At 45.7% G+C, this 230,686-nt stretch carries 185 protein-coding genes (2 of these 185 only partly in view); 61 read left to right on the forward strand and 124 right to left on the reverse strand.

Translation table 11 applies throughout. The features are described from left to right. The 4 genes from EL84_RS04680 to EL84_RS04695 form a co-directional block, all read right to left on the reverse strand. On the reverse strand, positions 1 to 585 hold the start of the coding sequence (locus EL84_RS04680) for a cryptochrome/photolyase family protein (RefSeq protein ID WP_047840878.1). 762 nt of this gene lie to the left of the window's left edge; 585 of the gene's 1,347 nt are visible here — the first part of the coding sequence; the start codon lies at positions 583 to 585; its stop codon lies off the left edge, out of view. Between the two features lie 35 nt (positions 586 to 620). Then, positions 621 to 1,784: a response regulator gene (locus EL84_RS04685; RefSeq protein WP_047840879.1), complete on the reverse strand. Its 1,164-nt coding sequence runs from the start codon at positions 1,782 to 1,784 to the stop codon at positions 621 to 623. A gap of 95 nt (positions 1,785 to 1,879) precedes the next feature. Continuing rightward, a complete protein-coding gene (locus EL84_RS04690) occupies positions 1,880 to 4,975 on the reverse strand; it encodes an ATP-binding protein (protein ID WP_047840880.1) in 3,096 nt (1,031 codons plus the stop codon). 239 nt (positions 4,976 to 5,214) lie between these two features. Next, positions 5,215 to 5,634 (reverse strand): SRPBCC family protein, encoded by a 420-nt coding sequence (locus EL84_RS04695; RefSeq protein WP_047840881.1) that lies wholly within the window; start codon positions 5,632 to 5,634, stop codon positions 5,215 to 5,217. A 227-nt stretch (positions 5,635 to 5,861) separates the two neighbouring features. Here EL84_RS04695 and EL84_RS04700 point away from each other — a divergent pair, with 227 nt between their 5' ends. Further along, on the forward strand, positions 5,862 to 6,596 hold the full coding sequence (locus tag EL84_RS04700) for a class I SAM-dependent methyltransferase (RefSeq protein ID WP_047840882.1): 735 nt from the start codon (positions 5,862 to 5,864) through the stop codon (positions 6,594 to 6,596). A 297-nt stretch (positions 6,597 to 6,893) separates the two neighbouring features. Here the strand turns inward: EL84_RS04700 and EL84_RS04705 are convergent, their stop codons facing one another. Both EL84_RS04705 and EL84_RS04710 read right to left on the reverse strand, forming a co-directional pair. After that, positions 6,894 to 7,928 carry an NADH:flavin oxidoreductase/NADH oxidase gene (locus tag EL84_RS04705; protein WP_047840883.1) on the reverse strand — a complete coding sequence of 345 codons (1,035 nt, stop codon included), beginning with the start codon at positions 7,926 to 7,928 and terminating at the stop codon, positions 6,894 to 6,896. A gap of 48 nt (positions 7,929 to 7,976) precedes the next feature. Beyond that, complete coding sequence (locus tag EL84_RS04710) at positions 7,977 to 8,168, reverse strand: tautomerase family protein (RefSeq protein ID WP_017691642.1); 192 nt, start codon at positions 8,166 to 8,168, stop codon at positions 7,977 to 7,979. 442 nt (positions 8,169 to 8,610) lie between these two features. Here EL84_RS04710 and pepT point away from each other — a divergent pair, with 442 nt between their 5' ends. After that, entirely contained in the window at positions 8,611 to 9,849 is a 1,239-nt protein-coding gene (gene pepT / locus EL84_RS04715) for a peptidase T (RefSeq protein WP_047840884.1), read from the forward strand. A 136-nt stretch (positions 9,850 to 9,985) separates the two neighbouring features. On the opposite strand, the gene EL84_RS04720 is transcribed toward pepT, so the two are convergent. After that, entirely contained in the window at positions 9,986 to 10,678 is a 693-nt protein-coding gene (locus EL84_RS04720) for a Crp/Fnr family transcriptional regulator (protein ID WP_047840885.1), read from the reverse strand. 663 nt (positions 10,679 to 11,341) lie between these two features. On the opposite strand from EL84_RS04720, the gene EL84_RS33040 reads away from it, so the two are divergent. Next, positions 11,342 to 11,800 (forward strand): methyl-accepting chemotaxis protein, encoded by a 459-nt coding sequence (locus EL84_RS33040; RefSeq protein WP_223200021.1) that lies wholly within the window; start codon positions 11,342 to 11,344, stop codon positions 11,798 to 11,800. 146 nt (positions 11,801 to 11,946) lie between these two features. Here the strand turns inward: EL84_RS33040 and EL84_RS04730 are convergent, their stop codons facing one another. After that, entirely contained in the window at positions 11,947 to 13,383 is a 1,437-nt protein-coding gene (locus EL84_RS04730) for an alanine/glycine:cation symporter family protein (protein ID WP_036612140.1), read from the reverse strand. 329 nt (positions 13,384 to 13,712) lie between these two features. On the opposite strand from EL84_RS04730, the gene EL84_RS04735 reads away from it, so the two are divergent. After that, entirely contained in the window at positions 13,713 to 14,642 is a 930-nt protein-coding gene (locus tag EL84_RS04735; RefSeq protein ID WP_036612142.1) for a response regulator, read from the forward strand. A gap of 173 nt (positions 14,643 to 14,815) precedes the next feature. Here the strand turns inward: EL84_RS04735 and EL84_RS04740 are convergent, their stop codons facing one another. After that, positions 14,816 to 14,992 carry an aspartyl-phosphate phosphatase Spo0E family protein gene (locus EL84_RS04740; RefSeq protein ID WP_017691636.1) on the reverse strand — a complete coding sequence of 59 codons (177 nt, stop codon included), beginning with the start codon at positions 14,990 to 14,992 and terminating at the stop codon, positions 14,816 to 14,818. Positions 14,993 to 15,427: 435 nt separating this feature from the next. Here EL84_RS04740 and EL84_RS04745 point away from each other — a divergent pair, with 435 nt between their 5' ends. Together EL84_RS04745 and EL84_RS04750 are read left to right on the forward strand one after the other, a co-directional pair. Further along, complete coding sequence (locus EL84_RS04745; protein WP_036671640.1) at positions 15,428 to 16,051, forward strand: acetate uptake transporter; 624 nt, start codon at positions 15,428 to 15,430, stop codon at positions 16,049 to 16,051. Between the two features lie 211 nt (positions 16,052 to 16,262). Next, positions 16,263 to 16,775 carry an acyl-CoA thioesterase gene (locus EL84_RS04750; protein WP_026081401.1) on the forward strand — a complete coding sequence of 171 codons (513 nt, stop codon included), beginning with the start codon at positions 16,263 to 16,265 and terminating at the stop codon, positions 16,773 to 16,775. Between the two features lie 41 nt (positions 16,776 to 16,816). On the opposite strand, the gene EL84_RS04755 is transcribed toward EL84_RS04750, so the two are convergent. Both EL84_RS04755 and EL84_RS04760 read right to left on the reverse strand, forming a co-directional pair. Then, a complete protein-coding gene (locus EL84_RS04755) occupies positions 16,817 to 17,893 on the reverse strand; it encodes an anthranilate phosphoribosyltransferase (RefSeq protein ID WP_047840886.1) in 1,077 nt (358 codons plus the stop codon). Between the two features lie 18 nt (positions 17,894 to 17,911). After that, a complete protein-coding gene (locus EL84_RS04760) occupies positions 17,912 to 18,505 on the reverse strand; it encodes an ANTAR domain-containing response regulator (RefSeq protein WP_047840887.1) in 594 nt (197 codons plus the stop codon). A gap of 590 nt (positions 18,506 to 19,095) precedes the next feature. Between EL84_RS04760 and nirB the strand changes: the two genes are divergently transcribed. The 4 genes from nirB to cobA are packed head-to-tail and all read left to right on the forward strand — an operon-like array spanning position 19,096 to position 23,557. Then, positions 19,096 to 21,537 carry a nitrite reductase large subunit NirB gene (gene nirB / locus EL84_RS04765; protein WP_047840888.1) on the forward strand — a complete coding sequence of 814 codons (2,442 nt, stop codon included), beginning with the start codon at positions 19,096 to 19,098 and terminating at the stop codon, positions 21,535 to 21,537. Between the two features lie 16 nt (positions 21,538 to 21,553). Further along, positions 21,554 to 21,871, forward strand: a complete 318-nt coding sequence (nirD, locus tag EL84_RS04770; protein WP_036612155.1) for a nitrite reductase small subunit NirD — start codon at positions 21,554 to 21,556, stop codon at positions 21,869 to 21,871. Between the two features lie 37 nt (positions 21,872 to 21,908). Next, positions 21,909 to 22,790, forward strand: a complete 882-nt coding sequence (locus EL84_RS04775) for a formate/nitrite transporter family protein (protein WP_047840889.1) — start codon at positions 21,909 to 21,911, stop codon at positions 22,788 to 22,790. Then, entirely contained in the window at positions 22,787 to 23,557 is a 771-nt protein-coding gene (gene cobA / locus EL84_RS04780) for a uroporphyrinogen-III C-methyltransferase (protein ID WP_047840890.1), read from the forward strand. Before EL84_RS04775 ends, cobA begins: the two co-directional genes overlap by 4 nt. Positions 23,558 to 23,566: 9 nt before the next feature. On the opposite strand, the gene EL84_RS04785 is transcribed toward cobA, so the two are convergent. Further along, positions 23,567 to 24,205 carry a TetR/AcrR family transcriptional regulator gene (locus EL84_RS04785; RefSeq protein ID WP_047840891.1) on the reverse strand — a complete coding sequence of 213 codons (639 nt, stop codon included), beginning with the start codon at positions 24,203 to 24,205 and terminating at the stop codon, positions 23,567 to 23,569. Positions 24,206 to 24,400: 195 nt separating this feature from the next. Between EL84_RS04785 and EL84_RS04790 the strand changes: the two genes are divergently transcribed. Further along, a complete protein-coding gene (locus EL84_RS04790; RefSeq protein ID WP_047840892.1) occupies positions 24,401 to 25,168 on the forward strand; it encodes an SDR family NAD(P)-dependent oxidoreductase in 768 nt (255 codons plus the stop codon). A 461-nt stretch (positions 25,169 to 25,629) separates the two neighbouring features. Here the strand turns inward: EL84_RS04790 and EL84_RS04795 are convergent, their stop codons facing one another. From EL84_RS04795 to EL84_RS04805, 3 genes are all read right to left on the reverse strand, one after another. Further along, complete coding sequence (locus tag EL84_RS04795; RefSeq protein WP_370511430.1) at positions 25,630 to 25,917, reverse strand: hypothetical protein; 288 nt, start codon at positions 25,915 to 25,917, stop codon at positions 25,630 to 25,632. A gap of 137 nt (positions 25,918 to 26,054) precedes the next feature. Next, positions 26,055 to 27,416 carry a sensor histidine kinase gene (locus EL84_RS04800; RefSeq protein WP_047840893.1) on the reverse strand — a complete coding sequence of 454 codons (1,362 nt, stop codon included), beginning with the start codon at positions 27,414 to 27,416 and terminating at the stop codon, positions 26,055 to 26,057. Continuing rightward, a complete protein-coding gene (locus EL84_RS04805; RefSeq protein WP_047841085.1) occupies positions 27,416 to 28,093 on the reverse strand; it encodes a response regulator transcription factor in 678 nt (225 codons plus the stop codon). Before EL84_RS04805 ends, EL84_RS04800 begins: the two co-directional genes overlap by 1 nt. 253 nt (positions 28,094 to 28,346) lie before the next feature. Here EL84_RS04805 and EL84_RS04810 point away from each other — a divergent pair, with 253 nt between their 5' ends. Genes EL84_RS04810 through EL84_RS04820 form a run of 3 tightly spaced genes read left to right on the forward strand, consistent with a single transcriptional unit; the run spans position 28,347 to position 32,166 of the window. Further along, positions 28,347 to 29,165 carry a polyphosphate polymerase domain-containing protein gene (locus tag EL84_RS04810; RefSeq protein ID WP_047841086.1) on the forward strand — a complete coding sequence of 273 codons (819 nt, stop codon included), beginning with the start codon at positions 28,347 to 28,349 and terminating at the stop codon, positions 29,163 to 29,165. Then, on the forward strand, positions 29,158 to 29,838 hold the full coding sequence (locus EL84_RS04815) for a DUF4956 domain-containing protein (protein ID WP_036612177.1): 681 nt from the start codon (positions 29,158 to 29,160) through the stop codon (positions 29,836 to 29,838). Before EL84_RS04810 ends, EL84_RS04815 begins: the two co-directional genes overlap by 8 nt. Positions 29,839 to 29,865: 27 nt before the next feature. After that, positions 29,866 to 32,166, forward strand: a complete 2,301-nt coding sequence (locus tag EL84_RS04820) for a carbohydrate-binding domain-containing protein (RefSeq protein WP_047840894.1) — start codon at positions 29,866 to 29,868, stop codon at positions 32,164 to 32,166. A 231-nt stretch (positions 32,167 to 32,397) separates the two neighbouring features. Here EL84_RS04820 and EL84_RS04825 read toward each other — a convergent pair whose 3' ends face one another. Both EL84_RS04825 and EL84_RS04830 read right to left on the reverse strand, forming a co-directional pair. Continuing rightward, entirely contained in the window at positions 32,398 to 32,976 is a 579-nt protein-coding gene (locus EL84_RS04825) for a class I SAM-dependent methyltransferase (protein WP_047840895.1), read from the reverse strand. Between the two features lie 26 nt (positions 32,977 to 33,002). Then, the gene (locus EL84_RS04830) at positions 33,003 to 33,674 is read right to left on the reverse strand and encodes an FHA domain-containing protein (RefSeq protein ID WP_047840896.1); all 672 of its coding nucleotides are present in this window, start codon (positions 33,672 to 33,674) and stop codon (positions 33,003 to 33,005) included. Positions 33,675 to 33,907: 233 nt separating this feature from the next. Between EL84_RS04830 and EL84_RS31970 the strand changes: the two genes are divergently transcribed. Then, positions 33,908 to 34,063 carry a hypothetical protein gene (locus EL84_RS31970; RefSeq protein ID WP_156946129.1) on the forward strand — a complete coding sequence of 52 codons (156 nt, stop codon included), beginning with the start codon at positions 33,908 to 33,910 and terminating at the stop codon, positions 34,061 to 34,063. A 380-nt stretch (positions 34,064 to 34,443) separates the two neighbouring features. Here the strand turns inward: EL84_RS31970 and EL84_RS04835 are convergent, their stop codons facing one another. Beyond that, positions 34,444 to 37,032 carry a DUF2339 domain-containing protein gene (locus EL84_RS04835; RefSeq protein WP_047840897.1) on the reverse strand — a complete coding sequence of 863 codons (2,589 nt, stop codon included), beginning with the start codon at positions 37,030 to 37,032 and terminating at the stop codon, positions 34,444 to 34,446. Positions 37,033 to 37,221: 189 nt separating this feature from the next. Then, on the reverse strand, positions 37,222 to 38,265 hold the full coding sequence (locus EL84_RS04840; protein ID WP_321163408.1) for an LCP family protein: 1,044 nt from the start codon (positions 38,263 to 38,265) through the stop codon (positions 37,222 to 37,224). 112 nt (positions 38,266 to 38,377) lie between these two features. Here EL84_RS04840 and EL84_RS04845 point away from each other — a divergent pair, with 112 nt between their 5' ends. Next, complete coding sequence (locus tag EL84_RS04845) at positions 38,378 to 39,352, forward strand: aldo/keto reductase (protein WP_047841087.1); 975 nt, start codon at positions 38,378 to 38,380, stop codon at positions 39,350 to 39,352. 144 nt (positions 39,353 to 39,496) lie between these two features. Here the strand turns inward: EL84_RS04845 and EL84_RS04850 are convergent, their stop codons facing one another. The 3 genes from EL84_RS04850 to EL84_RS04860 form a co-directional block, all read right to left on the reverse strand. Further along, entirely contained in the window at positions 39,497 to 39,958 is a 462-nt protein-coding gene (locus EL84_RS04850) for a MarR family winged helix-turn-helix transcriptional regulator (RefSeq protein WP_036612197.1), read from the reverse strand. A 134-nt stretch (positions 39,959 to 40,092) separates the two neighbouring features. Then, positions 40,093 to 40,770, reverse strand: a complete 678-nt coding sequence (locus EL84_RS04855) for a TIGR00266 family protein (protein WP_017691614.1) — start codon at positions 40,768 to 40,770, stop codon at positions 40,093 to 40,095. Next, positions 40,767 to 41,162 (reverse strand): winged helix-turn-helix transcriptional regulator, encoded by a 396-nt coding sequence (locus EL84_RS04860; RefSeq protein WP_017691613.1) that lies wholly within the window; start codon positions 41,160 to 41,162, stop codon positions 40,767 to 40,769. Before EL84_RS04860 ends, EL84_RS04855 begins: the two co-directional genes overlap by 4 nt. A gap of 165 nt (positions 41,163 to 41,327) precedes the next feature. Here EL84_RS04860 and EL84_RS04865 point away from each other — a divergent pair, with 165 nt between their 5' ends. Both EL84_RS04865 and EL84_RS04870 read left to right on the forward strand, forming a co-directional pair. After that, positions 41,328 to 42,542: an MFS transporter gene (locus EL84_RS04865; RefSeq protein ID WP_047840899.1), complete on the forward strand. Its 1,215-nt coding sequence runs from the start codon at positions 41,328 to 41,330 to the stop codon at positions 42,540 to 42,542. A 196-nt stretch (positions 42,543 to 42,738) separates the two neighbouring features. Then, positions 42,739 to 43,596, forward strand: a complete 858-nt coding sequence (locus EL84_RS04870) for an aldo/keto reductase (RefSeq protein ID WP_047840900.1) — start codon at positions 42,739 to 42,741, stop codon at positions 43,594 to 43,596. Positions 43,597 to 43,749: 153 nt separating this feature from the next. Here EL84_RS04870 and EL84_RS04875 read toward each other — a convergent pair whose 3' ends face one another. From EL84_RS04875 to EL84_RS04915, 9 genes are all read right to left on the reverse strand, one after another. Beyond that, the gene (locus EL84_RS04875) at positions 43,750 to 45,849 is read right to left on the reverse strand and encodes a glycosyl hydrolase family 18 protein (protein WP_047840901.1); all 2,100 of its coding nucleotides are present in this window, start codon (positions 45,847 to 45,849) and stop codon (positions 43,750 to 43,752) included. Further along, positions 45,850 to 47,421, reverse strand: a complete 1,572-nt coding sequence (locus EL84_RS04880; RefSeq protein WP_047840902.1) for a chitinase — start codon at positions 47,419 to 47,421, stop codon at positions 45,850 to 45,852. Positions 47,422 to 47,796: 375 nt separating this feature from the next. Continuing rightward, positions 47,797 to 48,861, reverse strand: a complete 1,065-nt coding sequence (locus EL84_RS04885) for a pectinesterase family protein (RefSeq protein ID WP_152682962.1) — start codon at positions 48,859 to 48,861, stop codon at positions 47,797 to 47,799. Then, entirely contained in the window at positions 48,858 to 49,970 is a 1,113-nt protein-coding gene (locus tag EL84_RS04890; protein ID WP_047840903.1) for a glycoside hydrolase family 105 protein, read from the reverse strand. Before EL84_RS04890 ends, EL84_RS04885 begins: the two co-directional genes overlap by 4 nt. A gap of 88 nt (positions 49,971 to 50,058) precedes the next feature. Continuing rightward, complete coding sequence (locus EL84_RS04895; protein WP_047841089.1) at positions 50,059 to 51,027, reverse strand: LacI family DNA-binding transcriptional regulator; 969 nt, start codon at positions 51,025 to 51,027, stop codon at positions 50,059 to 50,061. A gap of 40 nt (positions 51,028 to 51,067) precedes the next feature. Beyond that, the gene (locus tag EL84_RS04900) at positions 51,068 to 52,663 is read right to left on the reverse strand and encodes an extracellular solute-binding protein (RefSeq protein ID WP_036612220.1); all 1,596 of its coding nucleotides are present in this window, start codon (positions 52,661 to 52,663) and stop codon (positions 51,068 to 51,070) included. Between the two features lie 68 nt (positions 52,664 to 52,731). After that, positions 52,732 to 53,613, reverse strand: coding sequence for a carbohydrate ABC transporter permease (locus EL84_RS04905; RefSeq protein WP_036612222.1), 882 nt, complete (start codon positions 53,611 to 53,613; stop codon positions 52,732 to 52,734). A gap of 29 nt (positions 53,614 to 53,642) precedes the next feature. Further along, on the reverse strand, positions 53,643 to 54,548 hold the full coding sequence (locus EL84_RS04910) for an ABC transporter permease (protein ID WP_047841090.1): 906 nt from the start codon (positions 54,546 to 54,548) through the stop codon (positions 53,643 to 53,645). A gap of 369 nt (positions 54,549 to 54,917) precedes the next feature. Next, the gene (locus EL84_RS04915) at positions 54,918 to 55,724 is read right to left on the reverse strand and encodes an AraC family transcriptional regulator (RefSeq protein WP_053061386.1); all 807 of its coding nucleotides are present in this window, start codon (positions 55,722 to 55,724) and stop codon (positions 54,918 to 54,920) included. A gap of 114 nt (positions 55,725 to 55,838) precedes the next feature. On the opposite strand from EL84_RS04915, the gene EL84_RS04920 reads away from it, so the two are divergent. Beyond that, positions 55,839 to 57,062 (forward strand): MFS transporter, encoded by a 1,224-nt coding sequence (locus EL84_RS04920; RefSeq protein WP_047840904.1) that lies wholly within the window; start codon positions 55,839 to 55,841, stop codon positions 57,060 to 57,062. Between the two features lie 78 nt (positions 57,063 to 57,140). Further along, positions 57,141 to 57,923: an ABC transporter ATP-binding protein gene (locus tag EL84_RS04925; RefSeq protein WP_047840905.1), complete on the forward strand. Its 783-nt coding sequence runs from the start codon at positions 57,141 to 57,143 to the stop codon at positions 57,921 to 57,923. Between the two features lie 199 nt (positions 57,924 to 58,122). Here the strand turns inward: EL84_RS04925 and EL84_RS04930 are convergent, their stop codons facing one another. The 5 genes from EL84_RS04930 to EL84_RS04950 form a co-directional block, all read right to left on the reverse strand. After that, entirely contained in the window at positions 58,123 to 58,851 is a 729-nt protein-coding gene (locus EL84_RS04930) for a class I SAM-dependent DNA methyltransferase (RefSeq protein ID WP_047840906.1), read from the reverse strand. Between the two features lie 153 nt (positions 58,852 to 59,004). Then, complete coding sequence (locus EL84_RS04935; RefSeq protein ID WP_047840907.1) at positions 59,005 to 60,300, reverse strand: glycosyltransferase family 2 protein; 1,296 nt, start codon at positions 60,298 to 60,300, stop codon at positions 59,005 to 59,007. Positions 60,301 to 60,455: 155 nt separating this feature from the next. Next, the gene (locus EL84_RS04940; protein WP_047840908.1) at positions 60,456 to 61,331 is read right to left on the reverse strand and encodes a diguanylate cyclase domain-containing protein; all 876 of its coding nucleotides are present in this window, start codon (positions 61,329 to 61,331) and stop codon (positions 60,456 to 60,458) included. A gap of 128 nt (positions 61,332 to 61,459) precedes the next feature. Beyond that, positions 61,460 to 62,569 (reverse strand): glycosyl hydrolase family 8, encoded by a 1,110-nt coding sequence (locus EL84_RS04945; protein WP_047840909.1) that lies wholly within the window; start codon positions 62,567 to 62,569, stop codon positions 61,460 to 61,462. Positions 62,570 to 62,670: 101 nt separating this feature from the next. Then, the gene (locus EL84_RS04950) at positions 62,671 to 63,111 is read right to left on the reverse strand and encodes a MarR family winged helix-turn-helix transcriptional regulator (RefSeq protein ID WP_235431492.1); all 441 of its coding nucleotides are present in this window, start codon (positions 63,109 to 63,111) and stop codon (positions 62,671 to 62,673) included. Positions 63,112 to 63,296: 185 nt separating this feature from the next. Here EL84_RS04950 and EL84_RS04955 point away from each other — a divergent pair, with 185 nt between their 5' ends. Continuing rightward, complete coding sequence (locus EL84_RS04955) at positions 63,297 to 63,737, forward strand: GNAT family N-acetyltransferase (RefSeq protein ID WP_047840910.1); 441 nt, start codon at positions 63,297 to 63,299, stop codon at positions 63,735 to 63,737. Between the two features lie 163 nt (positions 63,738 to 63,900). On the opposite strand, the gene rlmN is transcribed toward EL84_RS04955, so the two are convergent. From rlmN to greA, 3 genes are all read right to left on the reverse strand, one after another. After that, complete coding sequence (gene rlmN / locus EL84_RS04960; RefSeq protein ID WP_047840911.1) at positions 63,901 to 64,995, reverse strand: 23S rRNA (adenine(2503)-C(2))-methyltransferase RlmN; 1,095 nt, start codon at positions 64,993 to 64,995, stop codon at positions 63,901 to 63,903. Between the two features lie 179 nt (positions 64,996 to 65,174). Further along, positions 65,175 to 66,530 (reverse strand): sodium-dependent transporter, encoded by a 1,356-nt coding sequence (locus EL84_RS04965; RefSeq protein WP_047840912.1) that lies wholly within the window; start codon positions 66,528 to 66,530, stop codon positions 65,175 to 65,177. Between the two features lie 283 nt (positions 66,531 to 66,813). Continuing rightward, entirely contained in the window at positions 66,814 to 67,290 is a 477-nt protein-coding gene (greA, locus tag EL84_RS04970; RefSeq protein WP_047840913.1) for a transcription elongation factor GreA, read from the reverse strand. Between the two features lie 290 nt (positions 67,291 to 67,580). On the opposite strand from greA, the gene EL84_RS04975 reads away from it, so the two are divergent. Both EL84_RS04975 and EL84_RS04980 read left to right on the forward strand, forming a co-directional pair. Then, the gene (locus tag EL84_RS04975; protein ID WP_047840914.1) at positions 67,581 to 68,453 is read left to right on the forward strand and encodes an arylamine N-acetyltransferase family protein; all 873 of its coding nucleotides are present in this window, start codon (positions 67,581 to 67,583) and stop codon (positions 68,451 to 68,453) included. 161 nt (positions 68,454 to 68,614) lie between these two features. Beyond that, a complete protein-coding gene (locus tag EL84_RS04980) occupies positions 68,615 to 69,301 on the forward strand; it encodes a 4'-phosphopantetheinyl transferase family protein (protein WP_047840915.1) in 687 nt (228 codons plus the stop codon). A gap of 177 nt (positions 69,302 to 69,478) precedes the next feature. On the opposite strand, the gene EL84_RS04985 is transcribed toward EL84_RS04980, so the two are convergent. Next, the gene (locus EL84_RS04985; RefSeq protein ID WP_047841093.1) at positions 69,479 to 70,225 is read right to left on the reverse strand and encodes a Bax inhibitor-1/YccA family membrane protein; all 747 of its coding nucleotides are present in this window, start codon (positions 70,223 to 70,225) and stop codon (positions 69,479 to 69,481) included. A gap of 208 nt (positions 70,226 to 70,433) precedes the next feature. Continuing rightward, on the reverse strand, positions 70,434 to 70,790 hold the full coding sequence (locus EL84_RS04990) for a nucleotide excision repair endonuclease (RefSeq protein WP_036612270.1): 357 nt from the start codon (positions 70,788 to 70,790) through the stop codon (positions 70,434 to 70,436). A gap of 673 nt (positions 70,791 to 71,463) precedes the next feature. Between EL84_RS04990 and EL84_RS04995 the strand changes: the two genes are divergently transcribed. From EL84_RS04995 to EL84_RS05005, 3 genes are read left to right on the forward strand one after another with little or no spacing between them, the layout of a single operon-like run. Next, complete coding sequence (locus EL84_RS04995) at positions 71,464 to 72,915, forward strand: PLP-dependent aminotransferase family protein (protein ID WP_047840916.1); 1,452 nt, start codon at positions 71,464 to 71,466, stop codon at positions 72,913 to 72,915. Between the two features lie 12 nt (positions 72,916 to 72,927). Next, positions 72,928 to 73,848, forward strand: coding sequence for a D-alanine--D-alanine ligase (locus tag EL84_RS05000; RefSeq protein WP_047840917.1), 921 nt, complete (start codon positions 72,928 to 72,930; stop codon positions 73,846 to 73,848). After that, entirely contained in the window at positions 73,845 to 74,303 is a 459-nt protein-coding gene (locus EL84_RS05005) for a GNAT family N-acetyltransferase (RefSeq protein ID WP_235193849.1), read from the forward strand. Before EL84_RS05000 ends, EL84_RS05005 begins: the two co-directional genes overlap by 4 nt. A 227-nt stretch (positions 74,304 to 74,530) precedes the next feature. Here the strand turns inward: EL84_RS05005 and EL84_RS30710 are convergent, their stop codons facing one another. From EL84_RS30710 to EL84_RS05020, 4 genes are all read right to left on the reverse strand, one after another. Continuing rightward, on the reverse strand, positions 74,531 to 75,994 hold the full coding sequence (locus EL84_RS30710) for a GNAT family N-acetyltransferase (protein ID WP_053061388.1): 1,464 nt from the start codon (positions 75,992 to 75,994) through the stop codon (positions 74,531 to 74,533). Positions 75,995 to 76,238: 244 nt separating this feature from the next. Then, complete coding sequence (locus EL84_RS05015) at positions 76,239 to 77,747, reverse strand: copper amine oxidase N-terminal domain-containing protein (RefSeq protein WP_047840918.1); 1,509 nt, start codon at positions 77,745 to 77,747, stop codon at positions 76,239 to 76,241. A gap of 208 nt (positions 77,748 to 77,955) precedes the next feature. After that, positions 77,956 to 78,084, reverse strand: a complete 129-nt coding sequence (locus tag EL84_RS32715) for a hypothetical protein (protein ID WP_268794676.1) — start codon at positions 78,082 to 78,084, stop codon at positions 77,956 to 77,958. A gap of 136 nt (positions 78,085 to 78,220) precedes the next feature. Then, entirely contained in the window at positions 78,221 to 78,688 is a 468-nt protein-coding gene (locus EL84_RS05020) for a YfbM family protein (protein ID WP_047840919.1), read from the reverse strand. Positions 78,689 to 78,784: 96 nt separating this feature from the next. On the opposite strand from EL84_RS05020, the gene EL84_RS05025 reads away from it, so the two are divergent. Together EL84_RS05025 and EL84_RS05030 are read left to right on the forward strand one after the other, a co-directional pair. Next, positions 78,785 to 79,249: a DUF4385 domain-containing protein gene (locus EL84_RS05025; RefSeq protein ID WP_047840920.1), complete on the forward strand. Its 465-nt coding sequence runs from the start codon at positions 78,785 to 78,787 to the stop codon at positions 79,247 to 79,249. Positions 79,250 to 79,353: 104 nt separating this feature from the next. Further along, positions 79,354 to 80,661 carry a VWA domain-containing protein gene (locus EL84_RS05030; protein WP_047840921.1) on the forward strand — a complete coding sequence of 436 codons (1,308 nt, stop codon included), beginning with the start codon at positions 79,354 to 79,356 and terminating at the stop codon, positions 80,659 to 80,661. A 21-nt stretch (positions 80,662 to 80,682) separates the two neighbouring features. On the opposite strand, the gene EL84_RS05035 is transcribed toward EL84_RS05030, so the two are convergent. Next, entirely contained in the window at positions 80,683 to 81,498 is an 816-nt protein-coding gene (locus tag EL84_RS05035) for an SDR family NAD(P)-dependent oxidoreductase (RefSeq protein ID WP_047840922.1), read from the reverse strand. Positions 81,499 to 81,747: 249 nt separating this feature from the next. On the opposite strand from EL84_RS05035, the gene EL84_RS05040 reads away from it, so the two are divergent. Beyond that, positions 81,748 to 82,407 (forward strand): TetR/AcrR family transcriptional regulator, encoded by a 660-nt coding sequence (locus EL84_RS05040; protein WP_017691579.1) that lies wholly within the window; start codon positions 81,748 to 81,750, stop codon positions 82,405 to 82,407. A gap of 130 nt (positions 82,408 to 82,537) precedes the next feature. On the opposite strand, the gene EL84_RS05045 is transcribed toward EL84_RS05040, so the two are convergent. From EL84_RS05045 to EL84_RS05060, 5 genes are all read right to left on the reverse strand, one after another. Beyond that, on the reverse strand, positions 82,538 to 83,599 hold the full coding sequence (locus EL84_RS05045) for an LLM class flavin-dependent oxidoreductase (RefSeq protein WP_017691578.1): 1,062 nt from the start codon (positions 83,597 to 83,599) through the stop codon (positions 82,538 to 82,540). A 155-nt stretch (positions 83,600 to 83,754) separates the two neighbouring features. Further along, positions 83,755 to 83,916 (reverse strand): hypothetical protein, encoded by a 162-nt coding sequence (locus EL84_RS32115; protein WP_156946131.1) that lies wholly within the window; start codon positions 83,914 to 83,916, stop codon positions 83,755 to 83,757. After that, on the reverse strand, positions 83,913 to 84,170 hold the full coding sequence (locus EL84_RS05050) for a hypothetical protein (RefSeq protein ID WP_047840923.1): 258 nt from the start codon (positions 84,168 to 84,170) through the stop codon (positions 83,913 to 83,915). The genes EL84_RS32115 and EL84_RS05050 overlap by 4 nt, the downstream gene beginning before the upstream one ends. A 109-nt stretch (positions 84,171 to 84,279) precedes the next feature. Continuing rightward, on the reverse strand, positions 84,280 to 85,092 hold the full coding sequence (locus tag EL84_RS05055) for a class I SAM-dependent methyltransferase (RefSeq protein ID WP_047840924.1): 813 nt from the start codon (positions 85,090 to 85,092) through the stop codon (positions 84,280 to 84,282). 148 nt (positions 85,093 to 85,240) lie between these two features. Then, positions 85,241 to 85,582, reverse strand: coding sequence for a zinc ribbon domain-containing protein YjdM (locus EL84_RS05060; RefSeq protein WP_017691576.1), 342 nt, complete (start codon positions 85,580 to 85,582; stop codon positions 85,241 to 85,243). 235 nt (positions 85,583 to 85,817) lie between these two features. Between EL84_RS05060 and EL84_RS05065 the strand changes: the two genes are divergently transcribed. After that, on the forward strand, positions 85,818 to 86,969 hold the full coding sequence (locus EL84_RS05065; protein WP_047840925.1) for a VanZ family protein: 1,152 nt from the start codon (positions 85,818 to 85,820) through the stop codon (positions 86,967 to 86,969). A gap of 160 nt (positions 86,970 to 87,129) precedes the next feature. Here the strand turns inward: EL84_RS05065 and EL84_RS05070 are convergent, their stop codons facing one another. Continuing rightward, the gene (locus EL84_RS05070) at positions 87,130 to 88,587 is read right to left on the reverse strand and encodes a carboxylesterase/lipase family protein (RefSeq protein WP_047840926.1); all 1,458 of its coding nucleotides are present in this window, start codon (positions 88,585 to 88,587) and stop codon (positions 87,130 to 87,132) included. 287 nt (positions 88,588 to 88,874) lie between these two features. Between EL84_RS05070 and EL84_RS05075 the strand changes: the two genes are divergently transcribed. Then, complete coding sequence (locus EL84_RS05075; RefSeq protein WP_047840927.1) at positions 88,875 to 89,687, forward strand: helix-turn-helix transcriptional regulator; 813 nt, start codon at positions 88,875 to 88,877, stop codon at positions 89,685 to 89,687. Positions 89,688 to 90,138: 451 nt separating this feature from the next. Here EL84_RS05075 and EL84_RS05080 read toward each other — a convergent pair whose 3' ends face one another. The 3 genes from EL84_RS05080 to EL84_RS05090 all read right to left on the reverse strand — a co-directional run bounded on the left by EL84_RS05080 (position 90,139) and on the right by EL84_RS05090 (position 91,303). Further along, a complete protein-coding gene (locus tag EL84_RS05080) occupies positions 90,139 to 90,795 on the reverse strand; it encodes a CPBP family intramembrane glutamic endopeptidase (protein ID WP_047840928.1) in 657 nt (218 codons plus the stop codon). Positions 90,796 to 90,867: 72 nt separating this feature from the next. Then, a complete protein-coding gene (locus tag EL84_RS05085; RefSeq protein ID WP_047840929.1) occupies positions 90,868 to 91,065 on the reverse strand; it encodes a hypothetical protein in 198 nt (65 codons plus the stop codon). Between the two features lie 28 nt (positions 91,066 to 91,093). Further along, the gene (locus EL84_RS05090; RefSeq protein WP_047840930.1) at positions 91,094 to 91,303 is read right to left on the reverse strand and encodes a hypothetical protein; all 210 of its coding nucleotides are present in this window, start codon (positions 91,301 to 91,303) and stop codon (positions 91,094 to 91,096) included. 412 nt (positions 91,304 to 91,715) lie between these two features. Between EL84_RS05090 and EL84_RS05095 the strand changes: the two genes are divergently transcribed. Both EL84_RS05095 and EL84_RS05100 read left to right on the forward strand, forming a co-directional pair. Continuing rightward, complete coding sequence (locus EL84_RS05095) at positions 91,716 to 93,950, forward strand: peptidase domain-containing ABC transporter (RefSeq protein ID WP_047840931.1); 2,235 nt, start codon at positions 91,716 to 91,718, stop codon at positions 93,948 to 93,950. Then, positions 93,947 to 95,326, forward strand: coding sequence for an HlyD family efflux transporter periplasmic adaptor subunit (locus EL84_RS05100; RefSeq protein ID WP_047840932.1), 1,380 nt, complete (start codon positions 93,947 to 93,949; stop codon positions 95,324 to 95,326). Before EL84_RS05095 ends, EL84_RS05100 begins: the two co-directional genes overlap by 4 nt. A gap of 95 nt (positions 95,327 to 95,421) precedes the next feature. Here EL84_RS05100 and EL84_RS05105 read toward each other — a convergent pair whose 3' ends face one another. From EL84_RS05105 to EL84_RS05130, 6 genes are all read right to left on the reverse strand, one after another. After that, positions 95,422 to 96,516, reverse strand: a complete 1,095-nt coding sequence (locus tag EL84_RS05105; RefSeq protein ID WP_047840933.1) for a metallophosphoesterase family protein — start codon at positions 96,514 to 96,516, stop codon at positions 95,422 to 95,424. Further along, positions 96,516 to 96,854, reverse strand: a complete 339-nt coding sequence (locus tag EL84_RS05110) for a DMT family transporter (protein WP_051447260.1) — start codon at positions 96,852 to 96,854, stop codon at positions 96,516 to 96,518. The genes EL84_RS05105 and EL84_RS05110 overlap by 1 nt, the downstream gene beginning before the upstream one ends. Further along, positions 96,851 to 97,621, reverse strand: coding sequence for an HAD family hydrolase (locus tag EL84_RS05115; RefSeq protein ID WP_047840934.1), 771 nt, complete (start codon positions 97,619 to 97,621; stop codon positions 96,851 to 96,853). The genes EL84_RS05110 and EL84_RS05115 overlap by 4 nt, the downstream gene beginning before the upstream one ends. A 95-nt stretch (positions 97,622 to 97,716) precedes the next feature. After that, positions 97,717 to 99,090, reverse strand: a complete 1,374-nt coding sequence (locus EL84_RS05120) for an ABC transporter substrate-binding protein (RefSeq protein ID WP_047840935.1) — start codon at positions 99,088 to 99,090, stop codon at positions 97,717 to 97,719. 37 nt (positions 99,091 to 99,127) lie between these two features. Beyond that, on the reverse strand, positions 99,128 to 99,919 hold the full coding sequence (locus EL84_RS05125; RefSeq protein ID WP_235431493.1) for a carbohydrate ABC transporter permease: 792 nt from the start codon (positions 99,917 to 99,919) through the stop codon (positions 99,128 to 99,130). Positions 99,920 to 100,032: 113 nt separating this feature from the next. Beyond that, positions 100,033 to 100,908, reverse strand: coding sequence for a carbohydrate ABC transporter permease (locus EL84_RS05130; protein ID WP_036671737.1), 876 nt, complete (start codon positions 100,906 to 100,908; stop codon positions 100,033 to 100,035). A 198-nt stretch (positions 100,909 to 101,106) separates the two neighbouring features. Between EL84_RS05130 and EL84_RS05135 the strand changes: the two genes are divergently transcribed. Further along, complete coding sequence (locus EL84_RS05135) at positions 101,107 to 101,679, forward strand: GbsR/MarR family transcriptional regulator (RefSeq protein ID WP_047840936.1); 573 nt, start codon at positions 101,107 to 101,109, stop codon at positions 101,677 to 101,679. 238 nt (positions 101,680 to 101,917) lie between these two features. Here EL84_RS05135 and EL84_RS30715 read toward each other — a convergent pair whose 3' ends face one another. From EL84_RS30715 to EL84_RS05155, 4 genes are all read right to left on the reverse strand, one after another. Then, positions 101,918 to 105,904, reverse strand: coding sequence for a DUF4073 domain-containing protein (locus EL84_RS30715; protein WP_053061389.1), 3,987 nt, complete (start codon positions 105,902 to 105,904; stop codon positions 101,918 to 101,920). Between the two features lie 384 nt (positions 105,905 to 106,288). Further along, positions 106,289 to 109,888, reverse strand: coding sequence for an S-layer homology domain-containing protein (locus tag EL84_RS30720; RefSeq protein ID WP_053061390.1), 3,600 nt, complete (start codon positions 109,886 to 109,888; stop codon positions 106,289 to 106,291). A gap of 497 nt (positions 109,889 to 110,385) precedes the next feature. Then, positions 110,386 to 111,543, reverse strand: a complete 1,158-nt coding sequence (locus EL84_RS05150; RefSeq protein ID WP_047840937.1) for a glycerate kinase — start codon at positions 111,541 to 111,543, stop codon at positions 110,386 to 110,388. Positions 111,544 to 111,546: 3 nt separating this feature from the next. Continuing rightward, positions 111,547 to 111,981, reverse strand: a complete 435-nt coding sequence (locus EL84_RS05155) for an Lrp/AsnC family transcriptional regulator (RefSeq protein WP_036671743.1) — start codon at positions 111,979 to 111,981, stop codon at positions 111,547 to 111,549. Positions 111,982 to 112,142: 161 nt separating this feature from the next. Here EL84_RS05155 and EL84_RS05160 point away from each other — a divergent pair, with 161 nt between their 5' ends. After that, a complete protein-coding gene (locus EL84_RS05160) occupies positions 112,143 to 112,610 on the forward strand; it encodes a VOC family protein (RefSeq protein ID WP_047840938.1) in 468 nt (155 codons plus the stop codon). Between the two features lie 90 nt (positions 112,611 to 112,700). Here the strand turns inward: EL84_RS05160 and EL84_RS05165 are convergent, their stop codons facing one another. Beyond that, positions 112,701 to 113,255, reverse strand: coding sequence for a hypothetical protein (locus EL84_RS05165; protein WP_047840939.1), 555 nt, complete (start codon positions 113,253 to 113,255; stop codon positions 112,701 to 112,703). Between the two features lie 96 nt (positions 113,256 to 113,351). Here EL84_RS05165 and EL84_RS05170 point away from each other — a divergent pair, with 96 nt between their 5' ends. After that, complete coding sequence (locus EL84_RS05170) at positions 113,352 to 114,269, forward strand: phosphatidate cytidylyltransferase (protein WP_036611662.1); 918 nt, start codon at positions 113,352 to 113,354, stop codon at positions 114,267 to 114,269. A gap of 109 nt (positions 114,270 to 114,378) precedes the next feature. On the opposite strand, the gene EL84_RS05175 is transcribed toward EL84_RS05170, so the two are convergent. After that, positions 114,379 to 114,957, reverse strand: a complete 579-nt coding sequence (locus tag EL84_RS05175; protein ID WP_161799406.1) for a hypothetical protein — start codon at positions 114,955 to 114,957, stop codon at positions 114,379 to 114,381. Positions 114,958 to 115,134: 177 nt separating this feature from the next. Beyond that, entirely contained in the window at positions 115,135 to 115,512 is a 378-nt protein-coding gene (locus EL84_RS05180) for a LysM peptidoglycan-binding domain-containing protein (protein WP_047840940.1), read from the reverse strand. A 304-nt stretch (positions 115,513 to 115,816) separates the two neighbouring features. Between EL84_RS05180 and EL84_RS05185 the strand changes: the two genes are divergently transcribed. From EL84_RS05185 to EL84_RS05195, 3 genes are all read left to right on the forward strand, one after another. After that, on the forward strand, positions 115,817 to 116,869 hold the full coding sequence (locus EL84_RS05185) for a bifunctional transcriptional activator/DNA repair enzyme AdaA (protein WP_036611668.1): 1,053 nt from the start codon (positions 115,817 to 115,819) through the stop codon (positions 116,867 to 116,869). A gap of 77 nt (positions 116,870 to 116,946) precedes the next feature. Then, positions 116,947 to 117,720, forward strand: a complete 774-nt coding sequence (locus EL84_RS05190) for an isocitrate lyase/PEP mutase family protein (protein ID WP_036611671.1) — start codon at positions 116,947 to 116,949, stop codon at positions 117,718 to 117,720. A gap of 50 nt (positions 117,721 to 117,770) precedes the next feature. After that, a complete protein-coding gene (locus EL84_RS05195) occupies positions 117,771 to 118,289 on the forward strand; it encodes a hypothetical protein (RefSeq protein ID WP_036611674.1) in 519 nt (172 codons plus the stop codon). Positions 118,290 to 118,450: 161 nt separating this feature from the next. Here the strand turns inward: EL84_RS05195 and EL84_RS05200 are convergent, their stop codons facing one another. From EL84_RS05200 to EL84_RS05225, 7 genes are all read right to left on the reverse strand, one after another. Further along, positions 118,451 to 119,149: a hypothetical protein gene (locus tag EL84_RS05200; protein WP_036611676.1), complete on the reverse strand. Its 699-nt coding sequence runs from the start codon at positions 119,147 to 119,149 to the stop codon at positions 118,451 to 118,453. Next, positions 119,146 to 120,021: an ABC transporter ATP-binding protein gene (locus EL84_RS05205; RefSeq protein ID WP_047840941.1), complete on the reverse strand. Its 876-nt coding sequence runs from the start codon at positions 120,019 to 120,021 to the stop codon at positions 119,146 to 119,148. The genes EL84_RS05200 and EL84_RS05205 overlap by 4 nt, the downstream gene beginning before the upstream one ends. Next, positions 120,018 to 120,398 carry a GntR family transcriptional regulator gene (locus EL84_RS05210; RefSeq protein WP_036611682.1) on the reverse strand — a complete coding sequence of 127 codons (381 nt, stop codon included), beginning with the start codon at positions 120,396 to 120,398 and terminating at the stop codon, positions 120,018 to 120,020. Before EL84_RS05210 ends, EL84_RS05205 begins: the two co-directional genes overlap by 4 nt. 99 nt (positions 120,399 to 120,497) lie before the next feature. Beyond that, positions 120,498 to 120,668 carry an aspartyl-phosphate phosphatase Spo0E family protein gene (locus EL84_RS31180; RefSeq protein ID WP_017691550.1) on the reverse strand — a complete coding sequence of 57 codons (171 nt, stop codon included), beginning with the start codon at positions 120,666 to 120,668 and terminating at the stop codon, positions 120,498 to 120,500. A 257-nt stretch (positions 120,669 to 120,925) separates the two neighbouring features. Next, complete coding sequence (locus EL84_RS05215) at positions 120,926 to 122,308, reverse strand: hypothetical protein (RefSeq protein ID WP_047840942.1); 1,383 nt, start codon at positions 122,306 to 122,308, stop codon at positions 120,926 to 120,928. Between the two features lie 272 nt (positions 122,309 to 122,580). Next, the gene (locus EL84_RS05220) at positions 122,581 to 123,498 is read right to left on the reverse strand and encodes an aldo/keto reductase (RefSeq protein ID WP_047840943.1); all 918 of its coding nucleotides are present in this window, start codon (positions 123,496 to 123,498) and stop codon (positions 122,581 to 122,583) included. 147 nt (positions 123,499 to 123,645) lie between these two features. Beyond that, positions 123,646 to 124,536, reverse strand: coding sequence for a diacylglycerol/lipid kinase family protein (locus tag EL84_RS05225; RefSeq protein ID WP_047840944.1), 891 nt, complete (start codon positions 124,534 to 124,536; stop codon positions 123,646 to 123,648). 381 nt (positions 124,537 to 124,917) lie between these two features. Between EL84_RS05225 and EL84_RS05230 the strand changes: the two genes are divergently transcribed. The 3 genes from EL84_RS05230 to EL84_RS05240 all read left to right on the forward strand — a co-directional run bounded on the left by EL84_RS05230 (position 124,918) and on the right by EL84_RS05240 (position 129,521). Continuing rightward, complete coding sequence (locus tag EL84_RS05230; RefSeq protein ID WP_053061391.1) at positions 124,918 to 126,435, forward strand: leucine-rich repeat domain-containing protein; 1,518 nt, start codon at positions 124,918 to 124,920, stop codon at positions 126,433 to 126,435. 272 nt (positions 126,436 to 126,707) lie between these two features. Continuing rightward, the gene (locus tag EL84_RS05235) at positions 126,708 to 128,048 is read left to right on the forward strand and encodes a glycoside hydrolase family 30 protein (protein ID WP_047840946.1); all 1,341 of its coding nucleotides are present in this window, start codon (positions 126,708 to 126,710) and stop codon (positions 128,046 to 128,048) included. A 312-nt stretch (positions 128,049 to 128,360) separates the two neighbouring features. Beyond that, positions 128,361 to 129,521 carry an MFS transporter gene (locus EL84_RS05240; protein ID WP_047840947.1) on the forward strand — a complete coding sequence of 387 codons (1,161 nt, stop codon included), beginning with the start codon at positions 128,361 to 128,363 and terminating at the stop codon, positions 129,519 to 129,521. Positions 129,522 to 129,658: 137 nt separating this feature from the next. Here EL84_RS05240 and EL84_RS05245 read toward each other — a convergent pair whose 3' ends face one another. After that, entirely contained in the window at positions 129,659 to 130,621 is a 963-nt protein-coding gene (locus EL84_RS05245) for an endo-1,4-beta-xylanase (protein WP_047840948.1), read from the reverse strand. 609 nt (positions 130,622 to 131,230) lie between these two features. Here EL84_RS05245 and EL84_RS05250 point away from each other — a divergent pair. Next, positions 131,231 to 133,360, forward strand: a complete 2,130-nt coding sequence (locus EL84_RS05250) for a 5'-nucleotidase C-terminal domain-containing protein (protein ID WP_414855710.1) — start codon at positions 131,231 to 131,233, stop codon at positions 133,358 to 133,360. Between the two features lie 172 nt (positions 133,361 to 133,532). On the opposite strand, the gene EL84_RS05255 is transcribed toward EL84_RS05250, so the two are convergent. Beyond that, on the reverse strand, positions 133,533 to 134,471 hold the full coding sequence (locus EL84_RS05255; RefSeq protein WP_047840949.1) for a macrolide 2'-phosphotransferase: 939 nt from the start codon (positions 134,469 to 134,471) through the stop codon (positions 133,533 to 133,535). Positions 134,472 to 134,902: 431 nt separating this feature from the next. Here EL84_RS05255 and EL84_RS05260 point away from each other — a divergent pair, with 431 nt between their 5' ends. From EL84_RS05260 to EL84_RS05280, 5 genes are all read left to right on the forward strand, one after another. Beyond that, the gene (locus EL84_RS05260; protein ID WP_047840950.1) at positions 134,903 to 135,259 is read left to right on the forward strand and encodes a DUF3221 domain-containing protein; all 357 of its coding nucleotides are present in this window, start codon (positions 134,903 to 134,905) and stop codon (positions 135,257 to 135,259) included. Positions 135,260 to 135,481: 222 nt separating this feature from the next. Next, positions 135,482 to 136,927, forward strand: coding sequence for a DEAD/DEAH box helicase (locus tag EL84_RS05265; RefSeq protein WP_047840951.1), 1,446 nt, complete (start codon positions 135,482 to 135,484; stop codon positions 136,925 to 136,927). Between the two features lie 246 nt (positions 136,928 to 137,173). Then, positions 137,174 to 137,947, forward strand: coding sequence for a formylglycine-generating enzyme family protein (locus tag EL84_RS05270; RefSeq protein ID WP_047840952.1), 774 nt, complete (start codon positions 137,174 to 137,176; stop codon positions 137,945 to 137,947). 370 nt (positions 137,948 to 138,317) lie between these two features. Further along, positions 138,318 to 141,419 (forward strand): AAA domain-containing protein, encoded by a 3,102-nt coding sequence (locus EL84_RS30725; protein WP_047840953.1) that lies wholly within the window; start codon positions 138,318 to 138,320, stop codon positions 141,417 to 141,419. A gap of 216 nt (positions 141,420 to 141,635) precedes the next feature. After that, a complete protein-coding gene (locus EL84_RS05280; protein ID WP_047840954.1) occupies positions 141,636 to 142,883 on the forward strand; it encodes a TerD family protein in 1,248 nt (415 codons plus the stop codon). Between the two features lie 145 nt (positions 142,884 to 143,028). Here the strand turns inward: EL84_RS05280 and EL84_RS05285 are convergent, their stop codons facing one another. After that, a complete protein-coding gene (locus EL84_RS05285) occupies positions 143,029 to 144,441 on the reverse strand; it encodes a DKNYY domain-containing protein (RefSeq protein ID WP_047840955.1) in 1,413 nt (470 codons plus the stop codon). Between the two features lie 245 nt (positions 144,442 to 144,686). Here EL84_RS05285 and EL84_RS05290 point away from each other — a divergent pair, with 245 nt between their 5' ends. Both EL84_RS05290 and EL84_RS31185 read left to right on the forward strand, forming a co-directional pair. Then, a complete protein-coding gene (locus EL84_RS05290) occupies positions 144,687 to 146,555 on the forward strand; it encodes an AbfB domain-containing protein (protein ID WP_047840956.1) in 1,869 nt (622 codons plus the stop codon). A 105-nt stretch (positions 146,556 to 146,660) separates the two neighbouring features. Then, the gene (locus EL84_RS31185; protein ID WP_076252040.1) at positions 146,661 to 146,810 is read left to right on the forward strand and encodes a winged helix-turn-helix transcriptional regulator; all 150 of its coding nucleotides are present in this window, start codon (positions 146,661 to 146,663) and stop codon (positions 146,808 to 146,810) included. Between the two features lie 73 nt (positions 146,811 to 146,883). Here EL84_RS31185 and EL84_RS05295 read toward each other — a convergent pair whose 3' ends face one another. The 5 genes from EL84_RS05295 to EL84_RS05315 form a co-directional block, all read right to left on the reverse strand. Beyond that, positions 146,884 to 153,945, reverse strand: a complete 7,062-nt coding sequence (locus tag EL84_RS05295; RefSeq protein WP_047840957.1) for an InlB B-repeat-containing protein — start codon at positions 153,943 to 153,945, stop codon at positions 146,884 to 146,886. A 579-nt stretch (positions 153,946 to 154,524) separates the two neighbouring features. Then, positions 154,525 to 155,334, reverse strand: a complete 810-nt coding sequence (gene minD, locus EL84_RS05300; protein WP_047840958.1) for a septum site-determining protein MinD — start codon at positions 155,332 to 155,334, stop codon at positions 154,525 to 154,527. A 406-nt stretch (positions 155,335 to 155,740) separates the two neighbouring features. Further along, positions 155,741 to 156,439 (reverse strand): response regulator transcription factor, encoded by a 699-nt coding sequence (locus EL84_RS05305; RefSeq protein ID WP_036671783.1) that lies wholly within the window; start codon positions 156,437 to 156,439, stop codon positions 155,741 to 155,743. Positions 156,440 to 156,443: 4 nt separating this feature from the next. Further along, positions 156,444 to 158,585, reverse strand: coding sequence for an ATP-binding protein (locus EL84_RS05310; protein WP_047840959.1), 2,142 nt, complete (start codon positions 158,583 to 158,585; stop codon positions 156,444 to 156,446). A gap of 269 nt (positions 158,586 to 158,854) precedes the next feature. Continuing rightward, positions 158,855 to 159,484 (reverse strand): hypothetical protein, encoded by a 630-nt coding sequence (locus tag EL84_RS05315; RefSeq protein WP_161799407.1) that lies wholly within the window; start codon positions 159,482 to 159,484, stop codon positions 158,855 to 158,857. A 231-nt stretch (positions 159,485 to 159,715) separates the two neighbouring features. Here EL84_RS05315 and EL84_RS05320 point away from each other — a divergent pair, with 231 nt between their 5' ends. Next, on the forward strand, positions 159,716 to 160,576 hold the full coding sequence (locus EL84_RS05320) for a GNAT family N-acetyltransferase (protein ID WP_047840961.1): 861 nt from the start codon (positions 159,716 to 159,718) through the stop codon (positions 160,574 to 160,576). A 49-nt stretch (positions 160,577 to 160,625) separates the two neighbouring features. Here EL84_RS05320 and EL84_RS05325 read toward each other — a convergent pair whose 3' ends face one another. The 4 genes from EL84_RS05325 to EL84_RS05340 all read right to left on the reverse strand — a co-directional run bounded on the left by EL84_RS05325 (position 160,626) and on the right by EL84_RS05340 (position 163,792). Further along, on the reverse strand, positions 160,626 to 161,171 hold the full coding sequence (locus tag EL84_RS05325; protein WP_047840962.1) for a hypothetical protein: 546 nt from the start codon (positions 161,169 to 161,171) through the stop codon (positions 160,626 to 160,628). A gap of 184 nt (positions 161,172 to 161,355) precedes the next feature. After that, the gene (locus EL84_RS05330; protein ID WP_036611734.1) at positions 161,356 to 161,625 is read right to left on the reverse strand and encodes a CD3324 family protein; all 270 of its coding nucleotides are present in this window, start codon (positions 161,623 to 161,625) and stop codon (positions 161,356 to 161,358) included. 271 nt (positions 161,626 to 161,896) lie between these two features. Continuing rightward, the gene (locus EL84_RS05335) at positions 161,897 to 162,823 is read right to left on the reverse strand and encodes an oxidoreductase (protein ID WP_047840963.1); all 927 of its coding nucleotides are present in this window, start codon (positions 162,821 to 162,823) and stop codon (positions 161,897 to 161,899) included. Positions 162,824 to 162,883: 60 nt separating this feature from the next. After that, positions 162,884 to 163,792, reverse strand: coding sequence for a helix-turn-helix transcriptional regulator (locus tag EL84_RS05340; RefSeq protein ID WP_047840964.1), 909 nt, complete (start codon positions 163,790 to 163,792; stop codon positions 162,884 to 162,886). A gap of 69 nt (positions 163,793 to 163,861) precedes the next feature. On the opposite strand from EL84_RS05340, the gene EL84_RS05345 reads away from it, so the two are divergent. Further along, complete coding sequence (locus EL84_RS05345; protein ID WP_047840965.1) at positions 163,862 to 164,428, forward strand: dihydrofolate reductase family protein; 567 nt, start codon at positions 163,862 to 163,864, stop codon at positions 164,426 to 164,428. Between the two features lie 126 nt (positions 164,429 to 164,554). On the opposite strand, the gene EL84_RS05350 is transcribed toward EL84_RS05345, so the two are convergent. Then, positions 164,555 to 165,679, reverse strand: a complete 1,125-nt coding sequence (locus EL84_RS05350) for an SGNH/GDSL hydrolase family protein (protein WP_047840966.1) — start codon at positions 165,677 to 165,679, stop codon at positions 164,555 to 164,557. A gap of 64 nt (positions 165,680 to 165,743) precedes the next feature. After that, complete coding sequence (locus tag EL84_RS05355; RefSeq protein WP_047840967.1) at positions 165,744 to 166,112, reverse strand: DUF4180 domain-containing protein; 369 nt, start codon at positions 166,110 to 166,112, stop codon at positions 165,744 to 165,746. Positions 166,113 to 166,324: 212 nt separating this feature from the next. On the opposite strand from EL84_RS05355, the gene EL84_RS05360 reads away from it, so the two are divergent. Beyond that, a complete protein-coding gene (locus tag EL84_RS05360; RefSeq protein ID WP_047840968.1) occupies positions 166,325 to 166,942 on the forward strand; it encodes an NUDIX hydrolase in 618 nt (205 codons plus the stop codon). A gap of 109 nt (positions 166,943 to 167,051) precedes the next feature. Here EL84_RS05360 and EL84_RS05365 read toward each other — a convergent pair whose 3' ends face one another. From EL84_RS05365 to EL84_RS05380, 4 genes are all read right to left on the reverse strand, one after another. Then, complete coding sequence (locus tag EL84_RS05365; RefSeq protein WP_047840969.1) at positions 167,052 to 167,945, reverse strand: response regulator; 894 nt, start codon at positions 167,943 to 167,945, stop codon at positions 167,052 to 167,054. Continuing rightward, positions 167,917 to 169,236, reverse strand: a complete 1,320-nt coding sequence (locus EL84_RS05370; RefSeq protein ID WP_047840970.1) for an ATP-binding protein — start codon at positions 169,234 to 169,236, stop codon at positions 167,917 to 167,919. Before EL84_RS05370 ends, EL84_RS05365 begins: the two co-directional genes overlap by 29 nt. A 168-nt stretch (positions 169,237 to 169,404) precedes the next feature. Further along, on the reverse strand, positions 169,405 to 172,542 hold the full coding sequence (locus tag EL84_RS05375; protein ID WP_047840971.1) for an ATP-binding protein: 3,138 nt from the start codon (positions 172,540 to 172,542) through the stop codon (positions 169,405 to 169,407). Positions 172,543 to 172,545: 3 nt separating this feature from the next. Further along, entirely contained in the window at positions 172,546 to 173,703 is a 1,158-nt protein-coding gene (locus tag EL84_RS05380) for a response regulator (RefSeq protein ID WP_047840972.1), read from the reverse strand. A 175-nt stretch (positions 173,704 to 173,878) separates the two neighbouring features. On the opposite strand from EL84_RS05380, the gene EL84_RS05385 reads away from it, so the two are divergent. Both EL84_RS05385 and EL84_RS05390 read left to right on the forward strand, forming a co-directional pair. Beyond that, positions 173,879 to 174,376, forward strand: a complete 498-nt coding sequence (locus tag EL84_RS05385; RefSeq protein WP_047840973.1) for a DinB family protein — start codon at positions 173,879 to 173,881, stop codon at positions 174,374 to 174,376. A gap of 248 nt (positions 174,377 to 174,624) precedes the next feature. Beyond that, positions 174,625 to 175,695 (forward strand): SDR family oxidoreductase, encoded by a 1,071-nt coding sequence (locus EL84_RS05390; protein ID WP_047840974.1) that lies wholly within the window; start codon positions 174,625 to 174,627, stop codon positions 175,693 to 175,695. Positions 175,696 to 175,755: 60 nt separating this feature from the next. Here EL84_RS05390 and EL84_RS05395 read toward each other — a convergent pair whose 3' ends face one another. The 8 genes from EL84_RS05395 to EL84_RS05430 all read right to left on the reverse strand — a co-directional run bounded on the left by EL84_RS05395 (position 175,756) and on the right by EL84_RS05430 (position 192,374). Then, on the reverse strand, positions 175,756 to 176,130 hold the full coding sequence (locus EL84_RS05395) for a winged helix-turn-helix transcriptional regulator (RefSeq protein ID WP_047840975.1): 375 nt from the start codon (positions 176,128 to 176,130) through the stop codon (positions 175,756 to 175,758). Positions 176,131 to 176,183: 53 nt separating this feature from the next. Next, the gene (locus tag EL84_RS05400; protein WP_047840976.1) at positions 176,184 to 177,134 is read right to left on the reverse strand and encodes an SMI1/KNR4 family protein; all 951 of its coding nucleotides are present in this window, start codon (positions 177,132 to 177,134) and stop codon (positions 176,184 to 176,186) included. 214 nt (positions 177,135 to 177,348) lie between these two features. Further along, positions 177,349 to 178,974 (reverse strand): rhamnogalacturonan lyase B N-terminal domain-containing protein, encoded by a 1,626-nt coding sequence (locus tag EL84_RS05405; protein ID WP_036611768.1) that lies wholly within the window; start codon positions 178,972 to 178,974, stop codon positions 177,349 to 177,351. A gap of 352 nt (positions 178,975 to 179,326) precedes the next feature. Then, positions 179,327 to 180,199: an AraC family transcriptional regulator gene (locus EL84_RS05410; protein ID WP_047840977.1), complete on the reverse strand. Its 873-nt coding sequence runs from the start codon at positions 180,197 to 180,199 to the stop codon at positions 179,327 to 179,329. A 167-nt stretch (positions 180,200 to 180,366) separates the two neighbouring features. Beyond that, complete coding sequence (locus tag EL84_RS05415) at positions 180,367 to 182,475, reverse strand: cytoplasmic protein (RefSeq protein WP_047840978.1); 2,109 nt, start codon at positions 182,473 to 182,475, stop codon at positions 180,367 to 180,369. Positions 182,476 to 182,814: 339 nt separating this feature from the next. Continuing rightward, a complete protein-coding gene (locus EL84_RS05420; protein ID WP_161799408.1) occupies positions 182,815 to 186,996 on the reverse strand; it encodes an S-layer homology domain-containing protein in 4,182 nt (1,393 codons plus the stop codon). Between the two features lie 272 nt (positions 186,997 to 187,268). Further along, positions 187,269 to 191,060, reverse strand: a complete 3,792-nt coding sequence (locus EL84_RS05425; RefSeq protein WP_047840980.1) for an S-layer homology domain-containing protein — start codon at positions 191,058 to 191,060, stop codon at positions 187,269 to 187,271. A 177-nt stretch (positions 191,061 to 191,237) separates the two neighbouring features. Continuing rightward, positions 191,238 to 192,374, reverse strand: coding sequence for a response regulator (locus EL84_RS05430; RefSeq protein WP_047840981.1), 1,137 nt, complete (start codon positions 192,372 to 192,374; stop codon positions 191,238 to 191,240). Between the two features lie 135 nt (positions 192,375 to 192,509). Between EL84_RS05430 and EL84_RS05435 the strand changes: the two genes are divergently transcribed. Beyond that, positions 192,510 to 195,641 carry an ATP-binding protein gene (locus tag EL84_RS05435; RefSeq protein ID WP_082218863.1) on the forward strand — a complete coding sequence of 1,044 codons (3,132 nt, stop codon included), beginning with the start codon at positions 192,510 to 192,512 and terminating at the stop codon, positions 195,639 to 195,641. Positions 195,642 to 195,874: 233 nt separating this feature from the next. Here EL84_RS05435 and EL84_RS05440 read toward each other — a convergent pair whose 3' ends face one another. The 11 genes from EL84_RS05440 to EL84_RS05490 form a co-directional block, all read right to left on the reverse strand. Beyond that, positions 195,875 to 197,380 carry a malate:quinone oxidoreductase gene (locus EL84_RS05440; RefSeq protein ID WP_047840983.1) on the reverse strand — a complete coding sequence of 502 codons (1,506 nt, stop codon included), beginning with the start codon at positions 197,378 to 197,380 and terminating at the stop codon, positions 195,875 to 195,877. A gap of 379 nt (positions 197,381 to 197,759) precedes the next feature. Further along, complete coding sequence (locus EL84_RS05445) at positions 197,760 to 198,731, reverse strand: ABC transporter ATP-binding protein (RefSeq protein WP_082218865.1); 972 nt, start codon at positions 198,729 to 198,731, stop codon at positions 197,760 to 197,762. Continuing rightward, a complete protein-coding gene (locus tag EL84_RS05450; protein WP_047840984.1) occupies positions 198,728 to 199,528 on the reverse strand; it encodes an ABC transporter ATP-binding protein in 801 nt (266 codons plus the stop codon). Before EL84_RS05450 ends, EL84_RS05445 begins: the two co-directional genes overlap by 4 nt. Next, on the reverse strand, positions 199,525 to 200,379 hold the full coding sequence (gene nikC / locus EL84_RS05455; RefSeq protein ID WP_082218867.1) for a nickel transporter permease: 855 nt from the start codon (positions 200,377 to 200,379) through the stop codon (positions 199,525 to 199,527). The genes EL84_RS05450 and nikC overlap by 4 nt, the downstream gene beginning before the upstream one ends. Further along, positions 200,376 to 201,323 (reverse strand): nickel ABC transporter permease, encoded by a 948-nt coding sequence (gene nikB, locus EL84_RS05460; protein ID WP_047840985.1) that lies wholly within the window; start codon positions 201,321 to 201,323, stop codon positions 200,376 to 200,378. Before nikB ends, nikC begins: the two co-directional genes overlap by 4 nt. Further along, positions 201,323 to 202,873 (reverse strand): nickel ABC transporter substrate-binding protein, encoded by a 1,551-nt coding sequence (nikA, locus tag EL84_RS05465; RefSeq protein ID WP_082218869.1) that lies wholly within the window; start codon positions 202,871 to 202,873, stop codon positions 201,323 to 201,325. The genes nikB and nikA overlap by 1 nt, the downstream gene beginning before the upstream one ends. Before the next feature lie 235 nt (positions 202,874 to 203,108). Next, positions 203,109 to 203,630, reverse strand: a complete 522-nt coding sequence (locus EL84_RS05470; RefSeq protein WP_047840986.1) for an SUKH-4 family immunity protein — start codon at positions 203,628 to 203,630, stop codon at positions 203,109 to 203,111. Positions 203,631 to 203,733: 103 nt separating this feature from the next. Beyond that, positions 203,734 to 204,144, reverse strand: a complete 411-nt coding sequence (locus EL84_RS05475) for a hypothetical protein (RefSeq protein WP_047841102.1) — start codon at positions 204,142 to 204,144, stop codon at positions 203,734 to 203,736. 65 nt (positions 204,145 to 204,209) lie between these two features. Continuing rightward, positions 204,210 to 204,509 carry a hypothetical protein gene (locus EL84_RS05480; RefSeq protein WP_047840987.1) on the reverse strand — a complete coding sequence of 100 codons (300 nt, stop codon included), beginning with the start codon at positions 204,507 to 204,509 and terminating at the stop codon, positions 204,210 to 204,212. A gap of 16 nt (positions 204,510 to 204,525) precedes the next feature. Next, a complete protein-coding gene (locus EL84_RS31190; RefSeq protein WP_082218871.1) occupies positions 204,526 to 205,743 on the reverse strand; it encodes a WXG100 family type VII secretion target in 1,218 nt (405 codons plus the stop codon). 185 nt (positions 205,744 to 205,928) lie between these two features. Further along, positions 205,929 to 206,732: a DNA-binding protein gene (locus tag EL84_RS05490; protein ID WP_082218873.1), complete on the reverse strand. Its 804-nt coding sequence runs from the start codon at positions 206,730 to 206,732 to the stop codon at positions 205,929 to 205,931. A gap of 172 nt (positions 206,733 to 206,904) precedes the next feature. On the opposite strand from EL84_RS05490, the gene EL84_RS05495 reads away from it, so the two are divergent. The 3 genes from EL84_RS05495 (at position 206,905) to EL84_RS05505 (ending at position 209,427) form a co-directional block, all read left to right on the forward strand. Continuing rightward, positions 206,905 to 207,267, forward strand: coding sequence for a helix-turn-helix domain-containing protein (locus EL84_RS05495; RefSeq protein ID WP_047840988.1), 363 nt, complete (start codon positions 206,905 to 206,907; stop codon positions 207,265 to 207,267). Between the two features lie 110 nt (positions 207,268 to 207,377). Continuing rightward, entirely contained in the window at positions 207,378 to 208,526 is a 1,149-nt protein-coding gene (locus EL84_RS05500) for a DNA cytosine methyltransferase (protein ID WP_047840989.1), read from the forward strand. Then, positions 208,489 to 209,427 carry a DUF4928 family protein gene (locus EL84_RS05505; RefSeq protein ID WP_047840990.1) on the forward strand — a complete coding sequence of 313 codons (939 nt, stop codon included), beginning with the start codon at positions 208,489 to 208,491 and terminating at the stop codon, positions 209,425 to 209,427. Before EL84_RS05500 ends, EL84_RS05505 begins: the two co-directional genes overlap by 38 nt. Before the next feature lie 100 nt (positions 209,428 to 209,527). On the opposite strand, the gene EL84_RS05510 is transcribed toward EL84_RS05505, so the two are convergent. The 7 genes from EL84_RS05510 to EL84_RS05540 all read right to left on the reverse strand — a co-directional run bounded on the left by EL84_RS05510 (position 209,528) and on the right by EL84_RS05540 (position 220,192). Next, a complete protein-coding gene (locus EL84_RS05510; protein ID WP_053061393.1) occupies positions 209,528 to 211,540 on the reverse strand; it encodes an ATP-binding protein in 2,013 nt (670 codons plus the stop codon). Between the two features lie 26 nt (positions 211,541 to 211,566). Further along, positions 211,567 to 212,670: a DNA cytosine methyltransferase gene (locus EL84_RS05515; protein WP_047840991.1), complete on the reverse strand. Its 1,104-nt coding sequence runs from the start codon at positions 212,668 to 212,670 to the stop codon at positions 211,567 to 211,569. 372 nt (positions 212,671 to 213,042) lie between these two features. Then, complete coding sequence (locus tag EL84_RS05520; protein WP_047840992.1) at positions 213,043 to 214,737, reverse strand: diguanylate cyclase; 1,695 nt, start codon at positions 214,735 to 214,737, stop codon at positions 213,043 to 213,045. Between the two features lie 335 nt (positions 214,738 to 215,072). Then, positions 215,073 to 215,843 (reverse strand): AAC(3) family N-acetyltransferase, encoded by a 771-nt coding sequence (locus tag EL84_RS05525; protein WP_047840993.1) that lies wholly within the window; start codon positions 215,841 to 215,843, stop codon positions 215,073 to 215,075. Positions 215,844 to 216,003: 160 nt separating this feature from the next. After that, positions 216,004 to 217,422, reverse strand: coding sequence for an L-arabinose isomerase (araA, locus tag EL84_RS05530; protein WP_047840994.1), 1,419 nt, complete (start codon positions 217,420 to 217,422; stop codon positions 216,004 to 216,006). A gap of 273 nt (positions 217,423 to 217,695) precedes the next feature. Next, entirely contained in the window at positions 217,696 to 218,391 is a 696-nt protein-coding gene (locus EL84_RS05535) for an L-ribulose-5-phosphate 4-epimerase (RefSeq protein WP_047840995.1), read from the reverse strand. 175 nt (positions 218,392 to 218,566) lie between these two features. Then, on the reverse strand, positions 218,567 to 220,192 hold the full coding sequence (locus tag EL84_RS05540) for a xylulokinase (protein WP_047840996.1): 1,626 nt from the start codon (positions 220,190 to 220,192) through the stop codon (positions 218,567 to 218,569). 434 nt (positions 220,193 to 220,626) lie between these two features. Between EL84_RS05540 and EL84_RS05545 the strand changes: the two genes are divergently transcribed. Continuing rightward, a complete protein-coding gene (locus EL84_RS05545; protein ID WP_047841106.1) occupies positions 220,627 to 221,718 on the forward strand; it encodes a GntR family transcriptional regulator in 1,092 nt (363 codons plus the stop codon). A gap of 151 nt (positions 221,719 to 221,869) precedes the next feature. Here EL84_RS05545 and EL84_RS05550 read toward each other — a convergent pair whose 3' ends face one another. The 5 genes from EL84_RS05550 to EL84_RS05570 form a co-directional block, all read right to left on the reverse strand. Beyond that, positions 221,870 to 222,634: a leucine-rich repeat domain-containing protein gene (locus EL84_RS05550; RefSeq protein WP_047840997.1), complete on the reverse strand. Its 765-nt coding sequence runs from the start codon at positions 222,632 to 222,634 to the stop codon at positions 221,870 to 221,872. A 563-nt stretch (positions 222,635 to 223,197) separates the two neighbouring features. Beyond that, positions 223,198 to 224,337 carry a 5-methyltetrahydropteroyltriglutamate--homocysteine S-methyltransferase gene (locus tag EL84_RS05555; RefSeq protein WP_036611821.1) on the reverse strand — a complete coding sequence of 380 codons (1,140 nt, stop codon included), beginning with the start codon at positions 224,335 to 224,337 and terminating at the stop codon, positions 223,198 to 223,200. Between the two features lie 193 nt (positions 224,338 to 224,530). Next, entirely contained in the window at positions 224,531 to 226,384 is a 1,854-nt protein-coding gene (locus EL84_RS05560; protein WP_047840998.1) for a hypothetical protein, read from the reverse strand. 11 nt (positions 226,385 to 226,395) lie between these two features. Then, complete coding sequence (locus EL84_RS05565; RefSeq protein ID WP_053061394.1) at positions 226,396 to 228,687, reverse strand: glycosyltransferase family 2 protein; 2,292 nt, start codon at positions 228,685 to 228,687, stop codon at positions 226,396 to 226,398. Continuing rightward, positions 228,687 to 229,781 carry a bifunctional glycosyltransferase family 2/GtrA family protein gene (locus EL84_RS05570; protein WP_047840999.1) on the reverse strand — a complete coding sequence of 365 codons (1,095 nt, stop codon included), beginning with the start codon at positions 229,779 to 229,781 and terminating at the stop codon, positions 228,687 to 228,689. The genes EL84_RS05565 and EL84_RS05570 overlap by 1 nt, the downstream gene beginning before the upstream one ends. A 458-nt stretch (positions 229,782 to 230,239) precedes the next feature. Here EL84_RS05570 and EL84_RS05575 point away from each other — a divergent pair, with 458 nt between their 5' ends. After that, on the forward strand, positions 230,240 to 230,686 hold the 5' portion of the coding sequence (locus EL84_RS05575) for a YheC/YheD family protein (RefSeq protein ID WP_047841000.1). It continues 276 nt past the right edge of the window; the window shows 447 of its 723 coding nt (coding positions 1-447); its start codon is at positions 230,240 to 230,242; its stop codon lies beyond the right edge, outside the window.

The following is a 230,686-nucleotide window of genomic DNA, read 5'->3' on the forward strand; positions in this document are numbered from 1 at the left end:
CAACTCCGGAGGTACCTGCATTGCATCCGGCCATTCAATCTGACGATCACTCACCTTCAACGCTGCAACCGTTGTTGCCGAAGGAGGGTTGGGATGTTCATTCATGAATTCCACCCACCGCCGATGGAAAGCCGCAAATACCTTATATGGTTCCGACTTGCTTGTAAAATTGGTAAATCCATTCAGATCCATCAGCAGATGATCCGTCAGTTGTGTGAACGAAACCTCGTGCGCCTCACTAACTTTGCGTATGGCCCTATCCCGCTCGATTGCATATGGCGTCATGTCCCGATGGACCACAATCTCGTTAATCTCACCTTTGAATTCGTTCAGGATGAACTCAACCACTTCAGCCGGTTTGCCATAAGCAACATGCAGTTTTCGTTTGACTTCAAGATACTGTCTGCCTAAATCCGCTGCGTGCTGCCTGAAATTCACACCGCTGTGTTCCTTCTCTCGGCCTTGCCGCAGGAGGAATGAATCATAGATGAGAACATGCACGCTCTCTTCTTGGTGTTCCCGCAAATAATCAAATGCGGCCAGATCATCCGTACGCAAATCTTTGCGGTGTATGAATAGCTTCATGCTCACCCTCCTGTCTGAACTTACATTACATACGTTTATTTATCCGTCAGGTTTTGATATAACCTGCTTGTTTCGGGCTCCGGCTGATACCCCAGATCCTCATTTAATGTCAATGTAAATAAATGATACAAACGAAGTATGCCTTGCTGATCATCCATGGATGCATACACTTCCATCATGAGTCGACAGATCTCTTCCGAATAAGGCTCCCGTTCCTGTAATATCGTTAATTGCTCAATCGCTTCCTTGCCGCGACCATGCTCCATGTCCCATCTCGCGATATCCATAACTAGCGCTGTATACTTGCGTCTGAGTTCCCTTGCTTTGGCCTGTGCCCAACGATAATCATGCTCTTCCAGATAATCGCCACGATAAAGCGGAACCATATGCCTCAAGTCATCGACATTGTCGGATGTGATGACATGGTAAACCATGGATTTTTCAAATTGATCCACATCACTTACCAGATTGCCTGATAACAGACGATAACGGTTCATATTGTACTCCAGCTTGCCTGTCATGTTCCATTCCTTAAGCAGCTTTCGAATCTGGTACACGGAAGTATGTAGATGGGTTAATCCCTTTTCCTGGGAAACATCACCCCATAGCTTATCCAGCAGAATCTCCTTGCTTACCCATTCTTCCCTGTGATGAAACAAAAAAGCAAACAATTCCTGTGATTTGGTTGTGCGCCACTTATGTTTCTTGGCACCCTGATCTAAACTTCTGTAGATATCCAGATGTTTGAACGTAAGCAGCCCCGGAACCTCAGTATCCAACTCCACAGGTACGGGTTCCGATCCCTGTACCTCGGCGGTGGCTGCAACTTGAGAATTATGCGACATTATGCCCGCGATTCGATCAACGGTTTTTGTCAATCGGGTCGAGCTGACCGGTTTCAGTACATAATCCAGTGCATGCAGCTCAAATGCTTCCACTGCATGGTCCGCATAAGCCGTAACAAAGATAATACGAATACTCTGATCCAATTGCTGTATATATTCAGCCGCTTCCAGGCCATTCATCTCCGGCATTCCAATGTCCAAAAATACAACATCTACACGTTCCTTTGCCAGAAAATGCAGACCATCACGAGCTGTTGAAAAACATTGCACGGGTGTAATTCGTCCGTCCGTTCGTAGTAGTCGTTCCAGATGAAGCTGCGCTGGCTTCTCATCATCGATCACAATGGCTCTCACCGTTCTTTCAGCCTCCTGCCATGAAAGATTCAATAGGAATACCGATTTTATCGGCACCCCCTAGTCTGTTAACCATAATTGCTTCACTCGGCACACTAATTGGAATAATCCACCTTTTGCACGGGGATACGGAATCGGATCTGCGTGCCTTTACCCACATGGCTATGAATCTCCAGCCCCTGACCATAGAGAGACATCAGGCGACGGTTTATATTTTGCAGCCCCACACCTCCCGGACCTTCGGTACGCCCAGACTTGACCTGAGCCATACGCTCAGGAGGGATACCTACACCATCATCCTGGACCTGTACGACTACATGCTCGCTCTCATGGAAAATTCTAAGATGAACTGTCCCGCCGGCTGCCCGCTCCATCACGCCGTGACGAATGGCGTTCTCCACAAGAGGCTGAATACTGAGAGGTGGCAGATACAGATGTACGTCCGATTCCACCTCATACTCAACCACCAGTCTTTCCTCAAATCTCGCCTGTTCCAGATGCACATAAGACTCCACCAATTCCAGCTCTTTGGTCAAAGGAACAAGCTGCTCCCTGTTCTGGAAGTCAAAACTTCCGCGCAGGTAATGACTCAATTCAATCAGCAGATCGGTTGCTTTGTCCGGATTCACTGCACAGGTTGCGATAATAACATTGAGTGCATTATATAGAAAGTGTGGCTTGATCTGGGCCTGCAAAAAGGCCATTTCCGTCCGAATAGCTTCCTGTACTGAGCTCCGCATCTCAATTAACGTCCGAACCCGGGCACGCAATTCACCGGCATCCACCGGTTTGCTCAGGAAGTCATTGGCTCCCGCCTGGAATCCGTGTTTGATATCCTCAGGCAACCCGCGAGCGGTCAGCATCAGAATCGGTAACTCTGACAGGGAACTGTGCTCGCGCAGTTTGCGACATAACTCAAGCCCGGACATCTTAGGCATCATCCAGTCCGTAATAACAAGATCAATGGACGGGAACTCCTCACGGAGTTTCAACGCAGTGGACCCGCTGTCCGCTGCAATCACACGATACCGCTCCGTCGATAAAAGGTTAAGCAATACCTGTCGATTCACGGGGTCATCGTCCACAATCAAAATCGTATACTCCGCTTCCGTAAGATCATCCTGCTCATCTGACTCTCTTGTAACAAGCTCCTTCGCCCCTGCCCCCTGTGCAGCAACATATCGGGCGGCAGCTGGTTTCGAATGAGTTTGCAGCAGCGGCATCTTCATAACAGGCAGGGTGAAATGAAAGGTCGAACCTTGCCCCGGCTCCGATTCAACCCAGATCTCACCACCGCCAAGCTCAACGAGTTTTCGCGTAATACTCAGACCCAGTCCGGTTCCATTATTCAATCGCTCAATCGTGCCGTTACTCTGCTCATACGCCTGGAAGATATCCTCCTGTTTGTCCAAGGCAATGCCCACCCCTGTATCAGCGACCGATACCTTCACCCAATCCCCTTCAACACTGGCGTACAATCGAATCTCACCCTGCTCAGTATACTTATAGGCGTTACCCAGCAAGTTATACAGAACTTGCCTTAGGCGATCTTCGTCTGCCTCAACAAGAGGCAAGGACTGGGGCCATTGTTGAATCAATATAACCGGCTTGTCCTCAAACGTGAAACCCGAGACTTCAACCACAGTACGAGCAACGGATTCCAGATCAACAGCTACCCGTTTTAACTCGATCTCACTATTTTTTAATTTGGCAAAATCCAAAATGTCGTTAACCAGCAGTGAAAGGCGCTTGCCGGTTGAAGTAATCATGGAGAGATTTTTGGCTTGCTTGGGCGTGACTGCTCCAGCTGCCCCTTCCAGCATGGATTGTGCAATATTAATGATCCCATGTAGGGGCGTTCGTAACTCATGAGACGTATTCGCCATGAACTCGTCCTTCAGGCTGTCAATGGCCAGCAAACGCTCCGACAGGGCTTCCACGTCTCGGAATGATTGTGCAAAGCGGATTGCGGTCACAATCATCTGGGCAAATACAAATAATAAAAGTTCAATCAGCGCAAAGAACGCTGTGTCTAGGGTAGTGAACGCACCAAGCGTATATAACACAACAACCATGAGTATGCTCATCATACTCACGAGTGCAAAGTGGCTGTCATTCGGTCGTCCTTTCAACCAATAGAAAATGGCTCGCAGCGTATAGAACATGACAACAAGCGAGATCAGCAACATGGGAAGCTCAAGAGACGAGAAAAGCGTCGGAGGGAGCGTAATACCCACAATGGTCTGGGTAATAATTAGCACGACAGCCAGACGAACAAACCACTGATGAACTGCTCCTGGCACACGGGCATCCATATACCGAAGCAAAAAGTAATAGGCAAAGGCTGAACTAAGGAGCTGAATCCGAAGTATCTCATTATTGGTCAAGAACGGTACAAACGTACCCAGTAACTTCTCCCCATGTGTAAGAGCGTATACCGCACCAGAAAGGCTGAATAATCCGAGAAAACGAAGCTCCTTCTCCGTACGTCGTAATCTGAACAGAAGTAGAAAAAAGGCGGCTGGCAAGATAAAACCAAATAAGGCCATCAGATCCCTGAGCCAATCTTGTTGCTGACTTTTCAGAATACTATGCTCGTCTCCAAACAAAATGGGCGCTACTATGCCCCCGGACGAGTAACTATAATTTGATACTTGAATGATAATGTCAGCCGTATTGCCCTCAATGGACGTGAATCCTGTAAAGGGCAGATTTAATTGTATATCTGTTGCCCTAGTCTTTCCTGGCAGGCCTTTGCCACCAATCTCTTTCCCATCGATAAATACCCGGTGGGCCATGCGTATATTCTGCGTGCGTATACCATAATCATTTTTCATCGTCCGGGGTGTAAGCTGGACTTGCAAATGATAGGTTCCATACCCATGGGCCTGCCCCAAAGATTTGTTCCATCGGGCCGGAACTTGAGTGCCAGAGGAAGCCGGCAATGGCTTGCGACCGGATACACTTGCTTCAATATCTGCCGGGCTCAGCAACTGCCCAGGGTAGAAATCCCAGATACCCTTTAGAGACGCTGCACCCTTGCGATCAAAGTCCCATTGGGTCAGGTCAATTTTCCCATCTGTAGCCTGGGGGTTAATCCGCTCGCTAATTAACGTCTGGGCGATCCAACCCAGTGGAACAATGACAATACATATGAAGCTTATGGTCAGCATAATCCAGTGTTTTCTCATCTATGTATTCCTTCCATCCACAATGGCGAGAGACGTCTAATTTTGTCGATTTATCACTATAATTCATGTTACACGTTTCTGGTGCTCACGGAAATAGTTTCCGTATCATAATCGGTCAAATTCGTTATAATTTGAAGGATTTCTATCTTTTCCGCCAGCTCTTGGTACACCAAGGAACCCCAGGCCGAATTTCACCGGAATGAACGGGCGAAATGGCCTGGGGTTGATTGAATGAAGATTTATTTAACAACTTGGGTAAGCTTCTGAACGATTCCGGCCCATCCTTGTTCCATACGTTCGCGTACGATAGCATGAGCCTGTCCAAACTCGGTTAGTTTATCCGCATCCCAACCGGTGTGAATCAGTGTGAAATCCGTACCTTCGGGCTGTTCATTCAGTTGGAACGTCAACGTCCAGTCCTTACCCCAGCGAAATGAAAGCTTGTGTAGCGGAAGAACTTCTGTCACCTGACAGGGTGATTGGCCGAAGGGGCCTGCTTCCAATATGAACTCGTGACCTTCCACGGGTTCCAGATTGCCTGGCATGAACCAGGTTCTCAGTCCCTGCTCGGTCGAGACCATCTCCCACACTTTCTCTACAGGTGCATGGAGCATAAGTTCCTGCCGGATATCTGGCAGTGCACTTGATGATGAATCCATTCGAATCACCTCCTTATACATTTCATTTCGTATAACTACCCGAATAGAAGTTGACCTCCGCTTTATCCCCACCCTATAATTGGAACATATTACATAAAAGGTGCGTGATTCCTATGATAGTCTGCTCTGAAAAATCCAATTCCAACCGTTGCCGGAAGGGATAATCCTGCTCATTCCCCTTCCACGTTTTCATTTTAATACATTTACATGTGGGGGACACCTATACTATGTCATTCAGTTATTACGGTCCATTATGCACCGCCGTTTATGATCTCACGAAACCTGTGGGGCACTCCTTGGGAGGAGACATTGAATTCTATCGCCATTATCTTCAGCGCTGCAATGGACGTATCCTTGAAGCCATGTCAGGATCAGGCCGAGTGCTCATTCCTTTGCTTGAAGCAGGCTTGAAGGTGGATGGAATTGATTATTCAATGGATATGATTGACTCTTGCCGTTCTCGTTGTATGGAGCGGGCATTACCCATGCCTGAGCTATTCGTTGCCGATCTGGAGAAGCTTGACCTTCCATATCGATACGAGGCAATTATCATTCCCGGAGGTTCTCAGCTCCTCATCCAAGACAGACAGGCGTCGATTAACGCATTACGTAATCTATTTCAGCATTTGGAACCCGGCGGCAGGCTCGTGTTTGATCTGTTTCTGCCCGATGTGACACAATCCTCTTCTGTAGAAACATCAACCGTTTCATTACCCGATGGTGATACGATCACGGTAGAAGTGAAAACCATTGAAGTGAACCTTCTACACCAATATAAAGTAAGTCTGATTCGCTACGAACAATGGCATCAGGGTGCTCTTGTTGCTACGGAGCTGCAACAACTCACCTTGCGTTGGTACGGCATAGAAGAGTTACGCCTAATTCTCGAACACATTGGTTTCTCTGACATTAAAGTGTACGCCGATTTCAACCCGGATCAACCACCCACGCAGTCGAATTAAAAATTCGTATATGAAGCGACTCGAAGAGCGTAGTCATCCGTAATCGGATGGATATGATTCTCAATATCCAAAATCAGGCCACAGCATGAGGTTTAACCCATGCTGTGGCCTATTTTACTATATAAAATTTGCACTAACATTTACACGAAAACGAAGAGGACAGAAATAACTTGAAGAAGCGAAGCTACAAGCTTTCTGCAAGAAAGCTACATCGAAAGCATACACTTCGCCTTTATCCTCAGATCGGAAGGTTATTCTGTCATCGGAGTGGCAAGTGTAAGTATAATTTGGAGCAGATTAGTATCCACGAGAATATTGCTCTGCAATGGCAGCTTGATCCTTGCTGACACCCAGTTCCAGAGCCGCATGGTTCGCCCAGTACGGGTCACGCAGCATGCCTCTACCAACAGCGACCAGATCTGCATCGCCGTTGCCAATAACCGCCTGAGCCAATGCTGCATCCTCCAGCATACCCACTGCGATTACAGGAACGTTCAGTTCTTCACGGAAACGACGGGCAAATGGTACCTGATACCCCGGATAGTTCCCCGGTTTCCGCTGTCCCGAAGGACCTTCGCCACCTGAACTGATATGGAACATGTCCACGCCTGCATCTTGGTAGGCACGAGCGATATTGATGGTGTGGTCGATATCGTATCCACCATCCGCGTATTCTACAGCCGAAATCCGCAAAATCAGCGGCATATCTGCTGGCATTTCTTTTTTCACTGCACGAATGACTTCAACGCCAAAACGGGACAGATCCTGCCCATATACATCCTCACGATGGTTCATCAGCGGGGAATGGAACTGGTGGATCAGGTATCCATGTGCACCGTGCAGCTCAATGGTATCGACTCCAGCCTGCACTGCGCGGCGAACACCGTCTGCGAACTTTTGCACCATAGCTTCTACTTCTTTCGTACTTAACGCGCGTGGTTCCTTGTACTTTTCTCCCGGGAATGTAACTACCGATGGGGCAACCGGCTGCGGAGCATCCTCTGCTTTTCGTCCTGCATGTGCGATCTGAATACCTACTTTGGAGCCGTAGGCATGGATTCCATCTACAAGTTTGGTGAAGGCAGGCACATGCTCATCTGACCATATACCCAAGTCATTATCGGTAATACGTCCATCCGGATCTACATCGGTCATCTCAATTACAATCAGTCCTGTTCCTCCAACCGCACGGCTCACATAGTGAACCTGATGCCAATCGTTTGGAATGCCGTCCTTCGCAGTGACAGAATATTGGCACATTGGTGCCATGACGACACGGTTATTTAATTGCAGGCTCTTGAATTGATAGGGCGAAAATAATTGTTCAGTCATTAATGTTACATCTCCTGTTCCATGATCATGATATATATGAAGCCTTACTTATTTGTCTAAGTCCGAAAACAGTTTTCCGTTCTTGCCGTAATTGTCCTTCTCCAAATCCTCAATGAAGATAAAGACTTTGCTCGGATCAACATCCAGTGTCTCACAAGCCACCTGAGTCATACGTTCAATCAACTGACGTTTCTGCTCGACCGACTTGCCTTCCAGTACCTTAACCGTGATAAATGGCATGTCTTGAACACATCCTTTCTGCATCATTTATTATGAACCTCAGTTATAGAAATACAAGTACGTACATTTTTGTGACCTAGTACCCTTTTTGATACCTAGAAATCCTCATATTTCGGTTCTGCCCCATTCTGGAAATGACTGCAAAACATGATATGATAACCGTAGAGAACCACAATAATTACTATACCCAATTTACATAAGTTGTGACTAACGGTTACACGATAACGGAGAGGGCAGAAATAACCTGTAGAAGCGGAGCTAAAAGCTTTCTGCAAGAAAGCTGCATCGAAAGCATACGCTATCCTCAGATTTTCACCTTTGTAAAAGTGGATCAAAAAATCTGGGGATAACAGCGATCAGAAGGTTATTTTGGCCTCGTAGTGGATCAGTGTAAAACAAGTAGTTCAACTTATATACTACTCAAGCTAGGGAGCGATAATAGATGAAAGATATTTTAATTCAAAGACTGAGTACTTATGTTCAGATGGATACCCAATCCGATGAAAATAGCGAGACATGCCCTTCCACACCCGGCCAACTAGCCTTGGGCAAACTGCTCGTTGAGGAATGTACCTCCATTGGTCTGCAAGATGTGACGATGGATGAGAATGGTTATGTCATGGCTACACTGCCATCCAATACCGACAAGGATGTTCCTGTAATTGGTTTCCTGGCTCACCTCGATACAGCCACCGACTTTACTGGCAAAAATGTCAAACCACAGGTTATTGATAACTATGACGGTGCTGACATTGTGCTGAACTCGGAACTGGATGTCGTACTGTCCAACAAGGATTTCCCGGAACTGCACGAGTATAAAGGCCATACGCTGATCACAACCGATGGTACAACGTTGCTTGGTGCTGACAATAAGGCAGGCATTGCCGAGATCATGACGGCGATGGCCTATCTGATTGAACACCCGGAAGTGAAACACGGTAAGATTCGGGTTGCTTTTACCCCGGATGAAGAGATTGGCCGTGGACCACACAAGTTTGACGTAGCTGCTTTTGGAGCCAAATATGCGTACACAGTTGATGGCGGACCACTTGGCGAGCTGGAATACGAGAGCTTTAACGCAGCTGCCGCCAAAATTACCGTACGAGGCACCAATGTGCATCCCGGAACAGCGAAGGATAAGATGGTGAACTCCCTGAAAATTGCGATGGAATTGAATCGACGCCTGCCTGTGGAGGAAGCTCCTGAATTCACGGACGGTTACGATGGCTTCTACCATCTGTTGTCTCTGGAGGGTGACGTTGAGCTGACAAAGATGAGTTACATCATCCGTGATTTCGACCGGGCGAAGTTTGAAGAGCGCAAAACAAATCTATTGAATATCGCGAACGAACTGAAGACCAAGTACGGAGAGAAAAGCATCACGGTTGAATTGAATGACCAGTACTATAACATGCGCGAGAAAATTGAACCCGTACGCCAGATCGTCGACATTGCTCATGAAGCCATGACCCGACTGGACATCGAACCTGTTATTCGCCCCATTCGGGGAGGAACAGATGGTTCCCAGCTATCCTATATGGGCATGCCAACACCAAATATCTTCACTGGTGGTGAGAACTACCACGGCAAATTCGAGTATGTATCGGTAGACAATATGGTGAAAGCAACCCGTGTCATTGTAGAGATCGCTCAATTGTTTGAGCAACACGGAGATATCTAATCCACTTGAAGTGCAGAGCAAAAAGAGCACCCCTCGGTATATTCGGGAGGGTGCTCTTTGTTGTGCCGTATTGTATTTTATTGTGTCGCGTCATGTCGCTTAGATATGCAGGCTTGATCTTTATTTTAAAATCCCATCACTCATATATATTGCCTCCTGCGATGACACGCAACTGTTCCAGATCACAGATCACTAGCTTCCGCTGCACTTTGCGAATAATATCTCGATTACACAGATCTTGAACAACTCTATTAAGATGTCTATAGCTGGTGCCCAGCATATCGGCCAGTTCGGTGAGCTTGGAGGTCTGGATCTCTTCCGAAGAAGACTCGTCCTGGCCCATTGTGGACAACAGATAGCTGGCAAATCGGCTCTCGACCGGATATAACATATTCAGACTCGACAGGTTGGAAAAGGTATACAATTTATGCGTAACTTGACTCAGCATAAAGTGGAGAAACTTAGGGTTCTCTGCATACGTATTCTGGAGAGCGCGATAGCTGATACCCAGCAGCAGGCTTTTGCTCACAGACTCTACCGTATTCATAGCCTCCTTGCCATTTACCAGTTCCAAATCTCCCACGAGCGCCAGTGGTGTACTGAAACGAAGCAACAGAGACTTGCCGTTAGGCAGGGTGGTATAGATCTTGAGCTTGCCCTGCACGAGAAAATACAACCGCTCGGGTCGTTCACCTTTGGCACATATCATCTCGCCCTTTGCAGCCTCAAGTAGTCGCAACTCAGCGAGTGCAGGCTCGTCCAGCACCTGATCCAACCCATGCTCACGGGCAAGTTGCCGCACAAGCCCAAAGTCCATAATTTCTTTCATTCCGACTTCCCTCCGTTGTCGTATATAACGTATGTAAAAGGACATATGTCCCATAATTGATATACATTCGTACAAATATCTTGATATAAAAATAGTTACAACTAACACTTATATCCAATAAATCATTTTAGATGGGAAATATTTTAAAATTTAATCATAAAATGTTCATTCTTTCATGCAAAATGCCGTTCACGAAAAGCCGTCTCCGTCCGATGAAAGATAGAGCATTCCATAGATCGTTAAAAATAATACATTCAAATATTGAAAGGATGGTCCTCTTCCATGAACGTTGTAGATGCCCTGCTTAAAGTAATGCCTTATATCAGCCTGATCCTCAGAGAACCAGCTAGTTTAACTCTTTACGATCACGAAAAAGTATTAGATGTCATTATGACAGATAAATTTGATCTTGGTTTTGAAAAAGGAATGTCACTCTTGGAATCGTATCAGAACTTTGCCATCTTAAAAAACGGAAGAGAAGCTACTCTCGCTACTCTCTCCAAGGAAGTTTATGGTATCGAACTGGATATTTTGAACATTCCGATCTTTGATGATCACCAGAAAGTTGTTGCTGTTTTCTGTGTATCTTACGACCAGTCTAACCAGAACCAACTTGAAGACATTATACAAGAAAATCAAACCATCAATGGTAACCTCGTTGATATGGTGCAACATGTCGCCGCTCATGCCGAAGAATTGCAAGCTACCAGTGAGCAGATCTTGCAGAACACAAGACTTGCTGTTCAGAACTCTTCCCAAATCAACAAAGTAGCCGGGTTCATTCGTGAAATCTCTGAGCAAACCAACTTGCTTGGCCTGAATGCCGCTATTGAAGCCGCTCGTGTTGGTGAAGCTGGTGCCGGCTTCGGTGTGGTTGCTTCCGAAGTACGCAAACTCTCTGTGGATGCCAAACAAGCTACAAGTGACATCGATACCAGTCTGAGAGATGTACAACAAGTCATCAAACAGATGGAAGTTGAAGTCTCCCAGATTGCAGCCTCTTCACAGGAACAAGCTACGCTTGTATCCTCCTTTACGGATGTAATTGAGCAGCTTAATGAAACAGGGGAGCGAATGAAAGCTCTGTCTGAACAACTGATCAGCTATTCCGTTAAAAATTAATCAAAATATATCTTTGATGAACTTTGGCTAGTGCAAAGATACATTTTATATGCAACAAACAGGACTCGGGTTGCCCATGATGGATAATCCAAGTCCTGTTGTTTGTTGTGCCCATTTTATATAACCAACTACGTTCAGATAAAACCTTAATTGGTTACATGTATTGATTTATCTCCAATAACTTCTTCTTCCGACTGCCAGCATTCCACTTCACCCGGAATATGAATCCGGTCCCGGGTAAAGACGGGATCACGACCTTCAGCTTTCTGTTTCTTGTAGTCCTTTAACGCTTCGAAAGTCACCTTGGACAGCATCAGAATTGCAATCAGGTTCACCACCACCATGAGCCCCATGAACAGGTCCGCCAAATCCCATACCAGCTGTACTTTGGCTACCGCACCAAACACCACCATCGCGATAACGCAAATACGGTATACCCACAGCCAAACTTTGTTGGATTTGATAAACTCAATGTTGGTTTCTCCATAGTAATAATTTCCGATTAGTGTACTGAAGGCAAACAGGAACACCATAACCGCCAGGAATCCCGATGCCCATGAACCAATATGTACACTTAATGCAGCCTGAGTTAATTCAATGCCTCCCAGATTGGAACCTTTGTATACCCCGGATAGCAAAATAATCATGGCTGTGCTTGTACATATCACTAACGTATCTGTCAGCACGCCAAACGCCTGAATAAGTCCCTGTTTCACCGGATGTGTTGTATCCGCCGTTGCAGCAGCATTCGGGGCGCTACCCATGCCCGCCTCATTGGAGAACAATCCGCGTTTCACACCGTTCATCAGCGCAGCGCCTAAAGTTCCGCCGGCCACCTGTTCGATGCCGAAGGCATTTTTGACGATCAACGCAATCATGGCCGGAAGCTGGGTAATATTCGCCAGCACTACAAAAGCCGCTACCCCAATGTACAATACGGCCAGTACAACAACGATGTATTCCGATGCTTTTGCAATCCGTTTGACACCGCCCATAATAATTCCTGCAAATATCACAGCCATAATGATACCCACCGTTAACCGATCCGTGCCAAATGAGTTCTCAAATGCAACAGTAATCGTGTTAGACTGCACGGCATTAAAGACCAAACCAAATGAAAGCGTAATGAGAATGGCAAATAAAATCCCCATCCAGCGTTTGCCCAACCCACGCTCCATATAATATGCAGGACCGCCGCGGAATCCGCCCTTATCCTTCACTTTATAGATCTGAGCCAGCGTACTCTCCACAAAACTGGAGGCTGAGCCGATAATTGCAATGATCCACATCCAGAATATAGCCCCGGGTCCACCCAGTGCGATAGCCAGTGCAATACCGGTAATATTCCCTGTACCTACACGGGCCGCCATACTAATACAGAACGCCTGAAAAGGTGAAATTTTGCCTGGTTCCTTGCTTTTTGGCTCTCGAAGCACCTTTACCATATCTCCAATCATGCGGAATTGCATGAATCGGGTCTTGGTGGTGAAGTATATACCACATACTACCAATAATATAATTAACACTTTGGACCATAGAAAATCATTGAAAATGACGACAATATCTTGTATTGTTTGCTCCATCGGTATGCCCCTTTTTATGGTGTATTTCAAGCACAGAGATGGTTACGCGAAAAGTTTGTACCATTCTGCACAACACTAGCCCCGGACTTCGGGATGTTACTTATACTACAAGAACATCTACGAAAAACGACAAATACCTACATGCAATTCCTACATTTATTTTAAAAACGGGCTTTGATCGCCCTATCATTGTCATTTAACCTAACATGTCAGGTTCTATGCAAGAAGGAAAGGAACGATTACACTGGAACGAGAGTTCATCGCGGCGTTAACCGCCTTTACCATAGATTTATCAATCACACCATTCGCAGAGAAAGGGAATGACTGACATGCGTTATTTTATCGTGGATGATGATCCTGGCGTTCGTTCCATGTTGATGGATATTATTGAGGATGAAGGCCTGGGCGATATTGCCGGGGAAGCTGAGGACGGAGCACATATTCACGCGGAACTATTGGAACTGCATAAGGTGGATGTACTGCTGATTGATCTGCTGATGCCCCAACGAGACGGGATTCAGACTGTGCGAGCGCTTGAAGGAAGGTTCGAGGGCAAGATCGTCATGATCTCTCAGATCGAGTCGAAAAATATGATCGGAGAAGCCTATTCACTAGGCATTGAATATTATATTACGAAGCCGATTAACCGGTTGGAGATTCTATCTGTTCTGCGGCTGGTGAGCGAAAGGCTTCGGATGCAGCAATCCATCGCAGATATTCAGCGGACATTGCAGGGATTGTCCGGTTTGAATTCTACCGAACGTGCTGGGGCTCCGGTTCCGGACAAAACAATCACGACTGCAGGACATTTCCTGCTGTCCGAGATGGGCATGATCGGCGAAGCGGGCAGCAGGGATCTGCTGGACATGCTGGAATATCTGGAACAGGTAGAGACAGATGAACATAAGCTGTCCCCCTATACGTTCCCATCCCTCAAAGACATCTTCCAGAATGTAGCGATACGTAAACTGGGAGAAGACGCCTCTCTCGCAGAAGTGAACAAGGAGATCAAGGCATCGGAACAACGTGTTCGCAGGGCCATCTTCCAGACGCTGAGCCATGTGGTTTCTCTGGGATTAACAGATTATACACATCCCAAGTTCGAGAACTATGCATCCAAATTTTTCGATTTCACCGAAATTCGTAAGAAAATGCTGGAGCTGCAAAACAATGTGGAGCCTTCCTTGTCCCAGACACGCATTAATACGAAAAAATTCGTACAGGTCCTTTATTTGGAAGCCAAACGATTACTGCATTAAACAGATGCATGATGGATAAGATGCAAAAACAAACGGGCATGAATATTACACCGGTAGGATACCGCCTCTTCAACTGAGGCTGTCCATACCGGCTATATTCATGCCCGTCTGTAGGATCAAGCGTTACAATCTATGTGATTTGTTCCGTGTATAAAATTAAAATCGCTTTGGGTTTAGGCCCGTGAATGGTTTCGGCTAATTCGGTTATACTCATTAATCAATTCGTCCAATGCCATAGACTGCCGAATCACATCGGGATGCCCAAGACCACCCTTGTTATGCTCTACCAGCATATGAAGGTTATGTCTGGCCTTCTCTATTTTATTTTTCAAATCCAAACTCATAACCATGACCCCTGATACCTCCTTATTCTGTGAACCATTTTAGTTTTTCCTGTCAATCTATAGTTGGATTAACATATGGCATAGGAGACAAGGATGTTTTGTATTCTTCTCCAAATTTTGATAAAGATTATTTTATCACACTAGAGCTTATCCGAAAATGGCTGATATGACGCAATTTTAGTGGTATCACCGAGGGTTGGATTCTAACGTCTGGCCTCATCATTCACGGCCAGAACGGATTGTGTCGTAAATGTGTATATTGAAAAAACAAAAAGTCTATTGGTTTAAAAGGTAATAAAATCCCTTTCCATAATGGGGTCATTCAGGTACAATAGGGCGATGTGTGTGTCCGGACCCGGCGGATACAAATGATGTAATGTAGAGGACGGCCAACGACGGCCATTGATCCTGATTTGATATTATTGGAGGCTTATCATCACCATGCAGACCGATTCACAGACTAAAGTCAAAATTGTTAACGCCGATCCCAGCGCAATGGGATTATTTGGGTTGGCTATCGTAACCCTGGTCGCTTCTTCCCAAAAGCTTGGCATTACAGAAGGACTTAGCTACGCTATTCCTTGGGCGATCTTCCTGGGTGCTTTTGCCCAGCTATTCGCATGTATTCAAGATTCCAAACGCAACAATACCTTTGGCACAACGGCTTTTGGCGCGTACGCGTTCTTCTGGTTTGCCATGGCTGCCAACTGGATGATCAAAATGGGCGTATTTGGCTCCACTCTCGCTGAACAGGCCGATGGCAAGCAGCTCGGATTTGCTTTTGCCGGATACCTCGTATTCACCCTGTTCATGACGATTGGTGCTATTGAAGCGAATAAAGTATTGCTTATCATCTTCATTCTGATTGACTTCCTGTTCCTTGGCTTGACCTTTGACGCTTTCGGCGTAGCTCCTCACATTTTCCACACCATTGCAGCATACGCTGAACTGGCGATCGGAATTGTGTCCCTGTATGGTACAGGTGCTTCGGTACTGAACGCTCACTTCGGTTATGCGTTCTTGCCGATCGGCAAACCGTCCGGCATTTTCAAACCCAAGGCTTAATATACAGTAGTAAACCGCCAGCGCGCCGGTCCGCGCCTGGCGGTTTTTTTGCAGTCCAACTTCATTTGAATATGTATCAGACCGACACCTATACTAGGGATAATAGATCAGAAGTAGACCCTGAAACACCTGAAATGAAATGTCACAGCAGCCATACTGTCAGGAGGAAAAAAGCATGAGAGAGATACCGAAACCAACGGAGATGGATCAGGTGGAGAAAAAATATGTACGCGAAACACGTTGTTTCAAGACGGCACGGGTGTTCCCAACCGATGTCAACAATCATAATACACTGTTCGGTGGCAAGCTGATGTCCTACATCGATGATATTGCATCCATTGCCGCTTCCAAGCTATGCCGGGTCAATACTGTAACGGCTTCAACCGACTCTGTCGATTTCCTGTACCCGATTAATCCAACGGATTCGGTTACACTTGAATCGTTCGCGTCCTGGACAGGACGAAGTTCCATGGAGATTTTTGTGAAAGTGATTCGAGAGGATCTGAAGACCGGAGAGAAGAAAATTGCGGCGACTGCATTTCTGACCTTTGTGGCCTTGGACGAAAATAATCGCAAACTGATCGTACCCCGCATTATCCCGGAGACGGAAGAAGAGAAGAAACTATACGAGACCGCTCCGGATCGGGCGGCCATGCGGAAACAACGGCGGGAAGAGAGCAAGAAATTCGCTGACTTCCTGACCGTTACTTATCCTTGGGAATAAAAACACGCTAAACAATAACAAGATTGAACACCAGCATTACATTATCTGGTCGATGCCGGATAGATGGACACCGCTCTGCTATCCGGCAGTTCACCACCCATGGAGACACACCACTGCTGATAGATGCGATACGCTGCACCACTCTCCAGTAATCCCTGACACGTGTATATGCCCTCTTCGATGGAATTGACACGCCCCGCCGCATACAAGCGGAAACCTCCATTTAACAAGACCTGATTCACAAAAGCAATATGAGCCTCACCGCTTAACACACTTTCCGCCACTTCAAGCTGCTTCGCAGCCGTCCAGACCAGCTCCGGCACGGGCATATCCAGTTCATAGGCTGCAGGATCAACCAGTTCCAGCTTCATATCGCCGTCTTCCACGGCGTATACGCGGGTTGGCCGATCAATATACAGATCCTCAGAACCTTCCATCCCCTGTACAACATAAGCACGCCGATAGTTAAACCGGGTGAGCAACTTCGCAATCCGATCCAGAAAGGTATTATGAAACACACCAAACACCAAATACGGTGAATGGTTATAATCAATCAGTTTCTCTGCTGTGTTAAACACCGTTCGAAAACCCAACTCTTCCCGTAACGGACGAAGCTTACGAAGAGGTTCGCACCAATCCTCGGAGGATGCGTACATGACACCCGAACGCAATGCAGCGCTCCGTGCATCTTCCCGATCTATTTTACGTGTATCAATTCCTGCTTCCTTTAACAGAACCGACAGCGTAACTCCCCATTTGGGTGGTAAAGGGTCACTCCCATGCAAAGTCACCGGCAACCCGGCCGCCGCGAGTACAAACGCAACAGGAAACGTGGCCATGAACGACTTTGTTCGTCCATCATAGGGACCCGCACAGTCCAATCCATCCTGAAATATGGAGAAACGTTCCGCACTGTTACGACAAGCATGAACAAAAGCTTCCAGTTCCTCGACGTTTTCCATTTTCATACGTTCAGCCATTAGGAACGCAGCCGTCTGGGCAGGGGAAACCTCCTGTTTCAGGATTTTCTCTGCTACGGTCAGTGCTTCTGCATAATTCAGATCACGTGAGCCTCGTTTCCCACGTCCGACCTCTCGGAGTATCTGAGACATATCCATGGAGAATCCTCCTTCCAATTAAGACTGGAGCAGTTGATGGGCCTTCACAATCGCTGTGGCTACATCGACCATTCGTTTTCGTTCATCCATCGCTTTCTTGCGTAACAGGTCATAGGCTTCGGCCTCTGAAATCTGCTTCAGATCACTAAGAATAGCCTTCGCCATATCAATCCACTTCCGATCCTCCAGCCTGGATTGCAACTGCTTCCGTTCCTGCTCCCACTGTTTGCGTTCCATGTAGCGTCGGGCTGCAAAGTGAAGAGTCCAGTGAATCTCGGACCCAGTCATGGATGGTGTAAGTATTCCATCAAATGATGTTTCGACCTCGCAGGATTCTGCGGAGGAAGAGGCTGTATCTGGCGCGCACCACCAAAGCAGTGGTGAATCCGACTTCCCCTTTCCCAGGCAGTTCACCCAATACTCCACATCAGCCAGCGACAGATGCAAAATGGACGCTTCGGCCGCACGAGCTAGCTTCACCGCTTCCGCTTCACTGCCCGCCACCTGTACATGGTACCCGTTTGCTCCCAGTAGCCTCTCCGGTGTCAGAGGGATTGCATCGGATGAGGTAGCTATCGTTGGTTGAACACGGATGACCAATAAAGATCGCATGATGGATCAATCCCTCCCCTATTGCTATAATCAGAGTCCACATCATTTAAGACGTTAATACATGAAAGCGATAAACATGTTACATTACCTAACAAAAATTAAGTAGTGACGATTATGCGTCTTATTTTTAACATTAGAATGATCTTTTCATGCCTCATCATGTTGCAATTAAAAAGGGTGAAACACTATACATGGCACCTTTTCTACAGTATTTATCGTATCCAGCGTGCTAACGTTATCTAGAAGCCTTTAAACTAAGAAGATATACTCGTAAAACTTCGTCGTCCATTCGATATTCCAATAAACTCATGTAAACATAATTAACTTTAAATTTCAAATACTTTTTTATGTTAACTATATTGACATGGTTAGATCGATCTTTTATAGTTAAGCCATAACAACTCCATATTTGAATCGATCACAGTTACAACGGCGTAGCTGGTTGAAACGGCAATGAAGCCTGTTTTGCAATCTCGGAGCAAGGGATGCGTATGTAAATGCGCAGTCCTCCGAGGCATAACAGGCTTTTTCGATTTTAGAGACAAGGTTTTGAGGCAGTTTGCAGAATGGACCTAAGGGGGCTAATCATAATGAGTACAACGAAAAAACTGGTGCTGGTCGGCAATGGCATGGCGGGAATCCGCACAATCGAACATATCCTTAAGCTTGCTCCACACGCTTATGAAATTACAGTCTTCGGCGCAGAGCCGCATCCCAACTACAACCGGATCATGTTATCTTCCGTACTGGCTGGCGGAACATCCATCGAAGATATCGTAATCAATGAGTGGAGCTGGTACGAAGATAACGGCATTCGGGTGTACCCGGGTGACCCCGTCGTTCAGATCGATACCAAGCACAAGGAAGTTGTATCTCAAAATGGTGTACGCGCAACCTATGATGAGCTGATTATGGCAACCGGTTCACAAGCGTTCATCCTCCCTCTTCCCGGAGCTAACAAGGAAGGCGTGATCGGTTTCCGCGATATTAAAGACTGCGAGACCATGATGGCAGCATCACAAAAGTATCGCAAAGCTGCCGTCATTGGAGGTGGATTGCTAGGACTGGAAGCAGCGCGGGGGCTGCTCAATCTGGGCATGGACGTCACAGTCATCCATATTAACGGTCATCTGATGGACCGGAACCTAGATTTGCCGGCAGGTCTGATGCTCCAGCGGGAGCTTGAAGATCAAGGCATGAAGTTTCTTTTGAACAAACATACCGAAGAAATCACAGGCAAACAACGAGTAAAAGCCATTCGTTTTACTGATCAAACGGTGCTTGAAGCGGATCTGGTTGTCATGGCTGTCGGGATTCGTCCACAGATTGAACTGGCTCGCAATACCGGCCTCGATGTGAATCGTGGAGTCATTGTAGATGATTATATGCATACCAGCATCCCTGGCATCTCTGCCGTTGGCGAATGTGCAGAACACCGCGGTATTGCCTACGGACTGGTTGCTCCATTATATGAACAAGGTATGGTGCTCGCAAAACGCCTGGCTGGCGCTGCAACCGAGGGATATGAAGGTTCAGTCACTTCTACCAAGCTGAAAGTATCCGGTGTGGACGTATTCTCTGCTGGACAATTCAAAGGCGCTGCGGACACTCGCAGCATTCGTATTCAGGATGACGTTGATGGCGTGTACAAAAAGATGGTGATCAAAGACGGACAGCTGATCGGAGCTGTATTGTTCGGTGATACCACGGATGGCGCTTCTCTATTTTCCCTCATTAAGAGTGGTGAGAACATCAGTGGTCGGGAGAAAGAAATTTTGCTCGGTGTACCTTCCGGTGGTTCAGGCTCCGGCCCATCTGTCGCAGAACGCATGGCGAGTATGCCGGATGACGAGATCGTCTGTGGTTGTAACGGTGTTACCAAATCTTCCATCGGGGACGCCGTTCTGAATAAAGGCTGTAATACACTCGGTGCAATCAAATCCTGTACCAAAGCCTCCGCTTCTTGCGGTGGGTGCAAACCTATTATCGAAAACCTGCTCACGTATTATGCCGGCGATAATGTAGGTGAACAGACCAAAGAAGGCATCTGTGGCTGTACATCCTATGATCGGGATGAGATTGTTGCTCAGATCAAGGAGATGGGACTCAAAAGCGTTAAGGAAGTCATGAATGTTCTCGGGTGGAATGAACCGGAAGGTTGCTCCAAGTGCCGTCCTTCCCTCAACTATTATCTCGGTATGATCTGGCCAGCAGAATACACAGATGAGCGTGTATCCAAATTCACCAATGAACGTTATCACGCCAATATCCAGAAGGACGGTACCTACTCCGTTATTCCGCGGATCTATGGTGGTGTCACTTCCCCGGCGGAATTGATCAAGATTGCAACTGTCGCAGAGAAATATGATGTGCCGTTGGTGAAATTCACGGGTGGACAACGACTCGATCTGCTCGGTGTACAGAAGGAGAACCTGCCGAAGATCTGGGAAGAGCTCGATATGCCTTCCGGCTTCGGTTATGGCAAGGCGCTGCGTACGGTAAAGACTTGTGTAGGTAATACGTTCTGCCGATTCGGCACACAGGATTCCATTGAGATGGGTATTCGTCTGGAGAAAAAACTCGACAAGATGGTGGCTCCAGCCAAAGTGAAACTCGCTGTCTCCGGATGTCCGCGGAACTGTGCTGAAGCGACCATCAAGGATCTCGGTGTTGTCGCCATTGATGGCGCTTGGGAGATTCATGTTGGCGGTAACGCCGGAGTCAAGGTCCGTGCAGCCGAGTTGCTCTGTACGGTGAAGACCGATGCGGAAGTGGAAGAGTGGACTTACTCTTACCTGCAATATTATAGAGAGAATGCAAAATGGAATGAGAGAACAGCGGCATGGATTGAACGGGTAGGTCTGGATCATGTGAAGGAAGCATTGGCGGATCGAGATGTACGTCTCGCTCTGGTTGAACGTCTGGAAGTTACACTGGGTCACACGGTTGATCCTTGGAAAGAAATCATTCAAGACGAGAAATTACGTAAAAACTTCACCCCACTGTCCGGTGCCGAGCCGGTAACCCACTAGAAGAGGAGGAACAGCGATGAACAAATTCCGGATTGGACACCTTGCAGATATTGATGAAAAGGGAGCACGGACCTTCCTGATACAGGATACCGAAATTGCAGTCTTCAAACTGAGCGACGGAAGTCTGCACGCCGTCGAGAATCGTTGCCCTCACAAGGGCGGCAAGCTGTCGGAAGGCATGGTATGCGGGACAGCGGTTCATTGTCCTTTGCATGATTGGAAGATTGATCTGCGTAACGGTAAGGTACACGAGCCGGATGAAGGCTGCTTGAATACCTACAAAACAGAAGTGGACGGCAACAGCGGAGAAATCTTCATCACAATTGCGGGTTAAAGGCTAGAGATACCCTGACATCAAGGAGGCGTGCGCTATGGATTTTGTTAAACCTGCAGAAGTACTGCAATCGATGGTCGAAGCTGGTGAGAGCAAAGCCAGAATGAATCGGGTACAGATGCTGATCCGCGGTTTTCTGGCGGGGGCTATCCTTGCCTTTGCAACCACACTGGCATATACCGCTGTATCTCAAACTTCCGTTGGTTTGGCAGGTGCACTGATATTCCCGGCGGGATTTGTCATCATTATTCTGCTGGGTCTCGAATTGGTGACAGGAAACTTTGCGATGCTTCCACTCGCAGTGTTGAAACGTAGAATTACATGGATGGATATGCTCCGAAACTATTTTTGGGTGATCACAGGACATCTAATCGGATGTGCATTCTATGCTCTGTTATACGGCTTGACCATTACCAAGATGGGTACGGATATGAGCAACCCTCTAATTCAAACGTTGATCCAGACCAGTGAAACCAAAACATTGGGATATCAGCACTTGGGTGGGTCTGGCATTGTACTGGTCATCATCAAAGCCATTCTATGTAACTGGATGGTCACACTCGGGGCAGTGATGGCGATGACCTCTACTTCCACACTGGGCAAAATCGTAGCGATGTGGCTGCCGATTACGATATTTTTCGCTCAGGGATTTGAGCACGCTGTGGTAAATATGTTCGTCATTCCGGCAGGCATGATGCTCGGTGCACAGGTGAGTGTCGCTGACTGGTGGCTGTGGAATCAGATCCCGGTGTTGGTGGGTAATCTCATAGGCGGAGCCGTATTTACTGGACTCGGTCTGTATGCCGCCCACCACTGGGGAAATCCGGTGAAGATATCGACCAGACTGGCGACCATCCAGGGTGGTCGTTCAGGATTAGCAAGTTCCGATGCTGCACCGAAATTGGGGACACGATCATGAGTCGGGGCCTGGTTAGTATTGTTGGCGCTGGTCCTGGAGATCCGGATCTGATTACGGTAAAAGCCCTGAAACGTATTCAGTCCGCAGATGTCATTATGTATGATCGGCTTGTGAATGACCAATTGCTCGCTGAGGCTCGTGAAGGAGCACTCCGCATTTACTGCGGCAAGGCTCCAGGCCTTCACTCCATGAGTCAGGAGATGATTGGACGGATGCTTGCTGCCCATGCAGCGGAAGGCAAACAAGTCGTACGACTCAAGGGTGGCGATCCATTTATCTTTGGCCGTGGTGGTGAAGAAGCGCTTGTGCTGGCGGAAGTAGGGATTGCATTTGAGATCATTCCTGGCATCACTTCAGCTGTAGGTACATCCGCTTCATCCCTTATTCCGTTAACCCATCGCGGGGTTGCTTCATCCTTCGCATGTGTCACGGGAACCGGCAGTGACGGAAGTGTATCATCGGTTCGCTGGGATCTACTCGCTCATAGTGTGGACACACTGGTCATCTACATGGGCATTAGCAAACTGCCCCAGATTCAACATGAATTGCTTCACCATGGCAAAAGCGGACACACCCCTGCGGCTTTAATCGAACGGGGAACCACCTCGGAGGAACGGATTATTACCGGCACACTTGCCGAACTCCATTCCCTCGCCAAGTCGCATCGAGTGAATAATCCGGCATTAATCATGATCGGCGAGTCCGTCCTGATTCGCGAACAGCTGCTTCAGATGCAACAGGCCGCGAACGCCTCCATGACCGGATAATTCGGACCTTTAATCCAACAGCATACGCTCGTGAATAGTCCGGCCCTTCTGCCCTGGTTCAATCAGCAGACGGGTCGGTTTGATGTTAATCAGCGCCGTAAGCTGTTCTCCCATATAATGCGCAGAATACTTGAATCCAATCTCTGCCCAATGCATGATTACCCCTACTGTTGCAGATACCAGATAACTTAACATGATGTCGTAATTAATCGTCCACTCACTATCCTCGGTCACCAATACAAAATCTTCGGTTAGATACGTTCTAAACATATTGCATAATCGGGAGCTCATATCTGAATGCATTGTTATTAATGCACGAAAGATATCCTGATGGGCTTCAATATATTCGAATACAGGCATCGTGGATGGTAGCAATACAGTCATATCCACTTCTGTAAGCTGTGCGTATGGTTCTGCATAAGCTCGCCCCACTCCCTGCATGAAATCATCCAGAATGAACTGCAACAACTCCGGTTTGCCGGGAAAATGTAAATAGAAGGTTCCACGGTTGTAATCCGCCCGTTCCGTAATATCCCGGATTGTGAGGGCATCCGATCCCTTCTCTAATATCAAAGAAACCGCCGCAGCGATGATCGCATCCTGCGTTCTTCGTGCTCTCCGGTCCTGAGGATGTTCAATGATCAACATTTTCGCCTCCTTTGTTCATTATTGTAATATAAATGAACACCGCTTACACCTCTGTCCGATAGCTGACATATGCGCTGTCAATGATTATTGTCACATTGCTATGTATATCTTAACATTGAGACAGGAAAGATAGACGACAGGTTGAAACTTTTTTTGAGAAATACCTGCCAATAATGAATAAGGAGCGGATAGTTCATGAGTACATCTTATACACATACAGCCGTTATTACAGGAGCAGCTGGAGGCATTGGTAAAGAATTGGCACGCCGCCTGGCTGAACGCAAAATCAACTTGGTTCTGGTGGACCTGAATGAAGAAGCCATCCAACAGACGATTAATGATCTGAACCTCGACAAAGAGCACGTCATCGCCGTAAAAGCGAACGTATCCCAAGAAGCAGACGTGAAAAACTATGTGCAAAAAGCATTGGATGCTTTTGGTCGAATCGATTATTTTGCCAACAATGCCGGAATTGAAGGTCCAACAGGACTGATCGAAGACCTGAGTGTTGAAGCACTCGACACCGTATATAACGTCAACATTCGTGGCGTATTCCTGGGTCTGCAAAATGTCATTCCGGTGATGAAAAAACAAAAATCCGGTGCGATTCTCAATACCTCTTCCCTCGCGGGTCTGATGGGTGCACCTGCCGTATCTCCATATATTATGTCCAAACATGCAGTAGTTGGCCTCACGCGTACCGCTGCCAATGAACTGGCACCTTATAATATCCGGGTTAACGCTGTATTGCCAGGTACAATCAATACACGCATGATGCGTCAGATCGAAGCTAATTCCGGTAACGTGGAAGATTATCAATCAGCAACCGTGTCCAGCATTCCAATGGGCCGTTATGGCGAACCGGAAGAAGTCGCTGCGGTGATGAACTTCCTGTTGTCCGAAGAAGCATCTTATGTAACAGCTTCCCTTTACACCGTAGATGGCGGTATGGTGGGTCAATAAGAAGCTATAAACGGTGGGATTGATAGGGATCGGGTCGATAGAACTTCAAGTCCATCCTTAGAAAAGTTATACCGACAGGTATTCCTGAAGGAATGCCTGGTCACTACAATCTAAAAAAGGCCTCAACACCACAGTATTGTGGAGTTGAGGTCTTTTTTATAGTACAACACTTGCCATTCATTAGGCGGCATCTGTGAAAATGTACTTTTGAAACAGCCAGTTAACGCCTCGTTGCACCTTGTGATCACTCTAACGAACCTAGGGCACCTTATATCAGCTAAAAGCGCTTATTTCCCGAATTAACGAATCTCAGACACGCTAATTCCGCGGAAATGCTTTAACTGCATGGGAAAGTCCTAAAATCCAGAGAATAATGTGTCTGAGATTCGTTACATTCCCAATCGAGCGAGAAATACCCTTATAAGGCGTATCAGGTTCGTTAGATTTTGCCCACACTTAACTTAATCGACGTATCCCGCGTGACCCTTGTCCATCAAGTAGTCCATCTCAGCATCCAGGATGCTTTCCACTGTCAACTCATCCAGCTTCACATCTTTACGACTAAGAATGTAGTCAGCCAGATCATCGCCGTCAATATCAACATCATTGCCTTTGGAATTCTCATGCGCCTTGTTGATGTACGCTTGCTCATGCTTCAGCACAAGGGCGATATTCGCCTGGCTTGCCTTCGTTTTATCTGCAATATATTGCATCATTTCTTGTTCATTAATTGCGTTTGCTTCTGCCACGTTCAGTCATCTCCTTGATTCATACATACTGTTGCCATTGTAGCATAGGTTAACCCATTACAGGCAGAACTTATGCCTGAAGAACGATTATATAGCGGTAGCGAAGGTTAGTGTGGAGCTCGCTCATCACTCCGCCCTTACGACAACCGCACGTAAAATGTAGCACCCTCTCCGACTACACTTCGAGCGTATAGCTCTCCTTTGTGCTGATCCACAATGGAACGAGCAATCGCCAGACCCAGACCATGCCCACCATGCTTGCGGGCTCTTGAAGAATCCGTACGATAGAATCGATCGAAGATCCGATCCAGATGTTCGGGTGCAATGCCGTCACCTGTATTGGATACGGCCAGCACGACATCATTATTCTGTTTCTGGAGGGTGACGTTTACGGCGCCTTTTGGACCGGAATACTTCACCGCATTATCGAGCAGGATCAGAATGACCTGTTTGATCTGCTCACTGTTCCCATGAACCGTAAGATTCGGCTCAATGTTGTAATCGAGGGAGATGTTTTTCTCAAAAATAACGGCCTCCATCGGTAAAATAATACTCTCCACCGCATCACTCATATTGAACTTCGCATGAATCATCGTGGAGCGTGAGTCATCCATCTGTGTCAGATAGAGCAGATCATTCGTAAGTCCGGTCATACGCTCGGTTTCCGACTTAATATAGTGAAGCCACTTCGCCTGATTTGCTATAGTATCCTCCTGATTCGCAAGCAGTACGTCGGCATTGGTATTGATGATCGCCAGAGGTGTTTTCAACTCATGTGAAGCATCACCGATGAATTGTTTTTGCTTCTCAAACGCTTCTCTGACTGGTGCAATGGAACGATTGGCAAAATAACGACTCAGGAAGTAGATCACAATCAACATGACCAGTCCGACAACTGCAAAGGTATAGATCAGATTCGTAAGAATACCTTGTTGTGCCGTCACATCAATAAATACGATCATATGCCCGGCACCGCTCGGATCAACCACATATGCCCAGTCCGTTCCATCCAGCGTAAATTGTCCCGTCTGCCGTTCCGAATCACCAACTTTATTCTGGTCAACCTTTTGTAACGCCTCAGCGTAGAACGTATCTTCCATATCAAATCTGGAATGCGTATCCGTAATCTTCCACTGGTCATCCGTCTTGATCATGAACGACACGGAACGTGCCGGAGGTGAGTTGGGATCCCCTCCCGGACCTCCATTATCACCACCCATGGTATCGGAAGGAAACGAATCTGAACCAGAACTTGAACCAGAACTTGAACCAGAGCCTGTACTACCCCCTGTACCGGAACCCTGCCCTTCCCCGCGCGGCATCTTGGATGAATTATAAGGACTGTGATAGAAATCGGACACCTTGTACAGCTCCATATTTGTCTCACGCTGCACATTCTGATACGTAATCGTATAGATCGTCGCAAATGCCACCAGCATCATAATAGATATGGACACCAGATTCACGATCAGGAATCGATTTCGGAGTTTCTTGAACATCAGGACGTCACCTCAAGCACATACCCCACACCCCGAATCGTGTTAATGCGAACGGCAGAGTTCAGGAAGGTTAATTTTTTGCGCAAAAACGATATATACACCTCCACATTGTTATACTCCACTTCCGAATCAAATCCCCATAACTTCTCAATAATCTGCTCTTTGGAGGTAATCGCCTGTTTGCGGGCAATCAACAGCTCCAGCAGTTCATTCTCCTTCAGATTCAACTTGATCTCTTTACCCTGTACGCTCAGCTTCAACTGGGTTGTATTCAGCTCAATGTCGCCAAACTTCAGCCCATCCTCGGGAACCACTTCACCCTTCCGCCGTAAAGCTGCACGAATCCGGGCTAACAATTCCTCTGTGGCAAAAGGCTTGGCGATATAATCATCGGCACCATAATCGAGCCCTGTGACTTTGTCCGATAGTTCACCCTTGGCAGTAAGCAGAATGACAGGCGTATGAATGCCTTCACTGCGAAGTTTCTTCAGGACGGTGATCCCGTCCATCTCCGGCATCATGATGTCGAGTAGTAACAGGTCGTAGATGCCGCTCTGCGCATAATCCAATCCTGATCTGCCGTCGTGGACCATGTCCACGGAGTAGTTGTTCTTTTTCAAAATCTGCGATACAGCCTCTGCCAAATGAACCTCATCTTCCGCAATTAATATTCTCATCATCTATTCATTCCTCTGCTTGAATTATTTCTCTCAATGGGCTTGTTTTATATGTTCTTATTCTATCAATTAAACCTTGAATCAATCTTAATTCATTTTGTGTATGCGCACTATTATAGGAAGGTAAAAAAATGTTAACGCAATGTAAAACCATTTAAGATTCATTCAAGGTTGGGGCTCTAAGATACAGACATGGAAGCAATACACGATGCAACAAAACATACAACCCACCAACGAAAGGACTGAGTCCCACATGGCTATTGAAGTATTCAACCGATATGAGAGCAAGTATCTTCTGACAGATGAACAGTACGCACATTTCTACAATGACCTGCTGAAATACATGGAGCTGGATGCCTACAACAAGAAACATGAGTACTACTCCATCAGTAACCTGTACTTCGACACTCCGCAAGATTCGCTGATCCGCGCCAGTCTCTCCAAACCAAAATACAAGGAGAAGCTGAGACTGCGGGCTTATGGAATCCCTGAAGAGAACGCCAAAGTGTATCTGGAGATCAAAAAGAAAGTATTTGGCCTGGTGAACAAGCGCAGAACAGCTTTGAAGCTGGATGAAGCATATGAATTTGTCCGTTCGGGACAGGCGCCAGAGCTCGCGGATTACATGAACAAACAAGTTGTCGAAGAGATCAAATATTTCCTTCGGGTATACGATCTGGAACCGAAAGTGTATCTGGCGTATGAACGCAAAGCACTCTTCGACAAGAACAGCCGCGATCTCCGCATTACCTTTGACACCAACATTCGCAGCCGCAGATACGATCTGAAGCTGGAACAGGGAGATTACGGTGAACCGCTGGTAAAGGACGGTCGTTGGCTGATGGAAGTGAAAGCCGAGAAAACCGTTCCGCTATGGCTATCGCAACTGCTTTGTGAGCATGGTCTCTACCGCACCGGATTCTCCAAATACGGCAACGAGTTCAGACATCTCGCGAGAACAACCAACCTGAATTACCAGACGGAGCGCATTCTTGTGCCAGGTACCGATTTCAACCCATCCATAGAACAAGATAAAACGATTATAGAAAGAGAGCGTGTCCTATATGCTTGATTCACTATTCAGTTCAGCCCTAACCGATACCAACCTGACGTTTAACAACGCAGTCATCACCATTGGTCTTGCCATCATTCTGGGATTGGTCATCAGCCTTACCTACATGAAGACTAACCAAAGCACATACTCCCAAAGCTTCACCTTAACAATGGTCGTCCTACCCGTTATTGTCGCCATTATCATCCTGCTCATCGGCAGTAACATCGCTCGAGCATTCAGCTTGGCAGGTGCCTTCTCGATCATCCGATTCCGAAGTGCCCCTGGTGATCCAAAAGACATTGCTTACGTATTGTTCACGATGGCTTCCGGTCTTGCCTGCGGTGTAGGCGCTTTTGGATACGCGGTGCTGTTCACCATTATCCTGTGTGTACTCATGTTTGTTCTGAGTCGCTTCAACTTTGGCGGCAAGAAGAGTCAGCTGAAAACGCTGAAAGTCACCATTCCCGAAAACTTGAGTTATGAAGAAGCTCTTAATGAAGTGTTCCATACATTCAACGTACCTTTTGATCTGAAAAAAATCAGAACGACCGAACTCGGCAGTCTGTATGAGCTGGTCTACAGTGTAACCATTCACGAAAGTGTTAGCCAAAAGGAATTCCTCGATGCGATCCGCACACGGAACGGCAACCTGGATATCTCATTAACCATGAGTCCAACAACGGAATATTAATTTATAATTCGAAGGGAACGATCTAATATGAAGAAAAACATGATAACAGGCAGCAAACTTTGGTCCATCGCCATGATTACCAGCCTACTCGCCGCATGCAGTTCACCAGCAACGACAAGCACAACCGCCAATGCCGCAACGTCAACGACAGGAACAACCAAAACGGTATCCGTCAGCGAGCAAACTTCAGTAAAATATGCAGATCTGGTCTCTCTGGATGCTGACGATACCAATATTAGCTGGAGTGAGGCAGATTCCACAGCGATTAAGCTGAACGGAACAACTGCAACGGTAACCGGTTCGGGCGCCAAAGCAGCGAATGGTTCGGTAACCATCTCTGAAGCAGGCACTTATGTACTTAGCGGTGAGCTAACGGATGGACAGATCGTGGTTAACGTTGCCGATAAGGGTACCGTACATCTCGTATTAAACGGAGCAACAATTCATGATAACGACAGCGCCGCAATCTACATTCAGAAGGCTGGTAAAGCGGTGATTACACTCGAAAAAGGAACCAAGAATACCGTTTCCGATGGTAAAACGTATGTGTACGCTGACGCTACGACAGACGAGCCGGATGCTGCAATCTTCAGCAAAGCAGATCTTACATTCAATGGTGCAGGTCAATTGAACGTCACAGGTAACTATAATGAAGGTATTACGAGCAAGGATGATCTGAAAATCATTAGTGGTAACATCAGCGTCAAAGCAGCCGATGACGGCATCAAAGGTAAAGATATGGTCGCCATCCAAGCGGGTACGATTACCATTGAAGCCGAAGGCGACGGCATTAAATCAACCAATGACACAGATACCACCAAAGGTTACGTTGCTATCGATGGAGGTACCTTCGATATCCAAAGTGGTAACGACGGTATTCAAGCCGAAACCGCACTTGTTACGGATGGCGGCACATACAACATTGTAACGGGTGGCGGTAGCGCCAATGCACCAGCCAAAGTAGAAGAAGGTCCATTTGGTGGTGGTGGATGGGGTGGCGGCACACGTCCAACGGATATGGGCACACCACCAGATGGCGAACCTCCTGCGGATATGCCCGAGATGCCTACTAACAGCGGTACGAATGCCGGAACTAACACAAACGGCGCAGCAGCATCCAACCCTGCCAACACAACAACAACAACAACAACGGATAACAATGCTGATGCGGACACTGCAACAACAGCAACCGAGTCTACAAGTGCCAAAGCGCTCAAAGCAGGCACAGACCTTACGGTTAATGGTGGTACGTATACCATTGATTCCATGGATGATTCCCTGCACAGCAACAATATTGTGACCGTCAACGACGGAATATTCAACATTGAATCTGGTGATGACGGCATTCATGCCGATCAGGCCCTGACGATCAACGGTGGAACCATCACCATTGCGAAGAGCTATGAAGGACTTGAAGGTGCAATCATCACCCTGAACGATGGCGATGTGGATGTAACGGCATCCGATGATGGCGTAAATGCTGCAGGTGGCGAGACGGAGACAGCTACGAATACAGCGGCAAGTACAGATAGCGCGACTACAGCAACCGATGCAACAACGACATCGAACATCTCTGTAACCGAAACGACAGGCACAACATCGACTACCGATCAGGCATCCCAAGGTACAGCTGCTAATCAGCAAGGACGTGGACCGGGCGGTATGGGAGCAGTGAGCAATAACGAGTTCCACATTAACGGCGGCTCCCTCACCGTGAACGCAGGTGGTGACGGGCTAGATTCCAATGGTTCCATTAACATGACTGGCGGAACGGTTATTGTGAACGGACCGACGAATAGCGGCAACGGAGCATTGGATTATGACGGTACATTTGAAATCAGCGGTGGGTACCTCGTGGCTGCCGGAAGCTCTGGTATGGCACAAGGAACATCCGATGCATCTACGCAAAACACCATTGTGATGACATTCCCTGCAACACAAAAAGCTGGAACACTTGTACATGTACAAGATAGCGAAGACAACAACATTCTGACGTTTGCACCAGCAAAAGATTATCAAACCGTGGTTGTCAGCTCCCCGGAACTTGCGAAAGATGGTTCCTACGTGATCTACTCCGGTGGTACGTCTACGGGTAAAGCGGTAGATGGACTCTACACAGACGGTACCTATAGTGGCGGAACTCAAGTGGTTGCATTCCAATCGACCAGTAATGTGACTTGGGTGAATGAAACTGGTGTAACCACTGCCAATACAGGTATGGGCGGTCCTGGTGGCGGCGGTGGACAAGGCGGATTCGGAGGCGGACGGAATCGTTCGCAATCCGGTACAACATTCGACAGCACAGGCACTACCGATTCTGCAAAATAATACGTGCAGTAAGCAATAATCAAGCAATCTCTTGCCCTAACTCAAAGGCGAGACAAAAAGGCTCCGAATCACTTCATAGTGAGTTCGGGGCCTTTTTCGCATCCGCGTTCTTACGTGGTATCTGCATTACTATGATATGGAGCACACTCTTTCATCCATTAACGTTATGGCAGAAGATTTACAGCACTCCAGCTGAGCAAAAAACTGGTGATCACTTTCCTGTTCTTTTCTTTAAAAGGAATACACATACACCTTGGTGCGCAAGGCATCCCGGCATGTAATGGTGCGTAGCGGTTCTTTTCCTGGCAACGCAAAACAGACACTAATCACCTTGGCACCCGGCGGAAGCTCTCGACTGAACTTGTCCAGAAGCCGGGTCATAGCTCCCGGGAACAGATAACAAATTACACAATCTGCATGTTCATAGGAACTGGTGTAGATGTCTCCACGCACGAAGCGCAGCCTGCCCTTGAGAGAGTGCTTGTTTCCCTTGGCTCGACGTAAGCGAACACTTAGATAGGCAATCAGTTGGGAAGACCATAAGGGGATAATAGAATTCTCAATCCCGATCAGCCTTTTGCCAGGGCAGTGTCTTACAACATCCAATCCCAATGTGCCCCATCCAGAGCCCACTTCGAGCACATCCCCGTACCCCGGAATACGGTTTACCTCTTGAATGACCACCTGCCTGACACGGCCAGATGTGGGCATCGGCGAAATCCCGTTTTTCCAACTGACAAGTACGATGGATATGACACCTATCAATGTCACCACGGCAATCAGCCATGGAATCAGGTAAATGATGAACATGAACTCATCCCTTTGTTATCACTCATTCATTCCGGCACATGAGACTTCATATATACACCCTTTTTATAAACGGACTTGATGGTAAAATGTACACCCAGCTTGCGATTCGTCCGATAGATTAGCGAATTAATCTCGTCGATCCCTACCGCTTCACTCTCCAGCATACTACGCTCTGGCCACACCTGAGCCACAATCTGTTCCCTTGTCACAAAGTGGTCCAGTTGACTATACAGCAACTTGAACAGCTGGTACTCCTTCTTGGACAGCGGAATCTCCACTTCGCCGATCTGTACGGTTTGCAGGTGATCCAGTAAACGTACGCCCTCACCCAGCAGATCCGACACACGATATTCCCTCGTCTCTCCAAGATCGCCTTCCGTGCGAAGTTGGATCAAGCCGTTGACCAACGTCAGGCTGTCTCCTTCGCTAAACGGATATTTCTCATAGGGAACGAGGCGCTGCCCGTTCAGTTCGGTTCCATTTTTGCTATCCAGATCCTCGATCCATAACTGTTGCTGTACATCATAATGAATGCGGCAATGCCGCTTCGATATCATCTGATTATAAACAGACAAGTCCAATTCACTTCCGCCTGTGTAACGTCCCACCGTAATGGAGCGACCTTGGCTTACATAAGCGAATGAGCCGTCACTTTCCTGTCCTGGCGTACGAATGACGATTTTTGCCGTCTCCCGCATGTTATTCTCCCACCTTCAATGATCACTCACTCGATCTCTATAAACATTTCATAACAATAATGATAAATTCATCAGATTTGTTCCATTGTTTGCACCGCTATAGTTCAATATAGTGGTATACAGGAACGATTTATGTTCGGTTCTACTTACTCTACTATACCAGACGTTGTGCTTTTTTTCTCATGGCGGCCGGATGTCTACTTTAGCTCATTCAACAAGAGAGGTACCTTCTAATGAACAAAAAAAATATTTTCATATACGTATTGCTCGCCTTTGCCCTGTCCATGACATTAACCGTGCTCTCCCGTATGAATGATGATGGCGGAGAATCACTGAAAGGCACCTCGGCTGCCGAAAACTCATGGTTACAAATGAAGATCCAGCCCTAAGTCTACTCTATTATAACGTGATCTCCGCGCAAAACGTTTCACGAATGTCATATTAGGCTAAGCCATAGACTCACATCAATAAGGCCCCAGATTGCTGTTCACAGCAGCCCGGAGCCTCATTTTGGATTGAAAAAATCTATATTACACGACTTATTTCCCAAAGCGAAGTGAAGTGGACAGCGGACATTCCCACCATCTTACCCACATTCATGTCATTGCCGCTTCTTTCTCGCGCCGAATTTCCTCCAGCCATACACGACAAGAGCTACAGGGCCAGCGAACCATAACAACTGCCAAAGCATAATTTTCAGGTCGAATCCCATTTCAAGAATCCCTCCTCCGATAATCGCAAAGGTAAATACAATCGTTCAAAACCCAAATCAATCTTGGTCTTCCTCCGGTACAGTCGGCTCGTCGTCAGGCTTCGCTGTCTCTCTGGACTGTACTTCCTCCATCCGGCTGGACACCTTCTGATATAGGTAAGAGATCCCCAGCAATAGTACGCCGAAGCTGAAATAGGCAAAGATTTTGCTACCCGAGGTAAGCATCCCCACATCATAGAACACCATCTTCCCCGTAGCGAACAACGTTAGGCCAAGGCCGAGGCGCCGAATCATGACATATTTTCTACGGAATCCATAGGCAATATAGAGAATCGCCAGCAGCAGATAGATCAGGCTGAACATCAGCCCCACATCACCCCACTGGAACTGAATCGTCAGGAATACGGTGATGACACCGAGCAGATACACCCCTGCGATAACCGGGTACCATTCAATGCTCTTGAACTGCCCGCGGATGCCTGCAATCAGCAGATCCCTTCCTGCAAAGAATACCCCTACGTTAAAGATAATTAACACCAGCAAACCAACAATCTCTGCCGCTGTATGCTGTTGAACTTCCGGCTGAAGCGCTGGCATGGTTAAGGTTACGGCCAATGCAATACAGCAGCCAATAGCATGCAAGAAAGTGGTATACACCTGCACGTATCGATCACGCAGCAACTTGACCTTGTTCAGTCCATAGGCTAACGCAATGGTGAGCGCTGCGAACATGAGTAACTTGTAGAACATGTATAACAGGAACGTCCCATCGACAGCTCTGGTATACAATTCATTTGACTCATACAGCACGTATAACCACAGATTCGCAAGTGTCACATACTTGAATCCGTTCAGGAAACCCAGCTCCAGCGGGCTGTAGTTGAATCTCTCCCTGGAAGATGAGCTGTTGTGAACTGCCCAGGCATAATACAGTGTAATCAGCAGGGTCCCCAGCGTAATGCTGGAGTATTTTAACATGAAATAAGAACGTTCCCCGATGAAGAATAACGCCAGCAGATCGTAGTACACAAAAGTGATTAGACATAGAAGCACGATACCCCATCCGGCACGTTCCACCGACTTGAGCCGTTTCAGATGTCCAAGCGTAACCAACAGAACCCCTTCGATTAACCAACCCATCGATAACCACTTGGCCCCGAATTGGAACGGAATAATCAGAATGGCGAATGTCAGGGAAGTGACATAAAAGAGCAGAATCGTCTGTTTCTCCTGATCCATATGGCGCTGAACGAATCGTGCGAGGCCCAGATACACCACGCAGAAGATTAACGCCAGCAAACCCTGAGCATCATTCCAACCCGCCACATCAAATAATACGTATAACATCAGACAACTAATGCTCGTATTCATGGCGAGTAGAGCGAAATCCCACCAGGTTAACTTCATTCGGTGTTTGAACGGATATGCCAGTGTAATGCCCAGATATAATGCAAACGTCACAATGGAATACAACATGCCAATCTTCTCACTTGGCGACAGCCATAAGAGGATGAGCATGGATGGTGTGTTGAACAGGAAACTGATATAGTGCACTACCGGCCACCGTTTGCCGAATGATATGAACACAATAATGCCGTTTAAGAGCAGCAGATAGATCATGGCTACATAGACAGCAGTCCCTTCAAGCCCGAACGAGAACATGTAGGAGAATAACGGAAGATAGCCGCCCACCAAACCTAGTGAACAGATGGTCTTCGACTGGTATCTCAAAGACAATAATACGGAGATTGCCGATACCAATACAGACAGGGCAAGTCCCGTATATAACCCGATAATATGCAGTAAAAAGTAACTATAGAAGACGGACCCGAATAACACGGAGATCCCACCGCCGAGCAGCCCCATTGCAAACGTCTGCTTTTTGCGCCGGAACAGCAACTCTCCTCCCGCGAGCATCAGAGCGCCAAGCAGGAAAAAGGCTCCGCTCTTCATCTCGTCATTAAACCAGGTCGAGTACGAGTAACGGAACGCTGCTCCAACGCCCAGAATGAGGAGCAGGATGGCTACCTTGTTGATCCAGCTAAGTCCAATTTTCATCTCCATGCGATTCTGCTTGATCCGGCGTTGAATAGTCTCTTCGCTCAACCCTTCCTCCGCCATCTGCTCATATCCACGCTCTATGTGCCCACGTAGAGCCTCTTCTCGCTCCCGTACGGCCCGCTTATGCGATTCAATGCGCTCATTCACCTCAGCCGCAAGGTAAGCAATCCTCTCCTTCACCTCGTGGGAATCCTCTTGCAACTCCTGTGTGGCCTGGTTGTACAGCGCGTTTAGATTGGATTTGGTTCGATGTTCATGGAATGCAATTCGATCATTATGTACCGCTGTTTTCCCTTGAAAATAGGTCTCCATCTTCTCACGCGATACCCGGATCAGATTCAGCTTTTCATCCAGCATCTGTTCAGATAACGCCATACGAAGACGTGCATTCTCTTCTTCCATCTTGCGCGAGCGAAGTTCAAGCTGGCGCAGCTTGAGTTTGTGGGCTTCATACTGTTCCTGCAGTTGTTCATTCTGAACGATGAGGTCATCGGACTGGTATTCCTGGAGCAAGGCGTGATACTCCTTAGCCAGCTGTTTCTGCTGCTCCTGAACCTGTTGAAGCCGATCCTTAAACTCCTTCATGAGCTTCCTCCGTTGGTTGATGTTTAATCTTTTCCCTATATTTTACTATATGTATGCCATAAAAAGAGGTTTAAACATTAGATATATCTGTGCAATATTTCATCCGTAGGATCTCAAACGCAAAAAAGCCGGGAAGCAACTGCTTCGCCGGACTTATATTCATATGAGCATTTGCACAAGAATCGATGCTTATGCCGCATCACTCGTCTCCGATTGGTCCGCTGACTCGGGCTCAATTATCTCGGTCGCATCTGGGTCCAGCCAACTGGCGATCATGCCACGCACATATTGCAGATCGTCCTCAGACAGATCGTAGTACCATGTGCCACTGCGCGTTGCACCCTCACCCTTCAGCATGTAATTGCTGATCGTTGGTATGCTATCTTTCATATATAAGGACTCGGCAAATTTCACGATAAAGTCCGAGGTCATGTTGGTTGTAAAATTCGATCCGGCAATCTGGATTACGTCCGGGATCTTGGTCAGATTTTTGACTTCCAGCGCACGATTCATGAAGGCACTTAGGAAAATCCGGTGACGCATCGTCCGATTGAAATCGGAGTCCTCCCGGTAACGCACATAACCAAGCGCTTCTTCGCCGCTATAGATCGGTTTATTGGCTTCAACAAACAGCTTCTCATGAATTTTGAGCTTGTTCTCAATATTCTTTTTGATTGGCAGTTCAACGCCACCCACCGCATCAACAATATCCTTGAGCCCGTTAAAATTAATCGCGGCATAGAAATCCACTTTGTTCCCCAGCAAATTCTCCACCGTATCCATCGCCATCTTGGCTTCACCATGGGCATACGCTGAGTTGATCTTTGACTTCACATCCCGGCCGACAATCTCGGTATAGGAATCACGTGGAATGGACAGCAGCAGCACTTTATTGTCTTCTGGACGCACGACGGAATAGATGATGGTATCCGAACGGCTTGGTTCGTTATCCCGTTGGTCAATACCCAGCAGCAACAATGAGAACGGGTCCGTATGTTCCACGACAGGGGCATCCTTATCGCCAGCTGGTACAAAGGAGTCATCCAAGGCATCCTTCACTGTAGCTGAAGCGAACAAATTAAAGGCAAACACGACGAGTTGCTTTTGATAGATAAATCCGAGTCCTCCCAACACAAGCAGCACACTTAGGGTGATGATTAATGGTTTCTTCCATTTCTTCTTCGGGTTCTTCGGCTTCCGTCTTGTTAAATGTGCAGCACTGTTTTCCATCATATCTCCTTTAATAACGGGTTCTTAGAATCATTTAACTATATTAATAACACGTTTTCAATAGATTACGTTATAATCTGCATTACATAAATGAATAGAGAAGGAGCGATGAATGATGGAATATCGACGTTTGGGCGATAGTGGTTTACGTGTGTCGGCACTGGGGCTTGGCACCAATGCGTTTGGCAAACGCGCGGATGAAGCAGCTTCTACCCGCATTATTCATGCAGCGATGGATCAGGGCATCAACTTTATCGATACCGCCAACATCTACGCAGGCACGGAATCGGAACGCATTATTGGACAGGCTCTCACAGGTCGACGGGAAAACGCGGTGCTTGCTACCAAGGCCGGATTACCCCGGCATGATGGTCCTCATGGGCGGGGTTCCTCCCGCTACCATCTGCAACAAGAGCTGGAACATAGCCTGCGGCGTCTGCAAACGGATTATGTGGATCTGTACCAGATCCATACTTTTGATCCGCATACACCGCTGGATGAGACACTGCGCACATTGGATGATATGGTCACTTCCGGCAAAGTCCGTTATATCGGAGCCTCCAACTACGCAGCTTGGGAGCTGATGAAAGCTCTGGGCATCAGTGAACAGAAAGGTTATGTGCGCTACATCTCCACCCAAACCAGCTACTCCCTGGCAGACCGTACACCCGAGCTTGAACTGGTACCGATGTGTCTCGATCAGGGTGTAGGCATTATCCCGTATTTCCCGCTGGCAGGTGGTATTCTGACCGGTAAATATAACGGACAGACCCGTGTGCCTTCTGGTTCCAGAGCAGACACCGATCCGTCCTTCAACCGTTTCCTGCTGGAGCATAATATCCAACTGAGTGAACAAGTGAGTGCTAAAGCTGCCTCATATGGATGCTCCCCGAGTGTGCTGTCACTCGCATGGCTACTGACACGTCCAGCTGTATGCACAGTGATTGTGGGCGCTACACGCACCGAACAGCTGGAACATAATCTGGCTAGTCTGGACATGTCACTGCCCGATGAGCTGTTGGCCGATCTGGACCAGATTAGTGACTCTTTCCGTCGCCGCGAGCCGTTTGCGTCCTATCGAATCGATTGAGCAACCAAAATAGACCTCCCGACAAGATGAAGTCAGGAGGTCTATTTGTATTTTACAGAGGTGTTATAATTATTAATAATCAGAAAATTTTCCAGTTCCACTACATTCTGTAGTTTAATACATTAAAAAAAGACATATTACGGATCAACTCTCTGTTTTTTGGCGAAGAAACTCCTGCATGATCTCCAAATACTCTCCCTTACGTTCATCCAAAGTTTCGAAAAATGCCTTGTCCGATTCCTCGACCAGATGGATTCCCTCCACAGCCAATCGGGTTCCTTCTTCCGTTGTTGTGATAATATTGGCACGCGTATCTGTCTGATGACGAGCGCGGGTAATTAATCCCCTTTTTTCAAGCGCACGTAGAACCTGAGAAGTCACGTTAACATCCACCTTGGCAAACTGAGCAATTTGAACCTGAGTCACTCCCTTGCCTTCCTCATCGTGTTCATTGAGCCATAAACAGGCGTGCAATAATACAAATTGAGGTTGTGTCAGTTCGAGGGGCTCCAGCACCCTGCGTACTTCCTTTTGCCACATGGCTGTAACCTGCCATAACAGATATCCCGGACTTTCTTGTGCGTTTTTATACCGTGAGCTTGTCATCTCATACCTCCATGATGTGCGACCTTATGCAACAGAATATATACCCGTCAGTCAATGAAGTAAATCCATTATTCATATAACGATGATGGAAACATATCCGTTGCAACTCTGTGTGTTCTTTCTCAAAAAAATAATTAGCGCGCAGGGATAAACTGCTTCACCCATTGTCCGAATCCTTGCGGATTGCGGCTCTGTATAAGAATGGTTCCTTCTCCCCGGAACCGACATACCAGTCCTTCTCCACTTGTTACACTGGATAACCAGCCCTGTGAAGCTTTCTCAATACGGTAATCTACATAATGAGGCCATGCCACCAAATGGGCGTTATCCACGATCATTTCTTCACCTGCTGCCAGATTAATCGCATGGATGGCACCATAGGAAGACAGAAATACAGTTCCACGTCCACTGATCTCAATAATGAAGAAACCTTCTCCCGAAAAGAGACCTTTTTTCAGGTTTTGCATTTTGGTATTCACCTGAATGCCCTCTGTTCCTGCCAGAAATCCGTCTTTCTGCACATAGAGTGAATAGGAACCGTCCAATTCAACAGCTTCTACATCGCCCATGCTTGAAGGTGAGAGCAGAATCTCTGCCGATCCGCCCGCAGCCGTCAGTTCCTGAAAGAAAAACTTCTCCCCGCTCAGCATCCGACCGAACCCGGCAAACATCCCACCTTCTGCTGAACCCTTCAGTTCAACCGTAGGAGTCATAGATACCATCGCACCACTTTCGGCCTTGAACCGCTCTCCCCGCTGCAAATGTACCTTGAGCATCGCAAAAGCACCATCGTATAAAATCTCATAGTTCACGGTTGCACCAGCTCCCTATTGTCAGAGTTAAAATCATTGAGTCCATTATCTTCCAGAACTGCTGATTTGTCTCCGTATTCCTTCACAATATGTTGATCTCCCCAGTTACAGAGCGCATTGAGAATCGGTTCAAGACTTCTCCCGTAATCACTCAATTCGTATTCTACTTTGGGAGGGACCTGATTATATACGATGCGGTTTACGATCCCGTCGTTTTCAAGCTCTCTGAGTTGCTGTGTTAACATTTTTTGTGTAATTGCGGGCATAATACGCTTAAGATCACTGGTTCGTCTTTTTCCATGTGTCAGATGACAGAGAATGACGCATTTCCACTTGCCACCGATCACTTCTAAGGTAGCTTCAACCGAGATGTTATATTTTTTTCTAACCATAACTTGCTTCCTCCCTGATGAATTGGATTACATCCGTCGCATGCTGTATAGGCACCAAAAAGTACGTAGGGTACTAAAAAGTACGTACTATTCAATCTATACCGAATAACTCATAATAGCATTTGCCGGTACGTAAATCTACATTCGGGGGAGTTGAGCAAGGAAATGTTACAAGATTCAAAACGCAGCACGTGGGCACTGCTAGCACTGGCCATTAGTGCATTCGCGATTGGTACCACAGAATTTATCAGCGTTGGGCTACTGCCCCTCATTGCAGATAACCTGGGCATTTCCGTAACTACAGCGGGACTGACCGTTACTTTATATGCATTAGGCGTTACCTTTGGGGCTCCTGTCCTGACCTCACTGACGTCTACCATATCACGCAAAACGCTATTGCTTGCCATCATGATTGTCTTCATTGCGGGTAACACGTTGGCTGCACTATCGACGGGCATCACCATGTTACTCATTGCACGAGTAGTGTCCGCTCTGGCACACGGGGTGTTCATGTCCATTGGCTCCACGATTGCAGCCGATCTGGTGCCTGCCGACCGTAGGGCGAGTGCCATTGCCATCATGTTCTCCGGTCTAACCATTGCCACAGTAACCGGTGTACCTCTCGGTACACTCATTGGTCAACATTGGGGCTGGCGCGCTGCCTTTATCCTGATTGTTGTGGTTGGCATCGTTGCAATGATCGGTAACCTGATACTCGTGCCATCCACGTTGAAGCGAGGAACACGGACGGCATTTCGGGATCAGCTGAAGCTCGTTACAGGTGGACGCTTGCTGCTTGCTTTTGCCATCACGGCTGTTGGGTACGGAGGAACATTTGTTGTGTTTACGTATCTGTCCCCGTTGTTGCATGATATCAGCGGATATTCCGAGAAAACAGTAGCGTTCATTCTGTTGTTGTACGGAATCGCCATTGCTGTTGGCAACATCATCGGCGGCAGAGCAGCCAATCGCAACCCGCTCAAGGCGCTCTTCTACATGTTCATCATTCAGACCATCATTCTCGGCGTGATGTACTTCACCGTCCCGTTTAAGTTGGCAGCACTGCTCACCATTATGGGTATGGGCCTGCTCGCCTTCATGAATGTGCCTGGTCTTCAGATGTACGTTGTAACCTTGGCTGAACGATATGCACCACAGGCCAAGGATGTAGCCTCAGCCTTTAACATCGCCGCATTTAATGCAGGAATCGCTATAGGTGCCTATTTGGGTGGAGTGATCAATGATTCCATCGGTTTGATTCACACGACATGGGTCGGAGCCTTGATGGTTCTCGTAGCTGTAATCCTGACCGCATGGGCTAAAATGCTGGAAAGCAAAGATCAACATGCATCAGTCGAAATGGAGAAAGCTTCGTTCTAATTTCCATTCCGACCATGGGTCTCACTCTTATATATATCAGTTCCAGCCTTCGAGGGGAACCGGTTTCACATGGTATTTTATTATACTATAATACGTTGAACCCAATTTGATCTACTATGATTTAATTTTGTATGATAAAACAACAAAAATTCAGCTTAATATGACTGATTTTTACACACTTTAAGGAGGAAATCTCATGACAACAGCTCAAACCGCACAACATTTACAATCCACAGTAACTCTGCATAACGGTGTTTCTATGCCTTGGTTCGGACTTGGTGTATTTAAGGTAGAAGAAGGATCTGAACTGATTGAAGCTGTGAAAAATGCGATTAAACATGGATACCGAAGCATTGATACTGCTGCAATATACGGCAATGAAGTCGGTGTTGGTCAAGCGATTGCAGAAGCTTTGCAAGAAAACAACCTGAAACGCGAAGAACTGTTTGTTACATCTAAAGTATGGAATGCAGACCTCGGATATGAAGAGACACTTGCGGCTTTTGATACAACCTTGAACAAACTGGGACTGGAATACCTTGACCTGTATCTGATTCACTGGCCTAAGGCAGGCAAATACAAAGCAGCCTGGAAAGCGATCGAAGAACTGTACGCAGCCGGCCGCATTAAAGCTATTGGCGTAAGCAACTTCCAGATTCATCATCTCGAAGACCTGATGCAGGATGCCAAAGTGAAACCGATGATCAATCAGGTGGAATACCACCCTCGCCTGACTCAGGTTGAGCTTAAGGCTTTCTGTGAGAAGCATGGTATCCAGCTTGAAGCTTGGTCTCCTCTAATGCAAGGTCAGCTGTTGGACAACCCAGTGCTCACGGCGATTGCTTCAGCCAAAGGCAAATCGGTTGCACAAGTCATCCTGCGTTGGGATCTGCAAAATGGAGTTATTACGATTCCGAAGTCTACCAAGGAAAACCGGATTATCGAGAACTCCTCCATCTTCGACTTTGAACTTTCAAATGAAGAGATGGATCAGATCAGTGCTCTGAACGAAGATGTACGCGTTGGACCTGATCCGGACAACTTCGATTTCTAATGAATAACCTTTTTGGAGCCTGCTTGGTTTGACATAATATAACGAAAAAACACCGGACCAGTATCCGGTGTTTTTCGTTATATTCTCTTCCCTATAGCCAAGCCTCGCTAAAACTGCACGTTTCAATTCAAAATGTTGTAACCCATTTTTTAACTATTGAACCTGCCACAATGCAGGGACATTGGATGGTTCCCACCCAGACAAGGATGTGTGGGACTGCAAACATTTATACGTCTTACCGCTATAGGTGACCAGCTGTCCTACAGTATAGGCTGTATTCGCCTGCCAGGCGGAAACGCCCGGATTTGTCGTTCCTGCTGTTGTTTTCACGGTCACCGCATTGCTCGCAGCAGAACCATTCCCCGCCGCATCCTTTGCTTTTACCGTAAATGTATACGAGGTATCCGCTGCAAGCCCACTGATCGTTGCTGTTGTTCCCGTCACGGATGTCGCCAGAGCCGCTCCGTTGTACACATCATAACTCGTTACACCCACGTTATCCGTAGATGCCGCCCAGCTCAGCGTTATGCTGGATATTGTTTGCGCGGTTGATGCCAGATTCGTCGGTGCAGTTGGTGCTTGCGTATCACCTCCCGGTTGAGTCGTAGTGCTCACGTTTACAACATTACTGGCTGCAGACAGATTGCCTGCCGCATCTTTTGCTTTGATCGTGAAAGTATAGGAAGTACCCGCGGACAGGCCGCTGATTGTTGCGGTCGTTCCGTTGACGGAGGCAGCAAGATTGGCACCATTGTAGACGTTATACCCAGTAACCCCCACATTATCCGTTGAAGCATTCCAGGCCAGCGTCACCGAATTGGCCGTCACACCTGTCGAGCGGGCATTACCGGGTACACTTGGCGCCGTCGTATCTGCTGGAGGCACTGTACCTCCAGTAGGCAGATCGGCTTTCAGTTTATTTTGGAGTGTTTTGTTCCGGTCACCGCTAAGCTCCCAGAACATCGCTCCGCCGAGTCCTTTGCTTTTGATATAAGCGGTTTTATATCCAATAGACTCCGCATCGTCATAGCTAATAAATCGCTTGTTGGTCGCATTATAGAGATATGGCACCTTGGCAATGTCATTCCAGTAACGCGTGTACCCGTTTTTGTTAATGTAGTTAGTCTCCAGATCATAAAAATCAAAGGAGCCTGCTTCCCATGTTCCAACGGAAGAACCTCCCGCGCAGGTCTGATACTGGCCATTACTCGCCTGTGCGCATCCATCCCAGCCACGTCCATAGAACGGAACACCAAGCACAAGTTTAGCGGCTGGTACGCCTGCATTCAAATGTCCTTGTGCTCCGGTAGCCACATTAAATGTATTGGCATCTGGCACCCCAGCAGCCGAAGCCGCAGGGTCATAGTTCAACGGCGCGTTATGCGCGCTGACTTTTTGCCAGGCCCCGTTAAAATCGTATGTCATAATATTAATCCAGTCGACGATGGCAGCTATATTGGCAAGCTCAGTATTCGCAGCATAGGTCGTCGATGCACCGCTTGCAATCGTAAGCAGATACTTCTTGCCGTCCACAGCTCCGGCAGCATCCAGCTTCTCACGGATTTTGCTCAGAAGCAGTGTGTAATTTTGCTTATCCTCAGGACGTTTGCTATTACCATCAAGTCCGCCTGATACCGGATACTCCCAGTCCAGATCTACTCCGTCAAAATTGTATTTCCGCAGGAAGTCGACGGCAGAGTTTGCAAATACCTCTCGCGTTGCAGCAGTCGCAGCTACATCAGAGAAGCGGTTGGACCATGTCCATCCTCCCACGGAGATGATTGTCTTCAGATTAGGATTGATCTGTTTCAGCTTGTTAAGCTGATTGATATTGCCTGCAATGGGCTGATCCCACGTATCCCCTGCAAATGTCTTTCCGGTATCGATCCATGGATCGCCAAGCACAATCGTTCCATTCGGTACATTGATTGTCTGGCTCTTCTCATTCTGACACGTCCAGGTCACCGGGTTAGGGCCCGAAGGGTCCGGATTTCCATGAACACCATTCCAGCAAATATCGGCAAACGCATAGTTGATATGCGTGACTTTGGTTGGGTCGATGTCCGTTACATTATAGTTTCTCCCATACGCAGCCCAGGACGGGTAGTAACCAACAATTTTATAAGAATCTGCAGCTGCTGCCGTAGCGGGTTGGAGCACAAAGGAAGGAATAATGACGGATAAGAGCAGGGATAGACCCAGGAGAAACTTTGCGGTTTTCTTGAAAGCAGTGTGTTTATTTAAATGTATCATCTAATACACAACCTCCTTTGTCGTTTGCGTGCTAAAACCATTCAGGAATGAACGATGTGCGCTCGAAAACTGGTTATTCGTATATGCATCCCAGTTGATTGACCAGGTCATAATCCCTTTTATCCCCGCATAGCCCGCAGGCTGGAGCAAGGTATAGGAACCGCCGTATGACACACCTTTGATTAGGTAATTCAGTGCCTTTTGCAGCTCGGCTGGCGTTGTATAACCACCTCCAGCAGCCTGCTGGGAAGCCGGTACACCGATGGCAATCTGATCCGGTCGTAAGGGACTAAAGAATGGGCCTGTGCTGCCGCCTACATGAAAGCCTTGAAGCAACATCTCCGCCATGGCCACATGGAAATCAGCTGTTCCTTGGGCGTAAGAGCGCCCATCCAGCCCCACCATGGAGCCCGTGTTATAGTGCTGCACATGAAGCAGGGTCAGGTCATTACGCAAGGCATGGATGACTGGCAAGTATGCTCCCCAAGGACCGCCGTAGCTCAGATATCCACCCTGTACATAGGCCGTCTCCGGCGCAGCCGTCAGGATGAAATTGGCGCCGAAGTGTGACTTAACCGCTTTCACGCCTTGGATGAGGTTAACAATTTTCGGTGTAGTTGGACTACGGAAATCGGTATCCCCTGCATTCAGAGACAGGGAGCTTCCTTCCAGATCGATATCTAGACCATTGAAACCATACGTGGAAATGATTGATTTTAACGAATCTTCGAACTGCTGTCTCTTGGTCGCATCGGTGAGCTCAATGGTACCGTTGGCTCCACCCATGGAAAGCAGTACTTTTTTCCCTTGGCTTTGAAGGTAGGCAATATCGGATTTGAATTCGGCTACCGTTGCATTGTATGGAGTAAAAGCAAGCGTTCCGCTGCCATGTGAAATCGGTTCGGCAAAGGAGACATTAATGACGTCATAGGCTGTTGATACGTTACGAAGTCTGATATTGGTTGAACCATTGTCGAAGTTATGCCAGTAGCCGATCAGCCATTTGCCGCCGGTTGGCCCAGGATTGGAAGATCCATTGGAAGTTGTCACACTGAGGGAGGTGCTCGCAGCGGATATATTGCCTGCGGCATCTTTGGCTTTTACCGTAAAAGCATAAGTCGTGCTAGCTGTCAGTCCAGTGACTACAGCTGTTGTAGTTGAAGTACTTGTCACAAGAACGCCGTTCCGGTACACCTCATACCCCGCCACGCCCACATTATCCGTGGATGCATTCCAGGAAAGACTCACGGAGGTGTTCGTGATGGAGGATGAAGTCAGACCCGCAGGAACAGAAGGTGGTGCCGTATCTGGCGTTGGCGTTTCCCCTCCCGAACCTTCCCCGACGTATTTCCACAACGCGGGCACAACAGAGGGCTCCCATCCGGTCAACGCCGTGTGGGCCTGAATACACTCATAATCTTTATTTTGATATGTTACGAGGTCTCCTTTCTTGTATGCGGTGCCTGCCTGCCACTGGGCGGCGGCATCGGCTCTCGGTGCAAACCACGAAATAAGTAGAAGAAATGTCAAAGCAAATGTAATGACCGGGCGGAATCGAACAGCTTGATTCAAGCAAAATCCCTCCTGTACTAAGGATACGTTCACCTTGCAAACAAAACTTCAATTGTCCACCTGCATCTGATCTGTGATCGATTAGAGCCAACCTCATTCAGCCATCTGATGTTGCGTGTCACTTCACTCCCTTCCCTTACCAAAGTGGACCTTCCCTCTCGTGTTCTTTTTTTGCAGACACCATCCAAATTTTACAGGGAATTTACAGATCCTCACCCTGTATTTAATCAGTAAACTGCAAAAGAGATAAGGGATAAAATAGTTCTATTGGGGGCGAAAAATGTAATATAGCGCACAAAAAAGGTTTTCGTTCAAGTCCTTAGGAGACTTGAACGAAAACCTATGTTAGATATTGCGCAGAGAAGAGGGCATATCTTACTGCCGCTGCTCCCCTCTCACTTCCAAAGGCTGCCATCCATCCACGCCGGACAGAATCAGAGGTACAGTGTACTCGGCCGCTTCCTGTTCGGTCAGTATTTTGGCCCAAGGCACACGATCAGCAGCACATCCGGCACCAGGCCCGGCGCTGTTATATTCCGCATACTGAACGGTCTGCTCTGCATCTGTCTTGTTCCAGTTGTGCCATCCCTCCCGCTTCACATGAGCGCCGATCCAGCAGTTCAGAAAACAGACTTTGGCATGATGACGCCACGGTCTGCCCAGATACACCGACTGCGGCGGAGCATTGCTGGTCAGATCACAGTCCAGAAACACATAGCCGTAACGCACATCCTCCGGCGTAGAGGCTGCGGTAATCCAACCGTTCACTTGTCCATCCGCAGCCTCCGCTTCAGTCAGGCGATTCTTCGTAAAGATCTCGCAGCCCTTAAACACCACCGTAGCCGAACCAAAAATAAAATCGATATCACCTTCGATGTAACAGTCCTCGAAATACTGCCGCAGTTTGCGCCGCTCGGCACCGTCGCGTGGCCCACCAAAATAACTGCGATCCATGGGCTGCTCAGGCAGCGGGCCGGTGAAGATCGTATCCTGGTGACCGATCAAACGACAGCGGCGAAAGACCGCCCGGTCTCCATCCACATAAACGGCCAGGGCCTGACCAACCTGCTTGCCCGGCCCGGCAGCATTTACGAAGGAAATCCCCTCTGCCGTGAAATCATCGGCACCAATGAAAGCCGTATAGGAATGAAACGTATGATATGGCGAACCATCCGGGAACTTCTTGAGTGCATGATCATCATACGTAATGATCGTCTGCTCCGCCCCCTCACCAATCAGGTGGATGCCCGGCTTCTCCATATGCAGCTTCTCATGATAGACACCAGCCTTCACTCGAATTGGAACGATTCCGATGCCATTCTCCGGCAGCGCATCAACTGCGGCCTGAATCGTCACATAATCCCCTGTCCCATCTGAAGCAACAGTCAGACAGGGAGCTGATGATTCCAATGCTGTATTTGGCAATCTCTGCTGCGTCATGGCAGTCGCTCCATTTCCAGTGCTGCCAGCAGAAGCGGAGCCACACCCATAAAGGAATCGCTTACAACCGCTTCGGTTACATAGTAGTTGTACGAGCCATCCCGATCCAGGCTTAGTCCTGCGCCATGACAGATCCCGTTTAACCGAACGCCGTCAGCCGTCTCCTCCACCAATCTGGAGGACAGTCCTTGCCATCCCTTCTCCGCCGCAGCTCTGAAATGTGGCTCCAGATACCTTAAGCGCACACCCTTCGCAAGTGCATATACAAACATGCTTGATCCGGATGCTTCCAGATAGTTGCCTTTGCGGAAGCCCTGATCCAGCACCTGGAACCATAACCCGCTCTCCTGCTCCTGTACGCGTACCAGAGCATGACACATCCGTTCGAAGATGCCGATGATGGTTCCGCGCTTTGGATGATTCACGGGGAAATGCTCCACGCTGTCTACAATCGCCATGGCATACCAGCCCATCGCCCGGCTCCAGAAGTGTGGCGAGCACCCTGTCGATGAATCTGCCCAGACCTGCTCCTTCGATTCATCCCAGCCATGATAGAGCAGCCCGGTCCGCGGATCACGGGTCTGGCGTTCGATCAGCAGAATCTGATGTGCCACTTCGTCCCACAGCTCAGGTCGATCAAACGTCTTGGCATACTCTGCAAGGAAAGGCGACGACATATACAATCCATCCAGCCACATCTGGAATGGATAGATTTTTTTGTGCCAGAAACCGCCCTCCGACGTGCGGGGTTGCCCTGCGAGCTGTGCTGCCAGGAGATGCGCCGCTTCTGCGTAACGCTGATCTTCAGCACCATCCAGTAATGCAAACAGGTTTTTCCCCTGATTAATCTGATCCAGATTATATTCTTCCAAAGTATAGGTGCCAATAGAGCCATCCGGCTGGATATACAGGTCCATATGTTTTTTCATAAAATCAACATACTCTTGTTTGCCATAATACTGCCCGGTTCGTGCCATCGCCATCAAGGTCATGCCTTCCACGTATGCCCATCGTCCCGAAGGGAACGCATGATAACCGTCCCCGTCACATTGCTGGATGATCGTTGCTGCAATTCGCTCAGACCAGGATAACTGTGTCTGTACCTGCATAAGCAATTCCTCCTTGAATGTTGTACTCACCTAATACATACATGTATGACTAACGGATAACCGCTTCACTCTTCAAAGGTTGCTGTCCTTATTGCCGGCACATTGCCGTTGAATTGCGAAGGTTCAGCTTAGGCTGAATGACTACCGGAACATCGACCTGTTCATCACGGATTAACGATACAATCAGCTCTGCTGCCTGCACGGCCAGTTCATCCAGAGGCGGGCCAATTGTCGTCAAGGCCACTTCCGCATATTGCATATCCGGCAGATCATCATACCCGATTAACGAGATATCGCGTGGAACACTGTAACCTGCCTCAAGTAAAGCCCGGAGTGCCCCTCGGGTGACCAAGTTGTTCAGTCCAATAAATGCTGTCGGCGAATCCGCCCCAAACGCATGATTACGTATGGCAAAATACCCGTCTTCCCAGGAGGAATACGCTGGCAGCACATGGTCTTCGTTAAAATCCAGACCCGTACGCTGTAACGCTTCCCGGTATCCCTCCAGCTTGACGTGCTGGGAGTTGCCGATGAATCCGATTCGGCTGTGGCCCAGCGATTTCAGATGCTCCACTGCTTTGAACAGCCCTTCTTTGCGATCAATCTTGATGTAAGGAGAGTTCGGCGCTTCATCTGTACCCAGCACAAAACATGGCATGTTGAGTGTTGCAAACTTTTTCCAGAACATCTCCCGATTGTCCAGTGCATAGTCCCACAGAATACATCCGTCCACGCGCAGCTGGCTGAAGACATCCACGCCATCATCCGCCACAACCAGGATCATCTGATATCCCCGCTTCTTCAGCTCGGTGTGCAGACGGCCGGAGATGTTCGAGAATAACGGATTGCTCAGCTCATCCAACACAAAACCGATGATGTTGCTCCTGCCGGTCGAGAGCTGCCGAGCCAGCATGTTTTTCCGATATTGATGTTTCTCCGCGACCGCAAGCACCTTCTGCTTTGTTGCCGGTTTGATTCGGGGATCATCATTCAGCGCCTTTGATACCGTGCTATAACTCACCCCCGCCAATTTGGCAATGTCTTTAATGGTTATCAAAATCAATCAACACCTCTCATACGCCTAAAACCCTAATTTCCTATTTCTGTGCAGATTTATAACGATCATATTGTGCCTGTCTGCCCGCAATAACCTGCTCTATATTCATCTTCTTCAACGTCTCAATATAACTGTCAAACTGGTCCAGACTGGCGTCCCCGCTAATAAACTTAAAGTTCATCTCTTCCACATATGTGGTGATGTCAGGCATCGCCATGCTTTCCACACTCGCTTCATCCGGCAGGGCATAGACAAACGGGAACGGTTCGCGCACATACGGCTCCAGTTCCTTATCCATCTTCGCATGCCAAGGGGCTACGACGGAATCAGCAGAATCGGTGGATTGGATGTTCGGCAGATTCACCGGACCAATGCCAAGCTTCTGGATGTATTCATTGTCCTTGCCTTTGTCCGTAAATGTCTTCACGCCATTCTCTTCCGTATACGTGTCATCCTTGATGCCCCACGTATAATACGTCTGTGCTTCCTCACTTACGGCATAGTCCAGGAAACGGAAAGCAAGTTCCGGATTTTTACTATCACGTGTAATGCCAAAGATGCCACTCACTGGTGTACGTCCTACATAGAACTGATCCCCATGCGGTCCTTTCAGTGGTAAAATGCCTTTGATGATCGGCTCTTCCGGATTGTAATCCTTGAATAACGGACTGTAGACCATCGACATATACCAGCTAAAATTAAACGTTGCTCCCGTCACATCCTGAGAGATGCGCGACGTGACCTGATCACTCGTAGTACTCGCATAATCCACCCCAAGCAGACCTTCCTTGTACAGTCCGTTCAGATAGGTCAAGTACTCCTTGTAGGCAGGCTCATAATAGCTGAAATGTACTTTGCCCTGATCGTCTGCATAGAACTGGTTGGACAGATCAAGTCCAAATGCCGGGCCAAAGGCCATTGACACAAATTTTGCTTCCATGGACAGCGGAATCTCATCGGCTTTTCCGTTGCCGTTCGGGTCATCTGTCTTGAATTTGCGCAGCATCGCCGTGAATTCATCCAGCGTGGTCGGCTCGCTTAATCCCAGTTTATCAAGCCAGCGCACATTGACCATAAATACCGGCATGTAGTTGCGGGTTAACGTCTGCTGTGGGATATAATACATTTTACCATCTGGCGTTGTTAAACTGGCTTTAACCGAAGGTGACTTTTCATATATTTTTTTGAGATTCACGCCGTATTTCTCTACCAGTTCATTAATCGGAATGAATAGACCGCTGTTAATGTACTTCATCAGCTGATCCTGATCCGGCAGGTACACGATATCGGGCAAGCCGGTACCAGCAGCCAGCCTCGGATTGACGGCATCCGCATAGTTCTGCGGCGGAATCAGATCCCAATCCACCGTCACACCAGCGTTGCTCTCAATTTTCTTCACGATGGCTGCGGTGGACAAGTCCACATTGGTCGTCCAAGCGTTGGTGCCGAGAATAGACAGTTTGGCATCCGGTTGATCCGTCACCGGCCCTGCTCCGGTATAATTGAAGGCTGGCTCCGAACTGGACGGGGTGCTCCCCGCATCGGTTCCCGCCCCTGTTCCGCCGCTACATCCCGCCAGGCTGATTGCCAGTATCGCTGCGATTACACTTTTTCTTCCTGCCCCTTTAAATCTCATCCATCATTCCTCCTTGGTATGAACCATTTTGAACTCCTTTGAATGACATGACACTTAAGTAAGTAAAGCTATCCTTTCACGGCTCCGAGGGTGATCCCCTTAACGAAGTACCGTTGGATAAACGGGTAGATCGTAACAATAGGCAGAATGCTGACCACAATGGATACATAACGAACCTGAAGGGAGGAGACCGCCAGCGCACCGGATGTCATCGTACCGCCCATCTTCTGCATCACTTCCGGCGAAGCCATGATCAGCACTCTTCGCAGGAACATCTGTAAGGGCTGCATATCCTGTTTGCCCAGATATAATAGGGCCGTGAAAAAGTTGTTCCAGTGGAATACCGCGTAGTACAGCGTGAGCACAGCCAGTGTTGGCTTGATGATCGGAACCGCCAGACGATACAGCATCGTCATCTCGTTAGCCCCGTCTATACTGGCACTTTCGAAAATTTCATTCGGAATGCCTTCGAAAGCTGAGCGGCAGATCATGACGTTAAACGTAATCACCAGCACAGGCAGCACCATAACCCAGCGGGTGTTGTACAGCCCAAGCGAGGTAATCAGCATGTAGACCGGAATGAGTCCACCCGAGAAATACATGGTGAAGGCGATGAAGAAATTCAGCTTGCGACGTAAGAAAAACTGCTGTCTGGACAATGGAAACGCCGCAAGACATGTTGCCACGATGTTCAGCAGTGTGCCTACCACGGTGTACCAGAGGGTGTTGTAGAACGAAACCCATAACTCCTTGTATTGCAGTACCATTTGGTAACCTGACAGGGTAAATCCAACGGGCCACAATACAACTTTTTGTTTGTCGATGGCATCCACCGAGCTGAATGAAATACTAATGACGTACAGAAAGGGATACAACGTGACAACAACCGCCAGTATGGTCAGCAGGTAGACACATCCGTAGAACAAACGGTCACTTCTCGATTTTTGCATACAGGTCTCCTTTGGTCCGGGGTATAGTCTTACCAGAGTGACATCTTGGTCAGGCGGCGGGTCATGGAATTGGCAGCAAAAACAAGGATAAAGGTGATGATGGAGTTGAACAGGCCGACCGCTGTGGCGAAGCCGTAATTCTGGCCCTCAATCCCCATCCGGTATACATAGGTGGACAGGACATCTGCCGTTTCGTAGGTGGCTCCGTTGTAGAGCAGATATACTTTCTCGAAACCTACACTCATAATGCCCCCAAGCGACAGGAGCAAAAGAATGACAATGGTTGGTTTGATACTGGGAAGGGTCAGGTGCCATAACTCCTGGAATTTGTTGACGCCGTCAATTTTGCCGGAATCATACATCTCTGGGTCGATCCCCATAATGGCTGCAATGTAGATGATGGAGCTGAAGCCAAAACTTTGCCAGATGTCGGAACTTGTGAAGATGGTACGGAACCAGCTCGCATCCATCATGAAGTTCACTTTTTCCATGCCAAGACTCGCAATGAGGGTGTTCACGATACCGTCTGTTGGTGACAGGAAGTTAATAATCATACCGGCTACAACAACAGTGGAGATGAAGTGAGGAAGGTACGTAACCGTCTGGGCAAATCGCTTGAATGTCCGGTTCTTGATCTCCACGATACAGACAGCGAATAAAATCGGAATGGAGAAGCCAAACAGGAGTGGCAGGAAGGCGAGCAGAAATGTGTTACGCAGCAGTCGCCAGAAGTAAATGGAATTCACAAACTGTTCGAACCAGCGCAGTCCCACCCACTCCCCGCTGAGCATGCCCTGCCCCGGCAAAAAATTACGAAATGCCAACAGCACGCCAGGCATCGGAAGGTACATGAAGATGAGGTAATACAGAAAGATAGGCGAAAACATCAGTAGCAAATACTTATCCCGTCTGATCAGGCTGAACAGCGTGGACATGCGTTTTTTCAACGTGAAACACTCCCCTTCGCTACATAATTACAACGTTTGAATTTTTGAATAAAAAGGAACCGTCATTTCACTGACGTATTTGTTATTTATCTCATTCACATTTTGTAATAACCTATACTAATCTGCATAAAAACGAGATATTTGCTTGGAATAGTCCTCCTTACACCGTATTTCCGTCTTTTCAATACTTGCCATAACCATAATTACAACGTTGTAATTTTAATCTAAATGTATACGCTTACATAAACTTTTTTCCCATCTTAGCAAACTCTTCAATGTTTGGCAACAACAAAAATGAGTGGCATGCTGTAACGTACTAAAATACAGTCTCGCATATGCGAGACTGCCCGTTAAAATCTACACATGATTCCGATATTCCATCGGTGTCATCACATACACTCTCTGAAAGGCTCTGTAAAACTGACTGACGCTGGAAAATCCCAGTTCATAACTGATTGTGGTTACTGAATCCGTTGTATGGCGGAGCCTCTTGGACGCTTCTTCTACGCGCAAATTCAGCAGATATTGATACGGTGTTGTTCCCGTAAGAGCCTTGAAAGAACGCATAAAATGATACCGGCTCTGATGTGCGACCATCGCCATCGAATCAATATCCATTGGGCCTGTATAGGCACTGTGAATGTAATCCAGCACTCGTTGGAGATGAGGGTCAATGAATGTACCGGGATTTACAGTTCTTTTTCCATTTTCCCGCCCCGTCAACATACGTCTTAGATACATCTCAACCGCCATTTCTGTTTCCTGCACTTGCAGCATTTCGGGCACATCATCTAACAAAATGGAATTCCAGCCTCGAAACAGACTGCTGATCTCAGCAGGATCAAATGTCTGGGTAGGTCGAAACTCAGCTCGCCCCCTACTTAACTCCGCACCTTCGAAACTGCCTAATGGCGGTTTACGGAACTTGATCACAATGACAGCCGAATCCGACCCTATCTCAAAATAATGCTCAGTCTGGGGATGAGCAATAATCCCTATCCCTGCTTTTAGCGGGTATGCATGCCGTTCCTGTACCAGATGACATTGGCCTCTGACCGGCAACGTTAGCTGATACCAGTCGTTATGTACATGCGGCTCATTCGCAAACCCTCCGGTAGCTTTCCATAATTCCAACCCATTTAGCGTCATGTTTAATTCCATCATTTGCTCACCTGCTGACATTATAGCAAATCGTGCTCACTTTCCAAGCACTTTTCACAAAGACATGATCTGCTCCCATCTTTTATCATAGAAAAAAATAATTCGAGGTGATCTCCCATGGCTCAGGCCACTTTAAGCAAAATGCAAATCAACTCCTCCGCCAATTGGGCACTCGCCGGAGTCAGCTTCGCCCATCTGCTGAATGATGCGATGCAGACAGTGGTTCCGTCTGCATTCCCGCTATTCCAGCAGACCATGCAGCTCAGTTTCGCCCAGATGGGCTGGATTGCCTTCACCCTGAATATTACCGCATCCGTCCTTCAGCCACTGGTCGGTTATATGTCGGATCGCAAGCCCATGCCGATCCTGCTTCCCGGAGGTATGTTATTCTCCCTGATCGGTGTTCTCGGTTTAGCCTTGTCTTCCGAGTTATGGATGCTGCTTGTTTCGGCAGCATTGATTGGCATAGGCTCATCCATCCTGCACCCCGAATCCTCACGCGTGGCTCATATGGCAGCCGGCCGTGGACGAGGAATGGCGCAGTCAATCTTCCAGGTGGGAGGCAACACAGGACAGGCTATTGCTCCATTACTGGTCGCCTTCATCCTGCTGCCACATGGGCAGCGTAGTTTTCTATGGCTGATGGGCTTTGCCCTGATCGGCATCTTCATTCAGTCTTTGGTCAGTCGTTGGTACAGAGACAAGCTTGCCGAGACTCGCATTCCTCAGCAACGCCCTCTAAAATCAAGCGGCTCAGAGCCAGCAGCTCGGCCTGTGAGCAGGGGATTCATCGCTTTTACAATGGGAATTCTCATCCTGCTGCTGTTCTCCAAATTCGTATATATTGCAGGCATGACCGGGTACTACGCCTTCTATTACGCCGATGCATATGACTTGCCGCTCTCCCAGGCACAGATCTGTCTGTTTATTTTGCAATTTGCAGGTATGATCGGAACCTTGCTCGGCGGCCCACTCGCTGACCGCTACGGACGCAAACCGATGATCTGGTTCTCCATTGCAGGCACTGCACCGTTTTCCCTGTTGCTACCTTATGCAGGACCCGTCTTGTCCATGGTATTATGCGGAATGATTGGACTCATCCTGATGTCCGGCTTCAGCGTCATCATTGTTTATGCACAGGAATTGCTTCCTCGTCATATTGGAACGGTATCCGGATTGTTTTTTGGCCTGTCGTTCGGAATGGCTGGACTTGGCTCGGTTGTGTTAGGTTCCTTAATTGACGTGACTAGCATTTCGTTTGTTATCAAGTTATGTTCGTTTTTGCCACTGCTTGGTGTGTGTGCTGTATTTCTGCGCAAGGACCAACCAAGAACAGCATGATAACCGTTGAAACCTCACTGATTTTGTGACTACAATACACCTAAGACACTCGAGGATATCAGAAGGAAGGAATAACGCATGATTATTGATGTACAGCATGTCACTTGGAAAAGGGGACCCCTTACCCTGCTGAACGATGTAAGCTGGCAAGTTAATGACGGTGAACACTGGGCGTTGCTCGGCCTGAATGGCTCCGGCAAAACAACACTTCTGAACATGATCACCGGATATCTCTGGCCGACCGAAGGCAAGATATCCGTGTTAGGCCATGAATATGGGGATGTGGATCTGAGACAGCTTCGCAAATCCATTGGCTGGGTCAGTTCATCTCTGCAAGAGAAATTGCATGGCACAGACCGCACACAGTATGTTGTGATCAGCGGCAAACACGCCACCATTGGCCTGTATGACAAGTTGTCAGATGATGATCTGGATCAGGCACAGGAATTGATGCAAACGCTGGGCTGTCAGCACCTGTGGGATCGCGAATATCGTACCTGCTCTCAAGGCGAGAAACAGAAACTTCTCATTGCCCGAGCACTGATGGCCAATCCACGTGTACTCATTCTGGACGAGCCTTGCAATGGACTGGATCTGTTCTCAAGAGAGCGATTGCTGGATAGCATCCGTGAATTATCACAGCGTCCAGATACCCCTTCACTCGTCTATGTCACCCATCATACCGAAGAAATATTGCCTGTCTTTAGTCACAGCCTCCTGCTTCGCCGAGGTGAAATAGTCCATAGCGGATTAACTGGCGAGCTGATGAACACAGAAGTGCTTAGCGACTTCTTCGAGGCACCTGTGGAAGTTGATCGACATGGAGAACGTGTCTATGTCAGAGCTGCGGCGGATTCATAATCACGTGGTTATACACAGCAAACGCAGCATAGGTGCAGAAACATAACAGTAAAAGCCCAATATCTTATCCACATGTGGATAGATTTCGGGCTTTTCACTGCTATATCTAGTGTTATCCACCGTTTTCTGTGTAGAACTTTCTAATTTATGAGTATAACTTAGTTATGTCCTTCTATTTATCTATACTCTTTATCACTATCTACTTCCGGGCACTTAAAAACAGAAACAATGGAATACGTTGCCTGCGCAGATAGGTTTCCTCGTTTACAAAATAAGCACGTTGTGGTGCTGACTCACGTAAATGTTCTACATGGAACCCTGCCCGCTGCAATGCCATAAAGTACGATTCAATGGAACGATGCATCTTTTTCACAGAACCGCCCAGCCACTGCTGCTCACGATATCCTTCTACAAAATACTGATCAACCACCCAATCCGTTCGCGTCCCGGAAGGTTGCAGTGTGGACGTGATCACAGGATGTTCTACCGAAAATATGAATGTGCCATTTTCATTTAACGTGTTGTATATCTTGTGGAATAGGCTCTCCACATCCTCGATGTAGTGAACAGCCAGTCGGGATATAACCAGATCGTATGTACCTGCCGGATAGGTCCAGTCTTCCATGAATGCTTGCTCAATCCGGGCATTCATTCCTTTTACTGATTCGTTAGCTGCCTGAATCATATTCACCGAACCCTCAATCCCCGTATACGTTGCACCTTCGCGCTCCCCACTCAGCAATTCTACGGCGAACCTTGCATCTCCACAACCAAGGTCCAGTATGTTCTTGCCGGCAACATCACCAATCAACTCCAGCATCACCGGCTTCTCCAATGTATCATTGGCGTTCTCCTGCCACTTGCGACGTTCCATGTACTTCTCAAAGTTCGCCTCATCATCGTAAAAATCCGATCCTCTGTCCTTCATTCCGTGACCCTCCATTTCGGATAAGCATGATCCTATTTACAGCCTGTAAGAGTATACAGAATATGGATGTGCCTGGCTATAACAAAAAAAGGCTGTTGTCTGGAGTTATCCAGCAAACAGCCTTTCTGCCTTGCACTTCTACAATTTCGTCGCTTAGCCAAAACGTTCTGTTTTGTACCATTTGCTCTCGCGTTTCCGAATCTTGTCCATGATCAAGGAGTAGAAAGCCTTGATCGAGATCAGGATGAACAGCTGTGCATACGTGAAATAGGATATGCAGGCATAGATGAAATTACGAGTATTGCTCTGTCCAATATCTGCGGCAAGTGCCAGATTGATCTGTAACACGTAAATAAAGTACATAAGCGCCCAACCAATGACCAGAAACACATATGCATCGCCGGCAAACTGGAACGGTGAACTTACCTCTGGTTTAAATATGGCAATGACCCTGTAGACCAGATTCACAAGAAATATAATGTCCGACACAATGATTGCAAGCATGAACCAGAAATAACTGACGGCATAATAGATGACCAGCAACTTATTACGCCAACTGGAACGGTTAAACAGGTTATGGATATTATCCAGTACCACCTGGTAGTTCCCCTTGGCCCAGCGTTCGCGCTGCTTCATGTATACACTCAGCTGTTCCGGCTCTTGCTGATAAGCTTCCGCTTGCGGTGCAAGCGCCACAAACTGTCCGCGATTCAAAATCTCGAATGATAGCGCCGTATCTTCTGTAATGGCTGTCACATCCCAGCCACCAATCTCCCGGATCAAGTCGGTTTTGATAATGTAATTCGTGCCCGGGATGGAACCCAGCTGGAACAATTCCCACAGACCCGTGTGATACACACGTTGCGAAGTGATAATCTCCAGGTTGATGCATTTGGAGAGGAAATTCTGTCCTCTGTTGCGTGCTTTGTTTCTGCCAAAAACCACGCCATATTGTTCAGGGTTCTCAAGCGATTGTTGGGTCAAAAACATTAATGAATTCCGTTCAGGTGCGGCATCTGCATCGAAAATACAGATCCAGTCGCCCGTGGCAATTTCCAGTCCGTCATTTAATGCCCCGGACTTGCCACCTGTTCCTTTTCGCTCCATAACAGTCACATTGCGATGCATATAACTGGTCTGACTGAGGAACGATCTCAGCTTCTCTGCGGTATCATCTGTACAGTTATCCGCGATCACGATAACCTGAACTTTATCCTCCGGATAATTCAAACGCAGGATATGCTCTACCGTCGCAACAATGACCAGACCCTCGTTATGCGCAGGTACCATGACCGTGACTGTTGGATAATGATCCATATCTTCAGGGATCTGAATCCCTTTTTTGTCCTGTTTATTAATAAAACGAATCGCACCTGCCATAATAACAATCGACTCGAATACGGCAATCCAGATACTAAATATGGATAATATTAATATAAAATCAGCCACTTACTTTCCTCCGATCATACTTGCGAATAACTTTCGACCGAAAGCGAAGGGTTGCAATTGTTAACCAAATCGTGAATACCGCAAATAAAGAACTGACGGCGATACAAATCGGGATAAACCAGGACATATAGTCCACAGCGCCTCTCTCCTTCCCGTTATATATACTCACCGATGAGATCGGTCTCTGTGTTTCGTTCAAGGGCAGCAATAACCGCGTCAATGTCCTCGTACTTGCTGAATTGCTCCTTTTGGAATACCAGAGCACCAGAGCGTATCACCGTTTGCAGCTCATTTCCCTTTTTATCGATAATATGAAGATCCATGATGGCTTTTTTGATCCGCTGTGTAAGAAGTGGAAGGTATTCCACATTCACCATTGGACATATGATGACAAATCGCCCACGATCCACGAAAAATTTATAATCCTCATATCGAATCTGCTTCTGGATCGTACCCGAGATTTCAAGCAGGAATTGTGCATACCGGACAGAACCGAGAGATTCCATCACCAGTGGCAAAAATTCAATCTTGAACATGGCAATGCTGAATCCATACTTTTCGGAGTATCGACGCGCAAGGTTACTATGTTTGATTAACGTATCTGCCAGAGCTCCCTTATTACCAAGCGTGGTATCCAGATCGATTTCCGGGTTACGATCCTGCATATCCTGGAGACGTTCCACTACACGCGCACTGCGCAGCAGACTTGCCTTGATGAACGCAGCCACGGCCACGTTGGCAGGGATGAGCAACCACCAGGAGAACACAAGCACATTTGCATCAGCGTAAGTAACAAGCCACACAAAATAAGAAACCAGATATACAAACCCCGTCACGACGGATACACCAACAGGCAGAAAAAGACCAAAAACCAAGGCACCCAGCGACACGATACTAAAAATCAAATCCCCTGTAGTGTAGCTCTGATCCATGTACACTTTAAGATAAATCATCAGTTGCTGCATGAGGGCTAGTCCAATTAAAAGGGCATATCCCCACGCAATACGGCGGGTAGGTGCTTTATTCCTCATAGTTCCTTCTCTCCGTTGAATTTTTAGAACGCTTGTTCAACCTCACTTCTTTTATATCGCAACAATTTATGACATGTTTAGACAAAACTATGCTAACACATTGCAGAATTCATTAAATGACAAAATACTTACTTTTTAATATTTATCTGTAAATTAACTTCTCCCAACAAAGGAAAAAGATTATCAAACAGATGTGTGTTACCGTCAAATACATATCCACCTGGATAACGAGAGTCCTGACCACGCAACGTAGTCATATGGTTATACAACTGTTTGGCCCATTTTGGATCACCTGAACGAACAGCGAGTAAAATGGCGAGGCCATATACCGAGGAAGATTCATAAGATACCGCAGGTGTGCGTGATTCTCGCTTATACTGTCCGGGCAGCTGATGCCGGGTGTTGAACTCTTTTCTCAAAAAAGAAATGAGCTTGTCCGGTTTGCGGTTGGTCACCGTTAGATGATTCGCCACGATCAACTGGTCAATCAGATTCACCGTATCATCATACGTATATTTTTTACGGACTACATCGAAGGTCTTCGGATAGAACAATCCATCGTCAGGCATCTTCTTCAGCAAAGCTTCGTACTTGGCATAAGTTCCCGGTTCCACCATCTGATGTTTTTCCATCAATTGAAGAGACGGGAGATCAACATAGACCAGACTTAACGTATCTGTGGAGTGACCACTCGAAAAATCGTGAAAATCAACATAATATCCTTTATTCTGAACCGATTGCGAAAGTGTACGGGATATTTCCGAAGCTGTTTCCAGTTTGGCTTCTCTTCCTTGTTTCCACTGATCTGCTGCCTTTAATAAAGCACCAACAATTCGAAAATCATCGCCAAGCGCGTTGGTTGTCACTAGAGATTCACCTTTGGCATCCAGCTTCCAGGCAATATATTTTTGTGGCATGAGGAAATAGGTGGTCAGCAGTTCATAGCTTTCCTCGAATAACGCCTGATCATTCTTGGCTACAGCATATTGCATCCAAAGACCAAGTGATTCAGATAAAGCCTCTCTGCCTGCAACGATGTCCGCTCTCTCTGAGGTAGCATCTTGCAAATAGGTCGCAATTGTACCATTGGGATTAGTCATATGATCTTGAACAAAGGATACCGTAGGGGATGATTCATTCATCACGAACCGCTCCTTCACCAAAATAATTAACGCTGCCGTGATACTGACTGCCAATATGATCCACCACGTTAGCCTTTTTCGGTTTACCCGTTTCATGACTCCCTCCTGTACTGATGCTTCCCTGGCATAATGATTCTTCTCCTTTGGATAAGTTCGGCTAGAGTCTGGGATGCAGGGGTCAAGAATCGTTCCTCTGTTCATTCCGAAATATCCATGTAGGGTCGCCGTCCACCCTTTTTGACAAATTTCCAGTCCACCTCGATATTATGTCGCATTCGGCGGAGAAGCATGACCGCGGTCTCAATCTCTTCCTCCGTCAGACCATCCATAGTCACCTGATCCGAATGCACGCCTTCTTTACGAATAAATTCCCATGCTTCAAGCCCAGCTTCGGTGGGATACAACACCTTATTCTTCTTATTACCCATTGCTGGCTGTTTAATAATGAATCCATCGGATTCGAGTTTGCTAATAGCTCTGGCCGCCGTCGTGCGATCCACTTTGATCAGTTCAGCAAGCTGATTCGGAATAATGCCCGGATTCTCACAGATTCGATACAGATATAGATATTGTCCACGGGACAGGTTCAGATGCTGAAACTCGACATTACTGATTGAATCCAGACAGCGGGCAATCATACCAATTTCACGCAGCACTTCTTTTTTCTCAGTCAACACACTCACGCCCCTATAAAATTGTTGCATTCGCAACATAATTGATGGTATAACTACTGTTGAAAAGAACGAGATTCGTTCCACATTCCTGTTATGTACCAGTTTATCACGTCAGGATAACATTACGATCACCCAAAGGAGAAACATTCATGAATACAACGATTGTTGAAGTTACTAATCAGGAATTGCTCGATGCCTGCTTCGCCATTCGTACTGCTATTTTCGTCGAAGAACAAGGCGTATCCGCAGCGGATGAATTCGATGCTTATGATACATTAGACGCGGACGCACGCCACATTCTGCTCTACGTAGACGGTGTGCCTGCTGCTTCCTCCAGACTGCGCATTGTGGAACAGGTCGCCAAATTGGAACGGATTTGTGTCATACTTGATTACCGCAAACACGGCCTGGGCCGTGTGCTGATCGATAAGCTTGAGCAGATGGCTATTGCTGATGGTCTTGAGAAAGCCAAGCTGCACGCACAGGTACAAGCTTCCGGGTTCTACGAACGTCTCGGATACGCACCCGCGTCGGAAGTATTTATGGAAGACGGCATCCCCCATCTGCTGATGACCAAAAAACTGAAATAATGACATTCCAAAAAACGCCTCCGTTATCACTTCTCAGTGATATACAGAGGCGTTTTGCATTCAGACAACGCATTTGCGAATCCAACAACGATAAATGGCACGTAGAGGCACCCATTAGAGCAAACAAGTATGCTAACTTTACTTGCCAGCTCCGCATTGTGTTTTATCCCAGTACCAGACGACCTGGCTCGGATTCGGCAGCGTTGTTCTTCATTTGTTTACTACGCAACTGTCCGCAGGCAGCATCGATATCCGTACCATGTTCCATACGTACAGTGGAGTTGATGTTGTTCTTTTTGAGTGTATCATAGAAGCCCAGAATCGACTCTTCTGTACTCCGTTGATACTGACTGTGCTCATCCACCGGGTTGTATGGGATCAGATTCACACTGACCATACTTCTGCGACTGGACAACAGTTCAGCGAGCTCCGCGGCATGCTCACGTTGATCGTTAACATCACGTAGCAAGATGTACTCAAACATGATGCGTTTGTTGGTTTTAGCCAAATAATAATCCACCGCATCCATCAATTGCTCAATCGGGAAAGCCCGGTTGATCTTCATGATGTGTGTACGTAGTTCATTATTAGGTGCATGCAGAGAGATCGCCAGGTTAACCTGCAGACTGCTGTCTGCAAATTCCTTGATTTTGTCCGGAAGGCCGCTCGTGGATACAGTTATCCGTTTGGCGGCAAGTGCCAGTCCTTTGCGATCCTTGATGACTTCGATGAAATCACTCATGTGCTGGAAGTTGTCGAATGGTTCACCAATCCCCATCACAACTACGTTGGTTACCCGTTCGTTTTGACCCGCTGCATCCAGATGTCGCTGCACATGCATAATCTGTTCCACAATCTCTCCAGCGGTCAGGTCTCGGCTCTTCTTGATCAGACCGCTCGCACAGAAGCTACAGCCGATATTACAGCCCACTTGTGTGGTCACACAGACGGTAAGTCCGTATTTTTGCCGCATCAATACCGTCTCAATCAGGTTGCCGTCCTGCATCCGAAGCAGAAACTTCACGGTACCATCTGCCGATTCCTGCTTCACATGTTCGCTCAGCGAGTTCATGGTGAAATGCTCGGAGAGAACGTCCAGACATTCCTGACGGACATCGGTCATCGCAGGGAAATCGTGAACACGCTCTTGATATAACCATTCCCAGATCCGGGATGCACGGGATTTTTTCTGCCCATGCTCCGGCAGCCAGGAACGTAATTGCTCTAATGTTAATCCATATATGGATGATTTGTTCATTGTATAATCCTCTTTTCGCAAAAAAGCATATGGCTTATCGGTCCTACCCAAAAAACCTCTACTCCGTATTGTCCCAAAATTGACGAGGGAAAACAAGGGCTTTTGCATTTCTTCCAAGAGGTTTTATCCATGGTAAATCTGCACAACATACCATATTTCACCCTATCGGGTCTTCACCATTAGAAGTGAATGATGCCGGATGTATGCAATAGAACCAGCAGAACCAGGATCGGAGCTACGTAACGCAGCATGAACAGCCACACCCGGAACCATCCGGAACGCAGGCCGGAAGCTTCCGCAGCCGTTTTCCAGAAGTATCCGGCAAAAATCGTCACAAGCAGTCCACCGACAGGCAGCAGGATGTTGGATGCTACAAAGTCCATCCAGTCGAACACACTCTTCGATCCAATCGTCCATTCAGGCTGCAAGCCGAGCGACAATACCGAAGGAAGTCCCACGATAAAGACCGCTAGCGAGATAACCCATACCGCACGACTGCGGCTCCAGGACAAACGTTCCATGAAATATTTCACCGGAACTTCCAGCAAGGATACTGCTGACGTCAATGCCGCAATAGCCAGCAGGATGAAGAACAGTCCGCCAAACAAGAAGCCAAGTGGCATCGCCGAGAAGGCCGCCGGAAGTGCCACAAAGATCAGTGACGGTCCTTGGTCCGGTGCAATACCAAACGAGAATGTTGTTGGGAAGATGATCAGACCCGCAATGAATGCATAGATCAGGTCACCTGCACCAACGGCGACGGTTGCCGCACCGAGCGATTGATTTTTATCGACATACGAACCGTAGGTTACAAGAATACCCATCCCAAGTGACAGGGAGAAGAAGGCATGTCCAAGCGCCACCAGTGCAGATTCCGTTGTAAGCTGCGAGAAGTCCGGATTCAGGAAGAAGGAAACCCCAGCTCCTGCACCCGGCAATGTAACTGCACGAATCATCAGGATAATGAGCAGTACCAACATCGCTGGAATCAGAACTTTGTTGAATTTCTCGATTCCGTTGGATACCCCTTTGGCTACAATCCAGCCTGTAATTAGAACCGCGACCAGTTGCCATACAATCGGCATATAACCGCCTATGAAGGAATTGAATTGTCCCGCATAATCCGGATTGTTAAACAATGTTCCACTGAATGACGTAATTGCATATTGCAAGGTCCAGCCAGCAATAATGACATAAAAAGAAAGGATGATAAAAGGTGTCAGTACTTGCAGTAAACCGGCTGCGAGCCAACCTTTATGTCCACCGGCTTTGATAAAAGCAGTAGCTGCACTACCTCTGCCACTGCGACCAATCGCAAGTTCCGCCAGTAGCACCGGCAGACCAATCAGCAGCAAACAGACGATGAAGAGCAGGAAAAACGCAGCCCCTCCGTTCTCCCCCGTAATGTACGGGAATTTCCACATGTTGCCCAGACCAACCGAACTACCAATCGCTGCCAGGATAAATCCAGCTTGGGAGAAACGTTCTCCTTTGCCAGCATTGTCTTGATCTAGATTAGGCTTACTAAAATTCATCGTATCTACTCCATCACTTTAAAGTTTTCCCGTAATTATATACTACTCACCTTGTCAGGTCATTCGAAATTCGAAATTTGTCGAAATGTTATTTTTTTACATATAAACCACACGGAAATCTTCATCTCATAAGTTCCTTAAACACAGTATGTGATAAAGTCCGTTAGTCCAACCGTATGAAATTTCAACAGATCCGTATTCCCAACCGTTCAAAGCCCAATAGAATCAAAAAGAGGTGTCCCCTCAGCCATTTGGATGACTGCGGAGCACCTCTCTTTTTGAATTACACTTTAATTTGAAGTAACTCGTACTTGATAACGCCCATCGGAGCATTGACATGAATGACGCTGCCCACTTCTTTGCCCATTATCTCTTTGCCCAGCGGGCTCTCGTACGAAATTTTATTATTCGCAACATCGGCCTCGGCAGGGCCAACCACTTTATATTCAATCTTCTCGGCGAACTCAATGTCATTAAGCAACACCGTCGATCCAATGCTCACTTTGTTGGAGTCTATATTGTCTGAAGAAATGACTCTTGCTTTTGTCAGCATCTTCTCCAAGATCAAAATTCGGGTCTCCATAAAGGCCTGATCATCTTTGGCTGAATGATACTCACTATTTTCCTTCAGGTCACCGTAACTGATCGCGAGTTTCAGACGAGCTGCCAATTCCTTACGCTTCACCGTCTTCAAATCCTTCAGTTCGTCCTCCAGCTTTTCCAAGCCTTCCTGTGTCAAAATCACTTCATCATTAGCCATTTTTCCATCTCCTAATCCTGCTATCTATCTATATTCTAACCTATATCCACTCCAAAGGGTTAGCATACCCCGGAAAAAGAAATAGCTCATCCATATATTGTATTCCAATGAAATCAGAACCATGTCCATCTCTTGAGATGAATTTCAAGGCTTTGTTCAATAATTGTACCGTTACAATCTGCACAACTGATGATGTTGTTTTCATCCGTTCACTTTTACAATGAACTCAGGGCAGCAGAAGTTTATAAAAATTTGGGCTGCAGCCCACTATATGACGTGAGGTGATCTGAATGACTGAACTATTGAATACAGCTGAAATACAGGCCTATCTGAAATGGATCGGCATAGATGATATAAAGGAACCTACACTGGAATTCTTATTTGAACTCCAGCGAGCACATGTACAATATTTATCTTGGCAAACGGTCGATATTTTTGCAGGTCGTCCTGCGGAAATCAGTCTTCAAGATTCAATTCAGCTTATATTACAGGGACGTAGCGGCTACTGCTTTCATCTAAATGGTGCATTTAGTGTTCTTCTCCGCTCGCTGGGTTATACGGTTGATTGGCATCGCGGGGGAGTACAGCCTCATGGGGAACAACCCCGTGTGAACTCATTCCATCTCGGTCTATCTGTGCTTCTGCCAGATGCTGACCCGACAGTTGAACGCTGGATTGTAGATGTAGGTCTCGGCGGAATGCCCTTTGAACCTCTGCCACTTCGTTATGGAACCTATGGTTCAGCTCCGTTCACGTACCAATTGATGCCATCATCTGTTGTGGCTGGGGGATGGCGGCTTGAGTACGAGCCGAATGGGCCAAGTGAAGGTGTGGACTATGCTCCTGAAGCAATTACCAGCCTGGAAGAGTTCATTCCCAAACATGAATTCTACAGTCGGGCAGTCGAATCACCTTGGCATAACGTATTTTTGCTTCGTCAGCGGGATGAGAATCGCAGTCATGAACTACGTGGATGTATGCTCCGAACACATGATACCGAAGGAATCCAGAAAACGGAGATCCGGAATTATACCGAGTGGCGTGACGTATTAACTGAAATATTTCATGAACCCTTGGTGAATTACAGCGAACTGGAATGCCAAGACATGTGGGATGGAATACAGGCTGCGCATACAGAATGGAAACGAGTACAGGAAGCATGAAGAGGAAGATGCAGAACCTGAGGCCTTAACATGAAAAACGAGACAACCGGCTTGCTTGTTAGGGGCATCCGTATAGTGATGATTTGGGAGGAAGAGTTGAGGGGTACGTTCCATATAAAGGAAAGTTACTGATCCACGCCGAATACGTATTCAGGTGATTAATGATGATAACTATTCGTGTACTCCAAGTTCCAGAAGTATTGCCCGAGGCGAACTGGAACCAATTGCTGTCGCAAGTTTCTGCGGAGCGACGTGCTCAAGCTTCGCGTTTTGTGCATCAGGCTGACGCGTATCGTTCCGTGCTGGGAGAGATATTGACCCGTGTGACTTTGAGCAAGTTAACTGGACTGAGACCTGCTGAGCTTTCTTTTACCCGTAATTCCTACGGCAAACCTTCACTCAGTCACCATTCGGATGTACAATTCAACGTCTCCCATTCTGGTGATTGGATTGCTCTGATCTCCGGCAGTACAGATGAACTGGGCGTGGATGTAGAAAAAATAGCTCCAATTGACATGCAGATTGCAGAGCGTTTCTTCTCTCCTAAGGAGAGCCAGTTCTTGGCCGCCGAGCCTGACGATCGGCGGCTGGAGACCTTCTACCGTCTATGGACGCTGAAGGAAAGTTATATCAAGGCAGTCGGTATGGGCCTGTCCATACCACTGGACTCCTTCGCCATCCTTCCCAGTGAGCGGGAAGATTGGCATTGCAAACAGGCCGGGGCATATCTCTTTCTCAGTCAGCGACTGGATGATGGACATATGCTTGCGGCATGTTCGGCTGGGGGAGAGCTGCCGAGCAAGCCGGAAATCGTAACCTTGGAGGATCTGTATACAGAGTTAGTATAGAGTGGTGCCGGGCCTCAACGAGTTGGAATCAGTTGAGTTTTGTAAGAGGGCGCCATTAAGATAATCCTGCTAATGTTAATCAAAAAAAGCTAACGACGTGAGTATCACGCGTTAGCTTTTTTGGCTTTATAACTTTACATTCACACTACGTTTACGTCTCTTACGAATTGAATAGGACTAATCCCGGCTCCGCAATTTGCCAAGCAGACGGATAATCTCAATGTACAGCCATACCAGCGTTACCATCAATCCAAATGCACCGTACCACTCCATGTACTTGGGCGCACCACGTTCAGCACCACCCTCGATGAAGTCGAAATCAAGGACCAGATTGAGGGCAGCCACAATGACGATAACGACCGAAATACCGATGCCGATCAAGCTGTTATCATGCAGGTAAGGTATTGAAATTCCGAAGAAACCCAGTACAAAGCTCAGCAGATACATGATCATGATACCGCCAGTTGCAGCCACGACCCCAAGCTTGAAGTTCTCCGTAGCTTTGATCAATCTGGTTTTGTATGCCACCAGCAGAGCGATGAATACAGCCATGGTCAACAGAGCCGCCTGCAAGGTAATTCCGTTATACAGGGACTCATAGGTTGCAGAGAGTGCCCCAAGGAAAAGGCCTTCTGCCACGGCATAGATAGGTACTAGATACGGTGCCGCTACTGGTTTGAAGGAAATGACAAGCGCCAGAATGAAACCAACGATTAATCCACCATAAGCGAGCGGCATCACTTGTTGTCCGTTAAAGAACATCATCCATGTTGCAAACGCACTGCCCAGCAGGATCACAAGCGTAATAAACGCTTTATTCACCGTGCCGTTGATCGTCATGTAATTCTGATACCGATCTTCTCCATATCCTCTGTTTTCAAACGTGCTGTCTTTAAGTGTAGGGTTACCGCTACGACCGATCAACACAATCACCTCTTCATATGTATTTGATATATCTGTGATACTAAGTTTGGGCGTACTACGTTTCAAAATCTACAAGCTACTCCCTCGAAAAGATCGGGATGGCACCAGAAGGAATCGGATGCAATCCTTCGATTACATCCTTACCCACTGGCGCACCACTTAGGACATATGTCCCAGACATTGCATGTTCATGTGCTTTTTAAGCGTCTTATTTGTACAAAACTTTATCTACATTGTATTTCGCACGCATCGTGTTGATGATATACGTCTCGTAAATTTCACGATCTACCGGATCTTCAACCAGGCATACTTCAATCTTCGTTACTTCTTCGCGGTGATTCTTGATTGGTGATACGGTATCTTCAAAATGCTTTTTGATGCGGGGTCTTAATTTTCGTGCTTTCCCGACAAATAACAATTCTCCAGCGGCATTATAAAACATGAAAATCCCGCCTAGTTCCCGGGTAATCAGGTGAAAATCAGTAAATCCATAAATGTGGCTAAGCTGTGGATCAGCCTGCTTTGTGATGGTTACATCCGGTGTTGGCACGGTAATATTAATCAATAGGCTCACTTCCTCATTATCTATAGGTTTACATCCTATCACATATTATAAAGGGACACCATTTCAATCTATATGAAGTACAATTCACGCAATTTTCGCTATTACGACAAATATTTCAAAAAAAAGGTTAACTTCCCTGATTCAAAGTGGTACTATAGGGGTATGAGGAAGAAATTGGGCACTGAGACATACGTCTTTATATCTACCTCCGTCTATTGTACCCTATGATTGAATATCTTTTTCATGCTGAATTCTGTTACGTGATCACGACAAGAGTACAGTTAGCAAGAACCCTAGCTTATAGATTGTGGATTCATCATCTAATCGACCCTTGCAGCAAGCAAACCTAGAAAGACCTAGATTCATGATTCACTGTAGATTTTAAGTATCACCTAGAAAGCCTGCAATTATAGTCGTACTGAAGTTAATAGACACACGTAGAAGGTCAGATAGCTATCGATCCTAGAGAGACTAGTCATGCAATACAACTGTAGAAATTATAGCAGCAGTACTATAGAAAATGGATCAAGTTTCACCACCAGGCCCCGGCATACTGCCAGGGCTTTTTTGCGTTTGTGCGAACAACCAACCACACGCTCAGGGAAACAGAGGTATCGTGGTTCTTTCTGCGGGGTTTATAATATGGCAAGATACCAGTAGAGGGAGTGATGGGATGTATTCCGATCTGCAACTGACGGAGGACCGCCCTGTATATATACAAGTCAAAGATTATATGAAGCGATTGATGCTCAAAGGCGGCCTGCAAGCCAAACAAAAGCTGCCCTCCACCCGTGAACTCAGTACACTCATGAAGGTCAGTCGCAGTACGGTCCTGCTCGCTTATGCCGAGCTTGAAGATGAAGGTCTGATCTATGCAGTCAAAGGCAAGGGCAATTACGTCAGTGCCTCCATCGAGACACCTGAGGCAGCAGCGAACTGGGAACTGGACTGGACGACAGAGGTAAGCGAGTATGCAATTCAGGCAGAGCAGTACGATCTGATGAAGCATGGCTCCGGAGCAGAGCGCGGTGAGATATCGTTTACCAGCATAGCGCCGGATGAAAGGCTGTTTGATCTGCACAACGTAAAGCGGGCTTTTCTGGATCGCATGTCACTTGAAGGCGAAGTACTGCTGAATTACGGATATGCGCAAGGATACAGACCGCTGATGAATTATTTACTACGTTATATGGAGAACAAAGGTGTCGACCTCCGTGGCAAGGACATCCTGATCACCAACGGATTCACGGAAGGTTTCGATCTGGTGCTTGGAGCGTTGCGCAAAAAAAGCGGAAAAGCGCTCTGCGAGAATCCAACGCACCACACGGCGATCAAAAATCTAAAGTTGCACCAGTTCCACCTGACCGGTGTGAACATGGAGCCGGATGGCTTGGACTTGAAGCAACTGGAACATGAACTTGAGGCAAGTCCATATGATCTGGCGTATCTCGTGCCATCCTATCACAATCCAACCGGGATTGTGACGTCCCCTGCGAAACGGGTAGAGATCATCCGGTTGATGAACAAGTATCAGGTACCGATTATTGAAGACGGTTTTAACGAAGAATTGCGATATTCCGGTTCGCATGTCTCTCCCCTGATCGCCAGCATGGGCAAAGGCAATGGACTGGTGTATCTGGGCAGCTTCTCCAAAGTCCTGTTCCCAGGTCTGCGGGTGGGTTGGATTATTGCGGATGCGGCGCTGATTGATTATCTGGAGAGTATGAAACGGGCACGCAGCATCCATACCTCCACGCTGGACCAATCGTTATTGTATCAATATCTGAGCAACGGTAATTTCGAGAAATATTTGAAGCGAGCTCGCACCGAATATAAGCGAAAATATGAATTGGTTGTGCGCTGCCTGAAGCAGCATCTGCCAATGTGCCGGATTTCCGGTGCGGGTGGTCTGCATCTGTTCGTACAGTTCCCGTCTGAATACAGAACGCGTGAACTGCTGGCGGCCTGTAAAGTGAAAGGTGTGACGTTCACACCAGGGGATACTTTTTATCTGGAACCCGGTCAAGGTGTAAACACGATGCGTCTGGGTTTCTCCAGAGTCAGCGATGAGAATATACGTAAAGGCATTCGCATCATTGGCGAGACAGCAGCTCAAATGAGATAAGGAGGATTTCACATGAAAGTTGGCGTGATTATGGGCGGTACATCTTCAGAGCGGGATATTTCCCTGCTCACCGGACAGGAGATGATTGCAAACCTGAATAAAGACAAATACGAGGTTGTACCCATTGAGCTGAATACCAAGCGCGATCTAATCGACAAGTCAGCGGGGATCGATGTGGCACTGCTTGCCCTGCATGGCAAATACGGCGAAGACGGTACGGTCCAAGGCACATTGGAATCTCTGGGTATTCCCTACACAGGCTGTGGTGTGCTGGCAAGTAGTGTATGTATGGATAAAGACATGTCCAAACAACTCATGCAGCATGCAGGTGTACTTACTGGAGAATGGCTGCGAGTGAGCCATATGGAGGAACTGTCCTCTATTGCTGTTCAACAATTAACGTACCCCGTGGTGGTCAAACCCAATTCAGGCGGTTCCAGCATCGGTACCCAAGTGGTGAAGGAAGCTTCCGCCCTGCCAACTGCTGTAGAGGCTGCCCTCGCCTGGGATGATACGGTCATGATTGAACAGTATATCGAAGGTGAAGAAATTACCTGTGCCATTCTGGATGGTAAGATGCTGCCGGTGATCTCCATTCGTTCGAACGCGGAGTTTTTCGATTATTCTTCCAAATATGATGACCACGGGGCCGATGAGCAGGTTGTGCAATTGCCTTTGGACCTTCACAATCGCGTCGAAGCCGCGGCCTTGGCCTGTTATCAGGTGCTCAAATGCAGCGTCTACGCTCGCGTGGATATGATGATTCGGGAGGGCATGCCGTATGTGCTTGAAGTGAACACGCTGCCGGGTCTTACCCGTAACAGTCTGCTGCCCAAAAGTGCAGCTGCTGCAGGCATTTCTTTTGCAGAGCTGCTGGATACCATTATTGAACTTTCGTTGAAGGAAAGACCCAAGGAGGATACAACATTATGAGCCTGGATGTGACGATTAGACATAGCTCCACTACCGATCTGCAAGATATGGTCATTCTGATGGACCAACTTGGTTATCCCACCACGTACGCCGAGATGGAAGAGCGCTATACCCATATCTCTGCGGACGCAAACTTTACTACACTCGTTGCTGAAGCACGAGGCCGCGTAGTTGGACTGATCGGATTACAGACTTCTTATATGTATGAAAAAAACGGAAGACACTGCCGCATCTTGGCATTGGTTGTACACGACCAGTTCAGGGGCTCAGGCATCGGCCGTCAGCTCATTCTTGAAGCTGAGCAATGGGCAGCCACGCATAACGTGGATTCCTTGTCTCTGAACAGTGGCAATCGCCCAGAGCGTGAAGCTGCACATGAATTCTATCGTCAGATGGGCTTTACAGCCGGGAGTACCGGGTTTAGCAAAAAGCCGCAGATTCTACAGCACACTTAACCTGCGGGATACGGGATACGCCCCCCTGAATATCAAACCAAAAAAAGAACGCCCCAATCTGCACATTGGCGAAAAAGGGCGTTCTTCAGTATATATCTATGCCGTATTGATATGCTTTTTGATGATTATGGGATCAATATTTGGCTGACTGTGCACCATCGATTGGAATAATAGCTCCATTGATAAATGGTGCTTCGCCGGACAGCAGGAAGGCAACGAGACGCCTTTCAGGACTTCATAGCCTCATAGGCTGCAAGTAATTCCCTTACTTCTACTCCGTTGATCTTCATCCCGTTCACTTGACACTGTTCCAACTGTACTCCAGATAGATCGCAATCGATAAAACGACTTCCCCCAAGATCACAATGCGCCCACTGCATGGGTACACGGTCAGATCCAAGGTGTGTATCTTGGAATTGAACGCCATCCAAAGCACAAAATTCAATCTTGCTATCAGTTAGGCGTAAATCAGCTAGCAATATATTGGTCATATTTAAATTGGTAAATTTGCTTCCACTCAGGTTGCAGTCGGTAATCCGACTATTGGTCAGATTACTGGTGCTGTAACGGACTGAGTCCAGATTAGCTTGAACATATTCAACCACCGACTCACCCGAGTCCTTGGCTAATGTCTCATCACATATTGGATTAAAAGAATCAACGGACATGTTCTTCTCATATACAAACTCATCCTCAGATGCATAGATACAAACATATCCCATTTTTTCATAAAAATGATGATTATCCAGTTGCCGACCTGAGGTCTCCAGCTTCCAGGTTTCAATCTGCGGAAATTCAGCCTCAATAAGCCTCATAACTTGAGTTCCAACGCCACGGCCCTGGCATACCGGGTCAATATAGATCTTATCGATCCTGGCATGTTTTCGTCCAAGCACGTTAACACTCACTCCGCCAATAGCGCATCCATCTGATTCTACAACATAATAATCCCATTCACGGATCACGTAACGATGCATGCGAACTGACGAATAATCAGGCGGGCATAGATTGTTATCGATATCCTTCTCATTATCCGCCCAGACTTTTATGACATGATCAAAAGCACAAGTGCAAATCTCTGTAAGTACAACAGCATCTTCCTGCTGTGCTCGTCGTAAGCGAATTTCAGAATTTATCTGCTTCGGTTGCACTGGTTCGGTCTTTACTTTGAGCAGTTCAAAATAATCGTAGCACTCCTTGTCCATAAGCATTCTGCGAGAGATATAACGAAAACCCGCATGCTCCAGAACTTTGCGTGACGGCTGATTGAAGGGCTTCACAATGCCCACAATTCGATCCAGCAAGGTATGCTCAAATAAATATGCTGTTAGGGCATGCACCGCCTCTGAGATATATCCTTTATTCCGGTAATCCCGGGAGATGGCGTAGGCCACTTCACGGTCATCACGATCCAGCAGTTCATTTGGAAATACGCCACACCAACCAATGATACGCTGATCTTTATTGTGTACAACAGCAAGCAGGATGCGCACATCTTCCGGGTTGAACTGTTCGTAACTGCCAACGACAAATTGTAAGAATTCGCGCAACTGCTCCTCGGTCATCTTCCAATCTGGCAGGACATCTGTGATTTCAGGTTGTTGGGTTAATGCATACACGGCAGCCTGATCTTCAAGCGTAAATGGACGCAACGTAACGGAGTTTGAATGGATGAATAATTGACTTTTCATATACAACACCTCTGGGGATTTATTTAGGATGAAACGACAAAGAGGAGCACCTCCAATAGAGGCACTCCCCGATCCGTTTCATCATTTCAGAAACGCCGAAGCTCCTCGTAATGGGTCAAAAGGACACACGTATCCCGTTCATGGTCTAACGGAATTTTTACGGTGTTCTTTTCACGATCATTACGAGAAATCTGGCATACTCTGAAATCCCCTCTCATACTAAGGATTACTTATAACGTCTCCCTTAAGGACGGTCAATGTAAATCCAGCCTGTTTCTTGTTCCTTATCTACAGTAGCTCCAAGGGATTCAGCCATAAAGCGCAGCGGCACATACGTTTTGCCGTCCTTGCCTACATAGGCAGATTCCACCATAGTCACTTCTTTACCAGCAACGGTTGCCTTCTTGGAACCTACGGTCAGGACAATCTCATCACCAGTGATGTCGTCAATGACAACGATTTGATTCGAGCCTTTGGTCCATTTCACTTCAGCATCCAATTCTTCAGACACGTAGCGAAGTGGAACAAATGTTGTATTCTTAACAGTGATCGCCCCAGCGTATTCATCATCCGGGAAGAGCACTACACTTTTACTCGTGATCCCAGCTTCATCTTTCAACAATTGGTATGCGAGTGAATTGGAATCAAAATTGCGCAGCATCTGTCCAGGCGTAATATCATCCTTCATCAGATCCATAACGCCACCCGATACATCCACTTCATCAACTGCAACTGTGCCACCGATATTCCACTGTTCACTGTCTCCACTTACGGTTACAGAGTTCACCGGCAGATCCTCAGAAGCAGGCAGCGCTACTTTCAGTTCAAAGTTTTGCTTGCGAATATCCAGCTTGCTGTCGAGATAAAAGTCCAATTTCAGTTTGGTTTCTGTGCCAAAGACCGTTTTGAATTCAGGGGTCTCATTCAACAGGTTGTTCAGCTCCTGATCATAATTGACCAGCATACTGTCCAGTCCTACTTTGATGATGGCATACAGAGACGCAACGGCTTCATCTTTCGATTCAGGAACGATCGAATTCAGCGTTTCATCTCCCCCGCCTTCAACCTCATTCACAGCTTCAAGTACAGGGTAGAACACATCATACAGATCGCCAATCAGGTCTTTCAGTCCTTGCTCATCTTTCGAAATACTCGTCAGGAACGGTTTAACCATAGCAAGCATCTCTTCACCACTAACTTCCAGATGCAGCTTGGAAAGGCTAAGTGCTTCGCCATTCACGGATTCCTGTACTGGTGTTACGGAGATGTTCTTCGGATTGGACAGATGTTTCAGGACAAAAGAGAACAGTTTCGGGGAAATTTCCTCGAGTTGTTTCTCCAGAGCCTTCGTATCTACCATCGGAAGCGCCTGTGCATCCTGGAACGTATCCAGAGACATGTACAGCGGTTTCTGGGCTCCGTCCAGATCAATGACCAATTGGGACTCATTCATGGACAGGTGGAAAGGTAACTTCGTTCCCTCCATGCTCAGTGTACCTTTGATCGATGCTGTCTTCGCATCTTTCATTTTGGCTTGATCAATATCCAGGGAAATGGAATTGATTAATTCGATCATTTCAAGGTCTTTCTCTGTAGCAAATTCCTTAGCCGGTTCTATGTTTATATTCATGGATTGTCTGGATTCACCGGACTTGATACTCGCGCCATTGGCCATTGCTTTGCCAACGTCTACTCCACCCACAGCCTGACATCCTGTAAGAACAACCATTAAAAGTACTAGTGGCACTGCCATCCATTTGACTAACTTCCGATTCGTAATATGAACTCCTCCTTAGAAAAATATGGTTCATTTCCATTATGAAGGTATAGGTAATTCTTGTAAACGGATACGCAAAAAAATAAACCAAAAGGCCGGAACATGTCCGACCTCTGGTCTATCTATATTTCAGCATATCGTATGTTTCGATAAAACATCCTGCTTCATTGTGCAATGCTGGGAGTTATTCTTGCTCCTGATCTTCTGCGAGTTTCTCATCCGTTTCTTCATCTTCCGCAGTTACGGGAGTTTCGAATTGATCCGGCTCGTCCTCTTGAATCGCTTTGTTCTCTTCGTTCTGATCCTGTGTCATATCGCATTCCCTCTCTTCTACCGGATTGTCATGTCATCAAGGCCTGAGCCTTGTGTCTATCAATAACCCGAATAGGCGTAGTTCAAACCCGCCTTAATATCGGCATGACATTTTCCATCATAATTTTAGTGCTCATTTAGAAAACATAAAAGATGATCCCGTTCCCACTTGCAGCCGTGGCCTGAAACAAGGCCTGGACATCATCCACAGTCTGAACGATCTCCTGAAATGTCTCTTCCGCGTCCCAATCTTCCATGACAGGATAGACGCCTTCAGCGATCATTTGGTCCAGACTATACCGCTGCTTTAATTCTTCCGGTGTGAGCTGCTCCAATGCCATGTAGGCTTCCAGCACCTGCTCGTTACTAAGCAAAAACAGATCCATGTCTGAATAGTTTCCCACGTATTGCTCACCTGCGAGAGGCACCACAAAACCGAGAGGTGGTTCCCCCTGTACCAGGTTACCGTTCAGCGTGAACTGCAGCATCTGCCATGTTTTATCGATATCCAGATCCACTGCACAATCATGCACACTAACCTCGCCTGACTTGATGGATTCAACTAGCTCCTTTGTTACCACAAGATATCTGCCGGACATTCCCATACCGCTACCCCTCCTGTGTAATTCCTTCTATTGTTCCCCATTAACCGTGCTTGTTGGTTCAGAATCGGGGTAATCCCTATCAAGGAGGGTGTATACATGAAAAAATTTGATTACAGTCTCAATTATGATGAGTTGGATCTGCGAAAACATCCTGAGCTGTACACCGTAGGCCGGGGAGAGCAGGGTGTGCTGATGGTAGAGCCGTACAAAGGCGAGATTCTGCCACACTGGCGATTCAAAACACCCGAGATTGCGACGGAGTCATCGGAGAAAATCTATGAGCTATTTTTGGAGTATAAGAAAAAGGGTGATTTCGTCGGTATGGATATGGCTCGTAAATTTCTCCAGATGGGTTATACACGGGCCAGACGGTATACAAATCACAAAGGAGGACGCAAATACTCAAAAGAGGATGGCTCAATCTTACCCTATCAGAATGATAAGGTGAAGGCAGAAGCCGCGGCTATATTCAAAGCACAATGGGAGATTGCGAAGACCGATCCAGACTATGTGAAAATGAAGAAGGAGCATCGGGAAAAGTACGAGTCTGATGAAGCGTAGGATCAACGGTGAAAAGATTGACTTATGGAAACATTTGTCTCAGAATCGATCTTGTTACTGTACATTTTCAACCATTAAATTGGAGAAGAGAGGCGCATCCGATTATGACAGATTCGTTTATCCACTTAAACACAGGCCAGAATATCAGTATCAACGAATCCACCCAACTTCAGGTAACCATTCAATGTACATCATCTCCTTCTCCCTTGGATGTTAGCTGCTTTATGGTGAATGAAGAGGGAAAAGTCCCATCTGACGACTATTTTGTATTTTATAATCAGACGGCTGATCCCCATCGAAGTGTACTTCTTCAACAGGCAGAGGAACTGAAATCCTCTTTTGTACTGGATACGAATCAATTACGGCAGGCCTCTGTGGAAAAGTGTGTGTTCACGGCTACTCTGGATGCGGGAGGTACTTTCGCCGATGTTCAGGCATGTCAGGCGATTGTACAAGCTGGTTCCCAGCAGATCACCTATGAGATCACACAGGTCACTGCGGAAACAGCACTTATTCTCATTGAAATCTATAAGTATCGTGACGGGTTCAAAGTTCGTGCGATTGGACGAGGTTTCTTTGGTGGATTGCAGCCGCTGGCAGAGTCATTCGGTGTTGAAATTGAGAGTAACGACACCTCGGAAGCCGAACAAGTTCTTCTCACGGCACAAGCTGAAGTAGCAGCGGCCTCTCCAGAAGTCTTGGCACCTGCTGCTGCACCAAGCACGAATTCTCCGCCGCTTAACCTGACCAAGATCGATCTCCTCAAGCGTAAAGTAACCCTGTCTCTACAAAAGAAAAAGATCGAACCAATACAGGCACGTGTTGCCGTTGTATTTGATGCATCAGGCTCCATGTACCATCTGTATCGCAAAGGCATCGTGCAAGAAGCCTTCGAGCGTATCCTGGCAATTGCATCAGCGTTTGATGATAACGGTGAGTTGGACGTCTGGTTCTTCGCCAAAGACTTCTTGCGTGCACCTAGCGTCACCGCCAGGGATTTCGAGAATTATATTGAACGCACATATACGCTGGGAAGCAAAGGCGGTACCAATAACGAACCTCCTGTGATGCAGGATGTCATTTGCAAATATACGATCGAGGAACCCGATGTGAAAATTCCAACGTATATTATCTTTTTTAGCGATGGTGGAGTCAGTCAAAAAGGGAAAATCATGCGGCTTATTACCGAAAGCTCAACCAAAAACCTGTTCTGGCAATTTGTTGGCCTAGGCCAAGCCAATTACGGTATTCTCGAGAAACTTGATGACATGACTGGACGTTTCATCGATAATGCTGACTTTTTTGCTCTCGACGACATCTCCAAGATCAGCGATGAAGAATTGTACGATCGTCTCCTCACTGAATTTCCAGGTTGGATAAAGGAAGCTCGGGCCAAAGGCATTTTGGCCTAAATCTTCTACCCTATACCCTAATCAGGCTTGTAATTTTTCTGCTTTACCATCCTTCGAACGTGGACGGAGCATACTTCCTACGATTCGCAACATCAACTTGCGTGGCACGAGGCGGGTGAACTGCGCTGTCCAGTAATTACCAGCCCCCGGCACAGCATAAGGTTTGCCTGACTCGAGTGCACTCATGGCCACCGCCACGACATGCTCAGGGGTATCACGTTTACCCACCGAGGCTTCATCAGCACCCACTACATCAAAGAACGAAGTCTCGGTTGAACCTGGGCATAGTGCCAAAAACTGAACGCCACGCTTCCTGTTTTCTTCGTATAATGCCTCTGTAAAAGAAAGTACAAATGCCTTCGTTGCTCCATACACAGCCATATACGGATCAGGTTGAAAGGCAGCCGTCGAAGAGACATTAATGACAGCACCATTTTTCTTCTGTAACATGCCTGGCAAGAAAAGATGTGTCATGTTCGTCAAGGCGAGCACGTTCAACATAATCTCCTCCTGCTGCCGGGAACCATCCACCTTTTCAAAACATCCATGGGTAGCAAATCCCGCATTGTTGATCAGCATATCGATGTGTATTCTCCGATTCTGACATTCCTCATATATCCTCTGAGGTGCATCGACTTGAGACAAATCCGATACGATCACCTCAGCCCTTACTTGATATGTACGTTCTATGCGTTCTGCCAATTGATTCAGTTTGGACTCTGTTCTGGCCACCAGTACAATATTTTTACCCTTGGAAGCCATCTCGAGTGCAAAAATTTCCCCAATACCTGAAGAAGCACCTGTAATAAGTACCCATTGATGCTGTTCCTTTATCATCTCTCATCCATCCTCTGTATATGATTTGAACACTTGTTTTCATAAGGAAACACTGTTTCTGTATAGAATCATCGTAACCAAAACCCATGACGCTGTCAAATGCATTTGTTAAATTTGAATCTAGAACGGGGTGCTTACTTACTAAACTCGGATTAAATTGACGTTATCTGGCGTAAAACAGTAGAATGACCTTAAGAAAAGGAAACGTAGTTTCTGTTCAACAACAATACGGTTACGAGGATGAAATCAATGAAGGATCTTAATTCGGGTTCCACGGAATCTGCACATACGGTAACAACCTTTCAGGAAGCCAGACTGCAGCACTCGGATAATCTGCGGCAAAATATTGTGCATGCTGCTGCTGCTTTACTGCAAGAGCATGGACCAGAAGCCGTCACAGTACGCCGTGTAGCTGAACGCATGGAGTGCTCCACCAAAATCATATATAACCTCTTCGGCAAAAAAGAAGGGTTAGCCAAACATCTGTATTTAGAGGGATGCTCCCTCATGGCCCAGCGTTTTGAAGCTATGCCCCGGCAGGCATCGTTCGAACAATATTTCCGTGATCTGGCCCACGTCTATTGGGACTTCGGCATTTCTCAATCTAGCTTCTATCAGCTGATGTTTGGAGGATCTTTTTCCGAATTCAAACCAGATGGAGAGACCTTACAGGGAACAGCAACTGCACTGAAACAAGTGTCTGCCTTGGTTGAGGTAGCGATTGAACAGGGAATGCTTCAGGTGCAAGATCCCCTGCTTGCGGTTCGGATGATCTGGGCTCCCTTACACGGTGTTATTCATCTGTATTTGGGAGGCCATATTGAGAGCGAAGAAGCTGCCAAAACCCTCTATGATCATACGTTGTCGATGGTTATACACTCCCTTGTGAGTACATCTGCGAATGGGTAAGCATTAAACCTGTGCTGTTTTAGATACTTTTAGAAGATAAACAAAAAGGAGCAGCCCCATTGGCGTAATACGCCTAGGGCATGCTCCTTTGTTTTGTTGACTCATCTAGTTCCGTAACGGTTTCAGTCGATTAACGTGCCTCTTCGTTCTCAGCTTCCCAACGTGCAATTTCTTTACGCACGATAGGAGCGACTTCTTTACCAAGCAGTTCGATCGCTCTCATGACCTCGTTGTGCGGCATGGTGCCGAGGGGAGTGTGTAACATGAAGCGTGTAATCCCAACTTCTTTGCGTAGGTAAATAATTTTCTGAGCTACGGTATCCACATCACCTACATACAATGCACCTTCCAGGCTGCGCGCCGCATCAAATGTCGCACGGCTGTAGTGTCCCCATCCACGTTCACGACCCAGGATGTTCATGACCGCTTGCGCTGGCGGGAAGAATTTCTCCACGGCTTCGTCTGTTGTATCGGCAATGAAGCCGTGAGAGTGAGAAGCAACGGTCAGCTTGGAAGCATCATGTCCTGCATGTGCAGCTGCTTTCTTGTACAGCTCCACCAGTGGTGCGAATTGCACCGGACGACCACCAATAATGGCAAGCACCAGTGGCAAACCGAGCAGTCCTGCACGAACAACGGATTCCTGATTACCGCCACTGCCAATCCATACCGGAAGTTTTTCCTGTACTGGGCGCGGGTAGATGCCCAGATTGTTAAAGGAAGGGCGGTGTTTGCCTTCCCAGGTTACTTTTTCCGAATCACGCAGCTTGAGCAGTAGATCCAGTTTCTCGTCGAATAACTCATCGTAGTCGTTCAGATCATAGCCGAACAGTGGGAACGATTCGATAAATGATCCACGCCCTGCCATAATCTCTGCACGTCCGTTCGAAATGCCGTCCAGTGTCGCAAAATCTTGATATACCCGTACCGGATCATGCGATGACAGCACGGTTACCGCACTCGTCAAGCGAATATTCTTGGTCTGTGAAGCTGCCGCCGCCAGAATGACAGCTGGTGATGAAGCCGCATAGTCAGCACGATGATGCTCCCCCACGCCGTATACATCCAGACCCACCTGATCTGCCAAAACAATCTCTTCAACAACATCCCGAATACGCTGCGCATGACTGATAAGTTCTCCTGTTTTTACATCCGGATTTGTCTCCACAAATGTACTAATTCCGATTTCCATTGTCTGTTCCTCCCTGTTATGAAGCGATCCGTTGTTCATCTTACCTATTGTAAGTAGATCACCTTTTGTTATGTATCTTAATATTGAACTATTTTGATGAAAAACACAAGTACCCCCTGTTTCCAGAGGGCACATTTATGTTTATTTTCTATAGATTACAGCTTATCTATACTTAGTTCCATCAGGTTGGCATTAATTACAACACCGGTCTGTTTCATAAAATTAAATCCCAGAATTCCGTCAATCTCCAAACCATAATCCATATTTCCTATTTCAACTTGAAATTCATTAATCGTTGTTCCATCTGAAATTTTCATCGAGGACCTCTCATGCCAACATATCGTTCTCTTGCCACAACTTCTGGACGTGAAGTGTGAAAAAAGCAGTATTCCCGTCTGGGATCTTCCTGATGCAATTCACCATAACGTTTTAGTGCCTTTGTAGAATCATCAAATGAATCAATCACTGCCATCTCTTCAATATAACGCTGGCCTTCTCTAGAATGCGCCTTGGTTGCCTCAAAAACGACCCACTCATTAGGGAATCGCTCCTGAACTTCCTTCCATTGCATAGTGACACCTCCAGACCATTAGATAGAGATATTATATCATGTGGAAACAGTATTCCACGGGCTGAAATTCTAAAATACATAGATTTTTAGAGCATTGCCTGTAAGTCTATTATTTCTTCCTCCCGATGTACAGCAGATGTGACGAGATTCCCAATATGGAAGGGTCTTTGGCAGCTTCAATCATATATTGCATGAGTTCATCATACTCGCCACGCTCTTTCCAGTATTGCTGCTGCTCGTCCGTAAGCATCGCTCTAAGGCTAGATGAACCAATCAAATCAACGGTTTCAAATCCATCTTGCTCCATGAAGGGCATAACGTCCTGAATATTAAAATAGTATGCTCCCGTAAATCGTCCTTGATCCTGATGATCGAATATACCCTTTTCCACAAAAGAACGGATGGCTGCCATGTTATCATTCGGTTTCCAGTGCTGCGGGGATTGCAGCGAATTGATACTCATGCGCATTCGACTCTGCATGGCTACAAACACCACGCCACCTCGCTTGGTCACACGGTACAACTCCTGTACAGCAGCCGTGCGCTCTTCGTCTGTCTGCAGATGATATAACGGCCCCAGCATGAGGGACGCATCGTACGTCTCGTCAGCCATACCGGAGAGCGAAGTGGCATCGAGAACATGGAATCCATCGAATTGTTGTGTCAAACCAAACTCCTGAGCCTTTTGCCTCGCAGTATCCACAGAGGAAGGTGTCAGATCCGATAAAGTGACCCTGTACCCCAGCTTCGCAAGCTCCATGGCATACTTTCCTGGTCCTGCGCCATTATCCAGAATACAACCAGTAGCGGGGAGATGTTCCCTGATGTAATGCATGTTAATGATGAATTCAATTGGTTCCCGCTCCAGTCTGCCCCACTCATCAAACCCGGAATAATATTCAATAATGTGATCTCTCTTCATCGCTCTGACACCTGCCTTTTCTTATATGTAGACTACTCATCCATGTTCAAAAAAATTAAATTCCAACCAGTATATATCTGCTAAATATTTCCTGTCAAACAAAAAACGTTCAATTCCCATTGAATGCGGAACTGAACATTTCTCGATCTTATATCTTTTTCACAAACTCAGACTTCAGCTTCATCGCACCCAAGCTGTCAATCTTGCAATCAATATCATGATCCCCATCAATCAGGCGGATATTCTTTACCTTCGTGCCCTGTTTGACCACGAGCGAGCTACCTTTTACCTTCAGATCTTTAATGACGGTAACGGTATCGCCATCACTTAGCACATTTCCGTTGGCATCGCGGATTACTTTTGCATCCTCTGCGTTATCATTGTCTGCTTCCAAAGACCATTCATGCGCGCACTCCGGGCAAACCAGCAGGTTACCATCCTCGTACGTGTACTCTGAATTACATTTGGGGCAGTTAGGCAAATTAGACATATGTATTAAACTCTCCATTCTACGATTGGCATTCCCGCAAGTATACGGGATTTCGACGGTATATTCCATACGCTTGGTCACTGCATGGATGGATTTAAACCAAATTTAAGGTTCATGCATCCCTCACTTTAAGGGTAACTACTTATGATGTAACTAATAGATACGCACTACACATACATGAATTTTTCTGTCTCTATGAATGTTATTATATTTAATACCAAAGGAGTTCCTACTCATGTCCTCATATGTTTTCCCTGTGCAAATGGCTTTTTTGATCTTTGTTGTTGCGGCCATGTTCCTGCTGGTGCCGTGGTTGATCTATGGTTATCGTAAAGACGGTTTCTTCAGCTGGTCACGGTTTGGCATCAGCTTTTCGTTTATCTTTTATATTCTGGCCGCCTATTGCCTCGTCATTCTCCCGTTTCCGACTACGCGAGATACCTGTGCGCAGCAAGCCGCTGACACGATCTACTACAATCTGGTTCCATTCACCTTTGTCAAAGACATCATGAAGGAAACACCCATTGTATGGACCCAGCCTTCCAGCTATCTCAGCATGATTCAGGGCAGAGCCTTTCTGCAAGTTCTATTTAACGTCCTGCTTCTCATGCCGCTGGGTGTATATATCCGTTATTTTTTTCAAAAGAGATCATTCTGGAAGTACGCCCTGCTTGGTGGATTCGGGCTTTCCTTATTCTTCGAGATCACTCAAATCACCGGATTCTACGGGTATTATAATTGTCCTTACCGCCTCTTCGATGTAGATGATCTGTTATTGAATACTTCGGGAGCAGTCATTGGATTTTTCACAGGGCCCATCCTGCTTGCTTTATTCCCATCACGTGCAAGCATTCAGGCGAAGAGTGAACAGATCGTGGAGCAAAACCGAGTGTATACTATGCCTCAATTGCTCGCGTTAATTATTGATGGAATCATTGTTGTCTTCCTTTCGAATCTAATATCGATCTTCACAGCATCTGATGTGATCAGTGATGCGCTAAGTACATCCATTGCTATGGTCATTGTACTGTTCTTCATACCTTGGGTTCGAAATGGGGTAACTCCAGGCTCGGCCATCTTGCGATTCCGCTATGTGAATCGTCAGACCGGCACACCCACCAGTGAATCGTTATTCAAAAGATTTGCCGCACTCTATGTTCCATGGCTACTCGTTACGATCATTCGCTTGGTCAACGATTATGCTTTTTCAGGTCATCAGGATGTTATGCTTCAGCCTTATCAAATGTGGATCTCCTTGGGAACATTCGGCATCTATATGTTAGTCTACGCCGTACTCTTTGTTCATGTCTTGATCGTACTCTTCTCCCGTGGAAAACGTTCCTTCTACTTCGATGAGGTGTCCCGCACACGTGCCTCTCGTAAATAATGTTTGGAGTATAACGGCACAATGTACCTCTTCAGTGCTTACGTTCTGCTTATTATTCAGCCGGATTACAAAAAGAGGACGTTCATTATGAGATGAACGTCCTCTTTTGATCGGGCGCATAGCAGTTATTCAAAGTATCCATTCAAATAATCAGCCTGGATTATAACCCTAACAGCTCTCGCTTGGCTGCATCCGGATCATGTACAACCTCAATCTCATGGTTAAAGATTAGTGTCGCACGATCCTGCTCATATTCAGGCCAGTTCACACCTGGAACTTCAGGTTGGCCATTCTTGGCAAAGGAAATCCAGGCATCCTGTACCTTGAGGGCAAGTGCCGCCGTGGCTTCATCCGGCTCCGCATTCATGAATTTGAGGACATGCAGTGTATTAAACACAAAGAACATTTCGATGCTGTGAATCGCTCTTTTTAACAAGGGATGTTCCGGCATCACCCAATCAAATCGATACATCCACACCGGAGCATACTTCTGCTGTGCCGCAGCATATTGCAACGCTGACCGCCAGAAGAACATATCGGTCATGACTTGGGCTTGTCCATCTGCCGTTTTTGGATAACTATCCGCGATGGCTACCCGGTTCTCCAGATCTGGCGTCATAAAGTCTACGCCCTGAACCATATCGATTTCTTTTGAAAAAGGCACATGTGGCTGGATGAACAGTGCACCCTCGTGTAATGTCGTACCAATCAGCACCGGAATATCCTGCGCTGAGCCTTCACTCACTGCCTGAAGTGGCATCTGTGGTAGTGTATTCCCATCCAACACAGGTTGGAACAACAATGCCATGGCTGCACCACTCTGCTGTTTGACCGTTTCACCCGCTGCAATAATCTGCTCTACAGGAATTGTATTTAACTTCTGCAGGTTGTCCCGGTCCACCCCAAGAATCTTTAACATCCCTTCCCGCAACGCTGATGCTTGCTCTGCCGGCATGAACTGGGATGCACCGCTCTCCATAATGGCACGTTGGAACAGTCCTTTGGCCGCTGGCATCGCCATCAGTGCTGCAATACTCATGCTACCTGCTGATTCGCCGAACACCGTAACTTGATCCGGGTTACCACCAAAAGCAGAGATATTATCCTTCACCCACTGTAATGCCGCAACCTGATCCAGCAGACCTGCATTGGATACATATGAATCACCTAATGGAGCCATATGCAGGAAACCCAAAGGTCCTAATCGGTAGTTGATCGTCACAACGATGACGTCCCCCCGAACCGCTAACTGTGTACCATCATACATCGGCTGGCTACCTGAACCTGTTACAAAGGATCCACCGTGAATCCATACCATGACCGGCAGTGGTGTTGCTCTTTTTCCCTTAGGTGCCCAGATGTTCAGATATAGACTATCTTCTGACTCATTCGGAATTTCTGTCTGGCCTTCTGGTTGATGATTTCGTGGTTGTATATTCTCAGGTCCAAATTGATTGGCCTGTCTGATTCCATCCCATGACTCAGGCTGTACCGGAGCCTTGAAACGCAGCTCACCTACTGGAGGTTTCGCATAAGGAATGCCTTTCCATACGCTTGCATCGTGCAAAAGTTCGCCTTGAACGGTACCATATGTCGTTTGAACCTGAAGTTCTCTCATGCCGCTTCTACTTCCTCTCCGTAAATAGGTTAAATTAACGAGTACGTGCATATCATGTGTACTTATTTGAGTATAGTTTGTAGTCATACCCATTTACAACTTTACCCAACTCTAGCCTCCCCTGCTACGTTTCACGTGGAACTTTATATAATTATTTATGGAGTTCAATCTGCCCCTAGATATTGAATCTTTTTGCCCAAAAAATTACTAATTAGTAGGTAATTTGACTTAAAGAAAATCTTACCATATAGTTATAATTTATTAACTAATGATTAAGGATGAGCAATATGAATTTAATTAAAAATCCCCCACTGGTAATTCCACAAAATTGGAGTTCAAAGTCTTCTTTCTCTCGAAAACAATGGCTAGATTGGCAAGCAGACTATAAAGCAAATTTAGCTACTGAACTGAAAATGCAAATTTCTCATAGTGAATTGAAAGAGAAACTATACCTAAATAGAGAAATATTAGATCTTTTTAAATTTAAAATAGGTTTGTTACAGGGACAACTTTTTTATTCACATCTTTTTTTTCTGGCCGATTCAGAAGGAATTATATTAGATATTATCGGAGAAGAATCTCTCCATAATGGTCTTAGACCATTAGTTGTTAAGTTAGGAAGCTCAATGGCAATGGAATCAGGAGGGGTTAATGCAATTTCTATTGCTTTAGAAACTGAAGGAAATATATTCCTTAAAGGTGACGAACATCAATTGGTTCCCTTCAAAGAATGGCTATGTCTCTGCTGTCCAATTAAAGTTCAAGGGAAAACTATAGCCTTTCTGAACTTTTCTCGTTCAACGCCATTTGTTTACGATAGTATATTTGCTCTAGTTGCCTCCATTGTCTCTTATATTGAATTCGAACTAGAAAAGAATTTAAATGATCAGAATCGAATACAAGCATTATTTAGTACATACCGTTTTACCACAAGAGAATGTGAGGTTGCTGCTCTTTGGTTACAGAATAAGGGGGCATTATATATAAGTGAGAAACTGGGGATCACTGAGGGAACAGTTAGAAATTTTGTGAAGAAAATCTATATGAAATGTAGCGTTAATGATCGTGGAGGCTTTATACAAAAGTTCTATCACGCTTAAGTAGTTATTTGAAAAGGCTTTTTTAAAGCAGAAAATCTCGAAATATATTTGGAATGAATGAAATTCATAATTCAAAACCTGCTTCAGGATATCCGTTAAGCAGGTTTCTTTTTTATCCCTTCTTTGGGAAACAGCAACTCCCTATTACGGGAGAGCACTTTACAATTCTCTAGTTTTAATAAGGAGTACTCTGTTCCTAGCTAAACAATAAACTTGGTACACAAGGATCCTGACTTACGATCTACTGATTATTTTCTGGATTTTCTGAGCTTTAGAAACTCTACAAGAATAAATGAAATTATAACCAAGAATGCAATCAAAGAAAAAACAGCCAACTTTTTTTCTTTCAAAGAAACATATACAAGATTAATAAGTGGAATTATAAATAAAAAAACTCCGTAATAACTTCTTTTTTTCATTTTTTTCTCCTCAATACTTTGTTCTTGTGAACTCATAATAGTACAACTAATGCATTCCAAATCATATGAAGCATTATACCTGGAATCAATGATTTAGTTTTAAGAAATATATAATTGAATACGAACCCATAGATTGTAGTCAGCACAAATAAGTCACTGTGCAAAAAACCAAAAATTAAAGAAGAAATAATTATTGACCAGGCGGATCCATACTTATTATATATGGTTGTGAACAGTAAACCTCTGAATAGTAACTCCTCGTAAAAAGGGATGACTGCTATTATTGCCAAAGCCATAATTATATTTTGCAAATTTATAGCTTGACTTAGCTGATCTAAGTTTAAATTTTCTCTTTGACTGTCATCCGATCCAATGCCAAATCCTAGGAGAAAGAGTGAGGATATCGAAAACAACACTAGCCCCGCAACAACATAGATTACCGTGTGTTTTGTATTAACTTTCAAATTCAACATTCCAGATATAAAATATCTAAATCTTTTATTTAATGAAAGAAAAGTTACATATGCTATCACTTGAAAAATTATAAATACAAATGAATCATTTACATTTGTAATATCCCAAGCTTTCAGTACTGTCAATGAGATAATGGAAAGAACTGCTGGTATTGATAGTATCAATCCTATTTTAATAGCGATTTCTTTCAAATTATAACCTTTGCCTGAATACATTACTCTAGTCCACCTTTTATAGTAATAGCCTGACTACATACATTATATGTAATCAGGCTACTTTATTAATAATTATCTTTTATTCCATCCATCAGCAATGCCGCTTGTTAATCCTTTTGAGAAATCCCAAATTGGCTCTATAACTGCTACACCTCTTAAAAAAGTGTTTTTACTTGCTTTCTCTGCCGTATCAAGTAAATCCGAAAGCCAACCGCCACCATCTGTTTGTAACATCTCTTCAGCACTAAGTTCCATAAATTGTGTATTCATTTATCTTTACCTCCTATCTATTCTTAAATTATCTTCTACCGCCAGTTGCGTAATTGATATAGTTCCACGGGTTAACGAATTCTTTAACTGCTGAACCTATACCTTTAACTCCCTCTACAGCACCTTGAGCAACGTATCCAATACCATACCCTACAGACTTACCTAGATCTTCCATAATCCCTCCTCCATTAATATCCTCCAAATCAGACAGAGACATTTGAGTAAAATCATTATTCATGTGTAATAAGCTCCTTTTAAAAATTAATTGTTAAATTAATACTAAAATTACATTCCGTCAATGATGACTCTTAAATAATCACCAAAACCCCTTGTTAAGTGATATCTTTTATTAGTTATCAAACTCAATCCAGTATTAATTCACATATAAATTATATAATTAGTAAATTTATATTCTATATCTACTATTGGATATGTACTCTCCCTATAATTTAGAATATTCTATATATTCACTTTAATACTCTGAGCCAAACATAAGTTATATTTCAAAAATAATATAAATAAAGAATGTAGTTGATTCCGATTAAATATGTCCATTATAGACGAGAATTTGCGGACTTCTTTAGAACTAATAGAACTTTTAATTTACTAAGAAATATTAAATTCATGATTAACTATTCTTGGAGGTCAGCATGTCGTTATTTAAAAGATACACTATCCAAAAACAGTATGACCAAAAAGACTGTGGTGCAGCATGCTTAGCAACGATTTCTCGCCATCATGGTCTGAAAACTCCTCTCACTCGTATACGTGAGGTTGCAGGTACTGATAAACAGGGAACCAATGCATTAGGTATCATAAAGGCAGCAGAACAAATGGGCTTCTCCGCAAAAGGAGTCAAAGGAAACCCAGAAGCTTTCTTCAGTGACTTCCCACTCCCTTGTATCGCTCATGTAGTTATCGATCAGAAGCTTCTCCATTATGTAGTTATACATAAAATCACAAAGAAAAAAGTAATTATAGCTGACCCCGCAAAAGGGATTGTAAAGTATAGTCCTGAAGAGTTTTTTAAAATTTGGACTGGCATCCTTATTTTTATGGTTCCAACCGCGCAATTTCAGAAGAAAGATGAAACACAAGGTGCTTTATCACGATTCTTCACTCTATTACTCCCACAGAAACGCATGTTGCTGGGGATCTTTTTTGCGTCATTGTTATATACGGCCCTAGGAATACTGGGGGCATTTTACTTCAAGTTCTTACTTGATTCCATTGTCCCTTATAGGTTAGAGCAGACCTTGCAATGGATTTCAATTGGTATCATTGTTCTAACATTATTGCAGACATTATTAAATGCTTTTAGAAGTCACTTACTATTGTATTTAAGCCAGAAGCTCGATATCTCTTTAATTCTTGGATATTACTACCATGTTTTGAGATTGCCTCTCTCCTTTTTCGAGACCCGTAAAACAGGCGAGATCATCTCACGACTTCTGGACGCTTCCAAGGTTAGAGACGCAATATCAAGTGCTGCTCTAACCATTATGATTGATTCTCTGATGGTTATAGCAGGTGGGATCATATTATATACTCAGAACTCCTTCCTCTTTGGTATAACGGCAATTATGATACCACTATACGCGACAATTGTTTGGGGATTTCATCGCACATTTGAGAGACAAAATCGGGAACAGATGGAACAGAACGCAATGCTTACTTCATATATTGTAGAATCAGTCAATGGCATTGAGACCCTTAAAGCTTATCAGGCTGAAAGAGAAGCCAATTTGGAAACTGAAAAGAAATTCATAAAATTACTACGTACTCTTTTCAGGTTTGGGTACTCCAACAATCTTCAGGCTACTTTAAAAGGAACTCTTCAAGGCGTCGGCGGGATTGTTATCCTTTGGATTGGAGCTAACGAAGTCTTAAAGGGACAATTAACGATGGGACAACTGATTACGTTCAATGCTTTGCTTGCATACTTTATAAACCCTATTTTAAACCTGATCAACCTACAATCTTCACTACAAACGGCTGTTGTTGCAGCAGATCGGTTAACTGAAATTATGGATTTGGAACCTGAAAAAAAAGAGTCAGATGAAAGCAATATTAAACCATCATCACTGAAGGGATCCATTGACTTCCAAGACGTACATTTCCGTTATGGAACAAGACAATCCATCCTGAATGGTGTATCTCTACATGTTGACAGAGGAGAAAAGGTTGCACTAGTAGGAGAGAGCGGTTCTGGTAAGACAACCCTAGTTAAACTATTACTTCGCTTTTATGAGGCGGAAAAGGGAGAACTGTTGATTTCTGAAAATAATATAAAAGACATATCTGTCGATTCGCTTCGACAGAAAATAAGTTATATCCCACAACAAACGTTTTTCTTCAGCGGTACGATTAGAGATAACCTTTCTATGGGAGCTACATCGGAGATTGAAATGGATGAAATTATTGAGGCAACTAAGCAAGCAAGTGCTCATGATTTTATTAATCAATTGCCCATGCGTTATCAGACAAATCTTGAGGAGAACGCATCCAATTTGTCAGGAGGACAGCGTCAGCGACTGGCTTTGGCGCGTGCGTTACTTACCAAGCCTGACATTCTAATTTTGGATGAAGCAACTAGTAATCTGGATACCACCACGGAAAAAGCCGTATCAGATACGATACATAGCCTAGATGATATGACGATGATCATTATTGCTCACCGCTTGAGTACGGTTATGCGTTGTGATCGTATCTTTGTAATGGACAAAGGTACAGTAGTAGAAGCTGGAACACATGATCAATTGTTACAACAGCGAGGGAGATATTATGAGCTTTGGAAAGATCAGTTACCCGGAATAGATACAGAAACTAGACAAAAAGAGAGTAGTACTCTGCCTAAGTTGGAACACACGGGGGCGATGGTATGAGTCTTAAACTTCTGAATCCTGAAGAGTTGATAGATAGCAGAGAAATGCTAGAAAAGAAATCACCTGCATTTATTAGCTGGTTTCTTATATTACTTACGTTAATATTAGTCATTGCTTTTATCTGGAGCTGGAAAGCTCAGATTGATGTAGTTGTTAAAGCTCCCGGAGTAGTGAAACCTAACGAGAAGATATCCAAAATTGTTAATAAGGCTACAGGAAGTGTTTCAAAAATATATGTACAACAGGGACAACGAGTTCAGGCCGGTGATAAGCTATTTTCTATTCAGACAGGTACTCTTATAAGCGACAAAACTCGTTTGCAAAATGATTACAAAGAAGCAGAACAGAGATTGGTTGGACTTGAACAACTCTCTACAGCACTTTCGTCAGGTAATGAGAATATAAAGTCCAACAAAACAGCAGGTGCTCTATTAAGCCATGATAATCCAGTACAGAACAAGCTAGAATTGGATATTTCCAAGGTGACTGCTGAACAGGTTGAGACAGATAAAAGCATTGCAAGTAAACGCCTCCTGCTCAAAAGTCTTAACTATGGGAGAAATTATCTACCCACTGGTTCCGTTGAATATGAACGATATGAAAACTATAGCCTAAAGGTATCTCAGAATTCATTGACTGAAACGCAAATTCAGGAAGATTATAAACGAGCTATCTTTGACGGTGACGAAATGACCGCTACTGCTGCCAAAGAAAAACTGAAAACGATTAAGCTACAGATGGAAACTAATCAAAGTGAATTGCGATACACGATACAGACAGAACTAGCAGATGCACTGGTGCAAAAACAAACGCTAAAAAAACAAGAATCTGACTTATACGTTCAGTTGCAAGGAAGCATTGATGAGTTAAGAACACAGACAAAGGAACTCCATAGCCAAATTAATACAATTCGTTCCAATCTGGATAATTATACGGCCACAGCACCTACCTCAGGAGTTATCAATACCATAAATGAAGTAGGTGAAGGACAGCTTATCCAGGAAGGATTGCAAGTCATGGATGTCGTTCCCGTAAATAATACGATCTATTCCATTCAAATTTCTATGAATCACCAAGATATTGGAAGAATACATGAAGGAGATCCTGTGCGTTTTCATTTTGCCGCCTTCCCCCTAGAAGAGTACGGTTCTGTACTTGGCAAAATATCGTCTATTAGTAGCGATGCTTTAGTAAATTCTCAAGATGGATCTACTTATTACGTAGTGGAAGCCACGCTCGAATCAATACAACTAAAAGATGCCCTTGGTCAACAGGAGCAGATCAAATCAGGTATGCAAACGGAAGCTCACATTATAACGGAGCAAAAATCAGCACTGCAATGGCTCTTAGAAAAAATGGATTTTTGGACTAAATAACTTAATAAAAGAGTCGCCCTTCTGAGCGACTCATCGGGACTATCGAGAATATCTCGATAGTCTTATTTACTTATTCAACTAATATGTGTATTTAACTACCCTTTTACAGGATAACTTACCGTAAACTCAGCACCCTCAATCCATTCGCTCGCAACAAAGTTCCGCCCCTTTACAACCACTCGATCCTTATAAACCTCCACATGAAGACCTTCGCTGCCCTCCAGATGTTCATCCTGATCCGTCCATAGATAACCTACAGACGACGCATTGAACATGGTTGGCATGTGGCCTGCACCATCGTACATCGTATGCTGTGCTTCCAGTTGCCAATGGGTATGACCGGAGAAGAGAATCACTTGCGGGTAATTGGCCAGAAGGGCCTTGAGTTCCGCATCCTGATTCACACCATACCAGCCTTGTTCCTTCATCGATCCTGCTACCGTATCCATAAGCGGCTGGTGTAAGAAAAGGAAGATGGGATGATCTAGTGTTGCATGCTCAGACAATTTCGCATCCAGCCACTCCAATTGTTCAGCCGACATATCACAATCCTTCGGGTGAGGTTGCTCGGTGCCTAGGAAAATATAATGATACCCATCAATCCAATGATCGTGGTAAGAGCCCCTCATGCCTGTTGTCCCTTCAAAATCACTTAATCGACGCTGCCATAACCCTGCGACTGTAATGGGGTCTACTCCTGAAGAGATATGTCCCCCGTCTTGGCCCTCCTGCTCAGAAGTTACAGCAGACAACGTATATGTGCCGCCGGATAGTTGCTCAATCAGTGCAGCTGATTCAGCAGCCGTTTGTTTTATGACCAGCTCCATATCTGCTTCCTGCTCCAACAACTCGGCTACTTCGTTCTCTTTCATCTCTAGTAAAACGATCGGCGGATCTTGCCATACCACGGCCCCAATATCATGATTACCTACCGTGTACCGGATGTCCGGCAAACTCTCCGCATGTTGCTTCCATATGCGCTGCAACTCACGATATTCACTCGGCAGACCTCGATCCGTCACATCGCCCACATGCATAATCCCGCTGCTCCCCTGGCTGAATGTAGCTATGTCGGCTAATGCTTGGTCCAGATGCCGGTTATGAATATGGTCTGCCTCATCTCGCACATGTGTGTCCGTAATGACCTGGAAGGTAACAATAGGTTGCTCAGGTGTATGTTCATTTCTCATCAGGAATCACTCCATTTCAGTCCAATAATACCAATCAGAATAAAACCGATCCAGACCATCGACGTGAGCCGCAGACGTTCACCAAAATAGTAATGCCCCACGACACCAATGAGCGTAATGCCCACGCCAGACCAGATCGCATAGGCTACAGCCAACGGCATATACTTCACTGCAAAGTTGAGAAAGGTAAAGCTTGCTCCATAACAGACAAACATCAACACCGAAGGCCATAACCGCGAGAATCCATCCGATACTTTCAGCAAAATGGTAGCGCTCAGCTCCAGCCCGATGGCCAGTGCCAACAGTACCCAGCCCAAGTAGGCGTGACTGTTTGTCATCGATTCAGCCCACCATTCAGCAATTCATGGAAGGATTGAATCGTTCTATCCGCCAAGCGGATTTTTCCCGGTTCTCCAATGCCCATCCTGTACCCCGCACCAGCGGTTCGTGCCATCTCCATGTCTCCGTCCGTATCTCCAATGACCACGGTTTGCTGCACTGATACACCCAACCGTTCACAGGCAAGCAGTAGCATATCGGGAAAAGGTTTGCCCCGCTCCACCAGATCTGTACCAATCACCACGTCAAAAAAGGAATCCAGTCCCATCCACTGTAAATGTTTAATTGCACTGGGTGTATCATCTGCCGTCACGACACCCATAGCGACACCTTCGCTACGGCACTGTTCAAGGAATTCTTGAACTCCCGGTAACGGACGTGCCGGACGATGCTGCTCCATCTCTTCCTCCGCTCGCGCCAAACACTCCCGGACCATAATCTTGGATTCCGCCCAGCTGAGACCCGCACGATATCCATGCCACGTCAGCACGGCATACACTTCATCCATCGTGCCCATCGCAAGCGGGCCCCGCACATCATACCCATTCATTCGGCCTTGATCATCGTGGAATGTACCCCAGATCTGTGGGAATTCATCTGTGTCGATACGGAGTCCTCTGGTCGCTAACTGTTCTCTGAAATCGTTCAACACACAATCGGTCCAGAATCCCCACATGCCCGTAAAATCAAGCAATGTCCCGTCCTTGTCAAACAAAACGGCTTCAACCGGATTTGGTAATCCGTCCACATACATCTCATCTTGCATTGGTTAAACTCCTTGTCTGCGATCTTGTATGAACGGAAAGGACGGTACAGCATGTACCGCCCTTATCGCGTGAGTCAATTGCCTGTATACGTTTCTTATTTCGTTACCCGATCCAGTTCCTTCTGTGCTTTCTCTTTCGCTTCCTTCAGCGCTTGTTCCGCTGGCATATTATTGATCTGCACCTGATCAGCTGCATCTTTCAACGCATCATTGATCTTGCCACCCGTTGGATCCTGGAAGGGAGCCGAAGCGTGAGCTGCCTGTTGCAGTGGTACGGTGATCTGTGGATTTTCCTCACTGAATTTCATAAACTCTGGATCTTGTTGGGCCGATTGACGTACTGCGATATATCCGGTGTTCATGGACCATGAAGCTGTGTTCGAAGTTTCAGAGAAATACGTAAGCCATTTATAAGCTGCCTGTTGTTGCTCTGGACTCGCTGCTGACGGAATACCTGCCGAAATGGCACTTGCTACCGGTTTTCCTTCACCAATACCTTCCCAGCCTGGTTGTTGCATCGCAGCGACTACGCTAAAGTCCAAGTCGCCTTGGTCACCACTAGATCCGGTATAACCTGCTGCTTTATTTTTCATCACATCATCAATCGTTTTGTACCAGTACTCCCAGCCCTGACCTCCATAATGAATGCCCATAATCTTGTCTTCGTTAATCCATTTACGGAACAAGTCCCATGTCTCGATCCATTCCGGAGAGTCGATCATAACGGTTTTGCCATCGTCGCTAAGAATCTGTCCGCCCTTACCCAGCACGGCATCAATCATATTGTCTCTACCCCACATCGGTTCCCAACCATAGAAGGTGGTCTTGCCATTTTCTTGTTTGCTCATCTTCGCAGCCGCCTCAGCCAGCTTCTCCCATGTCGTCAGAGTTGCTGGGTCGATTCCGTTCTCCTTGAACGTATCCATACGGTAGTACATGATCTGAGTTGTACCGTACATTGGCAAAAAGTATTGCTTTCCATCCACCTGCCCTTGGTTCAGGAATGTCTGAATGAAATCATCTTTCTTAAAATTCGAATCAGCTGCAATCATCTCATCCATGGGTGCATAATATCCTTTGCGTGCCCAGTCTATATTGGAGCTGAGTACAGCGGCTGGAACCTTCTTGGAAGCAATTGCTGCTTGCAGCTTCTGTTCCGTTTCCGTGTAATCTGCTTGTACAATCCCTTTTACAACGACTTCGTTCTGGGAGGCGTTGAACGCATCAATCGTCTTTTTCATGTTATCGCCCAGATTACCACCCAGACCATACCAGAACTCAATCTCCACCGGATCTTTCGCCTGAGCTTCGGTTCCACTGGCAGCAGCCGTCGTGCCTGATTCTGCGGGTGCTTGTGTTCCACAAGCGGTCAGCAGTGCAAAGCTGGTCGCAAGTACCAGCGACATGCCACCCTTCCAGTTCAACCTCAATCTCTTTTTCCATGTCATGCTTGCCTTACTCCAATTCATTGTTTTTCCTCCCGTTTTAGGTGCATGGTGATTCATATCAGTTCTTGTTCACACCAGCCGTAATATTCACGCTCTGCATGATGGTCTTCTGGGTGAACAGGAAGAGAATAAGTAGGGGTGCGATGGTGAAGGCACTCGCAGCCATAATCTGTGGCCAAGCCAGTCCATATGCCCCACCTTCTACAAAGAAGCTGCGCAGACCAGCCGATACCAGCTGCAAGTCAGGGTCTTTGGTGATGAGCATAGGCCAGAAGTAGTTGTTGTACTGTTCAATAAATGTAATCAGCACCATCACGGCGAAGCTTGAGCGAACAAGCGGCGTGATAATTGTCCAGAGAATCCGGAAGTGGGATGCACCGTCCAGCTGTCCGGCTTCCACCAATTCATGAGAGACCTGCATGAACGCTTGCCGGATCAGAAAGATCGAGAACACGCTGACACAGTTGGATACAATCAAGCCGGTGTAGGAATCCAGCAGGTTAAGTTCGCTAAGTACCAGGTAACTAGGCAGATACACGGCCGTACTCGGTATCATATAACCCACCAGAATCAGGGATGTCAATACACCTTTGAGACGGAATTTCATATGTGTCAGGGCGTACGCCATCATACTGGAGTTGACGATCTGAAATAGACAGATGGCTAAAGCCACCCCGGTACTGTTCAGGATGTAACGGGCAAATGGTGCCGCATTCCAGGCATCCACATAATTGCTCCACAGGAACGTCTCCGGCCAGAAGGTCGGCGGAAACTGCCAGATCTCATCATTGGTTTTGAATCCGCTAATGACCATCCAATAGAAGGGAAAGGCTGTACCCAGCGCGATCATGGCTAACAGAAGGTAGCGGATCAATTTACTTATTTTAAAATTCGGTTGTGACACGTTCTGCAACTCCTTGCGCTTCATCCGTTTAGACTTTTTGTTGGGCAATGTCATTGTCATTAGTAGTGCACCAGACGTCTGCCAAGCAGGAAGGATACTCCCGAGAGCAACACGCAGATCAGAATGATCACAACGGCGATGGACGAAGCTTCACCTACGTTAAAGGATTCGAATGCAGACTGGTAATACATGTACAGCAACGTTCTCGTTGATCCCGCCGGTCCACCCTGCGTCATGACATTGATCTGGTCATAGGCTTGTAAGGACTGGATGGTAAGAATAATCGAGAGAAAAAATGTCGTTGGTGAGATCAGTGGCAATGTAATACTTCTGAACTTGTCCCAACCGTTTGCCCCATCGATTGAAGCTGCTTCGAGCAGATCGGAAGGCAGATTTCGTAACGCAACGAGATAAAATACCATTGCCCATCCTATCGACTTCCAGAGCGTGACGATCAGAACGGCAACCAACGCCCAGTCCGCGTCACGCAACCAGCCGATCGGAGATACGCCAACCCAGCCCAGCATCAGATTAGCGAGTCCCACTTCGGGTTCGAAGATCCAGGACCACGCAATGGACACCGCAACTGTCGGGGTGACCCAAGGTGAGAAGAGTAATGTCCGGAAGATGCCGGATGATTTGATTTTGCTATTCATGAGCATCGCAAGCGCCAATCCGCCCACAATGGTTGGGATTACACTTCCAAGTCCGAATAACAAGGTGACTTTCAGTGATCGATAGAATTCAGAGTTTGTCAGCAGATAACTGTAATTGTCCAACCCAACAAACAACTTGTCCGGGCTCATGAAGTCCCAGTCGGTGAAACTGAGATAAACGATATATCCCAGAGGTCCCAGCCAGAAGATCAGCAATGGGATTAGAGCTGGCAGCGTGAATAGGACCGCCTCAGACTCCCTCCATAGTTTTAAACGCAAATCCCCCACTCCTTACTGTCCAATTTTTCTTTAATTATTGGGAATTTTTGAGTATAATCGACTTTATACTTCTTCTGTACAAAATTGATTGTACACTCGTATTGAAAATTCTAATTCCGGCTTATGTTAAAATTGGAGCAAGTCATGTAAAATATGAGGCAGCTAGTGGGAACGCTATCATAAACCAGAGGTGACATTGTGGGAAAAGAAACCGCCGGGAACCCGAATCATTCTTCGTTACCTGATCGGCATGCGCTGAGGGAGAGAGTCATTGAGGCCATCGCCAATACGATGGATCTATATGGGGTTAATCATACGTTTGGCAAATTATACGGCATCATGTATTTTGAGGATCGACCGATGACACTTGAAGAAATGAAAAACTCGATGAATATGAGCAAGAGCAACATGAGCTATGCGGTTCGTTCGCTTACAGAATCACAGATGATCTATAAACTGGAGGAAAAGAAGGAGCGCCAGGATCAGTATCTGGCTGAGACTGACTTTTATCGTACGTTCCAGAATTTCTTCGGAGCCAAGCTCCAACGGGAAGTAGATGTCATGTTAGAAGGCATTCGTGAGGTCATTCCTGACCTGTCGGCCATGATCCTTTCGGAACATACCTCTTCCGTAGATCGAGATGATGCGCTGCGTGATCTGCACAAACTCCAACATGCGGAGCAATACTACGTCTGGCTCCAAGGATTCGTCGATCAGTTGCGGGATGGTAAGTTTTACGAGAATGCTGCACACACGCCCGATAAAGAGTAGTACAACTGCGTAAACAGAATAACTAATGGGTGATCAAGCGCTAACAAACCTAGACGATCTGACGTACCATTGTTGAGTCACACTAAACCGCAAAAAAGAGCTGTTCCTAGCCAATGTATGGCTTTTGGAACAGCTCTTTTTTTATTCTATCAATTGTATCGTCATATCCTATCCGTCATTAGGGGTTCTCTTTTCCATATGTTACTGCGTTAATGACCCCTTTTTTCTTTTAAAAATATTACTTTTGCGCTGCGGCTTCGATATCTGCATATGCCCAGTGTGTTGCTGGTACATCACTGAACGTTAGCGTAACTGCGCCAGTTAGGGGTGTCCGGTTGAACAGCACGTTCAACACTTTCACCGCTTCAGCACGCGTCAGCTTACTATCCGGTTTGAATGTACCATCGTTGTATCCAACCATCAGGCCAGCCGATTGCACGTATGCAATCGCATCTGCTGCCCACAGGTCTGCGGATACATCTGTGAAGGAAACTGCTGGACCATTCACGGTTGTTGCACTCGCTTGTTGCTGCGTCCAGCGATACGCAATCGTTGCCATCTGTGCACGGGTGATCGAGCCTTCCGGTGCAAATTGGGTGTTACTCATGCCGTTCATGATGCCAGCGGATTGCGCTTTTTGAATCTCACTTGTTGCCCAGTGTGTTGCAGATACATCCTTGTAGCTCACGCTATTCACGGAACCTGCTGCCGCTTCAGTTGGAAGATTGCGAGCCAGCATGGCTGCCATTTGTGCACGTGTTACGAATGCATCTGGGCGGAAATCCGCACCAAATCCTTGGATGTACGGTTGATGTGTACTTTGTGAAGCTTTCAGTCCATCCACTACAATGAGGGTGAACGTACTGAATTTTGTTACGGTAAATTCGATGCCTTCGCTGTTATCCGCGAGTTGCACCAATTTGCCTTGAATCAATTCTTTTGTGCCGTCACTGTGTTCGATATAGATCGCCAGGTTGTCCAATGCTTGCTGACGCGCAGTCGGATCAGTTGGCAGACTGTCACGCAGTGGCAGCGTGAGTGTCACTTCGCGGCTCTGCATATTCGTGTCGATCTCTACCGGACGAGCCAGTACACGAACATTCGTATTCGGAGCAACTTGTTGAATCAATTGCTCTTTCTTCGCACGTTCTTCGACTTCTTTGCGCTCTGATTCTTTTTTCAAAGGTACAACGTGGAAGTATAAGTCTTGATCGAATCCGGCGATGGAATTCGTCGGAACGGAAATCACTACATTTTCAGTGGAAATCTCCAACTTGAGTGAACCATCATTTAGTTTTTTTACCGCTGCTTTAGGAAGTTCAATACGTGTCTCGGACACGGAATCTTTAGTGTCTGGAATAACAATGCGTGCGGTGTTCATATTCAATTGTTTCGCTTTTTCCACCGATTCCTTGGCAATGGCTTCGGTCATTTTCACAAGATCTTTGATCGTGCCGTTGGTTTCGGTTGTACGTGTGATCGGCGTTTTGGTCAAGTTGGTTCCGTTCGTTCCATTAACATCAACCACGATCTGCTCTTGTTTCGTTGTTGGTGCAGGTGTAGACGTTACTGGTGAAGATCCTCCTCCACTTCCACCGCCAGTTGATGGTGTTGGTGTTGGTGTTGGTGTTGGTGTAGGCGTAATAATAATGATCTGATCAAAGAAACGATCGAATGCTGTCTGCACTTCGCTAATACTGCTGTATCCGTTAGCAGGCTTGCGATCAAGCATCCATTGAGCCAGTTTTCCCATTCCAGTATCATCTTCTACTAGATCCTTCATAGCATTCAACTTAAGTAGGAATGGTTCGAAAGGCTCCATCATCTCAGTAGATTGCTGGAAGCTGTATAGCATCAGCATGGCTTTCTTCATCTCGCTAACGTCTATAGCATCATTAATGTAGGAATAATTCATGACTAACATTAATGATGCACCGTAAACCTGTTCGATTGAAAGATCCGAACCCTGAAACAGACGTTTTGCAGTATAAGCAAGCAACTCTTTATCCACATTGGATGCATTTAAATATTTTTGACCTAACTCTTTAAACATTTCCATCCCTGGATATTCAAAGTACTCTGTTGACTCAACAAAAAGGGAATAGAACTCATTCAAATGCTGTTGGAAAAGAATCTTGTCTGTTTGTTTGATCGTCTGGATGCCTTTATACCCAATTTCTACAGCATATTGCACTTGTTTCTTAAGATTATAGGTATAGTCACTCGGTAAAAAGGTCATTACCACATTAGCTATGGCTTTCTTCTCCTCAGGTTGGAGAGTGTCAAAGCCAGCCGGAAGATCCAACCATTCCGGTTGAGTAATTGCTCCCAGGATAGCATCAGTATTCTTCGTAGCTCTCGCTTCGTTGATAACTCTCAAAGGATCTGCTGGATTAAAGAACTGATCAAAAGTTTTTTGGATGTTTTTATAGTTTTCATAACCACCAACTGGACGCTTATCAATCATCCATTGGGCAAGTTTTCTATATGTCGCATAATCTATGCTATCCACTTTGTCCATGTTAAGCGGAAACTCTACCATATATTTGATAGTACTAGGGAGATTGTTATACTGTGTTGATTCCTTCTGTACTAAACGAAGACGTACCAAAGCATTATACATCTTGGTTTGAGTAGTTACATCATTGATTGCATTATAAGTAGATAACGACGTAGAAAGTTGATCTCTGTTCTGATATGAAGGAATCTCATCACGCATTGAGTAAAATTTCATGCGGTATGCAAAAATTTGTTTATCTACAACAGACAAATTTTCATACATTTTCCCTACTTTATATAGTGATTGAATACTTGGGTCGAGGTTTATGCTGAAAACTTCAGGTAAATTTAATAATTTGGAAAAATAAGCATTGATATTCTCCTCAACATCAGTCAGTGCAGGTTTATTAAAGAGGTTTCGTGGTTCTACAGCCATATCAAGTACATATTGCACTTGTTCTTTACTCACATATCCTTTTGCCCCATTCATTAAAGTGACAAATACAGCTACAGATTCTTTCTCGTCGTTGCTCCAATCACTGAAATCTACAGGCAGTTCCAGTCCCAACGCGGAACCTTGGATTGCGGCAAGCACACCTTTTACATCTTCATTACTCTTAGCTAGATTCAATAGCTCAAGTGAGTCTGTTTCTATATTCTGAGTAAAGGTCAAGATCTTATAGAGGCTTGCAGTATTACTTCCGTTTGCCTTAACACGAACCCATACCGTTGTATTCCCTTCAAATTGGGGTGGGTTCGTGGAGCTGTAATCAAACCAGTTCTCGCCATTGTTCTGAGTGTATTCCATAGTATCATCCGCACCAACAATGACATTGACAGCATCATCTACGGTTACTAACGGTGCTGCCAAATTAAAGAACTGATCGAAACTTTTCTGGATATCTTCTACTGAAACAAAGCCACCTTGCGGCATTTTTCCAATCATCCAATTAGCCAGTTCTGTCATTCTCTCCGAATCATTGTGAATAGATTGCAATTTATCAAAGTCTAATGGATAGGCTACTGCACCAGATTCAGGGTTATCATTGATAAACTCATCAATGGACCCTTTAAAGAACTGGTTAAAGCCCAACGTCTCTAACATCAATTCCACGCCTTTTGCTTTATTGATTTCAGGATACCCGGTTATCCCAAATATCACTTGGAAAAATGCGTTGTCTAACTCAGTTGATCCCTGACTACCATGAAATGAAATTAAGGTCATTTGGATAAAATGAGAAATTAGTTGTCGATCAACACCGCTCATTTCTTCATACTTCATACCCGATTTATGCATCATTTCTGTGGTGTCATTGGTGAAGTAGTTTTTAGACTGGCTCAACAGATTGTAGACCAGATCCATTTGAAATTGTATAGCAAACAAGTCCGTATTACTGATTAAAATCATGCCTTGATATGCCAAGTTAAAAGTATATTCTAATTGTTCCTCACTAGAATACGCTTCCCCTTTTGGCAAAGTAGCCACCAATCTTGCTATCGCTTCTTTCTCTGGTACAGACAACCCAGAGTAACCAAGTGGCAAAGTCACAATCAGGTTCCCTTCCAGTACCTCCTGTATTTCGCTAACAGATCCCTCGCTGATTGCATAATTTAACTTCTCCAAAGGTGTCATCGGATTCGCTTGAACAGGTACTACAGCGACAACTTGGATTAACATCAGCAACACCAGTACCGCACTGATTATTTTCCTCGCATATGTTTTCATTATTTCCTCCTTGAGCCTCCCAGCTCGAATCATTTATACTTTTCATTCTAGTACTTTGGTCTGAACGGATTCTGAACAATTGGCGTAAAATCGCGAAAAAACATTAAAATTCCGTATTTTTTTCGTGATTTTTCAACAATCCCCCTATGAAATTCATCTTTTCTTGCATTTTTCTGTAATTATTTTAATCTATAGACCTATGTATTTCTTCTCAGCATGTAGAATTTTACGAGGAATGCGAAAGCGAAAGTGAGTGAGTATGTTAATCTTTAGGATTCGTTACAGCAAAGTTTCTGTCTAATACATTCATTGGATTGTATTCAAGTTCGTTAAACTGCAAAAGGCCACCCCCAAGGATGGCCTTCTTTATCTACTTTGATAATATTACTTTTGCGCTGCGGCTTCGATATCAGCATATGCCCAGTGCGTTGCTGGTACATCACTGAACGTTGGTGTAACTTCGCCAGTTAGTGGTGTGCGGTTGAACAGCACGTTCAGCACTTTCACAGCTTCAGCACGCGTCAGCTTGCTGTCTGGTTTGAATGTACCATCGTTGTAACCAACCATCAGGCCAGCAGATTGCACGTATGCAATCGCATCTACTGCCCACAGGTCTGCGGATACATCTGTGAAGGAAACTGCTGGACCATTCACTGTTGTATTACTCGCTTGTTGCTGCATCCAGCGATAAGCAATCGTCGCCATCTGTGCACGGGTGATCGAACCTTCCGGTACAAATTGGGTGTTGCTCATGCCGTTCATGATGCCAGCGGATTGCGCTTTTTGAATTTCACTTGTTGCCCAGTGTGTCGCAGATACATCCTTGTAGCTCACGCTACTCACGGAACCTGCTGCCGCTTCAGTTGGAAGATTGCGAGCCAGCATGGCCGCCATTTGTGCACGTGTTACGATTGCATCTGGGCGGAAATCTGCACCAAAACCTTGGATGTACGGTTGATGTGTACTTTGTGAAGCTTTCAGTCCATCCACTACAACGAGGGTGAACGTACTGAATTTCGTTACGGTAAATTCTATGCCTTCGCTGTTATCCGCGAGTTGCACCAGTTTGCCTTGAATCAATTCTTTTGTGCCGTCACTGTGTTCGATATAGATCGCCAGGTTGTCCAATGCTTGCTGACGAGCAGCCGGATCGGTTGGCAGACTGTCACGCAGTGGCAATGTGAGTGTCACTTCTTGGCTCTGCATATTCGTTTCGATCTCAACGGGACGAGCCAGTACGCGAACATTGGTGTTCGGAGCTATTTGTTTAATGAGTTGCTCTTTCTTCGCACGTTCTTCCACTTCTTTGCGCTCCGATTCCTTTTTCAAAGGTACAACGCGGAAGTACAAGTCTTGTTCAAATCCGGCGATGGAATTCGTCGGAACGGAAATCACTACATTTTCAGTGGAAATCTCCAGTTTGAGCGAGCCATCATTCAGTTCTTTTACCGCTGCTTTAGGCAGTTCAATGCGTGTCTCGGACACGGAATCTTTGCTATCTGGAATAACAATGCGTGCGGTGTTCATATTCAATTGTTTCGCTTTTTCCACCGATTCCTTGGCAATGGCTTCGGTCATTTTCACCAGATCTTTGATCGTGCCGTTGGTTTCGGTTGTACGGGTGATTGGTGTTTTGGTCAAGTTGGTGCCGTTTGTTCCATTAACGTCAACCACGATCTGCTCTTGTTTCGTTGTTGGTGCAGGTGTAGAGGTTACTGGCGTAGTCGTAGATGATCCGCCACCACCACCTGTGTTTCCACCCGGGTTAGGCGTTGGAGTATTGCCATTATCTGTGCTGCTATCACCATTCTGTGTAAAGACAAACTTCACGGCGCGGCCTGGCAGTTCATCGCTGATTGCTTTGTAACGAACCCATACCGTTTTGTTGCCGCTAAGGTCCATTTTTTGAATGAAGGCAACATCAATCCAGTGCAGCTTATTGTCAAAGGAAATCTCCATCGTGCTGTCCAAGCCCGTTAGGGTGTTATTGATGTCATTGCCCTTCACATCAGGAGCCGTAAAGAATCGGTTAAATACATATTGTAGATTCCCAACATCCTCGTAACTGTCTTGTTCATTTAGGACCCATTCAGCCAATTCCTTCTGGCCTTCAGGACTAAGTTCTGCCCTTTTGGATAAATCAAGAGCGCCTCTAAGATTAAATTTGTATTTGCTGAAGAATGCTTCACCTTTAATCTGATCTTTCATTGCTTTATCAAGCCATTGATCCATTCGCGGTATAGAAGTAGCTTGCTCAAATGAATCGATAGGCATAGAGAGGAGATTCAGGACAATATCAGGATCAACAATATCCCCTTTAGACATTCCTTCCAATCTTTCGAATGCAACTAGATGCAAGTAATTGAATGCCAGTACACCTTTATCTACTTTGCTACGTTCCAAATGTTGTTGTCCAAGGCTGCGTAACACATATGTCTGTTGGTCATTAAAGTGATTAGGTCCATTTACTAATTGCTGAGCGAGCAGATCCAGTTTATTCCTAAGAACACTGAGTTCCCTCTGCTCCCAAACAGATTGTGCCAATACACCAAGTTCAATCATATATTGGACCTGTTCTTTGTTTTTGTAATCTTTATTTACATATTCAATCAAGAATCCCGCAATGAAATCTCTAACCTGTAAAGACAAGGCACCGTATCCGTTAGGTAAAGTAATACCCAGATCAGGATCTTCCATAGCCATTCGCATATCCGCTACATCACCATTAGTTTTTGCAGTATTTAAGACACTCAATGGATCGCTTTCATTATCATCAGGGAAAAATTTATTAAATGCAGTCTGAATTTCTTCAAAACTTGCATATCCACCAAGGGGTCTCTCACTAAGCATATGGTCTGCCAATTGTTCTTGCTCTTCGGAGGTAAGATCCTCCCATTTACTAATGTTTATAGGGAAGCTTCCAAGTGGATTTTCCACATCATCTTCGGAATTGTATGACTCGATCCCCTCTTGAATGGATGACATCCTTTCCATCATTACCAACATGTCTTCTGACGTCTCTACCTTGTTTATAAAAGGAGTACGATCCCAAGCCTGCTCCGTATAATCCAGTATATCTAAAATATCAGGATTTTTTCTGAATTTATGCTCATAATAAAATGCGGTCATACGCTTTTCTACCTCGGATGAATCGAAATAAAAGTTAATCCATTTATAATAATCACTATTTTCTTCCATATCATTGAAATTTTGTTTTCTTTCAGCTTTTTTATTATAAAATTCATCGAGTATTTTTCTGGAGTCTGATCCCCCGATTTTGCGAGGAAGTTCAAGTGCTTGCAGAGCCAATTGCACCATATATTGAACTTGCTCCTTATCCTCATACCCTTCACTAGTCGGTGGATCTATACGCAATAAATATTCTATGATGTCCTCCTGATCCTCCTCAGACAACAATTTGAAATCAGGATCGGCTATGAAATTTTTATTGCCAAGTAACTCAATTAGTTCAGGTTTGAGATCTATTTGTGAATTCTGATCCTTCGTTTGTATAATATCGTTGAATTGCTCCAACGGGCTCAGCTGTGTGCTTGGGTTGAACGATTTCATCTGATAGGCGGCTTCTAAATCATATCGATCCACAACCATCACATTATAATAGAGCGTCTGGCTGGTATCTAAACCTAGAATTTTTTTGGAGAACGTACCGTCTTGAGATGCTGAACCCAACACCCAATCCTCATCTCCATACTCTAGATTGTCCCTGATCTCTGTCATGTTATTCAGATTAGAAGTATTGGAAACGAAGACTTGGTATTTTAGCTCATAAGTTGCAGTGGAATCAGAGTCAGCATTGCTCCAACGCACCTCTATGTTATTATCATCAGTAAGCTTGACTGTGATTTTCCCATCATTTCCTGGTACAGGATATGAGCCACCTGCACTAACCTTCCCTGCTGGTGCCAACCACGGAGCTATTAACACCATAATGAGCACCAAACTAATTATTTTCCTATAATTCATGTACTTGATCCTCCCTATCTCATGTTTTTTACATATAAATTCAATCCATCTGATACGTAAGGCCTATTGTAGTGCACTGCGATAAACAGAATCTAAACAAAAAGAGCAAATAAAAGGAAAAAGATCCATCCTGTAGTGCAAAAACAGGATAGATCTCAATTTTTTTCGCCAAAATTCATCATTTTATTTTAAAAAAAGTGTTCTTTGGGACCTATATAACTCCAGCCCTTAAATCAAGGTGTACCCGCCATCCACATACAATGTGCTGCCCGTCGTGAACATATTGGCCATCAGATACGTAACTGTATGTGCAATTTCTTCATTGTGCCATCAAGGGTAAAAATAACGCGAATGAAGCGACCTGAACGACAACTATACAATGGAACTTCACAGCAAAAAAGACGAGAGACAGATCACCTGATATCAGGCATATCCGTATCCCGTCTTTGTCACATCACATTCCAATCCGACCCTATACGATCCGGATGGGCACTGACCTAAGAAAGTAACCCCAGCTTCAGCACCCTGGCAATATTCTCGGTGGTACGTTCCACATTCTCCGGGCCTTCTCGCAATAGTCGATCCAGATCTGCTGCCCCAGGCACAATACCAAATATGGCATCGATGCCTTCTGCGTAGAGGGTGTTGCTCCCTTCGCCCACATAGCCTGCAAGGGCAATCACAGGTTTACCTGCTTCCTTGGCTGCCCGAGCAACACCATAGGGGGTCTTGCCAAATTTCGTTTGGAAGTCGATGCCGCCTTCACCCGTAAATACCACATCCGCAGCAATCAACTTTTCACGCAACTCAGTATATTCAATGACAATCTCAATCCCTTTACGTAATACAGCCTGTGTAAAAATCAAGAGTCCCGCGCCCAATCCACCAGCCGCTCCGGCTCCTTGTTCATCTCGGATATCTTTATGAAGTTGCTGTTTCACCACATCTGCATAATGGGACAGATTCGCGTCCAGCTGTTCAACTATCTCTGGAGTTGCCCCTTTTTGTGGTCCAAACACCCTTGATGCGCCATGCTCCCCACATAGGGGATTGGTCACATCACAGGCCACAATGAACTCCACTTCTTGCAAACGCTCATCCAGACCAGATACATCAATCCGAGCCAGTTGATCCAAAGCCCCGCCCCCACGCGCAAGCGGCTGACCCTGTGCATCCAGAAACTTCGCACCAAGTGCTTCAGCCATGCCAGCCCCACCGTCGTTGGTCGCGCTACCACCAATGCCAATGATGATCTTGCGTATGCCAAGGTCCAGACATGCGCGAATCAACTCGCCTGTTCCATAGGTTGTCGTCCGGAGCGGGTCCCGGGTGTCCTTGGTAACCAAGTGGATGCCGCTGGCCGACGCCATCTCGATGGCCGCCGTTGTTCCGCCACCCAGAATGCCATACTGTGCAGTGACTGTCTGACCCAATGGTCCGCTCACCTCGTGCTGGTGAAGGACACCGCCGGAAGCATCCACAAGGGACTGAACCGTACCTTCCCCACCATCTGCCATAGGTACATGAATATAGCCTGCCGTCGGATATATTTTACGCAAACCTTTTTCCATCGCAATACATACTTCTTTCGCTGTCATACTTTCTTTGAACGAATCCGGTGCCAGAACAAATGTCTTCTCTCTAGTCTCTCTCATATCTTAAAGGAGAACACGGTTTTCCATAATATTTTTCATGCTGATATGGGATTTGGAGGGACCCAGCTTCACCAGTGAATCCTGAAATTCGGCAAGTTCTTCAATGGACGCCGTCTGTACCTTGATCAGGTAGTTATACTCACCGCTAATCCGATAAACGTCCGTGACTTCGATAGCCTGTTCACAGAACTGAACCAACTCGTCGCAATGCTCTGTTTTGAGTAAAATAAACGTCGTGGTTCCACGGTTTAACTGGGCCAGATTATAGATGGTTGAATATCCCGTTATTACACCTCTCTCCTCCAGTTTCAGAATTCTTTCCTTAACCGAAGGTTGGGACATGTTAATTTCTTTGCTTATCTGTGCAACGGGGATACGTGCATGATGTTGCAGCAAGCGCATAATCTGCTGATCGATTTCATCTATCATGTGTTCCATTTGTAAGACCTCCGAGTCGTCGACTTATTTAATAAGGTTTTTCTAATGAATTAGCTAAAAATAGTTAGATTTCATCTCATTATATCCTTTGATATTGTATGGTTCCAATGCGATATCAACCCTATACTTTAGAATACAATCTGAAGAAGGAGCGATGTAATGTGAGTGTTATTGGACTTGCACATGTAGCCATTCAGGCTCGTAATTACGAAGATACTCTGGCGTTTTATACAAAAGTATTGGGATTCAAGGTCGGTCACTCCTGGAGTTTGCCTTCCTTTCACATTACCGAGGCATGTATGCTGATCTCTCCGGATCAGCGCACATGTATTGAGGTATTTGATCCAAAAGCCTTCATTCCCGCCGAGGGTGAACCTGCCACCTCTCCTGAAGCGGTCCGGCACGGCGCACTGTTACATTTCGCCTTTTACGTGCACGATGTAGAAGATATCTATCAGCGAGCGCTCGCCCATGGAGCCAAGGCCTACGTTGAACCGGATTGGATATCGCTTGGCGAACCTGCACTTCGGGTTAGAAATGCGCTCGTCCACAGTCCAAATGGTGAAGTGATCGAATTCCTTGAAGAGGTTGATTTTGACCGATCCTCATCCTCACCATCATCCATATGAAGTACACAAACAGCCTGTTGCCTCGTCATTCGTGGCAGCAGGCTATTTCATGATTGGATTTGCTTCGCAAGCATCAGCACGCGCACTATCTTACTCTTGCTCTGCATTCCCCAGCGTATACTCGCTTAATTTCCCTTCATAAACCAGTTGCAATCGTTCACTCTGGCGAAAATCATCCGGTGTCACCAGTGCTGGCAGCTTGTTCCACAGTTTGATTCCCGAACGCTGTAGAATTTCAGCTACAAATTGGGAGCAGAAGTAGGAGTTGCTGAACTCTACCGGTTCCTTGAGCGTAATGCCAATCACGCCGAGCAGATTGTACATATATTTCTGGCGACTGCGGATGAAAATGTGCAGCACACGTTTCATCTTTTCCACTTCACGATCCGTCACCTGAAGCTTGTATATGACACATGTGGTATTGGGATACTTGCTGTATGTACCTGTCTGAATATTCTCCTTCACAAACCCACCATTCAGCGGATTGCTCGGATGCTTGCGGCCGAAGCTGTACAGTTCGGCTAACTCCCGGTCAAATGAGATCGATGCGTGATTATATGGCGCTCGGGTATAGCTCTGAATAACCTTGGTAAACAGCGTTCCTGTATTCGTAAGCAAGATATAGATGGAGCGTTCATCTGTCATAGCAAAATTTCCCCTTATCAAGTTGGCACTATTCCTTCATAATAACATAGGTACCCTACAATGGAATCTTACTTTGAATAAGCAGGTGATCGGTACGTGAGCAGTTCACTCTTTACACTAACGTTAATCTTCACAGCTTTACTTGTGATACATATCGTGTACAAAATTATTGCAAAGCTTCAGCCAAGCAAAGACTATTCAGGCATCGGCCAAAAAATCAAAACCTGGTGGGGTATGTTTGTGATCTTCTGCCTCGCCACCCTTTTTAACCCCATCGTGTCCCTCATCTCCCTCATGGTGCTTGCATTCTTCTCACTCAAAGAATACTTCTCCATGATTCGCAGTACACGCAAAGCCGACCGCAGGCTGTTCCTATGGGCGTATCTGGCGATTCCGGTTCAGTTCTACTGGATCTACATTGGATGGTATGGCATGTTTATCGTGTTTATTCCCCTATATGTGTTCCTAGTGCTGCCCCTGCCACGTCTGATTAACAAAGGTACGGTCGGTTTCCTGCGCAGTGTCAGCTCCACACAATGGGGACTAATGCTGATGGTGTTTGGACTGAGCCACTTGGCCTATTTCCCATTTGCCTCACCGGAGTACGGCTCCAAGCTGGTGCTGTTCTTGGTCGTGCTAACACAGCTTAATGATGTGGTGCACTATCTGGTCTCTCTCTATCTGGGCAAACGAAAAGTGGTGCCTACCGCCAATCCATTTGTCACCTGGGAAGGGTTTGCGTGTGCGTTTATTGTAACGACAGCAACGTCTTATTTGATCCATCCCTACCTGACGCCATTTGATTGGAAATTCTCGCTGTTCATCGGGGTGTTGATCAGTTTGGCTGGATTCTTCGGTAGTCTGACGGTGTCTGTACTGAAGCGCGATCTGTTAATTGGAGATGACAACAAGTTCGATTCGCTCAAAAAAAGCTACCTGAGCCGGGTCGACAGCCTGACCTATACCTCTCCGGTTATGTTCCACGTGGTCCGTTATTTCTTTGACTTTATGTAGCAACAGATAGATCGGCGAGCTTGTAATTATGTATGTCAAAAAAAGCAGCCCAAGTGGCTGCTTTTCCTGTTCAACAGGCTCTAGACGGACCCTTCATGATATGCCTGCGCTACTTCAACGTAATTTCTTTTTCGGACATGATTTCGTTCCCCTCATCGTTTGTGAACACAAATGTCGCTTTGCCCCGCTCGCCCTTCATCTCATCCGAATAGATAAAGCCAGAGAACTGTCCATTGCCGCTAAAGTAAAAACCCTCTTCACCATTTCCACCATGTTCAATGGCTTCCTGTAGTGAATTCACAATCGTCACCGTGTTAGACGTCCACCGCATCTCCGTTAGTGTATACCCCTTCGGAACCTGTTTAATTCCAAAATCAAAGCTGTTACCCTCGCTCGGTTTCTCCGACTGGTCAATGACGATATCAATCTGCTCAGACGGTTCAGTTGATTCCGATTGAGCTGTAGGCTTGCCCTCATCACCACTGGCACTGCCTTGGCTATTGTTATTCTTCGCATCCGCATTCGGTACAGAGTTTTCTCCAGCTTCCTCTACGGGTTGCTTCGATTGCGGATAGGCGTGCTCCTGAACCGATTCATTATTGTTCTTGGCACCACAGGCACTGACGAATAGCGAAATACAGAGCACAGACATGCAAAGTGCAGATTTCTTTATATTTATTTTCATCATCTAATTCTCCCTTCATTCATCTTCGGCACGTATATCCAACACGCCACTTATTAATCACTACACCATATCGTCCCACATGAAGCTCCATTATATGTAAATGATTAATAAATTCAGTATGTAACTGCACCTCGATGATTAAAAAAAGAACTCTGTTCATGACTTCATACACGTATTATTTTATCGATCAAACCCAGGCAAGACCAACACTTGTCCAATCTGAATAGCGTTATGCTCAATTTTGTTCACTTTCTTGATTGCTTCTACATACACACGAGTGTCCATCTGCTGAGGTTTATGTACCAATGAAATGCCCCACAGTGTATCTCCCTGAGATACAACGATCTGGTCCCCCGACAACAATTGCTCATCCCCGGCAAATGCAGTGAATACAGCACTACACCCTATGATTATAATTAGAGTTATAGTGACGATCTTCATTAGCCAGGCTGGCGTCTTCACACGCTGCATGAATTGACCTTTAACATACATGGTGCGAGACTCGGACGTTTTGGTATAAGCGGATTCATAAATACTTTTGTACGTGGAATATTTCATTCTAGTCGACCTCCAGACTTTCATTCCGCTAATCTTTAATTTCATGTTTACCTATGTATTTTTCCTATAACAATGAATGATCAATAACTCGCTTTTTCACTATATAGGTATCTTTGCCTAAGTCACCATACCCTGATAGGTCTATACTACCAGTTCACTCTAAACAAATTCTGAACAACCGAATTTCAATGTTATATCAGATTCAATTTATCCAATATTCATGCCTGATTTTCGGCGATGCTTGCTGCAACGTTTTTCTATAATAGGTATAGATAAAGATTCTAATGAGTAAGGACGTGCCCCCATGATTTCTGCTGATCTGAAGGAACAATATTACGAGGCGCTTGTAGCCAAGGATTCGGAATACGAGGGTTTATTCTATGTTGGAGTCCGAACCACAGGTGTGTTCTGTCGTCCCACATGCCCTGCGCGAAAGCCAAAATTCGAAAACTGCGAATTCTATGAGACGGCTCAACAGGCACTTCTGGCCTCTTATCGCCCTTGCCAGCGCTGTCGTCCACTTTCTCACCCTAACCAAGTATCCGATGTCGTTCGCATATTAGTGGAAGCTGTGGAGAAAAATCCGGAGAAACGCTGGAAAGAACAGGATTTCAAGGCCCTCTCCATCGACGAATCCACTGCTCGCCGACAATTCAAGAAGCGGTTCGGCATGACCTTTGTAGAATATGCTCGCGCTCGCCGCATGGGACTTGCCCTGAAAAATATTCGCTCCGGCCGCACCGTGATTGATAGCCAATTATCTACCGGATATGAATCAAGCAGCGGCTTCCGCGATGCCTTTTCACGGATCATGGGTGCTGCCCCTACACAAGTCGATGAAGGACATATCCTAAAAGCGTCCTGGATTGACACCCGCCTCGGCCCGATGATGGCCATCGCAGATGAGGAGTCGCTATATTTACTGGAATTTGTGGACCGCAGAGGTCTGGAGCGCGAAGTTGAGCGTCTGCGCAAACGAACCAAATCAGCGATTGTACCCGGCACTACAGCTCCCATCCAGTCCATTGAGCGTGAACTAAACGAGTACTTTCAAGGTATTCGGACAGCATTCGACACACCGTTGTTCTGTTTAGGAACACCATTCCAAAAGCGTGTGTGGGACGAGTTGCTGGCCATTCCGGCTGGTGAAACGAGGTCATATCAAGAGATTGCAAATGCACTGGGAAAACCGACTGCTTGCCGAGCTGTGGCACAAGCGAATGGGGCCAATCAGCTTGCGATTGTGATTCCATGTCACCGTGTAATCAATGCCAGTGGTGAACTGGGTGGATATGGCGGGGGATTAACTCGCAAAAACTGGCTTTTGACTCATGAGAAACAAAAACAGGGTAGCTGAAAAACAGAATGAAGTAATGAAGTACGTATCAAATGTCCAAAGGAATGCATGATATAACAAAGGAGAGTCAACATAATATGAGTACCTTAGAAGAAAAAGCAGCGTTGTTCCAACAATACCATGTGAAAGGAAAACCACTTGTTCTGGTCAATGTGTGGGATGCCGGAAGCGCACAAGCCATCCAATCCGCTGGAGCAACGGCCATTGCTACCGGAAGCTGGTCCGTTGCTGCGGCCCACGGTGAACGCGATGGTGAAGCCATGCCATTCCATCTGGTGCTTGCCAATCTCGCACGGATTACAGCGAGCGTGGATCTGCCTGTAACGATCGATATAGAGGGAGGGTATGGGAGGTCTGTGTCAGAAGTGAAGCAAAATATCCTGCAAGTCATCGATCATGGTGCTGTAGGAATCAACATTGAAGATCAACTTCCCGCTGGCTTGGGATTGTACACTGTGGAGGAGCAATGCCCGAGATTGTCCGCCGCCCGGGAAGCTGCGCAGCAGGCAGGCATCCCGTTGTTCATTAACGCCCGCACAGATATTTTTCTACAACATGCACCTGAACACCATAACCACTCTCTCCTGGAGGAAGCACTTATACGTTCGAGCCATTATGCAGATGCAGGAGCCAGTGGTCTGTTTGTACCCGGTTTGCAGGATCACCAACTGATTCAGGAATTGTGTGAGCGTTCACCGCTGCCAATTAACGTCATGGTTACGTCTCCTGAGCCTTCACCAAAACAGCTTGCCACACTGGGTGTAGCACGTGTAAGTTACGGGCCATATCCCTATCTGCAAGTTATGGAACACCTAAAAGAACTGGGGAGAAACATTTTATCGGGAAATTAACAGGAGGGCATGTTATAATCACCTCTATTGAACATTTACAGGAGGCAATTATGCTTAACGTGGAACAAAAGCTAGAAGTGCTACAATCGTATCCCCAACTGCAACGCAAAGATGTTTCTCTCGGTCGAGTTAATTTCCACTACGAGGATAGTGCGTATGATAAAAAAATTGTTGCTCTCCATATTCATCCTAACGGAAACGGTTATATCTATGCAGGGCTACTGCCTAACTGTGAGACCGATGCTAAAGGATTCGTCAATATTCGTGATTACTCCGAAGCAGATCTGCGCACATTGTTAGATGAAACAATCCAAGCGATGTCTCACAATCCCAACGCAGTTGAATTCGAAGAGCCAGAACAAGTAAAAGCTACTGCTCCTGTATTGTCTACAACCTCTACGGGTGGCGGAACGTGGATCGATGAAGATGGACATACGCTGACTTTAAAATACGAAGATGACATGTGGTATGTATATTCCGGTGATAATCTGGATATGGCTTTTGAGTCACGTAGCGAAGCCGGCGAGTACCTCAAAGACGAAGGATTCAAACCGCAGGCTCAAGCTTAAGGGATGCACCTTCATTTGGAATTACGTATAAAGATTGTTGAATAGGTAAATCCAATGATTTAGGATGATACAAAAAACACGAGGCGTGTTCGCACTCGTGTTTTCTAATTTCGGAGATTTCGCTTAGATTCCTTGCCCAGTTCCTTTATAACTGTTTCCTGTCAGTCTTTTTTGGTTTTCATGGTAAGCGGCGCATTCTTCATCATCGGGTACGTAGATAGAAGTAGCGCACCACCAATACATCCCAGAACGGTGAACAGTGTCATCATATTCACATTCGCAAACCACTTCATCCACTCCCCAAGATCTGCGAAGACAACGATCAGAGTGATCATTAGGCCTACCCCAAAGAACATAATGAAGAAGTTACGCATCCCCAAGCGCATCCAACAAACCGTTGGGAAGACAGAGATTCCCAGTACAAGAAAGCCGCACATCAGATCGATCCACAGGTAGGATAAGAAATGATATTCGCTTGAATACAACATGCCCGGTTGATAAAGGGTTACGTCAACAATTCCTTTTTCCTGAAGCAGGTGTAAGAGGAAGTACGCCACATGCAGAATGATCATGGTGCCTGCAACCATCCATACCGAATTCATATAGAAGGATTTCATGAATTGAATTCGTGTACTGCCCATACCAATCGCAACCGGAAACAGTGTAATCATTCCCCCGATGGCAAACGCACATATCCCTCCGTACATGGGACCAAACAGTTGCGTAGCATACGAGACATCAAATATGAAGCCAATGGCCAAATATACAACGGCGAGCATTAGAGCGATGGATGAAAATATGCTCAGAAACAAACGCATATCATCGCGAATCAGTCGGTTCGTACCTTTTACTGCGTTCATGGTTTAACCCCCTCTTGATTACGGGTCCTGTTAACCAAATAATCTTGTAATGTCGCTTTCTCAATGGATAGCCCCTGTGAATGAGCGATATCCTTCCACATTTTCGAGTAGGGCTCATCAATCATGACTTTCACAGTCGATCCCATCTGGGAAGACTCTATAACTTTAACACCTGCTGTGACTCGGTTGATATCATCTATTCCCCCTGTTAGAAGAACTCCTTTTTCGCGCATCTCTTCCATCGATTGATTTAACAACACCTCTCCGGCTTGCAAAACGATAAGGGACTCACACAAAGGCTGAATCTCCTCAATATGATGACTGGATATGAGAATCAGACGCGGGTTATCTTCATAACTTTCCAGTAGCGCATTATAGAAGAATTTACGCTTCTCAGCATCGAGTCCATTGGTAGGTTCATCCAGAATGGTTATCTTTGCATTACTGGCAAGACCCAATATAATCTGGGCAGCAGTCTTCATGCCTTTCGAAAATTTAACGATCTTTTTCTTCGCCGGTAGTTCGAACACATCGATTAAACGTTCCGCCAAATCCTGATTCCACTGCGGATGAAAATATTGTCCCATTTGAACCATATCACTAACTGTCCAGTTTTTCCCCAGGGGATGATTCTCCTGGATGTAACACAGATGCTCTTGGGCAGCCAGATTATTATAGGGGTCTTGACCCATGATCTGAACGGTTCCACTGTCCGGGCGGTTATGCCCTGCAAGTAAACTCATCATGGTTGTTTTACCCGCTCCATTTCTTCCCCAGATTGCACTAATGATTGGCTCACTCTCATGTAGCGTAACCTGGTTCAGAACGGGCGTCTTCTGGTAGCTGTAGTTGACCTGCTCCATATGAATCATAACTCACTCTCCTTATCCTTCTTGCCACGAATCAGATCAATGATCATGTCTTCATTCATGTGAATCCGTCTGGCTTCTTCAAGTAAAGGCTTGATGTATTCTTCATAAAAATCTTGCTTCCGTTCAACGAGCAATGCTTCTCTTGCTCCCTTTGCAACAAACATTCCAACACCTCGCTGTTTGTATATAATCCCCTTGTCCACGAGTTCCTGCAGTCCTTTGCGGGCTGTAGCCGGATTGATATTGTAGAAGCGTGACAGTTCATTGGTTGAGGGAACCTGTTCTTCCACCTTCAATCTGCCCTCCACAATATCGTCCATAATCATCGTAGCAATCTGATGAAAAATAGGCTGAGATTCATCCAAAGTCGATTTCATGTGCTTCCAACTTTCATACGTATTCATTGGTCAGTTAGTCGGTTAGTTACTCATGTAACTAACTATAGTATACAAAGACGCAAATGTAAATAGGCGAACTTAATTCATCGCCTTTCCTACCTTTGCTCTGTTGTATTGATTAATAAGCCCGTCCAGGACTACGGATTGCTGGATCACTTCCGGATGAAGCAGACTACCGTATTCCATATGCATGCGATATAACAACTGTCTGGCATCTTCGATCCGTGATATCAAATCCAGGCGATCCATAGTACCCCTCCTTTTTGTCATATTTTAGTGTATTATGCCAATCATAAGCGCATGTGAGATACGACATACTTATTCTTCCACTTTGATACACAAAAAAAGAACGCTTCTGAAATGAATTCAGAAGCGTTCTTTACTTTTATTAAGTTCCAAATCCATGATCAGCGGGTCTCATAATTTCGGGGTTCGGGCTTTCGGGATTCGGGCTTTCCTTGCCTGGGACAGGTTCCGTAGCAGGAGCTACGATGAATACAACGATACTACAGGTAGCTATCAGCAAAGCCAACTTTCTCTTCATTGAGTTTCTGCACCTCACTAATTATCATTTTGTATTGCTGTTTCGCCGTCTCAGATGCAAATTCCCGGTATTGCTCAAACAGTCCGACACCTCTAAGCATACCTCGTCCACTGCTAATTTCAATAGAAAATTTTAAACTATCTAGCACAAATTCTATACCTAAATGATACTCGTCTTTCTTTAAATAATATGCACCCAAATCTGCTAAAAGTCGTAAATATCGATCATCCGTAACTTGTCTGCTTACTTTACCAATTCGGTTACTCTGTTCCTGATAAGTGAAGTAGGATTCATACTGTTTGAGAACATGATCAATATCCTTATCATAGCGATTAGCCGCCGTTACAATATCACAAAGCGCTGGGAATATCTCATTTTCCTTCGTCGAGATATACGCCAGGTAATCTGGTAATACCTCAAACTGTCCACCCATTAAATGATATATATATCGATTAGCTTCAGCCCATTCTTGAAACTGATTCATAACTACGATTTCATCTTTATCCGGGTTCCTCACCCAGCGATTATCCGAATATAAAGAAACATATTTAAGTGCCTCAGTGTAGTCCTTTAATTGATAACAGGCACTTCCTGCAGCTAGATCGGAGTATAGAATATAGAAAACAATTGGTCTTTTGGTCTCTTCTTGTTTCCTTCGGCCATTCATCTCATAATGGATGGACGCTTTTATTTTCAATTTTTCAGATAACTCCTGAACCTTGTCCCATCTATGCAATGCTCCAAAAGCATTAATCAGTTCGTTAAGCGCATCCAACTGGTAGCGTTCATCCAGCCGATCCACATAATATTCGAACCGAGATGCAATAATCAGATTTCGGTGCTGATCATTGGTTAGCCCCAACCTGAACAGTCGATACTGACAGAGTGCAAGCCGCTCGGAATGTTGCATTTTCTCACTCTCGGCGATGTTTTCATATAGAAGGATGGCTGGTTTGAATTTACCCGCTTGGTAGAACTCTTCAGCCACATCAAATAACAAAGGAATATAGGATAGATTATCCATCATCAGACGAATAACCTCTTCAATACAGTCCAACTTGTCCAACTCGGCACAGCGATGAAGGAAGGGTCCCAGTCTTCGCCAGTCCGGGGTCGCGTGTACAAAACACTCGTCTATGTATAACTCATAGAAGTAACCTTCTTCCAGTCTCATGGCGGAAGTAATGCGATCCAACTGCTGCATGGCAATAGGCCGATTTTTATTCAAAATATTGCTGAGCGTACCCGAATTAATCCCTGACGTTTCCGAAAAATGACTAATGGACATCTGTTCACGCTTCAGATAACTTTCCAAGTGATCGCGTATCGTGGTTGTCGACTCCAAACGAACACCACCCTCCAAAATAAAAAACATAAACGGGATTATCGGTATGCAAAAGTAATTATATGTAATTAGAAAGTATCGGTCAATATAATAATTTCAACTAATTTGTATTAAAACCATTTTAATCCTTTTATAAAACAGACAATCCTATCCTTATTTTATATCGGAAACACGTCTGGCATCAAACCTGAAATTAGACAAAAAACACGAGCCATCTACGGGCTCGTGCTCTCAACTGACTCAGCAGTCAGTATACTCACTATAACTTGGATTTAAGGCAGTATATTACCTGCCGCACGGTAAATTTCATACCACTCTGGACGAGTGAGATGAACATCTCCTGCTTTTACACAGTCTTGCAGACGTTCAATGTTCATCGTGCCTGTCACAGGTTGCATCTGCGCAGGGTGACGAAGCAACCATGCGATTGCAATCGTTGTATTGCTCACGTCATACTTCGCAGCAATCTCGTCAATCTTTGCATTCAATTCCGGGAACTTGTCGCTACCCAGGAATACACCTTCGAAGAATCCGTACTGGAACGGGGACCACGGCTGAATAGTGATATCATGCAGACGACAGTAATCAAGAATGCTACCGTCACGGTTAACCGCGGCATCGTTCTCCATGTTCACATTAATGCCACTGTCAATCATCGTGGTATTGGTAATACTCATCTGCAACTGGTTGGCTACCAGTGGCTGTTTCACGTATTTTTTCAACAATTCGATCTGGTTCGGATTCTGGTTGGATACCCCGAAGTGACGCACTTTACCTTCGCTCTCCAGTTGATCAAAGGCTTCAGCCACTTCCTCCGGCTCAACCAATGCATCAGGGCGATGCAGCAGCAGAACGTCAAGATATTCCGTTTTCAGACGTTGCAGGATACCATCCACCGAATTCAGGATGTGCTCTTTGGAGAAATCAAACATGCCTTTGCGGATACCGCATTTGGATTGAAGAATCATATTTTCACGAACTTGGGGATTCATCTGTACTGCTTCGGCGAAGATCTCCTCACATGTTCCTGTACCATAAATGTCGGCATGGTCAAAGAAATTTGCGCCAACCTCCATTGCAGAACGAACAAAATGTTCGGCTTCCTTACCGTCTAGTGAATTAATCCGCATGCAGCCCACCGCGACTACAGGTACTTCTAGTGCACTGCTGCCCAATTTAATGGTTCTCAAGATGTTTTCCCTCCATATTCGAATATTATCGTGTATCTTACCTTTGATTGTGACATATATCTGCAATCGGTTTCAATAGCTTTATCCTACATTCATATGGAGAAATGATAGGTTCTTCATTCCAGCCTATAGATCCAAAAGAATGAACTATACTTCTTCCGGTATGATAACCTCAATATGCCTTGGCAGGACTCGGATGTGAATCGGCAGGGCAGGACCTTCTTCCCCATCTACATTGGTGCGAATGGCTTCGTCTGAGCGAACATGAACTTCTTTGGCTGTAAAATAGTCCACGTCCTTATGGTCTTTCAGACTACCAAATAACAGGGAGGTGCCCAGGGTCAGACTGTTGAACACACTGATATTACGAACAACAAAACAATGTATCAGACCATCGTCCACCTCTGCATCCGGGGACAACTTCTCGAATCCTCCAACCGAGTTGGTAAGCGCCGCCAGAAAAAGTGGCGATTCCCCCTCCCAGATCTGTCCGTCATATTCGATGGTTAGATGATTGGCTGGTGTATTCACCAGGTCTTTCAAGCCTTCTTTCAGATATGCGAATGATCCCAACTTCGACTTTTCTTCCGAGGATACGGAGAACAGAGCTTCTGCCAAAGAACCCGCAGCCACAACGTTGGCAAACAGGCGATCATTGATTTTCCCCAGATCCACGATATGGGTCTGATTCGAACGTAGCTGCCTAATGGCTTCTTCCGGGTCAAGCGAGATATTCAGCGCACGCGCAAAATCATTCACCGTACCTAGCGGTATAACGCCTAATCGGGGACGATGATCCTGATCCATCATGCCGTTAATCGTCTCATGCAGTGTACCGTCGCCTCCAATGGAGATGACCAGATCACAGCCGTCTTTGCAGGCGCTCAGACAGTAGTTGGTGGCATCACCTTCCCCGGCCGTCTCATTAACCACCACCTCATACTGCTGTGACTCCAGAATTCCTCTGACTTGGGACACATACTGCTCGGCCTCTTCCTTACCTGACGATGGATTACTAATGATCATGGCTTGGCGCATACTCACATCTTCCCCTCCAAAATGGCATCTTTACTTCATCTTTACCCGTTTCAAGGGTGGGTTGAATAGGGTCTGCGGGAGATGTTTTATTTTTTTTGATAAACATGTCTCTGAAGAGTGCAGAGCAGGGTTTGTTTCATATAGAATAGAAGTAGAGAAATGCCCATTACGAAATTCCTTGTTCCTTTTTCCCGTTGACGGGTTAATAACTATAGATGTGCTTTGAGCCGAACCTGCATATGTTAAACTCTTCAATTCACACTGAACACTCCCGTGGGCAGAACAACCTTTCGGTCGCTGTTATCGTGTAGATACTATACTTAACTAACTCAATCTGTTCGGATTATTTTATAATTCTAAAAATCGGAGGGAATGCATGCAATGAGAAGAATGACGCTATTATTTCTAGTATTCATCCTGAGTCTCGGGGCATCGGGGCAAGCCTTGGCTTACACAACTACGGACTTGGGCGAGGGAATCATTGAAGATCCCGCTTTGGAGGACGGACTGAAGTTAATCCTGAACAAACCTCTGGATATGCCATTAACTTCAACGGATCTGGAGCAGCTTGAGGTGGTAGATCTGAGCAATACAGGTATTCACAGCCTGTCCGGTCTCGAATATGCAACCAATCTGACTCACCTCCGATTATATGGGAATGAGATTGAGGATCTCACACCGCTGGCGCACCTAACCCAGCTTCGCGAGATCGATGTTCGCAATAATTACATTACATCCATAGACGCACTTACTGAATTAAAAGACTTGGGACGGCTGTATATCAGCAACAATTCCATTTCTTCCATAGAGGTTGTACGTGGGTTCAACCGATTACATACGTTCCACGCCAGCGGTAACCAGATTGCCAGTCTTGCGGCCCTCTCGGATGCGGATGCACTGAAGTGGCTTGAGATCTCGAACAATACGATTAACGATCTGACACCGCTCATGGGTAAAACCCGGCTCCAACAACTCAATGTAGCAAACAACCAGGTTCAGACGCTGGACGTACTGGCTGAATTGCCAAATACACTGCGGAATCTGAATGTGGCAGGTAATCAAATCACGGATCTGACACCACTGGAGCATATGACACGCCTTCGGACACTTGATATCTCTGGTAACCAAGTACAGCATCTCAAGGGGCTTGAGGAACTGACTGGGCTGACAGAGCTGAATGCAGAGTCCAATCAGATCTATGATCTGGAACCTTTACGGCAGCTTTCCAGCCTGGACGTGTTGAAATTATCCAACAACCGGGTGTGGGATCTGACACCGATCGCAGGTTTTACGTTTACCCGTGATCAGTCAGCGACAAATGTTATACAGGATATCTCGGCGTCTACCTCGTTATCCTCCGGTATTCAGACGTCTGTCTCAGAGGTTGAGCCTGCCGGACTCACAGTGCAGAACAATTATCTGGATGTTGTGAGTGGCAGTCATACGATGCAACTTCTGAACCGGATGAATGTGCGGGAGCAGAAACGAACGCCGCAGGGCAGCTTCCAGCGTCTGATTGAAGGGTCTACCACCGCCTATGTCGGAGATCGTGCTTACGCACTGGATGCTGCACCTTTTATCGATGAAGGGCGGACCTATGTGCCTCTGCGTTTTGTCTCGGAGCAGTTAAATGCCCGTGTGAACTGGAACAGCGGTACGCGCGAAGCAGTGATCACACAGAATGACAAGACTATCCGCTGGAGCGTGGGCAACAAACAAGTTGTCGTGAATGACACGCTTGCGATCAATGATGCTCCTCTTCTGATGAAAAATGGTAAAGCTTTTGTACCGGTTCGCTTCATCTCGGAGCAATTCAATACCTCTGTTGGTTACATCGGAAGCAGCAAAACGATTCTGATTTTTGAAAATAAACAGCTTGGTGAGAGTGTACAGCCTTAAGAAAAACATAGCGAAAGTCCCCGTCTGAATAATCAGCGGGGATTTTGTTGTGTTATGACAGTTGTGTTAAGACATTGGATAATGGTATATGGACATCGCCGATCACAAGCAAATACAGCATACGATCTGTCTATGCGAATACGAATTCGTGATACTCCATCTTGGATTAGGGTAAATTTCACACGGTTTAGCATATCTTCTTTTGCCGTGGGAATTGTTATACTGAACGTAATATATATGACAACTGAGGTTCAAGCGAGGAGGAAATTCACATGACATTCACGCTCACTGGTTATTCCACAACCCAAGACAGCCCGTGGAGAGAGCTATCTTTTGTGCCGACTAATGAAAGCGCTAACTTAAAACTGACGGGTGAACAGCACCAACTTGTGGAAGGGTTTGGCGGATGTTTCAACGAGCTTGGTTATATGGCTCTGTCCCACTTAAATGAAGAGCAGCGCCATGAGGTATTTCACTCTCTCTTCCATCCAGAGGGTGAGCACAAGTTTAACATCTGTCGCCTGCCGATCGGCGCAAGTGATTATGCAGAGCAGTGGTACAGCCACAACGAGGTGGACGGCGACGTGGCCATGGAACATTTCTCGATCAAACGTGATTTCAAATATCTGATTCCTTACATCAAGGAAGCTCTGACATATAACCCGAACCTGCAATTCTTCGCCTCGCCATGGAGTCCGCCAACGTGGATGAAGTCGCCCAAAGCCTATAACTATGGGACACTGCGCTGGGAGAAAGATATTCTGGAGGCCTACGCCCTGTATTTTGTAAAATTTGTACAGGCTTACCGTGACGCAGGCATTACGATCCATCAGGTGCATGTGCAGAACGAAGTGATTGCAGATCAGAAATTCCCTTCTTGCATGTGGACAGGCGAGCAGCTTCGTGAGTTTATCGCCGATTATCTGGGCCCGGCTTTTGACAAACACGGTCTGGATACGGAAATCTGGCTCGGAACGATCAACGCCCCTGATCCATGGGAAGAATTAATCAAAAAGAAAACAAACGACTTCGATGAGTACGCCGGGCTTGTCCTGAGTGATCCAAAGGCCTATTCCTATATCAAGGGTGTTGGGTATCAATGGGCAGGTAAAAATGCCATTCAACGTACCGCGGCGAGTTATCCGGAGCTGCGTTATATGCAAACCGAGAACGAATGCGGTGATGGCAACAACTCATGGAACTACGCCAAGTATGTATATAATCTCTATCAGCACTACTTCAGCAACGGAGTGAACGCGTACATCTACTGGAACATGGTTCTGGAACCCAAAGGCCGCAGCACATGGGGCTGGGAGCAAAACTCCATGATCACCGTAGATCCGGACAATAAGGAGGTTACTCGGAACCCCGAGTATTATGTGATGAAACACTTCGCTCATCATATTGTTTCTGGTGCTCGAAGAGTCGGCCTGTCTGGCGCATGGAGCGGGAAATCCGTTGCTTTCCGCAACCCGGATAACAGTCTCGTGATTGTCATCAACAATCCATTCCAGGACCGTCGTGACCTGTATCTAACCCTTGAAGAAGGACAAACCCTACACATGGAGCTGGAAGCCGATTCATTCAACAGCATGGTTATTCAACCGAAATAACTAATCCAACACATCGTTAAAAACGCGGACATCAATAGCGTCAGGCCCCAAGGATTCCCCGGGCCGGCGCTATTTTTTTATGGGCCAGACCATGCTTATTGTCAGCATGATTACTCCTGTAGAACACAAGCAGAAGACAACTTAAAGATATGACGTTTCACCTTTTATATTTACAAATCTATAAATCTAGATATAATGTAATCCAGAGAACTTACTCTCATGTCCATCATATTATAGGAGGCAAGGCAGGCTCATTTTAGCATAACATATCTACTTTTCTGTATATTTAAATTTATTGGAGGTACGCTTTACATGAAATCACAACAGGTCAATCCACTCCTTATCCTGATGCTGGCACTCGGGGTATTCGGAATTATTACAACAGAAATGGGAATCGTGGGGGTACTGCCTCAGGTTGCGCATAAATTCGGTATCTCGGCTGCACAGGCAGGTTGGCTGGTCAGTATATTTGCGCTGGTTGTAGCCATAGCAGGCCCTTTTCTCACCTTACTGGCATCCGGGATGAATCGCAAAATTATCCTTTTAGCCGCTGTGCTGATGTTTGCCATTTCGAACGTCGTCTATGCCTACGCCACAACATTTGATACCATGCTTATCTTCCGTATCATTCCCGCGTTATTCCATCCCGTCTTCTTTTCCGTAGCCCTGGTCACCAGTGCCCAACTTGTTCCGGCAGAGAAAAGCAGTCAGGCCGTCGCCAAAGTATTCACCGGAGTTACCGCGGGCTTTGCCTTTGGCGTGCCACTCACATCGTATCTTGCTGAACGCCTATCCCTCGAAATCGCCTTCCTGTTTGGAGCGATGGTCAGTGTGGTCGCTTTGATCGGCATATGGATCTGGCTACCCTCGATGCCCGTGAAGGAAAAGATGTCCTATGGCAAGCAGCTCGGTATTCTGCGCAAACCTGGATTATGGCTGAATGTTGCCGCAGTCATTTTTATATTCGCCGCCATGTTCTCCGTGTACAGCTATTTCGCCGAGTATCTTGGACAGGTCACCCACATGAGCGGATCATGGATCAGTGTCATGCTGACCGTCTTTGGTGTCGTCATGATCATCGGAAATTTGGGGTTTGGACAGTTTCTGCGTAAGAGCGTGGTCCGCACTGTCCTCATGTTCCCCCTGCTGTATGTAGCAGCTTACGCACTCGTCTATTGGGCCGGTCCCCACTTCATGTGGATGATTATTGTAGTCATCCTCTGGGCATCCGTGCATTCAGGAGGATTAATTGTAAGCCAAACCTGGTTAACCGCTGAAGCGCAGGACGCGCCTGAATTCGGCAACAGCTTGTATGTATCCTTTTCCAACCTTGGTATTACCTTGGGTACAGCCATCGGCGGATGGTTCATCGCGAACCTGGGAATACATCAATTGATCTGGAGTGGAATGATATTTGCACTGATCGCTTTTGTCTTGGTTTGGATTAAAATTAAATGTTTCCCTGCACCATAAATTGCCGAACACTGTTGAGACAAAGCATTAACACAAAAAGCGCCATGTTCCCATGCTTAACATGTGGAACAGGCGCTATTTGGTGTTATATGATTACCGGATTTACAAAGGATGCTCCGACTCGTCAAAACGCACGCTTAAGGATTGTTCGCCAGGTAATTTCTCAGCCATTGCATAGCCGGACGTTCTGTACCGTTGCTATTGACCAAGTGGGAGCCAGCCTGCCAGGTTTGATTCTGGTTGTAACCCCACAGCGTCACACCTTTAACAGCAGAGTGTTTCCACAGCACAGGGAATTTTTGCTGATAACGCTGCAATTGTGTATTATCGTCACCTGTCATATCCAGCTCGGATACATAGATTGGTAGCCCTGTAGCCGCAAGCTTGTTCAGTACCGTGTTCATTGTGTTCACAGAAACGTTGTCCATATTGAAATAATGCGCCTGGATTCCAATACCATCAACTAGACCTCTGTTTTTCAAAAGGTTGATAATCTGGATATATTGGTCCGCTTTGGCAGGATCACCGATAATACCATATTCATTAATTAACAATTTGGAGTTAGGGAAGGCTTGTCTCGCCTGTTGGAATGACCAGATAACCCAATCCCAACCCGTTGCCCCATCTCCACCAATGGCATTGCGATAGGATGGTTTCGCATGCAGAGGTTCATTCACCACATCAACGAAGGCAGACTTCGAATACCGCTGTCCTGCAGCTTTAATCCATTGTGTCACTTCAGCCTTCTGATCTGCGGCTGAGAGACTGTTAATCCAATTTGGCTGTTGATTTCCCCATACGAGCGTATGGAATTTGAACGGAAATCCGTTGTTGTTAGCATAGTTGTAGGCCATGTCCGCCTGGCCCCAATTCATTACGTTGCGTGTGCCTTCAATAGCATCCCACTTGGTTGAGTTCTCCGGAGTTACCTGATTCCAATATGGGCTAAAATTCGAAGGAACCTGGTTGGCAATAATATTGCCCAGAAATTTGCTACCTTTCGCCAAACCAGCACTCACACTACCAACCGCAACAGAAGCAGCGAGAATCCCTACCAATGCCAGTGAGCCGACTGTTTTGAACCACTTAGACTTAATCAATGATTTTCCTCCTTAGTATTGTTTTTTGTAAAGCGCTTACAAACATCATTTTACTGGATAATTTTGGTTTTTAACACCTGTCAAATTATAGTATTTTATTGCAAAAAAATAGATTTAAATGCTTTTTCTGAAGTTATTCATAGATTCACTCTCTTAAATCCAACATAACTCTTACAGTGCGAGTTCAAAAAGTTTGGTTTTCAGTACCGAGAAGTTGGAATGAAGTTAGAAATGGAGTAGCGGAGCGTAGGGAAAACTACGTGAGCAACAGACATTTCGGCTGAATTTCAACTTCGATGCTGATGATGCCGCTAGGCATGATTCGTAATCAAAAGCGGACTTTTTGAACAACCTCTTACATTGGAGTTTACATTCACCGCATGTTTATCTAGTATGAAATGATACATATCTTTACACACACTAGATAACAAGGGAGATTACAACATGCGCAAAATTTCAACAAAACGTTTCGCCGGATGGCCTTTATCTTTCCTCTTATGTGCCTCCATTTTGTTCGCCCCGTTTGCTTCCACTCCGGTTCAGGCTGCTGAGGCAGACAAGGAAACCAAGATTACGTTGCTGGGTACATCGGATATTCATGGTCGATTCATGCCGTGGGACTATGCTCTGGACGGTCCAAATCCAACCGGAAGCATGACACAGCTCTACACCATTGTGAAAAAAGTCCGTGCTGAGAATCCCAACACGATCCTGCTGGATGCAGGAGACATGATTCAAGATAACTCGGCTGAGTTGTTCAATGATCAACCTCAATCTCCCATGATGGTTGCAATGAACGAAATGAAATATGACGCATGGGTTATGGGTAACCATGAGTTTAACTTTGGACTGGACGTACTGGAGAAGATCTCTTCCCAATTCAATGGACAGCCTCTCGTGGGTAACATTTTCAAAGAAAACGGCGACCGCTACATGCCTGCCTATACGATTATCGAGAAAGACGGAATCAAAGTGGGTGTTATCGGAATGAACACACCTATGATTACCGAGTTTGAAAAAGGGACCGATCACCTGGACGGCATCATCGTCAAAGATCCTGTGGAAGAGACCAAGAAGGCCATTGCTGAGCTGAAAGGCAAAGTCGATGTCATGGTTGGACTCATGCATATGGGATTGGATAACGAGAACGGAAATCCGGGAACCGGAGTGACGGATATCGCCAACGCCAACCCGGAGCTGGCTGCTATTTTTGCCGGACACATGCATACCTTGATTGAATCCCAAACGGTTAACGGCGTATTGATCTCCGAACCGAATAAATATGGCTCACATATCTCTCGAATTGATCTGACATTTGAAAAAGATGGCGACAAAGTTGTGCTGAAAAGCAAAGAAGCTCAAGCACTCGCTGTAAAAGCAGCAGACGGAACGTATGAAGTCTCCGATCCTGCGCTGGAAGAGACTTTGCACCCATTCCACGAGTTCGCTCGTGCCGATGCCAACATTGAAGTGGCTGAACTGAAAGGAACGAACCTGGTCCCTGCTGATGAGATTAAGGGTATCCCTGCGGTGCAGATCCAGGAAACACCTTTGTCTGATTTTTTCACCGAAGTGATGTTGCATTACAGTGATGCCGATGTGGTCGCGCACCAGATTGATAACGACAAAGCCAAGCTGGATGTAGGCCCGATCAAGAAAAAGGATATTGCATTCAACTACCAATACACCTTTGGTGAAGTGACTGTATATGAAGTAACCGGACGTGATCTGAAGGATTACATGGAATGGTCTGCGGGATACTTCAACTCCACACGCCAGGGTGATGTGACCGTCAGCTTTGATCCGAAACGACGCGCTTCCAAATACAGCACCGATGATTTCTTCGGCGGCGTGACGTATGAGATTGACCTGACCAAGCCATACGGCAGTCGGATTACAAATCTCAAGTACAGCAATGGGTCAGTAGTCAAAGAAGACGATACGTTAAAACTTGGCATGAACGCCTATCGAATGGAAGCCCTGATTGCCAAAGGCGGCGCGATGGAAGGACGTAAGTTCAAGCAGCTATGGTCCTCCAAGGATGCTTCGGCATTTGGTGAGATTCAAGGTACGATTCGCAACCTGTCCATCACCTATCTGAAAGATGTCATGAAAGGTGTCTACGAACCGAAGATTCAACACAACTGGAAAATCACTGGCGTAGACCTGACTGCACCGGAGCGTGCAGATGTAGTGGAGTTAATTAACGATGGCATTATGTCTGTGCCAACAACAGAAGATGGCAAGTACACCAACATTGCCTCCATTAACATTTTGGATGCGGTGACTCAAGAAGAGATTGATACACTATCTGCCAAAGCAGGTGTGAGTGCAGCACAATTCGCAGGCGTGAAAACCAAGGGAGCGTTCTATCAACAGCTGAACAAAGCTCGCAAAGCGGCAGGCAATGGCGAGGGTGCAACTACTCCTACACCTGAGAAACCAACAACGCCAACAGTACCAAAACCAACACCAACTCCAGGCACGTCGAAACCTGGTAAGCCATCCACACCAAGCACGGGTAAACCAGGAACTGTCACCAAAGGCAAACAAGCCAAGGTTACTGCGGCTTACCTGAACGTACGCACTGGCGCTTCATCCAAAGCGAAGGTCGTTGCTGCCGTACCGAAAGGCACCCTGCTTGAGGTGATCAGTACAGACAAGTATGGCTGGGTAAAAGTGAAGCTGGATGGACGTGTAGCATTTGTATACGGAAAATACGTGAGTATTTTGAAATAAGTAAAATCGTTACGCACTACGCTTAACGAAAAAGAAAAAGGGCGATTCTCCCATGGAACTCATGGTCGGGATCGCCCTTTGTTATGTTAACGAACCGTTATGAGTATTGCTGCAACTGCTTTGCGAGAGTACATGCCATAACGGGTGAACGAATTATATATACCTTCGATACTCAACCTCTCTTCACATCCCAGTTCGCAAGCATGCCTCTCGCCATCTCCATGTCGGACTCCTTTCCTGTAATCAGTGCAAACTTGGCAACAATCGCAGGATAGGCTGCCCACTGCTCCCGAATATGCTCCAGCATCTGGGGCCATGTTCTTCCCCCTGCCTTCTCATAACGACTCAAAAGCTCACGCAGCCCATCCTCCTGAAAGAGTGCGTAGTAGATGACAAAGTCCTTACCCGGATCTGCAATCTCCGCTTCCGTCCAATCAATAAGTCCAGTTACTCGCTGGGCATCATCGACAATAATATGCGGCGGATGCAGATCACCATGGATGAACGCCGAGTGCTGAGGCCAATAACTACCTACAGAAAGCCATACCGTCCAGCGTTCAACTAACTCGGTTGGCACCGTAAAATTCTGCTTAATCTCCTCTATATTGGCTGCAAATTCTTTGCGAGCTTCCATAGGTGTCTTGATCCGCACTCCACCTTTCTTCGCCTTGTCGGGATCGATGTTATGCAGCGTGGCGAGAGTCGTAGCCAGTGAATCCAGGAATGTATCCGATAAACTCTCCTGAGGGAATCGCCACACATACCCTCCCCCTTCGGGATCCACAACTGCGATCGGATCACCATCAAGTAAAGGATAGCCTATCAACTCTGGCGTGAAGATCCTCCAATCCGGTACTTGTGCGGGTATATTTCCTCGGACCACATCCAGCACCTTGCGCTCATTTTCGGCTCGCTCCCATACGTCTTCGCGTCGAGGCTGGCGCAGAACCCATCTGCGGCCTTCTTCATCCGTGGCGAATGCTACACGAAAATCCATACCCGACTCGTTGATCTCTAAGGATTCCTCAACGATAAGAAGTCCGTTCTGTTTTGCTAAAGATAATAGTTCCTTATGAATTTCCAAATTTTCATTCAAGTTTGGTTTTGTCATATCAGGTACTCCCCTTTTCATGGATAAAATAAAAAACACAGACATGTTCGCCTGTGCAGTTCATTTCGGATGTTGGTATACCTGAATGCTCGCAAAAAAATAGTAGTACATCAAAGAACCACTCCAAAGAGTGATTCTTTCACGACTAACGGCATACGTGTAAAATGGCAAACCGATCCCGATGAACTGCACACAGGCAGAAAACAGCAAGCGTAAACAGACGTTTTTCGCCACACTATCTCAATCGGGAAAAATTTTGCACACGTATCCCTCCGTTCAGTAAGTTACCCATATGCTAACATATTCCAAATTCCAGTTCCAGACTGAATCGAATGATTTTGGTTCTTTTTATTGATATACAGGAACTTCGTCGCCTCAGGTAACGTCCATAGTTATAGATGTATTAAAAAGGATGAGAGGTGAGTAACCCAATGTCCATTGTACGAAGATTATCCTTTTTACCAGTCATCTTGCTTCTGCTAACGCTCGGATGCGCAGAGAAATCCGAGGAACAAGGGAAAGAGAAGCCACATGTGCGAGGAATTATTACGGATTTTGAGGAAGAAAGAGGTCAGGTACTCATCGAGAATAAAGAGCATCACAGTGTTGATTCTGGACCGATTTGGGTCTCGCTCAGCAAGGACGCCGAACTCATCATCGAAGAAGAGATTGTCACCGTCTCTTTGGATGAGACACTCGTTGGTCGAAGTGCAGAAGTGTGGATCAATGGAGTTATTGCTCAATCTTACCCTCCCCAAACCAAGGCTGTGAAGATGGTCATTCATTAACACCAAGTATATACGCCGATACATTTCGTTTCACGTGGAACGTTATGATACACATACGAATAGCAACGGGTGGTTGCTACTAAAATCGGAAATGATGAAAACAATTTACACACTTGAAGCATTTACTCCGTTAGCCTGCCTGCATATAGAGTATAATGAAGAGGTATACGATAAATGTACGGTGCAATAATTGTACAAAAACTAACGCAAAAGAGGTAAACGATGAGCAAGCAACAATTTAAAGATTATGGACTTGGTGAAGAGATCGTAAAAGCACTGGACAGTCTGGGCTATGAGACACCAACCGAGGTACAGACCAAAGTTATTCCGGTAGCACTGGAGAATCAGGATCTTGTGGTCAAATCACAGACCGGTAGTGGTAAAACAGCTGCCTACGGCATTCCGCTCTGCGAGCTGGTGGATTGGAATGAGAATAAGCCACAGGCTTTGATTCTTACCCCAACCCGGGAACTGGCTTTGCAGGTTAACGAAGATATTACGAATATCGGGCGCTTTAAGCGTATTAAAGCAACCGCACTATACGGACAGTCCCCTTTTCATATCCAAAAAGCAGAGTTAAAACAAAGAACCCACGTGGCTGTTGGTACACCAGGTCGGGTACTGGATCATATCGAACGTGGCACGCTGCCACTCGAACGGATCGCCTATCTCGTTATTGATGAGGCGGATGAGATGTTGAATATGGGCTTTATTGAGACAGTACAGTCCATCATTCAGAAACTGCCCCAGGAGCGCGTAACGATGTTGTTCTCCGCTACGTTCCCTGAAGATGTAGCCAAGCTGTCACGCAAATACATGAACAAACCGGTGGAGATTGAGATCAAGGCAAGTGGACTGACAACAGCCACGATTGAACATGCTGTGATTAACATACCAGAGGTGAACAAAACCGCACTGCTTCAAGACTTGTTCATTGTGGAAAATCCGGATAGCTGCATTGTGTTCTGCCGTACGCAGGAGAATGTGGACAAACTGTTCCGTGTCATGGCTGACCTTGACTACCCAGCAGATCGTATCCATGGTGGTATGGAGCAGGATGAGCGGATCGAAGTGATGAACGCATTCAGACGTGGACAATTCCGTTATCTGATCGCGACGGATGTAGCCGCACGTGGTATCGATATCACGAATATTACCCATGTCATCAACTACGATATTCCTTTGGAAAAAGAGGGCTATGTTCACCGCACAGGCCGTACGGGTCGCGCAGGCAAAACAGGTAAAGCCATTACGTTGATCACACCGAAAGATGGCAGACGTCTGGCTGAGATTGAATCCTATATTGGATTCGAAATCCCTGTCGTGAAAGCACCTTCTGAAGAAGCTGTGGATCGCCGCAGAGAAGATTTTGAGAAACGATTGAAGATCGTTCCTGAACGTAAAAAAGACAAGCGTGAACAGCTGAACCAACAGATCATGAAGCTGAACTTCAACGGAGGCAAGAAGAAGAAACTTCGCGCCGTAGACTTTGTAGGTACCATCGCCAAGCTTGAAGGGGTAACCGCAGACGACATCGGGATCATTACGATTCTGGATAATGTGACGGATGTAGAGATCCTGAACGGTAAAGGCCCTCTAGTACTGGAGCTTATGCAGAATACAACGATCAAAAAGATGCAGCTCAAGGTTCGCAAAGGTCATAAATAGTTTGAGAAATAGGATCGAATAGATAGGGTACAATTTAGTATATTTTTTAAAATTGCTCCTCTTTTTATGTCAATCAAACTTATGTCTCCATGCCTTCCTAAACGCTCTAAACAAGACAAGCAGACCTGCTAACATGATGTTATGACAGGTCTGCTTGTGAATCGTTGTTATTGGATTGTGTATTTATTTCCATAAAGAATCATTCGAGTTCACATATCAACCGATACAGTGAACAGGGGGCTTCATATGACAATCGAAAAGTACGAAAATAACAGAGAACGATTTATAAATGATTTAATGAATTTGATGGTACCAATAGAAGGTGGGACCGTTGAATTACGCGATTATATTAATACGAATAAATGGCTGAGTTCTAATTATACATTATCAAACCCTGGAAGAGAAAGTGATAGAAAGGTTATTACTTGGACTGAAACGATTGAACCTTTCTATGTAATGAAGTATCCGGTAACACACCAGTTGTATCATTTTGTCATGCATCATGAAGAAGAAGTAGAACCGAATACGAATAGTCTGCCAATTACGGAAGTTTCTTGGGTAGATTCGCTTATCTTTTGTAACGAATTGTCCAGAATACATGGCAGGACTGAATGCTACTTAATCACAGGTGAAAGTCAGAACACTATATATAACCAAAAAGCGAATGGCTTTCGATTATTATCAGACGCAGAATGGCAGTATGCGTGTAAAGCGGGAACCAAGGGATATCGGTATGAAAGTATCGATAAGATTGCATGGCATCAAGAAAACGCTAATGGATCAGTTCAACAAGTCGGAAAACTGCTTCCTAATCCATGGGGGCTTTACGATATGATCGGAAACGTTTGGGAGTGGTGCTGGGATTTGTATGATGCTAAACGATATGGGGACTATAGAGTCTTCCGGGGAGGCAGTTGGGCTGAAGTGGAGAACAACTGTGGTTCTACGAGTAGAAGGAAAAGCATGCCCGATTTCAAGATAGATGACCTTGGCTTTAGAATAGCACTTACAAAACCATGAGAACACGCGTTGAGCATGAAGTGAATCGAAATGGATGTTACCCGAGAAGGGATTAAAGATTACCTGTCTGTAATTATCGCTGCTAGAGTGGGTGAATACCCTAACAATGAGTTACATAAAGAGATTTTATCACTTGGGCGGTGAAGCTATGCCTTTACGTTTTCTTCGATTTTAACTTCTATTCCCGTTGCTTTACCACAGAATTGCTCTGAACCGTATTACAAGTAGGGCAAAATGACTGACAGAGGAATGTCCATGGTATTATTAGAAGAAGTCAAATCGTATATGAATGTTGGTACATTAGTGTAGTGAAGCTCTCTAAGGTTGAAGAGCTTTTCTTTTTGTCTTCAGATGATAATGGGGGGAGAACATGAATAAAAAGAAAGATATTTTAAATGCTTGGATTACAATAGAGCAGCTATCCGAAGGATCTATTAAGAAAGAAAAACCGCTAAAGCTCTTACATACCATGGAAGAAGACTGGAATACGTTTTTTAGAGACTTTTTAATTAAACAAAAAGAACAACAAAATATAGAAGATAAGATCTATAAAAATTCGGGTTTAGTATTATATTTTGATATTTTCGAATTTGAAGAGGTTGTTGAAATATTGAGGGAGAAGCACAAAATCGAAAAAACCCACGAAGAAGTTAGTAAATCTGACAAATTCACCTTCGCTATATATTTTGATAACCAATTAGAATTTATAGCAGACAAATTATTCTTTACCATGAGCGGTTATATCCGCCAATATGGTGATTTACCAGAAGATTTTTCGAAATTTGAAAACTCATTTAGAGAAGATTTGAACAATAAATTTGAAGATGGATTTAACAGTGCCATTTCTGAACTTTTGCAAAAGTATAATGTTTCCACTAATAATTTTCGCTATGCATTTGTGAAAAACTTAGATAATGGAGAAGTAAATTTACATTCGTTTTTTATTGAAGATCTGAATAAAGCAAAGGTAATCACTACTAAAAATTTAGATCGTTATTTTAATGGCTTTTCGGGATTCAGGCAGAATTTAGATGGAAATAAAAAGTCAATTCATTTCAACTCACAAATTTTTGAGACAAACAGTTTACAACCTAAATATTACCCGTTAGGACGTTTTCCAAGTAACCCTGCTTTTGCACTCTCATTCATGCAACAGGTTGCGGTGAATCTAGCATTACACGATAAAAATGAGATTCGTAGTGTCAATGGTCCTCCAGGAACAGGGAAAACAACTCTGTTAAAAGATATTTTCGCTGATTTGGTGGTTCAACAGGCAGTGGAAATGGTGCAACTTTCTGATAAAACGATAAAAAGAAGTTTGGTTTATTGGCAAAGTGCTAAAATTGGTATTTTACCATCCTCCATTTCAGATAAAAATATTGTTGTTGCAAGTTCAAACAATGGGGCAGTCCAAAACATTGTTAAGGAGTTACCAAAGAAAGAAACGATTGCTGACGATTTTCAAAAGCAATTGGATGAAGCAGATTATTTCAAAGATATATCTAATTCTAAACTAACCGGTGAAGGTTTCGGAAAAAATCGTGAGATTAAAAGGGAGACTTTAGACGAGGAGAATTGGGGTGTATTCTCGTTAGAGGGTGGCGCGTCAACAAATGTGAACAAGTTACTTTTAAGCATAGAAGCAATTGAGAAAGATCTAGAAGATAATTATCAATCCAGTACAGGTGAAGGTGTATATCAAGAATTCTCCCGTCTCTATAAGGAATTGAAAATTGAAAGAGAAAAAATGCAGGAATATAGCGAGAAAATACATTCACTTCAAAAATTAAAAACTAAGTATACCAAGCAAAATATTGCTTTTGAACAAGAAGAAAAAAAGAAACGAACAAGTTTAATCACACAAGAAGCAGAAGCGACGCGTGAATTTGAAAGACTGAGACAAGAAAGTTTAAATCTTCAAAATAATATATCGAATGCTTCTATTGAGATAGAAAACCTAATCGATCCACAAGCTCAAGCTAAAAGAAATTATGATGTAGTCACTTCACAAAAACCAAGCCCTTTGTGGTTTCATAAAATATTTAATCGATCCAAAGTTGAGCAGTACTTCAAAAATCTGAATGATGCGAATGATCATTTAAATGATCTATCTAAACAAAAAACGAAATGGTTGAATGAGCGCATCCGACTCGAAAATAGGTTAAAAGAAACTGCTACAAAAAGTGAGCATATTCAAAAACAAACCCAGGACACAAAAGCAGACTTCGAACACTGGATGACTACTCAACATAACGCTTTAGTAAAATTGGTACAAGAAATTGCAGTACTGGAAAACCTCAAATCTCAAAGTGGCATTAAGGAACTAGATTTTTCACTATCCTATGATGAACTTCAAAAGTCTAACCCATGGTTTACAATGCAATTTCGTAAATTACAATCAGAGTTGTTTATTTCAGCTTTAAAAGTTAGAAAGCAATTTCTGTATGAAAACAGAAAGAGTTTGAAGGCCGCGAGGATTATCTGGAGCAAACCGTCTGAATACATTGGAAAAGAGAACGGACTTCAGTTAATTTCGGAATCATGGCAATGGTTGAATTTGGCTATCCCTGTTATCAGCACGACTTTTGCTAGTTTTGGGAGAATGTTTAAAAATCTTAATGAAAACTCAATAGGCAATCTATTCATAGACGAGGCTGGTCAAGCACTACCTCAAGCTAGTGTTGGCGCAATCTATAGAAGCAAAAAGGTTATGGTGGTCGGCGATCCATCACAAATACAACCAGTAATGACGTTAGATTCAAATGTGCTGACCTTAATCGGAAGAATTTACAAAGTCGATGAAAAATTTGTCTCTGCTGATGCTTCTACTCAAACCATTGTAGATGCCACAAGTCAGTATGGTTTTCAAAAAAATGAGGATGAATGGATTGGTATACCTCTTTGGGTGCACAGACGTTCGGACTATCCGATGTTTACGATCTCAAATAAAATATCGTATGACGATTTGATGGTACAAGGTAAATCAGAAGATGAGTCACAAGGTAAATCACGGTGGTATGACTCAACGGGGAAAGCAAATGATAAATTTGTTAAAGAACAAGCTGATTTACTGAAAAGTCTAATTGATAAACGTTTGCAAGAAGACCCGAATTTAGCGGATGAAATTTATGTTATCACCCCATTTAGCAATGTGGCTAATAAACTTGTACAAGTATTAGATGGAATTAACTTTACAAAACGAGAAAATGGAAAAACAACGAACATTGGAACTGTTCATACTTTTCAAGGGAAAGAGGCCAAGATTGTCTACTTTGTTCTTGGGGCTGACGCTGATAGCAGTGGGGCGGCAAGATGGGCTGTCTCTGTTCCAAATATGATGAATGTTGCAGCTACACGAGCAAAAAAAGAATTTTATATTATTGGCGATAAGAAATTGTATGCCTCCATCGGTAGTGAAGTAGCAAATAAAACGATTTCAATTATTGACGACTATAACAATGTTGTGGTCTGAAATGATCCTAGGCTGTACCAAAAGTAACAGCATTTTTGTGGAACAGGGGTTACCTTGAGTTACTTTCTATGAAAATGTCTGTCACCGTATATAATATAACTTCAAAGCGGGCAGAGTGCCTCACTCTGCCTAATAATTATTGAGTATGTATTGATTTAATGGCACTATTAAAGAGTCTATTTATATTAAGAACTGTTATAGAATGGAGTGGTTTAAATGAATCAGTTTCTTCAAATGGGAGCAAACACAACCCTGAGTGCTGCAAAAGGTAGCGTTATAATTAGCCATGAAATTTCTAATTTGATAGATATTTCTTTAACAGCATTCCTTTTAACGGATTCGGATAGAGTACAAGGTGATAGTGGAATCATATTTTATAATCAACCTACAACTTCATCAGGTGTAGCTACCCTCATGCCATCTGAGCTAGTAGGCAATACAAAAGTACATAAAATCAATTTTGATATGAGTAAAGTTCCTGAAGGTATTACCAAAATAGCTATAACCCTTACAGAGGATAACAGCACTGGATTTTCAAATGTAAAGAATTTAACAGCAGAGATCGATAGCGGAAAGACGATTATTCAGTTAACCCCATCCAGTTTCACCAATGAAAATGGAATTGTCGTATTGGAATTATATTTAAGGAATGGTCAGACAAAAGCAAAAGCAATCTGGCGTGGATTTGATTCCGGGCTTGAAGGGTTATGTAAACTTTACGGTGTTGAGGTTGAAGCGGATGAGCAGAACAAACTTTCCGAACCCCAGACTACTCAAAATTCAATAACAACAGAACCTGATCCAACTGTAACAGTTCCTGAAAATAAGAATAGTAAACAAACCTTATCGTCGATAAACCTCGAAAAGGTAAAGGGAAATATCAATCTGGTTAAAGGGCAGAAATCCGTTATCATTGATAAAACACCGGAAATTACAGCGACTGTATCTTGGCAGACTGGGACAGATTATGATATATACGCTTTAGTCTACACAAAGAATGGTGAGCAGATCGATGTAGCAATGTTTGGAGCGGCAGGAACCCCACCCCTCAAAAGTTATGGTAAAGGGATAGTTGAACATATGGGTGATGTTGGAAGAAGCAGCCAATCAACGAAGACAGAAGTTATTAAATTAAGGTTAAACGATGATATTCTTGCAGTTGTTCCTGTGGTTTATTCAGCTCAGTCCAATGGATCAGGCTCATTCTACAGATACAAGGTGTCCATGAGTATAGATAATCTGAATGGAACCTCCGTTACGATATCCGCTAAGAATGCAAATAATAACGATCGGATTTATACCTGTGTGCCCGGAATTCTTCATAATACACCAGATGGAGTAATTATTAGCCCACTGGAGCTTTACAGTAAACCGGATTCAGAGTTTAGACCTAAGCTCAAGATGGGATCTTCAAAGATGGTAGAAGTTGAAATGGATAAAGGCCCCCTAAATAATTATAAATAGTTTATCTGGAGATACAGATTAGTAACAGTAGACTCACCCTAAAATGAAGACAGCCGCAGTTTATGACTTGAAGTAAAGTCTTAGACCGCGGCTGTTTTAGGTACTGAAAACCAGTCTTTTTGAACACGCAATCTTACCGTTCAATTCACCTCTTCTTTTTCCGCACTGTACCGCCTTCCACCGTATACCGAAATAGCGCATCTTCGGCGCCCCCGATATCATCCGTAACCATAAACGTCGCTGCATCTCCCGACTTATAAACCCCACCCGTCACAAAGCTGAACACCACACGCTCATCTTTGCCCCAATATTGATTCAGCATGACAAATGTACTACCGCTCATACCCTTTACCGTGCGGTTTCCATTGGCATTATACAGACCATTCTGATCCGTGGCCCAACTCTGGGGATCCGCATCAAATAGATGTGTAAAGCTGACTCGATCCATATGTTTATTTGGTTTACCCCATAGATACACACGATTGGCATCCACCGCCCAACTGCCGGAAGGCGTTATTAACTCAAAAGTCGCTGCGTCTCCCCCCTTAATGATCTGAAGCACATCGTCCGGATGACCGAAAGGCTGACTTGTCCGAACAACCTCGGCACGATACACATGTTGCTGATCCTTGGAAAATCCAAGATGCTCCGTCCCGGCATAAGCTTCAAAATGCTGAGCGTCAGCTCCATCCACACGGTAACCATTGTAATACACATGTTTGCCATCACGACCAAAGGGTCCACCTAGTGACTGGAACGTATCCGGGTCTGCTCCTTTTACAGTACGCCACTGAAAATAAACCCGTTCATGGTCCCGTGCAAACTGCTCATCCAGCGGTTCAAAGGTAGATCTGTCCACTCCACGAACAAGGTTAAATACGCCCTTCGCTTCTCGATGAGCCGTACCGCCCCATTCGGTTCTATAAAAAATAGACGACTCTGTCTCATACCAATTGCCTGTGATCTGCGTAGCGCCCTCTGCACTGTGGGCATAATGCACATGCCACCAGCCATGTACGTCGGGATGATGTTCTTGCAGCCATGCCCTCACCTCATCCTTTTCCCCATTCGCATAACGAAGAGAGCTGGACAGATGGAACAGATGGTCCTTGTCGGTGCAATAGTCGTGATGAGCAATCACAGAGTTCGTATCGATATCCTCAAAAAGATGAAAATACTGGCTGCTCTTCACATATAAATAACGTTGGTCCTGAGCAAAGTAGGGCGTATCCGGCAACAGCCGGAAGCTTTTCGGATCGGAGTCAGGCACGGCCCGATCTTCCAGATAGATATACTGAGAGTCGCAGCAGTAATCTTCATCGATCACACGAAAAGCTTCCGTATCCTTGCTGAACAAACTAGCCTTGTTCTTGCGAGCATTGAACCACCATATTCCCTGATGATCACGCAGATAGGCGAAGGTCAACCATCCCTTTTGATAAGTAGAGATGACTTCAAAATCCTGAGCAGTAATGCCTCCCTTAATCGGAGCGCTGGTTCCATCTTCTTCATTTTGCAATATCACTTGAAGGTCCTCATCTACAATAAACTTGTTCATGACGGTCCACCCTCCAACCATGATGTGAATTCAGTCTAGCTTTATTTTAGCGCGTGTACCTGATTCTCTCTACATCATCTCATATGATATTTAGGAATATTTCCTCCGCTCTCACCGCTCAGCCATGATGAAATGAAGGTTTGTTCAGCAATGGATGGATTGTTCACTTGAAAAAGAGTCTAGCCGAACTACAATATAAATGAAAGCGCTACATTTTATCTGATATCTTTCGGGAGGTGTATGTAATGGGTAACAGGAAATCCGTCTGGTTTCTGGTCTTTGCACTCACGTTCACTCTGTTTGGACTTCATCCTGAACGAACAAGCGCAGCAAGTGTCACAATAACCAATGGCACCGATTGGCTCGACACCGCAGGCAACCCCATCCATGCGAACAGTGGCAACATTCTGCAGGTAGGCTCGACGTATTATCTGTACGGTGAACATGCGGTAGGCGGCAGGTTTGACAGCGTGAACGTCTACACCTCCACTGATCTGAAGAACTGGACTTTCAGCAATGCCATCCTGACGAAAGATTCCGCAACCGAGCTGGCCTCCAGCAAGATCGAACGCCCCAAAGTCATCTATAACGCCTCCACCAACCAGTATGTGCTCTGGGCACACTATGAGAACGGTACGGACTACAACCTCGGGCGTGTAGCGGTCGCAACAAGTAATACCCCGAATGGCAAATTCACCTATGAGGGCAGTTTCCGCCCAATGAATTATGAATCCCGTGACATGACCGTCTTTGTTGATACAGATGGATCAGGTTATCTGGTTACTGCTTCACGCAAAAATGGCGGTGCCAATGATACGATGGCTATTTTCAAAATGAATGCAAGTTACACCGGAATACAATCCTTCGAGGGCTGGCTGTTCGAGAATGCCTATCGTGAAGCGCCTGCTGTTGTGAAAAAAGGAAACCGTTACTACCTCTTCACCTCCCAAGCCGCTGGCTGGTATCCGAATCAGGGTGCTTATGCTACAGCAACTTCCATGACGGGTCCATGGACTGCGCTTACGCCATATGGCAATCCATCTGCCTTCGGTTCGCAGATTCATGATATTGCCACGATTACAGGCAGCAACACCACATCCTACATCTACATGGCGGATCGCTGGAATCCGATGAACCTCGGAGAGCACAAACATATCTGGCTGCCGCTAACCTTGAATGATTCGAACGGAACAGTATCACTGGAGTGGTATACAACGTGGAATATCGACGCAGTAACGGGTGTGGTAACACCGCCTCCTCTCGTCAATCATGCCCAAGGCAAAACAGCTACCGCCAGCTCCACAGCCTCCGGCTCATCTGCATCCAGTGTCAATGATGGCAACTACCAGACTTCATGGGTGGCTTCCTCCAATAGCTGGCCTGCCTGGTGGCAGGTGGACTTCGGCACACCAAAGACGATCACCGAGATCGACACGTCCTGGTTTATGTATAAAGGTTCCGAAGGGTACTACAAATACAAAATTGAAATTAGCAACGATGGTGTCAATTACTCCACCTTGGATCGCACCAACAATCTGACCTATGGCTTTACAACAGATGCTGTGCATTTCACAGCCCGTTATGTACGGATTAATATGGTGAACGCGGTCTTGTGGAATAATCCGGGTAACTGGTACACCCCAACCCTGCACGAGGTAAAAATGTTGGGTCCTGCAACACCGGAAGCCACAGGTTACAGTCGGTTCAGTTCACACAACGTTCCGGATCGATACATCCGTCATGCCAACTACACGGCTCGCGTGGATGCCAACGTCTCCCCTGTTCTGGATTCCCAGTTCCGCGTCGTACCGGGTCTTGCCAGCTCCACAGGAATCTCGCTTGAGTCCATTAACTTCCCAGGCTACTTTCTGAAGCGTAATGCCAGCAACAAAATTGTACTTGAAGCTTACGCCAACACCGCCGCCTATAAGGGAGATGCTACGTTCCTAAGCAGTCCTGGTTGGGCTGATAGCACCAAAGTATCCCTTCAATCGTACAGTCAGCCCGGATATTACATCCGTCATTATGACTACGTGTTACAGCTCGATGCCATCAATGCATCCAGCAGCTCAACAGTGAAGAGTGATGCCACGTTTGGGCGAACCAATTTCTAAGCAAGATAATTGGAGATGAGGATGAGCCATCTACATCTACAATTTAGATCTCGGGAAAGGCCGTTTTTCAGGGTTCAAAACTGAAGAAGCGGTTAACGTGAAGGTGTGATAAAACGAGTTAAGTACGATCAAACCCCGCCCAAAGTGGAGTATTACTTAACCCACCGAGATAAAAGTCTAATGCCCATTCTGGAGGAAATCTGCAAATGGGGTGTGCATAACGTCCCAGAGACACAAACGCTGCATGAAATATAGTGAGTTATGTAATATATGCAAAAAAGCCTACTCCGATGGGAGTAGGCTCTTCTGCCAGTCTGATCTATCCAAGTTATTTGAAATTAGGATCAAACTTCATCACGTTCATTTTACCTTGTTCCTTATAACTCACATAGATGTTATCGGTGCTGTCTATGGTGATGTCTAGCTGAAGAACATCACCAGCGGAGAATCCGGCAGACCCTACGGGTCTCCAATCCAAATTCTCGTATTTCATCACAGTCACCCTGTTGCCGTCTGCTGCATCTCGATAAGCAACGTAAGGCGTTCCTTCGCTGTCAAAGGCCATATCTATGCTTCCTTCTTGAGATGAACCGACCAAGAATTCGGGAGTACTCACCTTCTCCCATGCTGTATCTTCTGACGGAATGGTGTGCGGATATTTCCACATTTCAACAACGTTGGAGCTGCTGAGATAGATCATATAAGGTACGCCAGATGGATCAAGCGCGGATGCAGCATCCATATTCGCAGTTATTAGATATGCTTTACGATCCAATTGTTTCCATGATCCATCTACCAAGCTATATCCTGTTGCCACAGGGGTACCAGTTAACCTGAATGGAGCAAATAAATACATGCCGTTGTTTGGTAATGGTGCGAGGAAGGCTCTTAGACCTGCGAATGCCTCTAGTCTCGCTTCTTGTTTCCATCCACTACCTTCATGATAACTCCATGACATAAGCATTGACGGTTCCGCAGCATTACCGGCCAAAATACCTCTAAACATCAGAAAAGGATTATCATCCTTATCGAAGGTAATGAAGAAGCTATCATTAACTTTATCCACTTTTCTGCTCGTCTTTCCATCATTCCAACTGAAATCAGAGATAGTAGATACTGGTCTCCACCACTTATGTTCATCATTATAATTCTTAAAGCTTACTTTACCTGAGCTATTCTTATAAGCAACATAAAGCTTGTCCTTACTGTCTATTCCGAGCGATATAGCTGAGCTCCCTAATCCTCCCGCTTTTTCAAGATCGCTTTGATTGCCAAAGGACTGCCACTTGCCTCCCTTAAATTGCATCACAAACACTTCGTAATTGTCCTTTATATAAGCCACGTAAGGAGTTCCTTGACTGTCGAAGATGACATTGGACTTACTATTCAAATCCAACAAGTCACCTACTTGCAGCCACGATGTCATCGTCCACTTCGCGTACAGGGTGATGTTTGACGTCACCGGCGTCATGAAGTCGTAGGCGATCTCCAGATCGCGATCGCTGTACCAACCTTCAAATCGATACCCTGCCCACTTCAGCGCAGCAGGTGCCACAGCTTTGTCGCCAGTAACCACCGTCTGACTACCTACTGCTGCTCCACCGTTACTGTCAAAGTCCACCGTGCGGCTGTTAAATGTCCACTTCGCGTACAGCGTGAGGTTACCCGTCACCGATGTCGTGAAGCTGTAGGCTTCATTCAGTCCAGCGTCGCTGTACCAACCGTTAAACACGTAACCGTCCCTCGTCGGTACGGCAGGCTCCGTAGCATTACCGCCGGTTTGCATATTCTGTTCAGCCACCAGTGATCCGCCGTTACTGTTGAAGGTGACCGTATATATAGCCGTCCACTTCGCGTACAATGTGAGGTTATTCATCACAGGTGTCATGAAGCTGTAAGATTCATTCAGACCAGCATCGCTATACCAGCCTTCAAATACATGCCCTGCACGGGTCGGTGCGTCAGGAACTACTGCCGTGTCACCTTCACTCACGGACTGACTGCTCACCGACGATCCGTTGTTACTGTTGAAGCTCACTGTGTAGCTGTTCTTTGTCCACTTCCCGTACAGCATCACATTGGCAATTACACCTTCTGTGAAACCATAAGGTATCATCAATTCGCTATCGCTATACCAGCCATCGAACGTATACCCTTCCAGCATCGGAGCGCCAGGAGCAGTAGCCACGGCACCTTCATTCACAGTCTGTTCTGTGACCAACGATCCGCCGTTACTCTCGAAAGTTACAGTGTAGGTAATCGGTACATATACCGTCCACTTCGCGTACAATGTCAGGTCTCCCGTAACCACCATAGTCGTGAAATTGTAGGCGTTCATTAGCTCACTATCGCTGTACCAGCCGCTAAACACATAGCCGTCTTTCGTCGGAGGGGCAGGAGCCATAGCCTTGACGCCTTCATTCACTGTTTGGGCATCTACTACCGACCCTTCATTACTCTCGAAGCTTATCGTGTAAGGGATCAGCCACTTCGCATACAGTGTGAGATCCGCCGTCACCGCTGTAGCGAAGTCGTAAGCATTCGTCAACGTGTTATCACTGTACCAACCGCCGAATACATAACCATCTTTCGTCGGTTCAGTCGGCGTACTAATCGTGGCGCCAAACCCTACAGTCTGAGCCGGCACTTCTTCGGACCCACCGTTACTGTCGAAATTTACAGTGTAGTCGTTAATTGCCCACTGAGCGGTAAACTGGACATCTTCAGCAGGCATCGTGGTCGGAGGCGTTGGCGACCAACCCGTAAAGCTATATCCCTGCCATGTCGGAGTGCCTAGACGCAACAGCATCGTCGCTCCGAAAGGAACATTATCCGTTTTATTTGTTGCCCCAGAACCGTTATAATCAACCGTCATTTGGTATACATCACGCTTATAATATACCTTCAACGCCGTTTTGCCGTTGCTCGTGATTAGATCCGTCAGTACCGAAATGCTGTCGTCCCGCACGAAGCCATCATAGGATCTCGGCTTGACATCCGCCAAATTCGCCTCGGTACCCGTAACTCCACGATACGATTCCGTATCTGCAACCGTATAGGTGTCACTTCCGATATTTTGCAGCAAGTACACGACCTGATAAGGCGTACCCTCTCTCCCCGTCCACTTCGCTGTATACGTAGTATCCTCAATCGGCATTGTACTTGGAGCTTCTGGCGACCAACCGGCAAACGTATATCCCTGCCTTGTCGGCACAGGTATACGAGCAGCAATGTTCTTGCCAACGGCTTCCGTTAGCGAGATTTGGGGCGCACCGGCATAACCCCCAACGAAGGTCATCTTTCGATTCTCCGGATAGTAATTAACTCTTACGACTGTCGAGCCGTCTCCCTTGATTAATACGCCGCTTACCGTTCCGGTCGCATAGCCCTGCTCCTTAAACCTGTCGGAGCTGATTCGAATCTCTGTGTCCGTTGTTCCAGTCCTATTTTCAGTATCCACAGGCGGAGCCTGTATTCTGCTGTTCGGGTCTAGCACATAATACTCAACCGTATACGGCGTATTCTTGTTCGCAATCCAGTGCGCGTACAGTTTCCGATCCTCCGCAGCCATTCGGTTCGGAATCGTGATCTTCGTGCCGCCGGAAGCGGCCGTATACCAGCCGTCAAAGGTGTATCCTGGATATACCGGGGTGACCACACTGATTGGCGCGTTATAAGGAGCCGCCACAACCTGGGTCACTCCGCTGTTCTGTGGATCCAGCTGAAGGATGTAGTCACCCACTCTGGCAAGCCAGCTTAACTGAATCGTACGCTTGAGTGGCTCGGACATGAACGACGCCGGTGCCCCCTTCCAGGTGATAACCAGATTGCCATCACTCACCTGAATGTTCTTGTCCACCACTTCAATCATCCCGTTTGCTGCGTCATACTTGAAGTTTGGATTGTCCACCTGAATATCGAAATTCGAGCGATCATACGCCTGTTCATCCGTATCGCCTGTCTTCAAATCAAAGGTATTCATCGTGACCCACAACTCCGGTACAGCGATGGATGACGCAGAACCCGCCATGTTCACTTTGAGCGACTTATCCTGTGGATAGGCGAAGTCGTAGACGTTCTGTTCTTCTCCAATCGTATACAGTGGCCACTCTTCATCGACCAGCTCCACGCCGCCGGAAAGCGCTCCATCTCCTAATTGAGCGCCGAGTTCGACCTCCAAATAGATCCCAATCTCGACGAACAGGGCACCTAAAGACTTCGTGGTCTTCACCCCGCTAATATTTTTCAATTGATAATAGAAGTAGCCCCAAAGATTCACATACACACCGGGTTCTACAGCAAGCCCGATACTATTCAACTTGACGCTTCCAATCCCCGCTTTGACCTCCATATGAATACCAGCTCGTAAACCGATCGTCCCCATCACATAGAAGGTAAATTGGTAATCTCCGTCTCCCGGCAAGCTGACCGTATTGCTCGAACCACTGAAACTCAATACGCGCAAGCTAACCGAGTAGCGCTTCGCCATCTTATAGTAGAAATCTGCCCCCACCGTCAGGTTCACCTGGGCGCTGACCACAAACTCCGCTTCAAATTTGACTTCCACAATACCTAAAGCCACGCGTACGCTCTTTTCAAAAAGCTCTTTCTTGATTAACGGAACCCACTCCGTGTCTTGCTCCAACATCTCTTGATACTTTTCCTTCAACGATTCCGCATCTACGGCAGTATCCTGCACACCCGCCATTACCGCTTTAATCTGTGTCGCAATGTTCTGAACCTTTCCCAACCTGCCAGCGTTCTTCTCGCCCACCCAGTCATTCAGTGCATCATTTAACTTATCGTGTTCAACGAGAGCTATCTCTGCCGTGATGTTCATCCCGGTATAGCTATAAGCATCCAGATTCGCCGTAATTACATAATCATCAATGCTGTACCAGTAAGGAATCCCCCACTTTTTCAGCCAGTGCCCTTTCATATCCCCATTGATACCGAGGTCCAGGCTCATCTCCTGCACGAATGTACCCGTCATATGGATGACAAGATCGCTGTCTTCATTGATATTGACAACAATATCGGCACCCACTTGTAATGTAACGCTTACGCCTGAGGTTCGGCCGTCAATATTCTTCAGCCTCGTGCCGAGTGAAGCAAAAACGGTCAGATTCTCCACACTTACCCGGCTCCCTTTACTGGACGCTAGGGAGGACTGAGCCTTGATCTCCTGAATTTCCTTCGTCTCCATGGCGATGTCAGACAGATAATCCGCGGCTTCATTGACGAATCCGCTGTCTCTCGCTTGCTGCTCAATTTGCTCTTCGAGCTGTGCAATCTGTTCTTCCGAAAACAGATCGTCGCCGTCAATTGCTTGCTTCTGATAGATGTTGAAGGCATTTTCAATATCTTCAATGGTGGCATCTTCATACGTAATTACGTCCATCTCCGCCTCAGGCGTAATCGACGTAATACGTCCATAACCCATGATCTCAATACCTTCTTGATCGAATTGTCCATCATAAAAACCAATAAAGTCGCCCACATCAACAGTGGTCAGCTCATCCAAACCAAAGGGCTTGTACAGGCTGTCACTGTAGTTCATGGCAGTGTGCTCAACCGTGATGGAATGGTTATTGGGAATTCCATCCTTATCTGCTTCTATGCTCACCGGTAGAACATCCGGCTTGAACAACACTTGATTGGCATCTGCGTGATCATAAGTGTAGACACTTCCATCTACCGCCGTGATCTGGACATAGGCCACATCACCATCGTCTTCACCAGTCGTTTCGACTGTGCGCAGTTTGGGACTAACTCCCTCATAGATGGCTACGGTATCACCGACTTGAATTACCGTGCCAGTGCTTCCGGTGTACTTGAACGTTCCACTACTCGCATTCACTTCGGCGAGTGCATTTTCGCCACCTACCGTCGTAGTAACGACTGAAATCGCGGGCGAATCGACATCTGCTCCATTTATCACCATATCCGTGACATCCGTGAACGGAATGTAGATCATATTCGGATTGAGTGGAACATTCATGACTTCTTGTTTAGCAACGCTAAACACATAAATACTTGTCGTCGCGTCTTGGCCTTGGAAGGACAAGCTGTCATCCGTCAACGTAAGTTGATATGTGTTACCTTCAACGAACTTGCCGTTTTCGGCTGCTGACGATACCGTGAAAACTCCGTTCCCGCCAGAGACGGTAACCCCTTCGAATTCGGGATTCGCCGTATCCACGAAGTTCATCCCCTCTTTGACCTGGGATTCCGTTAGACTGCCCGATGAATCCTGCACCTTAATGGTGAAGTTCGGCGCGACATCCAGTACCGAATAGCTTGGTACGCTCTGTACTGCACGATCTATGCTATCCGTATACTTTGCATACAACTTTGTATCCGCGTTCAGGGTGCTGCCGCTTGCGAAGATGAGTGAAAGATCACTATCCGCAAACCACCCTTGGAATATATATCCTTCTTTTGTTGGAGCAGGTAGATTATTTAGCACCTGGCCTTTTCGTACCGTCTGCGCAGCAACTGCCGTGCCTCCGTTGCTCTCAAACGTGAGCGTATACGCAGTGGAACCCGTGCCTGGGTTACCTCCGTTATCTCCAGGCGTTCCGCCACCACTATTACCGCCGGTTGTTGGTGTCACCGGCGATGTCGGTGTTGGTGTTGGAGTAGGCGTCACCGGCGTTTGATTCTGATTTTTCCACGCCTCTACAACCGCGTTGTTGCGCATGAAGAGAACCGCTGCTTCCGCGCGAGTCGCTTGTGCACGCGGATTGAAGTTCCCCTTTTCGTCCCCGGTGAACACACCGGCTTGCCACAGCTTGATGACCGCATCAGCCGCCCAAGGCGATACATCCCCGAGATCGCCCGGCTCTGTCGTGACCGGATTCTCGGTCTGATAAGGGATCTGCTCGCTTTCGAAATACCGCAACGTCATCGTCGCCATTTGCTCCCGAGATACGGTAGCATCCGGCGAATATTTCCAATCTCCTGTGCCATCGGTAATTCCCTTCTTAACCGCCCATTCGACATATGGCGCATACCAGCTGCCCGCCTGTACATCGGCAAAGCTCGAAGTAGAGTACGCCCCCGCATCGACTCCGGCCATCCGTCCAAGTGCCGTTACATACATGGCACGTGTCATTGTCCCCTTAGGAGAGAAGCTACTCGCGTTCGTTCCGCTGAATATGCCCTTCTCCTGCACATGGACGACTGCATCATAGAACCAGTCGGTGGGACTCACATCCTGGAATCCAGTGGATGTGGTTACTTTTGTCATCTGCATCGGCAGTTCAGCCGCTACTGCCGATTGCGCTGGTAATAGGGGCACGGCAGAAACTATTAAGCTGATCACCAGCATCCACATCAGGATCTGCCGGCTTACCTTCCATCCCTGTCTTACTTTCTTCACTTTCATTCATCCCTTCTATGTATAGATCAAACTAAAAAAGACCTTCCAAAATTGGTTTCTAATCAAGCTAATCAACAAAGCCAGACTAATAGCGGATACCACTGACCCAGATCGGGATCATTGATCTCCTGCGAGTCAGTTCGCTCGGCACGTGGAGATCAAGCGAGGAAAAACTTTACATACAGAAATGGAATTGTCCTAGCTGCGGCGTTCAGCACATTCAGAACATCAACGTCAGCTCAAACATCCGACTGAAGAGATCCGACTGCTTTAAGGTACGATAATGCCAACTTTACAGATTGAATTCGTTCACCGACCTTCCTGATCAGTCGCAGTCGAATTGTGACACCGACACAGCAAATTATGTCGTTTTTTCTTCCGTATTTTATCATGCGAGATAGGGGCGCTTGTGAATTATAAAGAAAACTTTAAGTAAGCAACTACTCGCAAGTGAGAACATCAATGACATCAAAAAATAGCGGCGTAGGGAAGGTAACTCCCACACCACTCTTTCATGAATTCTTTAGCTCGTCTGCAGTCCATTCCAGATGATTCTCTTCTCAACGATTCATCTACCAGAAGCGACTATAACGAACTGCTCTTCCCCCAACGCAGTCTTGGAGGAAGTGAAAAAACACTAATATGCCTCTTGGGTTTCAATGAGATAAACGACTCCTGCTGATTCTTCGCCACATTGTGGGCGATATGCCTGAAGCGCAGCCCGCTTTCAAACTCGGGATTAAGCGCAATCGGAATGCCCTTATGTACGGAACGTATAATTTCTACATCGGCATGGATCACGCCAATCACACCGATATTGAGAATATCGATCATATCCTGCATCTTTACCGTTGCGGAACGAGCTTCCTGTCCGTCGGCCATATTAATGATGAGCTGTGGCGGAGCCGGAATCATATCTTCTAATAATCCGATTACGCGATCCGCGTCCTGAAGCGATGTACGATGAGGTGTAGTAACGACAATAGCCTCATCTGCTGCCAAAGCCGCATTCCAGAATCCATTTTCAATGCCTGCCGGCGAATCGATCAGCACATAATCATAGCCCTGGGCTATTTGCTGTACAACCTCGCCAAAAACTTGTGGATCATCGTGATGCACCGCGTCGTTACTACAGGAGATAAAGGACAAGGTACTGATTCGCTTATCTTTGACGATCACTTGATGTAAAGCACATTGACCCGTCAGAAAATCAGAAATATGATACCTTACCCTATTGCTCAAACCAAGCGGAATATCCAGATTTCTCAATCCAAAATCAGCGTCGATCAGGCAAACGCTGCTCCCCGATAAGGCAAGGGCAGTCCCGAGATTAGCCGTGACCGTTGTCTTGCCAACTCCACCTTTCCCTGATGTGATACATATAACTCGTGCCATCGGAGCCACTTCCTTCTCTTCAAGTACTAATGCGGGACAGCAAGACAACCATTTCTTCACGAATTATCGTTTGATCCGGCTTGAATGTAACGTCCTCGTAGCTAATAATCAGTTGCAATTTGATGAAATATGTCGTTATATCGACCACAGTGATTTTATCATGATGGATTATCCTACTTGAGAAATCTAAAGAAAACTTTAAATCCGTGCGTATTGGATCGTTTAATTTTTCGGAGAGATGGCACATCATTTTGACGAGGATGGAAAAGCGCAGACTGGTGTTGAGGGATTCAATATCTTGAGTCGATTACGAAGCTAGTGGAAAGAACAAAAAATGGGCCAATAGCGTCAGATACTGCTCCAACGCCATTTTCCCATTTATAATAGACTACCCTTACTGCTATATTCATGCTTGTGACGTACTGTTAGAAACCAGCATATATCCGCTACCCCGAACCGTAATGATTCGCTCGGGGTCGGCAGGGTCAGACTCAATTTTTTTGCGTAAATTACTGATATGTACAGCAACCGTTCTCGTATCCTCCAGACTTTCCATTCCCCAGATGATTTGAAACAACGTATCGACACTGACGACACGATTCACGTTTTGTGCCATATAGGACAGCAGACTGAATTCTTTTTTCGATAAAGAGATAGATGTACTTCCCATGTTGACGGACTGCGTGTAGAAATCCAGTGTCAAACCCGGTAACTCCAGCAGTTGTTCCCTTCTACCCGTCGACACTCTGCGAAGGTGAGCCTTGATCTTGGCCATGAGCACTCCCGGACTGAACGGCTTGGTCACATAATCGTCCCCGCCATAGGATAATGCGCTAATTTTTATTTCGTCTTCCTCTTGACTGCTCAGAAACACAATCGGCGCACTGGTGAGATTACGCGCATTCCTGCACCAGTCAATACCGTTTTCATTAGCCAGCAATATATCCAGTATAATTAAATCCGGCTCAAACGATGCAAGCAGCTCCATCGCTTCTGACCCGCTATGACTGCAGGTGGAGACAAATCCCTCCCTATCACAATACACCTGCACAATCTCGCATATATGAGGATCATCATCAACGATCATGATTTTGTGCGTGTCCATCTCATCACCCCTTTCCTTCAATCACCGTACAAGGAAACGTTACATAGAATGTCGCCCCCATCTTGCCGTCGCTCTCCGCTCGAACCATTCCTCCGTGCGCTTGTACGATTTCCCTGCAAATTGCCAGCCCCAGTCCACTGCCCTCTATGCCCATTCCCGGCCGATCATATCTGTAATTACGTTCGAAGATTTGCTCAAGCTGATCCGGAGGAATCCCCATTCCAGAATCCTGTATGCTAATGACTGCATGGGGAGCATGATTCACCACTTCCACAACTAGTGCAATACGCACCAGCCCCCCGCTGGAGGTGAACTTCATGGCATTTGACACTAGATTAAATAAAGCCTGCTCTATTCTTTTCGCATCCATCTCGACAACTGGCAAAATAGATCGTCTATCCTCGGCATCTCCGATATCCAGTATGAAGTCTAATCCTGCGTCGCGCACTACCAACTCATATTGTTCAAAAAAACCATGCAAGAAAGGAATCATCTGAACTGGCTCCATTCGGTACGAGACTTGTCCAGTCTCCAAATGAGACAAGAAGGACAACTCCTCGATCATACGGTTAATCCTTATCGTGTTCTCCCGGATGTACTTCAGATATTGTTCATTGCGTTCCGGCTTGACCCTGTCCTGTATAGCTTCTACATATCCAAGCATACTGGACAACGGCATACGCAGATCATGCGTAATATAAGCAAGTAGCTTCTTCCTCCCTTGCTCGGAGTGAAGCAGTCGGTCATACGAGGTTTGGAGATCATCATGCACTGTAGATAAGGCCTGTGTTCGCTCCTGAACGGTCTGTTCCAGATTCATATTCATTTCAATCAGCTTGTCATTAACGTACTGTAATTCACGTGTAATTCTCTCTTCGTTCGATGCCGTCCTCGTAGATCGCGAAGACAGCAGAATCAGCTGCGCGATCGTAAATATCAATAAGCCAAGCGGAGATGTATTTCCAACTAGCGACCATCCGTTAAAATACAAAAAATCGTTGACAACCGTGACCAAAGTAACCACCGACACCAGCAGGAAGATCAGCGCTCCCTCCATACGTCGCACAGCCGCCTGAACCAGCCCGATCATCAGATAAATCATATGTAGAACTACCATCACACCGATTACCAGCAAAAATTTTGTATATATAATTGCAGGGGTTACCACTACAAGGATACAGAATGCACCAGTTACGATCCGGGTGCCAAGGCGAAACCATCGCGACACATAATTCGGAAAAATACAATCAAAATACATGGTGATGATATAACCGCTGAGGCAAAGAATCAGATATTCGATCTTGAACTGCAATTCCCAAGGAAAATGAGGCAACCATTGTGTAAAGATAAGCTCGCCGTTGAACAAGGATCGAATACCAAGCAGTACAGTAAACAGGCCAAAATATAACGGAGCTTTATCCTTACGTCGCAACATAAACAACAGCAGATTATACAAACCGATCACTAGCAAACTTGCCGTGATGAACATATCCCTGGCAAGATTCAGATTGGTCTTGGTCGTTAGTACGTCACTGCCACCCAGCTCGATATCCTTGGTAATGCCGCCCCGATGATGTTGGAAGTTGGATACTTGCATGACCAGCTCTAACGTGTCGCTTTCAGGCTGAAAATACACCAGCTTTGTTTCCAATTGCGGGGTCATGCTGTGCTTGTCCTGACCAACCTCACCAACTTCTGCCAGCAGCTCGCCATTGACCCATAATTTGTACGCATTAAAAATGCTAGACAGCCGCAGAGCAAGCATCTCATCGCGATCCTGCTCGCTTAGATGAACGACCAGTCCAAAGGTTGCATAGCCTGTACCGCTCAGCCGCTGACCTTCTAACGGGTAGCCCAGCCAGGAGCTTGGGATGTTAATCCAGTGGTCCTGATTTCCTTCCCTTGCCGAACGAACCCGCATATCCTCAGGCGACAGCAGTTCTTGCCAATAGAACGCCCACTTCCCTGTTAATTTTTGCGGATTCGTACTAAGTTGAGCCTGCGTTAAATCCAGAATACCTTCTTCACTTTGGAGTCTAGGAGAGTCCGGCGAAGAGAGGACGACATAGCCTGTAACCAAACCAATAACAGCAGCAATGATATACAACCAAACCTTACGAGAACCGACTCGGAGAATCTCCCTCATGATGAACCCAACCCCATTCTACAAGAGCGCAATAAGTAAGTTGATCATCCAAATAATATCATCAATACAGGAGAATGTACCCTGCAAATTTCTAGCAGGTGTCGATAGCTAACATCGCGATGATACCCTTTTGACGACGCGCGCTTAGCTGGGTGCGCCGCCACAAAAAAAGTACACACTTTGAAGTGCATACTGATATGAAGGATCTTATTCGCAATGAATAATTCGAGCACAATCTGTATGTGCCAGATTCACAGATGACTCATGCATTATAGTGAATTATTGATGATTTCTGTGAAGGGCTTCATGTTGTACGTGTCATCCTGAATGCGCCATTCTCCCTGATCCTGCAAAAAGGTGATATCACCCGATAACGGAATGGACTTGAACTCTTTGCCATCCTTATCCGTAAATTTCAAATCGAGCGTGTATTCCACAAGAATCCAGTCACTCTTGCTATCTTTGATCTTGGTTTGTATATTTTCAGGATGCAGCAGAGCCTTCTCTTTGTCTGCTACACGTAAAGGAATCTTGTTAAATCGCGCATCTATATTGGATTCGAAATTCCTTTCTGTCAAAAATGGTCTGATTACTTCTGCTCTAGCCAGCAGACCCTCCACAGTTAACGTATCTTCATAGTCCTTATAATCAACAGTCAGTTCGGTTGTTTTATAATCCAGCGACATTTCGAGGGCCTGCTGCTCATCTATGGCTGACGCCTTCTGATTGCTCACAATACTCGGCTGATTCGTCGCTGGTGGAATGGTCTCTTTAACGTTCTCGGCTGACTCAGATGGGGTGCACCCCATTATCATGACAGATGAAAGAAACAACGTACTCATCACATAAGCTAACTTACGCGAGGTGATCAACTCCTTTCTCGTCAGTATTACTCTCAATTATCCCTTCAATAGGATATAATGTCCAGTTATTAGGAACATCTGAACAGACACCCAGTGAATTACATCCATTGGGTGTCATCTTCATCATAGATTGTGTTATAGTCATCGGGAAGTGATTTGGAGGAGATAATAATGATGATCAAAATTACAACTGGACCAACTCTCGAAGGATAGCGCCTGAGGGTCCAATAACTGCGTGTTTCCTTCAACAATGAAGGTGTGAAAGCTATGTCAACTTATCAAGTCTTTCCTATGATCTATGATTCCAAGGAACAGATTGATGCTATTATTTTACTCGAACAACAATGTAAACAGCTTGATTCCGTTCATCTGAAAGCAGACCTTGACCATATTAGCAAAAAAGACGGAGACCATGCACTCCTCTGTTATCGCCACGGTGATTTGGTAGGACTCCTCAGTTGGTATCCATCCGACGGCGTAACCGGGAATATTAATGCCATCGTACACCCAGATTTTCGTCGCCAAGGTGTGTTCGGCAGCCTACTGAACAGGGCCATCCTGGATATGAAACCACAAGGGATTAACCAACTCAGTTATCGCGTTCCTCAGGGCTTATCTCCGGGTGTTCATACTGCCCAATCCCTCGGAGCCATTTATGATCGTGCGGAGTACTCGATGCAACTTGTGAATGAGGTCCTTTCGGTTGTGGAGCCTCCTGAACTAACGTTGTCCTTGGCAGAAGCCGAGGATATGGAATTTATGGTCACTTGCTCCTCCCAAGCCTTTGGAGATTCGGAGGACTGGACACGCGAGTACTTTATGCAAACAAATGAACCCAGCCGAGTCACCTATATTGTATGGCAGAATCAACTGCCTGTTGGGCTGGTACGGGTCAACTCCATTAATGCAACAACCGCATTTATTCATAACTTCTGTATCTTGCCTGCTTATCAGGGACAGAAACTGGGGCGCACTGCGCTTAGCATCCTGGTTGATCTCCTAAGGAAACAAAGTTACACAGATATTCGCTTATCCGTTGTTACCGAGAACAAACGTGCTTTGAATCTGTACCGCAGTGTTGGTTTTGAAGTGATTTCTGAGTATCACTATTTCAACGGTAGTTTATAAAAGGTAGTAGAGAGAGATCGTTTTCCGCAAAGGGAGACGGTCTCTCTTTTTATATATTGGAGAATTGAAAAATCAATTTATAACCATCGAACGTTTGCCCGTACATCTCCCGATAGTTACCTTTGGTATAATTATTCACTGTTTTCCGCCAGAAAGATTGGCCAATCTTATTGTTCTCCGATGGATTGGTGAACAACTCCCAGTTTCCTATAAACATGCCAAAGATCGTCGATGCCGCGTGTTCAGCAACGCCTACACCTCGAAACGGCTGCATCAGAAAGAAGTCATTTACAAAGAAATTCGTGCCTTGTGAACAATATGGCGGAGTAGCTATGAACGCAAACCCTGCCGGTATGCCATCCACAATCATGAGGAACGGATAAAGACACTCCGGTTTTTCCCACCATATGTTCTGGACGTTATACTGATCCTGCAAAGTTATATAATCAGGACTTGGCTCAAAAATGCCATGTTCGTTCGGGGTATGCTCTCCACCCAGACCATAATGTCCGGATAGATCATGAAGGTATAGCGGGTACATATTTTTAATCACATACGCCTCGTCTTTATTCGTTAATTTCACTTCTATATTCATATTCACCAACCTTACCAGATGATTTAAGGAGTTAATTCATGAACTCTCACAGCATAACCTTCTACCGTCAAATGAATTGTACGCGTAATTAACAACCTCGAATATGTAAAAAAGCTTTAATAACTATTCTTTATTCTTACAGGAAAAAGCCACATTCGATTGCTCGAACATGGCTTTTATAGTTTCATCCCTTTTTGCAATACACAATTTTCTTGATGCTATCGATGGATAAACAGTATTGGTCCGCAAGCTGATCGATGGTTGTTCCGGCAGCAAAAAGCTGGCGGATCTCGTCGTTCCGCTCCCGGACAATCCTTCTGCCACCCGAATTCTCGCCCCACTTCTTGTGGGCATCCTTGGGCCTCGGAATATAGATCAAGCCACCAGAGATATGACGCTGTATTTCTTTGAGTAATTCTTCCGGGAAGATTGTATCCGCATTAATATATTTCACGTTGCTCCACTCCTTAAAAGTTAAAATCTTTAAGGCAGCAGAGTCGTACAATGAACACATTGGATATGCACTACAATGATATGGCGGAAAAGAATTTCAAGCTCTATGCAAACAACCGCCGTTGTTCATCACATGGACTCTGCATAGAGCGGGTCGTTAAATTTATTATGAATCGAATCATGGTAGCCCCCCATTCAGTTAATCTTATTCGTGCTGAAGAACTTTTAACTGTCTATACCATAATAAGGTTTACTTTCCCTAATGGCAAAATCTACACGTCGAATCTGTAATATACCCCTGTTAATTCTTCTGATACGCTCCATAGCTTGTTTGAAATGTTAGCGTCATATAATTTTTCGATGATCTTAGCGCTCTTGGGATAGCCCTTAGTGCCGCCCATACCGCTGGGAGCAATATACTCCCCTCCCGTGATCGTCGGATCTGCTGCAGCATATAAGGTAGGTAATGCCCCCATATGTGCTGGTTGACTAATGATTTTCAAAAGACTGCGCATGAATATATTGGTCTGTTTCCCCGAACCGAAGGAAAATAGATTGGTATGCGAAATTCCTGGATGAGCGGCGATACTCATGGAATCAATATGGGCGGAATTAAATTTATTCTGCAGCTCTCTCGCAAACATCAGATTGGCTAGCTTGCTTTGACTGTAGAACTTCATGGGATTATATCCTTTGGAGCCATCTAAATTATTAAAATCAATCGCACCATTATGAGCTGCCATACTACTTACAGTGACAACTCTCGATTTCGGAGTAGAGATCAATCGAGGCAATAGTAGACCCGTAAGCGCAAAATGGCCTAGATGATTACTACCAAACTGCAATTCAAAGCCATCTTTCGTCAACTGGAATGGAGGGTTCATAATTCCTGCATTATTAACGAGAATGGACAAAGAATCGTATTGCTCAAGAAAAGCGGCTGCGAACTTACGAATACTAGCTAAATCGCTAAGGTCGAGCTGCATAACGATTACCTCTCCAGCTACATGCACAGACGACTTTATTTTATTAGCTGCCTTTTCACCTTTTTCCAGATTACGAACTGCAAGGATAACTTTTGCGCCTTTTTCAGCTAACGCTAATGCCGTTTCATACCCTAACCCGCCGTTCGAACCTGTCACAATCACTACTTTATCGGATACAGTCGGGATGATATCTTTAGTCCAAACTTTGCTCATTTGTCTACACACCTTTCTTATCTCTTCCTTGATACCCTAATATCCAGCGTTTGAAAGCTCTTATCCCCCACCATACTGGCTTAAACTCCGTTCCAGCATCCCTTTAACCTGCTGCTGTAGTTCGAGCGGAGACACCACCTTCACTTCCGGCCCATAGGAGAGTAACTTTCGTGCTGTAAAAGAGAACTCTTCAGGCGGAATCAGTCCGCGCCACTCATGGCCTTCAACTGACTTGAACAATACATCTGACGCAGCAATCCTCGCTCCAAATTCCGTGAAATGCAGCACCACTTCTACGCTTGCTCTATCTTCTTTGGCAGCTAACCATGCCTTTAGACTTGGAACAGATTTATCCACTGATTCCATAACCGTCAACTGCTGCATGCGATCCACCCGATACAATAATACGCGGTCCTTATTCCGGGCTGGCATGTACCAATGTCCCTGCTCATAGTAGATGCCATAGGGAAAGACCTGGACTTTTTTAGGACCACTGCGGGCATGATACATAAATTCGATTTCTCTCTTTTCTACCGCTGCACCCAATATCGCTGTTGTTAAAGGCTCGGCATGCTCACCTGGATGTTGGACAAAAGCAATGTGTTCCCTCATTCGCATAATCAGATCCTGTACATCTTCGGGCAAAGTAGAAAAATACTGCTCAGCCAGATGTTCACGCATTGATCCATACGGAAAATCCGGTACTTGCTGTAGATATTCCAGCATCATAAACAGCCCTAATGCCTCCTGCTGTGTCAGTTGAAGGGGTGGCAAAATCCGATTGGGCAACACCCGGTATCCTCCGTTCACGCCAACTTCTGTGTACAAGGGAAAACCCAGCGCCTGCAATGCATCCAGATCTCGCTGGATCGTACGAACCGAAACGTCGAACCGTTCTGCCAGTTCCCGGGCAGTGAACTTTTGTCTGGAATCCATCAGGCGCATGATCGCCAATTTCCGATGATTCATTTATTCAACATCCTAACTACGTCAACTTTTGTCATAGTTAAAGTGTATCATACATTTTAGAAGGGAGCGATGAACATGTCTGATAACAAAACAATTTTGTACATTGCTATGAGTTTGGATGGATATATCGCAAGACTGGACGGTTCGGTCGATTGGTTATTTGATGTGGAGGGTGACGGAGGAGATAACGGATATGCTGCCTTTTATGAAACGATCGGTAGCGTTGTTATGGGACGTTATACGTATGAAGAGGTGCTCACACTTTCCGAAGAGTTTCCCTATGCGGATCGCCCAACGTATGTGCTTTCCCGCTCGGAACAGCCGCCCGCTCCGCATGTACAGTTTACAACTGAGACGGTAGATACGCTCATTCCCCGATTAAAGCAGACTTCTGATGGAGACGTGTGGATTGTGGGTGGCGGTATATTGGTTCAAGCTGTGTTAGCAAAAAAATTACTGGACGAGATTGAAGTCGCCATCATTCCCAAAATTCTTGGTGAAGGCATCCCCTTATTCCCCACAGGCACTGTGCCCAGCCAATTCAAAATGGTCCGGACCCAGACGCTGGGACAGATCATTTCGATTCGTTATGAGGTACAGAACAGCGGCCCATCGGACACACCTTCGAATGTCTAGATAAGTAGAAAAGGAAAAAGACCATTCTTATGATGAAGGAACCTCATCAAGTTAGATACCATCTAACCACTGGGGTACCCGTTCATGAAAGAGTGGTCTTTCCATTACCATGTATCAAGTATCAAGTTATCCTATCAATCCTCGTACATATTCCGCTAACACCTCTGCCGTCCTACGATGAGATAAATCGCCAGGATGGGTACGCGCCCCTACCGTCTCTTCGGTTGTATCAGGAAGCTGGATGATTGAGACCTTACGATCTCCTGTCCCCTTTGTATACGCATCAACCGCGCGGTAGATGGCAGGCATCATGGGAAAACCAAGCATGCCATAAGCCCATACGAGTTGTGCATCCGGATTGTTTTTCCGAAGTTTGAACAGGAACTGCTCCACCGCTTTCTCAAAAGCGGTCAGATCTTCTTCATGATACGTACCATCTTCGTTCAAACGCTGCTTGTACACCTTGCCCGTGTCGGGGTCTTTCCACTCCGGTGACTGAAATGCACCCCCATCATTGCTGCCCAGGTTCACGACCACCACATCCGGCCGCCACGAACCAAAATCATGCTGATCTCCTGCACCGAGCGCTTCGTTACGCTCACCAGTAAGCAAGCCACAGACCTGTTCGTAATAATCGGGGATGTTCCCCTTTGGATTGTTATCCCAACTTGTCAGCACACCCCAGCCACTTTGCGAGATGACCCGATATTCTGCATTCAATGCCTCTGCTGTCATAAACGTATAATTATGTATGGCGCTAAACCACATCGGAATCCAATCTTCCTCCGCTTTCGCTCCAATCGCACCTTCTCCAGATGTAATACTGTCACCAATGAACTCGATCTTGTACGGTTTTTCCTGCACAGGCAGGAATACTCCATCCGATTTCACCGCATGAATCTGCAAGAAACAACCTGGGTCACCACTCATCGCTTGAACATCTTTGACGATCCGTACATTCTTCACCACATCTGCGTTCATACCTCGGAATACACAGACCCAGTACCTTCCCGCCGTTAACATCTGTCTGCTCACCGGAACACCGTTGATCAGAATGCTGATCCATGACTCATACATGTCATACTGCGACTCTACTTCAACCCATAGTTCGGATCCCTGTACATTGAGTTCAACTGCACTCCCCGTCCAAAATAACGTCAACGGCGATCGCTCTCCAGTTGTTCTGCCATGCACTTTAAGATTTCCGATCTCAGGCAGAGCATATACCTTTAAATTCTCATTAGATATCACGGTGCAAACCTCCTACGTTTGGCTCAGATTATAAGGAGGCTCTCTACATGCCTCGGAAGTACGCTTAACTGATATTATGCAACTTTTGAAGCGCTTCCTCTTTGTTTTTCAAAAAGAAAACATGCTTGCCATTGTTGCACTCATAGATGAAATCTCTCAAGCTCTTGCTGTTATGTCCTTCGAAATCTCCCACAATAGCAAGCTTAACATGATAGTTCACGTATTTCTGCAAAATGTCGCCTGCAAGCTTGGTTTTCAGTTCGAAGAACTCTTCCGTGATGTTCGATTTGTCGATAATGAGCTTATCGGCATCATCGCTATACCTTACCGAAGCCATCAAATCCAGTGCATCTTGAGCATTGTTGATGACGATGCCATCACTTTCAATAATGGCGACCTTGGAATTGCCTTGTTGATTAATAGTTATGTTCATTTCACTTTCTCCTCTTCTGGACATCGTTTCTTTATAATATCTCGCAGTTCTATATTAAAAAGCAATATTTGTAGAGTGCGTTTAATCATTAGTGTGATTCTCTAAATTTGATTTGTCTTTTCTTAGTAGTTATAGACTGTAATTAATATGATATAATGGGGTTATTTCCTAACTAAACTAAATCTCGTGACTTGCGAAGAAAAGAGGAGTCCATGGACACAAAGTGGCTAGAATGGGCAAAACAGATTCAAGCTATCTCACAAACAGGTTTAACCTTTGCCAAGGATGTTTATGATATCGAGCGATACGAGGAATTGAGGCGCATTAGTATTGATATCTTAAGCAACTATACTTCTGTTAACAAAGAGAAAATATCACTTACATTTGCAAGTGATTCAGGTTACGCAACGCCTAAAGTCGATATTCGCGGTGTTGTTTTCAGGGAAAACAAAGTGCTTTTGGTTCGAGAGAAATTAGATGGGGCATGGGCATTACCAGGGGGATGGAGTGACATCGGCCTATCCCCATCAGAAGTAGCTGTGAAAGAAATTAAAGAAGAATCCGGTTTTGATGTTGTGCCGATGCGGTTGTTAGCAGTATTGGACAAAAAATTCCATGGACACCCACCTGAGCCTTATCACGTATATAAGATGTTTATCCGCTGTGACATTGTGGGTGGGCATGCGGAAACAGGTGTAGAAACCAGCGCAGTTGATTTTTTTGCTATCGACGCTTTACCTGAATTATCATTGGAAAGAAATACGCTGGAACAAATTAAAATCATGTTCGAATTTCTTGAACAACCAGATAAAGAAGTAATTCTGGATTAAAATAATACCCCCTTCAGCTTGCCCGTCTTTGGTGAAGGTGACCTCGACACCGCCGATGGTCACCTTCCCGGGTTTTCATATCCTCCAACAGACAGAGGCATATGATGCCTCAATTATTCATCTTTTCAAGCGTCTCCATGTAGAACACATGCAGGAACTTTTTGATATTAACCTTGCCTTTGTCACCTGCCTGATCTTCTTCCATGGCTCTCATCTTCATTCGAACATCTTGGAAGTCAAAGTAGAGGGGAGCATAATGCTCAAACTTGTGGTTGCTATAATCGGTGAGTCCAATCGAGGCCATGTTCGTTAACGCGGCAATTACCGTTCTGCGAATGCGCTGTTCCATCGCCTTGCTCTCTTTCTCGACGTCTTTGGGCGTGGACTTGTACGTCTGGGCCACCGCTTCATAGGACTCCTTCAGTGGCGGCCACTCTGCGACCTGCTTCTGATCAATCGCATACTCCATGAGCGCAATGATGTCCTTGCTACCACTTTCTCCGATGATCCCCAGATCCATTAGAATGCTTCTTGCCGCATCTCGCACCGTACGACCTTGGGCAGGGGCCGTCGCTTCCACCAGATTCAATCGAGCCATCGACTGCTTGATCTCCAGCACGTATCGTTCATACTTCCACTGGTCATTCACTTTGCTGAGCACATGCTCCACTTCCACCCGATTAATCGGTTTATGAATAAAGAATTCAATGCCGTTCTGGTAGGCCGCTCCTACCATCTCTTTGTTCTCCACCTGAGAGATCATGATGAATTTCCCGGTATAACCCCCGTGCTTCAGCTTCGCCACCGTCTCAATTCCGTCCTGATCCGGCATCAGCAGATCAATCAGCACCACATCTGGACGCAGATCCATGATCATCCGTGCTCCTTCTATGCCGCCCTCAGCCATGCCCGCAAGCTCACCGATACCACAGGATTCAATGATATCATGCAGCATGCTCCGACTTACCACATCATCATCCACGATCATGATAGAAAGTGTCATCGACATCGGCCCCCTTTATTAAATTCATCTTGGGAATAGCTATACGAAATGTAGTCCCTCTCGCTCCCAGAGGCGCCGATTCCACTGTGATCTGTCCCGTCAACGACTGAACGATATCACGTACATGGGACAGGCCAATGCCTGTCGCGGCAATGCCAACTTCATTGAACTTCGTTGTGTACCCTGGTTCAAAGATGACATCCCATTTGGCTTCGGGTACGCCTTTTCCAGAATCCATCACAACGAAATACACGTTTTCTTCCTGCTCATATATACGAATTCGAATCGTCCCATCATGCTCAATCGCCTCTACCGCATTGGCAATCAGGTTATTCATTACCGTGAGAAGAGGAATGTAATACGGAGACTCACAATCATACTGTTGCTCAATGTCGATCTTGACCTGCTTATGCAACATCTCGCTATATTTTCGGTTTGCTTTACTGGCAAAGTTCAGCACTTCAGACAGGCTCATGTTGACTGCTTTTTCATTATCATACAGCTTCAGCAGACCCGCCAGAATACGTTGTGAATCCTTCTTCACTTCATGAATCTGCTGAGCAATGCCCAGGGTGCGCTGACTGTATTGGTTCATGTCCTGCTCCCGGAGATCGCGATATAGATCATAGCTGTCAGCTGTAATGCCTTCGATCGTATTCATCGCTTTCTTCAGGTAAAAGACCTCGCCATACAGACCCGAGTTCACACTCAGCATCTGCTCCATCCGCTTCTCCTGCTCTGCATGTAAGAGCCTCATCTGCCTCACCGCAATGCTGTTATATAGCCCAATCACAAAGTAACTTCGCAGACCGCCCACCACAAGCAAATACAACCATTCCTTCATATAAAAGATATTGGTCCCGCTTAACATTCCGCGAAAAAGTAGCTCAACAAGATTAGAGGAGAAATCGATACATGTGATTAACCCGCCGAGCAGAAGAGGCTGCATCTCATGGAATCGATGCTTGAACTTGCTAAGCCCATAGGCAAAGACCACATAATACACACCTGCCCCCAGATTGTCCCGCATGCTTTCCAGTATAGACACGCTCTGTACATGATTGATGAGATCTACCGACTGAAACAGCAAATTCGCGATGCCTGTCAGGATTCCTGTCTTCACATAAGACAAGTGTGGCATGATCATCAGCAGAAATAAAAGGATGCTAACCCCCAGCCCGATTCGGAAGTAATCTTCCCGGAACGGATTTATCTTGAATTGCGCCCCTACCGCAGTGGTAAAGGCAATGGCCGTCATCTGCACATTCTCATTTTTGACCCAATTGCGCATCGATCTCTTCACCCACTATAACAACGTTTAGCGCCCAATGCCGGAACCCGCGCTTCTAATGTTAAATATACTAACATATGAAAGAAGCATTAGAAATAATTAAAATTAGGGAATGAACACGCAATTAAAACAAAAAGGCCGGAAGTTTTCACTTCTGCGGCCTTTTCCTTATATTTCATCCGGAATATCAAATGATACCATCGTGCCCTCACCCGGCTCACTTACGATCGATAATCCCTGACCATACCGTTGCAGCAATCTGCGGTTTGTATTCACAATGCCTATTCCGCCTTTTCCACCTGGCGTAGCATGTAGCAGCTCTGCAACCTTCTCCGGTTCGATACCTTTGCCATTATCCTTCACCTCAATACGGGTATAACCCTCATGACGAGTAATGGATAGGCATAACGTACCGCCTACATTGCGACTTAATAGTCCGTGTCTGACGGCATTTTCAATCAAAGGCTGAATTGATAGCGGCGGGAGAAGCAACGGAAGGTCCGGCTCTACGTTTAATACCACCGACAATCGATCTTCAAATCGTGTTTTTTCAATAAAAAGATAGGCTTCAACGAGTTCCAGCTCATATGATAATTTCACCAGTTCCCCTGTATTGAGATAGTTGAAGCTGATCCGTAAATAGGATGAAAAAGCTTCACCAAGCTTCCGCATATGCTCTGTATCAATATCACTTAAAACCATAAGTGAATTCAACGTATTGAACAGGAAGTGAGGCTGAATCTGAGCCTGTAAATACGCGGCCTCCATGCGCAGGCGCTCTTGGATAGACTGATTTAGCATGGTCAATGCACGTATCCGATATTTCAGTTCCACCGCATCTACAGGCTTCGTGACATAATCATTGGCGCCCGATGCAAACCCCGTGTAGATATCTGGCGGCTGACTTCGTGCCGTCAACAGCAGCACAGGAAGCTCAGACATCGAGAATTGTTCCCTCACCTTCTGGGTTAACTCATATCCGGACATATTGGGCATCATCACATCTGTAATGAGCAGATCCCACTGACGTGTGCCGAGCAATTCCATCGCTTCCTGACCCGAACCTGCTGTAGTTATATCATATGGTTCCGTCGAAAGAATGCTGACCAACACATCCAGATTCACCGGATCATCATCGACAGCCAGAATGGTAGCTCTCCCCTCTTTTAACAACGGAGCCATCTCTGCTGTCGCCAAGGCTTCCGCGTCCCCCATACCTTGGCGGGGTAACAGGAATCCGCTAGGTGCATCTTCCATCATCTCGGCGGCCTGTTCCCATATCAGGGGAAGTTGTGACTGAGCCTGATCGGCGGCTTCATCTGCGAGTGGTAGATCGAAGCTGAATGCCGAGCCCTTTCCGAGTTCCGAGCGAACCGTAAGTGCCCCACCGTGCAGTTCTACGAGCTCTTTGCAGATGTTCAGTCCAAGCCCGATGCCTTGTCCATCACTGATTCCATACGACCCTTGTTCATACGGGAGGAAAATGCGCATCCGTGTATCTTCATCCATGCCAATGCCTGTATCCGTCACATGAATCAGAGCATGTCCTTCACGAATTTCGGCACTTACGGATATCGTTCCTTCCTCTGTATGTTTAAGCGCATTATGCAGTAGATTATACAAAATCTGAACAAGCCTTTCTTCATCAGCCATGACCTGAGGGAACGATTCCGGAATCTCCATATGAAGGCGGACTGGTTTTCGTTCTGCCATGAACTGCAGCATGGCGATAACGCCGGGCACAACCGACTGTATGGAAAGAGGCCCCTGACGTAACTCAATGCGGTGCTCCTTCAGCCGGACTACATCCAGTAGATCACCAAGGAGATGTGACATCCGTCGACCGATCGTAATCAGCAATTCCATATCCTCCAGGCTCCGTTCATCCAACCGGCTTTTCTCTCGGGTGATCACGTTGTGAGCGATGTTAATGATCCCGTGCAGCGGGGTCCGCAGTTCATGTGATGTATTCGCCAAGAATTGATCTTTAATTTTGTCGCCCTTCTGCAGTTCTGTGTTCAGCTTCATATTCTCCCTGACATTCCTGAAGTATTTCTTGAACCAATAGGCGGAGAAGCCGGTAATCGCAAAGATAATGTCAATGGGATAATAGACTGTTGTCACATCTTTGGCTGTCTCGACCACACTCCATATCAGGTTGGATGTAATGCCTCCTGCAGTAAGCAGCAGAAAAACAATATCCCGGTCCGCCTGTTTCCTGAAGATCATCGTTCCGACGATGTATAGAAACCAGATCATGGATACAAGAAAGAATAGGTTAATGACGTTGTAATGGATCATGGCATAGGTAATATGAATGGGCACCACCACAATCACGGCCGTATAGATCAAGGTCATTACAACATGCCACTTTAGCCATGCCTTTCGTACATGAACCACCGTTAATCTCTGGAATAACAGAAGGATACAAGCATTTTGCAGTAACAATGAGATCAATCGAATTTTAATGCCCCAAGTATAATTAATTGGAAGCCATAACATCAATATATTGTCATGACCCATCGTAACCGTGATGCCAACAGATAAAGTTAATACGGCTCCAACCAGCAAGGAACGTTCCTGTCGATTAAATGCGTAAAGAATACAGGCATACATGCCGTGGAGGAGCAGAACCAGAAAGGTGAGCATCTGAAAACCAATGGAATACCAACGCGAAAAATCAACGGCTGCCTGTGAACCAAAGCGAACAGGTTTGCTAATTCCGCCCATATGCGGACTGTCGTAATTGGCTACACGGACCAATAGTTCAATGGAGGTTGTTCCTTCCTGATCATAGGTCGCTGTATATGAAGTGCTTCTGGGTATATATGTACTGCCATCCGCGGAGACCTCACCCATACCCCCGTCGTTGTGTCCATTCATCTCAACCTCGGATGAACTTCGGATTCCCTTGAACCAGAAAGTTACCGGCGTCTGAAGTGGATCTGTCAAAATGCGCAATCGATATGTTCCGTAACCGTACGAACTCTCTTGTTCCTGATTCTGTGCACTCCCCCAGTCTCCTGGGACCTGAACACTCTTCGCACCGCCATTCCTCTTCGCAATATCTTGTTGGGTCAGCAACTCATCCGGGTAAAGTTCCCATTCCCCATTCAAGTACATGACAGGGGACTGATCCAGATCCACATCTCTCAAATCAAGCACCCCGTTAACGGCGCGATGCTCATCTACTGTGTGGAATAGCTCAGACCATACCGAGCGCATGCCAATTAACACTCCAAAAATAATTAGCATGATGAACAAATATTTGTAACGGTCCATACGTTTCGTTTGAAGTAATTTCATTAATTATTTTTTCATGACTTTGGTTAAACCGAGCTTCCAGTCCTGATACCATTCAGTAATATCCTTACTGATCGGTATCTCCAAATCTTGCTCCATTCTGGTGGTTAAGAGTCGATACTGCTCCTCCACACCGAGATCGTTGTGCATTTCATCATATAACTTCATTAGCATAAAATAACTTTCTTCTTCATCCGGAAGCATATGCTGGATACGTTGTGTACTCTCGACCACTTTCTCCGCCAGCCCATGCTGCTGGTAATACAGACTTAGTTGTCTCATATGATACAGCCACAGATAGCGTAATCTTTCCCGCTCAGGTTCAGCCCACATGTATTCATAATTGCCAAGATAGGTACCCTTATATAGATGAAGCGCTTGCTCATAGGCATGAACGGTACTTGCGTCTACGACTTTCCATTGCCTGATTTCCCGTTCCCACTGCTCACTATCCAACTGAGCCTCACCCAATTCGAGTCGGTAGCCTGCCTCTAGGTGTCCACTCTGAATCGTGATCATATCCATATTGCAAGTTTTCAGGGTTTGGCGGACATGATACATTGCAGTGTAGAGTTGATGTGTCGTCTTCTCCTCTTCCATTCCCGGCCACAGAAGCTCCAGCAGAACACTGCGATGGATGACCTGGTTCCGGTGGTGAAGCAAGTATGCAAACAGCTCCTGCGCCTTGCTTGTACGCCATTTGGCCACCTGAACATCCTTGCCTGGAAGCTTAAACTGAATCTGATTAAAACAGCAAATTAAAGGTACGTTTGTATCCTTTGACCGCTGCTCGCGTTTTACACTCAGTTTCTCTCTTACGCGGCTCACCGTCTGCTTCAATCGATCCTTTTGGATGGGCTTCATCACATAGTCCAAAGCCTGTAATTCGAAAGCATGCACCGCATATTGATCGTAACTGGTCACAAATATAATTTCGGTGCCCGGTGTTGCCGCCTGAATCTGTCTTCCCAGATCCATACCATCCATCTCCGGCATATGAATATCCAGAAATACAACATCAGGACGGTACTCCACAATACCCGCCATAGCCTCTGTTGGATTCATATATGTAGCGATAATTTCAATGCCGCTTACTTCTTTTTCTAGTGATTTTTGAAGGCCTATCAACGCTAGACGTTCGTCGTCAACCAATATCACTTTCACAGGAGCTTCCTCCTCGACCCTGAGGTCTTGAGATTTATTTTCACTATTATATCATAGGCATTTTAAGTATTTAGCGTTCTTCGTTACCCATTTTTAATTTTTAGCAATTTAATTGTATAATACTAAATAGAAGACAGGTTATCAGATCCGGTCTTGGAAGAGAGGAAGGTACCATATGTCAGATGTTAATCAAAGCTTTGGGCAAGCCCTTGTCAAATCATTAGTGGGGGAACGCGGTCATATCCGCATCGCCCGTGCTCTACCCGATATCGATGTCACACTTGCTGCTCGTACGCACGATGCCATGCCATATACGATCTATCAGTTGGTGAAGCACATGCATTATTGGCAGCAATTTATGCTCGATCACTTGGAAGGACGCAAACCACAGCTCCCTGCTAACGTGAATGAGAGCTGGCCTGAGGAGAAGGGTCCACTGGACGAAGCCACGTGGAAGGCAGATATTCAGGCCTTCTTGGATGGGGTTGATCAAGCCGTAGCCATTGCAGAAACTGCACAATTAGATGATCCACTGCTCTATTTCCCGGGTGAAACTAAAGCAGGACTTCTGCGCAATATCGCCTCCCATAACTCGTACCATCTAGGGGAGATTGTTCTGCTGCGTCGCTTCTACGGCGCATGGCCACCTCCAGGTGGCGGATATCCGGCGTAAACGATATCTACAACAGATCTATTGAACGAATATACAGGCACACCGAAGCTGTGAAAGGACGATTGTTCCTTTTACGGCTTCTTGTGGTTATAGGCAAGTAACATCCAATGAAGTGCAGATTATAACGCTCATATCCTGTACCAGGCTCATATATTACTTCAAAGTACGTATATGACTTTGAGGTGCGTACTTCTCATCCTTCTTTTTCTGACCCACAATATGAACAGAAGAAGAGAGGAGCATGTCCATTGAAACCTGAACAATCCGTTACCCGCTACACCGCACTTGTCATTGGGGCTGGAGGCGTCATTGGAAGAAACCTTATTGATTATCTGATGACACTTCCGCAATGGAATGTGATTGGTGTATCTCGCCGCGGAGGGGAAGATGCCCCTAGGTTACGTTATATATCAGCTGATTTACTGAACGAAGCAGACACACAAGACAAACTGGGTCATTTAACGGCCGTTACGCATATTTTCTACGCCGCGTATCAGGATCGCCCAACTTGGGCCGAGTTGGTACAGCCCAACCTGGCGATGCTCGTGAATGTGGTGAATACCATCGAACCGATCGCTCCAAATCTCCAACATATTAGCCTAATGCAAGGTTATAAAGTGTACGGTGCACATCTGGGTCCATTCAAAACACCTGCCAAAGAAACGGATGCATATCATATGCCTCCTGAATTCAATGTCGATCAGCAACAGTTTCTCGAAGATCGGCAACCCGGAAGCAGCTGGACCTGGTCAGCTCTGCGCCCTTCTGTGGTATGTGGATTCGCTCTGGGTAATCCAATGAACCTTGCCATGGTTATTGGCGTGTATGCGTCTATCTCCAAGGAGCTTAACTTGCCATTACGATTTCCCGGAAAACCAGGAGCGTATCATTCGCTTCTTGAAATGACTGATGCGACATTGCTGGCTCATGCAACCGTATGGGCAGCAACCGATCCACGATGTGCCAATCAGGCATTTAATATCACCAACGGCGATCTGTTTCGCTGGAATGAGCTATGGCCCAAAATCGCTGCGTTTTTTGAATTGGAAACAGCACCTCCACTGCCCCTTTCACTTGCAACAGTGATGTCAGATAAAGAAGACCTTTGGAATTCCATGATTGAAAAGTATGGTTTGGTAAACACCCCTTATGATGATGTCTCTTCCTGGGCATTTGGTGACTTTGTCTTCTCGTGGGATTATGACTTCTTCGCAGATGGTTCCAAAGCTCGCCGCTTCGGATTCCATGATTTCATTGACACTGAGACTATGTTTATGGATATTTTCAGAAATCTACGTGATCGCAAGATCCTTCCGTAAAGTAAATAAAATGCAAAATAAGCCGATTCCTGAATTCCAGAATCGGCTAATATAAGTCCCTCAACGGTCAGTAGTAGTTGGCGGCTTAAACAGAATTTTTCCTCGATCACCATATACATTCTCCACGTGTATATCGCCCCACCTACACATCAGATGAAGAATCTCTTTAAGACTCCATCCATACGCTGTTAACTCATATTCCACTTTAGGTGGGACCTGGTGATGGGAAATACGGACAATAACTCCCGCCTCCGTTAATTCACCAAGTTGCTGAGTCAACACTTTCTGAGTGATCGCAGGGATCAGTTTCATCAGCTCACCATTACGTTTTTTGCCAAAGGTAAGATGGAATAGAATAACAGGCTTCCACTTCCCCCCGATTACTTCAAGAAAAGCTTCAACTGCGGTGTTATATACTTTGAGTGGTTCCTCCATATCACCTTCTGTCTCCCTTCCATACAACAGTTTAAAGAATCCCTGTCGATTTTTTAGACTTCTGGAGTCATCAGCCCTTGGATAAACGTCTCAAAGTTCGGTGCCAGCGGAATGATCTCTTTGGGATTCTCCCTCTTCACATAAACGACCTCTGGTTCTCCATCATTACCGAATGAACGATAATCGAGCATGACAACCCCCGACTCCGAAGGAGATACCGCGATGACCACACCAATCTCCGGATACCCTTCACGTTCAATCAAATTCCAGCTGCCTTGAACACCCGCTAGTGTGCGAGGCTTCTCACGGCCAATGCCCAGTATACCTTCAATTTCAACATAATTCGTAGCTCCCGTATCTGTGTTCGCCACAGGGAAATAACGATTGTACGGAATACCACCGTTATGTAGCTTCATCATCTCAATGTAGGAAGCTGGAAGTCGGAACACCAATTGCTCCTCAACAGATTCAATCAGGCCATCACTTGGCGCGTTGGACACATAGTGCTCCAGTGCATGCTCACTATCGTTCCAGAATTCGCCGGATTCCCGTCTGGGAACCGCTTCAAAGGTCGCTACAACGTCAACGGGTACATGGAATTCTCCAACAGCCTCTGGATCCGTTTCAACTTCAGGTTCAGATTCGGACGGCTCCTCCATTTTGCTTCGAATCCATCCCAGAAACTCCAGCGTATCTTCATCCTCAGGGTCCAATTCATCCGCTCTTTCAAACGCCTGCAGCGCATGCGCGTATTGCTCCAGATAATAATAAGCCAGTCCAATCCGATAATGCCAGAGTGGGTCACCTGTGCCCTCTTTAGCAACCGTCAGGAATTGTTCAACCGCTTCTTCATACTGTTCCAAGTTATTCAGCGCTCGTCCCAAATGGTTAACCAGCTCATAATCTCTTTCTTCCACAGGAATGGCTTGAATTGCATCTACAATTTCCTGAAACTCATCTTCTTCATGCCACTCTTGCAATTGAACCAACAGATCGTCTCTCATTCTATTTTCCTCCCCGTTCATTCACTCATGATTACGTATTGAAAATTATACCACTATCCGGATCACCATCTCCAGCAAAGCAAGATCCTTAGGGATATCATGAATCGATATCTTTTCATTTCGGATGACAAAGCTAAAAGAGGTAACCTGAACCTGGTTAAGAAAACCAGACAGGCTACCTCCTATATTCCTTCCACTATATTGCATTCTTCATTCAATTCAGCAACTCAACACAATCATAGACCCAGCCCGCACTTAACCAGTTACCCAAGTCACTTGAACCGCTGATTGGCGTAATCGTGATGGTATTGGAACCATTCACGAAGTAGGATGCTGGAACATTCCAGCTAAAGGTTGTGTTGTTCCCACGATACGTACCAATGGTGAAGCTACGAGAATTGGGCTGTGAAGATGCAGCAGGATTGGTTAAAGCATGTCCATTAACCGTTACACTCGGTCTGCCATTATTGTAAGCTGCGGTAATACCGATGTTGAGCGTATGAGAAGATGCCGCTTGAGATGCATTCAAGTTAAACGTTATTGTGGTTGGAGAATTCTGACCACGGAACTGGATTGCCGGGAATCGATTGGTCGCGCTACCGGTGGCATAGGTGACAGGTCCCCAGCTTGGGTTGCGACTATCGGAAGGGTGACGGATCGGAATCGTCTGTCCATTCAGGAGCTCCCGTGGTGTACCATCCCAGTTACCGATTCGCCAGATGTTAGAGGCTTTACTTGGGTCATTGTTGATCGTACGTGTATTCAGTGTCGTCGTTTGTCCTGCCGTGACATTAACCGTTTCCGTATATACGGCCAGTTCTCCCTTATAGGCTGTCATAGTGTATGTGCCCGGGATCATGCTGTATTTGGCTGCCGCCCCACTTGAAGACGTCCCCACCCAATACTGGGCGTTGCTATTAGCGAACCCAATTGTGTATGCATAACCCGTATCCATCCCGGAGAGACCATTAAGCACAACGTTCCCCCGACTGGATACCCAACCCTGCAGATTCAGACCAGACATCCAGCTGAAGTCGGGCACACTTGGCGTACCTCCCGTTGTGAAGATCAAAGCGTACGGCCCATGCAGACCCAGGCGCCAATTCTCCGTCTGTGCATGTCCCGAGTTCATATAGTTATATACTTCCGTCTCTGTTCCACTTTGGAACTGGATGTCGCGGAAGAATGGACCACCAGAGCTTTTTTCCCGATTACCGTAGGCCATAAATACACCGACGCCATTACCCGTAACTCCACGAACGGATAAATCTTTGGCCTGATCATTACCATAATATTTGGAGGCACTCTGGCCGTTTGCGAACCCGAACACATCCTGACTTTCAATCGCTCCGGTGTTACCCCGGTTGTTTGAATTCGCCGGAACACCTGTCAACACACTACCATTGCCACGGAAAATGTATCGCAGCTCCCCGATCGAAGGTTGAGCCGTGATATGCGTGGCCATGTATATGATATTCTCCCCACCACGTGAAGCATAATAGTGAGTTAGTGTGCTTGTGGATACCGTGATTAACACGGTTGATCCTGAAGGAGAGGTATTCCACGTCACATTGGCAGAGGAGCCCAAACCTGAGCCTATATGTGATCCTCTGTTGCTGTTCAGCTCCGTACCGTTCATTTTGGCTGAGATAATATCCCCATTGGTTTTGTTCACCACATAGACTAATCCTGATCCGGTGTTTACTTCAATTCTGGAGCCGTTATCCGTAACATTAATGGTTGCCGCGTGTCCGGTAGATGCAGGGTATACAACAGCTGTTGCGATCATAACGATGATTAAAAACAAACCAAGCGCCTTTCTCACTATACTTTTGGTCATGAGTAATTCCCTCCTTGGAACTCATTTAATAAAGCGCTTACATTATAATATATAATAACTGACACTTCCGTCTCATATCGATATGTCTGCTATGTGAGCCTGTCCATAATCAATGGAATGTTATGTCTGCGTGCGTATAGAATAGAGTCATCACTTCATGTAAACCTGATCTCGCCACCCCCTTCTTAAATCACTCTTCTAAATACAAGTATTCTTACAATTCCAATAAAATAATACCATTATATTACATAAATTTGCAATGAAAACGGCTCGAGTATCCGATAGCAAATTCTGAAAACAAAAAACGCAGCTTCAAAAAGCTGCGCCCGCAGATACCAAGCTTGAGACAGTATCATCTCTTCCGAATAGGTATCCAAATCTCACTTCTATATTGCTCTACAGTAACATCCTTGTGCTCATTCCATAACATTTCCGGACCCTCACTCAGCTCATAATCCGATGAAGGAAACCACTCCGCGTAGATCCGGCCCCACACCTCCTGAAGCGTGGCTGGAAACGGACCAACGACAGTAAATACAGCCCACGTCGAAGCAGGAACCTCGAGCTGTTCCAGGCCTTCAGGCGTCTCTTTTGTCGTAGCTGCACCAATGTAATGATCCAGTTCTCCCTGTTCCGCCATACGTCCCTCACTGAAATGGGCTGAAGCACTGATTAAGCCCAGAGGTTGGACGTTTGATGCCCCCTTGATCGAATCAATCAATTCCGGTGTAAGGCTCTGGTACATCGCCGCGATCTCCGGATTAACCCCGTTGAATACGATCGGCACCCTTTTACAAATACCCACGATTCGAAACGCCTCTTTATCTTCAATGCGGTAGTTCATTTCGCTTCCTCCTTGAATGGTCAGTTGAAATGTCATCCGCGGGAAGGCTTTAAGGGATGGACCATGGTTTCGCGCTTCGGAGGGCGTAGTGCCATGCATGCTTTGAAAAGCACGCGAGAAAGAATCAGGCGATGTATACCCGTATTTTAGTGCAATATCAATGATTTTGCTGTCACTGTGGCTTAGCTCCATGGCTGCAAGTGTCAAGCGGCGACGTCGAATATATTCCGAGAGTGTTACACCACTAAGAAAAGAGAACATGCGTGTAAAATGATACTCCGAGCAACAGGCAATCCGGGAAATCTCCTTCATGTCCACGACATCCATCAGATGCTCCTCAATATAATTCAAGGCTTCATTTAACCGCCACAGCGTATCCATATCATCCCTCCCACGTTAATTCAAGCTTAGCAAAGTCATTCTCTTTGCATCCGACATTACCTGCACCATTCTGTAGGCTCTTTGCATCTAAACAGAAAAAAGAGCAGCATCAGCTACTCTTTTCTAACCTTGATATTCACATATCACCAGTAGTCGAGTCAAACAGGTCAAACCAGATACTCCGCCATAATCTGCTCGATATCGTACGGCGTAACGCCTTGATCCACCGAATAGATTGTATCCGCCTGATCTATTGTATCCACTAGTTCTCCTCTAGCTTTGGCATGGAGCATGAACAAGTCATGCAGATCGGGTTTGCGTAAATTGGTTAGTGCTTTGCCCATCAGGACCATACCTTTTTGATTGCCTTCCACATTATTGTAGTAATCCGGATGGCTTGTCAGCGCCAGGTCTGTCCATATGACGGTGCGTTCGAACAGGTCCATAATGACAGGGATCGCAATCTGCGTATCCGCGGTAATATCGATTTTGTTCGCTACGGTAGACGGTTCGAAAATCTCTCCAGACCCCGGCTTCTTCCGCATCATCCAGCCCACAAAACATTCGGGCAGATCACAATACGGATGACTGGTAAACGATAGCAGTGTCGCCACCACATATCGTCCACCATAAGCCACGATGGATGGAATATGCAGATCAATGAACTCACTTGCGCCATAAGGTGCGGTCACGATATCTCCGCTATGAACAGCCTTATAGTTCGAGGATCGCAGATTCGTATAAGAAATATGCTCCACATAGTTCCAGTCCTTATCGTACATCACCGCAGACAAGTCAATGTCCACACGCCCTGTAGACTGGCCATTCACGTCCCCCTCTTTCCACCAGTTGAAGAAACGAATCGTATCTCCCTCCGCCATCGGCACACGACTCCCACGAACAATGGTATGGAGAGCCTTGCTCGCCGATCTCTGGGAAAAGGGCACCAGATAATCATGGAGCTGCGGATCGACATAGGTCTTCCCGAGCGTGGGAAGGGCTGCGAAGCGCTCTATCAATGCCTTCTCGCACAATTGCACGACATCCTGACATGTGGCTTCATCGATCTCTGGCAGCTCATTCGGAACAGCAAAAGCTTTGGCTACATTGCCTTTCGGGAAGAAGACACGCAGATCCTGCGGTTCATTACGGTGGGCAAAATGCTGTCTCACCTGCAATAACACCGGGGTAGATACTTGCTCCAGTACCTCACCAAATGCGAGCAGCACATACGCTTCATCTTCGGTCATCCGCAACAAGTGATCCAGTCTTCTCGCAAATTCACCTGGACGCTGTGACAACAGATCAATCAGACTCCAGACATTCCGATATTGGAAGGCAAGCTCCACACTTCCGTTGAAGGTCGAATAAGGTTTATTATTACGCAAAATATCAAAGGCTTCTTCGCATCGCGGATACCGAAGCTTATATTCCGAAGGATGCAGAATTTCGCCAAGGCGAATCCAGCGATCCTTATATCGCAGCATATCCTCCGTGATGGAGCCACATTGCTCCAATAATCCGAGCAAAAGGCGTCTTTCACGGCGTTTGAATTTTCGGAAGGGAGAAGCCATTGCGAGGCTGACATCACCATCGGACCAGGCAACAGCCAGACGCAGGACATCACTTGCCGTTTTGAAATACGGACCGATCCGGTCGATGTTCGCTTTTTCATGCTTCAACAGCGACGCAACCACAAAGCCCACATTTTCTTTGAACGGAATCTCAGCGGGTAATAGCGCATCCACGTCTTCCGGGTCAGCATGCTCCAATACCGTGTCGATATCCGCCTTGTCTGTTTCCGAGATAGAACCTTTTGCTTCAATGATCTGACGGATGAGTGTCTGGAATGCTTGCTGGTTTCCCAAACCAATGACTTTCAAGTCCGTCTTCTCCAGCAAAGGCATTCGCTCCAGAGATTGTTGATCCGGATAGACCACAGTCAGGTTGGTCAGATAATGAATAATAGCATTAAGGTATAACTCCGCTTCATCCGTTTGCATCACCTGCATCGGGAAACCTGCATACATCGGTGTGTACTTCACATGTGCGCCGACCATGACTCTTAGATCAGCCACGAGTTGAATATATGTTGCTTCAAATTGTTCCTTGGACAGCTGCCGCATCGCCTGCATTAGCTCATCCGAGAAGGTGTATCCGAGTGCTTCAATATTTTTGAGGGCAGTCGCCAGATATGTCTTCGGCAACTGTTGTTTCCCTTCGTTTGATTCGATAATGAGTTTGTTCGCTCTGCGCAAATAGATTGTATTGTTCATGATAAAAGAGTCCAGGAAAGCCACATCCCTATATAACGTGGAAGGTTAGGGTTAGAAGGAAGGAATGTGATAGCCTGGACGCCTCCTCTCTGAAATAAAATCTTCAGGAGAGCTGCGACCCTATGATCTCCAATGATTGTAGAAGGAAGGATCGCAATAGCCTGAAGGCCAGCGGTTCGAAGTTTGTCACCCGAACCTCTGGTGAACCCATCATCTCAGATTCCACGATCTGCCAACAGGGCGAAAGTATTACGACATGGATTTAAGAATTTAATAAAAATAGAAAAAAGCCTTTGCCGACCCCCAATGTCAGCAAAGGCTTTTCATTTTAGATTGTGTTTATTGATCAATCAAGTTTGTTACTTTCAACATTCTTGCAATCAATGCAGTAACCTCGGCACGAGTCATCGTGGTCTTTGGACTCAGCACCTCCGGCCCATTACCTTGGATGATTCCGGCTGCAATCAACTGGGCTACATCTTCTTTCGCCCAATTCGATACATCCGCTGCATCACTGTAACGTTCCAGTTCAGAGTTCATCTGATCCGGGCTAATTGCCGCTTCCGGTTCAATCAGACGGTAGGCACGAGCAACCATAGCAAATCCTTGCTCACGTGTGATCTCCTGATTACCATAGAAGTTCCCATTATCGTAACCGCGAACGACACCGAATTCATTCGCAAGGGCTACCGCGGAGCGGAACCATGCGGATTCGTTAACGTCAGGGAATAGATTCTGTGGTGCATCCTGACGCATTAAGCCCAGTCCAAGCACAACAATCTCGGCAAACTCAGAACGGGTAACCTGACGGTTCGGTGAGAATGTGTTATCTCCGTTACCTTTCAGATCTAATCTCGCAGCTATGTTGTTCACATCAGTTTTTCCCCAATGGGATCTGGCATCTTCAAAATCCTGCGGGTTCCAGATGACCGAATAGCTTCCGCTGCTACGCAAGTCATTAATGAGCGCGTAGTAACGACTATCGATCTTCGTGACAACCGTTGGTACATGGAAAATGCTACCGTCCGAATTAATGATCACGCCTGTAGTAATCCGGTTCGGGTCGATGCCTTCCGGAAGCGCAATATACTTCGGTGCATAACCGTTCAGTTGCCCGGATCGAACCGTTTGTCCATCTTTCGTAAAGGTGAGATCCAGATCAACCGGTGTGACAAGTAGCTCGTATCCTTGGGATGCGGCTTTTGTCTCGGCACTGTCAATCAAAGTATCCGAGGAACGTGCGATATCAACATGGACATCAATATCATTCAACGCTGCATTACCAAGCTGTCTGGACACACCATTCACGTCCATTTTACCGCCAGGTACCGGATAGATTGCCAGCGGATTGCTAATGTTTAGTTTGGAACCTTGATCCAATATTTGTTTCAGTGTTTCGAGGGTTAAACCGTCCACCTTCATATGCCCATCATTTGGTGAATGAATGGCGAACTGCTGTCCTGTACCTTGTGACATGGCAACATTCAGCTTGGCTGGATCAACTTGAACCAATGTTTCTTTGTTGTCAGATGGTTTGGATGTAGCAAATGGTTGATGGCTACCATCCCGTGTTGTTTCCAAATTATCCTTCACGGGTGCCGGAGTTGGCGTTGGTACTGGCGCAGGGGCAGGTGTGCTTCCACCGTTACCTCCCGTATTTCCACCGCCGCCATTGTTGCCTCCACCATTGTTACCATTGTCACTGGATGCTCTGGTGATAACCGTAGTGTACTCCGTCTGCAAACCATTCGTATCTGTAACTCTAATGACAATTGTGTTTGAACCTACCTTAAGAGCAAGATCATCACTACCATTACCACTGTTTACTTCCTTCCAGATTCCATCATGCAAAATCTCAATTTTGTCTGCAGAATCAGGAGCAGTCGGGTAAATACGTAGATTATACACATCATTGGTTACCGTTGCTGCGTAGTTGAATTGGTTTGGATCAAATGCTTGGTTCAACGCAATATTTTTCCCAAAGGAATCGGTCAGACTGAGCTGTGTCAGTGCTTCTTTTACAATAGTAAATGTTTTCGTTTTCGTAACGGAACGTCCTCCGTCCACTGCTGTTAGCTCAACGGTATAAGTGCCGGGTGCCAGATCTTCAGCCAGATGATAGGACCAGTTTGGGTCCCCAGCATTCCAGATCAAACTTCCTGCAACATCAACTACATTTCCATCCGCATCTTTCAACACTGCACTCAGCGTATCTGTATCCGTATGGACCGTACCCGAGACTGCTGGTTTCTTATCTGAAGTACTCCCTGCTGGTTCAGTAATCTTCAGCGCGCTCGCGAATGGGTCTTCCAAATCGAATTGGAAATCATGAACCAATGTCCCTTTTGCTCCGCCTTTTAGATAGCCAGATGTTCCATTGTAAGCAACGTTAACCTTCTCATCACTTGATAATTTAACCGATTCGGGCAAGGTCAAAATCAATTTTGTAGGATCAGATCCATCGATGACAGCTCCGACAACTTCTACGGTTTGCCCACCTATCGTAACTGTAAATGCACTACTTAGATCCACTTCAGAAACTACTTCGATACTTTTATCAAAATGAATGGATATCGTGCCTTCGCCCTCGATGAAGCTGCCGCTGTCCGCTTTGGGTTGATTCTTGACCAATCCATCGATTGCGTTATCCAATACACTTAACAGGTCATTTACCTGAGTCTGTGTTACCGAAGGATTGCTCAAAAGTGTCTGTGCCTCTTGGACCTTGGTTTGCAATGCATTCCATGAATCAGTCGTGTAATCACCATTCGATAAAGCTAAGGCTTCTTTCACTTTTTTCGCTAATGGCATTATATTGACTGCATGAATAGCCTGATCGAATTCATCAACCTTGAGTCCGGTTAACGCGTCTCTCAACGTGCCGCTACCGTCATAGTTAATTATAATTTCTTCTCCCGATTCAAGCTGAGCTTCCGTCAGAGGGATGGAAATCGTAGATCCATTAGCTATAAATTGACTCAGATCATCATACACGGTACCTCCAATTGTGACGGTGAAGCCCTTCAAATCATCCGATTTCACGTCACGATTGAAGGTTAGATTCAAAGTTCCATCGTCATTGACTTGCGATGTTAGCAAGTGAGCATCTTTAGGTTCCGGATAAGCAGCTGCAAACGTGAAGTAAGAACCGTCCGCAAAGTTGGAACTGTTTAATGTAACCTTTCCATCCGTTACTGGATAAAAGGTATCATTGTTGTCAAAAGAGTCATCTTGGCTAAGAATAATGTAGCTTGGTTTTAAGCCTTCAGCATCATCCACTTGAAGTGTGATATCTTGATCATTCCAGTTTGTTTTGTCCACCTGATACAAACGATCCATGATCTTTACACGAAAGCCATCTTTCACGATGGGTGCACTTACATAAGATACGGTATCGTTCGCGCTCTTGTCTGCAAACATAAAGAAGGAGTTGTTATCCATCGTATTCTCATTGTCGACATTATCTGAATGAATCGTATCTCCAAGAGCAATGGCTACATTTGAGCCGACTCCTTGTGACTTGGATTGTTTCTGGTTCTGGGCACCTAAGTCATCACGGCCAATCCCGGTAATGCGATTCTTGTAATCTGCCTGGTTCGACGAATTCCAGAAAACAGTACCTTCTTCTCCGTTCCAATCACTGGAAACATAGTTGTCTGCCAGAGTGATTCCGTATTTTAACCCCAAGTAACTGTACACTTTAGTTCTTTCAACGTCCTGTAACTCGCGATTATATAATATCGTTTCCGATATTAGTCCATTAAACCTTCGATTATGCCCTGCTCCGAAGTAGTAACCCGTAGCACTCGTGGCACTATTAAAGCTCGCTGTTCCTGCAGTTGTTTTATCGATTAACTTCGCATGATTTAAATACATCCCAAAGTAATCCTCAGTGCGAAGTACATTGAAAATATCTGCTTGCCCTAACTGATACGGGTTACCTGCATTATTTCGAATCAATTCGTCGTTCCCTGCATTGCCAAATGAAGATCTGATCACACTTGTACTGTACGTGTCGGTGCTTCCTTGGCCGCCAAAATGCCATGGGAAACCATTCGCAGCAGCTCCTTGAATGGAAAATGCCTCACGAGCGACATCCGTTGTATGGAAAGGCGCCCTGACATAGTATCCTTTGTTACCATCAATTAATATACCGCTGTTAAAGTTAATGGCGCCTGTAACTAAGGTATTAGGATTTACGATACTCCATACATTATCATGTTCTACATTGGGGTCCAGATCTACCAGATCGGTCAAAGAAGTAATTTTACTGCCGTCAGCTGCCAGATTCATACTTCGCTCAACATCAATCCATGATATGAGTCCGTCGCTTACACCACCCGGATATCCCCCTGCGGTAATCGCGGTACTGTTGGATCCAGGATTTTCAGTATCTGCATGAGCTTCTATGGCTGGAAACAAAATTGGTGTAGGCAATATACTCGCAACCATCACCAAAGAAAGCACCCTTGACCATACTCTTGTCATTTTGCTGTTGTGCAAATTCTTGTTGTTCTTCAAACACTTGTCACACCTTTCGATTATATCTAATTTTGTAAATTCTCTTCTCATAATCCCTTTCAGGATGTCTGATTTACTAGATTGTGTTAATTTTGAAATACCTCACCGCTTATTCTACACGGAGCCTCTTACCAAACTCTTACCAAGGTTGATAGTGAATACTAACGGTAGAAGAAAACAAATAGAGTTCAGTAACTCCAACGTCAGTCCAAAAAGTAAAAAGCCTTTGCCGACCCCCAATGTCAGCAAAGGCTTTTCATTTTAGATTGTGTTTATTGATCAATCAAGTTGGTTACTTTCAACATTCTTGCAATCAATGCAGTGACCTCGGCACGAGTCATCGTGGTCTTTGGACTCAGCACCTCCGGCCCATTACCTTGAATGATTCCGGCTGCAATCAACTGGGCTACATCTTCTTTCGCCCAATTCGATACATCCACTGCATCACTGTAACGTTCCAGTTCAGCGTTCATCTGATCCGGGCTAATTGCCGCTTCCGGATCAATCAGACGGTAGGCACGAGCAACCATAGCAAATCCTTGCTCACGTGTGATCTCCTGATTACCGTTGAAGTTCCCATTATCGTAACCGCGAACGATACCGAATTCATTTGCAAGGGCTACCGCAGAGCGGAACCATGCGGAATCGTTAACGTCAGGGAATAGATTCTGTGGTGCATCCTGACGCATTAAGCCCAGTCCAAGCACAACAATCTCGGCAAACTCAGAACGGGTAACCTGACGGTTTGGTGAGAATGTGTTATCTCCGTTACCCTGCAAATCCAGTCTTGCAGCGATGTTGTTCACATCAGTTTTGCCCCAGTGGGATCTGGCATCTTCAAAATCCTGCGGGTTCCAGATAACCGAGTAACTTCCGCTGCTGCGCAAGTCATTAATAAGTGCGTAGTAACGGCTATCGACTTTGGTAACAACCGTTGGTACATGGAAGATGCTACCGTCCGGGTTGATGATCACGCCTGTAGTAATCCGGTTCGGATCGATACCTTCCGGAAGGGCAATATACTTCGGTGCATAACCGTTCAACTGGCCGGATCGCACGGTCTGTCCATCTTTCGTAAACGTCAGATCCAGATCAACCGGTGTGACAAGTAGCTCGTATCCTTGGGATGCGGCTCTTGTCTCGGCACTGTCAATCAAAGCATCCGAGGAACGTGCGATATCAACATGGACATCAATATCATTCAACGCTGCATTACCAAGCTGTCTGGACACACCGTTCAAGTCCATTTTACCGCCAGGTACCGGATAGATTGCCAGCGGATTGCTAATGTTTAGTTTGGAACCTTGATCCACTAATTGTTTCAGAGTTTCGAGGGTCAACCCGTCCACCTTCATATGCCCATCATTTGGTGAATGAATGGCGAACTGCTGTCCTGTACCTTGTGACATGGCAACATTCAGCTTGGCTGGATCAACTTGAACCAACGTTTCTTTGTTATTAGATGGTTTGGATGTAGCAAATGGTTGATGGCTACCATCCCGAGTTGTTTCCAAATTATCCTTCACAGGTGCCGGAGTTGGTACTGGCGCAGGTGTAGGTGCTGGTGTGCTTCCACCGTTACCTCCCGTATTTCCACCGCCGCCATTGTTGCCTCCACCATTGTTACCATTGTCACTGGATGCTCTAGTCACGTTGATTTTATACGCCGTAACATTTCCAAGTGAATCGGTTACTCTAACAACGATCTTATTCCCACCGACTTGAAGCGGTAGATTCTCACTAACAGTGCCACTTGAAACCTCGTTCCATTCTCCATCTCCAACAGCTATTTCAATCTTCGCAAGTGGATCAAGTGCCGTTGGCTTTAACTGAAATTGATATACGCTATTCGGAACAGAGATGGTGTACGTGTCTTTAGCCGGATCAAAGGCCGGGGACAAGCTTCCCACGGAAGGGACCAGTGTTTGCAACGTAGATTCATCTGTACCAATTACTTTGGTAAGTCCCGTTCTAGCGTTAGTCAGATCCTGAAGTGCCTTGTCTACCTGCGCTTGATTCGCTGTCAAATCATTCAACACTCGCTCTGCTTCATTCATCGCAACTTTGAGTGCTTCCCAACTCGCTGGTGTGTACGCTGACTCTTCCAGGCTTTCACCTGTAATTTCAATTACTTTCGTTTGCAAAGCTGATTTATCTACATCTGGTACAGATGTTGTAGGGATTAGTCCCGTTCTTGCATCTGTCAGATCCAAAAGCGCCTTGTCTACCTGCGCTTGAGTCGCTGTCAGATCATTCAACACTCGCTCTGCTTCATTCATCGCATTATCCAGTGCTGTCCAGCTCGCTGGTGTATACTCCTCTTCGTCCAGTTCGCCTGATTCGATCTTATCTTTAATCTCATCGGCTTTGGCTTTCAACTTCGCCTTATCAATAACAACATAACTTTTCGAATTCGACTCTTCTGAATCAGAATAGGCTGGATTGTTCGTCTTCGCTGTTACTGTCACTTTGTGGGTACCAACTTCTAGCGATGGTACCAATTGCGACAGGTTAAGCGCCGTTCCGGTTACTTCCTCCGTCCGCTTCGTGCCGTCTTCCAGTTCAATCGTTACTTCATATTTATCTGCATGCGCAACTGCTTCCCATGTCAACTCATCGTCGGTCAGTGTAACGTCTGGTACCGCTAAAGGACTGGCAGCAGTTGCAATAGTAAAGTACGAGTTCGGACCAAAACTAGATGTATTAAGGGTTACTTGGCCGTTCTCAATTAAATGTAATGAGTTTGGATTACCAAATTTAGCATCATCGCTGATCACAACATACCGAGGCAACGCCGGGTTACCTCCCGTTTCGTCTACCTGAAGTGTAATCTGTGATTCAGTCCAGTTTGCTTTCTGTACCTTGAAGACACGCTCCATCCCAAGCAGTTTTTTCCCATCTTTCGTAATTGGTGTTTTGAATTCAGTACTTGCTCCATTGTCACCAAACGTAAAGAAAGAAGAATCCTTTAAGAATTCATTTTTATTTGCAGAATTGGTATCCTCAACACTGTTGCCCAATGCAATCGTCAACGTAGATCCCAGTTCCTGCGCTTTGGCTTGTTTCTGCATCAATCCGCTCTGATCATCTCGACCGATGCTTGTAATGCGATGGGTATAGACTGCGTTCTCCTGGGCATCCCAGATCGTAGCCATGTTTGAATCGACATATGAATTTGCTGTCGTCTGATCCATCGTGTAGCCATATTTGATCGCCAGATATGTGCTGACTTTTTGGCGTTCTGCGTCCGTCAGAGCATGGTCAAATACGATGATTTCTTCAATCGTACCCTGCCAATGTTCAATGCCTGTTGTTGCTGGGATCAGCTTACCGACTACTGCTCCGCCAGAGTTACCAGTATCCCATAGCTTCACATTATCTTTTCCCCAGTCATTTAGTTGCTGTACCTGCTTCATTTTACTGTACAATCTAGCTATGTTAGATTCAGTTTCCCCGCCTGTCCAAGTCACAAATTGCTCGTTCGGGAATGTCGTGCCCAAGAATCCTTCAGGGGTGTATAATGTTTGGTTCCTGTCACTGTTAAATGTGGTCAAGCCACCTCTTGTATTATTCTGAAGCATCCCCATACCCGTATAAGCACCCGTTTGTACTCCCCATGAAATAATATAATTGAGGCCTCCCGTTTTATTGGTTTTGCTAACGGTAATGATCGATCTGGAGCTCTTCCCTTGAGGAAGCTTACTTACATCCAGATTCATAAAACTACTCGTGCCGTTATATTCCAATACCGGATTGAAATTGATATTATGATTTTTATCATCCCAATAGGTCGGTTGATTCGCTTCCGTACTTTGGGTTGCGTTGTTTATTTTACTGCCTTGATCTTCCCAGATATTCACCTTTTCGCCGCTGGCAACTCCGTTTACCCGCTCTGGTCGTAGCCATAGTGAAGGGGATCCAACTCCGCCCGGACCAACAGGAGTCTGGTTAGTCGCATCCGCTTGAGCCAAACTCATGGGCAACGTTCCAATCGCCAGAATAAAGGAAAGAACCAGCATGGACATTCTTTGCCATGGTTTCTTCCGGATTTTTGCTGTGTACATGGTTTCCTCCTACTTAATATGTTATTTTTGGACTGCTTACTGACTCAAAACATCATATCTACCCTCATCGTGCTTATTCTACACAAAGCCTCTTACCAAACTCTTACCAAACCTTTCACTAGCAAATACAACAAAAAACAGCCTTGCAAATGAAGCTGCAAGGCTGTATATTTCCAATTAACTATTCGAATTTTTCCATTGTTGGTACCATAACTCAACTTCTAGGCCAGGACGTATACCTGCCTCTTGTTCTAAAGCGATAACCAACTGATTATATTGAGCGACCACAGGATCTTTATTGCCTAATCGATCGTAGGTCTTCATTAAGGCCAGTCCGACTTCCTCCAATGATGGTTCGAATTCCTGTACCCGGTAATATAACGTGAGTGCTTCCGTATTCTGCCCTAGATCAATGTAATATTGTGCGAGTTGCATGGCATGGTTACGCCAGAGTGCATGCAATCGCTGGCGCTCCAACTCAGCCCATACATAATCGTCCTCCCCATAATATTTGCCTTCATATTGATCTGAGGTCTGCCGATGTTCAGTTATTGTAGACGAAGATAATAGAGGTAATCGGGTAAGACGACTCTCCCATTCTTCCGCATCAATCCTGAATTCACCCGTTTCCAATAGATAACCAAACTGTTGATAGCGAATGGACATCTTATCCTCACCCATGAGTTCGTTCATCATGCTACGTAAGCGATGGATCCCACTGTGCAGATTGGATATACCTCTCCGCTCATCCAACTCTGGCCACAACAATTCAAGTAGTGTATCCCGCTTAATCGGTTTGTTCCGATGGTGGAGCAAATAAGCAAATAACTCTCTAATCTTGGTTGTTCTGAATTTCATATGTTTTGGCGGCTCATTGGGGTGCACTTGGACTTGGAGCATCCCCAGACAACGGATCAACATGGATGGCCCTTCTGCTACATTCAGACTTGCTGACACCGTTCGGCGTTGATACATCTTCATCGTTTTTTCCAAACGGTCACGCGTTACAGGCTTCATAATATAATCCAGCACTTCAAGCCCATAGGCCGTCAGTGCATGTTCGTTATATGCGGTTGTGAAAATAACTTCTGTTCCAGGAGAAACCTCATGGATACGTTCAGTCGCCTCGATCCCGTTCATCCCCGGCATTTGAACGTCCATGAAGACGATTTCCGGCAGATGAATTTCGATCTGATCTATGGCTTCCTGTGCCGTCAGAAAAGAGCCGATAACTTCGCAATCCTCTCTCTCTTGCAACAGTTTGTTCAACCTGCTCAGAGCGAGATATTCATCATCTACCAAAATCACTCTCATATGCACAACTCCTCTGGCTCACTGATCACCCTTTAATCTATAATTTTACCATAAATTCTGACGTGGGACCGCTATCATTTAAATATAGAATCTATGTTCCGGTATTCAAAAAAATGTTCATCTTTGGCAGAGGGCATGCAGGAATTTGAAGTAAACTGTCGAAAACTAAAGTCTGCCATGAAACCAATAACCTATAAAAAGATACCCCGATATGTAGTGCTGTCGATTCTATTCCTGACTATTTTGCTTGGCTTTCGCTGGATATGGTCCGAGACTTTCACTATACCCGCACATCCTGAACCCATTGAAGGCGTGTTGGACCTTCGAGGCTGGGACCTCGCCAACACTTCACCCATATCCCTGGACGGAGAATGGGAGTTTTATCCCCAAGCGTTAATCTCTAATCGTGACGCGAAAATAGCGGATAACCCATCCACACCGATTCAAGTTCCCGGTGACTGGCGTGATGCATTACCACAATCCTCATCGTCGTTTGGATATGGGACATACCATCTTCGCATACTTTTAGATCCATCTGTGGAGGAAGTCTCTCTCTGGGCTCAGAAAATCCAGACATCATCGATTATCGAGATGAACGGCACCATTGTTGCCGAATTCGGCCAACCTGCCACTCATGCCAAAGCCTATCGACCAGAAAGGACTGCATTTACAACTTCCTATGTGCTTGACGGTTCTACCGAACTCAATCTTTTGGTGCAGACAGCCAATTTTGACGATCCTTATAGCGGAGGGATCACACGCTCTCTCTATTTTGGTTCTCCAGAAGCCATTGGAAGTGAACGAGGACTATCCATTGACTTGCAAAAGATTACATTCGCTATACTGCTTTTGCACAGCCTATACGCTTTTGTCATGTTTCTATTTATCCGAAAGGAACGAGCTCTTCTGACGTTCTCGATGCTAACGCTGGTAGCTGCCCTAACGGTCGCTTCCGACCATGACAATCTGTTATTGAGTTGGATTCCACTCAACTTCACTTGGATCGTTAAGGCCAAAGCGTTGTCCTATCCGTTGTTCGCATTCTTTCTTTTACAAATGGCTAAAAGCTTCTCCCATAATCTACAATGGCGTAAACTGTTCCGTATCTATGCCAGCGTGCTTGGCGTTTACTGTTTATTTTTGCTCGTCGCACCAGTGACCCTGATCTATCATGTACTTGAGATTGGGCTCTCTGATTTCCTTTATCTGTTTGCCATCGGCTGGTCTGTGTACCTATTCTTCCGAATGGCAGCCGAGAAACGAAGGGACGCAAGCTTTTTGCTCTTTGCGGCTACTAGCAGCCTATCAAGCGTGTTATGGGGAATTGTGAACTCACATAGCGAAATTACCAACGTGTATTATCCGATCGATGTGATTGCGGCCATGTTTGGCTTCTCCGCCTATTGGTTCAGAAAATACTTCCGCAATTCAAGTGAGATCGAGAAGTTGTACGAACAGCTCAAAGAAGAGGATCGCCAGAAGGATCAGTTTCTTGTGAATACGGCTCATGAATTGCGTACACCGCTGCACGGGATCATCAATATCGCCGAGAGCATCGCGGTTCGTGAACGGCGTAAATCAGGTGGGCAGCAGGCAGAAGACATGAAGCTGTTAGTTACCATCGGCCGACGCATGTCCCAACTGGTGGATGACCTCCTTGATGTCATTCGTTTGAAGGAAAAACGTGTTACGCTTCAGAAGAAACCTTTATCTCTTGCATCGGTCATTCCAGGCGTGATCGGTATGTTCCGATTCATGGCAGAGGGCAAGCCCATCCATATGCAGGTGGATATTCCAGAATCACTGCCGTTGATTCAAGCCGATGAGAGAAGACTTGTTCAGGTGCTCTACAACCTGTTGCATAATGCGCTCAAATTTACCGATGAGGGTACCATTACCGTGTCCGTTCGGGAACATGGAGAGTACGTCTTGATTCAAGTTTCAGATACAGGTGTTGGTATGAGTGAGGAGATACAACAGCGAATATTCGAGGCGTATGAACAAGGGACCCCAGAGGCTCGTTTAAGCGGAGGAATCGGCCTCGGTCTCAATATCAGCAGGCAGCTCACCGAACTCCATGGCGGCCAACTCACCGTGCAATCCGTACCTGGGCAAGGATCGACCTTCCAGATCTCGCTTCCACGGGAAGACACCGCATCGTTACCGGACCAGACTGAGCAGCAATGGGACGCTCACAGCTTCGATGAAATTGCGATTGCAGAGCCGCAGCAGCAGACCGTCTCTCAAGATAAGACTGCCGCAAGAATTCTTGCCGTCGATGATGATCCTGTAAACCTGCGAGTACTGATCTCCATGCTTGCGAATGAACCATATCACATTCAACCAGCAGCTTCCGCACTTGAAGCACTAGAGTTGCTGGATAAGGAGCCTTGGGACTTACTGATTGCCGATGTCATGATGCCTCATATGTCCGGTTATGAACTGACCGAGAATGTACGCAAGCGTTATTCGGTATCCGAGCTTCCCATCCTGTTGCTGACGGCCCGTAACGAGCCAGCGGATGTATACGCCGGATTCATGGCCGGTGCTACGGACTATGTCACCAAGCCCGTGGATGCCGTTGAATTAAGACATCGCATCGGGTCTCTGATCGTACTGAAACAATCTATTGATGAGCGACTGCGCATGGAGGCTGCTTACTTACAAGCACAGATTCAGCCCCATTTTCTTTTCAATACGCTCAATTCAATCATGGTTCTTAGTGAGATGGACACGGAGCGAATGCAGAAACTGGGCGATGCTTTTATCGAGTACCTTCAGACCAGCTTTCATTTTGTCAATTCGGAGAAAATGGTTGAGGTCACTCATGAGTTGGATCTATCCCGCGCCTATCTCTATATTGAGAAAGAACGATTCATGAATCGGTTGAACGTCATCTGGGATATTCCCGATGATCTTGATCTATCCCTGCCGCCACTCACCATTCAACCGCTCATTGAGAATGCTGTTCGACATGGTATTCTCAGCAAAGTGGAGGGTGGAACCGTGCATATCCGAATCATCAACCAAACAGCGTCCACCTTGATTGAGATCGAGGATGACGGTGTGGGGATGCAGCCCGAGCAGATCGAACGGGCACTAGCGTGGCCCAAGAAAGGTCCAGGCGGAACTGGAGGCATTGGATTAACCAATACACATCGCCGGTTGACCCAGATGTACGGACAAGGTTTGACCATCGTCAGCTCGCCGGGCCAAGGTACGAAAGTTTCCTTTGTCATCCCTTTGGACCGCAGCATGAGAGCCTGAGCGATAAGATCGTTCTATGACTCTGCAGCAGCATATTGTACGATCCATATCCGTATGCTTTGTGTAAGGTCTACGGGGAACGCGAGGATAGCGGACATGTTCAAGCCCAGGCTCGAGTTCAAGTTTAGGTTCTGACATACCAAATAAACCAAAAGAGAGCTAAGCACGGGTTTCGACCCGGCTTAGCTCTCTTTTCTATGACTTCATTATGATCTAACACGATAAACTATACGTTATACGTGCAGGACATGTTTTTCATCCGATAACCCCAGCGCTTTGGCTGTTGAAGAATGAACCTCTTTGAGAAGATCCAAGTTCTCCACAAGTGAGATGCCATAGGAAGGAATCATTTCCTTGATCTTTGGCTCCCATGCCTCCATATGCTGCGGGAAACACCGCTGAAGAATCTCAAGCATGACCTGAACTGCGGTGGATGCACCTGGTGATGCACCTAGCAAAGCCGCAATTGTTCCATCTGCCGACGTGACCACTTCCGTACCAAATTGGAGCGTTCCCTTGCCCCCTTGGACGGTATCCTTGATTACCTGCACACGCTGGCCCGCCAGAACCATATCCCAATCCTCGCTCTTCGCACCCGGAACAAAGTCACGCAATTCTGCCATACGTTGTTCTTTGGATAACATCAGTTGCTGGATCAGATATTTGGTCAAAGAAATTTCTTTGACACCTGCTGCGAGCATCGTAAGCAGATTATGCATCTTAACCGACGTAATTAAGTCGGCATTGGAACCCGTCTTCAGGAATTTCGGCGAGAACCCGGCAAACGGTCCGAATAATAGCGACTTCTTATTGTCGATAAATCGGGTGTCTAGATGCGGAACGGACATAGGCGGAGCTCCTACCGAAGCCTTGCCATATACTTTGGCATGATGCTGTTCCACGACTTTTGGATTTTTGCACACCATAAAGATCCCACTGACCGGGAATCCGCCGATATGTTTACCTTCCGGAATGCCCGTCTTCTGGAGCAAATGTAGACTTCCACCGCCCGCGCCGATAAAGACGAATTTTGCCTTATGGCGTTCGACTGCACCGCTCTTCAGATTTTTCACGGATAATTCCCATTGTCCATCGCTGGTGCGTTTCATATTCTTCACGCTATGTTGGTAGTGGACGCCCACTTGTTGTTCCTTCAAATGTTTGATCAGCATACGCGTTAAAGCACCAAAGTTAACGTCCGTACCGGAGTCAATTTTGGTCGCTGCAACAGGTTCATTACTGGTACGATCTTTCATCATCAGCGGCATCCATTTCGCCAGCTCTTTCTTGTCATCCGAGAATTCCATGCCTGCGAACAACGGGTGATTCGACAAGGAGTCATAACGTCTTTTCAAAAACTGGACATTGCTCTCTCCATGTACATAACTCAAATGAGGAATCGGCATAATGAAGTCCCGCGGATTACGAATCAGACGGCTATTGACGAGATAGGACCAAAATTGCTTTGAGATCTGAAATTGTTCATTCACTTTAATCGCTTTGCTAATATCTACGGTTCCGTCTGGTCGTTCAACGGTATAGTTAAGTTCGCACAATGCAGCATGCCCGGTTCCGGCATTATTCCATTCGTTGGAGCTTTCCTCTCCTGCAGTGGCTAGCTTTTCGAAAACCTTAATATTCCAGTCTGGTGCCAATTCTTTTAGCAAAGTTCCCAAAGTTGCACTCATAATTCCGGCACCAATCAAGATAACATCTGTACTCGTTTGTCCCTGGCTCATGTCTACCGTCCTTATATCCTATATTTGCCAAAAGGATGTAAGCGTTATCGATTTGGCATTTGCAGCAAGCCCATTCTTGAACGGGATCGCACCTTCTCTGAATGATTATAACCTTGATCTAGTGTATCAATAATATAGAGCAATTTAAATATGCAATTTCAAGATATTTGCTATTCCATCAGTATACGCTAGTTTACATCGGAACGTTAGCCCGGTTATAGGCCTGAAAGATATATTTGTTCAAAACAAGGAAAGGAACCCGGTTTTAGTGGGACTTGGGTGATCAAATGGATGCACTAAAAGCCGCTCTCGAATCTCTTCGTAAGGCGGCTTCATATTTATAATTAACGATTACCACCCCCGGCGTCTCCGGGAGTACTCAGAAGATCGAAATTAACTCTTTCGTATACGGATGGCGTTCTTCAGCGAACAACGCTTCTGCGCCAAAGCGGTCAACGATCTGACCTTCCCGCATGACGATGATACGCTGACTCATGCGATGTACCGCGGCCAAGTCATGCGAGATGAACACGTATGAAAGGCCAAGCGATGTCCGCAAATCGGTGAGCAACTGCAAAACTGCTCCTTGCGAGATCACGTCCAGGCTGGCTGTCGGTTCATCCAGAACAACAACGTCCGGTTCAATGCCAATAGCACGTGCAATCGTGACGCGCTGACGCTGTCCACCACTTAGCTCATGGGGGTAACGTCCAGCCAAATCGTTTGGAAGCTCGACCGCTTCAAGCAGCTTTTGGACGTATGCCTCCTTCGATGTGTAGGTAAAGTGGGACAGCTCGGCGTTCCGTCCAAGTTGTTCGTACGGATCGATTAGTGAATCGGCAATCTTGAGCTTCGGGTTTAGTGCTGCCATTGGATTCTGGAAAACAATCTGAATCTTCCGGCGATGAGGCCGCAACCGTCGGCCGCTCAGCCGTGCAATATCCTGTCCAGACAGTGTAATCGAGCCTGTATCTGCATCTTCAATCCTCAACAGACAGCGGGCGAGTGTACTCTTGCCACAGCCGCTCTCGCCAACCAGGCCAAGGCATTCGCCACGGTTCAGGGCGAAGGAAATATCATTCACAGCCGGTCGGTCTGCACCTGCATACGTTCGGCTGAGATGTTCCACGTGAAGCACAGGATTGCCAGGAGTGCTGAGCGATGAAGCATTGTCTGAACCGGCAGTATCTATATCCGCATCTGTAACTGCATGATCTGTTTCTGTAGTATCTATGACTGCATTGTCTGTGTCTGCATGGTTTACGTCGTTAGCAAAATCGTGGCTTCTCACACCAGATTCTTCTTCGGACTGCACGAGTCCACGATGTTCATCATTTGCGGTTGTCTTCATTCGGTTCCTGCCTCCTTCAATCCCGACTTCAGCGAGCGACTCAGAACGGGAGCCGCATCAATCAGCTGACGCGTATATTCATGTTGGGGATGATCGAGAATGCGATGTTTCCCGCCAGATTCGACGATCTGCCCTTCCTTCATCACAGCCAAGCGGTTGGCATAGCGACGTACATGGCGCCAATCATGCGTGATAAACAAAATGGCACATCCCGTCTCCGCTTGTTTGCGTGCCAGCAGTTCCAACACGCGATGCCCAGACACACTGTCCAGTGCCGTTGTTGCTTCGTCAGCAATCAACAGGCGAGGAGACAGCATCAGTGACGTAGCAATTGAAGCCCGCTGAAGCTGTCCACCGCTCAACTGGAACGGATAGCGACGCAGCAATTCAGCGCTAAGGCCAACCGATTCCAACGCTTCTTCAGCCCTTTTCTTGCGGAGGGCAGAAGACTTTTCCCCATGTACCTTCTGGTATTCATCAAAGTGCCCACCAATACTACGAAATGGCGTAAATGCTCCCTGATAGTCTTGAAAAATATATGAGATGCGGCTTCCCCGCAGGGCGCGCATCTCCTTTGGCTTCCGTTCGAGCAGGTTGCTTCCTTCGAACATGACTCGTCCCGACGCATGCAGGTTGGGCGGCAGCAGACGACCAATCGCTTGCGAGAGTAAGCTTTTGCCACTACCGCTCTGACCAACCAATGCCATGAATTCACCTTCGCGAACAGCCAGAGAGACTTGATCTACAATCGTACGATCCCGACTGGAGATGCTCAGTTCCTCAATGGAGAGAATCATGGCTGCACCTCCTTCTTCACGTCAAACCGGTCTCTTAGATAGTCGCCCAGCATGTTGGCAAGCAGCACTACCGAGACAATGGCAAGACCCGGATAGATCATTAGCTCCGGCCGAGACTGGAAGTAAGGCCGTGAGTCGTTCAGCATCGCACCCCATTCAGGTGTTGGCGGCTGTGCGCCAAGGCCAATGTAGGATAATGAAGAGATGAGCAGAATGATTTTACCCAGATCAAGACTGGCCAGCACAAGCACATGGCCTGCGATATGCGGAAGCAGATGTTTTCTCATGATACGACCGTCCGAAAGTCCGTTGGTCCGGGCGATGCGAATGAAATCCTTTTGGGACTCCGATAAAACCGTACTTCGAACGAGACGCGCATAGCTGACCCACTTTACGATCACAATCGCCAATACCAGATTACCGATTCCCGCGCCAAGCAGGCCACTGAGCACAATCGCCACGATGGTATCAGGGAAAGCGAGAAAGGCATCGGCGATCCGCATGAATAACTTATCAACCCAGCCGCGTTTGTATCCTGCAATCAGTCCAAACGGAATACCGATCAGCAGTGCAGCACCGAGTGCCAGCAAGCTATAACCCAGTGTTTGGCCGCCGCCAAGCAGCAGACGTGTCAGTACATCGCGGCCCAGATGGTCGGTACCGAACGGATGGAGAGCACTTGCGCCCTGCAATCGTCCGCGTAGATCCGTTAAGGTGTGATCATGCTTCAAGTATAAAAAGGCATATAAGGAGGCCGCGATGACCAGCAGTGCAAACAGCAGACCAATGATCGCCTGCCAGTTATGTTTTTTAGATTTTGTCGTTGGAATGAGCAGGGGTATGGTTTTCATCGGTGGGCCTCCTTTTCCTTCAGTTTCATTTCGGGATTCAAATAACGATAAGATAGATCAACCGCCGTATTCACGAGGAATACCACAATAGCCATGATCAGGATGTAACCCTGAATCAGTGGATAATCACGCTGGCGGATAGCATCAACGACAAGCTTGCCGATACCCGGATAAGCGAACAACACTTCAATCACGACAACTCCGCCAATCAGGCTACCGAGACTTACGCCAAATACCGTAATGACAGGCGGCAGACTGTGCCGAAACGCGTGAAGCATGAAGATCCGACCTTCGGATAACCCTCTTGCCCGGGCGGACCGAACAAACTCCTGACTTAGTGAATCCAGCAGGCTGGAACGCAAAAGACGCACATAAACGCTGGAGATGGCAAGTCCCAGCGTCAGAGATGGCAGAATAAGCGAGGCGAATCCATCCCGACCCATGGTCGGCAGATTGCCAAAGCGTACGCCGAACATATCGATCAGGATTAGACTCAGCCAGAAGCTTGGCACCGCCGCACCCACAATGGAGAGCATCCGGCTGCCGCGGTCAATCCAACTGCCACGATGGAGTGCTGATAGCGAGCCGAGCGGGATAGCTATAACAAGCATGACCAGCAGTGCGCCAATCGTCAGTTCAGCCGTAGCAGGCAGCGCACGCATCAGGGTCTGCATAACTGGCTGGCCTGTTGAATACGATACACCGAAGTCGAGACGAACAAAATCGAGCAACCAGTTGCCGAACTGGACAGGAAGCGAATCATTGAATCCCATCTCCTCGCGTACAGCTTCGACCTGCTCCTGACTAACAGACAGTTCGTCCACATTCAGGATCGTCAGCACGGGATCACCCGGAGCCAGACGAATGAACAGGAAGCTCACAAACATAATGAACAACAGAAAGATAAATACTTCAAGGAACTTCCGAAGCAAAATGCGAAACATTACATCACATCCAGCTTATTGGTAATCATGTAATATTCACTGCGAGTGGTAACCCAGTTCTTGATCTTCTTGCCGTTGTAGGCAACGATCGTACCTGGATGCAGCACGAATGAATTCAGTACGTTATCATGCACATAGTTGGCTGCCTTCTCGGCAAGCTCTGCGCGCTTCTCCGGTGCAACTGTGAGATTCAGTTCGTCGATGATCTTGGTCAGCTCTGGATCTTCCGATCCGCTGAAATTAAGGGCACCCTTCGGATGGTATGTTGCATTCAGGTAATAACCAGCATCTCCACGAGGGGCCGTCAAATTACTGTACGTTGCAATATCCCAGTCGCGATTAGACGCCATATAATCTTCTGGCGTGTCAATCTGGCGAATCTGCACGTCGATACCGATCTTCTTCGCATCAGATTGGAACACTTGAGCAATTAGTGGCAGATCGGCACGAGCCGAATATGTCAGGAGCGTCAGCTGCAATGGTTTGCCATCCTTGGTCATCAAGCCGTTTTGCTGCGTGTACCCTGCTTCGCCAAGATATTTTACAGCGACATCAGCTCCGGATTCCGTTGCTGTATCCGTATAGGTTGGTGCGAATGGCAGCGATGGCAGGAACGGCCCGATGGCTGCTTCGCCATAGCCGAGCAGGATCGTGTCCACGATACCCTGACGGTCAATCAGCGCGTCCAGCGCACGACGAACATTAAGGTCCTTCATACTCTCCCGCTGCATGTTCATCGTTAGTTGATGCACGCGGAACGTCGATGTAGATTCAACGGTCATGCCGTCCATCGCTTTGAGCGATTCAAGACTCTCTACTTCCGGACGGTATACAATATCTACCTGCCCAGATTTGAGCGCTAGTGTGCGGGCATTGGCATCTTCATTGAATGAGAACGTAATGGAATCCAGAGGCGATGCTCCATCCCAATATTTATCATAACGATCCAGTTCCAGTTTGCTGCCTGGGGTAAAAGAAGTCAGCTTGAACGGACCCGTACCAATAGGCTTGTTCACAATATCTTGCTCACTCACGTCGATAATCGCCGTGTTAGGGTTCACCAGTTCGGAAGCGAACTCCGGAAACGGCTGAGTTGTAGTAATCTCCAGCTTGTCGCCTTCGGCTTCAATCGTATCGATCTTCAGCGCGTTCTGGATGGCTACATTCTCTTCCAGTGCCCGCTCAAGGGATGCCTTAACGGATTCGCCTGTCATTGGCTTGCCATTCTGGAAGGTCACATCATCTCGCAGGTCTATCGTCCAATGCTGCCCGTCTTCGCTCTCCCAGCTCTCGGCGAGCCATGGAGCAACAGTCAGATTCTCTTCATCGAGACGAACCAGCGTTTCCGTAATGCCCGCGCGCAGCGGCACATAGCTAGAATCCACATGTGGATCTAGCGAACTCGTGGAGAAGTTATATAGGAAATGAACATTTTTATTATCGGTGGATGGTTGCGCAGCGGGACTGGACTCAGATGATCCGCAGGCGCTCAACAGTCCAGCGCTCAAGGCCAAGGAGACCAGCGCTAGCAGTGGCGTCTTTTTATTCAAGGTAATGCCCCTCTCTCTTAATCGTAATCATTATGATCTAAACAATGAGTATTATCATATCGTAATGATTACGTTTTGACAAGAGTTATGTTGGTGGTGAAACGAGAAAAAATCCGACTCTCGGATGAGAGCGGATTCTTCATGTTTTTTGTTACATATGGGGGCTTGATTAGTAGGTATTTTCTTTACGATCCGGGTTGTTTACAGGTAGAACCATGCAAGATTACTCGAAAAGTTACAATCCAGTTTCGTAGTCTTCCAGCATATGTGACCAGTAACCTTCGACATTCTTCATTGCTATCGGATCAATCTTCTCAAAATAACCACGAAGTGCTCTAGCATACTCATCTGAGGTATATGTACCTTCCATTCTCATTTTAGTTGCCAGTTCACTTCTAATTAGATGAAACAAAAAGAAGGTTCCCAAATTCTTATTGAGCATATATACGTTGGACTTATCCAATGATGATGTTGTGAAAAACATATCGCTCCCTTGTTTTAGATAGAGACCATACGAGTCACGCATACCATAACTTACGAAGTGACCAATCTGAATATATTCCTCTCCTTCAATAACTTTCACTTGGAAAGCTTCAGATTCATAAAAGGAAAAATCATCATACTGTTCTGGGACTCCTATGTCGATTAAAAAATGAGCATTCTCTTCACTTATGCCCAAATCTTTTAGATTAGTGAAGTCATAATGAATTATTTCCGTGTCATAATAGTCCTTTATCTCTACGATATCAAAATCCATGCTTTCACTCCTAAGCGTTACGAAAATGGTAACGACTAAATAACGCAGCCCTAGCAACTGCGTTATCGTTTGATGGTGAATTTTTTCATTCTACTAATTTCACCTATTTTAACCCCTTAAGAAATTCCTCTAATATTTTTTGGCTGGCAGTGCCTGCTCCTGAAATTGCATTATGCACACGATCTAATATCATTGGATGATTTATAATTCGTTGCTTATGTTCAGTAGATGTGTAACTTCTTAATGTATCTATACATATTTCAAACAACTCGCTGTCTTCAACAGAAAGTAGAGAAAGCAGGATTTCAAATTCTTGTGTGTGCTGTGTACTATCTAGACAGTAAGCCAGCTTTTTCTTCCAGTACAGTGGCTTATTCAACACCTCAATGGTTAACTGATCCCAATCACTTTGTCCGAAATCCTCCAATAATTCTGCTACTATAATACAACCGTCATCATACCAGGAATCAACTGTCGTCACAGCCGATAAAAGATTATCTAATTGTTTGTACATATTAAACATTAACCTCTATCTTAGTCATCTCCCAGTTTGATCCTACTTTCTGTATACTGGTAAGATTAATCCATGTAAGAAATGGCCGTCTTGATAATATTCGTTAATTTTAATTCAGGATATTTTTTATCACATTCCTTGAGGGTGTTAATATATTCTGTACTTTGGAGATTATAAGCTATTTCTTCAAACACCTCACTAACCCAAATAAGTTCGTCCTTACTACAGTTCTTGAGGAATTGAATCGTCTCATCTTCATTTTGGCTTAGTATATTAATTAGTTCATCTCTGTATTGCTCAATTACTGGATCATTCATATGAAGAGCCGCTCTTTTTCGTATTACTTCTCTTGCCTCTTGAATCATTTATAATGACCTCCCATTATGGTTGTTGTGTAGCATCAGGAAAAATTGTTCCAATCTCTCCATTGGTTTTAATAACCCCAACTCTAACCCCATTATATTCTCCATAGACAACTACACCATCAGGTTTAGAAGCATTTTGTGGTTTATTCACAACACTCTCTCCTGCTTTTGTAATATCTGAATCTGACCAGCTTTTAGGAAACCAAGCTTGATTACTTCCCTCTCGTTTCGCAGGGGTCTTATGCTCAGGGATATTACCTGCTCTTACACCATTTGAATACGTTTTTTCAATATTATATTCAAATCCGTTGGCCTTAAGAAAATCAATATTGGACTGTCCATGTCCTCCGCCTTTCATCTTAGAAATCTTCCCATTCTTAGGGTTAATAGTGAAATCACCTTTGGAGGAATGTTCCAATGCTTTAGGGCTCAATGATAGACCTTTAACACTTCCTTCTAGGAATTTACTATTTCCTTTCTCCTTCGCCTTAGCAGCCTCAATATGCTGCTTAATCTTCGCCACTGCGGGATTAGAAGCAGGCAATCGGTAAGGCCCTTTACTGCCCGGCATGCTCCCACGAACCATCTGGAGCGCCATGAAAACCTGACTAAACTTCAGAGAGGTCACCATCATCTGAGCATACTTATCGGATACAGGCTCTCCCGTCGTAGGATGAATGCCCATCTCAAACGCCTTGATCTGTAATGCAAAAATATCTTCCCCAGGCGATTCAACGTTCACAGCTTGCATGCGATTAAAGTCTAGATTTCCCTGATCCCTCTGATAAGCCTGAAGAGCAGCCTGATCCGCAACACCATTCTCGTTGACAGGCATCCATACCCATTTACCAAACATATTGACTTGCGCCATCCGATAGCCCTTGTCACCCGAACCTGAATCACCCGTTGATTTGGTCATCATAGCTACGGCACCGACTGCTCCAAACGCACCACCCAGACTTACCTTCTGAGCATCTGCATCTTGGAAACGCGTGGCGATAACCTTCAATTCCTTGGATGTATTCACCATACTCTCCAGCGCTTTATCCAGTATAGGTCGTGACTGCTCGAACTCATAGTAAAATCGCTCCTGCGTCGCGCCCATCCACATCATCTGAACGAACATGATCTGTCTCGTCAGATCATTTCGTATACTCTCTAACTGTTGTCTGGCTTGATCCACCTGATTCGATACGTGATGTAGTTGTTCAGGGGTAACTTTGATTGTACTCATACGTTTCTCCGCTCATTCAAAATAGGATTATCCTATGTTAGCAGAAGTGTAATACGTAAACTATCCGGCTAACATCCTGATTTCACCATGGTAAAAACACAAGCTGTGCTCCTCTTCGGTGCTGTGGTCCTATATGCATATACCCACTTCAAGGCATATCCTATCAGTTTCAGTAAATACCTCTCCTACTTCATTTCCTCCAACATCACCCGATATCGTCCAATCTGCTCCGCTGTCGCCCCTTCCCGCAATACTTCCAACAATGCCATGCACTTTATAAAATACCGATCCATCCCAAGCTTATCCGCTAACCGAATAGCCTGCAAAATGAACTCCACGGCCTCCTGCGGTCTTCCCATCCACTGTTCGTACAGAGCTCGCTGATAACAGTAATGGTACATATCATCGTTGTTTAAAGAATCCATTTCTCTGCCATCGCCCTGTATCTGATCCTCGAACACATGTAAAACCCGATCAATCTGCCATCTATGCCGCACTGCTGCTTCCGTAATCACTTTCAGACCTGCCAACCCTTCCTCCGGATGCTCAAGCAAAAAGTTCACAAACTCCTCCAGCAGTTCCACCTGCCCGGCTTCAATCTCAAGAGCATACCGATTCACCTGTGCCTTATGCTTAAACTCCTGCACCACCTGCATACCTACCTCATCTAGATCCTCCATCCATCCCAGATCTGCATATTGATCGATATATGCCCGTGCCTGAGCTACCTGTCCCATCTTCTGGTGAGCCATCCCCCGCATTAAGTGACTGAACCCGTAATAGTAGACCAAGGGCCGATCGATGTGTATATGTGGCGCAGGCACTCCCTTTGACTGATACTCCTGCCGCTCTTCATGGATCGACTGCACACATTGATATAACATGTCCGCCCTCTCCATCACCTTGTTCCAATTTTCAAAAGCCACAGCCATCTCCAACATTTCAACAATGATGTCCGGTTTGAGTGATTTTAGGATAGATTTCCGCAAAGACAAGCCCTCCTTTGATAGTAAAGGCAAACAGATTTCCTAATTACTCCTGTGAAGTAATGATATCCGTTCATTATACTACTTAAAATGCGTAAATAACACCATTATTGCTATATATTTTAACCTGACTTTTATGACCCATCTTATCTAAGCTTGTTATGAGGTGGTTATAATGTCAGAGTTACGCCAATTAATAGGTATACGAATTAGAGCAATGCGAAATGCCAAAGGACTCACTCAACAAAAACTGGCTGATATTGCTGGATTGGATTATAGATATATCGGAGCATTAGAAAGAGGCGAAAGAAACTTTTCCATTGATACGTTGGAAAAAGTTCTTCTCGCCTTGAATGTCTCATTAAATGAGTTAATGTATGCAAAAAGTTTCAGCAATAATGATAATATACGACAAAGAACTATTGATAATTATATCGCTCTAACCAGTACATTATCAGATGATCAGATTTCTTCAATTTCCAAAATCAACCTAGAAATTATCAGAGCATTGACTAAAGACAACATGAATAAATTTTAAGATTTTATAACATTAAAAACTAAAACTAGAACGTTTGCTCCTATTCATATAGAATATAAAGAAAGTAGTTTTTAGACAATAACAAATTTTATATATGGAGGTGGTTGCTGATGTTTGCAATCCAAGAAAAACAAAATAAATCCACCTTTACTTTTTTAGAATTCTTCGCAGGTAGTGGGTTAGTGACTTATGCTCTAAAAAACTTTTTTAAAGCTGTTTGGGCAAATGACATAGATAAAAAAAAGTCAATAGTATATAAAGAGAATAATGGGAGTAGAAACTTTAATCTAGATGACGTCAAAAATATTAATGGGGGAAACTTACCTAGGGTAGAATTATCATGGGCCAGTTTCCCTTGCCAAGACTTATCGTTGGCAGGGCTCTCAGCTGGAATAAATGGTAAAAGAAGTGGTGTGGTATGGGAATGGCTTCGAGTACTGGATGAAATGCAACACTTACCACCAATACTAGTGGCTGAAAACGTAGAAGGACTGATGTCTTCTGGAGGTGGAAATCACTATCGCGTTTTACATGAAGCCCTGAGAAGTAGAGGCTATAAAGTCGGAGCTATAATGCTTGATGCTGCATTATGGATTCCCCAGTCAAGACCTAGAATATTTGTAATTGCTATAAAAAAGGGAATAAATATTCCAAGTAAGTTAATAAGCGAAAGTCCAACTTGGCTTCATACGAAATCAATAATAAAAGTAGGTAATGATCTTCATGACTGGATATGGTGGAATATGCCTGTACCACCAACTCGAAAAAAAGATCTGGCTGATATAATTGAATGGGATGCACCATGTGACCCTGAAGATACGATTAATAAAACCATATCTCTTATAAATCCTCGCCATTTTGATAAATTTATTTCGGAAAACATACTTGTCGCCCCAGGATACAAAAGAACTAGGAACGGCAAACAAGTTCTTGAACTTCGATTTGACGGAATTGCAGGTTGTCTTAGAACTCCTGAAGGTGGAAGTAGTAGACAATACTTGGTTTTAAAGCATGAAGGTAAAATTAAAACTAGACTTCTGACTGTTAGGGAAACCGCTCGCTTGATGGGAGCTCCTGAATCTTATAAATTCCCTGGTTCATATAACGATGGATACAGAGCCATGGGAGATGCAGTTGCAGTTCCTGTAGCCAGATACCTAGCAAAACATCTTCTTGCAAATCTCGCTACACTTAATTCAGATCAAGCTTTAGGAGGCTTTTATGACAATTCACGAGGAACTCTCCAGACGATTATTTGAATTTAGAGAACAAAATAAACTAACAACAAAAGGTAAGTTAGCTGCGATTTTAATCACAACCAGAAAGGCTAAGATCGATAATTTACCACTTGATTTTTCCATTATGAGGACGGACAATAAGGGCCAAATTAAGGGATTAAGTAAATCCAATGTCCAAGCGATACTTAAAGAATACGGAATAGTACGCGTTCTCGCTGAAGAGGCTGGCAGAACAAGCCGGGGCAGTATCGGGTACGTAGAAGAATATGTTAACTTTCTAAACTTAATTAATCAAGAAAACATTATGGATCTTGATTTTGTTGAGAGATGGTGGGTTGACCGTATAATGGACTTTTTTACTGCTCAACCGTTTGTACTCAAGTATGATACAAGCAAATCACTAAGGACTATTGTCAAAGATCTACTATCTCAAGCAGTAAAACGTCAAAAAGATAATCCTGGGACAATGTATGCTGGCGCTGTACTTCAACATTTAGTGGGTGCTAAACTCTCACTTATTCTATCTGATGAATTAGTTTCAAGACATGGATTTTCTGTGTCAGACTCTGGGAGCGGAAGAAGCGGTGATTTCTTAATAGACGAGGTTGTTATTCATGTTACTACTGCCCCAAGTGAAGCATTATTGAGAAAGTGTCTACGGAATCTTGAGGCTGGCTACAAGCCTATCATCATCACTACCTATGAAAATATGGCTGGAGCAGAAAGCCTCGCTAAAATCCAAGGAATAGACGGAAGAATAGATATCCTTGAGGCTGAGCAATTTATAGCTACAAACTTATATGAATTAAGTAACTTTTTAACTTCGGAAAGAAAGGTTACTGTTGAACGTCTTATTGAGAAATATAACCAAATTGTTGCTCAAGTCGAAACTGATCCTAGTATCAAAATTTCGGTGGGCTAGAGTTAAATTTTTAATAATACTTGCCCTCTGGACTTCCCTAGGGGACAAGTATTATTTTAGTATTTTCCAATATACTTAAAGAAAGATACGCTCTACAGAATTATTGTGGTTTTTCTAAAGCGACCGCTACCTGGTCTGTTACCACTGAATGCTCCGTTTCAATCACTCTTGCCCCCATTTGAATATCTTTCATCAACTCAAACACTTGCCCCGCATCTTTACTTCTACTTAAGTAACTCTGATAAGCTTGCATGGCATTTCTAATCAATTCAGGATAGAGCACTACACGTGCATCTTGGCTTTTAAGTTTTGCAACATCTTCTTCACGTTTTCGAGAATCTTCCCAACCTCTCAAAGGTCTCCCCAAAACGCAAATAAACTCCAGTGGTTCTTTTGCTCCAGTCTCGTCTAAAATCCTTTGCATAGCTGTTCTATACTTATCTATCTGCCTACCTAATTCCCAATAGTCGACCACTCTATCCGGGCGCTTTAATTCAATAACTACATTCTTTCCAGAAACGTTTTTATATCTAATGTCTAATCTTGCCCTCCGTTCTTCATCACTTAAGTCAGCATCAAGAGCGCCGAAAACCTTGTCTATACGTTGTTCCATATAATCTGAATCCGTAGCCCTCTCCCAAGATGGATCCAATAACCACAGATGATTAAAGAGATGTTCCTGAATAACTTTTTCAAGATCATTAGCATCTACTTTATCTTGTAGTACTCTAATTACTTCTATACGTTCTTTTATTATTTGATAATAAAGCGAAGCTTCTAAATCATCCAATCTACCAAAAACTTCACTCAAAGCTTGTAAATTTTCTACTGATATTTTATCTAATGCATCAAGGTTATCTCTATACCTTAAACTCTCAAATGCTAAAACTGCATGGCTAAAGAGTGTCCCCCTATCTTCACTTGATTCAGCAGTCATTTGATTTATACGTCCAAATAGTTTTGTTGCTGACGTTTTATACTCAGGTGATAGTGTTTTAAACCATGCTTTTAGTGCAGGATTTTTTAATGCTTCATCTTTACCTTTTTGTCCTCTTAAAAAAGACCATTTACCCTGAATTTTTTTAAGTTGTTCTTTAACCCACTCCCTCAATTCTAAGTATCGGGGATCATCCTCAATAATATGTTGACGACTACTAGTTGCAATATCTTCAAGACCATCATCATCTAAAAAATCAGCATGGATCTCTCCTATTAAATATGTACTATAAATACCAGTTTCATTTATCTCAGCCAATATATCTTCTTGAGCCAATTTATTTCTCACCATAACAACTATTTGGTTCAAACTTTCAGTGCCTTCCTTAAGATCACCAGACTCCTTTACTGTCCCTATCCACCCCTTTATAGAATTACCATTTTTAGTAACTGCAACTGGTATGTGCTCAGTAATTGATATATTTGGAGGAATATCTATTTCGCCATAAGTCCATACATTCTCTAGTTTTTTGAAGTAATCTCTATCTGAAATAGTTATTGGAGTTCCATTAACTAATACTGAGAAATTATGTGTTTCTCCAATAACACTAAATCTCCTAGCCAACTTCTTCCTTAACGAAGCCTCATAAATCCTCTTTTGGCGAAGATCACGTAAAATTATCTTTGTACCGTTTTTAAAGTCTATATCATTAGCATCAAGTACATCAGGATTATAAGTTCCTCCCGAATCTCCCGATCCTTTAATCTGTTCTTTTAACTCCTTGAGAGACATGCGGAGTGCACTCTTTTGTCCGTCACGAACTGAATATACCTCAATAGTATCTGCAATTGAAAAAAGGGAAAGTTTTCCTATTCCCTTTCTCCCCATTACGGGTCTTTTGTATTTCGGAGATAACCTACCCTCTTCACTTTCCCTACGAGGGTAACCTACCTTTAAAAATTTTTGATTTATATCATTTCTCGTCATTCCATGTCCATCATCAAAAATTGTAATTATATTATTATTCTTATCGATATCTATATCTACTGAATTCGCATCAGCATCCCAAGCATTTGCAACAGTTTCTGCGAGTACAGATGCTATGTTACTGTATAAATTAATCCCAAGATGATTTAATACATTAAGGCTAATCGTTATTTTATATTCTTCTTCCATAAATCTCTTCCTCCAATCATATTACTTTATTTTTCTTTTCGTAATTGTTTAATCTTTGCTTCCTGCTGTTTCAAATGTTTACGTATGCTTAAGCCTATAATCTCACCCAAGACTACAGGGACGGCATTTCCTATTAAACGTCCAATTGTTTTAACTGATATAGGTTCACCAGGAGGCACGAATTTATACTCCTTAGGAAAACTTTGCAAAATAGCCCCTTCTCTAAGAGAAATAGCTCTATTTTGCTCAGGATGGCCAAACCTTCCATTACCAAACCCGAAAAATTGGGTGGTCATTGTAGGAGAAGGCTCATCCCAAACCATCCTTCCATAAACACTTGAATAACTTTTGCCTGAACTTTTTTTATGGCACGCAGCAACTAAATTCTCCTCCCAATCACGCCATGTGCCACCTGGCAAGGAGGCCTTAATCCGTTTAAGATTGATGGTAGATAATGATGATGAGTGGTGGAGTGGATCCTTAAAATCACTTTCCCCTGCACCTAGTGGAGACAAATCTCCTATTGCATCTCTCACAGTTGTCTGAGTTATCTCAAAGTTAATAGGCTTTAATAATTGTATATCAGCGAATCTAGAAGCTAACAGTACTAACCTGCGTCTTTGTTGAGGCAATCCATAATCCGCACAATTAACTATTTTATAATCAACAAAATATCCTAAACACCTTAATTTATCTACAAAATCCCCAAATACTTCTTGTTTAATTAGTTCCGGGACATTTTCCATTGTAACTAAATCGGGCAAGGTATCGTTTACAAGCCTAGAGAATTGTAAAAGTAGCCACCACCTCTCATCATTTTGGTCAGCTTTACGATTATAGGATGAGAAAGTTTGACATGGGGCACAGCCTGCCAATAAATTTATACCGTTCTTTCGAAATCCTAATCTAATATCTTTTGATTGCAAATCTTCAACTGATTTTAATTTAAATTTAGCCTTATTATTAGATGTATATGGGTAGTAGCAAGCTGGATCAATATCCACTCCAAGTTTAACGTTTATTCCGGATTTGACGAGACCATGCGTCAAACCACCAGCTCCACAGAATAAGTCAACTGCGTACACTTTACGCTCTGATAATTCGCTCTGTCTAAGTCTAGCTGTTGACATTTTTCACCCTCCTTTGATATTTAAGTATCAGTTATATTATTATATAAAAACTCATTAAAAACCATATAAATAATCTGATAATTAGTTTACTACGATATTTACAACAATTAATTCTTACAAATATTTCTTCTCTATAAGTAGTTGTTAAAAAAGTCCGCTTTTTGATTACGAAAGATGCCTAGTGGCATCATCAGCATCGAAGATGGAACTCAGCCCAAATGTCAGTTGCTCACGTAGTTTTCCCTACGCTCCGCTACTCCATTACTAGCTTCATCCCACTTTCTCGATACTGAAAACCAATCTTTTATACTTTAAATTGATATGATGGTGCTTAATACAAATTTCATTCGCGTAACCCTTTACCCGTAAATTTCATACAACACCCCGCTCAAACTCCGCAAACTCCACTCTGTTACGCCCGTTCTGCTTCGCCTGATACAATGCCTTATCCACCGCAGCGAACAGCTGAGTCAAATACCCCTCCGGATTGTCCGGCACATGCACAACTTCAAAGTCCTCAAAGGCCAGAATTCCAATACTAATCGTAATCGACACCTGCGTACTCTCGTGATCCACCATGATGTGGTTGGACTCCACAGCTGTTCTTACGCGCTCCGCGATTTGATTTGCCAGATCATGCTCCGTGTGCGGAAGGTAGATCATGAACTCTTCCCCGCCATAACGCGTCAGGATATCCGTACTGCGAATGGATTGTTTGACGGCCTCCGCCGTGCGAACGAGCACTTCATCCCCGATGACATGCCCATAGCGATCATTAATCGCTTTGAAGTAGTCGATATCGAGCAGCAGGAGTGAGAATGGTGTTTTGTATTGAATATTGGTAATAACCTCGTGATTCAGATGTTGGGTCAGATAACGACGGTTGTAACAGTTGGTTAAACTGTCCGTCAGGGCGAGTTCCTCCAGTTTGCGATTGGCCTCGGACAACTCCTGACGGATCAAGTCTAGCGCCTGGTTTCGCTCCTGAAGCGTTACGTTCTGGCGATTCATCTCTTTCACGTAGAAACGCTCCTGTGAGACATCCTGAAACGTGAGAATATGACCGATCGGCACAAGAGCCGAATCCACAATCGGAGAAGATTGCAGGATATAGTGCCGGATATTGTTGTCCCGATCCACGATCACTTCAATGTGAGAGAGGGTATTTTCTTTTTTCTTATAGTGATTCACAAACTCCCGGCAGCTGCCCACAACATGAACAGACTCCAGAAAAGCTTCCATATCAAAAGAATCCCCCACATGCAGATCCATAAAAGATCGTGAGGCTTTGTTCGCTTCAACAATGACTTCATTCTCATCCAGTACCAGAATGCCATATGGAATGGTATTGATAACATCCTCATGGGCGATGGAGACCAGATCGAACACATTGTATCTTTTGATCACATAGACAAAGAACAGGTCCGATAGAAAGATCCCCAGCGAAGTCATGCCAGGAATGATCGGCAACCACCGGGCTAGAACGACATTCAGAATCGCATCAATTGTTGCAAACACAGCCAACACCAAGATGCCCCACAGGGTGATTCTCACCTGTTTTTTGATCATGGCAGACGTCTGCGAAGAATACACCGCCCGGAATAGAACCACGAGAGAAGTCAAGAAATAGCTCACCAGAATAGTCATCACAACCCAGAACCAAAGGCCGTAATCCCGCTCGATGTACCCGCCCTCCAGTGGAATGACGAATTCGTTCCATGGATTTGCGACCACACCTATAGCCCCGATCACCGCAGGGACAAATAGCAAGAAGGTTCCTTTTGCACTCAGACGCTCTGAATAACCGGTAATAAAGATCGTCAGTAGAAGCCACCCGCTCCCAAGCAGAGAGACCGCAACGAAAGATAAGGTAACGTAGAACAATTGCAGACCGGAATCATCCGTGAGCGTACTCGCAAATTGACAGAAAGGCCAGAGCATCATCAACCCGTGAAATAAAAAGTACACTTTATGTAAGTTCGTAATTCTAACTGTAGCAAACACATATACACCTACACCAAACAAAAGGACAAATAAAAAGAGATCATACCATACTAAAGGGTTCACGAATCTTCTCCTTCTTAGATGCTACAATGACAACGTGGTTGTTCATGATTCTATGTGATACTTATATATAACTTCAATAAACACCTATACAATTCTGCTACGCCAAACTTATTGGTTAATTTAACCATATCTTATCACACCACCATAAGGGTGAGTAGCCCATACACTGGAAGTCCGACCAACCTCTGATCGAAATGCTGATCTATTTCTGATTATTTATGAATGCCTTTGAAGGTTTAGAGTACAAACAGGAGAGGAGATCATCTGCTCGGGAGATATTCGGATATCATCAAGTGATCGATATTGAGCCATCCGGCTACCGGACGGCTCTTGTATCATTCGGTTACTGCATGTAGAGGGAGATTGTCCGTGAATAGATCAGGGTTATGCTTGAGCATCTCCGTAATTACCTCTGCTGTCTTAGCCGCATCACACACTCTTACGACCGCATCACCGAGCTTTCCTGTACGCATCGCACCTTCGCGAACCAATACCTCGTCTACTTTCCAGAAATGCTCCGACCATGGCAACCCACAATGTCTGCGGGATGGTACTGAAATCTGGCTTCCATCTGGTAAAACCGTATACAGCATCTCATGCTCGTCCGTCATTCTGCCAGGGATGTCCACCCACTCTTCGACCCCGTGGATAAATGTATTCCGCTTCAAGTCAACGCCTACTAACAAGATCGACGCTTTCCGATCAAGCAGTTTCCCCCATGCTGAACCTCTCGCACACGGTGTATCGAAGAGATGATCGTCCTTCGTAAATGCCTCTGCGTCCCTTCCCAGTGCCGCTACCGAATGCGTAGGGTGCCACGAACGAACTACGCCCGCACGTTTACGAAAAAGTTCAGGCAGAATGCCCACGCAACAGGTAGTATTTTCCACGTGAAACACTGGGTTATCCGCATTAATGGTAGACCACGTATGAGTGGGAAGCACCAACAATCCCTCTTTCATATAGTCACTAAAGGCATCCAACACCGTGTCTGCTCCACCTTCAACCTCGCCTATACTTTTCATTGAAGAGTGAATAAGCAATGTGCCTTGCCTATCCATACCAAGCTGCTCTAGTTGCTGCATCAAGCTTTCTTTTGTATACATGTCCTTCCTCCTTCATTTCTTATCCCTTTTCGATGAAAAAGCAAATCCTTGCTCAGCTTCACATCATGCTTCTCAGCATAACAAACAAAGGGCCGAGGGTTAACCCCCGGCCACAGAGAAAAAAATTGTATGAGTTCAGGCAGTAGCTGCCAATCCACTTTTACTTAATAATAACGTACTCCAGATTCACCAGCTTCGCATACGTCACGATCTGATCTGTAGTCAGGTTCAAGGATACAACCGTATGGTGACCACCACCATTTTCGATCCATGCCTTCACTCCATCTTGGAAGTTCGGCTTCACGCTCCACAGAACACGCGCTACTGGCAGATTAGGTGCTGGAACGGTTGGTTCAAAAGCAGATACTTCGTTGATCAGCAGTTTGTAATGTGTACCGAAGTCTGCCATGGATACCACGACACCTTCACCTGCTTTGCCGTCGAATACGAGACGAGCCGGATCTTCACGATCGCCAATGCCCAGTGGGGACACGATGATTCTCGGTTTGGTGCTGGCAAGTGTCGGATCTACTTCAAGCATGTGAGATTGCAGGATCGCTTCCTGTCCAGCGGCCATCTCGTATGTGTAGTCTTCCATGAAGCCTGTGTTCTCGTTATGGGCCATGATTTTCAGCAAGCGATCCAGCGCAGCTGTTTTCCAGTCACCCTCACCGGCAAATCCGTACCCTTGAGCCATCAGGCGTTGTACTGCAAGACCCGGAAGCTGCTTCATGCCATGCAGATCTTCGAAGTTTGTAGTGAAGGCACTGTAACCACCTTCGTCCAAGAAACGTTTGATCGCAATTTCATAGCTCGCTTGCACACGTACACTGGCTTCCCAAGCTTCCTTGCTGTTCGTGCCGTAATCGAATTCGTAGAGGTCTCCATACTGAGCGATCAAATCATCGATTTCCTTCTCTGTTACAGCGTTCACGTATTGCACGAGGTCGCCAATACCAAAGTAATCAACGGTCCATCCGAATTGGATCTGTGCTTCCACTTTATCACCTTCGGTTACGCCCACGTTGCGCATGTTATCACCGAAGCGAGCTACTTTGATGTTAAAGCTCTCATTATAAGCTACCGCTACGTCCATCCAGTCAGCAACCTGTTGTTGCACTTCTGGGCGCTCCCAGTAACCAACAACGATTTTATTTTGTTTTCTCAGACGGGCATTAATGAAGCCATATTCGCGGTCACCGTGTGCCGCTTGGTTCAAGTTCATGAAGTCCATATCGATGGTTGCCCAAGGAATGCTTTCGTTGAATTGGGTTGCCAAGTGCAGCAAAGGTTTTTGCAGCAATTTCGTACCACGAATCCACATTTTCGCTGGGGAGAACGTATGCATCCATGTGATCACACCTGCTACTTCGTCGCGATAGTTGACTTCCTTCATCGTGCTCGTGATTTTATCTGCGCTTACCGCCAGATCCTGCAATACGAGCGGGTACGGCAGTACGCCACTTGCATTAAGGGCATCCGTGATTTTCTGTGCGTTGGCTTTTACTTCGCCCAGTGCTTCTTCTCCGTACAAGTGCTGTGAACCGACCACAAACCAGAATTCTTTTACTGCTGACATATAATCATCCTCATTTCATTATTTTATAGTCGAATAAATGGGTTACACTGGACCACTGCGCAGCCAGAATAATCTTCCGATCACTGTTATCCCCAGATTTTTTTGATTCCCTTTTCTAAAGGGAAAATCCGGGGATAAAGGTGAACGCTCCGCTTCTCCAGCTTTCTTCTGTCTTCTCCGTTATCGTGTAAAAGTTTTATACAACTTTGTTGGCAGTAGTAGCACAAGACCTATTCGATTGGATTAGTGTCATCCTATTGATACACAACCTAATTACTTCTGTCCGTAATACGCGTCTTTGCCGTGTTTACGAAGATAGTGTTTATCCAAAATGCCTTGTGGCAGTTCTTTCGCGAAGTTATTTAACTGCCGCGCGTACAGGTTCATTTTGCATACCTCTTCCAGCACGACACTGTTTACCACCGCAGACTTGGCATCTTTCCCCCACGTAAACGGTGCATGACCATGGAGTAACACTGCTGGAACGGCCATAACATCAATCCCACGCTGCTCAAACGTTTCAATAATGACGCGTCCTGTTTCCGCTTCGTATCCGCGATCAACCTCGTCCTGATTCAGGAAACGTGCACAAGGCACCGCTCCATAGAACGTGTCTGCATGTGTTGTTCCCATAACAGGGACGTCCAGTCCGGCTTGCGCCCAGATGGTCGCCCATGTGGAGTGTGTGTGCACGATGCCGCCAATCTCCGAGTAATGCTTATATAGTACGGCATGTGTTGCGGTATCCGAGGAAGGTCTCATCTCACCCTCCACCACATTACCGTCCAGATCGACCACAACCATATCGCTTGCTTTCATCACATCGTAGCTAACGCCACTTGGTTTAATTACGAACAGACCGCTTTCCCGATCAATTGCACTGACATTACCCCATGTGAATTTTACAAGTCCGTGCTTGGGCAGTTCCAGATTCGCCTGGAATACCTCTTCTTTCAGTTGTTCTAACATGTTATTCCCTCCCGTTCTCTAATAGTGCGTGTTCAAAAAGTCGGTTTTCAGTACCGAGAAGATGGGATGAAGCTAGAAATGGAGTAGCGGAGCGTAGATAGAGCTACGTGAGCAACGGACATTTCGGCTGAATTCCATATTCGATGTTGATGATGCCACTAGGCATCCTTCGTAATCAAAAGCGGTCTTTTTGAACAACCTCTACCAGATGATCTACGGCTGATTGCTCAATCGCAAGTCCACTCCGATAGCGTTCGATAAATGCTTCAAACCCTTTCACATCCGATGCATCCGGTGCTACTTCGACTCCCTCAACATCGTTGAAGACTTTCTGTTCCAGGAACACATCCAGGCTCTCCTCTTGATCCTTGTTGATCATGTACGAAGCCAGAAGCGCCATACCCCATGCGCCGCCTTCACCAGCGGTAGACATCACCGACACGGGTACGTTCATCGCAGCGGCTACAATACGTTGTCCGACCACAGGGGTCTTGAACAGGCCACCATGCGCCAAAATACTGTCAATGGCTACATTCTCTTCCTCCGTCAAAATATCCATACCCAACTTGAGTGCACCGAAGGCACTGAACAGATGTGTCCGCATGAAGTTCGCCAGATTGAAGTTGCTTTCCGGGGAGCGGACGAACAATGGACGGCCTTTCTCAAGTCCCGTAATGTTCTCACCTGAGTAGTAACCGTAGCTGAGCAAGCCACCACCATCAGGGTCTGCCTCCAAAGCCTTGTTAAACAACACGCTAAACAACTTGGCGTTATCCACTTCATATCCCATTGCTTGAGAGAATTCACGGAACAGTCCAACCCATGCGTTGATATCACTGGAACAGTTGTTGGCATGCACCATCCCTACTGGACTGCCATCCGGCGTGGTGACCATATCGATCTCGGGATACACTTTGGATAATTCCTTCTCCAGTACGATCATCGCAAATACGGATGTGCCAACGGAGATGTTCCCCGTACGTTTTCTCACGCTATTTGTTGCCACCATACCCGTTCCGGCATCGCCTTCTGGCGGGCAGAGCGGAATGCCTGCTTGCAGATCTTGTGAAGGGTCGAGCAACTTGGCTCCCGCTTCCGTCAGCTCACCTGCATTCTCACCAGCGAGATACACTTTGGGAAGAAGATCTTCAACTTTCCACGGATAACCCTTGCCTGCGATCTGTTCGTCGAACTGTTGGATCATGGATGGGTGATAGTTATGTGTAGTCTCGTCAATTGGGAAAATGCCTGATGCATCGCCGATCCCAATCGCCTTATTGCCCGTCAGCAACCAGTGGATGTATCCAGCCAAAGTTGTCAGGTGATCGATCTGTGGCACATGCACCTCTTCGTTCAAAATCGCTTGATACAAGTGGGCAATGCTCCAGCGTTCCGGAATATTGAATTGCAGAAGTTCCGTTAGCTCTCTTGCGGCTGCTCCCGTCGTAGCGTTACGCCACGTGCGGAAAGGGACCAACAGTTCACCCGCGCTATCCAAAGCGATATATCCGTGCATCATGGCCGAGAATCCGATAGAACCGACCGTTCGCAGCGTAATTCCGTATTTCTGTTCTACATCTTGCTTCATCTCACGATAAGCCGTTTGCAGACCTGTGATGATATCCTCCTGGTTGTACGTCCAATATCCATCTTTCAGGAGGTTCTCCCATTCATAACTACCTGACGCAATGGTTTCAAAACGCTCGTCAATCAATACCGCCTTAATCCGCGTTGATCCAAATTCAATTCCGAGCGAAGTAGCGCCCTTGGTAATGGCTTCTTTCAAGTCCAATTGACTCATAATCACGTGTATCCCCTCTCCGGTCGCGATTTCACATCCCAAAGGATGCATATATAAGGTGAAGCTTCTACTTATGGCAGTAGCTAATAATGAATTTTGTATAAATGCTTCCTGTTGTGTTTTCAAAGAATGCGCTTTCCTTTTCTGACAGCCTTAGTATATTTTTTGTACGTACATTTGTCAATAATATATAATAGTTATACTTACAAAGGACATATATTGTAGTCTATTCAACCATTCAAAGGTCTTATATGGCTATAAAATGGCTATGCTGTAAGGTACACCTCCATCCAAAAAGGCTGGATATGTACGGTTTATTTCGAAAAATGTTCGGTTTTATTTTCATCCTATCTGAATCATGCTAAAATATGTACGTACAACTATTTGAACAACAACGTTTATATAGATGAGTAACGATGAAAGAAGTGGACTACGTGAAGCCAAAATATCAGGTCATCATTGATGATATAAAGAGTCATATCCTTTCGGGAACATATAGCATAGGCGAACAGATCCCCACCGAGTTGGCATTACAGGAAAGCTACAACGTAAGTCGCCAGACGGTGCGGAAGGCTATTTTGGAGTTATCAAACGAAGGATTTTTACGAAGCGAAAAAGGTTCAGGGACCTACGTTAGCAATCAGTATCGCTCTCGATCAGGCGGCAACACATCGAAGAAAACGATTGGTGTGATCACGACATACATCTCGGATTATATCTTTCCGTCCATTATCCGCGGTATTGAGAGTCGTCTAAATGAGGACAACTACTCGTTACTGCTGGCCAGTACTAATAATGATGTAGCGCAGGAGAAAAAAGCCCTCGAAATGATGCTCTCCTACGGCGTGGATGGCCTAATTGTCGAACCAACCAAAAGTAATCTGTATAACCCAAATATTGCGTACTACCTGTCCTTCAAAGAGCAGGATGTGCCGTTTACGATGATTAATGCATTTTATGAGGAGCTGGAGGTTCCGTTCTTCTGCCTGGATGACGTGCAATCCAGTTATCTTGCTACACGGGAATTGATTGTGAAAGGCCATACCCAGATCGGCATTATTGCCAAAATGGATGATCTACAAGGCAAGTACCGGATGAAGGGGTACATCAAGGCGCTGGGTGAAGCGAAGTTACGGTTCCATCCTGAGCAAGTGCTTTCCTTTGATACCGCATCGAAACCGGATTTATCCTCTAATGTAGCAACGTATCTGGAAGAAAACAGGGATTCGCTCACCGCGATCGTCTGTTACAACGATGAGGTAGGATTGGAGGTCGTGCACGCTTGTAGGCAACTCGGCATCTCGATCCCTGATGAGTTATCCATCATTGGACAGGACAATTCGTACATCGCCAAGAACGCCAACATCCGGCTTACAACGTTAACCCATCCCCAAGAGCAAATGGGCCGTGATGCTGCCGACTGGGTGATCAAGAATCTGCAAGGCAAAAAGGATATGCCCACGAACACCTACTATCAGCCGGTGCTGGTTGAGGGAGAGACAGTGAAGGAGATCGAAGTGGAATAATATTGTTGTGGGACAGGCAATGAGTTGTTACCGAGCGTTTCTGTTCAGCATACTTAAAGAAGGCCGTCAGAATATCTGCGGCCTTCTTTGTTTTTGTTCAATATAATGAGGGATTAACTTCTTCTTACATATACATCTTCTCTAATCGAAACTACTTCGCCTGATCCGCTTCATCGCTTACCAGACTTACAAGGACGCCTTTCTTCTCCAAGTTTTTCACAACCTGCTCTGCACGCTCATTCAACGGATTGTTAGCCAAATATACCTCTGTTAGATGTGGGATGGTTTCGAGCACTGCAATATCCTCAATGAGGTTACCTTCTACATATAGATACTCCAAGGTCGGATGGTTTTTTAAAGGAGTTAGATCCTGAATTTTATTACTATTCATAATGACCCATTCCAGCTTTAACTTCTGAAGAGGACTCAGATCAGTCACCTGATTACCGCTGGCGAATAGACTTTTCAGCTTATGCATATTTTTCAATGGAGCCAGACTTTTGATGTTGTTATCTTCCATAAATAAAGTTTGCAGATTTTTTAATCCTGAAATTGGAGACAGATCTGTAATCTGGTTTCCATCCAAAGCTAAAAACTCTAATTTTTTTAATTTGGTGAGCGGTGTAATATTTTTCACGTTATGGCCGGGTAGAACTAAATCCGTCATATTAACGGCATGTTCAAGACCTTGCAGGTTAGAAATCTTACTTTTTGTTTCCATAGCATATAGGGATTTTAATTTTTTCAAATCGGCAGCCTTTATTTCCTTCTTAGCCGACATCTTCAAATCTGCTCGAATAACTTTGGCCAAGACCGGGTCCTTAATAAGTGACGACGCAGCCAAAACGCTCGTTGCTGGTAATAATACAAAAACCAAACAAAGAACGATCAACTTTTTGATGAATTGATTATGCATGTAGAATCTCCTTACATTATTTAATAATACAAATATACCATGATCTGGAATGTAATACATGGATATTATTTTCATCCTAATTTAATAGAACCCCTCCTGCTCTCATCCTATAACTGTTCCGTTAAGAACGGATAATGGACTACTTCATCAAGGAATGTAACCCTCTGTGCTTCATACCGGGAAACTTGTGGCTGAGGGTAAGCCCGCAGAGGTGATAACCGCCCCACAGGTTAAAGACATTTTTGGATTGGAATGTACGGTCATAGAAGACCCCGTTTCGGGATCACCAATGGTGGTGCCTAAAGGGCGATATCATGCAAAATAGACAAATAGCGGCAGTTGCGACAAAGATCCCTTTGTCCTAACTGTCGCTATTTTATTTCGTCCACCACACCTCTTCCTCAGTCATGCCGCTTCCCTGATCCGTTATTCTCATCTCTACCCATGGCTTCACTCTCTTGGCTGATATGGGTTCTGATCAAACATCCACTCAAAAGTGAGGATACACCAAATAGCCATACGGATGATGATCCGTACGGCTAAGATGAATGACGTTGAAAAAGTTACTTCCAAAGCTCTTCAGCAATTTCCTTAATGAAGGCAAGTTTGCGCCATTGCTGTTCCTCGGTCAGATGGTTGCCTTCTTCCGTGGAAGCGAAGCCGCATTGTGGACTCAGGCAGATTCGATCCAAATCAACATATTGTGTAGCTTCCTCAATCCGTTTCAGGATATCTTCCTTGTTCTCCAACTCTCCGAATTTGGAAGAGAAGAGGCCAAGTACGACCTGCTGATTGTCCTTCAGGAATCGAAGTGGCTTGAAGTCTCCAGCCCGTTCCGTATCAAACTCCAGATAGAATCCTGAGTAGTTATCGATGCTCAGAAGTGTCTGCGCAATCGGCTCATAACCGCCACCGACTCCTGCAAATGTCGAAACATAATTACCGCGGCAGACATGAGTGGTTACCACGAGGTCTTCCGGCAGGCCAGATACCACATCTTCGTTCAGTTTTGCGAGTTCATTGGCGTACTCTTCCACATTAACACCAATCTGCTCCATCACTGTGATGAACTGTTGGTCACACAATGCACCCCATGTGCAATCATCAATCTGGATGCTACGGCAGCCGGCTTCATAAAAAGCCAGGATGGATGCTTTGTACGCCCCGACAATGTCCGAGAGAAGCTCTTGGCGGTTCGGATAGATGGCCTGTGTGCTTTCCTTATTATCTGCCCGGTCCAATTCGAATAGGAACTGGGCTGCTGCTGGAATGGACTGACGGGCAACAACGTCTTCCCCAGCCGCTTCTTTCAAGAAGGCATAATGCGCTACAAATGGATGACTGCTATAGCTGATTTTGCCGCTCAGACGAGCTGTTTCCGGTCTGGATGTCGCACCGTTGAATCGGTAGCCTTCCTCAATGATCGTCCGCTCTACACCATCCAGTCCCCAGAAAAAGTCCAGATGCCACCAAGAGCGGCGGAATTCGCCGTCCGTTACAGCCTGAAGGCCAACCTCTTTTTGCTTCTGTACAAGTTTCACAATCTCGGCATTCTCCACTTCATTCAACTGTTCCGTGGTAATTTCGCCGTTCTGGTATTTTAATCGGGCATCCTTCAACGCACTCGGGCGCAGGAAACTGCCAACAATATCATATCGAAATGGAGTGACTGTTCGTTGTTTAGGTTCTGTTTGTATGCTCATAGTTTAATCTCCCCGTTTATCATTATAGAATTAAATATAACATATCCGATCGGAATAGCTGTTCTACGAAAGAGTTATAGCCCGCTATAGGTATTAGCTATAACGGGCTATATTTAAGGAGACTCTATATACAAATCATGTATTCCATTTTATCTGACCGGATACCCGGAACAGGATCTCAACATCTATGATCTCAAGCCAGCGTAAGAACGATCTGATCCCCCGAACGGGTAATTTTATAAATCCCCTCTTGCATGTCGATGCCATAATGCTTTTTCAGCAACCACTTGGCGTTGAGATCCGTCTCGACGACCACCAGATAATCGTAGCCGCTCAGAAGGTTATCCATATTATCCTCATAGAACAACACGATCCCGTCCACATGTGGAGCATACAAGAAATACTTTCCTACATATTGCATGTAATAATTCGTGACCTGCTGGTCCCTGTCTGAGGCGTAGAAGAGATATCTATTATTATCCACCTGCCCACCTGGATACCACCGATCACCGGTAACCGCATGAATCTTGTAAGGGAGCGTTGTATCGTAGGTTTTGGCAATCGAGACGATCCCGTTGTATTCCGATAAAAGGATGGTCGCCGCAACCGCCATACAGCCGATAATGCCTTTTTGATAATGACCTTTTGTCTCAACCGTCTTAAAGGATTGATAATCAGGCACCTCACCGATCCGATAGTGGAATGATCGCTCCAGGTCGATCGCAGCGCACAACACCAGCCCACCGGCGAACAGCACCACGATACTCGATGCATAACGCTCAAATCCAGCCAGGACAATGGCTTCATCCAATGGCATGGAGAAGAGATACAACGCCAGAATACCCGCATAGTACAGTAACAGTACAAAATCCAAAGCAATTAATGCTTTCCATAAGTTCCACTTTTTCTTGAGCACAACGATGGCAAATACAGATGCTGCAATTGCGATAAGCTGGAAAATAACAATGCCGATCACTGGCCGTGTCGTCAGATCCGTACTGGCCTTCAGGAAAGTCCACAGAATCTCACGCATCTGCTCTGGCGTTTTGCCGGCTTGAATCCCCGACGTAGCCACATCGAACTTGTTATCAATCCCTTGGAACACCGTTGCCATTCGCCAGCTCCAGCTGAAGTAGGGAATCAGCGCACCGCAGATCGTACCCACTACAGCGAGCGCTGTTTTCCAACTGAACTTTTGTTTATGTTTTAGCCATGTATACACTAGGAATATCAGACCGATCGCGGCGAAAATAATACCCGTGCTTTTGATAATGGTCAGTAATCCCGCAAGCGGAAGAACAACAATACATGTTTTTTTGATCTCATTACGATATTGGTAGATCACCGCCAGGATCGCTAGCGCGTAGATTGGAAGCAAGAAATCCACGAGCAGATTGGTGATCCGAATCGTAAGATTGAAAAACGAAAGTGTAGATAACCCGAGTCCAAGAAAAGCGTACAGAAGAAAGCGTTTCTTCTCCGAAACAATGCCAAACATGGCATAAAAACAGGAAAAGATAAGCAATCCCTGTGCCAAGAGCATTACGGACTGGGAGTGCCCCATGAAGCGACAGACATAATAAATAAACGACGAAGTCCCCAGCGGATAGTTTTTAAAATCAATCAGGTTGGAGTCTGGCGTCGGAAAGGCATCTGTACTCATCATCTGCTTCAATACGATAGCCCAGTGGGAGAAATTATCGTAGTGTGTCAATTGATTTTGGAACAGAATCAGCAAAAAGATGAACGTTCCGCCCAGAAAAGAAAACTGAAATAACGAGAACAATACATTCGGCTTGGTCCCTCGTCGGACAGCTCGAACCAGCGTATCTCTAAAAAGAAACAAGCCGAGTATCATCAAGATAATACTTCCTATAAAGAGCTGACCTGCCAAGCCAGCAAAATATACGATGCAGGCAATCGAGGAAAACACAAATACAGGGATAAACTCCCACCGTAGTGCAAATGTCTTCCGAACAAACTGCATATAACCAACAAAGGAGATTATCAATAAAACTCCCATCACAAAATGAAGCACAATGAGCATCTTTATCTCTCCTAACCCTCTCTGGTGGAACGATCGGAATGTGGCTCAATCAAATCAGTCAACAATTGGTCGATCAGGCCCTTCTCCACAATATCATCGATATTCTCCACCGAGAGAAGCACTTCGCGCTCACGAGCTGTCGTTTTTCCCGTATGTTGCAAAATGACTTCAATATTACTCTTCGTATAAAAAGTAACGACCGCTCCTGCCGCAATATCACCATGGAAACCCGTCGCGGAGAAGAAACGATAATTGAAGCTGCGCAGCGTACAGCTAGCATCATTGGTGAAATGAACTGGAAGCTGAAGGGAAAGCCGCGGCATTTTTCGCTGATCCGATCTGGGTTGAACAATCCGTTTTTTCACATTACGTAACATATCGTCATAAGCCGTATCCCACAGATTCATCTGCTCTGGCAACGAGTGTTTACGGTCGTAGATGATTTGCATGTATTGGCGGTTATCATTCTCATCAATCGGCTGAACCGTTGCGGAGTAACGCCAGCCCTCTCCATCCTGTTTCACATAAACGATGACTGCATCGAGATTGGCCTCATACCGGTCGGTTTTGACAACCAAAGAGATGATCTTCTGCTCAGCCAAATAAATGGGATATGGGACATAGAAGGCAATACCTTGCTCAGATACATCCACCGTCTTGGCCTGATAACGCAGATTGTTGGCTTGGTCGTGAATCGTGACATCTTCCTGCGCCCGAATCCGTTCTGTCTCCCGATACGCACGGCGGCCGATCATGAAGAACAGGGCATAACACAGCGCAATCATGTTATGAATCAGCCAGAAAATAATGATACTGCTGAAGAAAAGCGCAATGCCGTACTTGCCATTCACATACCGAATCACGGCTGCAATGGAAAGCAACAGCAAGAAGATATGCGGAAGTGCATATAACAGAGCAGACATCCATTGTCGACCGCTTGCTCTGCTTTTGTTGGTAACCTTGAATTTTTTCTCACGAATACCCAGCGTCTCCAAGAGAACCGGCCAGATCAAGTAAGGCATAAATATGGTATCGATAACCTGACTCCATCGCTGATTCCGAATATTGCTGGACAGATATCGCATGGATACACTGTAGAAGAAATAAGATGGAAGCCAGAATATTAAGATTTGCCAGAAGGTTGTGTTCACAATCTGGAAGTCAAATAACGCAAATAAAATAGGTGCCAAAATGAAAATCAACCGATTAAAGAAGGACCACCAGTATAAGAAACTGCTTAAGTAGGTCACTCTCGTCCAGAAAGGAAGCTTGCCAGACAAGGGTGCACGCGTATTCTGCAGGCTCTGAATGATACCCCGTGCCCAGCGAATCCGCTGCTTAATCATGCTCTTCACTGTTGTTGTTGTCTGACCGGCAGCTTGAACCTCTTGAGTCGCATAGGTAATATAACCTTCCTGCTGCAAGCGGATGCTTGTCTCAAAGTCCTCGGTGATTGTATTGAGTGGAAAACCTCCGATGTCTTCCATGCCCTGCCGGGAAATGATCGTATTACTTCCTGTATAGGCTACCGCATTGGAGGCATTACGCAGGATGTTCACTTCTCTGGAGAAGAAATCCTGTTCATTCGGAATACCTTGCTCTGCATACAGGTTAAATTGGAATAGATCCGGATTGTAGAAGCTTTGCGGGGTCTGTACCAGACCAAGCTTGAACTTAGGGTCCATCTCGTCCTCTCGGCGAGGACGCCATACCTCATTCTCCTTAATAAACGTGGAGAGCATGAAATAGGGTACCGTTTTCATCAAAAAGGTGTGCTGTGGAATCATATCCGCATCAAACGTTGCAATGAGCGGGGAAGAGCTTTTGCTCAGTGCATTGTTCAGATTACCAGACTTGGCATCCTTGTTTCCGGGGAACCCCAGATACCCCACGCCAAACTGTTTGGCAAGCTCCTCCACCTCTGGTCTCGCTCCATCGTCACAGAGATAGATATGAACCTTCTGCTTGTCCGGGTAATCCATGAACGTACAGGCATTAACGGTTTTATATAACAGATCAACAGGCTCATTATGCGTAGCAATAAATACATCCACATCCGGATAATACTCCGGCGGAACGATTGGAAAATCGAGCTGTGTACGTTCTTTTTGCATCTTTTGAAAGAATAATTCAAAGGTTGTCAGTACGGTGACCGTTTCAGCAACAATCAACAGCATACCAAAAATGACGTTCAGAACGCCCTCACCCCATGGCAACGTAAAGAACGTACGCCATACCAAATAAATCGACATCAGGATCATCGTGATGACAAAAAAGATATTCTGCCTTTTTTCGTTTTGCACTACAACTGCTTCCTCCTTGCTGCAAATACCCATCTTCGCTGCAATTGGAAACTGAGCAGGAACAGCAAGGCATCACAGACGAATTTCGCCAATTTCTCATCTACGAAGAGAACGGTATGGAATATATATACACCGGTACTGGACAGCAAGATCACTACTCCGCATAACGTTAGATAGCGCCATAGACTGCCCTGGCTATCCTCCTTGCGGAATACAAAGTGTCTGTTCAGTACATAGTTGACCACAATGGAAATAACTCTCGCAATCACGGTTGCAAGCAGAATTCTTAAATAGTGCTGCTCACCCAACACGGGCCGCAACGCGTCGATCAAAAACCAGGCGATGCCCAAATCCACAACAGAACTGGCCACCGATGATGAAATGAACCGCAGGAAATTGGAGAACAACACCCCCATGACCCGAGCACTATCCTGGATCGCTTTAAAATGAGTGCCTGCATTGCTATTCTCATAAATGACTTGGATTGGCATCGTATGAATCGGTATGCCAGACTGAATGCACGAGATGAGCATTTGTAGCTCATATTCAAATCGAGTGCCGCGAACATCCTGCATAAACGCAAGTAACCCTGGACCGAAGGCACGAAGCCCAGTCTGGGTATCTGACAGTTTTTTACCATAGAGCATGGCAAAAATAAAGGAGGTCATCCGATTGCCTAACAGGGACTTTGGAGGTATGTTCCCCTCGCTGAAATTCCTTACCCCGAGCACCAATGAGTCCGGATAAATCCTTGCTTCCTGGGCTATGCGGTATACATCCTCAGCTGCGTGTTGTCCGTCTGAATCAGCGGTTACGACGAAGGAAGATACGTCGAATTGCTTCCCAATATACTCAAATCCGGTCTTGAGTGCCGCACCCTTCCCCTGATTTTCCGCATGTGTCAGCAGAGCACAACCGTTCTCGCGAAGCTCCTCGAAAATCGACTGGTAAGCCTCACCAGATCCGTCGTCTACAATAACAATATTAGTAAATCCATACTCTCGCAATTGCCGTACATAGGCTGGAAGTCTCTCATCCGGTTCAAGCGATGGAATGAGGATGATCGTTTCGCCGTTTTGTCTACCTATAATCATCCTGATAAGCCTCAATTCGACATATTTTCACAAATTCTTTTTTGAATATTGTGAGTATAACATCGAAAAGGCATACAGTAAACGAATAACTTGTATATATATTGGTAAAAAAGTTGCACTCTTTTATAAGCTAGTTTATAGGCGAAAAATACTAGTATAGGGTTAGTCTAGCACTGCTCAATCCATTACACATTTGGCTCTCGTTTCAGTACGTGCATCAGCATGGCATGCCGTTATCCACGGTGGTGATAGAAGTGCGCCTGCGTATCCAGAAGCCACTCGAAGCGTGAATGAACACCTCCCCAGAATGCAGTCATTTCTCGCAAAAGTTCATCTTCTGTCTCCATCGACCAATTGGACATGCATCAACTTACAAATCTGGACGAATGGCCACTTATGCGGATCACGAATTTGAATTAGAATTACCGTAGACGATTGAAAAAAAGGCTGTGATTCCAATGTTATTCGAAAGAGACAAATGGTTGCAGTATGGCATTCTGCGCGATGAGCCCTCTCTCGCTGAACGGTTGCCAGAAACACAGTTGCTTGAGAAGGATACGCTAACAAAGATGCTTCTTCAGTATCCCAGCGTTGTACTGAAACCTCGTAATGGCAGTTACGGAAGGGGTATCCTGTTCATTAAACGAAGCGGTGCAAATGCTTATCGTATTCAAAATGAAAATAACACAGTCACCATGAGAGACAACGAGCAGTTACTCGAATGGTTCGAACAAACAATCAAAAGTGATGAGTATATTGTCCAAAAGCGTCTGCAGCTTGCTCAAATTAAATACAGGCCGTTCGACATTCGGATCATGGTTCAGCGCAAAAAGGGTTCCTCGTCCACTTGGAACGTGACCGGTTCCTATGCTAAAGTCGCAGCACAAGGATACCAAGTCACCAAT

The organism is Paenibacillus sp. VT-400, from assembly GCF_001029205.1.
Classification (GTDB): domain Bacteria; phylum Bacillota; class Bacilli; order Paenibacillales; family Paenibacillaceae; genus Paenibacillus; species Paenibacillus amylolyticus.

What these genes read in the sequence shown, in the direction of transcription:
- EL84_RS04690 (WP_047840880.1), bottom strand. Translation starts at nt 4,975, where the DNA reads ATGAGAAAACACTGGATTATGCTGACCATAAGCTTCATATGTATTGTC.
- EL84_RS04695 (WP_047840881.1), bottom strand. Translation starts at nt 5,634, where the DNA reads ATGGATTCATCATCAAGTGCACTGCCAGATATCCGGCAGGAACTTATG.
- EL84_RS04700 (WP_047840882.1), top strand. Translation starts at nt 5,862, where the DNA reads ATGTCATTCAGTTATTACGGTCCATTATGCACCGCCGTTTATGATCTC.
- EL84_RS04705 (WP_047840883.1), bottom strand. Translation starts at nt 7,928, where the DNA reads ATGACTGAACAATTATTTTCGCCCTATCAATTCAAGAGCCTGCAATTA.
- EL84_RS04710 (WP_017691642.1), bottom strand. Translation starts at nt 8,168, where the DNA reads ATGCCATTTATCACGGTTAAGGTACTGGAAGGCAAGTCGGTCGAGCAG.
- pepT (WP_047840884.1), top strand. Translation starts at nt 8,611, where the DNA reads ATGAAAGATATTTTAATTCAAAGACTGAGTACTTATGTTCAGATGGAT.
- EL84_RS04720 (WP_047840885.1), bottom strand. Translation starts at nt 10,678, where the DNA reads ATGAAAGAAATTATGGACTTTGGGCTTGTGCGGCAACTTGCCCGTGAG.
- EL84_RS33040 (WP_223200021.1), top strand. Translation starts at nt 11,342, where the DNA reads ATGGTGCAACATGTCGCCGCTCATGCCGAAGAATTGCAAGCTACCAGT.
- EL84_RS04730 (WP_036612140.1), bottom strand. Translation starts at nt 13,383, where the DNA reads ATGGAGCAAACAATACAAGATATTGTCGTCATTTTCAATGATTTTCTA.
- EL84_RS04735 (WP_036612142.1), top strand. Translation starts at nt 13,713, where the DNA reads ATGCGTTATTTTATCGTGGATGATGATCCTGGCGTTCGTTCCATGTTG.
- EL84_RS04740 (WP_017691636.1), bottom strand. Translation starts at nt 14,992, where the DNA reads ATGGTTATGAGTTTGGATTTGAAAAATAAAATAGAGAAGGCCAGACAT.
- EL84_RS04745 (WP_036671640.1), top strand. Translation starts at nt 15,428, where the DNA reads ATGCAGACCGATTCACAGACTAAAGTCAAAATTGTTAACGCCGATCCC.
- EL84_RS04755 (WP_047840886.1), bottom strand. Translation starts at nt 17,893, where the DNA reads ATGGATATGTCTCAGATACTCCGAGAGGTCGGACGTGGGAAACGAGGC.
- EL84_RS04760 (WP_047840887.1), bottom strand. Translation starts at nt 18,505, where the DNA reads ATGCGATCTTTATTGGTCATCCGTGTTCAACCAACGATAGCTACCTCA.
- nirB (WP_047840888.1), top strand. Translation starts at nt 19,096, where the DNA reads ATGAGTACAACGAAAAAACTGGTGCTGGTCGGCAATGGCATGGCGGGA.
- nirD (WP_036612155.1), top strand. Translation starts at nt 21,554, where the DNA reads ATGAACAAATTCCGGATTGGACACCTTGCAGATATTGATGAAAAGGGA.
- EL84_RS04775 (WP_047840889.1), top strand. Translation starts at nt 21,909, where the DNA reads ATGGATTTTGTTAAACCTGCAGAAGTACTGCAATCGATGGTCGAAGCT.
- cobA (WP_047840890.1), top strand. Translation starts at nt 22,787, where the DNA reads ATGAGTCGGGGCCTGGTTAGTATTGTTGGCGCTGGTCCTGGAGATCCG.
- EL84_RS04785 (WP_047840891.1), bottom strand. Translation starts at nt 24,205, where the DNA reads ATGTTGATCATTGAACATCCTCAGGACCGGAGAGCACGAAGAACGCAG.
- EL84_RS04790 (WP_047840892.1), top strand. Translation starts at nt 24,401, where the DNA reads ATGAGTACATCTTATACACATACAGCCGTTATTACAGGAGCAGCTGGA.
- EL84_RS04800 (WP_047840893.1), bottom strand. Translation starts at nt 27,416, where the DNA reads ATGTTCAAGAAACTCCGAAATCGATTCCTGATCGTGAATCTGGTGTCC.
- EL84_RS04805 (WP_047841085.1), bottom strand. Translation starts at nt 28,093, where the DNA reads ATGAGAATATTAATTGCGGAAGATGAGGTTCATTTGGCAGAGGCTGTA.
- EL84_RS04810 (WP_047841086.1), top strand. Translation starts at nt 28,347, where the DNA reads ATGGCTATTGAAGTATTCAACCGATATGAGAGCAAGTATCTTCTGACA.
- EL84_RS04815 (WP_036612177.1), top strand. Translation starts at nt 29,158, where the DNA reads ATGCTTGATTCACTATTCAGTTCAGCCCTAACCGATACCAACCTGACG.
- EL84_RS04820 (WP_047840894.1), top strand. Translation starts at nt 29,866, where the DNA reads ATGAAGAAAAACATGATAACAGGCAGCAAACTTTGGTCCATCGCCATG.
- EL84_RS04825 (WP_047840895.1), bottom strand. Translation starts at nt 32,976, where the DNA reads ATGTTCATCATTTACCTGATTCCATGGCTGATTGCCGTGGTGACATTG.
- EL84_RS04830 (WP_047840896.1), bottom strand. Translation starts at nt 33,674, where the DNA reads ATGCGGGAGACGGCAAAAATCGTCATTCGTACGCCAGGACAGGAAAGT.
- EL84_RS31970 (WP_156946129.1), top strand. Translation starts at nt 33,908, where the DNA reads ATGAACAAAAAAAATATTTTCATATACGTATTGCTCGCCTTTGCCCTG.
- EL84_RS04835 (WP_047840897.1), bottom strand. Translation starts at nt 37,032, where the DNA reads ATGAAGGAGTTTAAGGATCGGCTTCAACAGGTTCAGGAGCAGCAGAAA.
- EL84_RS04840 (WP_321163408.1), bottom strand. Translation starts at nt 38,265, where the DNA reads ATGATGGAAAACAGTGCTGCACATTTAACAAGACGGAAGCCGAAGAAC.
- EL84_RS04845 (WP_047841087.1), top strand. Translation starts at nt 38,378, where the DNA reads ATGGAATATCGACGTTTGGGCGATAGTGGTTTACGTGTGTCGGCACTG.
- EL84_RS04850 (WP_036612197.1), bottom strand. Translation starts at nt 39,958, where the DNA reads ATGACAAGCTCACGGTATAAAAACGCACAAGAAAGTCCGGGATATCTG.
- EL84_RS04860 (WP_017691613.1), bottom strand. Translation starts at nt 41,162, where the DNA reads ATGGTTAGAAAAAAATATAACATCTCGGTTGAAGCTACCTTAGAAGTG.
- EL84_RS04865 (WP_047840899.1), top strand. Translation starts at nt 41,328, where the DNA reads ATGTTACAAGATTCAAAACGCAGCACGTGGGCACTGCTAGCACTGGCC.
- EL84_RS04870 (WP_047840900.1), top strand. Translation starts at nt 42,739, where the DNA reads ATGACAACAGCTCAAACCGCACAACATTTACAATCCACAGTAACTCTG.
- EL84_RS04875 (WP_047840901.1), bottom strand. Translation starts at nt 45,849, where the DNA reads ATGATACATTTAAATAAACACACTGCTTTCAAGAAAACCGCAAAGTTT.
- EL84_RS04885 (WP_152682962.1), bottom strand. Translation starts at nt 48,861, where the DNA reads ATGACGCAGCAGAGATTGCCAAATACAGCATTGGAATCATCAGCTCCC.
- EL84_RS04890 (WP_047840903.1), bottom strand. Translation starts at nt 49,970, where the DNA reads ATGCAGGTACAGACACAGTTATCCTGGTCTGAGCGAATTGCAGCAACG.
- EL84_RS04900 (WP_036612220.1), bottom strand. Translation starts at nt 52,663, where the DNA reads ATGAGATTTAAAGGGGCAGGAAGAAAAAGTGTAATCGCAGCGATACTG.
- EL84_RS04905 (WP_036612222.1), bottom strand. Translation starts at nt 53,613, where the DNA reads ATGCAAAAATCGAGAAGTGACCGTTTGTTCTACGGATGTGTCTACCTG.
- EL84_RS04910 (WP_047841090.1), bottom strand. Translation starts at nt 54,548, where the DNA reads ATGTCCACGCTGTTCAGCCTGATCAGACGGGATAAGTATTTGCTACTG.
- EL84_RS04915 (WP_053061386.1), bottom strand. Translation starts at nt 55,724, where the DNA reads ATGATGGAATTAAACATGACGCTAAATGGGTTGGAATTATGGAAAGCT.
- EL84_RS04920 (WP_047840904.1), top strand. Translation starts at nt 55,839, where the DNA reads ATGGCTCAGGCCACTTTAAGCAAAATGCAAATCAACTCCTCCGCCAAT.
- EL84_RS04925 (WP_047840905.1), top strand. Translation starts at nt 57,141, where the DNA reads ATGATTATTGATGTACAGCATGTCACTTGGAAAAGGGGACCCCTTACC.
- EL84_RS04930 (WP_047840906.1), bottom strand. Translation starts at nt 58,851, where the DNA reads ATGAAGGACAGAGGATCGGATTTTTACGATGATGAGGCGAACTTTGAG.
- EL84_RS04940 (WP_047840908.1), bottom strand. Translation starts at nt 61,331, where the DNA reads ATGAGGAATAAAGCACCTACCCGCCGTATTGCGTGGGGATATGCCCTT.
- EL84_RS04945 (WP_047840909.1), bottom strand. Translation starts at nt 62,569, where the DNA reads ATGAAACGGGTAAACCGAAAAAGGCTAACGTGGTGGATCATATTGGCA.
- EL84_RS04950 (WP_235431492.1), bottom strand. Translation starts at nt 63,111, where the DNA reads ATGATTGCCCGCTGTCTGGATTCAATCAGTAATGTCGAGTTTCAGCAT.
- EL84_RS04955 (WP_047840910.1), top strand. Translation starts at nt 63,297, where the DNA reads ATGAATACAACGATTGTTGAAGTTACTAATCAGGAATTGCTCGATGCC.
- rlmN (WP_047840911.1), bottom strand. Translation starts at nt 64,995, where the DNA reads ATGAACAAATCATCCATATATGGATTAACATTAGAGCAATTACGTTCC.
- EL84_RS04965 (WP_047840912.1), bottom strand. Translation starts at nt 66,530, where the DNA reads ATGAATTTTAGTAAGCCTAATCTAGATCAAGACAATGCTGGCAAAGGA.
- greA (WP_047840913.1), bottom strand. Translation starts at nt 67,290, where the DNA reads ATGGCTAATGATGAAGTGATTTTGACACAGGAAGGCTTGGAAAAGCTG.
- EL84_RS04975 (WP_047840914.1), top strand. Translation starts at nt 67,581, where the DNA reads ATGACTGAACTATTGAATACAGCTGAAATACAGGCCTATCTGAAATGG.
- EL84_RS04980 (WP_047840915.1), top strand. Translation starts at nt 68,615, where the DNA reads ATGATGATAACTATTCGTGTACTCCAAGTTCCAGAAGTATTGCCCGAG.
- EL84_RS04995 (WP_047840916.1), top strand. Translation starts at nt 71,464, where the DNA reads ATGTATTCCGATCTGCAACTGACGGAGGACCGCCCTGTATATATACAA.
- EL84_RS05000 (WP_047840917.1), top strand. Translation starts at nt 72,928, where the DNA reads ATGAAAGTTGGCGTGATTATGGGCGGTACATCTTCAGAGCGGGATATT.
- EL84_RS05005 (WP_235193849.1), top strand. Translation starts at nt 73,845, where the DNA reads ATGAGCCTGGATGTGACGATTAGACATAGCTCCACTACCGATCTGCAA.
- EL84_RS30710 (WP_053061388.1), bottom strand. Translation starts at nt 75,994, where the DNA reads ATGAAAAGTCAATTATTCATCCATTCAAACTCCGTTACGTTGCGTCCA.
- EL84_RS05015 (WP_047840918.1), bottom strand. Translation starts at nt 77,747, where the DNA reads ATGGCAGTGCCACTAGTACTTTTAATGGTTGTTCTTACAGGATGTCAG.
- EL84_RS32715 (WP_268794676.1), bottom strand. Translation starts at nt 78,084, where the DNA reads ATGACACAGGATCAGAACGAAGAGAACAAAGCGATTCAAGAGGACGAG.
- EL84_RS05020 (WP_047840919.1), bottom strand. Translation starts at nt 78,688, where the DNA reads ATGGGAATGTCCGGCAGATATCTTGTGGTAACAAAGGAGCTAGTTGAA.
- EL84_RS05025 (WP_047840920.1), top strand. Translation starts at nt 78,785, where the DNA reads ATGAAAAAATTTGATTACAGTCTCAATTATGATGAGTTGGATCTGCGA.
- EL84_RS05030 (WP_047840921.1), top strand. Translation starts at nt 79,354, where the DNA reads ATGACAGATTCGTTTATCCACTTAAACACAGGCCAGAATATCAGTATC.
- EL84_RS05035 (WP_047840922.1), bottom strand. Translation starts at nt 81,498, where the DNA reads ATGATAAAGGAACAGCATCAATGGGTACTTATTACAGGTGCTTCTTCA.
- EL84_RS05040 (WP_017691579.1), top strand. Translation starts at nt 81,748, where the DNA reads ATGAAGGATCTTAATTCGGGTTCCACGGAATCTGCACATACGGTAACA.
- EL84_RS05045 (WP_017691578.1), bottom strand. Translation starts at nt 83,599, where the DNA reads ATGGAAATCGGAATTAGTACATTTGTGGAGACAAATCCGGATGTAAAA.
- EL84_RS32115 (WP_156946131.1), bottom strand. Translation starts at nt 83,916, where the DNA reads ATGAAAATTTCAGATGGAACAACGATTAATGAATTTCAAGTTGAAATA.
- EL84_RS05050 (WP_047840923.1), bottom strand. Translation starts at nt 84,170, where the DNA reads ATGCAATGGAAGGAAGTTCAGGAGCGATTCCCTAATGAGTGGGTCGTT.
- EL84_RS05055 (WP_047840924.1), bottom strand. Translation starts at nt 85,092, where the DNA reads ATGAAGAGAGATCACATTATTGAATATTATTCCGGGTTTGATGAGTGG.
- EL84_RS05060 (WP_017691576.1), bottom strand. Translation starts at nt 85,582, where the DNA reads ATGTCTAATTTGCCTAACTGCCCCAAATGTAATTCAGAGTACACGTAC.
- EL84_RS05065 (WP_047840925.1), top strand. Translation starts at nt 85,818, where the DNA reads ATGTCCTCATATGTTTTCCCTGTGCAAATGGCTTTTTTGATCTTTGTT.
- EL84_RS05070 (WP_047840926.1), bottom strand. Translation starts at nt 88,587, where the DNA reads ATGAGAGAACTTCAGGTTCAAACGACATATGGTACCGTTCAAGGCGAA.
- EL84_RS05075 (WP_047840927.1), top strand. Translation starts at nt 88,875, where the DNA reads ATGAATTTAATTAAAAATCCCCCACTGGTAATTCCACAAAATTGGAGT.
- EL84_RS05080 (WP_047840928.1), bottom strand. Translation starts at nt 90,795, where the DNA reads ATGTATTCAGGCAAAGGTTATAATTTGAAAGAAATCGCTATTAAAATA.
- EL84_RS05085 (WP_047840929.1), bottom strand. Translation starts at nt 91,065, where the DNA reads ATGAATACACAATTTATGGAACTTAGTGCTGAAGAGATGTTACAAACA.
- EL84_RS05090 (WP_047840930.1), bottom strand. Translation starts at nt 91,303, where the DNA reads ATGAATAATGATTTTACTCAAATGTCTCTGTCTGATTTGGAGGATATT.
- EL84_RS05095 (WP_047840931.1), top strand. Translation starts at nt 91,716, where the DNA reads ATGTCGTTATTTAAAAGATACACTATCCAAAAACAGTATGACCAAAAA.
- EL84_RS05100 (WP_047840932.1), top strand. Translation starts at nt 93,947, where the DNA reads ATGAGTCTTAAACTTCTGAATCCTGAAGAGTTGATAGATAGCAGAGAA.
- EL84_RS05105 (WP_047840933.1), bottom strand. Translation starts at nt 96,516, where the DNA reads ATGAGAAATGAACATACACCTGAGCAACCTATTGTTACCTTCCAGGTC.
- EL84_RS05110 (WP_051447260.1), bottom strand. Translation starts at nt 96,854, where the DNA reads ATGACAAACAGTCACGCCTACTTGGGCTGGGTACTGTTGGCACTGGCC.
- EL84_RS05115 (WP_047840934.1), bottom strand. Translation starts at nt 97,621, where the DNA reads ATGCAAGATGAGATGTATGTGGACGGATTACCAAATCCGGTTGAAGCC.
- EL84_RS05120 (WP_047840935.1), bottom strand. Translation starts at nt 99,090, where the DNA reads ATGAATTGGAGTAAGGCAAGCATGACATGGAAAAAGAGATTGAGGTTG.
- EL84_RS05125 (WP_235431493.1), bottom strand. Translation starts at nt 99,919, where the DNA reads ATGATCGCGCTGGGTACAGCCTTTCCCTTCTATTGGATGGTCATTAGC.
- EL84_RS30715 (WP_053061389.1), bottom strand. Translation starts at nt 105,904, where the DNA reads ATGAAAACATATGCGAGGAAAATAATCAGTGCGGTACTGGTGTTGCTG.
- EL84_RS30720 (WP_053061390.1), bottom strand. Translation starts at nt 109,888, where the DNA reads ATGAATTATAGGAAAATAATTAGTTTGGTGCTCATTATGGTGTTAATA.
- EL84_RS05150 (WP_047840937.1), bottom strand. Translation starts at nt 111,543, where the DNA reads ATGAGAGAGACTAGAGAGAAGACATTTGTTCTGGCACCGGATTCGTTC.
- EL84_RS05155 (WP_036671743.1), bottom strand. Translation starts at nt 111,981, where the DNA reads ATGGAACACATGATAGATGAAATCGATCAGCAGATTATGCGCTTGCTG.
- EL84_RS05165 (WP_047840939.1), bottom strand. Translation starts at nt 113,255, where the DNA reads ATGACAGATGAACGCTCCATCTATATCTTGCTTACGAATACAGGAACG.
- EL84_RS05175 (WP_161799406.1), bottom strand. Translation starts at nt 114,957, where the DNA reads ATGATGAAAATAAATATAAAGAAATCTGCACTTTGCATGTCTGTGCTC.
- EL84_RS05180 (WP_047840940.1), bottom strand. Translation starts at nt 115,512, where the DNA reads ATGAAATATTCCACGTACAAAAGTATTTATGAATCCGCTTATACCAAA.
- EL84_RS05185 (WP_036611668.1), top strand. Translation starts at nt 115,817, where the DNA reads ATGATTTCTGCTGATCTGAAGGAACAATATTACGAGGCGCTTGTAGCC.
- EL84_RS05190 (WP_036611671.1), top strand. Translation starts at nt 116,947, where the DNA reads ATGAGTACCTTAGAAGAAAAAGCAGCGTTGTTCCAACAATACCATGTG.
- EL84_RS05195 (WP_036611674.1), top strand. Translation starts at nt 117,771, where the DNA reads ATGCTTAACGTGGAACAAAAGCTAGAAGTGCTACAATCGTATCCCCAA.
- EL84_RS05200 (WP_036611676.1), bottom strand. Translation starts at nt 119,149, where the DNA reads ATGAACGCAGTAAAAGGTACGAACCGACTGATTCGCGATGATATGCGT.
- EL84_RS05205 (WP_047840941.1), bottom strand. Translation starts at nt 120,021, where the DNA reads ATGATTCATATGGAGCAGGTCAACTACAGCTACCAGAAGACGCCCGTT.
- EL84_RS05210 (WP_036611682.1), bottom strand. Translation starts at nt 120,398, where the DNA reads ATGAAATCGACTTTGGATGAATCTCAGCCTATTTTTCATCAGATTGCT.
- EL84_RS31180 (WP_017691550.1), bottom strand. Translation starts at nt 120,668, where the DNA reads ATGGATCGCCTGGATTTGATATCACGGATCGAAGATGCCAGACAGTTG.
- EL84_RS05225 (WP_047840944.1), bottom strand. Translation starts at nt 124,536, where the DNA reads ATGCGCCAAGCCATGATCATTAGTAATCCATCGTCAGGTAAGGAAGAG.
- EL84_RS05230 (WP_053061391.1), top strand. Translation starts at nt 124,918, where the DNA reads ATGAGAAGAATGACGCTATTATTTCTAGTATTCATCCTGAGTCTCGGG.
- EL84_RS05235 (WP_047840946.1), top strand. Translation starts at nt 126,708, where the DNA reads ATGACATTCACGCTCACTGGTTATTCCACAACCCAAGACAGCCCGTGG.
- EL84_RS05240 (WP_047840947.1), top strand. Translation starts at nt 128,361, where the DNA reads ATGAAATCACAACAGGTCAATCCACTCCTTATCCTGATGCTGGCACTC.
- EL84_RS05250 (WP_414855710.1), top strand. Translation starts at nt 131,231, where the DNA reads ATGCCGTGGGACTATGCTCTGGACGGTCCAAATCCAACCGGAAGCATG.
- EL84_RS05255 (WP_047840949.1), bottom strand. Translation starts at nt 134,471, where the DNA reads ATGACAAAACCAAACTTGAATGAAAATTTGGAAATTCATAAGGAACTA.
- EL84_RS05260 (WP_047840950.1), top strand. Translation starts at nt 134,903, where the DNA reads ATGTCCATTGTACGAAGATTATCCTTTTTACCAGTCATCTTGCTTCTG.
- EL84_RS05265 (WP_047840951.1), top strand. Translation starts at nt 135,482, where the DNA reads ATGAGCAAGCAACAATTTAAAGATTATGGACTTGGTGAAGAGATCGTA.
- EL84_RS05270 (WP_047840952.1), top strand. Translation starts at nt 137,174, where the DNA reads ATGACAATCGAAAAGTACGAAAATAACAGAGAACGATTTATAAATGAT.
- EL84_RS30725 (WP_047840953.1), top strand. Translation starts at nt 138,318, where the DNA reads ATGAATAAAAAGAAAGATATTTTAAATGCTTGGATTACAATAGAGCAG.
- EL84_RS05280 (WP_047840954.1), top strand. Translation starts at nt 141,636, where the DNA reads ATGAATCAGTTTCTTCAAATGGGAGCAAACACAACCCTGAGTGCTGCA.
- EL84_RS05285 (WP_047840955.1), bottom strand. Translation starts at nt 144,441, where the DNA reads ATGAACAAGTTTATTGTAGATGAGGACCTTCAAGTGATATTGCAAAAT.
- EL84_RS05290 (WP_047840956.1), top strand. Translation starts at nt 144,687, where the DNA reads ATGGGTAACAGGAAATCCGTCTGGTTTCTGGTCTTTGCACTCACGTTC.
- EL84_RS05295 (WP_047840957.1), bottom strand. Translation starts at nt 153,945, where the DNA reads ATGAAAGTGAAGAAAGTAAGACAGGGATGGAAGGTAAGCCGGCAGATC.
- minD (WP_047840958.1), bottom strand. Translation starts at nt 155,334, where the DNA reads ATGGCACGAGTTATATGTATCACATCAGGGAAAGGTGGAGTTGGCAAG.
- EL84_RS05305 (WP_036671783.1), bottom strand. Translation starts at nt 156,439, where the DNA reads ATGGACACGCACAAAATCATGATCGTTGATGATGATCCTCATATATGC.
- EL84_RS05310 (WP_047840959.1), bottom strand. Translation starts at nt 158,585, where the DNA reads ATGAGGGAGATTCTCCGAGTCGGTTCTCGTAAGGTTTGGTTGTATATC.
- EL84_RS05320 (WP_047840961.1), top strand. Translation starts at nt 159,716, where the DNA reads ATGTCAACTTATCAAGTCTTTCCTATGATCTATGATTCCAAGGAACAG.
- EL84_RS05325 (WP_047840962.1), bottom strand. Translation starts at nt 161,171, where the DNA reads ATGAATATAGAAGTGAAATTAACGAATAAAGACGAGGCGTATGTGATT.
- EL84_RS05335 (WP_047840963.1), bottom strand. Translation starts at nt 162,823, where the DNA reads ATGAGCAAAGTTTGGACTAAAGATATCATCCCGACTGTATCCGATAAA.
- EL84_RS05340 (WP_047840964.1), bottom strand. Translation starts at nt 163,792, where the DNA reads ATGAATCATCGGAAATTGGCGATCATGCGCCTGATGGATTCCAGACAA.
- EL84_RS05345 (WP_047840965.1), top strand. Translation starts at nt 163,862, where the DNA reads ATGAACATGTCTGATAACAAAACAATTTTGTACATTGCTATGAGTTTG.
- EL84_RS05355 (WP_047840967.1), bottom strand. Translation starts at nt 166,112, where the DNA reads ATGAACATAACTATTAATCAACAAGGCAATTCCAAGGTCGCCATTATT.
- EL84_RS05360 (WP_047840968.1), top strand. Translation starts at nt 166,325, where the DNA reads ATGGACACAAAGTGGCTAGAATGGGCAAAACAGATTCAAGCTATCTCA.
- EL84_RS05365 (WP_047840969.1), bottom strand. Translation starts at nt 167,945, where the DNA reads ATGACACTTTCTATCATGATCGTGGATGATGATGTGGTAAGTCGGAGC.
- EL84_RS05370 (WP_047840970.1), bottom strand. Translation starts at nt 169,236, where the DNA reads ATGCGCAATTGGGTCAAAAATGAGAATGTGCAGATGACGGCCATTGCC.
- EL84_RS05375 (WP_047840971.1), bottom strand. Translation starts at nt 172,542, where the DNA reads ATGAAATTACTTCAAACGAAACGTATGGACCGTTACAAATATTTGTTC.
- EL84_RS05385 (WP_047840973.1), top strand. Translation starts at nt 173,879, where the DNA reads ATGTCAGATGTTAATCAAAGCTTTGGGCAAGCCCTTGTCAAATCATTA.
- EL84_RS05395 (WP_047840975.1), bottom strand. Translation starts at nt 176,130, where the DNA reads ATGGAGGAACCACTCAAAGTATATAACACCGCAGTTGAAGCTTTTCTT.
- EL84_RS05400 (WP_047840976.1), bottom strand. Translation starts at nt 177,134, where the DNA reads ATGAGAGACGATCTGTTGGTTCAATTGCAAGAGTGGCATGAAGAAGAT.
- EL84_RS05405 (WP_036611768.1), bottom strand. Translation starts at nt 178,974, where the DNA reads ATGACCAAAAGTATAGTGAGAAAGGCGCTTGGTTTGTTTTTAATCATC.
- EL84_RS05410 (WP_047840977.1), bottom strand. Translation starts at nt 180,199, where the DNA reads ATGGATACGCTGTGGCGGTTAAATGAAGCCTTGAATTATATTGAGGAG.
- EL84_RS05415 (WP_047840978.1), bottom strand. Translation starts at nt 182,475, where the DNA reads ATGAACAATACAATCTATTTGCGCAGAGCGAACAAACTCATTATCGAA.
- EL84_RS05425 (WP_047840980.1), bottom strand. Translation starts at nt 191,060, where the DNA reads ATGTACACAGCAAAAATCCGGAAGAAACCATGGCAAAGAATGTCCATG.
- EL84_RS05430 (WP_047840981.1), bottom strand. Translation starts at nt 192,374, where the DNA reads ATGAGAGTGATTTTGGTAGATGATGAATATCTCGCTCTGAGCAGGTTG.
- EL84_RS05435 (WP_082218863.1), top strand. Translation starts at nt 192,510, where the DNA reads ATGCAGGAATTTGAAGTAAACTGTCGAAAACTAAAGTCTGCCATGAAA.
- EL84_RS05440 (WP_047840983.1), bottom strand. Translation starts at nt 197,380, where the DNA reads ATGAGCCAGGGACAAACGAGTACAGATGTTATCTTGATTGGTGCCGGA.
- EL84_RS05445 (WP_082218865.1), bottom strand. Translation starts at nt 198,731, where the DNA reads ATGAAGACAACCGCAAATGATGAACATCGTGGACTCGTGCAGTCCGAA.
- EL84_RS05450 (WP_047840984.1), bottom strand. Translation starts at nt 199,528, where the DNA reads ATGATTCTCTCCATTGAGGAACTGAGCATCTCCAGTCGGGATCGTACG.
- nikC (WP_082218867.1), bottom strand. Translation starts at nt 200,379, where the DNA reads ATGAAAACCATACCCCTGCTCATTCCAACGACAAAATCTAAAAAACAT.
- nikB (WP_047840985.1), bottom strand. Translation starts at nt 201,323, where the DNA reads ATGTTTCGCATTTTGCTTCGGAAGTTCCTTGAAGTATTTATCTTTCTG.
- EL84_RS05470 (WP_047840986.1), bottom strand. Translation starts at nt 203,630, where the DNA reads ATGGATTTTGATATCGTAGAGATAAAGGACTATTATGACACGGAAATA.
- EL84_RS05475 (WP_047841102.1), bottom strand. Translation starts at nt 204,144, where the DNA reads ATGTACAAACAATTAGATAATCTTTTATCGGCTGTGACGACAGTTGAT.
- EL84_RS05480 (WP_047840987.1), bottom strand. Translation starts at nt 204,509, where the DNA reads ATGATTCAAGAGGCAAGAGAAGTAATACGAAAAAGAGCGGCTCTTCAT.
- EL84_RS31190 (WP_082218871.1), bottom strand. Translation starts at nt 205,743, where the DNA reads ATGAGTACAATCAAAGTTACCCCTGAACAACTACATCACGTATCGAAT.
- EL84_RS05495 (WP_047840988.1), top strand. Translation starts at nt 206,905, where the DNA reads ATGTCAGAGTTACGCCAATTAATAGGTATACGAATTAGAGCAATGCGA.
- EL84_RS05500 (WP_047840989.1), top strand. Translation starts at nt 207,378, where the DNA reads ATGTTTGCAATCCAAGAAAAACAAAATAAATCCACCTTTACTTTTTTA.
- EL84_RS05505 (WP_047840990.1), top strand. Translation starts at nt 208,489, where the DNA reads ATGACAATTCACGAGGAACTCTCCAGACGATTATTTGAATTTAGAGAA.
- EL84_RS05510 (WP_053061393.1), bottom strand. Translation starts at nt 211,540, where the DNA reads ATGGAAGAAGAATATAAAATAACGATTAGCCTTAATGTATTAAATCAT.
- EL84_RS05515 (WP_047840991.1), bottom strand. Translation starts at nt 212,670, where the DNA reads ATGTCAACAGCTAGACTTAGACAGAGCGAATTATCAGAGCGTAAAGTG.
- EL84_RS05525 (WP_047840993.1), bottom strand. Translation starts at nt 215,843, where the DNA reads ATGTATACAAAAGAAAGCTTGATGCAGCAACTAGAGCAGCTTGGTATG.
- araA (WP_047840994.1), bottom strand. Translation starts at nt 217,422, where the DNA reads ATGTCAGCAGTAAAAGAATTCTGGTTTGTGGTCGGTTCACAGCACTTG.
- EL84_RS05535 (WP_047840995.1), bottom strand. Translation starts at nt 218,391, where the DNA reads ATGTTAGAACAACTGAAAGAAGAGGTATTCCAGGCGAATCTGGAACTG.
- EL84_RS05540 (WP_047840996.1), bottom strand. Translation starts at nt 220,192, where the DNA reads ATGAGTCAATTGGACTTGAAAGAAGCCATTACCAAGGGCGCTACTTCG.
- EL84_RS05550 (WP_047840997.1), bottom strand. Translation starts at nt 222,634, where the DNA reads ATGCATAATCAATTCATCAAAAAGTTGATCGTTCTTTGTTTGGTTTTT.
- EL84_RS05555 (WP_036611821.1), bottom strand. Translation starts at nt 224,337, where the DNA reads ATGAGCATACAAACAGAACCTAAACAACGAACAGTCACTCCATTTCGA.
- EL84_RS05560 (WP_047840998.1), bottom strand. Translation starts at nt 226,384, where the DNA reads ATGCTCATTGTGCTTCATTTTGTGATGGGAGTTTTATTGATAATCTCC.
- EL84_RS05570 (WP_047840999.1), bottom strand. Translation starts at nt 229,781, where the DNA reads ATGATTATAGGTAGACAAAACGGCGAAACGATCATCCTCATTCCATCG.